This is a genomic window from Corynebacterium sp. H113 (genome assembly GCF_037572315.1).
Classification (GTDB): domain Bacteria; phylum Actinomycetota; class Actinomycetes; order Mycobacteriales; family Mycobacteriaceae; genus Corynebacterium.
Map to the genome: position 1 here is coordinate 1 of NZ_JBBHKZ010000001.1, position 230,686 is coordinate 230,686.

The window sequence follows — 230,686 nt, forward strand, 5'->3', positions numbered from 1 at the left end:
GACCCAGGTACCCACCAACGCAATCCATGCGCATCACAAAATAAAGTACATCGGCACACTATCGAGTTCTCAAACAACACCACCACCAACAACCACACACCAACCGTGCGCGCCCCCTGGCAGCGAACGTTAACCTTACGCCACCCAGCCCGAAAAACAAAATCGAACCAAACAACCAGTTAACAAACACCAACAACAACCCCAACCACCAAGTGCTACACACCCCGCGGCCACAGCGTCGCTGACTCGGACTACAGTACACACCCCCACACAACAACACAAAACACCACGTCACGGGGCATAAAGGCTCGAAATCTAGCGCCCCGGGAGTCACCCACAAAGAGTTTTCTCTAGATTTCGCCTCCTATTAACCTCAATTTGAGTATGGGCCGAGTCAGTTTCGCCCCTTCATCCCCAGTTCTCGAACCGTCCCTACCGCCGAGGCCGCTGAAAGCAACCCAGATACGAGGAACACCGAACCAACTCCCGTGGAGGTGGCGATGATTCCCGCTACTGGTGGCACTAACACTTGTGCCAAGCGATTGCCCATCAACCGGACAGACAGCGCGAGTGCTCGATCACGGTCGTCGACAAGCTGTGAAACCCAGGTCATGGTCATGGGCATGACAAATCCCCAAGCAAGGCCGCACACACCAGACAAAAGGGTGAGCTGAATAGAAGTGGTGGCGAACGGCATCGCTAACAGAGGTACTGCACCGACCGAGGTCGTCACGATCAGTACAAGGTTGCGATCGGTATGCCGAAGCACCAGTGGCATAAGAGCCCGCGAAACAACCGCCATCGCCGATCGCGCCGCCAGAATGATGGTGACCTCCGCGACCGAGATCCCCAGTTCATGTCCCAGCACCGGCATATACGCGGTAAGTAGATCGATAGCGACGATCACAGCGATGGACGCAGTCAATGCACTTGGCATGCCGGGCAAGCGGAGCATTCCGAAAGTGCCGGTGCTTCTCGACGTTTCCGTGCCGGTCTTGTGCGACGAAGTGGTGAGGTCGAATCGTCGGAAAGCAGATGCGTTAAACCAACCAGCAGCAAGAGCTATCGCGGCGAGCCCGGTGAGCCACCATAATGCCGGGGTCGTGTTGACGCTCGTTGTGGTGGCGGGATCGGTGGCGCCAGTGATGTCAGATTCAGCGGCCATGGATGCAATGGCTCCGGCGAAGGAAATGCCAATGAGCTGGCCGACAGAAATGCCGAGGGTCAGATAGGCAAACAGAGAATCAAGACCTGAGCTTGAGCCCCGCAATTTGGAGGCCATTCCCTGACCAGCGATGAGAGTTGTCATGTGGGCAAAGCCAAGCGCTACATAAGAAAGGAAAAGAAGCGCAAAGTGTGACGACAGCGCCATGCCCGCCGGGGCAAACACGGTCACGATCAGCCCGGCGCGCATGATCGCTGGAGCTCGACCTGCGTCAACGAAACGGCCCGCCGGCACTGCAATAAGTAAAGGAACCAACGAGAAAGCTGCGGTGAACCAACCGATGAGAGCCGCATCGCCACCCATTGCCAGCACACGCCAACTCAATAAGACACGACCACCGTTGAAAACAGCTTGACTCAGAAGCGTCACCGCCACCAACATGGCGAACCAACGCTTCATGAATGTCCCCTTCCAGTGCTAAACCGAGTTGTGCCTGCCCCGTAAGGTTGAAGGTCATCGAAAAGACCAACCAGGTACGCGTCGTCACATCCCGGTTTAGCACTGGTGTAGCACTGATTTCATCTCGACTTTCAACGAAATCCGGCGAAACCAGCAAACCAAGAGATGTAATCTCGTGCATCCTGGAGGGTAGAACAAATTTAGATTAGCTAGAAATGAACGGATTGAAGGAGACCATGCTTGAACGCACACTTGTCTTTGTTGACACCTCTTATTTACTCGCGAGCTTCTATAACTCGTGGGAGACCGGAGCCCGCGGCCAATTAGAAATCGACCTTCGAGACGTAGTTTCAGTTTTAGACAGAATGATTAGCCAGCAGCTGGACCAGCCAGTTCAGCGTCAACTCTGGTACGACGGAATCCCCGAATCAGGCCCACACCGATATCAACGATCGCTCCGCACCATCGACGGCGTCCAGCTTCGCGCCGGTCAGCTCATCGAATGGGGTGATCGTCGCACGCAAAAGGCAGTCGATACCCGTTTGGTCGCTGACATGGTTATCGCCGCGATCCGTGGTCAAGCCTCTGACATCGTGCTGGTCTCCGGTGACGCCGACATGCTTCCTGGCGTCAACGAAGCATCAAACGCTGGTGTCCGCGTGCACTTGTACGGCTTCGGTTGGGATTCCATGTCATCCGCACTCCGCCATGCCTGCGATTCCACCACGATCCTTGATCCACGCGAAGACTTCGCAGACTCCATGCAGATCAACGTTCTCGAAGGTCCGATCCCGCCGGTCATCCGCGACAAGCCACTCGGCGACATCGAGCCGGAGGAAGAAGCCGGACCTACCGTCGTTCCAGATACTCGCATCCCGGAACCATCCGCCGTGGAGAAATCCTCCGAAACTACGCCTGACGACGATTGCTGCCCGGGCGCCACTCCCTACGCCAAGGCAGAAGTGCCGAAGGTACGGGAAGTGGAAGCGGCAGCAAAAGTGGGTGCTCGCGAAATCCCAGTTCAGGCTGAACATACGGCAGCAGAGTCAGCCAAGGTGGTCGAAGAGCAGGCACCACAGTCTGACGTGACTACTCCAACCGCTGAGGTGGCGAAGGAGGAGGTTGTTGCTGAGGGTGAGTCCGTCGCAAAGCCTGAACCGACCCCAAGTCCAGCGAAGCCAGGTCCACGTCCGAACCCATCGATGATGGCGCCGCGCCGAAAGCTGCGTTCCCGATACGTTCCGTTGCCGAATGAAGTGTGGGCATCAGCGGGATTTCAAACACCATTCGATGTGGGACAGCAGTACGCGAACTGGTGGTATGAGAATGTGGCATCTGAACAGGCTCGTGACGAAGCGCACCTGTTGTCAGGTGGCGGTCTACCTCCAGAAATTGACCGCCCACTGTTGCAGTTCGCGTGCGAAACGTTGCACGAATACACGCTGACGGAAAACCAGCGCGTGAATCTGCGCGATGGTTTCCATGCTGGAATCCGAGGCGTGCTGCTTAGTCGCAAGCAACAGGCTGAAAAGGAAGGTCGCAGAGAGTCCTAACTCCAGTCTGACAAGAATGACCGTAGCTGCAGCTGTTTGCTGTAGCTACGGTCATTGCATGTGAGAGGCGTCTCGGAAAAGACACCGAAGACGTCATTGTTACGAACTTGACGGGCTACTTGTCCTCGTCGGCGGTACCTGCAGCGCCGGCCTGATCCTGGTCAGCGTATTCTGCGTCGACCTCTTCGTACTGCTCGTCGACGGCAGTCTCCGTGGCATTAGAAGTCTGAGGGGCGCCGACAGCGTCCGCGTCATCCACGTTCTCTGCATCATTGGTGGCATCTGCAGCGCCTGCGTAGTCCGCGACGGCAGCATCCGCCTCTGGAGCTGCATTGAGTTCACCCGCTGGCTTGTCGGACGAAGAACCAGACTCGAGCGCATTGTTTTCATTGGCCATCTGCGCGCGGATCTCTGCAAGACGAGCATCCGCCTTCATGTCCACGCCACTAGCCTCGATCTCAGCCATGCGACCTGCATGGCTGTCTGCTGCCAATTCCTGAGCACCGAGAGCATTCGCATAGCGCGACTCAATCTTCTCTCGGACGGAATCAAGCGTGGGAGTATTCGGATCGTTGGAGACGCCCTTCATTCGAGACAAAGTCTCCGACGCAGTCTCCTGCATCTTTGCCTGATCCGCCTGAGCCTCCAGCTCGCGAATCTGACCCTTCATTTGCTCGTACTGCATCTGGGACTGCTTAGCCTGCTTCTGCGCTTCATCAGCAGCACGAACTGCCTGCTCATGCATCTGAGTTGTCTGCTCGAGCTCAGTTTCCACACTCACCAACTGTGAAGCGAAAACCTCTGCGGTCTGCTCGAAGTTGACTGCCTTCGCTTCATCACCAGCCGAGCGGGCAGCATCTGCCTGCTGCAACGCGGCACGAGTATTCGTGGTCAGCTTCTCGCGTTCCTTTGTCAGCCGGCCAAGCTGCATTTCCAGCTGATTACGATTACCAATAACCGCCGCAGCTTGACGCTGAATTTCCTGATGCTGCTTGCGCGCAGCTTCGGCAGCCTGGTGAATCTGGACCTTCGGATCTGCATTGTCATCGATCGACTTATCGAACGATGCCATCATGTACTTCCAGCCCTTGCTGAATGGATTGGCCATGGGAGTTGTGTCCTTCCGAAGAGTGCAGTTGCCACCTAATCTAATGACATCTCTCTAGAGATTCTACGCAACGAATACGCTCCCGGCGTTAATGCCATTCACCGCTGTTTCGCGACATGACCGCCGTTAACACACCTCCCAAGCAGAAGTCCTAGTTATCTCGTTGTAATGTTTCAATCTATGTTCGCTTCTCGACGATCGGCTGTTAAGGCCTCTGCCACCGCTGTGGCGGCCGCTTGCCTCCTTGCTTCTGGCCCCGTTGTCCTTGCAGACGATGCAATGGCTCAGGACAAGACATCTACATCCTCAAAGCCTGGGCCAGAGAAGGCTTCGAGCTCGAAGGTTTCCGAACCATCGAAGGAAAAGGCGACGTCGAAGACCACTACGAAGAGCGCCGAAAAGTCTTCCAAAAAGAAGACCGCCGAGAAGCAGGCCACCTATTCCGAGACCCCGGACGATGAAGTCGAGCGCTACTCGGACGGCCCAACTACCAACCGGGGTAAGGGCATCCAGGAGCGCATGGACAAGGTCACCACCGCAATCGAGAAGGACGGTGGCGAGTTCGGTATCGGCTTCCTCGACCGCAAGACCGGCGAGTTCATTTGTAACTCTGCCTGCGATGAGTCCTTTGAACTAGCGAGTTTGTCGAAGGTCTTTATTGCCGAAACCGTGGGTTTCACTAATTACAACCAGCCCACCGGCAAGATCGAAGGTGGCGAAGGCGAAGCTCCAGTTGATGGCAATCAGGATGCCATGCTCCGTGATGACATGATCCGCTACTCCGATAATGAAGCTACAAATCAATTGTGGGCCACGTACGGCGGTACCGACATTATCGCCAGTGCGAAGGAGCGCTACCAGCTTTCGTCCTCAACGCAACCCAATCCAGACTGGGGCGCCACGGCCAGCTCCCCTGCCGACATGGTTCGCTTCTTTGACGGCGTCCTGTCGTCGGAAGGCGGAATGAGTGAAGCTGAAACTGACTACTTCATTCGCATGATGTACTCCGTGCCACGCTTTTCTTATGGCAGTGCCGACCAGAATATCGGTCTTCGCGCTGCGCTTCCCGACGAGCGAATCGCCGTCAAGGGTGGCTGGTACGACCCACAAATCCGCGCGGTTGGCGGGTTCATGGGCGAAGACAATCGATACATTGTGGTCGCGCTTGCGAGTTACGTTTCTCCGGAAGACTTCACCCAAGCTATTGCCGACGTCTTCCCTGACGGACACATTCCAGACGAAACAAACGATGACTCCAAGGACATTGCGGCCATGGAACCGCTCGAAGAAGGCGCAGAAACCGATGGTGGTCTCCTGAAGGTCGTCGGAGGAATGGCCCTACTGGCTGTAGGTGTCGCAATTGGTTGGTTCTTGCCTCGTCGCAAGAAGGCATAAGCCCAGTAGAAACACGAAAGTGGCTAGCCGCCCTTGACTTGGAAGGGACGGCTAGCCACTTTTTCTTGTACAGCAGCTCCTCTACCAATCCAGCGGAAGCTGCTATCAACCCTCGGTTGCCTTCGGGCTGTTGAGACAGATTTAGGCTTCTGGAGCCTTGCCCTGCTCGTCTGCGATCTGCTTACGGACATCGTCCATGTCGAGCTCAGCAGCCTGCTTCAAAACATCGTCGATAGCCTGTGGAGGCAACACACCCGAGTGCTGGAACAGCAGGACACCCTCGCGGAACAGGAAGATGGATGGAATTGCCTGGATGCCCAGCGCTGCAGAGACTTCCTGGTTTGCGTCAGTATCGAGCTTTGCGAACACAACATCCTTGTGATCTTCCGAAGCCTTCTCGAAGATCGGTGCGAACTGACGGCAAGGACCACACCACGACGCCCAAGCGTCGACAATAACTGTGTCGTTGTCCTTAATAGTCGACTCAAAGGTCTCGTTGGTGACATCAACGGTAGCCATAAAATACTCCTAGAGGTATCCGTATAGGTGGTTGCTCCCTGCAACGCTACTTCATGTCAGTTAATTCCCGATACCCCTAAAGATCCCGAAAATTGCCTATATCCCGCTTTAGCGAATACGAATAGTGTTCTGCTGTTCACCCAGACCATCGATGGCCACGCGCACTACCTGGCCGTCCTGGAGGTACACAGGTGGCTTCATGCCATGCCCCACACCGGCTGGCGTACCCGTCGAAATAACATCGCCAGGGTTCAGCTGAACGAATTGCGACACATAGGACACCAACATGGCTGGCGGGAACACGAGATCGGCAATTGGGGCATCCTGACGAAGTTCACCGTCGACCCATGTCCGCACCCGCGCCGCCTCCGCGTCGAATTCATCCGCCGTCAATAACCAGGGACCGAAACCTGATGCCCTCTGTAAAGTTTTTCCCTGTAACCACTGCTGCGTCGCATACTGCTTATCGCGCTGCGTGAAATCATCCATGATCGCGTACCCGGCAATCGCCTTCTCGGCTGCTGCCTCGTCCACACCGAACACGGTCTCGCCGAGTACTACCGCCAACTCACCCTCGTAATCCAACGCTTTCACGCCAGCCGACTCTGGCACAATCACGTCGTCACGAGCACCCGCAACCGCATCCGCGAACTTCGCAAACAAAGTCGGCACCTCGGGACGCTCATGCCCCATCTCTTCGATGTGCGCCGCATAGTTCAGCCCCACGCACACGATCTTGCCCGGGCGAGGAATCAATGGGGCAAACGCCCATTCTGACTCCGGCAACACTTCCCCTGGTTGTGGATCCACAATCTCAGCTTTACGACGAACCTTATCTGCCCACTCTTCCTGTGCGAGCAATGAGCCCACACACGACTCGTCGAAAAGCAGAGCCGAAGTGGAGCGAAGAAGAGCGGCATGCGTCGAACCGTTGTGACGCAGAGTAGCTAAACGCATGTGGAGGACTTTCGTTGTGATGAGCAGGGACAGTGAATGACCACGATCACTATCGCACTACCGAGCTTAGACGGACTTCGGAGTGGTCATTCGCACAAACCAGGCCGGACGTTTAAACAACCAGCCGGCGCCAATGGAAATGAGAATCTTCTGCGCACCCAAGCACATGAGTGCAGCGAGGACGGTGGTCAGCGGAATCATGATGTACATGCCAGGATCCGCCGGCAGAATATTGTCACAGGTGAGAGCGACAACTTTGAGCATTGGAATGTGCATCAAGAAGATGGGCAGCGTTCGTTTACCCAACGCCTCGAATGGTCGAGCAAACGAATAATTCTGCACAATTGCCATGATGTTGACCGCTGCCAAGACACCCGTGATGCTCAGGAACAACCGCGTGTACCCCACGTTGCCAGCGTTGAAGGACGGATACGTCATCAAAATGTACGTCGCAACAGCCAGATACAGACCCAGGGCCACTGCCAAGAATGCTCCCTTGCGACGGTGCACCATTCGGAACAGCCACGGTGCACCATAAATGCCAAGCAAGTAGAACACGTACATCTTGGAAACAAAGTCCCACGACCAGCTGGTGCCAGCAAATGGCTCGTACACGTTGATCAACGCGGCAATGATGATCTGAACTACGGGATGAATATGCCGGGTGGCTTTCGTCAAAATGGCGAATAATGCAAGCGCCCACAAGAACCACAAGTACGACGTTGGTTCTACGGCTGCGTGCAAGGTGTTGTACGCAGCGCTAGGCCAGGTCTGCGGATCCCACAACGTTGGTCGCCGAGTGATGCCAAGGACTCCGACCCGACTGCCCGGTAGCAGGCCCAACGCAATCTCTCGCGCTGGCACCCAAATGACATACAGCCACACCATCACCCAAATACGACGGTTTGCCAGCTTCTCCCAGGATTCGGCCAACGCCTTTCCAGCGAAGAGACCCGACAGCAAGAAAAACAACGGCATACGGATGGGGCCGAGGAAGAAGTTAAACTCGGTCCAGAACTTGGTGTCATAGCCATGACCACCCATTTCTGTCACTGAGTGACCCAACACGACCAACAGGATACAAAGACCCTTTGCCGCATCGACCCACAGCACACGAGGTTTATCGGACTTCTTTGACTTCGCCTTAGCCTGTGGCGCAGTTGTTTCGGGTTGTGCAGCAGAAGTCGTTGCCACTGTTGATTCTTCCGACAACTGACTCTGCCCTTTCCCACATTCCCACGGTACGCATCCAGCATTGCTGATTCGTCTAGTACTGGTTTGCCTAGTACTAGTTAGTTTGCGCATTATCTTCGATGGCATATCGATAGATACGCACACAAAACAGTAATCTTACCTGCGAAAAACGCTAGTTACGAAACTTCACCTGCATTAGTGTTCCGGGGCAAGGTCCACGAAACGCGAGTAATGCAGCTGGTGAGCAACGGCAATGGTGCCGATCGGGCCACCACGGTGCTTTGCCAAAATGATGTCTGCTTCGCCCGCGCGCTCGCTGCTTTCGTCCTGCGAATCTGGGCGATACAACAGCATAACCATATCGGCATCCTGCTCTAGCGAACCAGATTCACGCAGATCGGATACCTGTGGTTTCTTATCTGTACGAGACTCTGGGCCACGGTTCAGCTGAGAAATGGCGATCAACGGAACATCGACTTCCTTCGCCAACAGCTTCAATTGACGAGAGAACTCCGAAACTTCTTGCTGACGGGATTCAACCTTCTTGCCCGAGCTCATCAGCTGCAAGTAGTCGACCACGATCAAACCGAGATCATGCTTTTGCTTTAGCTGACGTGCCTTTGCACGAATCTCCATCATGGTCATGTTTGGCGAGTCATCAATGAACAGCGGAACATCCGCAATCTGCTCTGTCCGTTCAACAAGCTTTGCCCAGTCCTTCTCTTCCATGCGACCCGAACGCAGCTTTGCCAAATTGATCTTGGTCTCCGCCGACAGCATGCGCATCATAATCTCGATCTTCGACATTTCCAACGAGAAAATGACACTGGCCTTGCCATGCGTAATAGACGCCGAACGCATGAAGTCCAGCGCCAACGTTGACTTACCAACACCCGGACGCGCCGCGATGATCACCATCTGACCGCCGTGGAGACCGTTCGTCAGTTCGTCGAGACGAGAGAAGCCCGTAGGAATACCCTGCGCAAGACCACCCTCCTCACTGATCTTCTCCAACTCCGCCAGAGTCGGATCAAGCAATTCGGACAGCGACGAGTAGTCCGTCTTCTCGTTGTCTCGACCAACACCGAAAATCAGCTGCTGCGCCTGATCGACCAACACCTCAGGTTCAGCGTCCTCAGCACCCGCGTAGGCAATCTGCGTGATCTGCGTGCCCGCCTCCACCAAGCGACGAACCAGCGCCTTCTCCGCGACAATCTTCGCGTAGTAATGAGCATTCGCTGCAGTGGGCACCATCGACATCAATGTGTGCAAATACGGTGCGCCACCGACCCGCTCGAGTTCGCCCAACCGGTCCAACCGACCCGCCACCAGGATTGGGTCCACCTCGGAGGACTCGCCATACAAATGCAGAATTGCCTGATAGACCAGCTGATGCGCTGGACGGTAGAAATCCTCTGGCCGCAAAATTTCGTACACATCCGCGACCGCCTGCGGATTCAGCAGCATGCCTCCCAGCACACCCTGCTCCGCTTCAATGCTGTGAGGCAGTTCGCGACCATAATCAGTGCCACGCGAGGCAACCTCGCCACGCCGGCGATCGTCATCGAAACGATTGCTTCGCGACGACCCGCCGGTAGCTCCACCACCACTAAAGGCTGGTTCCGGCGGCAACGGAACATCGTCGATGCTTGCATCAAACGCAGCGCTGTCATCTGCTTCGAACGCCTGGCTCATGGTTCCTCGGTACTCGTTTCTGTATATCTGGGCTTAGTCTTCATTGTGCAGAAAACCCTGGATCACTGTGGATAACTGACGTTCGAAAATGCAACCTTCAAGGTCAACTTTAGAGGGTTATCCACAGGCTTTGTGGATAACCATGGGGATAAATTGTGAACGCCTGATGAATTCCCATGACAAAGTGTGGATAGATCTCGAGAAAATTGTGAGTAGTACGAGTTCTGCGGTAATAACTCGTTAAAGCGCCTATTTATGCAGGTCACAGCCTTTTTAGGAAGAATCCCCGTTTCAGGGGTACCCGTTAGGCCGCCATCCTCGCAACTATCTCGCAACTATTGCTTTACTTTCTATGCAGCACACCGGCTCGTCGTAACGCAAAAGCCCAGGTAATTGTCAACAGTTTCTCCACAGGCCATGTCCAACTAGTCACAACTATCCACACTGACACCACGACACAAACACTGAAGGCCCTGCGAACCCACAACGTGGGAACCAGGACCTTCAGTGCGCTGTTGTCATTGGGCTGGTGTGAGCCAGCCGCCGTCGTTAAAAGTTTTGCTCCGGATTAACCGGCGACGACCTGTACGGAGACGTGCGCGACAACCTGTGGGTGCAGCGCAATGTCAACGGTGTGCTTACCAAGAGACTTGATCTGGCTTGGAGCGAGCTCTACCGCACGCTTGTCCACTGCCTGACCAGAAGCCTTACGAACTGCATCGGCGATATCGCCCTTAGTCACGGAGCCGAAGAGCTTGCCGGACTCGGATGCCTTAACAGTTACAGTCACGTTCTCAAGAGCATCGAGAGATGCCTTGACCTCGCGTGCGTGATCCAGGTCGCGAATTTCGCGAGCCTCGGTTGCACGGCGGATGCCTTCAATCTGCTTCTCTGCGCCACGGGTAGCTACAATTGCCAGTCCGCGGGGAAGCAGGTAATTACGTCCATAGCCGGCCTTGACCTCAACGATGTCGCCTGCGACACCGAGGTTATCAACGGCGGCGGTGAGGATCAGCTTCATGATCCCTGCCTTTCGCTGGAAATGTCTAGTGAATTAAATGCTTGTTTGATCTACTGATCTATGCGAAAACGCGCTTAGAAAGGTGGCTCTGAGTCGCCACCAGCGAAACCGCCACCGGACATTGGTGCAGAGTTCCACGGATCTTCAGTTGGCGCTCCGCCACCGAAGCCCTGGTTACCACTCTGGCCACCGCCCTGATTAAAACCACCCTGATTGCCGCCGCCGAAGCCACGACCTCCCTGGTTGGCACCACCCTGACGGGCACCGCCACCAAAACCACCCTGACCCTGGCCACCGCCAGAGTTACGAGGATTGCGATTGACCTGAGCCGAAGCGAAGCGCAACGAAGGTCCAACCTCGTCTACTTCAACCTCGTACACGGTACGACGCTCGCCCTCGCGAGTTTCGTAATTACGCTGGCGCAGACGGCCATACACGATAACGCGCATGCCCTTACTGAGAGTCTCGACTACATTTTCAGCTGCGTCACGCCAGACGTTGCAGGTGAGGAACAAGCCATCACCATCGGTCCACTGATTGGTGTCCCTGTTGTAGAACCGTGGCGTCGAAGCGATACGGAAATTAGCAACAGCAGCACCAGACTGCGTGTACTTCAGCTCTGGTTCAGCAACAACGTTGCCTACCAGCGTAATCGGAGTCTCTCCCTGTGCCATGTCTTACTCCTAGGTTGTATTGGGGCTTACTCGGTTTTCTATCAACGCGAGGAATCCAGCGACATATGGCCAGCTACTGCTGACACTAGACATCGCTCGCCATCCTACGTTGAGCGTTTTCATCTCGTCAGTTGTTTAACAACCAACGAGAAAGACGCATGATTAGCGATCGCCCCGCAGCACCTTGGTGCGCAGGATGGAGTCGTTCAGGTTCAGACGACGGTCGAGCTCGAGTACCGTTGCGGACTCGCACTTGAGGTTAAGGACAGCGTAAATGCCCTCTTCCTTCTTCTCGATTGGGTAAGCAAGGTGGCGCTTGCCCCAGATGTCTACCTTCTCTACCTGACCGTTTTCCTTACGGACGACGTCCAAGTACTTCTCCAGCGACGGGCCTACGGTGCGTTCATCCAGCGATGGATCGAGGATGATCATTACTTCGTATTGACGCACGGACCTCATCACCTCCTATGGTCTAGTTTCGAATATTTCGGCCACGAATAGCTCTTCGTGGCAGGAGGGTCGTTGCGTCAGGCAACCCTGCAAGGGTAGCCCATGACACGCGTTTTACCTAATCACAGGAAGCAAAAAGAACCCCACCCTGTGTTACGGGTGAGGTTCTTTACGACGAGCTCGTCGTCACGCAAGAACTGTGTCAGACAACAACATGGGAGTTATGGAGTTGTCGTGGCTGCGTGCGAAACGGCGATGATGACTGGGATAACAGTCACGAGGACGAATGCTCCGATACATAAGCCCCAGATAATGCTTTTGTTCCACTTGGACATGTAGCCAAAGAACGCTGCGCCGAAGAAGAGGAATCCCACGCCGACGCAGGCCATGGTCAGGATCAACCAGGTATCCACTACGCACCGCCGCCGAAGAGATCTTCAAGTGCGGGTGGAATAGGAGGTGCTCCGCCACCGCCACCGTCAGCCGGTGGAGCTGGCGGCTCTGGGATCTCGATTGGTGGAATCTCAGGTACTACTGGCTCCACAGGGGCTTCCTCGATGACCGTCGTCTCTTCGGTAGTCGCTTCCGGCGTGTACTGCTGGGTGTACTGCTGAGTAGTCTGTGCTCCTCCGCCACCACTGCTGCCGCTACCGGACCAGCCCGGCGCGCCCGCGACACCACCGATTGCCTCTGGATCAGAGAATGGAATCCAGTCCTCATTCGCCAGCGAGTCGTCCATGACCGACTTCCACAAGTCGGACGGCGTGTGCGAACCGAACATGTTGCCGCCCCAACGGTTGTACAACGCGGAACCATCAACGTTGCCAACCCATACAGCGGTCGACAGCTGAGGAGTTGCGCCGATCATCCAGGCATCCTTGTTCTGGCCAGTATCACCAAGCTGAGCAGTACCCGTCTTTGCTGCCGACATGCGACCGCCAGCCAGCGCGTGACTGTTGCGCGATGCAATTGGCTTCATAGCATCAATGACATTCGTCGCTACGGCCTTGGACACACGTCGGTCTCCCTTTTCATCCTTGCGTTCAAGCAGGACATCACCGTCGACCGTTTCGACCTTCTTGACGAAGTGGGTCTTGTGGTAGACGCCATCATTAGCCAACGTTGCCAGGCCTACCGCCATATCCAGCGGACGGGTTAGATACTGGCCAAGCGTAATGCCGTCTTGGGAGTGGCCATTGTCTTCCATCAGGGTCTTTTCGATACCCGGAATGGACTTGGCAACACCCAGCTTGTGAGCCATTGCTGCGGTGTCATCAGGGCCATTCTTCAGATCGCGCTGGAGGCGAATGAACGGCGTGTTCAGCGACTGACGCAGTGCTTCCGAAATTGGGCACGAGCCACAGGACATACCGCTTGAGTTTTCAATCGTCGCCGCACCTGACTGCACTGGTGCAGACGAGTAGTACTTCGACAGTGGGATGCCTTGGTCAAGAGCAGCGGCCAAGGCGAAGATCTTGAAAGTCGAACCAGTCTGCAGGCCAGAATTTGCGTAGTCCCAACCATTTGGATCGTCGCCACCGTAGTAGCCAAGGACCGCGCCGTCGCGTGGGTCAACAGAAACAATGGCGGTACGCAGGCCGGTGGATTGATCGACCCACGACTCCACTGCATCCAGCGTTGCTTCCTGAACTGTCGGGTCGATGGTGGTGGTGATACGCAAACCACGAGTGTTGACGTCTTGTTCGCTAATGCCCTCGGCTTCCAGCTCCGCCAGAACCTGATTCTTGATCATGGCTTCTGGGCCCGGCTCTGGAGCAACCTCGGACACCTTGGCAGGGTCAAGCGTGTCAGGATATGTCAGCTGTGCGCGCTCTGCCTGTGGCAGGACGTTCATCTGCACCATGCCGTCAAGGACGTAATTCCAGCGCTGCTCAGCCTCTGGACGGTTCGTCCATGGATCCAACGCGGATGGGCGCTGAATGGTTGCCGCCAAAACTGCAGCCTCGCCTGCGGTCAGCTCATTCACTGGCTTGCCGAAGTACGCATCCGAGGCAGCTGCAATGCCATATGCATTACGACCGAAGTAGATGGTGTTCAGGTAAGCCTCGAGGATTTCATCCTTCGACCATTCCCGAGCCATCTTCGCGGACATGACGAATTCCTTCGCCTTACGCGTGATGGTGCGTTCGTTACCAACGACCGCATTCTTCACATACTGCTGTGTAATGGTCGAGCCGCCACCTGCAGATGCATTACCTGTAATGACGCCCCACGCCGCACGGCCGTAGCCACTGAGAGAGAAGCCAGGGTTCGTGTAGAACTCACGGTCCTCGGCAGCAAGCACTGCGTTACGGACCTCATCGGGTACGTCTTCAATCTGGACGTTACGACGGTTGCCTGCCTCAGGCACAATACGAGTGATTTCCTTTTCACCCGTGTTGTCGAAGACAAACGAAATCTGGTCATTAACCAGCTCATCTGGCTCCGGCACATCCGTCGACACGTAGGCTACGCCGAAAACAACCACCGGGAACAACACGACAAGTACAGCCGCGAGACCGATCCATGCCCAGATGTTGCCGGGTCCCTTCGACTTGCTGTCTTCCTTTTCGGAGTCGTCAGCCAATTCTTCTTCCTCGCGTGGTTCGGCTGCATCCGCAGCGTCGTCGGCACCATTCGTACCTTCGTTGACAGGTTCAGTTTCCACTGCGCTAAACGCTGCGGTGCTATCTGAATCCGTGGTGCTATCCGAGGTCGACGAATCGGGATCGGGCTGATCCCACCATTCGGAGGCCTCATTATGTGCGCCATTCGCGCCAGTGCCTGTATCCCCTGGCCCGTTGACGCCACTGTGTGGATCTTTGCTCACAGGCGTACTCCCTAAAAATTTTTGTCATATGACAGCGGTGGCAGTTCGTACTATGAAATTCCACCTACAGTCTGGGCACACCTCAACTTGTTTGACAGTGCAGTCCCCATATTGCGCAACAAGCGCTTCGAGTTCTGACTGACTACAAGCAGTTCCGGAACGGCGACCCAGATTCTGTCCGAATACCCAGGATACGAGTCTCAAGTCTCTCTTGCGACACACCGGGCACACGTGTGTTGCCTTTTGCCCGTGAAAACGAGCAGCAGCGACAAGACGCGAATCGGCATCACATAGAGAGCGAGTGGCTATTTCGCCAGCTCGCCACTGCGCTAGCGCGTTATTCCGCACCAGCGTGTGATCGACTTCGTCCTGCCACTTAAGCACCCGAACAGACTAGCAGGTACAGCCCCCACTACCCCTTCTTTATCGGTTCATCTTCTCCCCCGCGCGGTTTCAGCAACAGGTTGCTTCGCAAATAGGTATAGCGTCGGCGGAGTTGGCTCAAGTTATTAAGGAGACTGCAAGTCTATGAGTTCCGTACGCGTAGCAATTGTCGGTGTCGGCAACTGTGCATCCTCACTCGTCCAAGGCGTCGAGTTTTACCGCAATGCCAAGGCTGACGAGACCGTCCCTGGCTTGATGCATGTCCAGTTCGGCGAGTACCACGTTTCCGACGTTGAGTTCGTTGCTGCATTTGATGTCGACGACAAGAAGGTCGGCAAGGATCTTTCTGAAGCAATCAACGCTTCCGAGAACTGCACCATCCAGATCGCTGAAGTCCCTACCCTGGGCATCGAAGTTCAGCGTGGCCCAACCCTCGATGGCGTTGGCAAGTACTACGCCGAGACCATCGATGAGTCGGCTGCTGAACCCGTCGATGTTGTCCAGGCTCTGAAGGATGCCAAGGTCGATGTCATGGTTTCTTACCTGCCAGTTGGTTCTGAGCAGGCAGATAAGTTCTACGCACAGTGTGCAATCGATGCCAATGTTGCATTCGTGAACGCACTGCCAGTCTTCATCGCTTCTGACCCAGAGTGGGCAAAGAAGTTCGAGGACGCCGGCGTCCCAATCGTTGGCGACGATATTAAGTCTCAGGTTGGCGCAACCATCACCCACCGCGTCATGGCAAAGCTCTTCGAAGACCGTGGCGTCCGTTTGGAGCGCACCTTGCAGCTGAACGTCGGCGGCAACATGGACTTCAAGAACATGCTGGAGCGCGAGCGTCTCGAGTCAAAGAAGATCTCCAAGACTCAGGCTGTGACGTCGAACCTGACTGGCCCACTGGCTGGCAAGATCGACGATCGCAATGTTCACATCGGCCCATCGGACTGGATCGATTGGTTGGATGACCGCAAGTGGGCGTACGTCCGCTTGGAGGGTAAGGCATTCGGCGAGGTTCCACTAAACCTTGAGTACAAGCTGGAAGTTTGGGACTCCCCTAACTCCGCTGGCATCATCATCGATGCTCTGCGTGCTGCAAAGATCGCTAAGGACCGTGGCATCGGTGGCCCAGTTTACGCTGCTTCGTCTTACCTGATGAAGTCGCCTCCTCGTCAGCTTCCTGATGACCAGGCTCGCGCAGACCTCGAGAAGTTCATCGCTGGCGAGTAGCCGCTCAGTCCCCACCCGGGGTTGATGCCTTTATTAATAAGGCATCGTTGCTTGATAGAAAACGTCGCTAAGCAGCTTTTGCTTAGCGACGTTTTTGCTTGGGCGTACCACCACTAAAACGGGGAATCCGGTCATAGCTGGGCATATCCAATCAGTATCAATCAATTTTTTCCGAAGTATGACTGAATCAAATTGTAGCCTCATCAGCAGTTTTGTGAGGAAAATAAGGGCGCCGTTAGTTTATGCTCATTAACCTCTAATTAGATACATAGGCAAAGAGACTATTTTGTATTGGTAACTTGTACAAATCCCAGTTAGCATAAAGGCATGACTGAGAACACCTCCGCGAGCACCTCCGCACCTGAGAACACCGAGATTGATGCTCTTTCTTTGGCCAAGAGGTTGCGACCACTGCTGACGCGTGCGGAGCTACTGTATAGCCGTCGCTCAACCGAGTCTCAACTGAGCCGTGCTCAGCTCTCCATCATGATGACATTGAATTCGCTCGGCGCATGCCGCATCAATCAGATCGCGCAGGCAGAAGCAATTCGAATGCCTACCGCATCGAACGCTATCCATCACCTCGAAGATGCCGGCATGGTCGAGCGCATCCGTGACAGCCACGACCGCCGAGGCGTACGCGTCGAGCTGACAGAAAAGGGTCGTGCAGAGCTAAAGCGCGTATCCGACGAACGCGATGAGCAGATGGCCCAGATGTTCTCTACCCTCAACAAGGAAGAGCTGCAGGTTGGTCTAGCGCTCGAGCCTGTTTTGAAGCGCGTCCTGGAAACCTACTCTGACAAGCACAACCCGGCTCAGTAATCTCCGGCAGGTATACGGCAAACACACAATGCGTGGTCAGCCGATCACTTTCGTTAAGTGTTTTTGATTTCACGAATTCTCCTGGAAAAGTAGGCTGGTAAGTAAGCCTTCTACCCAACAAGGTGCCCCAAGGAGAATTCGTCATGCCCTCAAGCCCGCTCCGTATCCTGGTTGCGTGGCGCCCGGGTAAAACCGGCATGGAAGCCATGTCGTACGCTGCCTGGCTTTCGCGAACATGCAAAGTCCAGATTCGCGTCGTCACTGTACTGTCGCGCGGGTGGCCACTGACCTCGCTCGCCCGCCTCAGTGATAACGACTCATGGATCAGCAACGAAACCCAATCGGAGGCTAAGGCAGCTCGCGCCGCATTCAAGGCGGCGGGGATTCGCAAGGGCATGCTCGATGAAGATCCAATTCACACCATCGAGTCCTCCTCCGAAGCTGACTCCATTATTCGTGCTGCTCGAGACTTCAAAGCGGATATCATTCTGCTGGGAGCACAGATCCACGCGCCGGCTGGCCGATTCCACATCGGCTCCACGTCAGACGCCTTGCTGCACTGCTCTCCTTTCCCACTGGGGTTGGCACCACGGGCACCCAAGCTGTCGAAGAATGGCGTCACCCGAGTCAATGTGGCCTACATCGACACTGCTCAGTCCCACAATGCGCTGACCAAGGCTGGAGAGCTCGCCCACCGCTGGGATGTTCCACTACGACTGGTCGCGTTCACTCCCCGTGGCGCAACGATGTATCCCACTGAGCATGGTTTCGGCACTTCCGAAGATTTGATGGTCGAATGGCGTGAACAAGCGATGGCTCTGCTTGACCGTGGCCTGGACCGTGCGCAGACTCGCTTCCCAGACCTACCTGTCGACACGGCCATCGGCTCGGGCCATGGTTGGGATGAAGCACTGTCTAGCATCAAGTGGAAAAAGGGCGACCTCTTGGTTCTAGGATCCTCGACCTTGGCGTCATTCGGTCGGGTGTTCATCGGCTCCTCGACAAATCAGATTGTCCGCCACTGCCCTGTCCCGACAGTAATTACGCCAGCGTAGGCTATGAGGCATGACTGGTACTGGTAAAGACTCTGGCGAGAATCCGGATCATTTCATTGATCCTCACGACGATCCTCTAGTTCGACTGGAGAAGGAGGAATACTCCTTCAAGCCAGCCATCAAGTTCACCCTTTCAGTCATCGCGGCGACGCTTGTGACGGCACTCGTCATTGGCATCGCCGGTGCGATCTCTGGTGGCCCCGCTTGCGATGCTGGCAAGACCACGTTCTTATGCTCCCGCACGTGGGAGCTTGCCTTCCCTCTCATTCCGGGCCTCGTAGCTCTTATCGGCTGCATCTGGGGTTTCTGGATCACCTACATCCAGTGGAAGAGTTTCAAGAACTGGCGTGCGTGGCTGGCTATGTGCTGGGTACTGATGCCATTCACTTTGCTCTGGATGGTCTCCACCTTCGGAATTGCCATTCTTGGTATCGATTAGCACAGGCAGTGGCACCTCAATTATCGGTGCAGACCAACCAATTGATAGCGCATAAGAAGCTCGGAACCACACCTGTTCCGAGCTTTTCGCTTTACGACGGTCGTTACTTCACAACAACGTTTACCATCTTGCCGGGCACGACAATGACCTTCACGACATTACCGCTACCGACAGCGGCGATCGACGCCTGGACCTTTTCGTCGGCAAGTGCGAGCGACTCGATCTCTTCGCGGGATGCGTCGACGGCAACATCAACACGAGCGCGAACCTTACCGTTGATCTGGACTGGCATCTCGACGGTGTCGTCAACAAGCCACTTCTCATCAACCATCGGCCACGGGCCGTGGGCGAGTGGCTCGGTGTGACCTAGACGCGCCCACAGTTCCTCCGCAATATGCGGCGCCACTGGGCCGAGCATCAACACGAGTGGTTCCACGGCGGAACGCGGTGCGCCCGTCTTGCCGTAGTTCTTGGTCAGGTAGTTGACATACTCGATCAGCTTTGCGACGGCGGTGTTGTCACGCAACTCTGCATAATCCAGGGTCACACCGTCAATCGTGCGGTTGATGGCCTTGAGGTCATCGTCGGAAAGCGGAGCATCCGTGACAGAGAGTTCGCCGGAGTTCTCATCCACAACTAAACGCCATGCGCGCTGCAGGAAGCGCTGGGAACCAACCAAGTCCTTGGTTGCCCATGGGCGAGAGGTGTCCAGAGGACCCATTGCCATTTCGTATACGCGGAGGGTGTCGGCACCGTAGTTGTCACAGACTTCGTCAGGGGAGACGGAATTCTTCAGCGACTTGCCCATCTTGCCGTATTCCTGGAATACCTCCAGGTCAGAGCCATCTGCACCAGCACCTGGGATGAGGAACTTGCCGTCACGTTCGACGACATCAGCAGCCGGCTGGTACACGCCACGGGAATCCGTGTATGCGTACGCCTGGATGTAGCCCTGGTTGAATAGGCGTCGGTATGGCTCGACGGACGTCACGTGACCTAAGTCGAACAGCACCTTGTGCCAGAAACGGGAGTAGAGCAGGTGCAGCACTGCGTGCTCGACACCACCGACGTACAAGTCCACACCGCCTGGGTCGCCAGCGCCGTGGATTTCTGGGCGTGGACCAGTCCAGTAGCGCTCGTTTTCGACATCGCACATTGCATCAGCATTGTTCGGATCAATGTAGCGGAGCTGGTACCACGACGAACCTGCCCAGTTAGGCATGACGTTGGTATCGCGGCGGTACATCTTCGGGCCGTCGCCAAGATCCAGCTCAACGTTGACCCACTCGGTGGCCTTGTTCAGTGGCGCTTGTGGCTCGGAATCTGGGGTGTCTGGGTCGAAGGTGACTGGCTTGTAGTCTTCTACTTCTGGCAGTTCGACCGGCAGCATCGATTCTGGAAGTGCATGCGCGACATCATTTTCGTCGTAGACGATAGGGAAGGGTTCGCCCCAGTAGCGCTGGCGAGCGAACAGCCAGTCACGCAACTTGTACTGAGTCTGGCCGTAGCCAATGCCCTTTTCCTCAAGCCATGTGATGGTCGCAGCCTTCGCCTGCTCAAGGCCCATGCCGTTGATATCGAGGCCATCGTCGTTTGCCGAATTGACGGCAGTACCAGCGTCCGTAAACGCTTCCTTTGCGACGTCGCCACCCGCAACAACCTCCACAATTGGCAAGTTGAATTCAGTGGCAAACTCATAGTCACGGGTGTCGTGTGCAGGCACAGCCATGATCGCGCCAGTGCCGTAACCAGCAAGAACGTAGTCAGCGATGAACACTGGCACCTTAGCGCCCGACACTGGGTTCGTAGCGTAGCAACCAGTGAAAACGCCAGTCTTTTCCTTGTTTTCCTGTCGTTCCAAATCCGACTTCGAAGCGATCTGGCGACGGTAATCAGCCACAGCCTCAACAGGTGTTGAGGATCCGCCTGTCCACTTCTCATCGGTACCTTCAGGCCAGGTTGCCGCGACGAGTTCGTCGACAAGCGGGATCTCGGGAGCGAGCACCATGTACGTCGCACCAAAAAGCGTATCTGGGCGGGTGGTGAAAACCTCGATGGTGCGCTCAGTGCCATCGTTGGCTGGGGCAGTGAAGCCGACCTGAGCACCGCGGGAACGACCGATCCAGTTGTGCTGCATGGCCTTGACCTTCTCCGGCCAATCCAGCAGATCAAGGTCAGCGTCGAGACGATCAGCGTAAGCGGTAATACGCATCATCCACTGGCTCAGACGCTTACGGAAAACAGGGAAGTTGCCACGCTCGGAACGGCCTTCAGCAGTTACTTCCTCATTGGACAACACCGTGCCAAGACCTGGGCACCAATTGACCATCGACTTCGAGCGGTACACGAGACGTCGCGCATCGAGAGCCTCATCACGCTCCTTCTCGCTCAATTCAGCCCACGTGCGACCTTCGAACCCTTCGGGAAGCTCCACCTCGCCGGCCTCGTAGGCCTGAATCAAGGTGTCAATAGGACGAGCCTTCTGCTCGCGCTCATCGAACCACGAATTGAAGATCTGCAAGAAAATCCACTGCGTCCACTTGTAGTAGTCCGTGTCAGTGGTGGCGAACGAACGGCGCTTGTCATGACCCAGCCCCAGGCGACCGAGCTGACGCTCCATGTTCTGGATATTTGCCTCGGTAGTCACGCGTGGGTGCGTACCGGTCTGAACGGCGAACTGCTCGGCGGGAAGACCGAAAGCGTCGTAGCCCAAGGTGTGCAAGACGTTCGCGCCCTGCATGCGGTGGAAACGGGCGAACACATCGGTGGCGATGTAGCCCAGCGGGTGGCCAACATGCAGACCAACACCAGATGGGTACGGGAACATGTCCTGCACGAACAGCTTGTTGTCGGATGGGGTAGTGCCTGATGGATCTGCCAGGTCACCGACAGGATTAGGCGCGTGGAACGTGCCTTGCTCAGACCAGAAAGACTGCCATTTCTGCTCGATCTCAGCTGCCACGGCCGGGGTGTAACGGTAGTCGGCACCCGCGTCTGGCTGCTTCTCGGACTGCATCTCAGAGTTCCCGCTGTTCGTCATGGTCACTCAGTCTAATAGGAGTGCATACAGACAGTGCAGTCGGCCGGTTATGTCGCAGGGGTATTCAGTCCTACTATTGAGGACATGATCGCAATCCCAGTCCTTCTCCTGGTTATCGCACTTACCGTTGCTGTTGTTGCAGGCTTGGCATGGACTGCCCATTTACCTGGTAACAACGTTGTGGGCATTCGTGCTCCGGAGGCTCGTAAGTCGCAAGAGAATTGGGATATCACCCACCGCGTGGCCGGCCCTTCGTGGGCCGTATCCGCTATCGCGTTCCTCGGCGCAGCTGCGTTGTCCTACCTTGCCATTCAGCCATCCGCTACGAGTTGGATGTGGCTCTGGGTAGCCGTCGCTGTGCTTGCTGGCCTCGCGATGGTCGGTGTCGGTGCCGCCATGGGTGCGCACACCATTGCTTTGTACGACGCTAAGAAAGTTGCTGCAGAAGAAGCCGAGTCTGGCTGCTGTGGTGGTACGTCCTCCGCCGATTCCTGCGGCACCGACTCTTGCGGTACTGAGGCCGCCGACTCTGCAGCAGATGCCGGCTGCTCCGGTTCATGCTCTTCCTGCACCAGTGGTGGCCTCTGCGGTACGCCTCCGCAGGTCGATCACAATGCTTTGCGACGAGCCGCCGAGAAGTCGGATACCGCAAACTAGTAACGCAGATCGCGGAGAAACTAAACTTCCCGAGACCATGTAGCCACTACGCTGAGTGGCTATGTGGTCTCGTTTGCGTTCATGGCGTCCCGATCCTCTTATCGTGCTCATTGTGATTGCCGTCATCTTGGCAATCATCATTCCCGCGCGTGGAGCCTTCGCGGATGGCTTCTCACTTGCTACCAAAATTGCTATCGGTTTCTTGTTCTTCTTGTATGGCGCTCGATTGAGCCCTCAGGAAGCGCTCGCTGGTTTGAAACACTGGCGGTTGCACCTGACAATTCTGGCATTCACGTTTGTGGCTTTCCCGCTCATCGGTCTAGCTATGAAGCCATTGGATTTCGTACTCGCGCCAGGTTTATACCTCGGCATTTTGTACATGACGCTGGTGCCATCAACGGTTCAGTCGAGTGTGAACTTCACATCCATTGCGCACGGCAATATCGCGGGGTCAATTGTGAGTGCCTCGGCGTCGAACCTGCTGGGCATCGTCGTAACGCCTGTCCTCGTGATGCTGTTGATGACTCAAGGCGGGGGAGTCACCGTCGACGGCTCAGTGTTCCTCGATATTTCCCTGCAGCTGCTGTTGCCGTTCGCAATTGGTCAGTTGTTGAGGGGCTGGGTGTTCAAGTTCGCTGCCGCTAAAACGACCAAGAATGTTGACCGTGTTTCCATCGCAATGGTTGTGTATTCAGCGTTTTCGCAGGGTGTTGTGGATGGCATTTGGTCGAAGGTTCCGGTGCTGGACATCGTCGCGTTGTGCGTCATGTCTGTGCTTCTCGTCGAAGCGATGCTGCGTGTGTCGGGCCTGGTGGCGAAGAAATTGGGCTTTAATCGTGGCGATCGAATTGCCATTCAGTTCTGTGGTTCAAAGAAGTCCCTCGCCACTGGTTTGCCGATGGCAGCAGTCATTTTCGGTGGTCAGGCAGGTTTGATTATTCTGCCGTTGATGATTTTCCACCAGATTCAGCTCATGATGTGCGCTGCCTACGCCGCAAAATGGGGCAAAGAATACGAGCGTGAGCAACAGTCCGTAACTGCCGGTAGCTAGTAGATTGAACGGTAACCCCTCGTCGAGCAACAGCGATCTGTAGGAAGCTCGACACCACGAGAACGAGAGAAGCCAGTGACGACTGACACCACCCAGCCAGGCAACAACGTCCCGCCGAACCCCAACGCGCCGCTGTTCCGCGAAGCACAGCAGGAGGCTATCGAAGCGTTCTGGGACTGGTGGCAGGAGACTGGCGCCGACGTGCTCGACGGCATGTTCTCGGCAATGGTCAACACCAATGACATGGCTGGCAGCGACACCCCTGGCTCGACCGCTGCTTCCGCCGCACCTGTCGAGACCATCGATATTCAGGACGAAGTTGGTGGCCGTCTCGCGGCTATCCACCCACGACTGATTTGGGGATTCGAACCCGGCGCACCGCTGTCGAAGCACCTCATGACTGTCACCGCCGCCGGCGATCCCGAGCTTCGACCAATCGCTCGTCGCTGGCTCAATTCAGCACCTGACGACGACGCCACCTGGGCCTTCACCGACCTTCGCCAAGCAGATCCAGCCATGCCTATCGACTGGGACATGGGTCCGGTCGTTGATGCGGAAGGGCGGCTCGTCGAAAAGCACGATGGTTCGGCGAACATGCAGACCATCGATCCAGCCGATGCACGCGTCCAGTGCACGCCGGGGAACGGCTTCGTCGATGTGCGTTTGTACCATCCGGCGTTCGAGGAGTTGGCTCGCAAGGGTGAGTCAGGGCAGCGGTCGGTGATTCAGCTTGGTTTCACCATGATGCAACTTGCTCTCGGTGAGGAAGATTTTGGGCTGTGGCTGCGCAATTTCGCGTTCTCTGAGGTGGATCCGCCGAATAGTGTGGCGCTCCCGGACTTGCATCAGGAGATCGCGAAGGTTGCCGAGGATTGCCCAGGTTGGCTCACAATTGATGCGGAAGCAAACGGTGAACCGGTTCGCGTAACGACGAGCGCGCCACTGGTGCAGCTGGTCAATCCATTGTTCACGGAGCATGTGGTTATCCAGTTGCTGTACACCGGTTTGGATGAGAAAAAGCTACCGGACGAGCAGTCGCATAAGGCGATTACGGAGATGAACGCCAAGCTGATCGATGCGCTCGGGGAAGACGGCGTGGTCGTTGCCACCGAGACTTCAGATGGCGTGTACTTGCTGCATGCGTATGTCGATTCGGTAAGCTCGGCTGGCTCTGAGGCCGGTCTCGTTGATGTCGAAACTGAGACTCCTGCGCAGCGTTTGGAGCGCATCGCACGAGGGTGGAGTGAAGGCCAGGTCGATGTTGAAGCGACGTATGACCCAGCGTGGGAGCGTGTAGGACACTTGCGGGTGTAGGGGGAGTGGGGGTGACCGTCGTCGAATCGGAGAAGGTGAGCTGGACTTACTGCGGACAATTTAGCTACATGACTCAGAAGCCTATGCCTGGTCACGGCTTTATCGACGAAGCCGAAGCCCGGCGACGATATCGTGACCCAAGTGCATTATTGACGATCCTGCCACCCGTTGATGCCTCCACCGGAATCGTGCCCTATTACGTCGTGGTGACCACCGGACCGCGGCCCGCTTTCACCGTATTCGAGCAGATTGAACCCGGCGTTGTGGAGGCAGAGGTATGGTTCTCGCCGACCGCGGGGGACCGACTGTTTGCAACCCGAGCCATGGTTCGACAATTCCCGCCAAAGGAAGAGTTGCTGGTGCGCAACAACTCTTTGGCAATCAAGACTATGACCGTAGAGAACAGGGAAGACGGCACCGGCACGATCCAGATCAGGCAACGAGACAGTTCAATCGTCGAAGTAGCTGATCGTCGGGGCATGCCGGTAGCTTCGCTCTATCGAGATCTTCCAGAGTTCGGACAGTGGCAGACTCTGCGTGTGCTGTGACATGCGCAGACATCTGAGCTTGTGGTTAGAAAGCAGAGCTGACGGTAAGAAGGCGGTGCTTGTTCCCCCAGCCTCATACCACTACATTCACCAGCACCATATACACACCAGTACCAGCGAAAACAGCGAGCACCGCGCTTCGTCGCCACAGGTGCAGGACGAAAGTAGCCAGCAGCGCTAGAGGTGCCGCCCACATTCCCCCAGGGTCGCCAACATTTTGCGCACCGATGCCCATACGTGCGAACACCGTGTATACAACGAGAGCGACCATCACGCCGACAGGCATAGTGACACCCAAGAACTGGAATAGGGAAGAGCCCTTCAGCGCCCTCACAAATGCGAAAGGCAGCCAGCGAAGAAGCACCGTCACGGCACCCATCACCAACAGTGATGCCAGTACAAAACCACTGCTAGGCACGCTTCTCACCGCCCGTCCCCGCGACATCCTCAACATGCGTTGAGCGCCACGTCAGTGCCTCGTCCACTCGAGGATTGAAGCTTCGAAGCAGCAGCAACAAGAAGTACAGAACCAGTCCCAGGACCAGCATCTGGGATGGCCAAATCGCACCTCCGATGAGCGTGCACACTACCGCAAAAAAGGGCAGTGACCAGTCCTTATTCACCTCGAAAGCATCAAGTGCCAGCACAGCGAATAGCGCTACGAGCGCGAACTCTGCACCCTTGATTCCTTCGGGCAGGGCAGCGCCTGCCAGCGCACCGATTGTCGCTGGCAACACCCACATAGACTGGCAAAACACCTGGATGGCTAACAGCCTCGGCCCGGTCAACTTAGGAGCGCTCGGACGCCTGGAGGAGATGATGGCATACGTCTCGTCGATAAGTGCGTACGTCGAATACGCCCGACCGAGGCGAGACGTGATCACATCACGGGGAAATGTCAGCCCATAGAAGATGTGGCGGAAATTCACCATGAAAGCGGTAACCGCCGAACCGATGAGACCCGTATGGGCCATGATTAGCCCCACTGCGAGATACTCCATCGAACCGGCGAAGATAATCACGGAAAACAGCGGTGCCCACCACCAAGACAAGCCCGCCTGCACCACGACCAGGCCAAACGCCAGCCCCAAGGGGATCAAACCCGCCGCAACAGGCAACGCCTCTTTCACGCCGCCAGCGACTTCAGTTCCGATTGAGGGAGCACTTTCCAAGGATGTCGGTGCCTCCGCCGGTACCTCTGCCGGAGTCCCATCGTTCGACATAATCTGACCTCCCACCCTCATCGCACACGTTTCACGTGAAACTGACTCTGCGAGCAGCCAAATTACCTGGAACTACCAGTCAGCCTCAACTAGCGGTAGTGGCAGCGGGCAATGCGCCCAGTTATCAATCCGCCTAGTTATCCCGGACATCCATCGGGAAAGTTGCATACATCGGAAGTGGCCATGACTGACGACGCATCACATCACCCCAAACATCCGCACCCGCTGGAGCGAGTACATCCGACGGCAATGCTGGCGCGACGAACCAGTCGCCTCGCTGGATTTCGTCGTGAAGCTGACCAGGCTCCCAGCCCGCGTAGCCCACAAAAATACGAGCAGACTCAATGTAGTCGCTGAATCCATTCGGGTCAGCACCCAAGTTGAGTAGGGCAAAGCGGTGGGCGAGCTTCTCCATCATTGGCAGTCCATTGTCAGGGGCAACTGTTTCCGGCACATCCTTGACACCGTTCTTCAGCACGCCAATGCACAGAGGCTGCGTTTGATTCACTGGACCACCAATGTAGACCACCGGTGGCTTATGCATCAGCGGGGCCCAGGATTCCATGACGTTATGCACCGGGGTCTCCGAACGAGCAGTCAAATCCACGCCCAACGTGCCATTCGCATCGTGCTCGATGATGAAAATGACTGATCGCGCGAACTCTGGTGCCATCATGCCCGGCGCGGCCACCAGCAGCGTTCCTGCTGCCGGGTCGTTACGCTCGAGAGCATTAAACAGTCGGTCGCCGAACAAATCGGAAGATTCCATGTCGCTCATTATCTTGCGTTCCTCACCCTCAATGTCACCCTTGAAACTCTTCCCACCAGTGCTTTAGCTCCAGGATCGCATCTTCGCGTTCCAGTGGCCCCTTGTCTAGTCGCACTTCTTTCATGTGCTTCCAGGCTGCTCCGACTTCCGGCCCTGGCTTTAGGTCCAGGATTTCCATGATGTCGTTGCCGTCCAAGTCCGGGCGCACTTTTGCTAAATCTTCGGCTGCAGCGAGCTCGTCGATCCGTACTTCTAAATCATCGCAGGCTCGCGCCAATCGTGCTGCTTTGCGACGATTCCTCGTCGTACAGTCCGCCCGCACAATCTTGTTCAACCGTGGCAACAGGTCTCCGGCATCGGTGACGTAGCGTCGCACCGCTGAGTCTGTCCACTTTGCATCGCCGTAACCATGGAAGCGCATGTGCAGGAATACCAACTGCGCGATGTCCTCCGTCGTTTTCTTGGCGTACTTGAGTTTGCGGAAGCGACGTCGAACAAGCTTTGCGCCGACAACTTCGTGGTGGTGGAAAGTCACCGCGCCTGATTCCGAGTACGCCCGGGTGTTTGGTTTTCCGCAGTCGTGGAGGAGGGCTGCCCAACGAAGCACCAAGTCTGGTTCGCCGGGTTCTTCCTGCTCCATTGCCTGACGCATGACTTGCAGGGAGTGCTGATACACGTCTTTGTGTTGGCGGTGTTCGTCCTGCGTCATTTTCATCGCTGGAATCTCGGGAATGATAAACTCCGCGAGTCCCGATTCCACCATCAGGTCGATGCCTAACGACGGATCAGCGCCACAAATCAACTTGTCCAGTTCAGCGCCGATTCGCTCGACGGTAATGCGAGTGATCTGGCCACTCATGTCCGACAGGGCTTCCAGCACCCGCGGTGCGACGGTGAAGCCCAGTTGCGAGGCAAAGCGGCAAGCGCGCAACATGCGCAGTGGGTCGTCGCCGAAACTGACTTCCGGTTCACCTGGCGTGTCCAAGACACCTGCGACGACGTCATCGAAGCCACCAAGTGGATCGATGAATTCACGGGAGTCGTCGCCCCTCACTGCTACGGCGATAGCGTTGCATCGGAAGTCACGTCGGATGAGATCGCCCTCAAGGGTGTCGCCGAAAGTGACCTCGGGGTTGCGACTGACTTGATCGTACGTATCCGCACGAAATGTCGTGATCTCGATCTGGCGACCACGCTTCTCCGCAGATAGCGTGCCAAACTCAATGCCGGTGTCCCAGACCACCTCGGCCCAGCTATCCAGAATCTCGCGGGTGGTGTCTGGGCGAGCGTCCGTCGTGAAGTCAAGGTCATTGCCAAGACGGCCCAACAACGCATCGCGGACGGAACCGCCCACCAGATATAAGGAATGCCCACGCTTGTTGAATTCCGCAGCCAGCGGAGTCAAGATCGCCGATTCCTTTTCAATAGCTTGATCTGCCACCGCCAACATTCCCATGCGCTTAGCTGTCGCATCAGGAGTAGGCCCAGTTGGAGATGAAGTATTGAACGAAGAAGTCACGTCCGACACAATACCCGCTCGATACCCGCTCCATTTGCGCCGACCGGTAACGTATGAGGAATGAACAATGCCGATCGCACGGAGTCATCGGCGACGTCGCAGCAACAGCCACGTCGCCGACGTCCGCGACGGCGCAGTAGGAGCAACCAGCACAGCACGAAGCATGCTGGTGGTCAGCAGTCCGGACACCAGCAGGCGAGCAGCCAGCAGGGTGGCGGTCAGCAGGGTGGCAACCAGCAGAAGGACAGGCCGACGAATGCGAATCGCAATCGTCGCCGTCGCAGCGGAGCCACAGCTAAGGGCCAGAAGTCGAAGCAGACTGGCACGGCCAAGACTGGCACCACTAAGTCCAATACCAGCAAGTCCGGCACCTCCCAAGCACGCAACCAGCGTCGCCGGGGAAGTGCTGCTCGCAGGCCGAGTCGTCGTCCAGCACCAGCACGGAATGCGAATGCGAACCGTGGTGGGATGAAGACGTCGATCGAGACGTCGGCAGGCGGTCTTGTGGTGTCGGGTCTCGCGGAGGCGGTCCAGCCGGATGGAAGTGTCGATCTATCACGCATTTATGTGGCGCTGATCGGTCGGCTTGACCGTCGCGGTCGTTTGCTGTGGTCGATGCCGAAGGGGCACGTCGAGGCCGGGGAAGCCCATGACAGTACCGCTGAGCGGGAAGTCTGGGAAGAAACCGGAATCCATGGCAAGGTGCTGACTGAGCTGGGTGTCATCGACTATTGGTTCGTGTCGGATGGCACACGGATTCATAAGACGGTGCACCATTACTTACTGCGCTTTGTGGACGGAGATCTTAACGACGAAGACCCAGAAGTCACCGAAGTATCATGGGTGCCAGCCTCGACATTGGTTGAGAACCTGGCGTATGCGGATGAGCGCAAACTCGCCCGCCGCGCCCATGATCTTTTGCCAGAGCTAGCCAAGGCGGAGAAGCACGCCGGACGGGCCACACCACGCTCATGAGTGTTTATCGCGGACGCAGGGCGACAGCTGCATCGGTCAGCTGCGCGCTTTTAGCGGTCGTGATGCCGGTTGTGGCTACTGCTCAGCCTGCGGTTCCGACTGCACCTGACGACGACTCGATTGCCGAGCAATGGGGAAGTGCCTCCGCTCGCGGTTCTGAGTCGTATCAGGTTGTCGGCGAATCGATGGGGCCGTTGGCTTTGTCAATTGATAGCGTCAGCCCGCAGGTTGCAGCGCCCGAAAATTACGTGAGTGTGCAGGTCACAGTGCGTAATACGTCAGAGCAAAAGGTCTCGGATATTGCGTTGCGGCTGCAACGCGGTGAACGCCTCAATGGTGTTGAGGATGCTCGGACATCTCTTGCCAATGCCGAAAACGCATTTGGTTACGTGACCAATTTCGGCGATTCGTTCTCGTTGAAGCCGAAAGAGAGGAAGACAGTAACTGTCACCGCGCCAGTAGATGCGAATGCTCCAGAGGGTCTGAGTATCAACGAAGCTGGCGTGTATCCGCTGTTAATTAATGCCAATGGTGCGCCTGGCAATGACATCGTTCAGTTTCTTGCCGAAACACGCACGTTGCTGCCCGTGAACACACCACCTGACCCGGAAAACGAAGCTCCCGATGTCCCGCTGTCGCTGGTGTGGCCGTTGGCAGAAACCGTTCCTGTGGTTCCAGGTGAAACGGGCGACGCACCCGAGGCTGCCGAGCTGATCATGTCAGATGAGTCCTTGGCGCGGTCATTGGAGCCAGGTGGTCGTCTCGATACCCTGCTGGCTACGTTGGAATCCGGCATGTCTGGACCGAATGGAGCCCAGCTGAAGAAGGCAACTTGCGTTGCCATCGATCCGGAGACTCTTGATGCGGTCGTTCGTATGAGCGACGGCTATCTGGTCGGCGCGTCTCGGCCAAGCCCCGTGAAGAAGTCGCAACGCTTGCGCGACTCGTGGGGCAACAATGACAACGAGGGTCTCACGGAGGGCACTGGCGCTGAGGCTGCGGCCGACTGGCTCGCCCGGTTCCGTTCTATTGCATCCGACACGTGTGTCTTCTCGCTGCCGTGGGCCTCTGCTGAGGTAAATGCCATCGCAAAGACAAATGACGTGGAACTTGTGTCAGAGGGTTTGTTTGCGGGGACGGAAGTCGTCGCAACGCAAGCAGAGACAACTCCCCTGAACAATGTCATTGCACCGCCGGAGGGCTATCTCACCCCGGAAAGTGTGCGGTGGCTGAGCCCACGCAATAACGCGCTGCGAGCGTCGTCGGAACTAACTCCGTATCCTTCGGCAGAAACGACGGCGTCGCCGGAGCAGCCGAACGCCGAGGCCCAGGATCCTGCCACACCCCCCGAATCGGCTCCCTCGGATTCGGGCGTGACGACGGCACTCGTGGCAGGCAATTCCCTCACTCGCGATGATGGAAACATTGCGCTGAGTGGTGAGACAGGAGTTCTCGCCGAAAATGTCCATGCGTTCGCTGTGCCCGGCGCGCTGACAGCAGCGTTGGCGGCAACGGGGTCGAAGCCGGAGCAGGCGGGTTTTTCGGCTCTAGAGGGTCGGTACGACTTGGCGCTCGATTCCTCGCAAGCACGCATGCAGACGGCGGTGGGAACTCTGCATCAAGAGATTGCCGATTCAGCCGCGGCTGCTCAGGTAATGGCGGAGCAGGCTGAAACTGAGGAAGCCACCCCGGGCGAGGAGACTGAAGCCGAGCGCCCTACGCCTGAGCCCGAGCAGACAGCGCGCAGTGTGGTTGCGGTGCCGCCGACGAGTTGGTCCGTATCCAAGGATGACGTAACGGCATGGCTGACCGCCGTCTCTGGCACGTTCGACGCTGGCACTACCACTCCGGTGCCTCTGTATGAGGTCATCAATGAGTCCGCAACGAAACACAACATCGGCTCCGTCAAGGCAGCGGCGCCGAACCCTGACCCGGGCGCGACGCCAGATTCGGAAGTTCTGCACGTCCAGCAGTTGTCGCGCGAACTCACATCGTTGGCTCAATTTATGGCCGACGATCCGAACGTGACTCTGACTCGCTACGGTTTCACACTTCCGTTACGACGAGATCTCCTCCGGTCATTCAGCAGTGAATGGCGACGCAACCGTGCAGAGCACGTCGCCATGGACACCCGAGCCCGCTCAATTCGCAATGGCGCGGGTTCCATGGTCGATCAGCTTCGAAACTCTGTTTCGTTGGTGACTCCCGGTGGCTTGTTCACTCGCGCGACCGGTATGTCCCCGATTGTGGTGCTTGGTCGGAACGGTCTTCCTTTGCCGGTGCCGGTCGTCGTCAGGGTGAAGGGCGATGGTGGTGACGAGGCATCGAAGCACTCAGCCGTGCTGCCAGCGAAGGGCTCTGTCACTGTGCAGTTGGATCCGCAGACACATGGGCAGACATCACATAAAAGCCTCGAGATGTGGTTGGAAACGCCCGCGGGAACTCAGATTTCGACTCCAACGGATGTGGCTATTCGATCGGGTGTCAGTACGACCGCCATCATTATCTTCACGGCTTTGCTCGCTATCGGAGCTTTAATCTTCGGTGCCACTAGGTCGCGTCGATTCCGAAAGTAGGCGTCAAATCAGCCACAATGGGGGAGTGACTGATCCCGATGCTCAACAATTTGGACAGCGAAGCCGAATACGAAAACCCGCTCCGCCGGCACCCGTTCCGGTTCGGCGGGCCCCTCGGCCCTCGCCAAGCTCCGAGCTCGCGCCAAACCTGACGCAGCATCCAAAGAATCAACCTGCCGTGCCAGCTACCACTTCGACGGTGGCAACGGCTAGCGACGAATCGTCGCAAAGCGATTCCGATGTTGTACGTTCGACGGGTTCGATGGCAATTGCGACGCTGATCTCGCGCATTACCGGGTTCCTCCGTAATGCGCTGATTGGTATCACGCTCGGACCGGCGGTGGCGTCTGCGTTTAATACGGCCAATACGCTGCCGAATCTTATTACCGAGATCGTGCTCGGCGCCGTACTGACCTCGCTAGTCGTGCCAGTATTGGTTCGTGCAGAGAAGGAAGACCCCGACCGGGGTGCGGCCTTCATCAGACGACTGCTCACTGTGTCGCTGTCGCTGCTGGCGTTCATCACTGTGGTGACAGTGATTGGAGCACCGATTCTGACGCGAGTAACACTGGACGCTGACGGTAAGGTCAACGTCCCGCTGTCTACAGCATTCGCCTTCTTACTGTTACCGCAGATCATTTTCTATGGTGTGTTCTCGCTGCTCATGGCAGTGTTGAACACGAAGGGTGTGTTCAAACCCGGGGCCTGGGCGCCAGTTGCGAACAACATTATTGCCATCGCAACGCTGGCCGTTTATTGGCTTATTCCTGGCAGTATTTCGGAAACCAGCGAGGGTTCGCTGAGCGATCCGCACATTCTGCTACTTGGCATCGGCACCACGTTAGGTGTTGTTGTGCAGGCCCTCATCATGATTCCGCCTCTACGACGGGCGGGTATCGATTTGCGCCCGCTGTGGGGAATTGATGACCGCATCAAGCAGTTCGGCTCGATGGGTATCGCCATTGTCGCGTACGTGGCGGTGTCGCAGTTGGGCTATGTCATTACGACGCGCATCGCCTCCATGGCAGATGCTGCCGCCCCGACGGTGTACCAACAGCATTGGCTGCTGTTGCAGGTGCCGTACGGCATCATCGGCGTGACGTTGTTGACCGCGATCATGCCTCGGCTGTCTCGCAATGCTGCGGACGGCAACGACCGCGCTGTCGTCCGAGATTTGTCAGTCGGTACTCGCCTGACCATGCTCGCGCTGATTCCTATCGTGGTGTTCTTCACCATATTCGGTCAGCCCATCGCTATTGCCTTGTTCGCATACGGCAACTTCGATGTGGAGACAGCCAAGATCCTCGGCTGGACGCTGTCGTTCTCCGCATTCTCGCTGCTGCCGTATGCGGTAGTACTTTTGCACCTTCGTGTCTTCTATGCACGCGAAGAAGCGTGGACTCCGACGTTCATCATTCTCGGTATTACCTTCGTCAAGATCGTGCTGTCGATGGCTGCTCCACTCGTCGCTTCCTCCGGCAAGGTCGTAGTGGTTTTGCTCGGTGCCGCGAACGGCTTTGGTTTCGCTGCCGGTGCTGTCATTGGCTACCTACTTTTGCGACGAACACTCGGTAACCTTCAGCTGCGCTCCGTCGTGAAGACAACTTCTTGGGCGCTGATCGCCTCAATCATCGGCGGTGGCGTTGCATGGGTGCTGGGGCGCTTCACCATGAAGCTCAGTGAAATGGGCGAGCCGGGCACCGTGACAAGCGGTGTGGGCATGATCGTCAGTGTGGCAATCTGTGGCGTTGTTTTCCTCATTGTCACGGGTATCGTGCTGTCACGTTCGAACCTTGACGAGGTTCGCACTGTCGGTGGGATGCTCGGCCGTATTCCAGGTTTGCGCCGGTTCGCGCCGTCACCAAGCAAGGAGAAGAGCGACGAGCAGTTCAGCTCCGACTCCTTCGCTGCGGACGGCTTCACGGCTGCACCAATGGCACTCGTTGGCGAGTCTGCGGGTCTGGCTGGCGAGGGCTTCACGGCATCGCCACTCATGCCTCCAATGCCTACCGATGCCTCCCGACCAACCCGCTTCGTGCCTGGCGAGATTGTGATGGGCGGTCGCTTCCGCCTGCGTTCCGAACAGGGCACGCGTCCGGGTATCCGATACTGGCGCGCAACGGATCAGATGAGCCCGAATCGCGATGAAGTCGCGCTCGTGTTCATCGATACCTTGGCGCTGCCATACACGGGCCTCATGCCAATGGAAGCTGCGCGCGATATTGCTTCGCGTGCGCAGAGGTTGATGGAGATTGAGGCTCCGGGCATTGCATCGATTCGTAGTGCCGCCGCATCCCGTACCGATGTCTTGATTTCCGCCGACTGGGTTCCAGGTATTGCTTTCGATGCTCTGGCTCAGACGCCTAACCCAGATGCTGCTGCCATCGCCGTGGCTACCCTCTCGGAAGCTGCCGGCGCGGCTCACGAGAAGGACGCATCGCTTGGTCTGAAGCACACCGACGCACTCCGCATTTCGACGGCCGGCGATGTCGTTCTGGCATTCCCAACACCATTGCCGGGATCCACGCCTCAGTCCGACATGCACTGCATTGGAGATTCACTCCAGGCGCTGACAAATAAGTGTCAGCACGTACCGTCTGACATTCGCCAACTCCTTGACTCAACACGTCAGCCAGTCGAGCAGGGTGCTGCTGCGAAGCTCGCTCACGATCTTCGTAAGGTCGCCTTTGGCCCGGATTCCGAAGAGTTCCAAGTGATTTCCTCGGACACGGATGCTCCATCTGATCCCGCGATGAAGTCCGTGGCGCAGCCACTCCAGCATGAGCGCGCACCGAAGAAGCTATTGCTCAGCACCAGCGCCATCGTAATTGCGTCGGTGATCGTTATTGCCCTGCTGGCCACTGCCGCATTCGCGTGGCTGAACCGTTCCGACGATGCCCCTCTGACGCCAGACTCCGTGAAGCGCGGTCCACAGGTGGCAGAAGAGAAGATTGGGGAGCGCGTCGTCAAGCCTGCGTCCGTCGCGGAATGGCAGGCGCAGAATCCGAATCCACAAGCGGGTCCAGATAATCCGCAGAGTGCCGCGAACGCGACCGATGAGGACCCTGCAACTGCCTGGGAATCGAGCCAGTACTTCGAGCAATTCGGGCCAACGGCATTCAAGCCGGGCATTGGTGTGCTCTTAGAATTCGACGAGGACATCTCACCGGAGTCAGTCGAAATTCTTGGCTCTCCAGACGCGGAGCTCGAGATCCGCACGCTCACCGATGGCACAAACACGGATCTGACGACGACTGCCGTCATCGGCAAAACCACCCTGACCGACAAGGTCGCTACGGTTTCGCTTAACGACGCACCTGCTAGTCGCTATCTCCTCATTTGGGTGACGAAGTTGCCTGAAAGCAGCCCGCAGGTCTTTGCGCCGGTGTCGATTGCGGAGGTCGTCGTCAAGCAGTAGTTCAGTGGTTCGTGCTTGGCACGAGGATTAGTCCACAGTTAGGGAAGTATCCACAAGTGGTATTTTTCTTCCAGAAATAAAGTCGCGCCCCGTCTCACCGTGTGTTGAGATGGGGCTGTGAACTTCGGGGGGAGGGTCACGGCGCTGTCGGCGCGCGTAGACCATAAGCAAAGTAAGTCAGTTCGGGTTCGGCCAGCAGCGGGGGCTGCGGGAGACACCGAGTTATTGGATGCTCATGTCGCGGGGGACATGCGGGCGTTTGGCAGATTGATGCACAAGTATCAACGCCAGCTGCAATGGCTCGCCCGGAACTACAGTTACGGGGACGCAGACGCGTCAGATGCCTTGCAGGATGCATGGTTCAAGGCCATGACGAAGGCGCATTCCTATCGGGGTGATGCCGAAGTGTCAACGTGGCTAAATCGCATTGTGGTGAATACCTGTCGTGATCGGCTGCGGCGTCGCTGCGAGCACACGCATGGCGGCGTCGATGACATCGCCGCCATGGCCGATGCCGAACAGTTTCGGCAAGGCACATCGGATCCGACGTTGTTGCTCACCATGCACTCTGCATTGCGTCGACTGTCAGCAGATCAACGAATCGTGGTGCAGGCAGTCGATGTCATGGGGTTTTCGGTAGCTGAGGCTGCGCAGGTTTTCGGGGTCGCGGAGGGGACTATCAAGTCACGCCGCGCACGGGCGCGGGTACACATGCGGGAATACCTGAGCGGGTAATCATGTTGTGTGGTTCAGACACCTAGGATTTGCTCGCACCCTAATACTGTGGGTGGCAGAGTGATCTACACATGATTATTGGAGGCACAACCATGAGCGAGACCATTCACGATGTCATCATCGTCGGATCGGGCCCTGCTGGATACACCGCAGCAATTTATGCTGCACGCGCAGAAATGAAGCCGGTCGTTTTCGAGGGCATTGAGTTTGGTGGTTCGCTGATGACCACTACTGAGGTCGAAAACTTCCCAGGTTTCGCTCAGGGTATCCAGGGCCCAGAACTGATGGATCAGATGCGTGCACAGGCCGAGCGTTTCGGTGCGGATCTGCGGATGGAGATTGTGGACCGCATGGATCTCACCGGTGATATCAAGAAGGTCTGGGTGGGCGAGGAAGAGCATCAGGCTCGCGCTGTCATTCTGGCTATGGGTGCAGCACCTCGCTACATCGGTGCTGAGGGCGAGAACGAGTTGCTGGGCCACGGTGTCAGCTCGTGTGCTACTTGCGATGGCTTCTTCTTCCGCGACCACGACATTGCAGTAGTTGGTGGCGGTGACTCCGCGATGGAGGAAGCAACGTTCTTGACCAAGTTCGCTAAGTCGGTCACGATTGTTCATCGTCGGGACGAGTTCCGCGCTTCCGCTATTATGGTTGAGCGCGCTAAGGCAAACGAGAAAATCCGCTTTGCTACCAACAAGGTTGTGTCCAAGGTTTTGGGTGACGGCAATGTCACTGGGCTGGAGCTGACCGATACCGTCACCGGTGAAAAGTCTGAACTACCAGTTACCGCTATGTTTGTAGCTATTGGCCATGACCCACGTTCTACGATGGTCAAGGATCAGGTCGAGTTGGACGAGGACGGCTACGTCAAGGTCGATTCCCCTTCGACGAAAACGTCTCTACCTGGTGTGTTTGCAGCAGGAGACTTGGTTGACTCCCACTATCAGCAGGCCATTACGGCCGCAGGTACTGGCTGCACGGCTGCTCTTGATGTTGAACACTACATCGCATCGCTGGAGCAGTAGTCACCACTTGCGTGGCGCGATGTCCCACTGTGCACCACCATTGACCCTTTAATCTTCTATCCGTCGGAGGTACTCCCATGTCCGTTATCAATGTAAAGACCGATTCCTTCAAGTCCACTGTCATCGACTCTGACAAGCCAGTTCTCGTTGACTTCTGGGCAGAGTGGTGTGGACCTTGCCGCAAGCTCGGTCCAGTGATTGATCAGTTGTCTGAAGAAATGGCTGACCAGGCTGTTTTCGCCAAGGTGAACGTCGATGAGGAGCGCACGCTCGCTGGCATGTTCCAGATCATGTCGATTCCTACTGTCCTGATCTTTAAGGATGGCCAGAAGGTCGAGGAACTTGTCGGTGTTCGTCCAAAGTCCGATATCCGCGCGAAGCTCGAAGCTCACGCCTAATTGCCGCGCCCTGTGCGATGTGTGGCGCTGAACAGGGGTACTCCGTTGGATTCCCGGCGTTAGTCGGATCACATTATGGCGTGCCCCTAGTTTCGGTGGCACGTTAAGTGTGTTTTGGATGTAAACTTCTGTGGTTCTGGTGGGTTCGCTAGTTATCCATAGCTGAACACCGTGAACTATTAACGATCTCGATAGTCATTAACTATTGGATCGTTATTAAACACCAGGTCTAACCCGTATTTTGTTCCAAGCTTTTTTTGCTCTAGCTGGTAGTCTATTCACACGTTAGGCGCATGAAAGCTGCCTTTCACTGTCGTGAATTCGAAGGGAGTCGACGTGCCAGAGTTTCTCCAGGTTGGGGACCGTTCACCTCGCGTAGCTGAGGTTCGTTCCACTCTGGCTCGCCTTGGACTGCTCCCCAATTGGGGTGGCGATGTCTCTGGTGGCAATTCTCCACAATGGTCTGGAGATGACGACGTTTTTGACGAAGAGCTGTGCGAAGCTCTTCTGGCCTTTCAGCAGTCTCGTGGCATTCTCGCTGACGGCATTATCCGTGATCAGACTTTGAACCTTCTCCGCGAAGCGTCGTACAAACTGGGCGCACGTGTACTCAGCTTTGATCCGATGACTCCAATGACCGGCGAGGATGTCGCCCAGTTGCAGTCCACTCTGCAGGAGCTTGGGTTCCACGACGCACGGGTCGATGGTCATTTTGGTCCACGAACCGATGCCGCTGTCCGCGAATACCAGATGAACTACGGCCTTGAATCTGACGGTATTTGTGGTCCTAAGACTCTTCGCGCCCTCAGCTACCTCGGTCGCCGGGTGACCGGCGGATCTCATGTTCGGTTTCACGAGCGGGAGGCAGTTCGCGCAGCTGGCCCAAAGCTCGGTGGCAAGCGCATTGTAATCGATCCTGGCCTTGGCTCTGGAAATCCGGGTCAGGTAGTTCAGGGACCATTCGGGCGGATTACTGAAGAGGAGATCCTATGGGATCTTGCTTCACGCATCGAAGGACGTCTTGTGGCCACCGGTGCCGAAACAATTCTGTCCCGACCACGTACCGATAACCCTTCAGTGGAGGACCGTGCGGAACTTGCCAACGCATTCGGCGCGGACGTAGTGATCTCTCTGCAGGCCGATGGATACTGCAACGAGCGCGCCTCTGGTGTTTCTACCTTTTACTTCGGCTCTGAAGCAGGAAATAGCTCCATTCTGGGCGAGCAGTTGTCTGGACTGATCCAGCGTGAAATTGTTGCTCGGACGTCCCTCGCGGATTGCCGCACTCATGCTCGTACGTGGGACGTACTGCGTCTCACACGCATGCCGACGGTTGAGGTGTGCGTTGGCTACCTGACCAATCCTGATGACGTCGCTGTATTGACTTCACCGCAGGATCGCGATGCTATTGCCGAATCCATTGTGGTGGCAGTAAAGCGCTTGTACCTTGCCGACGAAGACGAGCAGCCGTTGACCGGAACCTACAGTTTCGTTCAACTTCTGGAAGCCGAGAAGAACTCGTAGTTCTTCTTCCCCATGGCCGACTGCAAGGCAACCTGACGGTCCAACGCACTACCCATCGCCTCACTCCAATCCAGATTGGGAGTGAGGTTTTTTCGTAGGCGTGGGTGCGTTGGATGGGGCCTTACGACGGTAAAGCCCGCCTCAATCAACACCTTCGTGCTAATTAGATCTCCCGGCCCATGCGCCACATCGGACATCTTGTCTGCAGTGCAAGCATGGGCAACATTCTTGAGATCCAGAGAATCGATGACCTGCTCGGTCAGCGTGAGATTCTCTGGAAGCGTTCCTTCCTCCATTTGGTCGATGTTGCCTGAGCAACCGAATGCCTCGACAGCCTTAATGCCTCGGTTTGTGAGGTGGCTGAGGGCGACGTCGATAAGCGCTCGTTGATTCGACTCTGTGACCTCAAAGGGTGCGTAGTGGAGGCTCGCAAGGAGGATTGCGTCGGACGATACTGGCGCGGTGGGGAGGCAACGAGCACGCGGCGTGAAGCCCGGCGGGGCGAAGAGGAGGGTGGCGATTGGTGTGTGCTGGTTTGTGCGTCTCAAAGAGAAGCCGCAGAGGCCCCAGGTGAGCGTTACGGCATTGAGCCAAGACTCTTTCTCGAAGCGCGTATCTGAAGGCGTCTGAGAGCCTTCTGACGCCCGTTCTGCACCGTTTCTAGCCGAAATCAGCCCGCTACTCAACTCTGTGGACCCAGAATCGACCCCAGGTTCGTCGCACGTCTGCCAAAACGTGCTGTTGAGGGCTTCGGAGTAGATCCCATCAAGGTCAGTGAGCTCGATGGGTTGTATGTAGACGGGACTCATGGACTTGGATTCTTAACTGTCGTTGTTCTCGATCATTGACATAATGCGGTCGAAGTCGTCAAGATCGCCGAACTCGATGACGATCTTGCCCTTGCGCTTACCCATGGTTGCGGTCACCTTGGTGTCGAAGGTGTCCGCCAGACGGCTAGCCCAGGTGTTCAAACGTTCTGGTTGTTCAATGGTGTTGCGTGCACGACGTGGCTCCGGCTGCTGTCCACGGTTGAGGAGAGTGACAGCTTCTTCAGTGGCACGCACCGACATACCCTCGGCCACGATGCGATTGGCAAGTGCCTCTTGATCATCTCGACCCGTCCGAACTCCCAGTAGTGCTCGGGCATGACCTGCCGACAGAACACCGGCCGCGACACGACGCTGCACTGGGACCGGCAACTGAAGCAGACGAATCATGTTGGTGATCATTGGTCGCGAACGCCCGATCTTATCCGCAAGTTGTTGTTGCGTGACATCGAACTCTTCGAGGAGCTGTTGGTAGGCTGCAGCCTCTTCGAGAGGATTCAGTTGGACGCGGTGGATATTCTCCAGCAAGGCATCGCGAAGCATGTCGGTGTCCGACGTCTCGCGAACAATCGCGGGGATAGTCTCCTGCTCCGCCCGCTGGCTTGCTCGCCAACGGCGCTCACCCATAATGATTTCAAACTCGGGCTGTACCGCGTCAGTATTGCGCTCCCGCGCTTGCTCCAGTGCCGTAGCACGGTCCTTGTCCTGGAGCGCGCGGACAACGATCGGCTGCATGAGTCCGAACTCGCGAATGGAGTGGGCGAGTTCGTTCAGCGGTTCTTCGTCGAAGACTTCACGGGGCTGCCGTGGATTCGGAGCAATCAGCTCTAGCGGAATTTCACGGTAGGTGGCACCAATTTCGGATGGGGCTTCAGTGGCCCCGCCCTGAGTTGTTGCGCGTCGACTGTCGCCCGGCATTGTTTCACGTGAAACATCTCCACGTCCAGAACCATTTTCGTCACCGTGACGTAATGCACCCTCACCCAGGTGCCCGCCAGAAAGACCGGAATTTCGCGCCTTTCCACCTAAAAGTGGGTTCTCACGATTCGCAGTACCGCTGGGCTTACCGTTGCCGCTGCCGTTTCCAAAAATGATGTCGGCAGCAGAATCACCCACACCCACATGCGGATCCGGGGTAGTAGGGATCAGCGCAGCGAGTCCACGACCGAGACCACCACGTCGTGGCTCGTTCTTCTCATTAGACATTGTCAGCTAATCCCTTCTAGTTGTCACCTGACGACGACTCGTCGTCACGCTTTTTCTCCGGAGAAACACCAATTGCCCCGGAAGTATCAGACGGAGTGTAGTCACCGCGCTTGGCCAATTCCTTAGCTGCATCCAAGTAAGCGAGTGCTCCGCGAGAGCCTGGATCGTATGCGATGACAGACTTGCCGTAGCCAGGAGCCTCGGAGACCTTAACCGAACGCGGAATGATATTGCGCAGAACTGCGTCACCAAAGTAGTTCCGCACCTCGTTGGCAACGTCCTCAGAAAGACGCGTCCTACTGTCGTGCATCGTGAGCAACACGGCACTGATGTGGAGGCGCTTGTTCAAATGCTGACGGATCATCTCAACGTTATTGAGAAGCTGGGTCACGCCCTCCAGAGCATAGAACTCGCACTGGATCGGAATAATGACTTCCTCGGCCGCCGTCATTGAGTTAAGAGTCAGCAACCCCAATGATGGGGGACAGTCAATGATCAAATAGTCAAAGTCATTGTCGATCAGGAAATCATCCGAGATTGCCTGGCGGAGACGCCGTTCGCGATTGAGGAGATTAACCAATTCTATCTCCGAACCAGCAAGATCCAGAGTCGCAGGTATCACCCACAGATTTTCAGACTCGGGGGACTGGCGCATGACATCCTCTGGTGACATTTCACCAAGAAGAATCTCGTACGTAGATGGAGTACCACTGCGATGCTCCACGCTGAGCGCCGTCGAAGCGTTGCCCTGCGGATCATTGTCGACCACTAGAACCTTCAGGCCATGCCGCGCAAGCGCCGAGGCGATGTTCACCGTCGAGGTGGTTTTGCCAACACCGCCCTTCTGGTTAGCGATGGTGATCCGTCGCGGATACTTGGGCTTAGGTAGTGAAAGACGATTAGGACCCTTTACCTTAGCCGCGCGTCGAGCAGCGGCTGCAATCGGAGTATCTTCCCAAGTCTCTCGACCCATTACATGTCCCCTTTGTAGTCAGATATCGGCACAGTAGTTGGCCTTTTCACATACTTGGTGGTGACTAAAGCTGCCGAAAGGGAGAACGTCACTGTGCGACGATCATGACCTCTTCCGAGCAGCTGTAGGCTTACCACCTTACTTCTTCTCGATACGAACGACATAGGTTGGGGTAGCCAAGTACTCGCTACCGACTTCAATCACCTCTGCGTTCATACCCTTCGCCTTCTTAATATCCCGCGCATCGCGTTCAATCTCCTCAGCTGCCGTCGATCCCTTCAGCGCGATCATATGACCGCCAGTCCTCACAAGAGGCAGCGACCACTTCGCAAGTTTGCCCAGGGGAGCTACCGCACGAGACGTTGCAACATCCACTGCACCAATCTGCTTGACGACGGCCTTCTCCTCAGCGCGGCCCCGCACGACGGTAACGTTTTCGAGTGCTAGGTCAGCAACCACTTCATCGAGAAAGGTAGTTCGTCGAAGGAGGGGCTCAAGCAATGTGATCGTGAGGTCAGGCCGAGCGAGAGCTAGTGGGATGCCCGGCAACCCAGCGCCCGAACCGATGTCAACGACTGACTTATCTTCCTCGATCGCATCGCCCACTGCAGCGCAATTCAGGATGTGACGTTCCCACAAGCGTGGCACCTCTCGTGGGCCGATCAAACCTCGCACGGTGGCTTCAGCGCTCAGCCAACCCCAATATTCACGGGCCTTGTCTGCGTTCTCGCCGAACACACGCTCAATTTCGGTTGTTGGTTCAGCGGTGATTTCTTCCGCTTCTCGCGGAGCTGCAATGTCGTCAGACATCAATGTTGACCTCTATCTGTAGCCGGCTAGCTATGGGGCAGTGGCACGCTATGCTCACTGGACGATAAGCGAAAAAGGATTCCCTCGCCGATGCTCTACGCAATGTGGCTCTCTAAAGAATGAAACTCTCTTGGTTTCACGTGAAACATTGAGAATGAAACCCTGGCAGTCACATTGGCAAAACCCACGACGAGAACGAATCCGAACCGCTATCCATCTGAGTTAAACGATACCGGCTTGAACTGAGAACTCGCTAAACGGGGAACTCCGCGACAGCCAAATGGAGAGGTTTCACGTGAAACCATCGATGTTCCACGTGAAACCAAGGCGACAGCGCAAACGGGCCCCTTAATTACATCAATGACATTCCACCCGGAAGACGACTCTTTCCGTCGCGGAGCGACGAACGATGATCGTCGCCTTCCGCAGACCGCCCGATCAAAGCGGGGCGCAAGGCCCTCCTCGGTAACCCAAACGAACACGGAAATCCCGCACGGCCAAAACTGCACTCTCGCTTCCTGGCGAACTCAACACATAAAGACCCTACACATAAAGAAAGCCCCCACCGAATGGTGGGGGTTTCAATTCTTCATAGACGCCAACTTCGCTACAACTGTGAGCGCTTAACGCTTACGCTTTTTCTTCTTCCTTTGCTGCGGGCGTTGACCCGGCGCAGGCTTAGCTCCAGGAGTTCCCGTCACTGAGTCCTTCACTGGGCCCTGCTGGCCCTTAGAAGAGTCACCAGATGGCAGGTGGCTCGACTTCACAGCGTTTCCAGGCTTCTCGACGGAGCCGTCGTTACGCGAGCCCGCAGACTGAGGCTTGCCGCCCTTCTTAGGGTTGACAGGCTTGGCGCCTGGCTTAGGGGCGAGGTTCTCCTGAACGCGACGCTTCTCCTCGGCCTTAGTAGCGAGCTCCTCAGCCTCTTCCTTATCCAGCTTCGAGAAGATGTACTTCTGCTGGAAGAAGGTCCAAATGTTGTTTGTGAGCATGTACACCAGAAGGCCGATGTGCCACATAAAGCCAGTGCCCAGAATCATCAGAGGGATGAACCAGAGCATCATCTTGTTCATCATGTCCATCTGCTGGCCCATTGGGCCTTCCTGGCGCTGCTGGAGGCCTGCCGCCTGACGAGCCTGCGTACGGTTCACCGACATGCGAGCGTTGAAGTGGGTAGCCAGTGCGGAGATGATCATCAGCGGGATAGCGACGATCATGATGTCCGTGCGTGTGAAGTCTGGTGCAGTACCAGGCGCGGTAAAGGCTGCGTACTGATCCTGGCCCATTGCTACGGAACCAGACAGTGGAGCATTCAGAACTCGTGCCAGCAAGAAAGAGCGAACTTCCTCAACACCGAACAAGTAATTCGCTGTGTTCCAATTCTGCTCGACACTCAGGCCGGCCTGTCCCGCGCCGGTGCCGGTGCGGTTGAACGAACGGAGTACGTGGAACAAACCAATGAAGACCGGCATCTGCACGAGCATTGGCAGACAGCCAGCAAGTGGGTTGACACCCATATCCTTCTGCAGCTTGCGCATCTCGAGTGCTTGCTGCTGCTGATCGTTCTTGTACTTCTCACGAATGGCAGCCATTGCTGGCTGCATCTGCTGCATCTTGATAGCAGACCGCTGCTGCTTCAACATCGGGCGGAAGAGAAGAACGCGGATCGTCATCACCAGGAGGACGATTGCGAGCACCCACGAGATTCCCGACTGTGGATCGAGAATAAATCCTGTGGCCTGGTGCCAGAACCACAAGATGGCCGAAATCGGCCAATAGACAAAATTGAGCACGGTGTAGGACTCACTCCTTACGGTTTTTCGAGTCGTGCGTTGTATAGCGGTCGCGTCTACGACAGCATTGTTACGACAGTCTTCCTAGAGGTTACCTGTGCATTCGCCTCCACCACGGCGCCAGGCCGGGATACGAGCGGGGGACTGGGTCCCAACCACCCGGGTGCCACGGCGCACACCGCATAATGCGAAGAAACGTCAACCACGTTCCACGAATCGCACCGAAGCGACGGACCGCAGTCAGACCGTAAGCGGAGCACGTCGGTTCAAACCGACAAGTGCCGCCACCTTTTAACGGCGAAATCCGCCGGCGGTAGAAAAGGAAGATACTTTCCACGGCTCGAGCACCAATAGATAGGCGGTTAGTGGGTTCGGAATGCTTTATGACGTCGTCGTCATGCGTGATTCCGTGTTTCCGTGTGGATTCATCGTCGCGGTGCGATTTTGAGGGCTGACCGCACATCTTTCTCCAACTCCTCGCTAGTGGCATCTGCACTTCGTGGTAGAGCTCGAATGACGATATCGAGATCAGCTGATATCTCTGGGGCTACCGCTGCAGCGATATGTCGGAGTTTTCGGGCAATTGCATGCCTCACCACCGAGTTGCCAACAGCTTTAGACACAATAAGGCCGACGTGCGGTCCGCCATGTCTGACGAACGGCACATCGGCCTTCGCTCCCTGATAAGCAGAGCGGTCAAGAATATGCAGGACTACAGTCCTGCGTCCGACTCGGCGTCCTTTACGCACCACAAACGAGAAGTCTGCGGAACTTTGCAGCTTGAACTGCTGAGGGAGCACCTTGAATCGGTGTCTCTCTTAAGCAGAAAGACGTGCGCGGCCCTTGTTGCGGCGAGCTGCCACAACGGCACGGCCAGAACGGGTACGCATACGGGTACGGAAGCCGTGCACGCGTGCACGACGACGGTTATTCGGCTGGAACGTCCGCTTCGACACGGTTGACACTCCTAGGGTCTCTGAAACATTTTCTCTGGTCGTGATTGCAAGCGAACCCATCGGAATGAATTCAAGCTGACGCAATCAGGTCCGCGGGTTGTGCACAGTGAATAGCTAACCAAGTACTCGTTAACCACGTTCTGCACTATCGCGGGGTCATACTGTGTTCGCTCGACACCGTAACAACGAAGCGTGAACTTCACGGCTACAAGACATCAAACGTCAGAATATGACAGACCAGAACAGACTACGTTGTTTGGAGCCTGGAATACAAATCAACGCCCCGTCAAGTTACGAGGTCAATGAACCAATACACGCGATGTGAGCTGTGAGAACTCCACCAATTCCACAACTTTCCACAGTCACCCATTTTCATACAACTGTGGATAACTTGAAACACACGAGTCACAGTCGAGCTGGGACTTTAGAGTAAACGCCCAGGTCAACTCGACGCCATTTCAGCGTTAACCCCGTTTCACACGGTCCTGTGAGTTGTGGATAGACTGTGGATTAGTTTGATTCGATCGTTCTCCACAGCTGTGTATAACTTTGTGGAAGGCCAGGCCAGACGGCGTGGCTCAATGTGGACAAGAATCCCACACCCGATCGTTTCGTGGAATTTCATATTTTTGCAGTTTTCTACCTACGGTTGTCATACAACGACGAACAGCGCACCGTATCGGGGGACTGTTTTTCATGGTGTCTGTAACTCTCAAAAGGAATGTGCAATTTGTCTGAAGAATCGATGGAACTCGAACAGCTGTGGAAGAGCGTTCTTGATGTCCTGCTGTCAGACGAGGGCGCACCAGATCTTGGAATTGAACCTCTAGCAGCTCGCCACAAAGTACTTTTGAGGTCTGTGTCAGCAGGGGGACTTTTCCCAGGCTTCATCTTGCTTGTGGCACAGAACGAAATCACGCAGACGCTGGCAAAACTCGAGCTCAAGGACGAGATCGAGAAGGTTCTGACTTCTATTACTGGCGAGCCATTTAGCGCGACGATCACCATTGCAGAACCCGAACAATCGGCTCAGCAATTCCCAACGCAACACAACGTCCCTCAACAAATGCCATCACAAGCGCCGCAGGGACAGGATTATCAGGAACCGCAGCATTTCGGTGATCACACACCTCCAGTTCCGATGCCTCCGCAGCCCTCATCGGCTCACCCTGGTCAGTCGCAGCAGCTACCTCATCAGCAGACACCACAGCAGGTTCAGGTCCCACAACAGTCAGCTGAATTTCAAGAACCGTATCACGACTGGCGAAGCGTGAATCTGACGCATGGGGGAGATTCTCCACAAGCACCGCAGACTAAGAAGCCTTTTCAGCGCTATGGCCGAACAGCTGAGACCCCTTTCGAAATGATGACTCCGGATCGCGAACCATCGTTGAATCCGAAATACACCTTCGAGACGTTCGTTATCGGGCCACAAAATCAGTTCGCACACGCATCAGCGATCGCAGTCGCTGAACAGCCAGCACGTGCCTACAATCCGCTGTTCATTTCTGGTGGTTCTGGCCTAGGTAAGACACATTTGTTGCACGCTATTGGTCACTACGCTCGCAATCTGGATTCAAAATTGCGAGTTCGATACGTGTCTAGTGAAGAGTTCACCAACGACTTCATTAATTCGGTCCGTGACGACGCCCAGGAATCATTCAAGCGTCGATACCGCGAACTCGACATGTTGATGATCGACGACATCCAGTTCCTCGAAGGCAAGGAGGGTACTCAGGATGAGTTCTTCCACACTTTCAACGCGTTGCACCAGGCCAACCGCCAAATTGTATTGACGTCCGACCGCCCGCCTCGCGAGCTAAAGACACTGGAAGAGCGCCTGCGCACCCGTTTCGAGTGGGGGCTGATGACTGACCTGCAGTTCCCGGATCTGGAAACTCGCATTGCAATTTTGTCCAAGAAAGCTCGCATTGACGATCTGCAGGTACCTCACGAAGTACTGCAGTACATTGCGGAAAATGCTTCATCGTCGATCCGCGAGCTCGAGGGAAGTCTGATTCAGGTCACGGCGAATGCGTCGATGCGCAAGATTCCTGTGACTCTGGAGTTGGCGGAAGAGATCATTGGCACAAATGCCGCAGAGATCGAGTTGACCCCGGACATCATCATTTCCGCTACGGCTGAGTACTACGACCTCAAGGTGTCTGATCTGCTGGGAAGCAGCAAAACTCGTCCGGTAGCGCATGCTCGCCAAATCGCGATGTACCTGACGCGATCTCTCATCGACCTTTCCTTGCCTGCAATTGGCAAGGAGTTTGGCAACCGCGACCATTCGACTGTTTTGTACGCATATCGCAAGATCAGCAAGGAGATCGCGGAAAAGAAGCCAACGAAGGACCAGGTCAACGATTTGACCACCCGCGTCCGGGACAAGGCTCGCGGCCACTAGCTTCTCCGTACGCTCACATTGCGCACACCTTTCAGGTCTGTGCTTTACGACGACCGCCCCTGTGGATCATTTCGATGTTCCATGGGGGTGTTCGTCGTTAAGTGGGGTGAGCGAGTGGGGGATCGCGCGGAACGTGGGCACCCGTTTTTGCATGTCACGTATGTAATTACACAAATGTAATTTATGGCATCAGCTTGTTGGCAACCACCGGATTTACAGTGGAGCAAGCTGTGGATGAATAGGAGGATCTGTGGATAACGCGGTATGCATCAAATCTATCCACAGAGGAAGTAGGTTATCCACAAACTCTGCACTGAAGTGTAAACAGCAATAAAACGGCGTCGACCAGCGCAGTTCGGCTCATTCCACAGAGTGCACAGGACCTACAACTACTACTCACTATCTAAATCTCAGAAACGTGAAAAGAAAAGGGAGCTCAACTTTTCTGTGAATGACAAAATTTCAAAGAGGAACGCCGGACACCCAACCGTCAAGGATTAGAATTTGTAACTTGCCTGGAGTTCGCTGGCTTACGACTCTGGGATAAGGTTGTAGTTCAAAGAACGTGAATGAAGCACAAGATTTTGTCGGAGGATCGAGACCACGATGAGTTACGAGAACGTACGTTTCCGCGCTGCAAAGCATGATCTCGCGGAAGCAGTGGGATGGGTTGCTCGTAATTTGCCAGCTCGACCTACACAGCCGATTCTTCGTGCCATGGTTTTCGAAGCCACGTTTGAGGGACTGGAAATCGTTGGATACGACTACGAAGTTTCCACACAGATTCGAATCTCCGCTGAGGTTGAACAGCCAGGTCGATTCGCGGTGAATGGCAAACTTGTTGCAGATATCGTGTCGAAGCTACCGAATATGCCAATCGAGATGAACTTCGATGGCACCAAGGTTTTTGTCACTTGTGGCCAGTCCAACTTCGAACTGCCAAGCATGACTCTCGAGGATTACCCAGCTTTACCAGAGATTCCTGCGGCAACAGGCACCATTGACCAGAAGCTATTTTCTGATGCCATTCATCAGGTTGTGGTGGCAGCAGGCAGGGATGAAACACTGCCGATGCTTACTGGTGTGCGGATGGAAACTGAGGGCAACCATGTCACGATGGCCGCGACCGACCGCTTCCGCCTTGCAGTTCGTACTTTTGAGTGGAACCAGATTCCCGAGGGCAACGCAGCTCTGATCATTCCTGCAAAGACTTTGACCGAAGCCGCGCGTTCGTTGGAAACTTCCAGCAGCGAGCCTGTGACCTTGGCATTTGGCGACGGATCCGATGGTAAGGCTATTGGTGAAGGTGGCATGCTGGGCATTTTGGGCGAGGAACGTCGCACGACGACTCGTCTGCTCGATACTGACTTCCCAAAGTTCGGTCCACTATTGCCAACGCACCATTCGTCGCTGGCTGCAATCCAGATCGAGCCACTGCGGGAAGCTATTCGCCGTGTGTCGCTCGTTACGGATCGAAATGCTCGTATTCAGATGAGCTTCTCCGAGGGGTCGTTGGTGCTGTCTGCACACGGTGATGAAGCTGGTCGTGCTGAAGAAACCATTCCTTGCGATTTCTACGGCGAACCTTTGACTGTTGCTTTCAACCCGGCGTACTTGTCTGATGGCCTGACGGCTGTCGATAGCGATCGCGTGGTCATGGGCTTCACTCAGCCATCGCGACCTGCAATTATGATTCCGGAACCAGAGGAACTGCCAACCCCTGATGAATCCGGTATGTACCCAACTCCTGAGACGTACTACACGTACCTTCTCATGCCACTTCGCTTGTCCAACTAGTGCGCTAGCGCGCCGCTGGTCAGGCCGCAAAGGCTTCCATGTACCTCCGTTATTTGTCTCTTCGTGATTTTCGGTCGTGGCCCGAGTTCGAGCTCGAGCTGACGCCCGGAATCACGGTATTCACCGGCAAAAATGGCTATGGAAAGACCAACATTGTGGAGGCCGTGGGCTACTTGTCCACGCTGTCGTCACATCGAGTGTCGCAGGACGCGCCTCTCATTCGTTCTGGAGCGGAGACGGCCCGTATTTCTGCCACGGCTGTGAACGATGGTCGAGAACTCACTGCTCATCTGCTCATCAATCCGCACCGTGCCAACCAAGCTCAGCTGAATCGCACGCGATTGCGCAGCGCACGCGAACTTTTGGGCACAGTGCGTTCAGTGTTCTTTGCCCCCGAGGATTTGGAGTTGGTGAAGGGCGATCCTGGTGGTCGACGTCGCTATCTCGACGATCTTCTCGCTTTACGACGACCGCGACTAGCCGGTATCCGCATCGAATATGACAGAATCCTCCGCCAGCGAAACGCCCTGCTGAAAACTGCTGGTGCATCGTTGCGTCGGGGCTATTCTTCGGCGGAAGGTGAAGCCGCGCTGGCCACCTTGGATACGTGGGATGCACAGATCGCCCAGGTAGGAGCTGTATTAACTTCGGCTCGCGCCGAGCTTGTCCGGGAACTTGGCCCATTGGTGGAGGATGCGTATAAGACGTTGGCGCCGTCGTCACGTTTGGCGAAAATCTCTTACGTGTCGAAGCTGACGGAAGACCTGGGTGGCGAGGACATCCCGGTGGATGTCGAGATGGTCGAGGCTTTGCTGCTTGCTCGGCTGGGTCGAATGCGCCAGCGCGAAATCGAGCGTGGTGTGTCACTAGTGGGGCCGCATCGCGATGACCTGGGACTTATTCTGGGCCAGGATCCGGCAAAGGGGTTCGCCAGTCACGGTGAGACATGGTCTTTTGCACTATCACTGCGACTTGCGTCGTACTTCCTGTTGAAGGAGGACGGACCAGACCCGATTCTAGTGCTCGATGATGTGTTCGCGGAGCTTGATCGACAGCGTCGTGAAGCATTGATCGATATTGCGGTGCACGCTGAACAGGTGTTGATTACCTCAGCGGTGGGCGAGGAATTGCCGAAAGCGCTGTTTGCAGTGGCAAAGGACAATAATGTGCAGGTCAGCACCTACTCTGTGACGGTAAAGGACACCCACGAGGATCGCGTGTCCGTGTTGGCGGGGGCTGACAGTGACTGACGATACGACAGCTAAGGCAAGCGGCAAGGATGCAGCAACCGAGTCAGCGAGCCACGATCTGGTGGCGCAGACCTTTGCGAAGATGCGTTCGCAGGCGGAAAGTGCTGGTTACAAGCCGCCCTCACTGCAAAGGTCGCCGCGAAAGAATTCGGGGTGGAGTTTGGAGGCAGCGTCGACACGGCCGAACACGCTTGGCGAGAGTGATGTTGCTGAGGATGGCAAACCTGTGGTCAGGGACATTGCAGGAACGCGTGTTCCAGATCAATTTCTGTACTCGCCGGGTATCAAAATCTGGCGGAAGAAGGATCGATCGCCGGTCAGCATTGGTTCGGTGTTGGCGAAGCAATCAACAGAGCGTGGTTGGCATCGCAATATTGCACATGGCGTGATTATGACGAAGTGGCCAGAGATTGTGGGCAGTGTTGTCGCAGAGCACACGGAAGTGCGTGAGTTCAAGGATTCAACGGTGATCGTGCAGTGCTCCTCGAGTGCGTGGGCGACACAACTGAGATTAGCGCAGGCCACAGTGCTCAAAAACATTGCAGAGGCCGTTGGGGATGGCATCGTTGACGAGCTAAAGATATACGGTCCACAGGCGCCTAGCTGGCGAAAGGGTCGGTTTCACGTCAAAGGTCGCGGTCCGCGCGACACGTATGGCTGATCCCGGAAGACATAAAATCGCAACGATATTCTCTGAATTAATCCCACAACACGGACGATTGAATCGCCTCAACGGCGATTTAAGCCGGTTGTGTTGGCGGTCAAGTGGGGGACTACAGGGTATGATGGTCTAAGGTTATTATTTTGGCTCAGGACGCGAACTTTCAGTGCACTCCCGAGTTTTATTGTTGAACATAGAAGGAGACCTGCTCCACGTGACTGCTAGCGAGAAGCAATATGATGCGTCATCGATCACCATTCTCGAGGGGTTAGAGGCCGTCCGTAAGCGACCGGGCATGTACATCGGTTCTACCGGTGAACGCGGTCTGCATCACCTGGTGTGGGAAGTAGTCGACAACTCAGTCGATGAAGCGATGGCGGGCTACGCTACCAACGTTGAAGTCACCTTGTTGGAAGACGGTGGCGTTGAAGTTATTGACGATGGTCGTGGCATTCCAGTTGAGATGCACCCATCCGGCGCACCGACTGTGCAGGTAGTTATGACGCAGCTGCACGCTGGCGGCAAGTTCGACTCTGATTCTTATGCAGTCTCGGGCGGTTTGCATGGTGTGGGTATCTCCGTTGTCAACGCACTTTCAACGCGCGTTGAGGCACATATTACTCGCGATGGCTACCAGTGGATTCAGAAGTTCAACAATGCTCAACCAGAAGCATTGGTCCAGGGTAAGAAAGCTCGTGGTTCCGGAACGGTCATTCGGTTCTGGCCAGATCCAGAAATTTTTGAAACCACTGATTTCAACTTCGATACCATCGCTCGACGCCTCCGGGAGATGGCCTTCCTGAACAAGGGGCTGACCATCACGCTCGTCGATAAGCGAGTGTCGGAAGAGGAGATCGAGAAGGAAGAGCTCGCTGAACAGGCTGAGCTTGAGTCCGCAGCAATCGCAAAGGATGCGACTGAGGCGGAATCCGAGAAGGAAGAGAAGGAAACCAAGAAGCGCGAGAAGCGCAAGGTTTACCACTACCCGAACGGTTTGATCGACTACGTCGATGCGCTGAATAAGTCGAAGACGATTATTCACCCGACCATCGTGAGCTTCGATGCTGCAGCAGAAGAGCACGAAGTAGAAATTGCCATGCAGTGGAACTCCGGCTACTCGGAGTCCGTGCATACCTTCGCGAACACCATTAATACGGTCGAAGGCGGTACGCACGAAGAGGGCTTCCGTTCTGCGTTGACGTCGTTGATGAACCGCTATGCCCGCGAGCACAAGCTGCTGAAGGAAAAGGAAAGCAACCTCACTGGTGAGGATTGTCGCGAAGGTCTCGCAGCTGTTATTTCCGTCCGCGTTGCAGATCCGCAGTTCGAGGGTCAGACGAAGACGAAGCTGGGCAACACCGAGATTCGTTCGTACGTGCAGCGCATGACCAACGAGCACATCGGTCACTGGCTCGAGGCAAACCCAGCCGAAGCGAAGACGATCATTAATAAGGCTATTTCGTCGGCGCATGCTCGACAGGCGGCGCGAAAGGCCCGCGACCTGGTTCGTCGTAAGTCTGCAACGGACTTGGGTGGATTGCCGGGTAAGTTGGCGGACTGCCGCTCGAAAGATCCTTCGCAGTCCGAGCTCTTCATTGTGGAGGGCGACTCCGCAGGTGGTTCCGCAAAGTCGGGCCGTAACTCGATGTTCCAGGCAATTCTTCCTCTGCGAGGCAAGATTCTGAATGTTGAAAAGGCCCGTCTGGATAAGACCCTGAAGAACGCCGAGGTCCAGGCGATCATCACCGCGCTGGGTACCGGCATTCACGATGAGTTCGATATTTCGAAGCTGCGGTATCACAAGATTGTGCTGATGGCAGATGCTGACGTCGACGGCCAGCACATTGCGACGCTGCTGCTCACCCTGCTATTCCGATTGATGCGTCCGCTCATTGAAGAAGGTCACGTCTACTTGGCGCAGCCACCTCTCTACAAGTTGAAGTGGGGTAAGGGCGAGCCTGGTTATGCGTACTCGGATGCCGAGCGCGATGAGCAGCTCGAAATCGGATTGAAGGCAAATCGCAAGATTAACCAGGACGATGGTATTCAGCGTTACAAGGGTCTCGGTGAAATGAACGCCGCCGAGCTGTGGGAAACCACGATGGATCCAACAAACCGAGTGCTTCGCCAGGTTTCTTTGGAAGATGCCCAGCGTGCGGATGAACTGTTCACCATCCTCATGGGTGACGATGTCGCTTCACGACGGTCGTTTATTACCCGCAACGCCAAGGACGTTCGATTCTTGGATGTCTAGTGTGAACTAGGCCTTAGAGCAAGTAGCACCTTTGAGCAGCAACGCCACTGTGGGCGTTGCTGCTTTTTGTTTCTATTTTTTCTATGTTCGGGACCGTTGAAACGCTGCGGTTTGGCCAGAATACGAGACCTGCGATTTCCAATCGGTTCGGTAGCTCCACTGCAGCCCATGAGAAAAACATGCGTCCTGGGCTTTTGCGAAAAAGGATCGGGCTGCATAGGAGCTACCGAGCCGATTGAATGTGTTAGATACTCGCTCATTCGAACTTCGATAAGACCAGTTCAACATGCATTGATTATTGGTAAAACCCAATCATAGGCACAAATGAAAAATCAGCCAAGCCCCACTATAGGACTGGCTGATCATTTACTCTTCCAGCAATACTCGTGCAATATTCGTATGCACTTTGGCAATTGCCACCATGTATCGTCGCCGACGGCCTCAATAACCACCGAACACAACATAGTCACACCGAAGACAACATTACTCTCTTGTGGCCAATGTGAAAAGACGGGTTCCGCTACCCACGGCTGACCCAGCCAAGTTGTCAAATGTCTCATTTCTACAACAAAACCGTTATTCTATCCGCTATGACTCGACCAGATAGCGAATCTCGGCGCCCGGGCATGATGTTTAACGGTGAGCCTGCGGAGAAGCCATACATCGTCCGTCAGCAGCTCGCTGATGGTTCGGTTACTCCTATGGCGCTGCGGTGGCCGGAGGGACAGCCTCGCGGGATCGTCGTTATCTGGCCTGGTTTCGGCATGGGTTCTCGCTACTACCGTCCAATGGCAAAGGAGCTCCAAGAACGAGGTTTCTCTGTCCTGGTGTCTGAGTTGCGTGGTCAGGGAAGTCAGACGGCGATCGCTTCTCGACGAAGCAATTGGGGCTACCACGACCTTGCTAGCATCGACTACGTTGCTGCAGTTCGAGTGGCTCGTCGTGAATTCGAGACGGACGGCAAGAAATTGCCACTCTATTTCATGTGCCATTCCATGGGTGGCCAGATTGCATCGCTCTATGTGTCCAGGCCAGAAGCTGATGTGGACGGAGTTATGACCATTGGATCGGGCACCCCGCATTACATTCGCTTCTCTGGTCGAGAGAAGAAGCGTTTGATTTGGGGCGCTCCAGTGATGCAGTACGTGTCGTTCATTTTCGGCTATTGGCCTGCTGGGCGGCTTGATCTAGCACGATATGGCCGTCAGGCTGCCAATCATGTTCGTGAATGGGCAGGTTTTGCGCGAACCGGTCGAATTCGTCCGTACCGAGCTGACCAAAACTACGAGCGCGAGATGCTGAAGGTCAGAACCCCCATGCTCATGGTGACTTGCGGTGGCGACCGCGACTGCCCACCAGATTCAGCAATGGACTTGGCATCACGTCTGCCAAAGGCCGCCGCATTTGAGTTCATCGAACGCCGACTAGGTCATAACCGCTGGGCGCGAGAGCCAGAAACCGTTGCCGATCGTTTCGAGCAGTTCATCGACGATATCGCCCAGGGAAAGCACAACCCTAGCGTTCCAACGCCGAAACGACACGACTAAGTACCGCAGCGAACTCGTCATTCGAGCTGGTCAACGGCTCCAAACGCGTGATCGTATCGACAATGGCACGATTACGCTGCCCCCGCGACCTATACAGTTCAACCCCGCCAATTTGCGCCGAGGTGACAGCCGCCACGGCCACCAATGCGGGCATTGATCTGATGGTCGCCCCAAACTCATCACAGATGACATCTGCGATGACAAGTACGTCATCAGCGTTCATGGATGCCTCCTACTGACCACGGCGAACACGGGCGCTCAACGCTCGAAACTCGGCAACTTCAGCTCGCGCCAGCTCTTGCAGTTCAGCAGTGCGCACTGTTCGTGCTGCCTTCTCGACGATCGCCCGCGCAGCAGCTTCCTGTTTTGACACGCCTTGCGCTTGAGCAAGGAGAGTCAGTGCGGTGTCTTGTTCTTGGGTTAGTCGCAACGTCATGGCCATAGCGCCGAGAATACGCCAGAAACATACGCTGTTGGTATCACCTTGGTATCAGATTTGAGGCGTGCTCGTCGTAAAGCGGGCATCAGGAGCACGTAGAATGAAAAGGTCTGATCCCTAATAAAGGAATATGAGTGAGCGACAACAATAACGACGGCACTCTTGGTGGCGGTGGGCATCACGGAGAAATCCGGCCAATCGACATCAATGAGGAGATGCAGTCCAGCTATATCGATTACGCCATGAGTGTGATCGTGGGTCGTGCGCTACCAGAAGTGCGCGACGGCCTGAAGCCGGTGCATCGCCGCATTCTGTATGCAATGTTCGACAATGGTTACCGGCCAGAACGCGGATACGTAAAGTCCGCGAAGCCGGTTTCGGACACCATGGGTAACTACCACCCACATGGTGACGCCGCCATTTACGACACCATGGTTCGCATGGCTCAGCCATGGTCCATGCGCTACCCGCTGGTAGATGGCCAGGGTAACTTCGGTTCGCGTGGCGACGACGGCCCTGCAGCAATGCGATACACCGAGGCCCGTCTGACACCGTTGGCAATGGAGATGGTTCGCGATATTCGCGAGAATACCGTCGACTTCCAGCCAAACTACGACGGTCGTACGACCGAGCCTGTGGTGATGCCATCGCGCATTCCACAGCTGCTCATGAATGGTTCCGGCGGTATTGCCGTCGGTATGGCAACCAACATTCCTCCGCACAACCTGAATGAGGTTGCCGCGGCTATTAACTGGTGCCTGGATAACCCAGAGGCAGATGACAAGACGGCTTTGGAAGCTGTCATGGAACGCATCAAGGGACCTGACTTCCCAACGGCGGCACTGATCGTTGGCGACAAGGGCATCAAGGAGGCGTACACCACGGGTCGCGGTTCGATCCGCATGCGTGGTGTCACCGAGATTGAGCAGGAAGGCAATCGCCAGTCGATTGTCATCACTGAGCTGCCATACCAGGTCAACCCAGACCGCATGATCGCAAATATTGCGGATCAGGTTCGCGACGGTCGTCTCGCAGGCATTGCGTCGATTGAAGACGAAACTGACTTGAAGTGGGGCATGCGCATTGTCGTTAAGCTCAAGCGCGATGCAGTGCCACGCGTGGTACTGAACAATCTGTACAAGCACTCGCAGCTGCAGACCAGCTTCGGTGCGAACATGCTCTCCATCGTCGATGGCGTGCCACGCACGCTACGTATCGACCAGATGGTGCGCCTGTACGTCGATCATCAGATCGAAGTCATCATTCGACGTACTCAGTTCCGTCTCGATGAGAAGGAAAAGCGCGCTCACATTCTCCGCGGCCTGGTTAAGGCCCTGGACATGTTGGACGAGGTCATTGCCCTGATTCGCCGCTCGGCGACGGTCGACACTGCGCGCACCGGATTGATGGATCTCCTGGATATCGACGAGATTCAGGCAGACGCCATCTTGGCTATGCAGCTGCGTCGTCTCGCAGCTCTGGAACGCCAGAAGATCGTCGACGAACTCGCCGAGATCGAAGAAATCATCGCAGACCTGAAAGACATTCTGGCAAGCCCAGAGCGTCAGCGTCAGATCGTCAAGGATGAACTGGCGGAGGTCGTCGGAAAGTTCGGTGACGAACGCCGAACCCAGATCATCGCCGCAGATGGTGACGTGACGGAAGAGGACCTGATCGCGCGTGAGAACGTAGTTGTCACGATTACGTCGACCGGTTACGCCAAGCGCACCAAGGTTGATGCGTACAAGGCTCAGCGACGTGGCGGGAAGGGCGTTCGTGGTGCGGATCTGAAGCAGGATGACATCATCCGTCACTTCTTCGTCTGCTCGACGCACGACTGGATTCTGTTCTTCACCAACCTTGGTCGCGTTTACCGTCTCAAGGCATACGAATTGCCAGAGGCAACGCGTGCGGCACGTGGTCAGCACGTTGCTAACCTTCTGGAGTTCCAGCCAGGCGAGCGTATCGCCGAGGTCCTGCAGATTCAGACCTACCAGGACAGCCCATACCTCGTCTTGGCAACGCAGTCCGGCAAGGTGAAGAAGTCTCGCTTGGAGGACTACGAATCTGCACGCTCTGCCGGCCTTATTGCTATCAACCTGAAGGATGGAGACCGTCTCATCGGTGCCCGCCTGTGTGATGCGGACAATGACCTACTGCTCGTCTCCGAGCGCGGTCAGGCGATCCGCTTCAGCGCTGACGATGACGCACTGCGCCCAATGGGCCGCGCCACCGCTGGTGTCCAGGGCATGCGCTTCAAGGGTGACGACAAGCTGCTGTCCATGGTTGTCGTTGAAGAGGATCACAACTTGCTCGTTGTCACCACAGGTGGCTTCGGTAAGAAGACCAAGCTCAGCGAATACACGCCACAGAAGCGTGGCGGCATGGGCGTACTCACCCTGAAGTACGACCCGAAGCGAGGTCCGCTGATGGGCGCACTGGTTGTAGACAACGACGCGGAAGTCTTCGCTGTCACCACCGCAGGCGACATCATCCGCACCCGAGTCAACGAGATCCGCGCTACTTCGCGTGCAACGAAGGGCGTGGCACTGGTCAAGCTTGCACCAGGTAACGAAGTCCTCGCTATCGACCGCAACGTTGAAGAGGAAGGCGAAGAAACCGCATCTAAGGTTTCTGAAGCTGGCACTCTGGACGTGGTAGCTGCACGCGCTGGCGGAGTCTCCGCGGATACCAACGTGGATTCCCCGGCCGTGAACCCAAGCGACGATGCAGATGATGCTGACAACGCTGACAACGAAGGCAAGGAGTAATCCACATGTCTGATGCGACTGACACGCACCTGACGATTCGCCAAATCAGCCCCTGGGCCGTCATGCGAATCTCGGCAGCGGTCGGTGTCGTAGGTTTCCTGGCGTGGATGATTGCCGTAGGCCTCATTTACGTCGTCCTCGAAGGCATGGGCTTCTGGAACCGCTTCGCCGAGCTTGTCGGTGGCGACGGCGGCGTCTCAGCTGGTCTGGTCTTCGGCCTCGGCGCAGCAATCGGTGCTCTCTGGATGGTTTTGGTTACGGCCCTGGCTACCCTCGGCGCGATTGTCTACAACGCATGTTCCGATTTCGTCGGCGGCATCAAGATTGCCGTCCGCGATACGGACTAGTTGGTACTGAGCTTCGTACCCAGCTTCACGACGGCACCCTCCTCAGCACTTCCTCCATCAATGAGGGAGGAGTTGGGGAGGGTTTTCGCTGTGTTTACGAACTATTTAGAGGAATTCTTTGTCCGTAGGCGGGGATGAGTGGAAAAGAGCGTCGTAAAGCGTGCTTCAATGATGCAGTAAATATGGTCTTTGACCTGGCGATTTGTGTTAAGCAAGCCGTTCGGGTTAAGTTATATCCCGGTTCAGGGCCTATAGCTCAGGCGGTTAGAGCACTTCGCTGATAACGAAGGGGTCGGAGGTTCAAGTCCTCCTAGGCCCACCCCGAACTGATTTTGTTCAGACAGAACAGTCTGATACAATCTTCTTGTTCGGTAAGGGGCTTTAGCTCAATTGGTAGAGCACCACCTTTGCAAGGTGGGGGTCAGGGGTTCGATTCCCCTAAGCTCCACAACTTCCCCAGGGATTCGCGAAAGCGGGTTCCTGGGGTTTTTGTTTTGCGTGAGTCGGTGGCGGAGGCGGTTAGGGGCCGATGCCTTGAGATTTCATCCTCTGGCCACTTATGACCGCGTGGACAACATTTCACGCTTTTTTCGGCGGATATTGTTGCTGGCACGGTCAACGGTCATAGGTGGCCGGTAGTGAAGTGTTTGGGCGGTAGATCGCGCTTGAGGGCTATGAAACAATGAAAAAGCGCCAGGCTCTGATCCTCGGATACCAATCGGAATCCGAACGATCAGAACACTGGCGCAGAGTAACGCTTCGTAGCTAACTCAACCGGCTAGCTAGTTTGCCCTACTTGTTGGAGCCTGGCTTTGGCTTCTTGACCTGAACTGGCTTTGGAGCCTTTGGCTTCTTTGCAGCTGCCGCAGAACCTGGCTTTGGCGGCTGCACGACTGAGGGCGAAACCTCAGCCTGGCTGGACACCTCGTTAACTACAGCGTCGTCAGCCTTATCGTTCAGAACCTTGTCGCCGGCATCGGTGCCTGGAGCGTCCGTTTCTGGGGTCTCTGGTGCGACTGGAGCGTCCGCATCAGCGATAACGGTTGGCTCTGCAGCCTCAGCAGCCTCGGACTCGGAAACGTTGACGTCCTCGTCAGTTACCTGCGCCTCAGCGGCCTTGTCTGCGTCAGCGACCTTGTCAGCATTCGCAGCCTTCTTCTCGGCGCGAGCAGCCTTCGCGTCAGCTGCCTTGGCAGCAGCGGTTTCCTTAACGTCAGCTGCCTTCTTCGAGACTGCGGACTTCACCTCAGTTGCCTTCTGCTTCACTGGGGTTGGATCCACTGGGAGCTTCTCATCCTTGCGGAGCTTCCATACCAGCGCTGCAATCAGGGCAGAGACGAATACGAAAACCAGGGTAGCGGTAGCGAGCCGGCCAGACTTCTCACGCTCTGCTTCCTTGCCGGAAACGCGATCCACAGCCTTCTGTGCCTTCGCCTCCAAGTCCTTGCGGGTCTTAGCGGCATCCTTGCGCAGCTGCTTCGCATCCTTGCGAGCCTGCTTCTTCGCCTTGCACGACTGCTTCGAAGCCTTCTTCTTGGCTTCCTTGCTCTTCTTCAGGCCGTCGTCAAGTAGAGCCTGGCGCTTCTGTGCAACAGCATCGCGCTTTTCGGCAGCTACCTCACGAGCATCCTCCGCGAACGCAGTTGCCCGCTTCTTAGCTTCGGCATTGCGCTCGGCGGCAAGCTTCTTGGCTTCCTGAATGGTGTCGTACAACTCGACCTGCTTCTTTGCGCGGTACTCGTCGTACATCGAGTAAGCCTGCTTCGCCCCTGCAAGAGCGAGAGACAGCGTCTTGGTGTTCATTAAACTCTCCTGACGTGTTTCGCTTTCTGTCGCAGTAAACGACAGACAGTTACCTACAACAATATGCGGTTTCCGGGAACAATGTTCGTCTAAGTGAGGCATTCGCAGCACTCTTGACACACTTGTAATGCACAGTTCACCCAACCACGACTTAGATCCATGACTGTGAACGCCCTTTTCGGCGAGCTTTACGACGCAAAATCCCGAGGAAGTACTCACAGTCGAAAGTAAAGGTAGGTATCGTTGGCGACGTGACTATTAAGACTGCAACCGCAACCATGCACACCAACCACGGCGACATTGTCATCGAGCTGTTTGGCAACCATGCGCCAAACACCGTGGACAACTTCGTTGGCCTCGCTGAGGGAACCAAGGAGTACTCCAGCCAGAACGCTGCAGGTAATGACTCCGGCCCGTTCTACGATGAGGCGATCTTCCACCGCATCATCGCTGGCTTCATGATCCAGGGTGGCGACCCATTGGGCACCGGCACCGGCGGACCTGGCTACATGTTCGACGACGAGATTCACCCTGAACTGCAGTTCGACCGCCCATACTTGCTTGCTATGGCTAATGCAGGCAAGCGCGGTGGCCGTGGCACCAACGGCTCGCAGTTCTTCATCACCGTCGTTCCAACCCCACACCTGAACGGCAACCACACCATTTTCGGTGAGGTCACCGACGAGGCATCCAAGAAGGTTGTCGACGAAATCGCTCGCGTCGCTACCGACCACTGGGATCGCCCACTGGAGCCAGTTGTGATTACCTCGATCGATATCGAGAAGTAAATACCTGGTAGTTCGTGAAGTGGCGCTGCTAGATCATCTCTGGCGCTCAACTTTTTGACCGCATGCACCTTCGGGTGTGTGCGGTTTTTTCGTACCTGGGTACGGGGTCGTACGTGGACAGGGGACTGCGGTCAGGGCTTGAACCCTCATTCGAGTCTCAATGTGTACTTTAGGGGCAAACGGGGGGATCCAGTAATTCCACATATACACAACCCTGTGGATAACTTCCTCCACTATTGCGCATGATTCGACGGCGAGATTCGAGCTGGCAGAGTCAAAACTATCCACAGATTGCCTTATCCACAGTTGTCCACAGTAGAGTCCACAGATGTGGATAATCTCAAAGTTGTAATTTACGAAAATCTGTGCGAATGCGTGACAAATCGCGTGTATACACAGTGTTATCCACCATTGTGAGTAAATTCTCAATTTTGTGCACAGAGTTATCCACAGGCTGTTAATAGTGTGGAGCGCGCTCCCAGTGGCTCAAATCCCACAATTCCACAACTTGCGGCCTCAATTCTTGCAATTCACTAGCAGTGAGTTATCCCCAGTTATCCACAAATTACAAGCTTGTTATCCAGCATTTTGTGGATAACCAACAGATACTGTTAATGCTTCTTTGGTCGGAAATCTACGCGCTAAATGTGAGATTCAGGGGGTGCATAGGGGGCATCCGTTTTTGTGCCGTAAACCGCGCTACATCCGCTAAACCAAGGAATTCGCCGTATCGGAACTACAATTTCGCGCTCCGCCAGCTGTGAAACTACCCGGATATACAAAAATCCCCAGGAAGAACAGATTGCTCCGTTCTAACCCTGGGGAAGGGGGCGTTACGCCGTGAAGATCTACTTCCAACCCATCGTCATCAACAATCCGATGATGAACAAACCGAAGCCAATCAAGTAATTCCATACATTTAGCTCAATCATGAATGGAATCTGCGGGCCAGCGATGTAGTACACAACCAACCACAGTAGACCTGCAAGAATGCAGGTAAACATCAAGATCTTGTACCAGAGTGGAGTCTGGGTGCTGTTGATCTTGACAGGCGTGCGGCTGACACCGGTTGAACTTGCCTGTGAGTCACCCGAGTGGTTTACCTTTGCCTTTGGCATTGCGCCTCTTCCGTCTTTCGTCAGTAAATGTAGAGCAGCACCCGTATCTAGCCATCCAATCAGATGTCCATTACCTGCTACCCAGTCACGTATCAGGAACCAATCTAGCAGTATGATTCTGTCTCATGCGCATCCTCGTAGTCGATAATTACGACAGCTTCGTCTTCAACCTGGTTCAATACATCGGTCAGCTAGGGGAGACTGTGACTGTGTGGCGTAATGATGATGAGTCGCTACAGAATCCTGGCGACGTCGTCAAGCAATTCGATGCAGTATTGCTGTCGCCGGGTCCGGGTGCACCTGCGAACGCGGGGCAGACGCCGGCTATGGTGAGGGCGTGCACGGATGCGGGTATCCCGACGTTGGGTGTGTGCCTTGGGCATCAGGCTATCGGTGAGGTTTTTGGTGCTGATGTTGTGCGTGCCGACGAACTCCTTCATGGTAAAACGTCGCAGGTCACACACGATGGCACGGGTGTGTTGCGTGCGGTGCCGAGCCCGTTTGTGGCGACTCGATACCACTCGTTGATGGTGGATCCAGCCACGCTTCCCGACGAGCTCATCCCAACGGCATGGACTGCGTCGGGAATGCTCATGGCCATGCGCCATCGCGATGTGCCAATTCACGGCGTGCAATATCACCCAGAGTCAGTATTGACGCAGTTTGGTCACCGCATGCTGGCGAACTGGCTGACAGAAGCCGGGGGAGAGTACTCCGAGGAATTGCTGCAGGAGCTAGAAAAGCAGCAAGCCGGATACCAGCGAGCTTTCGACGACGTTGTCGCGCAAGCGTAGCTAGCAACCGGCTGCAGCGGGGAGAGCGGAGAAATTATCTCTGCTGTGTTTCCCTCATTTAGTTTCCTCCGCCCAGGAGGTCATCAATGATGTTTCCGCCAGGCGGTGGCACTGGGTTCGGTAGTGGTGGCAGTGGGATGTCTGGTTGGTCCGGCGACGGCGATGGTGAAGGGCTTGGCGTCGGAGTTGGCGCCTGCTTGTAAATCACCAGCGTGACTTCACCGTCCTTCGTCAGAGCACCATTGGCTGATGGGCTCGACGACTGAACCTTGCCGACCTGGCCAGAATCCTGGGTGTCAGTTTCCTGTTCGTTAATGTTTCCCGTGAAACCAGCCGCGCGGAGAATCGACTCAGCTTCGGAGCGGGTCTTGCCATTGACATCAGGCATCTTGATTTGGTTGCCCTTCGACACCTGCAATTCAACCGTCGTGCCAACGGTTAATTCCTGACCGGCCTGTGGAACAGCAAGCACACGACCTTCCGGCTCCGTGGAATCAACCTCGGTGACCTGGACGACGAACTTCATCGACTCCAAGGTCGCGCGCGCAGAATCAAGCTTCTGACCCGCGAGATTAGGCACCTTGTGCATCTCGATGCCCGACGACACAGTCAACGTCACACGAGTGCCCTTGGATACCTGCGAACCAGCAGCAGGGGACTGCTCGATCACGTGACCACGTGGGATTTCCTCGTGAGGCTGCTCCCGCAGTACCGGATCAACTTTCAATCCGGCTTCTTCCAACAGTTTGCGAGCTTCCTCAGCCTTCTTGTCACGCACATCTGGCACATCGGTGATCTCCGGTCCCGATGACACATGCAACGTCACCGACGAACCCTTCTGCACATTCGAACCAAACGCTGGATCAGTACCGATCACGAAGTTACGCGGAATTTCAGGATCTGGAGTGTCTTCTCGGTCAACAACAAAACCTGCATCTTCCAGTACCTTTGTTGCTTCTGCTGCCGACATTCCCTTCACTTGCGGGATTGCCAGCGACTGGCTTTGCGACGAATCCGTGAACATGCGATACGACACATATCCCACCGTGCCGACAAGCAACAGTGCAACAGCCGACCATGCCGCAAGAGCGCCAGCGGTGGCCTTCTTCTTGGTGCTTGGCGACGAATCGTCGACAGGTGCAATGTCGCCACCAGCATCGTCGCCAGCATTATCGCCGCTGTCGTAGCCGTTGTAGTCAGCTGGTGCGACGGCGGTGAGGTCGTCACCGTTGCTACCGTTGCCATTCCCACTGCCACCGGCAAAATCGGCATCAGCAGCTGGGTTTGAGCTGGCGCCTGCCATGCCTGCACCTGCTGCAAGACCTGCTGCGCCAGCACCGAGAGCACCAGCGCGACCAGCATTGCCATGCTGAGGTTCGAAAGTCGTGGTTGGAGAGTTGCTGCCCGCAAAACCATCCAAGTGCGGACGAGCTGCCAACGGAACCTCGCCGTTTGCTACCCGACGGAGATCGTCGGCAAGATCGCCGGCGGTGTCGTACCGCTCGTCTGGATCCTTCGCCATAGCCGTGAGAAGAACGGCATCGATGGCGGTGGCATCGCGATCGGAAAGGCCTTGGATGAAGTCCGACGGTAGCGGAGGTTCATCCTGAACATGCTGGTAAGCGACCGAAAGTGGAGTTTCACCAGTAAACGGAGGCTCGCCAGTGATGGCTTCGAAAAGTACGCAACCCACGGAGTAAATGTCAGAACGAGCATCGGCTGGTTTGCCGCGTGCCTGCTCTGGCGACAGGTACTGAGCGGTACCGATGACTGCAGCCGTTTGCGTCATGGTGGTCGAATCACCGAGCGCGCGGGCGATGCCGAAATCCATCACTTTCACGACACCAGTGTTCGTAATCATGATGTTCGCCGGCTTCACATCGCGGTGAATAATGCCAGTCTGATGCGAGAAATTCAGGGCATCGCACACATCCGCCATGACTGCAGCGGCGCGCTTCGTGTCCATTGGACCTTCACGACGAACGATGTCGCGAAGCGTCTCACCCTGCACGAGCTCCATCACGATAAAGGGAACCGTGCCCAGCGGACCGTCGGTCTCGCCGGTGTCGTAAATGGCAACGATGGCCGAGTGGTTGAGCCGAGCCGCGTTCTTTGCCTCGCGACGAAAGCGTTCGAGGAAGTTTTCATCCCTCGCCAAGTCGGCGCGCATCTTCTTAACTGCGACCCTGCGTCCGAGAAGAACGTCGTCGGCGGTATACACATCGGACATGCCACCGACGCCGATAAGCTCGCCGAGCCGGTAGCGGCCGGAGAGTAGTTCGTCATCGCGAGACATGAGCCATTTCCCTTTCGATCCTAATAACGTGTGATTCGTCAATTATTGCTGGTCGATAGCGCATTTCTAAAATGCACCGCCGATCGTGGAGACCCCATTGCCCAAGGCTGCGGGGTCTGGAACTGCGTTCGGCAGTAAATCGTCGAGGGACGGGAGATCATTTCCACTATTCCCATTGCCACTGTCGCTATTGCCGCTGTTCCCAGTGGAGTCCGTTCCGTCACCAGTGGAATTATCGGGTGCAGGCACTTCAGTCTCAGTGTTGCCGGAGTCGGTGCCCGAATCCTGATTGCCACCCCAGCCCGTATCACCAGAGCCGGTGTCGGTGTCAGTGCCAGCTCCCGTGTCGCCGCCGGTTCCCCAGCCACCATCAGTGCCTGAGTTGTCATTCCACGAGTAACCAGGATTCTGATCTTCCGTGGTTTGTTCCGTCGAGGACGTGGAATTGTCCAGGCCTGGAATTTCGTTGCCTTGCAACATCGAAATGACAATCGCGACCGCAGCGGCCAATAGTGCTAACAGGATGAATAGGACTGCACAGCCCAGACCATTTTTCTTTTTGTGTACAGGTCGAGGCGTTGGTCGAGCTGATGGCCGGGGAGCCGGACGCTGTGCAGATCGGGTCGCTGGGCGTGGCGCCATCGGACGAGCGGCAGTGTGTGCCACGCGCGTGTTCGTCGTTGGGCCGATGCCTGGAGCCCGAGTTTGCATGCCCGGACGCGTCATTGCACCGAGCTCACTCGTCGCAGGATTTGCCGCGTTCGACTGTTTGTAGACAGTCGGTTGCACACCCTTTGGCTGTGGTGGACGCGAACCATTGCGTACCGCTCGAACAGCACGAGCTAATTCGCGACCATCTGCGTACCGGCGCTGCGGATCCTTCCGCAACATGATTCCTACGAGCTCGCGAATGTGCGGATGCACCGTTGGAGGAAGCGGCTGAGGCGGTTCGTTAATATGCGCCACTGCGACTGCCACGGTGGAGTCACCTTGGAACGGTCGTCGTCCAGCGAGCATTTCGTAGGCAACACAACCGAGCGAATAAATATCCGTTGACGGCTGTACCTGCTTACCCTGCGCCTGCTCCGGCGACACATACTGGGCGGTGCCGACGACCATTCCCGTGCGAGTCAACGGCACAGCTTCGGCTGCCTTCGCGATGCCGAAGTCGGTGATCTTCACCGTGCCTTCTGGGGTGACCAAAAGGTTGCCCGGCTTGATGTCACGGTGAATCAGATTGGCGGCATGAATCGCGGACAGACCATGGGCGGTCTGTTCCACAACGTCAAGCGCTAGGTGCTCGGGGAGGGTCGTGCGGCGACGCAAAACCTCGGAGAGAGACTCGCCACGAATGAACTCCATGACGATGTAACACGCGCCATGACCTTCAGCGGCGCCCTCTTGGTAAGTGTCGATACTGACCACATTTGGGCTATCGACGCTGCGCGCCGCCGACGCTTCATTTCGGAAACGCTGGCGGAACTCTGGGTTGTCGCCGAGCTCTTGATTAAGAAGCTTGATTGCTACCTGGCGGCCGGCAGCCAAGTCCGTTGCCAGCCAGACGGTGGACATGCCACCGCGGCCAAGGAGCTTCTCGATGCGATACCTATCGGTGCCAACGATGTGTTGTAGCTGCGCGATATCCATGATTATCGACCCGCGCCTTCAACGGCCGCGATAAGCTCGCGACCGACGGGACCTGCAACAGACGAACCGGTTGCACTCTGGCCCTGTCCGCCACCGCTCTCGACGACAACTGCAACAGCAACGTCGGAGTCAGGTGCAAACGCGATGTACCAGACGTGCGGTGCGTACTCGCCACGAACTTCGCCATGTTCAGCAGTACCGGTCTTGGATGCGATGTGTCCGCCATTGCCACCGGAGTAGCTTTCCGACGCACGCATCAACTCAGTCAGCATTCCCGCCGTATCAGGATGGATAGCTTCGTTGACTTCCTTTGGCTTGGTTGCCGACAGCTCCGACATGTCGCGACCCTGCACGGACTTCACCAAGTGAGGTTCCATGCGCTTGCCACCATTGGCAATCGTCGCAGCAATCACCGCATTATCCAGGGGCGTGAACTGAACGTCACGCTGACCAATTGCCGTCATACCTAGGGCAGCATCATCTGGAATTTCACCGAGTACAGACGCATCCTGGTTGATACCGAGGTTCTTGTACGTCTCGCCGATACCAAATCGCTCTGCGACGTCACGCAACGAATCAGCACCATTATCGATGGCAAGTTGCACGAAAGATGTATTGCATGACTTGGCGAAAGCGTCGCGAAGTGTGGTGGTGCCACCACAAGAAGAGCCACCGTAGTTCTCCAACGTGGTTGCGGTTCCAGGCAGAGTAATCGACGCAGCACCGGTGACTGAGGTGTTCAAGTTAGCGCCGTTTTCGATGGCGGCGATACTGGTGAGCACCTTGAAGGTTGATCCCGGTGGGAGTGGTCGCTGTGTTGCATGGTTCAGCAGGGGAGCATCCTCGTTAGCGTTCAAGGAGCTCCACGCGTCGGCGTCGTTTGCTGCGATGTCATTTGGGTTGAACGATGGCGTGGATGCCATAGCGAGGATCTCGCCAGTCGACGGGCGAATAGCAACTGCCGAACCAACGTAACCACGACTCGACAGCGAATCATAAGCGGTGCGCTGAGCCTCTGGGATCAGAGTTAGATCGATGTTTGCGCCCACGTTTTCTTTGCCGGTCACCGCATCCCAGGCGCGGGTGGCAAACAGGGAAGCGTCGGTACCGTTGAGGATGTCGTTTTGCGACTGCTCCAAACCCGACGAACCATACGTGTCTGACAGGTAGCCAACGACTGGGCCGTAGGTTTCCGGACTGGAATCGTAAAAGCGGTTGTAGTACTTGTCTTCGTCCCGCTCAGAGCGTGCGATGACTTCGCCACCTGCAGTGATCTGACCGCGCGGACGCTGCTTGTCTTCCAGGAACTGGCGGCTATTCAGCGGATTATGCGCGTACTTGTCCTGCTGGAATCCCTGCAGCCACGTGAGGTTTGCAAAGAGGAGGAACAACAGTACGAAGGTGAAGATCAGAACTTGTCGGATGGACTTGTTCACTATCGATTCACCTCCGGGTTCTGGTGCATGTGTGGCTGGTTTTGCTGTGGCTGCTGGATGGCGTTTCCTGCTGGGTTAGTCATCGGATGCGCAGGGGACGCAATCGCTGCCGGAGCTGCCGTTCCGGTCGTTGCACCCCACGGGCGCCGTGCCGAATCAGAAATTCGAAGCAAGATGGCGATCAGGATGTAGTTCGCCAGCAAGGATGAACCACCGGCGGACATGAATGGAGTTGTCAGACCGGTCAGTGGCATCAGCTTCGAGATACCCGCTGCAACAACGAAAACCTGAATGGCAATGGTCAATGCGAGGCCGGAAGCGAGGAGCTTGCCGAAAGAATCGCGCACCTGCATTGCGCTGTTCATGCCGCGAGCAACGATGACCGCGAACAACAAAATGATGGCGACAAGACCCGCGAAACCAAGCTCTTCACCGAACGATGCGAGGATGAAGTCAGCGTGCGCGACTGGCACATTCTGCGGGTAGCCCTGACCCAAACCAGTGCCAGTAACACCGCCCCAGCTCATGCCGAACAGGGCCTGCGACAGCTGGTAACCATTGCCGTCGAAGCTTGCGAGCGGGTCCACAAAGTGCGCGACGCGGTCCTGAATCTTGGCAGACACCTGGTACACACCAACGCCACCGACAGCGACCAGCACCAGACCGATGAGCAACCATGAACCACGAGCCGTCGCAATGTAGAGCATGCCCAGTACGGTGCCGAACAGCAGCAGTGCCGGGCCGAAGTCGTTCTGCAGCGCCATGATGACAAGCGCGATTCCCCAGACGACGAGGATCGGGCCGAGGTCACGAATGCGCGGGAAATCGATGCCGAGGAAGCGCTTTCCAGCGACGTTAAATAGCGAGCGCTTATTCACCAACAGCTGCGCGAAGAAGATGAGCAGCAAGACCTTGGCGAACTCGCCAGGCTGAACCGAGAACGGTCCGATAGAGATCCAAATTCGCGCGTCCGCGTTAATTGGCGATGGCCACACGAGTGGCAACGCCAACAGGAACAAGCCCAACAAGCCCAGGAGATAGGAGTATCTGGATAAGGAGCGGTGATCACGCAACATGATCATGACACCGGTAAACATGGCGACACCCAATACCGTCCACATGATCTGGTTACGAACCAGACCCGTGTCGTTGGCAATGTCGAGGCGATAGATCATGACCAAGCCCAAGCCGTTCAGCGCAGCCGAAACGGGCAAGAGCACTTGGTCAGACCACGGCGCGAAAATGCGCAACACCACATGGGCGACACCGAAGATAAGGATGAAACCACCGAGGATGTACAGCATCTCGATGGTCACTGTGTTCTCCTGAGCGAGCTCGAGAGAAACGAGAGACAGCAGAGTCAGACCGCCAGCGAGCATCAGCAGCCAGAACTCCCGGGCACGCCCCGGACGCTTGACATCAGTGTTGTCCTTACTCACTTGTCAGTCACCTCCCGACAGTTCTCGCCTGGAACCGAGCCAGTGGCAAGGTTCCCTTCGGCCGCATCCTGCTGTGCTTCCTTTTCGGTAGAAGCCTCTGTGGTACCGTCCTTCTCGGCATTCGCTGGGTCATCGACACCTGCAGCCGTCTTCGGCTTCACTTGAAGACAGATAGGCAACGCCTGCTCGGCTAGCCGACCAATTTGATTGCGCACGCCGTCGTAAGAATCGGCTGGCAACCCCTCGATCTGCGAGCGAGCTGCAGGGGAGAGGTCGTCGGCACGCATGAGATGGCAGTTCGTCTTCTCCCGAGGAGTGTTCGGGTCCGGCAACTTGATCTCGTTCGTATCTGACAGGCAGATGTATTGATGGTGACTGTTGAGCGAAATGCCCAACAAAGAACCAGGAACGCCGTGCATGACCTGAACCGTGCCATCGGCAACCGCCAAGTGATACATCGACTCTTTCTTTTGCCAGCCCCACGCGCCGAGACCGGCGATACCAGCAAGCAGAAGCAACACAACTGCGGCGACAAGCCAACGGCCGCGTGACTTGCCGGGGTTCTTCACCGGCTCAGCGGTGACTGCAATGGACTGTGAAGCGCGGGGGCGGAAGGCCGCGGCACGACCAGCGGCCGTGTTCGGGCGAGGAAGTTCCTCTTCCAAACTGGTGAGAGCTCCGGCGAGCGAAGGCTCGGTCGAGGTCTGCTCGGAGCTATCTACGACATCAGCGATGACGATGGTCACGTTATCCGGGCCACCAGAACGCAACGCCAAGTCGACGAGACGTGCTGCAGCCTCGGCTGGGGTGCCCTCTGCGAGGGCTTCGGCGATTGTTTCATGTGAAACGGGATCCGACAGGCCATCAGAGCACAGAAGATAGCGATCGCCCTTACGGACTTCGCGATACTGCAACGACGGTTCTACCGGGCGGCCAGTCAAGGCCTTCAAGATGAGCGACCGCTGCGGATGCATCGATGCTTCCTCAGCGGTGATCTGACCTTCATCCACCAACGACTGCACATACGTGTCGTCGCGAGTGATGCGAATCAGCTCGCCATCCCGCAGCAAGTAACCACGTGAGTCGCCGACGTGGCAGAGACCTAGGCGATTGCCGTCGAAAAGCAGAGCAGTAAGTGTTGTCCCCATGCCCTGCGTCACCGGGTTGGCTTCGATCTCCTCGGCAATAGAAGCATTGCCCTCGGCACAGGCGAGTGCGAGGGCATCGAGGAGATCCGCGCCGGGCTCATCGGCATCGAGCTTGGATACCGCCGCGATCATGAGCTGGGAAGCAATTTCGCCAGCAGCATGGCCGCCCATGCCGTCCGCAAGAGCGAGCAGACGTGGGCCAGCGTACGCAGAATCTTCGTTATTCTGTCGGACCAAACCGCGGTCGGACAGAGTGGTGTAATTCAGTGCAAAACTCACGGCTGCAACCTCAACGTTGTTCGACCGATACGGATTTCCATGCCTGGTTGTAGCTTCTCCGGCTGCTCGACGCGCTGGCCATTCAAGAACGTGCCATTGCGGGAGTCCAGGTCTTCGAGGTACCACTCGTTATCTCGGTGAAGGAGACGAGCGTGGTGGGACGACGCGTAGTCGTCATTAAGAACGAACGCAGAGTCATCGGCACGGCCGATGGTGATGTCCCGCTGATTGTCCAAATTCATACGCGAACCAGCAAGTGGGCCAGCAGTTACCAACAGCTGGCGAGGCACTTGTGGCCGGTGGAACGGATTTCCCCGCGTTTGATTTGGCAGGGCAGCACGAACTGGCCGCAGACCTGACGCGGCGTTTGCGTCAGCGCGAAGTGCCCGCATGGTCATCCAAATGAAAAACCACAGAACGACCAGCACGCCAATGCGTGACAGCAGGAAGACGATCGCCTCCACGTTGTGAACCTCCTTATTGTGGCACCATCCGTGGTGCGATTATTCCAGCACTAACGGATTCGGACCTCCATGACAGAGTGACCCATAGAGACTATGTCGCCATCTGCCAAGAGCCAGTTATCAATTGGCCCATCATTAACAATCGTGCCATTAGTTGAATGAAGGTCAACCAGAATGGCGTCGCGTCCGTCCCACGTAATCTCTGCGTGCTGACGCGAAACACCCGTATCCGGCAACCTGAAATCCGACGCGGTGCCACGGCCAATGATGTTTGAACCAGGTCGAACCTCAAACTTTCGGTTGGATCCGTCCTGCAAGTACAACGTGACAGTTGGGGTGTTCTGTTCCGGCTCCTGGGGTCCTGGGGGAACTTGCACCGGGCGCGAAGCGGTAGAAAACGTCTCGACGTGCGCATTCTCATTCTGCTGCGCGAAATCAGCGTCGGCGACATTATCGTCAGCGCTAACCCCGGATGCTGCTGGTGCAGCGGGTGCAGCGGGTGCGCCGGTCGTTGGCTTTGCGACGGAGTCCTGCCCAGGCGACGTACCCCAACCCTGGCTTTGCGCGGCCGGGTTATTGGACTTGTAGTTCGCTGGGTTGTTGTAGTCGCCAGCGTCGACATTATTAGCTTCGTCGTGTGGGCGGAATGCCGATGAGGTTGGTGCGCTCGCGGCGGCACCTGCGACTCCGGCAGCCGCGCCCGCACCAGCGGCTCCGGCAGCGACGTCGGCTCCAGCCACGCCAGCTCCGGAGTCTGCGGACTCCGAGGTGTTATTAGCATCAGGGGACCGGTTGGCTTGCGAGGATTCGTCGGGAAGATCAGTGAGAACCTGCCCATCCTCGCCGAGGTATGCGGACTGCGTGCCGGACTCTTCGAGGAATTGGCTGGCTGTCTTGAGCTGGCCGGTGTGCAAAGAATCGAGCTTTTGCAACACCACGGCAACTGGACCTGCAAGAACCCAGCCGTTGTTGCGACAGTAACGGGACATGCGGTTGGCAAGGTGCTCTGGCAGTTGTGGCTCGGTTGCGGTGAGGTTAGCGAAGTCCTTGGGGCTGATGCCGATGCGGAATTCGTTGGGTGCGAGGAAACGACCCTGGGCATCTTGCATCAGGAAGTCTTCGATTTCCTGCTTCAAGCACTCTTCGAGCTCATTCGGGACGACCTTGCCGCCAAAAACACGCGCAAAGCTATTGTCCAGACCACGCTGGAGCGAGCTGTCAAGCTTGCGGATGCGTCCAAGAAAATCCATCGAATGAATTATCGCCTTCTCCCGCTAAACTACGGCGGGTTATGAGAGCCACTGTGACTCAGGTCGTAACGTTACAAAAGTATCGAGTTGTAAAGATATGTCGAGAGCGTCAGGGTGCCAAGAGTTTTGTAAAGGTTAAGGCATGTGCGACACAACGTAAGAATGCTAATCGCTACGAATGACACTGTAAATAGACATCTATGTATCAGCCATTCGAGCGGTTGTAGAGCACCCTGCACGCGCTGATCTAACTACGCTTACCTATCTATATGCATCCCTCAAGCTCTTGTTATGCGTTTTCAGTATAGAGGCGACGCAGTCCATTCCCAGCTTTCTATGACGCTTTCCTGCTACTTTTCCCACGTCGGGTCAGCCGTTGGGGTTGGGTTGCTGGCTTTGCGACGGCGTCGTAAAGCTCCCTGAAAGTGCCTGTGAACTGCGCGTTTGGTGTTGGATACGCGCGCGGTGATATAGTTCTTTCGTTGCCACGGGCGAGTGGCGGAATGGCAGACGCGCTGGCTTCAGGTGCCAGTGTCCTTCGGGACGTGGGGGTTCAAGTCCCCCTTCGCCCACAAAGAGCGGTTCTCGAACTGCAATGGCCGGAGGTCACAAACTCGAAAGGGTATGTGACCTCCGGTTTTTTCGTGTCCGGGCACGAGTGTAGTCAAGTTTTGTGAATGCGGGAGTGTCTCGCGTAAGTCCCGGGGCTGGATGTGATCGGGCGAATGTTAGACTTGTCGCATGTTAATCATGGGTACCGGGTCGCTGCGTTTGCGCGACAACTGCTAACGCGGTTGCTTCCTGACTAATTGAGGGAACTTAACCGCCCCAGGCCATAGAGCCGGGCGGACGATTTGTTGTGCCCGGCTCCAAGAGAATCTATTTCTTTGGGGTACCCATGTCTGCATATTCATCTGGCCGACACGAATTGAGCCAGAATTTCCTCACCAACCAGAAAGCCATTCGACAGGTCATTTCACTTGTTGATGCCACCGACGGGGCGATACTTGAAATTGGCCCCGGTAACGGAGCACTAACACATCCGATGGCTCGTTCCGGTCGATCTATAACTGCCGTTGAAATTGATGGCCGATTAGTCGACACGTTGCGACGTGATGTGTCGAACGAGAATGTACGTATTGCGCATTCAGATTTCTTGCACTATCGGGTGCCAAAATCCATCGACGTGATCGTCGGGAATATTCCCTTTCACATCACGACCGCCATTTTGCGCAAGTTGTTTCGGGTTCCGGGCTGGACCGATGCTGTCTTGTTGATGCAATGGGACGTTGCCCGCCGTCGAGCTGGCATTGGAGCGTCGACATTGATGACCGCGCAGTGGCTGCCGTGGTTTGAGTTTTCATTGGAGGGGCGAGTTCCCGCCAGTGCGTTTACACCTCGGCCGAGTGTGGATGGAGGCATACTGTGTGTTCATCGACGCTCGAAGCCACTGTTGAGTTGGAATGACCGTGTGCCGTTTCAGTCAATGGTTCATGCGGTCTATTCAGGACGAGGTAGGGGCATCGTTGAGATCCTTGTCAAGCAAGGATTGTTTTCCACTCGTGAAGGTGCCCGTCGGTGGGCATCGGATCGTGGGATCAGCTCAAAAGCGCTGCCGACCTCACTCCATGTTGGCGATTGGGTTGATTTGTTTCGCACCACTGGTGTCTCACCACCGGTGAAGCGAAATCGGAAGAGTAAGCGAAACAAACATTACTAGGAGCTTCGGTTGTATAGCGTGGGTCGTGGCGAAGAATCTCGCGATGATCGAATTCCTGTCGAAGGCTGCGGGCGCGTCTGCGCAGCTCTTTGCAAAGCGCTTGTCTTGAGGCATCTGACTAAGCGCTCCCAATACACAGGTGTTCAGTTTGGGGGCTAAGCAGATTCTCGACTTCCAGTGTGATTCCAGCGAGTCAACCATCTCTCCACTGGTTGTCCTTGAGGTTGATGATCTGGATACCGCCCGGGGCAGGACCGAGTCGGCAGGAGGGACGATTACTGTCGAGTCCTTCGAATGCCCTGGTGGTCGGCATATGCATTTTCTGGTGCTCGGCGACAATGAGCTGGCTGTATGGGGGCGTGCCTGCCCATCGATTTTAGTACCGACGCTGTTTACGTTCGGACGCAACAGATCCAATCTGGTAGGGGAGCAGTGGATCTGTGCAGTGCTGATGTCAATGGGTGTGTAGGCTCAGCGTATGTTGACTGTGGCGCGGGCGGTTCATCCTGGACTTCGCAGATGCCTTGCTGCGCCGATGGTGGCATACGATCTGCTGTTGCCTGCAGATGTGGCGCACGTCGGTTTACCGAGTACTGCAGCGACGGTTGTCATAGCGGTTGACGAGGCGATGGATGTTGGGTGGTTCCATGAGCCGGAAACTTCCACGCGGCTGTGGTGTTCGATTTCGGGATTGCATCTTGGACCAGCGCTTATCCGCACGCATGGACTTCAGCGGGGTATCCACCTGTCTGTCACACCATTCGGGTGCCGAGCACTTTTCGGGGTCCCAATTAGTGCGGTTGCGGGTTGCATAGTGAACATGGCAGAGCTCCCTGGAGGTATCAGTGCTGTCGAGCACGAAGCGATCGTTGCCAAATCTACTTGGGATGCTCGATTGGTCGCAGTGGAAGAGTTGTTGCTTTCGAAGTTGCAGACAGTGCGAATCGCACCCGACATGAACCAGGCGTGGGCTTTGTTGACAAATGGTGCGCGGGTATCGCAGGTGGCAGGCGACGTTGGCTGGTCTCGCCGTCACTTGGTGAATCGGGTACGTGCAGAGTTTGGTGTAAGCCCCAAGCAAATCAGTCGATTGGCTCGTTTTGAACGGGCGCATCGATTGGTGACTACTGGCATGCAGTTGGCTGAAACTGCGCATGAGGTTGGGTACGCGGATCAGGCTCACCTGTCTCGGGAGTGGAGAGTTTTCGCAGGACGCAGTCCCAAAGCTTCATCCGAAGAGTTCCCAAAACTTCAAGACCTATTGCAATCAGGCTCTTAGATTGAGCGTATGACAACGAATAGATCGCAAGTCTTCCATTGTGTTAAGTACGCCGATGCTGACCGAGGATTGGTCTTCTTGACACAGATTGGATTCACTGAAGTGCTCGTCGTACGAAATGAGAATGACCTAAGTGTTATCGAGCATGCTGAGTTGTGTTGGCGCGACAACGGCGGGATCATGATGGGCTCCCTACGCGATGACAACACCAACGGCGCTAACGAAGTTGCTGGGCATAGTGTGTGCTATCTGGTCGTGTCAACTGATGTCGAAGTTGATCAAGTATTTGCGCAGGCAATGTCGGCAGGGGCCGAGTCGATAGAATCGCCTGCTGACCGATCTTTCGGGGGTCGTATGGCGACAGTCGCTGACCCTGAAGGCAATCTTTGGTCATTCGGTTCCTATGCGGGGAAATAGCTCTCGTCAATGTCGTTCTCATCGGTGCTCAATCGTGCGTAGACAAGTGCGTCAGTCCATACGTCTTTGCTGAACCAGTCTTGAAGGTGGTGTGCTTCGAGGCGCATTCCTACGCGATTTGCCAGTGCTGCCGATGCATTGTTTCGAGCATCCATTTGTGCAGTGATGCGGTGTGAACGATAGTGCCGGAACCCGAGCGTTAGAAGCGCCCGCACAGCCTCGCTGGCGAAGCCCTGCCCGTCAAGCACCTAACCGATCTTGGCTTGGCCATGTGCATGGTCGGTGAGCCTTAGTGCTACATCTCCGATCGGGGTGCCCGCGTACTCGATCACTAGCGCGAGTGCACCCTCGGTGGAATCGAGCCTGGCTGGATCGGAAAACAGTTGGAGCTCGCGCTTGCCGTCGGATGCTCATGAGCCCGCTGAAGGGGGAACACGAATCTCGCTGCCCCGTCACCGTGCGACCTCTAACCGTGGCGAGTAGTTCGAAGTCCCGGTACGGTGGACTCATCCGCAGGGGTGTGCGTTCTATCTGCCGACGAGGGTACGTGATCGGTCCCTGCTGTTGAAAGTTCCGTTGCAATGTGGCACCTAGCGGGCAGAGCGAAATAGGACAAATGTGCGGCATGAGTGTGCAAATGGTCATGGTTCCCCCGGAGGGTGCCGTTGAGGAGCTCATGGTGGACCGTCGCACAGGCCACTCTTGGACGGTCAATGTCGAGCCGTTCGAACTAGCGGCCACCGTGGTGACAAACGAGTTGTGGAACGAAGTGCATGGTGTCACTGGCGACCCAACCCGTACCCACTTTCCCAAGACCGAAGTGAGTTGGCGGGAAGCGATCCTGTTCTGCAACGCGCTCTCTACCAAAGAAGGGCTGGCGCCCGTCTATGAGGTGTTAGAGCGTGTAATCACCGCGCCTACACAGTGGCGTCCGCACAGTGAACCGGAGGCGGATGACTGGCTGGTGACTTGGGACCAGGACGCCGATGGTTACCGATTGCCGACAGATGCCGAGTGGCAGGTTGCCTGCAGGGCAGGCACTACTGGTGCGCGGTACGGGCGACTGGATGACATTGCCTGGTACGAGGGCAATTCCGAAGGCCACATTCATCCGGTGCAGACGAAGTCTGCGAACTCCTGGGGTCTGTTCGACCTGCTCGGAGATGTTTGGGAGTGGTGTTGGGACCTTTACGATCCAGAAGTCTATGGGGCGTACCGCATTATCCGCGGCGGCGGATGGAGCGATCCGGAATGGAGTTGTCGAGCAGGCGTGCGACGCAAGACCAGCCCGCTTGCGTCCTTCGATGATCTCGGTTTCCGCGTTGCTCGAGGCGCTACCCGATTCCCCACCTCTGCGCTGCCTGAATCGCGACCCTTTGGCTGATCGGATACATGTCTTAAGGGGGTGCTGTTGCAAAGTTGGGCGGAGAGCAGCGAAGACTCAGTTTCTCATTCCCTGATGGCCGCTGCGTGTGGGCGTTCTCAGACCGTCTCGAACACCCGGCTGACGATCACCGCGTCCGGGTTCGGTTGCCCGTAGGCAAACATCGCGCCCTGCCCTTTCCGCAATGAGTGCATCGCCTCCATCCCTTTCAACGTCCGATATGCAGATGTCCGGTTCTTAAACGCGCCTTTCGGCCCCAGGATTCGTTTCAGCCGGCCATGGTCGCCTTCCAGAACGTTGTTCAGGTATTTCACCTGACGGTGCTCCACTGTCGGTGGACAGATGCCTTCTTCCTTGAGCTCGGAGATCGCCTTGGCCAGGGAGGGTGCCTTATCTGTATTAATCACCCGCGGGGACCCGGCCGACGCGTTTGACCTCAGGGTCTTAGCCAGGAAACGCTTCGCTGCCGCTACGTTGCGCTTCGGGGAGAGGTAAAAGTCCAGGGTATGCCCACCGGCGGTGATCGCCCGATAGAGGTAGCACCACCTGCCGCCGACCCGGATATAGGTCTCATCCACCCGCCAGGACCGGGCCTGCCAGTCAGGTACCTGCCGGTACCACCGAGTTTGCTTGTCCAGCTCAGGGGCGTATTTCTGGACCCAGCGGTAGATCGTGGTGTGATCGACCGGCACGCCCCGCTCGGTCATCATTTCCCCCAGATCGCGGTAGCTCACCCCGTAGCGGCAGTACCACCGCACTGCCCACAGAATGATGTCACGGGGGAAATGACGACCGGAGAAGATACCCATGGCTGTGATTATTTCACGTCGATCTTCCTACTGCCCCAACTTTGCAACAGCACCAGATGAGGCCGGTGCATTACCTTTTCGAGCGCTTCGGACGAGGCGCGAAGGCAATGTGCGCGACAGGCTTGTCGGGCGTCACGTCTTTTACCCCTTCGGGTAGTGGATCAACTTGCGGGTTGAGTGGTGGGAAGAAGCGTTTTGCATAGTTGTTTGCCGAGACGATCGCCGCAATGCCTTCTCCTTGAGAGCACGAGTCCAACAGTTTTTCGGCGTAGTCGTACTCGTTGCGCTTCACTAAGTGGAACAGTGCTTCTCCACGCTCGATCATGTTGAGTGCCAAGAACTCTTCGGTGGAAATGAACGGGTCTTCTGGGGCGATGTAGGTTTCGTACTCGTGTCGCGTGCCCATGATGATTCTCCTTGCCTGGGGCGATTAACTGTGGTCTGAAGCCACTTCCGCAGGCGGAGGTTTTGACCTGGCCGAAACCGTAATTGGCGCAGTGAATTCGAGCCGGTGACAATGTCGCTGCCTATGTTGTTGGTGATGCGACGGTCAACATCGCTGGCGTTCTCGACAGTCTGTCCGAAAAGGTGCCGTCTGGAAGAAGTAGGTTCCGGAAACTCTCTTGAATGGCCGAATGGCTGTTCGGCCATTCAGCATCAACTAGTGCACGCCCTAAATGTGAGGCATGAAGCCATCGATCGCGAAACCTAGTAATCGAGCACCGCTACGCACGGCATCCAGACCGTGGATTCGAGTGTGTGTGAGCTGGGTGAAGGAATCAAGGGTCATGCGGGGCTCACTCAATGATGTGCTTGAGATAAGAGTGTGCGACGGCTCGAGCACTCTGGCTGGTGTGTTGACCCAGCGTGATAGCTATGGGTAGGTCCTCAAGCAAGGCCCACAGTATTTCGGAGGCAATTTCAGGGGTAAGCCCGTCACGCAAAGTGAGGTCGTGAAACAGTCCCGTGAACAGTTGCACCACCTCCGCGCGCCCACGGCCGAGGCGTGTGGCGGTATCGGGGTCTCGATGTGCCCGGTTGATGAACATCATATTGACCTGCTCAAACATCAGGTTGGTCTCGTCCACGGTAAGGATCTCGTCGACCACGGCACCGAGGATCGATGTCGGCGTAGGCGTTGCCAGCGCCACAACTGCCCGTTCGATGCGCTCGGTGCGCTGTTGCTGGGTGTACTCGAGGACGAAGTCCAACATTGCCTTGCGATCCTCGAAGTAGTGCTGCACCGTTCCCATTGACATGCCAGCTTGCTGAGCAACGGCGCGCAGGCTGGCATGGTCGAGGCTGCGTTTCGATGCAACCTCCACGACCGCCTGGGCGAGCTCACGGCGGCGTACCTGGTGATCCACGATTTTCGGCATCGGTCTTCCTTTTGCTGGGTGGTGTGGGATATTATCATGCACATGACTGATAAAGGCAACTGGTCTCCGACGCTTATTGGATCACTCAAGGGGCGTAGAGCGGTGATCACGGGTGCCGATCACGGCCTGGGTCGCGAGATCGCAATGCAATTGGCCGTCCACGGCTGTGCGATTACCATGCTCGGTAATGAGACGGAGAGAGCGGGAGCCGTCCGAGCAGAATTGTCTGCCCAACAGCCGGACGTTTCGGTTGATGTTGCTTTCGTCGATCTGGCGGATCTGGACTCCGTGGCAGAGTGTGCAGCGACAATGATCGACACCGGCCGACCGATTGACTTATTGGTGAACAATGCTGGTGTCATGATGCTGCCCTATGGAACTACGTCCCAGGGTTTCGAACGTCACTTCGGAATCAACCACCTGGGTCATTTCGCCCTCACTGGACAATTGCTGCCACTGCTGACATCGACTCCGGGCAGTCGGGTCGTCACCATGGCAAGCAATGGTCACAAAATGCCCGGTTTGAACTTCAACGATGTCTGTTCTGGCGAGGACTATAACGCCATGCGTGCTTATGGGCGAAGCAAGCTAGCCAACCTCCTCTTCAGTCAGGAGCTCGCTCGACGACTGGCAGCGAGTGGGTACTCCACGCTGTCAGTCGCAGCCCATCCGGGGCAGAGCTCCACCAATCCCGGAAACCGGAAGGGTTTGCGAGCTTTCATTGACAGCATTGTTGGGCAGAGCCCGGCTCGTGGAGCTAACCCAGCTTTGCGGGCTGCTACCGATCCAGCTGCAGTCTCGGGCGACTATTACGGCCCCGGGGGCTTCGGTGAGCTGCGGGGACCCGCCGTGCGTGTCAAGCCGTCCCCGGCTGCGCTCGACGGGGATTTGGCTAACGAACTCTGGAAACGCAGTGAGGATTGGACTGGTGTGAACTACTAATCCCGAGTCATAAGTCTCGTCGCAGCACTCCAAAGCTACGAATCAAACAGCCTGACTGCTCGATACAGGGGTGCTCTCGAACTTCCTGACCGCGTTGCCACCGAACTCTTGACGACGGAACGCGACACAAATGTGGCGGGAGTTCTGAAGTGGAAGATCGAGGGGTCGGATGTGGCCGTTGAGGGGGTCGTCGAAAAGCTATTCAGCATCCGAAACCGCCACTAGTTACACCAGTTTCTTCACCAATGCCTTCGCGAGCTTTTCGGATGACTGCGGGTTCTGCCCGGTAAACAGGTTGTCATCTTGAACAATATGAGGTCGGAAAGGGAAGCTCATCGAGTAGTCCAGCCCGGCTTCCTCGAGCTTGTCCTGGAGCAGCCATTTCGCCTTCCACGAAAACGGATTGATGCGCTCCTCCACATTGGACAGCGCAGTCACTCGTCGTCCAGCAAAGGGCGAGCGCTCGGAGTCTGTGCTCGTCGCAAGCAAAGCAGCTGGTGCATGGCACAACAGTGCAAGGAGCTTCCCTGATGCTAAACGCTTGTTGAGCATCGTGCCGACGGTCGCATCATCAGACAAATCCTCCATGGGACCGTGACCGCCAGGGAAGAAAATCAGATCGTAATCGTCGGCAGAAACCTGATGCAGATCTTTCGGGTTCGCAAGGACGATGTCCAGCTCGCGAAGTCGCTCCTCCAACTTCTTTGCCGCATCGGGGAAGACTCCGCCTTTCATGCTCAAGCTGAGCCTGTCGACAACCGGCCGCTTGCCCCCAGGCGTTGCAACCTCGACGTCGAATCCGGCATCAACGAAAGTGTCGTACGGTACGACGAACTCTTCTGCCCAAAATCCAGTTGGGTGCTTGCTTCCATCTTTCAAGGTCCAGGAGTCGGCTGCGCTGAGCGCCATCAGAATGGTTGTCATAACCGCGAAGCTTAAAAGCCAGCTCGGTCATATTTCAATAGATAAGCGGTTGCAATTCTGTAAACGGCAATTCCGTAAACGTCAACTGCGACTCGCCATAGCGCTACCGAGATTCCCCGACGGTATCGCCACCGAACTCTTGACGACAGTAACCGATGCCAATGTGGTGGGAGTCCTGAGTTGAAAAATAGACGGGGCGAATATAGCTGTGGAGGGAGTCATCGAAACGCCACTTCAGATTGATCTGAAAATGCGCAAGCGCGCGGCCGAGCGACTACGGTTCTGTGTAAACGTCGGCATCGTTTTCAGGCGCGTGGGGTTTTCCGTAGCCACAAGCGCGGTAGCGGTATTCAGGGCGCGGAGACCTTGAATGTTGTATTGGGGCAGATGGGGTTAGCTAAATTTATGTCGGACAAATATAGCGGGCTTAAATAACTAGACAATCGAAGTGCTTGGTAGGAAAGGTATCCCATGAAAAGGCCACTACTTTGGGCATCGGTTGTCTTCGTTTCTCTCGTATTAGGCGGAGTTTCAGTTCTTGTCTTGATTCTCGCCCGCTACTGATAGCCAGCGTTGCCATAGGCACTGTAGTTTCGCTACTTGCATTGTTAGAAGGCCTGCTACATAAGCCACGATTCATGCCTTCCAATTCATATTCGGTCCGTGCCTTACTATCTGCCTATGGCTTTTCATCATGGTTCTTCCTTGAGCTCGGGGACATCAACTTGCCCGGTTTCATTGCCATGGTCTTAGGGACAGTAGGGATTATGATATCTGGTTCCTGGTGGTCAATAGTGGAAGAAACATAAGTCGCATCATTATCAATCTTCTTCCGCAAGCCACCGGCATAATGCCGTTGTAGCAGCTTCTATTCCTCCTGGATAGGAGCTTTCGACATAGGGGCTTACGCTTTCGAAGATGCTCCTGGCGAGTGCTTCTCTATCGCTTTCAGGAACGATGTGTCGCGCTTCGTCAAGAGGAACTTTCAACTCGACAGTGGGGCTGCATTGCATCGAGTAGGAGCGTAGATCTTCGGAATAAATACGGATGGAACATCCGGTGAGATGCGATTCCAGGACTACGTTGCCAAAGATCAGGGTGGTGAAAGTCTTTTCAATCATGTTGCGAGATTAACTACGAAACCACCTCGTTGTGTAGCTTTTGGCTTCTTGCTCTCGCTAGTCGACGGTCCCCGCATACCATCCAACTGGCACTGGCCGAGTGCGTACTGGGATGACTGAACCCGGATTGCTCCGTTGATAGTCGGCATGGGAAACGTGTGTCGCAGGAAAGCGAGGAGAATGAGAGTCTGAGCCCGGTCTAGCGTGTTCGACGAGTCAGAATTAGTCGTTAAGCTGTTAACGAAATTAAGTTAACTCGTCTGCCAATGTGTACGCCGAACCGGAGAAGCGCATGACTACAGCAAAGCAATCACTCATCATGGCCGGTATCGGAGTGCTCGGCGTCGTGGCCGGGTTTGCGTGGCTCCCCGGCTTCTTCGGGCAACTGGCCTTCATTGGTGGCCTCGGATTCGTCTTCGCAGCGATGATCCTGCCACTCATGAAGATAATCCCGCGTAAAACCCTTAGTTGGGTTGCCCTGTTGTCAGCTGTATTTGTGGCGTTCTGTTATTACAGGTTGCGACAAGAGGCTAATCTTTCAGTGATTTTTTCTCCGTGGCTACTGGGATATCCGGCAGTCGGGGTGGTCATCAATGTAGCAATCCTGAAGTTCGCCAGCAATGAACCTGGCCACTAAGAACGGTCTGCATTCCCAGCCTCCCGTGCACTCACTCGTTTCGCCATTGTTCGTCCCATTGCCCGCAGTGTCAGCAAAAACGGCAGTCGTGCATAACGCTTCGAATACCATGCGAACAGGGCAAATGCGTCCGGTGTAACCACCGTTCGACGCGCCTCGATACCCTTCAACGCTCGTTGAGCAATGACTTCAGACGTCAACCACGTCCCATTGAGAAGCTTACGAGCCGTCGCATCCATCGCATCGTCGTCGCCAACCAGCGAATCCGCAAGCCCCGACTTAAAGAACTGCGGGCACACCACGGTCGTACTGATCCCACGGTGCCGCAGCTCCGCGTCCAACGTTTCACCCAACGCAACCATCGCGGCCTTCGTAGTGTTGTACGTTGCCATCCCCGGCGCATGAACAAGACCCGCCAGAGATGCGGTCAGCACAATTTGTCCACCGTCATTGAGCTTTGCGACGAACGCTCGAGCACCTCGCACCGAACCCAGAACATTGATGTCCAGTGCTCGCTGCCATGTCTCAATCGTGGTCTTGGTGATGCGCCCACCAATGGCGATACCCGCGTTACTGACAAGAATGTCCAGCTCATCGACGGCATCCGCGGCAGCCCGCCAATCATCATCACTGGTTACATCTAGTTTTCGGTAGACCCAATCACCGTCTAGAGCCGCGACGTTGCGTGGGGCTTCAGCGTGCACATCAGTAACGATCACGTGGTCGCCTTTAGCGAGAAAAAGCTTGGCCAGCTCCAGTCCGAGTCCTGATGTCGCGCCGGTGATTAGTACTGTGCGTGGTGCGCTGTCTTTGTGTCGCATGGTTAGTGTGCTGGTTCCTTCTCATCAGTTGCGGTGTGCTGAGCGGCGGGGTCGTCGTGACGCAGAAAGCCCAGGAGGGAGTCCGCGAATTCTTGAGGAAACTCGAGCTGCGGCATATGGCCACAACCATCGAACACGACGGCATGATCAACATCGATCTGCTCTAAACAGGCGCGGAAATCCCGGTAGGGCAGGATGGCATCTTTGTTTCCCCAGGTCAGCATGACGGGGATCTGAGGTCGGCGCGCCTCGACATCCGTCTCTTGGCCCGAATCTCGACCGGCGACTTCATTGAAACGAGCCACCAGATCCTCGCGCCATTCAGGCCTGATTCCCTTCAGTCCGCCAAGCACCCGGACAAAGGAATAGAACGTGCGAGAACGATGTGAATGGCGGGCGATGGCACCTTGAACAGCGACTCGTCGTGAAGTAGCTGATCCTGGGCGACGCAGAATCACGTGCTCAATCGGTGCGTACATGAGCTTCAATTTGGTGGCCGCGGCACTAAGCTGACCAACCCGCGGAGCGGCGACGAGTCGAAGCAACGGAGTGGTCGAATCACCGAAACCGGCGGGGTCAATCAACGCGACGCTCGCCACGTTATCGGGGCGCTGTGCGGTCATCTCCATGGACAGGGCACCACCTAGCGAATTGCCAACGAGATGGATGCGCTTCTCGCCGAGTTCATCAAGCGTCGCCCACAGCAGCTCAGCTGTACCGGCCAGGGTGATCTCCGCCGCCGGGTCGCTGAATCCGAAACCCGGAATGTCAATGGCAATGAAACGCTTGTGCTTGCCGACGAGTACTGCCTGGTCATCCCAGTCTTCCAGTGAGCGACCAATGCCGTGAATCATGATGATGGGGATGTCGTCTACGTGGTTTCCGGCTGTATTGTCGGCATCTGTGTGACCAACGTCGCTTGGCCTGCCACTCGGTCTGCCACTTGGCCCACCGCGACGCACGCGAACTGTGCGCCCGTTGACCGTGATGTTCTCGGTTTCCGGGAGATCGGTCAGGTCGGTTTCGGTAAATGGCTCGTCGGAGGTAATGGTTGTGACCGCTGGCCCCAGGCGCCGTGGCCCCGGCGTTGATGAACTGGCCATGTCGAGGCAGTCTTGGCCGAAGAGCATCTCACGACGCTGGTCACCATAGGTAATCTCCGGAACCTCGGAAATATAGTTCTGTGTGTACTGCCATGGGGAGCTATCACCCTGAGTAGGGAACCGCCGAATGCCACGATGAATGTAACCGGCATCGAGTTCCATCATCGGAATATCAGTACGCCCAGTTGGCAGCGCCGGGCAGTAGTATTGCTCGCCGGTTTTCCAGAGCTTGATCATGTATCGCGCGACCATGTCCGACCGCAGTGTCCACGACGCATTGACGTAACCAATGGTGAAACTGAAGTTCGGCAGTCCAGCCAGCATGATGCCACGGTAAAACACCTGTTCCTCGAGCTTTAGCTCATTGCCATCGATACTCAACGTGCCGCCACCGAATGCCTCGAGCTCTAAGCCAGTCGCAGAAACGATAATGTCGGCTTTAAGTTCTTGGCCCGACATCAACAAGATTCCATCCGGGGTGAAGCGATCAATGGTATCCGTGACGACGCTCGCATTACGCTTCAGTGCAGTGAAAATGTCACCATTGGGAGCCTTGCATACGCGCTGGTCCCACGGGTTATACGTCGGGGTGAAATGCTTGTCGATTTCACGAGCAGGCAGGAATGGCCGCTGCATCATGCGAATGCCAAACTTGAGCAGCTTTGGCGTGCGCTTGGCCATTTCCCATTGCGCCATGTCTCGCGCGATGTGATTGGCGCGGGCGACACGGGAGCCGAGGTCGTCGGGAAGCACGGTTTTCCAGAATCCACTGATGAGATCGACAGCGGGCAGGGGAGCGACATAGCTCGGGCTGCGTTGCAGCATGGTGGCGTGCGCACCCCCGTCGTCAAGCGCAGGAATCAGAGTTACCGCCGTCGCGCCGGAACCAATGACGACGATCTTCTTTCCAGCAACATCGAGATCTTCTGGCCACTGCTGTGGGTGAATGATCTCGCCAGTGAAGTCCTCCTCGCCTGGAAAAGTCGGCCGGTAGCCACGGTCGTGGGCGTAGTACCCGGAACCATAGTGGACGCGCCGGGCGTAGATTGTGCGCTCGCCATCGCTGGTCACAGCAGTAATTGCGTAGAGATTCTTGTCGGTTTGCCAGTCTGCATTCTTGATCCAGGAGCCCGTGTGCAGGCGATCGAGCGCACCACAATCGCGGGCGACGTCGCGAAGATACTCTTTGATCTCGGGACCACCACCGAGCGTGCCCTTGTGCGGCCACGGGCGGAACGGAAATGCAAAGGTGGCCATGTCCGAGTCGGAACGGATGCCGGGGTAACGGAATGTGTGCCAGGTGCCACCGATGTCATCGTGGACATCGTGCATTTCCCATGACCAGCTGGGGAAATTCTCCGCCACATGATGAGCCATATTGATGCCCGAAAGACCTGCGCCCACGATGAGCAGGTCAAGTGGGTTGTCGACGGTGCCGGCAGTGTTGGCAGGGTCGGTGGTGCTCTCAGTGCCATGCTGTGTAGTCATGGGCACAGAATAATTAAGTTAATGAAACAAAATGCCAGAATGCTGGAATCGCTTCTTTAAGTTCAGCTTACCCTCGATGCACATCACGTGACCAAAAGCAAGTACTGCCCTAAAGTGAGGGTGGGCAAGGAAAGGGGCTTGCCCATGACAGTTGGTTGATCACTTCTACTGAGGAGATGAATCATGGCTGATATTTCCCGTTGGGATCCTTTTGCTGAACTGAACGCGCTCCAAAAGGCCTTCTTTGGAGACAACCCGAGCACTCCGGCACGTGCCGTGAACATTCCGACAACAGATGTTTACACACGTGATGGTGCTATCGTCGTCGAGGCGCATCTTCCAAGCTTCAAGAAGGAAGATATCGACTTGGATGTTGATGGTCGTACGCTAACTATTAGCGCCAGCCGTCATGAAGTCACGAAAGACACAGACAAGAAGTACGTCATTCGAGAGTCTGCGTCTAACTTCCAGCGGCGCGTAACGCTTCCAGAGGGCACAGACACTGAGAAGATTGAAGCGAACCTCACCGACGGCGTGTTGGTGATTACCATCCCTACGCCAGAAGCGAAGAGCTCGAAGAAGAAGATTGCGATCACCTCGAATGCTCAGCCAGAGGCTATTGAGGCTGCCGAGGGTGAAGGCGAAAACAAGGAGTCAGAGGTAGTGGACTCCTAAAAGAGTCAAGGAAAGGGCTACAAAGAATCATTATGTAGCCCTTTCTTTGTGTCTGAAACCAAATACCCAGCATCTTCTCGTGCCATCATGTGAGTGCGACACCAAACCAGCGTCTCTGTGACCTTACCGAGCCAGCCGTCACGTACTCACTGGTCAATGGGATCGAGAGTGAAGCCGAGCTCGTCGGCACCGTTCGTCGTGAGGTTCACCGCCAACGGAATCTGATGCGAAGCACTTTCCAGAATGTGCATGAAGTAGCCACCTGTGTTGGGCAGCGCGACGATGTCGCCGACAGCGATGCCTTCCGGAAAGACGATGCGTCGGCGAACGATCACTTCATCCTCAATGCAGTAGGCGCCGACGAGGAATCCACTGTAGACAGAGCTGGCACCGCGATCGGATCCACGACCAGAACCACCATTCGACGCACACGGCACCAGGATCGGATCAACAAGAATGTCGTCAGTCGTCGTTCGGCACTGAGTGCGGTTCATTTCGAGGCCGATCAGCGGAACCCCGTCGCTACGTTCTTTCAAGAAAGCGACGCGAGCTAGCGTCATGCCGGCACCATCCAAGACAGAGCGCCCTGGCTCCAAATGAAGTCGCAGTCCACGTGACGCCAACGCGTCAGCAGCGCTGCGCCGAGTTCCTCCATCTGTCAGCATTCCGCCAAGAAGCTGCCGGAGCCAGTCACCACGAGTTGGTTCCTGATGGAACGGGTAAATCGACTGGAGTGGGTCGTTCTTCCAGGTAAACTGCTCAGCATGCATCGAATCGAGGTTGGCGCGTTGCTCTAGGAACGCATCCCATTGATGACGGTCGTCGAGATAGCTCATCGGCACACCGCCACCAAGATCGACGAACTCTACTGCGTGGCCACATTCGCGAGCCTGATCCACAATCTGCAGAGCCTGCTCCAGGGCAATGCACCGGTCCGATGCGGAATACCCATGCAAATGAACGTGCACGCCGACGACGTCGATAGGACCAGCACCGTCTTCCGCGTGAGCGCTCGTACCTAGTGTGCGCAGCCAGGAATTCCATGTCTCCACAGACGCACCGAAGCGAGTGGCCGGAAGAGTTGCTGGGTCGGGTGCCAATCGGGGAGCAACCTGAACGCGAGTGCCACGCTCTGCGGCGATAGCCATCGCGCGGTTGGCCTCCGCTGGCGCATCAACGGAAATCACGGCACCGGCATCAATCGCACGAGTCAGAAACACGTCGGGCTTGATCGCTGAGCTCACGATAATCCTGCCGCCAGGCACCCCGCGCTGCAGGACCTGTTCCAGTTCGCGCTGACTTGCGACATCAACACCATGGCCGGCATCTCTCATGGCATCGACAATGCTCAGAGTCTTGTTCGCCTTCCGAGCCATGAACACCCGCACCTCGACACCGAAGTCCTGACCAGCTGCCGTCAACTCGTTGATATTGCGCAGCACCGGCGCAGGGTGATGAACATTAATCGGCGATTGATGCTGCTCAACCAGCGATTCGCACACCTGTGGCTGTTCGAGCAGCTCAATCATCCAGGGTTCGAGTCGTCCCGTTAGTGGCACCGTCGCGTGCGCACGCGGATTGCCGATCGCCGTGACCCGATGCTGCGTAACCACCCTTCGCGCCCACCTCGGCACAACATTGTGCAGCTCACGCGATAGCGTGTCGGACCCCGGAAGCCTGATCTCAGCCGCGCGTCCAATCACCGACAGACCTGCGAAGCCCTCGACACCGCCAGCACCATCAACCCGCAGCTCCTGGCCACCCAGCACCTGAGCCACCAGCATCTCTGGCAGCATCCCTTGCGGTGCCAGCACCGCATCAATCACGAAGTCCGCTTCATCCAAGAAGCGTGACGACGTCAACCGCCCACAATCCACACACCCCGACTTAATGAGAGCCAGCAATTTAGAAGCATTCTCCGAGGTTGGACCAAAAGCGACCCGCTCCAAAATACGAGCCAATCGGTAGAACTCCTCGTGTAGAGGTTCCCGATTCTGGTTGGCCACCCGGCTCACAATCGTCGGATACATCTGCCGGAAAGCCTGTCCCACCGCCCAGCGCGCGCCGGGCGACGTTGCACCCACAGCAATATCCCGAGAACAACGGAAAGCCTCGATTGCCGATTCGTCGTCACGGAAATCCGCGCCGGCGATGACTGCAGGAATATTCGCCACCTCGTCGCGGACACGGGGGTTTGCCGCGCCAGCGACCGACAGCAATGTCGCTGCATAGTCCGCGAGAGCAGCTGTCAGCTCGTCGATATTCGAGCAGGTACGCACAGCAATGCACGCAGCCTCCAGCGCGGCGTCGTCGCGATAGTTGGCCAGCGGAGTATCAGGATCCGGCTTGACCTCCATGAACCGACCGCCGCGCCCGACCGGAAAGACTGTGCCCGGCTCACGGCCACTGCGCTGATACTCCAACTCTCCGGCAGCGCCACGAGCGAAAACGCCGCCGCGACCTTCCGTGAGTTCCAGCGCAGCATCAATGAATGTCAGCGCAGTTCCGCGACTTGCGACGACCGCACCCTCCGTGATGCCCCGCAATTGCTCTGGCGGATACGCGCCAACAGTTCGACTATCCCGAGGCAGCGCACCGGACCAATTCTGTTCGTGCCCCGTCACCAGGAGCACTTCTTGGTACTCACGTTGGTATTCCTGCGTCGGAGCATCATCGCTGCTCAGAACCCACGAGCTATCGTCGTTGTCGCTTCTTTGAACAGAGGTGACTCGGCTTTTGACATGACGAACAGTGCAGAACGGCGCTGCCTGCTCACCAATGTGCTGCCATGACTCGGCAAGAAACTGACCGACCAAAGCACGAGGAGGGAAGTGGCTCAGCGGTTCGGATTCTCCCCGGGCACGGCGCCAGTCGTCGAAAAGCCCAAGCGAAGAATTGATGATCCGCGAAGACACATTCAACGTCCAATAATCCGGCTGCTCCGGACTATAAGCAGAACCGGCGCCTGGCGGAGCTGGATCCCACACGTCCACGGCAATCGGAACGCGATGCGCGCGGGCATGTGCAGCCAACTCTTCGACAGCCCACAAACCGCGCGGACCAGCACCAACGATGCCAATGTGCAAGGAAGCTGGGGTGCTAGTGGACTGTGGCATTATGCGGATTCCTCGTCGTTGGTGGTGTGGTCTGGATTCAGTTGGGTGAGCAGATTCGGCAAGCTTTCGGGTTCGCAAACGTTACGACGAACCCAGTCATCGTCGTACACCGTATCCAGGTAGGCATTGCCGTGATCATGGAAAATCAGGACGGCATCGTCGTTGTCGCCGAACTCATTGATCATCGACAGGAACGCCGCAGCCACCGCGCCACCTGATGCACCGGGTAGGAAGCCTTCGCGCTGGGCTACAAGGCGGGCACCCGCAATTGCGTGGGGAGAATCGATGCGGATGACGTCGTCAGGTGTGAACTGACGGGAAAGCTCCGGGACGACACCAGCGCCGAACCCCGGCAGAACCCGATCTGCGCGGGTGCCGTCATAGAGAACCGATCCCATTGCATCAACTGCGATGACCTTGGTGTTCGCATCGATCTCGCGCAGGTAGCGGAGGCAACCACCGATGGTTCCTGTAGTGCTAACGGCCACGAAGAGGTGCGACGGCGCATGTCCCAGCTGTGTGACGATCTCGCGCATCGTGCCCTGAGAATGGGCCTCAAACACTGCTTGATTGGAGTACTGGTCCAGATTTATGGAGTTTGGAAACTCCTGAAGCAGCTCCGCCACCTTAGTTTGCCGAGCTGCCAACCAGTCGCCAGTTTCCGGATCTGGCTGCGTCACATGATGAACAGTCGCGCCCAGCGCTGCCATCGTCGCAACGGTCTGACTGTTCGCGCGGGGGTCAACCACACAGTGAAAGTGCAGGGAACGCAGGGCACATTCTCGGGCGAGCGCAACGCCGAGATTGCCCGAACTCGACTCAATGACAGTTCCACCGGGGCTTACCTGTCCGCGCATGAGTGCATCTTCGAGCAGAGCTGCGGCAGAGCGATCTTTAGCACTGCCTCCGGGATTGAAACTCTCTAGCTTTCCCCATATGGAGATTGCGGAATCGGAGCTCATCCGACTGAGCCGCACCAGTGGCGTATTGCCCTTGGTTTCATTAATGCTGTCTACGGGGGCTTGTGTCGGCGTGTTCATTGCCGACAAATTTACACCGTTAACTCTCTGCCTCGTAGGGAAAAAACGGTAACAATTGAGGAAAGTATCTAGCCCTCGAACAACGATGGCAATTAAAAATTTGCCATGCTTGACCTGTGCTAACAGTGAATTGAAGGCCCGCCACAATGAACGACACTAGTACCGACTCACCTATCCACCCCGTCATTATTATCGGTGCCGGCCAGGCTGGTCTCGCCACCGCCTATTACCTCCAGCGCGCTGGGATCCGTCCCTTGCTTTTCGACGACCAGCCCTCCCCAGGAGGCGCCTGGCTCCACGTGTGGCCATCCATGACGTTGTTCTCGACTTCTGACTTTTCCAATTTGCCAGGCAAACCCATGCCGAAGTTCGAGGGATTTCCGCCTGCCGAGCACGTCGTGAAGTATCTGGCCGACTATGAAAAGCGCTACGACTTTGATGTGCGCCGGCCAGTAAAGGTCACGAGTGTGGAGGCAATCGAGACTGATGAGACGGACTCCGGCATTGTCTTTACAGTCCATGCTGAGTCGAGCGAGGGGGCCGGCGAAACTTATCGCGCGCGACACATCGTGGCAGCGACAGGGACGTGGTCGTCGCCATTCGTGCCAGCGGTGCCAGGGAGGTTCACTGGCAGACAATGGCACTCGGCGAATTACCCGGGATCAGAAGCATTCCGCGGAAGTTCAGTGGCTGTAGTTGGTGCCGCGAATTCGGCAGCGCAGCTCGCCGCAGAATTGGCGCTGGACCCGGAGGTAGGCGAGGTCACGTGGTACACGCGTCACGAACCACGCTGGATGCCCGATGATGTCGATGGACGCGTCCTATTCCAGCGCAATTCTCAGCGTGCGCTCGCTGTACTGCGCGGTGAACCCGATCCGGGAGCGGATTCTGCGCTCGGTGACATTGTCATGTTGCCTGCGGTCAAACAGGCGCGGGATCAGGGCTTGCTTACAGCTACGCCGATGTTTCACACGCTTGACGACGTCCACTCAGACCACATCATCTGGTGCACAGGTTTCCGGCCAGCATTGGGGCCAGTGCGAGGGCTGCTTACCGGACGAAAGCCGAAGTACCCAGGAGTTCACCTGGTTGGCTACGGCGACTGGGTAGGTCCTGGATCGGCAACAATTACGGGCGTGGGCCCATCAGCGAAAGCTGCAGCGTTAGCCGTCATCGAAGCCGAGGGACGTGAATCGGCGACGATGGCAGACTAGCGACAAATTCGCAGCAGACTAGCCGTTCACTCCCTGAGCATCTTCCACGTCAGCTAGCTTGCGCTCCCTTGGGAATGGATTCTTCAAGTACTCCTTGAGCAGCTCAAAACCATCCTTACCCAGCACATATGGAGCCTCGGCGTGGCCGGTGGTCTCGGGGTCGTCGATAGGAATAGCCGAACCGTGCGACAGCACGTGCTCGCCTGGGGTCAACTGACGAATACCAATACCAGCGATCCGATCAGGGTGTTCGGCGGCAATATTTCCGTAGATGAGCGGGTCGTGCTGGCCGTCATCGCCAACGAGAATCCACTTGATCTCGGGGAAGTCGATAATCAAATTTCGCAGCTGCACCTTCTTGTGTTCCTGTCCGGAACGGAACAAGCCAGTAGGCGTTGGACCCCAGTCGGTCAACAGCATCGGCCCCTTCGGCAGCAAGTGCTTGCCAATAAAATCGACCAGGCTGTCGTAGGTGTTCCACGCGCCCGTCGACAAGTAAAAGACAGGTGCGTTCGGATGGCGCTTCAACAGCTCAGCGTAAAAGCTCGACATTCCTGGAACCGGCTTGCGGGCATTCGTGCGCAGCACCCACGAGTTGTACGCGGCAAGCAGTGCACGTGGCAGCCAGGTGACCATGATGGTGTCATCAATATCGGAGACCAGGCCAATCTTCGTGCCAGGTTCGATGATGAACACCTCCGCCTCGACGGGTTCGGCATCCTGCGCCTCGATGGTCACCTTCTGCCAGCCCGGTTCGAGACCGTGGTCCTTCACCTGGACTTCGACATAACCATTCTCGTTGGAATGAGCCTCAACTACTGCATTACCAGCGCGGACTGTGACTGGGTGGCCACCAACTTGGATGGTAAAGAACTGGCGAAAACCGCGCTGCGCCTTCGTAGAAAGAGAAGAATTGGCAGTCGCCTCGTTGTCCATGCGCTCTTCATCTGGATCACGCATGAGCACTCGAGCGAGCACACGGATCATCCCCTCATCACCGTAACCGTAGTAACCGGTGATGGAGGGTTTCCAACCTGCTTCGGCTGACCGTTTGGTGCCAACCTTGTTCATAAGTTGTTCGGACTTGCGGACAATGTCTGCGATTCCCATGCCTCCCAGAATACGGACTCGGGGGCTTCAGGTTAGCGTTTTGTCAATTCGTAACTGGCATGTAATAAATCGAGCGCGTCGTCTGTATTGGCGCTGCCGTCGAGAAGCACAGTCACCCAGTGCTCCTTATTCATGTGATACCCGCGCGCAAATCCAGGCTGTTCCACGAGAGCATCAATCAGCGGTGGCTCGGACTTTACGACGACGATGTCGATCACCTCATCCGAATCGTGGCCAGCGCTGTCAGCACTCAACGCGGAGCGACGAACCTTGGCGAGAACGGCAAACCACTTGCCCTGGTGCGGATGGCGTAACACCGACCACGTCGGATGCGCGGTGAAAATGTACTTGGGCTTCGCACCCAGGAACTCGTCCGCGTACATGACGATGTCATCGACAGTTGCGTTCATGGCGAACTACATCCCCTGCTTGACGGCCTCCGCGATCGGTGTTGAACCGTCGTGGAAGTTGAGAGTTTTCTTGATCGACGCAGGCTCATCGACCACTGCTGCAACAACGGCGGCGACATTAGCGCGCGATGTTGCTGGGACAGACAGATCGCTGACGTTGTCCAGATCTGCATCATCGGAGACAACTGTGATCTGATCGGTTGGGGCATCGAGAGTCAACACCGAAGGGCCAAGAACGGTCCAATCCAAGTCGGTTTCCTTGCGGAGATACTCGTCCGCCTGGGACTTCGCGTTGTAATAGGCGTACATGCCGTCGGACTTCGCCACACCTGGGACTTCACCATCGACGAGGTGAGAATTGAAGTACGACACCATGACGAAACGTTGCACATCAGCACGTTCGGCTGCCTGCATGACGCGGATTGCAGTATCGCGATCGAAGCGCCAGGTGCGGTCGGGGTCGCCACCGCCGACACCCGCTGACCATACGACGGCTGTGCTACCTGCGATTTGTTGGGCAATGGAGTCGACGTCGAGAAGCTCAACGTTGGCTACCACCGCGTTGGCGCCGGTCGCTTCAACTGCCTCAACTTGCTCCTGCTTGCGAATGATTGACCGCACAGTGTGCCCAGCGTTAGTGAGTAGTGGTGCTGCAAGTAGAGCGACTTTTCCGTGGCCACCGATAATCGTGATAGTGGACATAATGTTCCTCCTTCACCGTGAACGGTTGGTGGTGCCACGATACAGATTTTTGGCTCAGGCTTCGGGAAATTCCTTTAGTCGCAGGAGGCTTCTTCAGCTACATGAGGCTACTTTGCGCCGTAGATGGGGAGGAGGGTGTCGTCGACGATAGCGTCGATGGTTTCGTCTGAGCATGAGCCCTGGGCGATGAATTCACCGACGAACACCTGGATTGCCATTCGATGCAAGCGGAATAACTCAACTGGTTCGGGGATTTCCCCTTGCTCATGTGCGAGTTCCAAACTCGATCTGATGTGACACAGCGCAGGTGACAGCTCGTAGCTGGTGAACTTCGCGCGAAGCTCAGGAGTGGCCTCAGCCATGAGCCCGAGAGTGGTTTCGACCCTGTATTCATCGAAACCCGCGCGCAGGATCTTCCCAATGGTGCGAAGGTTCTCCCGAAGAGTCGGCTGAAGCGGTTGACTCAATTGAGGTTGTGCCATCCGGGTGATTGCGAAGAAGACCATCTCAGGGCGGGCGGCCCAGCGTCGATAAAGAACGGGCTTGCTGGTTTCTGCTCTCCGAGCTACTCCTTCGAAAGTCACCCCGTGATAGCCCTCATCCTGGAGTTCTTTGAGCACAGCTGTAGCAATGGCATCGAGTAGTTCATCACCGGTGCGTCGAGTTTCGGGCTTCATTCCTCACAGTTTAGATGTTTTGTGTAAGCCATTAACTTAATTGCGTTAACTTCGTGTCGGATTCGACTTTTCGTAGGGGGTATTGACCATGACGCGACGTGATGGATCAAGCTAGAACCATGAGAATTTCGGAGGTTGCCAGTGCTGCTGGTTGTTCGGTGCGGGCGGTGCGTCACTACCACGAAGCAGGCGCGCTGCCGGAACCCAAGCGGGACTCTAATGGGTACCGAAACTACTCACTCTCTGATTTGGCTGGGTTGCTTCGTGTTCGAACGTGCGTGGAAGCAGGAATTCCCCTGTCAACGATCCACGAGCCAGACGCGATGAACAGGGCGTTGACTCTCATTGACGATCGCATCGCTGAACTGGAAGTGCAGCGCGATCGCCTATATGCCCTTATGCGCGATGAACAGAATGTTCCAAGCGATATCGTCGAGACAATCGGGATGCTGATCGACGATCCTGCTCTGCGTAAGCAAGAACTGGACGCCTTGTCATTAATGGCACTCACCGGGGTCGCGACTGCCGCAACCTGGTCGACTCTGCGGTACAACCTTGGCAATCAGGAGTGCCTAGATACCTCGCGCAGACTTACTCGACTCTGGCGTGAGCTCGGGATGATATCTGCGAAGGATCTAGGCGTTCAACAAATGTTGACTGAGTTCGTTGAGTTGTTTCCGCAAGGTTGGATGAAGGGGGTCGTTGAAACGCTCGTTCCTGGGGATTTGCCGTTGACCACTAGTGACGTCAACTTCGTTGGTGCGCAGGCATTGATTCCAGAAGCGTTGGCGGCGGTGCTAGAAAGTGGCAATACCGGTGTATGTCCAGAGTAAGAAGCTGCGTCACGCCCTTGAGCTTGTATGGAACCATCATCCAGGGTTTCGAATACTCCGGTGGGAGATGAAGAACTGGGCAGATTTGGTTCGGCTCATCCGAAGGCAGGAGTTGGTTCCGGCAGATGCGACACCACTGCGTGGATCAGCGGACATCTGGCATCTTCCGTTAGCGATGACCATCGCGTCAGTAATCGAAATCGTCGCTATTGAATTGCTGGTCAATGCGCTATGGTTGCGACTCCTGCTGCTAATCATGTCCATCTACGGGGTCTTGATGATGTGGGGGATCATCGGTGGTCAACTCACTCGTCCGCACTATGCGACACCGACGAACATCGTCCTGCGGCACGGGCGGGAAGTCCTGGCCGTAATACCTCGGACCACAATCACGAGGATCCGGCACGCTCGTGGATACTGCGATGAACGCCGAGTCTGTGACGGCAATCATCTCGTGTTGGGAGGGCCGAACGGGACTAATGTGCTCATTGAGCTGAGTCATCCGGTCAAGGTCGCCCACGACACGTGGCCGTGGCAGAAGAAGCGGGTTTCCGAAGTCAACGCCATCGAATTGTGGCTAGAAAAGCCAGCTGATCTGTCCGCCTAGACTCCATCCGAGAACTGCTGAATCAAGAGCTATCCGCGACCAAATGTAGAGCTGAATCTCTCTCGATACTCTGATGGCGTTATGTGAAGTCTCCGATCGAAGGCGCGGCGGAGATTTTCGTCAGTTCTAAAGCCTGAATGTCGAGCAGCGGCCGTAATTGTATGGCCTTCGAGTATGAGGCGCTGTGCCGTTGCCAGCCTGAATCCTTCAATCCAGCGTATGGGTGTCGTCCCCAGTTCGGCCTGAAACAGGCGACTGAGATGTCGTGGGCTAACAGCTACGTCGTTAGCGAGTTCAGCAACAGTAAACGTGCCGGTGGGATTTGCGAAAATACGGTCTAGAACTGATTTCAGGATAGGACTGTCAACCGCTGGAGAGTTCGGCGAGCCAGCAAACTGTGTTTGACCTCCTGGTCGGTGCATGAAGACAACCATCTCCTGTGCGATCGCGCGACTGATCTCGGCACCGAAATCCTCCTCGACAAGTGATAGCGCCAAGTCGATTCCAGCGGTTATTCCAGCAGAAGACAAGAACCCGCCATCGTGCACATGCAGCATATCCGGCTCAACTCTTACTTTCGGGAATCGTTGCGCCAGATCTCGGGCATTGCGCCAATGAGTTGTGGTTCTGCGACCGTCAAGAAGTCCTAGTTCTGCGAGAAGGAACGCGCCAGTACAAACGCTGGCAACACGACGCACGCCTTTCGTGATTTGCAGCGTTGCCTTGAGAAGATCTTCATCAAGTTCCTCGTCGGGCAATGTGTCGGAACCGGTAATGACGACTGTGTCGAGTGCCGTAGCGCCCGCAGCTGAAGCTGCTTCTGTATCTGCAATTGGCAGTCCGTTAGCAGCGAAAACAGTTCCGCCATGTGGGGAAAATACCCTCATTTCGTATCCACGGGCACGGCCGAAAACTTCGGCAGGACCATGCAAGTCGAGCATGGTCACGCCGTCGAATACCAAGAACCCGATGCGCTTCATGTCAGCAAGTGTTGCTTTCGTGGCCGAAATTGCATGGTGCGAGTCTAACCCCTACCGAACAATGAAATGCACAGATGAGCCGAATCATTCGCGGCTGTCAACAAGTTCACGTACGTACCTGAGGTACATCCAAGAGCAAAGGAGTCTTCCAATGGCTGGCACAAATGAACGAATCGCAAATGCAACCTTGCGTTCAAAGATCATGCTTGCAGATGAGGCAGCACAATTTATCAATCACGGCGACACAGTTGGGATGTCTGGATTCACTGGGGCGGCATATCCGAAAGAAATGCCAACCGCTATAGCAAACAAGGCAAAGGAAATTCACGCCAAGGGCGATGAGTTCACGATCGACCTATTGACTGGAGCCTCTACAGCTCCTGATTGCGATGGCGTCCTCGCGGAAGCGAAGGCTCTAAACTACCGAATGCCGTATCAGTCTGATCCGGACATGAGAAAGAGCATCAATGCAGGTGAGATGCGCTATCAAGATATTCACCTGTCACATTCCGCTTTGCAGGTAGAGCAGGGATTCTTTGGCAACGTTGATGTCGCTATCGTCGAAGCCACTCGAATCACCGATGAAGGACATATCGTCCCATCGTCAGGTGTCGGCAATAATGTTGAGTACCTGGATGCTGCAGATCGCATCATTATTGAGGTGAATTCGTGGCAGTCGCTTGATCTCGAGGGGATGGCAGACATCTATCGCACGCCTCGACTACCGAATCGCACGCCGATTCCGATCAATAACGTCGGTGATCGTATTGGAACGTCGTACATTCCAATTGATATTGACAAAGTCGTTGCTGTTGTGGAAACGGACGCACCCGACCGAAATTCCCCGTTTAAGCCATTTGACGAGATTTCCAGCCAGATTGCTGGAAATTTTCTGGACTTCCTCGAAGGTGAAGTAAGCGCTGGGCGACTTACCTACGACGGCTACATCATGCAATCTGGTGTCGGAAACGTTCCGAATGCAGTGATGGCTGGTTTGTTGGATTCCAAGTTCGAAAACATTCAGGCATACACCGAGGTCGTGCAGGATGGCATGATCGACCTTATTGATGCTGAGAAGATGACTGTCGCGTCCGCAACGTCATTTGCCTTGTCGCCGGAGTACGCAGAACGGATGAATCGGGAAGCTGCCCACTATCGCAAGTTTCTGGTTACGCGGCCACTGCAGATTTCCAATCACCCAGAAGTGATTCGTCGAATGGGACTCATTGCAAGTAACGGCATGATTGAGGCGGATATTTACGGCAATGTGAACTCAACTCATGTTGCAGGTTCGAGAATCATGAACGGCATCGGTGGATCGGGTGACTTCACCCGTAATGCTTTTGCCTCGACGTTCATTTCGCCTTCGTCGGCGAAGGGAGGTGCCATCTCGGCGATCGTACCGTTTGCTTCTCATATCGATCACACGGAACACGATGCAATGGTCATCATTACGGAACACGGCTACGCAGACCTGCGTGGATTAGCTCCCCGCGATCGTGTGGCAAAGATGATTAGTATTGCGTCCCCGGATTATCGTCCGCTCCTTGAGGAATACTACGAGCGGGCGCTCAAGGCCACACCGTTTATGCAAACGCCGCACGACCTGCGCACAGCTTTCGACTTGCATGTCAACTTCAATGAGAAGGGATCAATGAAGTAATCGACGGCGGTTTGGCTGAATCTCTGTTCACGTCCATCGCTCAGGATGGTTGCAGACCGTTAATTACGTTTAGAATGGGTGCTGCGTGGCGACGAATCCGTCGTAAAGCTGTCTTCCACACAACCGCACATCAGCGATTGGAGCACCCATGTCCGAGAACCCAGATTTGCGAGTAGGTGACCCAGAGCGGTCACAGGCATTGGACGTGTTGGGGGAGCACTTCGCGAATGGCTATCTGGACCTGGCTGAGTTCGAAGAACGGACGGAGGAGGCGGCGCAGGCAAAGATGCGTTCCGAGTTGGATGCGCTGTTTGCCGATTTGCCGGGTGGCATTGAGGCGAACGCCCGCGCTGACGTAGCCCGTACTGACCTGGCGCGACGAGGTACAGGTGGCGTGAGTGGTGCCAGTGGTGTGGGGGCCGTCGGTGCTGGAGCGAACTCGCTGCCATCCCGAGCAAGTGCGCTGGATACCGAGTACGAACTGGATCGCATTATCGAGCGCGGCAAGAAAGTAGAGCGCGCTGACTGGCTGATCGGGTCGGTGACGATGATCGTGTTCTTCTTGGGGCTGTTCGTCTTCGAGTGGAGCTACTTCTGGTTGGCATTCCTCGTCGGTGGTGCGGCGGCGGTGGGCGTCCGAGCTTTCTACGGTCTCGATGACGAAGATGAAGACATCTACGACGAACTCAGCGAGGCTGAGAAGAAGGAACGAAAGGAACGCCTGAAGTTGGCCGTGGAACGTCGCCGCGAGTTGGGGAAGTAGCTCAATAAATCAGTCTCGTTGGTGTTGTAGTGGAATTGTTTTTCGCAGATCTCAATATCGGTGGCGTCCCCATCGATGCACTCGGACTTGTTCTGCTGCTTCTCGCTGGCATTGGTGCAGGAATTGCCGACGCAACCACTGGTGGCGGTGGTGTCGTTCAAATTCCTATCCTGTTCTCAGTAGCTTCTGGAGCGCCCGTTGCTCCGACAATGGCCCTCAACAAAGCATCTGCCGCTGCAGGAAATCTTGTTTCTTACCTGCGGTTTCGTCGCGCGCCGGGCGTTGCCCATCTTGATACGCGCGCCGCTGCGGTCGCCTGTGCAGTGGGTATTCCTCTTGCCTCGGCGGGTGTGCTGTTAGCGTCCCGCTTATCGACGGCCGTCTTTACGCCACTCATCGCAATCACAATGGTTGCGGTCTTGTTTTATATCGTGGCTGTTCAACCACGGTTGGTACGAAAGCAGCAGGCAACGATTGAAGCGGGCGAAGCTCCTTCGCCGAACCTGATCGTATTCGCATTGATTGTGAGCGCAGTTGCCTTCTATGACGGGTTTCTGGGCCCTGCGACTGGCAGCTTTCTCATACTGATCATCCAGTATGTCTTGTCGGTGAGTTTGGGTCGAGCGTTAGCGACGGCTAAGTTCATTCAGCTGATTCTGAACACCACTGGTGCAGTCGCCTATTGGCTAATCAGTCCTCCTTCTCTGGCGCTGGTCCTACTTCTCGCGCTCGGCAATGCCGTTGGTGGCTGGTTCGGTTCCAAGTGGGTAGTGAGGTTCTCCGATTCGACGATTCGAGCCTGTCTTGTCGTAGGTGTCATTGCATCGCTTGTGTTGATGCTTGGACGAGCACTAATCAACTGACGAACATGGTGCTTGGCATGGCAGTTTGACCACAACAGTTAGCACCTGCAGCGGTGGCAGCACGCCAATCTGGGGGAGTCGGCCTGAGAAAAATAACAGAATAAAAAAATTCACGGAATAACGCTAAAAACAGCGCAATTTTGACCGGCGATAAAACACAGTTGCGCTGGCCTGATGAGGTGCATGCCGTTCAGTCGGGGTGGTCGTCGTGACGTTATCGAACTGAAATAAGCCTCTGCGAGTCCCCTTGACAGACCGGGGAGGAGGTCGGCTACGTTGGGCGCCCATGGGTGGTCAAAGAGAATCTTTGGCTCGACCTACGCTTCGTGGCACGGCTGCGCTGCGGTCACCTGGGGTCTCAACGAAGAATGAGGCGCAGGAGTCCGCTTTAGGCGAAAAGTACCAGGTAGGAGAAAACACCTTTATGCGTTCTTCCATCAAGAAGACTGTTACCGGCACCGCAATGGCACTCGGCATCGCAGCAGCTCCACTGCTGGTTGCTCCAGCTGCACAGGCAGCAACCGTTGAGCAGTGGGACCAGGTCGCACAGTGCGAGTCCGGTGGCGACTGGCACATCAACACCGGCAACGGCTACTACGGTGGCCTGCAGTTCAGCCCAACCACCTGGACCGGTTTCGGTGGCGACCAGTACGCACCAACCGCTGACCAGGCAACCAAGGAACAGCAGATCGAAATCGCTGAGCGCGTCCTCGAGGGCCAGGGCCCAGGCGCATGGCCAAACTGTGGTGGCCCACTGTACTAAACAACAAACCTCTGCGGACGGTCGTCGTAACGCGTTAGCCTGACACCCATGTCAGAACTCTTCGCGCTATCAGACGTACCGCACTGGGAGCTACCAGGTTTTCGCCGAACGTATGCACCTGGTTCGCTCACCATTGGTTTGTCACTTCCTATTGAGGAAGATTCTGAAGAGTCGCCCGACGACCACCTGGACAACCAGGTTCGCCTTGTAAAGAAGGCCGAGTCGGGCGGCTTTTCGGCTGTCTGGGTGCGGGACATTCCACTGCGCGTCGAAACCTTCGGTGACGTTGGGCAAGTCTATGACCCATGGATGTACCTGAGTTACCTGGCAGCTCATACGAAGTCAATTGCGCTGGGCACAGGCGCGATCGTGGTGCCGTTCCAGCACCCGTTAGTGATGGCGAAGCGCGCAGCCACCATCGATCGACTCAGCGGCGGTCGATTCCTGTTCGGTGTTGCTACCGGAGACCGTCCCGAAGAATTCCCGGCTTTCGGCCAGGACAAGGGCAAGCGTGACGACGTCTTCCGCGAACACATCGCCGTCTACCGCAAGGCAATGACCACGAGTTACCGCCCTATTAAATGGAGCGGCGGAAAAATGGGTGGTTCCGATGTCGTGCCTAAACCGATCGCGCGCGAGGTACCACTGATTGCGACGGGGTCTTGCCAGCAATCTATGGAATGGAAAGCCGAGCATATGCACGGCTGGTTTACCTATCACCGCAGTTTGCCGGAGCAGAAGGTCAATATTGCGCGGTGGCGGGAAGCAACTGCTGACTATGAGGACTTCAAGCCGTTTAGTGAATCCTTGTGGTTGGACCTTGTCGAAGATCCAGACGCACCTGCTGCAGGTGCCGACTTCGGATACCGGCTAGGCAGGAATGCGTTGCTGGAGTTGTTGGATTCGCAACGGGCGCTGGGCATCAATCACGTGTCGGTGAATTTCCGGCGGAGTCGTCGTCCAGCGGAGGACCAGATGGATGAGTTCATCGAATATGTAATGCCGGAAATAGGATGCGCAATTAGCGAGTGATTCGGTAGCGTGCGGGTATGAGTGAAACCATCTCGACCTCTGACCGGAGTGCGAACCAGAATTCCCAGCTTTTCGAACCGCTGACCGCGGGCGAACTGACGCTGAACAACCGTCTGACTATGGCTGCGCTGACCAGGCAACGCGCAGGCGAGGACGGCACGCCGACGGACCTGCATCGTGACTACTACTCGCAACGCGCAAGCGCCGGCATGGTGGTTACCGAAGGCGTGTTTCCGGCGTACAGCTGCCGCGCTTTCCCTGGTCAGGCCGGAATCGCGAATGATGAGCATGCTGCGGCATGGGAGCCCGTCGTAAAGAAGGTGCATGAAGCGGGTGGCACTTTCGTTATGCAGATCATGCACGGTGGGCGCACGTCGCACCCGGATTTGCTGCGCGGGGCCGAGCCGGAAGCGCCCAGTGCGTTGGCGACGGGCTGGCCGGCGCGAGGTTTTGGCGGAAAGATTGAGGCGCCGGTGCCTCGAGAAATGACGCTTGACGACGTCGCCCGCGTGAAGCGCGAGTTTCTGGATGCGGCGCGCCGGGCCATGGCTGCCGGTTTTGATGGTGTCGAGCTCCATGGGGCGAATGGGTACTTGCTGCACCAATTCTTGAGCCCGGTGTCGAATGTGCGAACTGACGAGTACGGCGGATCGCCGGATGGGCGGGCGCGGATTGTCGTGGAGTTGCTGCGTGAGTTGGCCGAAGAAATTGGGGCCGGGCGCGTGGGCTTGCGGATTTCGCCACAGCACAACATCCAAGGTGCGCTGGAAGAAGACGATGCCGATGTGCTGGCGACGTACGGGGCTGTGATGGATGCAGCTCGGGAGTTGGGCATCGCGTATGTGTCGATGTTGTACGCGGATGTTGCTGGTGCTGGTGCTGGCGATGCGGGTGCTGGTGCTGAGCGTGGCCGTGGCCTGGTTGCCCAGTTGCGTGAGCGTTTTGGGGGCGTGTTTATCCTGAACAGTGGTTTTGCTGAGGTCACGCAGCTAGATGACGCCCTTCACATCGTTGAGGACGATCTCGCGGATGCTGTTGCTGTGGGGCGAATGTTTATCGCTAACCCGGATTTGGTGCGTCGCTGGCGTAATGGCCTTGAACTCAATGAACCTGATAAGTCCACGTTCTATGTTGGAGGCGCGCACGGGTACACGGATTATCCGTTTGTGGACTAGGTAGTGCGTTGCGGGGTGAGTGGCTGCGGCAGCGTTGCTGTCTCGGGTGAGTGGCTGTGGCGCGTGGACCGCGCAAGAACGGCGCCGATTCAATGCCGTGTAATCGTTCTGCGCTGCGGGCTCCGTCGTAAAGCGGAGGTAGTGATAGGTAAACCCTCCGTCGAGCCATGATTAATAGAAATATGTGTTTGGTCACGTTCTATTGAAAGTATTATTCAATACCTCTAGGCTGGAGTTATCCCCCGAGGGGTATAGGGGAATGGTTTTACCAGCACGTTCATCTATTTGGTTCGTCTATAGGAGGCACCATGTCTACCGAAAACACCGCTGCTAACAACGCCGCCACGCAGAACACCGCTACCGAGAACGCTCCAATCGTTCACTCGATGCCACGCATCGGCGACCAGGCACCAAGCTTCACCGCCGAGTCCACGCAGGGCACCGTCAATTACCCTGAGGATTACGCAGGCAAGTGGTCCATTCTCTTCTCCCACCCAGCTGACTTCACCCCGGTGTGCACCTCTGAGTTCATGACCTTCGCTGTCATGGCCGACGAGTTCCGCAAGTACAACACCGAACTGGTTGGTGTCTCCGTCGACGGCCTGCACAGCCACATTGCTTGGCTGCGCACCATCGAGGAGAAGATGGAGTTCCGTGGCTGGAAGAACGTCCAGGTCAAGTTCCCATTGATCGATGACGTTTCCATGAACGTCTCCCGCAAGTACGGCATGATCATGCCGGGCGAGGGCGAGACTTCCGGCGTTCGCGCTGTCTTTATCGTGGATCCAACGGGCAAGGTTCGTACGATTCTGTACTACCCGCAGTCGACTGGCCGCAACTTTGACGAGATTCTGCGCGTCGTCAAGGCTCTGCAGACCGCGGACAACTTTGGCGTCGCAACGCCTGCTGACTGGCGTCCAGGCGAGCGCGTCATCGTTCCACCAGCTGGTTCGTGTGGTGTCGCGAAGGATCGCATGGCCGGCGAGGAAGAGGGCGTCGAGTGCGTGGACTGGTTCTTCTGCACCAAGGCCATCGATGAGGAGACCATCGAGAACACTATTCAGGGCAAGAAGTAGGGCCTGAATTAGGGCTTCAACCTGGGAGCTGCTTTGCGACGATCACGTCGTGAAGCAGCTCTTTTGTTTGGCGGGGTGTTAGCATGGGCCGCACGAATGTTCGGTTGAGTTCGGTTAGTGCAGAGTTCAGTTAGCGGGGAGTCGAGTTGAAGAAGCGAATTAACGTCACGGGCGCCGTGCTTGTTCGAGATGACAAGGTGTTGGCTGCAAAGCGTGGCGCTGGTAAATCGCTTGCTGGCTACTGGGAATTCCCCGGCGGCAAGATTGAGGAGGGAGAAACCCCGGAACAGTCGCTCGCTCGTGAACTCCGCGAAGAACTGATGTGTGATGCCAAGGTGGGGGAGCACGTCACCACGACGGAGCATGAATATGACTTCGGCATTGTCATTTTGTCGACGTATTACTGCACTCTTGAAAGTGGCGAACCCCAGCTCACCGAGCATGAGGAGATCCGTTGGGTCAACGGCTCTGAAATGACCGAATTGATGTGGGCTCCTGCAGATATTCCGGCAGTTGAGATTATCTCCAAAGAGCTCTAAACACCATGGCCAGCGGACCATTAGCCAGCGGGGCCACTGACAGGGACGTAGTCAGTCTCAGACATGACCTGAACTTCGGCTTTGTCGATCATGCGGTTGAGTCGCCACGCATCTACGAACCGCAATTGATTGCGAATACACCAGATGTGTCGATGCTGGGCGCTCTGCACGAAGAGCTGAAACGCTCCGACAGTTTTAAGTTCTCGATCGCTTTTGTGTCCGCGACTGGGTTGGCACTGCTGAAACAGGCGCTGCTTGATTTCAAAGGTCGAGGCACGATTGTCACGTCGCGCTATCTCGATTTCAATCACCCTGATGTGTTCCGGGAGCTGTTGCTTCTCGACAACGTCGATGTCTATATCTATGACAACCCGCGTGCTGGTTTCCACGCTAAGGGCTACGTCTTCGAGCAAACGCCTTTGTTGACGGCGATAATTGGTAGCTCCAATCTGACGGATTCTGCGCTGGTGTCTAACCAGGAGTGGAATTTCCGTTTCTCGGCGAGCACCGACGGCGATATTGCGTACCAGCTGTCCGCGGCCATTGATCGTCAGTTGGCAGATTCCTTTCCGCTCACTGCCGAATGGATCTTGGAGTACGAGCGGGTACGGAAGCCTCGGGTCACGGTTCAAACCGTCTCCGACGAAGGCTTTGATCTCGACGCAGATGCCCGCATTGAGCCGAATGCGATGCAGGCAGACGCTTTAGAAAAGATTGATGAGCTGCGTCTAGCGGGCGAACGACGAGCCGTCGTCGTCTCTGCAACTGGCACAGGAAAGACAATTCTCGCGGCTCTTGCTGTGCGAAACGCCAACCCAGCCCGGATGCTCTTCATCGTTCACCGCGAACAAATTCTGGACAAGGCAATCGAGGAGTTCCGGCGAGTACTCGAACGGCCACGTTCAGACTTCGGCAAGTTCGTTGGGGCATCGCGTGAACTGAACACGCCTTTTGTATTCGCCTCTATCCAGTCGTTGTCGCGCGCGGAAACGCTTAGCCAGATTCCTTCCGATGCCTTCGGCTACATAATCGTCGACGAAGTGCATCGGTCCGGTGCCACTTCTTATCGACGAGTGATTGACCACTTCAGCCCCGAGTTCCTATTGGGTCTGACAGCTACACCGGAGCGTACTGACGGCTTTAACGTATATGAGCTGTTCGACTACAACGTTCCGTATGAGATTCGTTTGCATGCAGCTTTAGAAGAAGAAATGCTGGTGCCGTTTCACTACTACGGCGTGACGGACTTTGTGAATGAGAACAACGAGACAGTTACTGACACGTCAGAACTGGCATACCTCGTTAATGAAGAACGCGTGAAGCACATCGTGGAGAAGCTTCGACAGTATGGGCATCCACGTGGGGCACGAGGGTTGATCTTCTGCAGCCGAAAGACTGAAGCCCGAGAGCTTTCGGTACTTCTCAACAGGGAAAAGCTGAATGGATTGCGACTTCGAACCGCGGAGCTGACTGGTGAGTCTGACATTCGTGAGCGCAATGCGACCGTCGCAAAGCTAGAGGCCGGCGAACTTGATTACATCGTCACGGTTGACTTGTTCAATGAAGGCATTGATATTCCAACGATCAACCAAATTGTGATGCTGCGTGGCACGCAGTCGAGCATTATTTTCACGCAACAATTGGGCCGAGGTTTGCGTAAAGCACCTGGTAAAGACCATCTGCGGGTTATTGATTTCATTGGTAATTATGCCAATAACTATCTAATTCCGATTGCACTTTTTGGCGATAACTCACGCGATAAGGACCGAATTCGAAAAAGCATTATCGAGTCCAGCCACCGCGCACTGTCGGGTGTCTCTAGTGTCAACTTTGACGAGATATCGCAGGCGAAGATTCTGCAGTCGCTAGCCGTGGCACGGATCTCCGGCAAGCAAGAGTTCAAGAAGGACATCCTCAACCTGCAGGAACGCTTGAATGCGATCCCACGGCTGATGGACTTCGCCCGTTTCCAGACAGTCGATCCCGTAGTGCTGTCGACGAAGTATGAAAACTACTGGTCGTTGTTGCATTCATTGAAGTTTGTTGAATCAGCGCCGGGTGCCGTCGAGAAGCCCATCCTTGATTTCATGTCGAAAGAGCTGCTGAATGGCAAGCGACCTCATGAGCTTCTCGTGTTGAGAGAGCTCCTGAAGAAGGGGAAGCTCTCCCGCGAAGATGTTAGGGAGCTGTTCATCACGCAGCGCACCCGGGCGGACGCCAGCATCGTGGAGTCAGTAGTGCGGGTGCTGCATTTTGATTTCCATACTGGCGCACAGGTGGCGAAATACGGCGGGATTCCATTGATCGAAGTCGACGGTGATTCCATTGTGCTCGCACAGGAGCTGGCTGAGGCGTATGGAGTTGGTGCTGGGGTTGCGGGCGCTAGTGTCGACGGCGATGGTTTCCCTGACACTTTCCGTTCGCATGTCGACGACCTCATCGAATGCGGACTTTTCCAGTCCAAGCACGTCACCTCGTGGGAGGGCGAGCTGGTGGTGGGTAATCGATACTCGCGTCGGGATGTGTGTAGATTGCTGGGCTGGGAAAACAACAACGAAAGTACCGTGTACGGGTACAAGGTTGAGCGTAAGACGAAGAGCTGCCCGATTTTCGTGACGTATCACAAGTCCCGTGACGTTGAAGCGAGCGTTGCGTATCAGGATCGTTTCCTTAGCCCGCAAGTAATGCAGTGGTTCACGAGGAGCCGTCGCACCTTGAAGAGTCAGGAGGTCCGCGACATAGTAGAGAACGCGATTGACCTGCACCTTTTCGTCAAGAAGGACGATGCGGAGGGCACTGACTTTTTCTACATGGGCAAAGCGCGCTCGTCGGACGCCGTACAAGAGAAGATGCCAGGCGACGACGGCAAGCAACTGGATGTTGTGCGCATGCACCTGAACCTCGATGCGCCAGTACCGAGCAGTCTGTTCGAGTATCTGGAGTCGAAGCTCGAGGTGTAGTTGCGTTAGTTGCTCTTAAGGGACCGAGCACGGGCACGCAGCTGCTCCGAGTACTTGTACAGATCCTCAAGATTCTCTATGTCGTAACCGTGCTGTTTACGAGTTTCATCGAAGATAACGACTCGTGGAACCTGGCGATCAAAATAAAGTCGCGCGATTGGTTTCCGGTTGTTGTCTTGGAATAGAATCGCGCAATAGCTCTTGGCGTCCCGCATGTGGATATCTGCTGCAGGAATTTCACTGCAGCAAATCGCACGGATAATGCTGAAAGCGGCAATCTCTTCCTCAGTTGTCACAATATCTGAACTGCCGATTTCAAGCTCTTCAACTGTGTCTTCTTTCGGTGACACGGAAGACGTTACTGCCGTCTGGGCAGTGTCTTCCAAGTCTTGTGCAGACTTAAGCCTTCGATTCGCTTCGTCTTTCAAGAACTGTGAGGATGCAGTTGCGACCAAGCGAGTGAACATCTCCAAATTCTGAGTAGTCATCCTTCGCGTGGTGACGCGGGCGGCTAATAGCCGAACCCAATCAGAATCCGGCTCACGGAACTGTGTGGCTAGAACTTTCTTGATTTCGGCGACGTACTTCATTTCCTCAGCGCTAGCAGCGATTGTCTCTGAGTCAAACTTAGATTTCGAGCACATTTCCAAGTGTGGGAATATTCGTGCATCAATATTTGCCAAGTCAATAGTCATGAAGGGGCGCTCATCCATGCGATTAGCCGCGTCCAATTGGGCGTAGAATTCGTAAACTTCACCATTGGTAAGGATCGCAAATTCAGTGTCAGTTACATTGAAGTACCGGACTAGCTGATTGGCATGATCAAGGCTGAGTGGCTCACCAATCTTCTTGCATTCGATCAGGAATCTGAAGTCGTCGCCAGACTTGATTGCAAAGTCAACCTTCTCGCCCTTCTTTACTCCGATATCTGCTGTGTATTCAGGGATTACCTCCCTCGGATCCGTAACATCGTAGCCGAGCACAGAGCTTATAAAAGGGATAATAAACGCTGTTTTAGTTGCTTCCTCAGTTTCGATAATTGGCTTGAGTTCCCGCACTTTGCTCGCGAGTGTGTAAATTGCTTGGTCAATGCTCACTATGAGCCACCTTTCATGGAAGTGCCAACGCAACATCTGTCAAGGAAAGGGGAAACTGAGTTAGTCACCAATTGGTGTCATCTTTCCCTGCATGCCTTGTAAAACAGAAGCTTATACCTTTTAGCTATTCTTCAGCTGCCTGTTTTGGCATACGAGTATTACGACTGCCTAGCTTGTTCGATTTCATTCCGATATCTGCCCGCAAGAAGCTCTATCAAGAGGTGTCGCTTTAGAAGGGCATGAAGGATATTAAAGATTATCCCCACCAGCGCAAACCCATCCCGCGTGCCACACTGGTTTCATGGCACAAACTGATCGCAATGCCTCCGCCACGAGTGGCTCAGTCGTGGGTGGCTCTGCTGGAAGCTCCACACCCACCGGCACCGCCTCGACAACACGCGCGACACAACTCTCACCCCAAACCGACAAACGCACCGTCTTCGCGTGGGGCCTCTGGGACTGGGGCTCCGCAGCCTTCAATGCGGTGCTGGTCACGTTCATTTTCTCGGTGTACCTCACAGACTCCGTCGGCAAGAACATCGACTCAGCCATCCTGCCGTCGAGTTGGTACGGCTACGCAATGGGTGCCGCCGGCATCGGCATCGCGCTGATCGCACCTGTCGTCGGCCAACGCACGGATGCACGTGGCACGCGCAAACGCAGCGTCATTATGTGGACGTTGATCACTGTTGCGCTGATGGTGTCGCTGTTTGGGATACGTAACGACGGCGCCATCTACTTCTGGGTCGGCATCACCATCATGGCCGTGGCGAGCCTGACGTTTGAGTTCGCGGAGGTCAGTTATTTCGCGATGCTCCGCCAAGTCTCCTCGCCTGACAATGTCGGTCGCGTGTCCGGTTTTGGCTGGTCAATGGGCTATTTCGGTGGCATTATCCTGCTGCTGCTGTGCTACTTCGGTTTCGTCGCTGGCGACGGTGGCCTGCTCAACCTCAACACCGACGGTGGTTTTAACCTGCGACTCGTCGCGGTATTCGCGGCCGTGTGGTTCATTGTCTCGTCGATTCCGTTGTTCTTCCGTATCCGCGAGATCGAAGCGAATCCAGCGCTGCAGTCGAGTGGCATCGTCGATTCGTATAGGCAGCTCTTCGGCTCCATTGCGGAGTTGTGGCGCACCGACCGAAGCGCAGTGTTCTTCCTCATCGCGTCAGCGATCTTCCGCGACGGTCTCGCCGGCGTGTTCACATTCGGCGCGTTGCTCGCAGTGATGGATTACGGAATCTCAGCGTCGGATGTCATTCTGTTCGGCGTTGCTGCGAATGTAGTCAGCGCTCTCGGTGCGCTTGGCAGCGGCTTCCTTGACGACGCCTTCGGCCCGAAACCAGTCATCCTCGGCTCACTCATCCTGATGATTCTCGACGCTGCGATTCTGTACTTCGTAGACGGACCAACGAATTTCTGGATCTTCGGCCTGATCCTGTGCCTGTTTGTTGGGCCAGCTCAGTCGGCATCGCGAACGTTCCTCACTCGCATTTCTCCGGAGGGTCGCGAAGGCCAAATGTTTGGCCTGTACGCGACGACCGGCAGGGCAGTGAGCTGGATGGCGCCGATTGCGTTTAGTACGTTCGTTGCCATTATCGGGACGAATCGAGCGGGCATCTGGGGCATCATATTGGTGTTGGCTGTGGGCGCAGCAGTGTTGCTGTTTGTCCGCTCGCCGGAACTGGCGAAGAAGCCAACCGCCCGCTAGTTACACCGAATCAGTAGCCTTCTGCCACTGGTTGATGCCCTTATCTACCGCCCACTTATCAATCTCAGCGAGCTCGTCATCGTCGAATTCGAGATTCGACAGCGCACCTAGATTGTCGTCCAACTGCGCCACCGAGCTTGCGCCGATCAGGGCAGATGTCACTTCCGGACGACGCAGCACCCAGGCAATCGCCATTTGTGCCAGCGATTGACCTCGATACGCAGCAATTCGGTTGAGTGCGCGAATTGCTTGGAGGGTGTCGTCGTTAAGGAAATTCGCGCGCATCTTGTGCGTGCCCAGGCGGGAATCGGCAGGAATGCCGTCCAGGTAGCGGTTGGTGAGCAAGCCCTGCGCCAGCGCGGAGAACGCGATGACGCCGAGGCCGTTATCGTGGCAGGTCTCCAGAAGGGAGTCCTCAACCCAGCGGTTGAACATGGAATAGCTTGGCTGATGAATTGCCAGCGGCGTACCCAGCTCCCGCGCAATGTCTTGCGCCTGGGCGGTCAGCGCAGGCGAGTACGAGCTGATGCCAACGTACAGGGCGCGACCGGAGCGGACGATGTGGTCGAGGGCGGTGATGGTCTCCTCGATAGGCGTTTCAGGGTCTGGTCGGTGGTGGTAGAAGATGTCCACGTAGTCCAGTCCCATCCTCTTCAGCGACGCATCGCAGCTGGCCACCAGGTATTTCCGCGAACCGCCGAAACCGTACGGGCCGTCCTGCATGTTCCAGCCGGCCTTTGTGCTGATGATCATCTCGTCACGGTACGCACGGAAATCCTTCTCCATGACGCGGCCAAAGTTCTCTTCAGCAAAACCTGGGGGAGGGCCGTAGTTGTTGGCCAAGTCAAAGTGCGTGATGCCACGGTCGAAAGCCGCGCGCAGAATCTCGCGTTGCGTGCCAAAGGCCCGGTCATCGCCGAAGTTGTGCCACAGCCCGAGCGTGATAGCTGGGAGCTTCAGTCCCGTATGGCCGGATCGGTTGTATGGCATAGCCGGGGAGAACACTTTGCCATCGGTGCTGTCCGCGTAGCGAGAGTCGCTGGCTTGGTAAACATCTGGAAAGCGTGCCGAAGTACTCATGTTTCCGACTGTAACCCTGCTTGGGCGTGTGCGAAAGGGGCACTTTTCGACGACCGCCTAACAGGCAATACCCATTGCCGGTGGAGTCGACCGGTGAAGCGGGAGGTCACGCTGCAGGCGCTAAAAACTAAGCAAAAAATTACAATTACGTAGGAACTGTAAACGAGCTTCAGCCGACTACTATTCCATGACATCAATCACTTCTGAACCGGGTGGTCCAGGGTCACATACTGACTCTGCTCAGCCTTCGCAGCGAGCCTCTGACTCAGACGCTCAGTTGGGAACGCAGACCACAACCGGCGCACGACAGGGTGGCCCACGCGCTTTCTTGCACAGGCTCCACGTCGTAGCAGGAATCTTCATTGCTCCATTTCTCATCGTCGCGGCAATCACTGGCCTTGCATACGCTGTCGCACCTACCTTGGAAAAGGTGGTCTATCACGACGAACTCACGGCGACATCGCATGCGCCTGTGCAGTCCGTCGAAAAGCAGATCGAAGCAGCTCAAGCCGTACATCCAGATCTGAGCGTGCTGCAGGTACAACTATCGGAGGACCCAGAGCGGACGACGCGAGTGGCATTTGCGGATGACACGTTGAAGTCGGAGAGTTACCGCCATGCGGTGTTTGTGGATCCCGGTGATCTGAGCATCAAGGGCGACCTGGTCGAATACGGTTCGTCGGGTGCGCTGCCGCTGCGGTCCTGGTTGTCGGAGGGGCATCGCCGCTTGTGGATGGGCGATCCTGGCCGCATCTACTCAGAACTGGCTGCATCGTGGATGGGCGCGTTGGCGCTCGGCGGGCTGTGGCTATGGTGGGATCGCAGTCGCCGCCGCAAACAGCGAGAATCGGCGAAGCCGGCTTCGCCTCGTATGAAGCAGATGGCCAAGCATGCGACGCTCGGTACGTGGTTGACCGTTGGCCTCCTATTCCTGACGGCGACCGGTCTGACCTGGTCGATGGTTGCGGGCGAGAACATCTCAACATTGCGAGAGCAGATGAGCTGGACCGCTCCGAAAGCAAACACTGAGCTTGCCGACGCCACCACCAGCGCAGCACCGCTCAGTCAAGCGGATTTGGTCGCAGAGGTAGCACGCGCCCAGGGTCTTGACGGCCCAATGAACGTGTATCTCCCCGAGGAGCCGGGTGCTGCGTGGCTGGTGAAGGAAGCTCGCACTGAATGGCGCACGGACATGAATGCGGTAACTGTCGATGGTGCCACCGGCAGAGTCGTTGATTACGTGCCGTTTTCCGATTGGTCTCTTCCTGCGAAGCTTGCCGAATGGGGCATCAACGCTCATATGGGCATTCTCTTCGGCATCGTGAATCAGTTGGTGCTGGTTGTGCTGGCAGTCGGCATCATTCTCATTGCAATCCGCGGCTATGTCATGTGGTTTCTGCGTGGCAAGCGAGATCCGCTCAAGCCAGGTCGCCTACCTGGGCCTACGCGCTGGCGCGATGTGAAGCCAACCGTGCTGATTGTCCTGTTCGTCGCGATTGCTGCGTATGCCGTTGTTGCACCACTGTTTGGCATTTCGCTTGTTGTCTTTGTCGTGGTGGATCTACTCATTCGAGCAGTGAAATCGCGTCAGGCCACGTCGCAGCAGGCCACTAGCTAAGCCCCTCCTGTCCATCTTCCACCTTGCGCTCAACGTCTGTTGAGCGCATACTTGTATCATGACCCCTTCAACAAGTGTTGAACCGCTTCACGACGGCATCGTCGCCACAGGTCTGACTGTGGCGAGGGGGAGTCGTCGGAAAGCGAAGGAAGTCCTCCACCAACTAGATTTCACTATCGCGCCGGGCAAGATCACGGGTCTCATCGGCCCATCCGGTTGCGGCAAGACCACGTTGATGCGCACGATCGTCGGCGTTCAGGAGTTTGCGGGCGAGCTAACCGTCCTTGGCGAAACTGCGGGGAGCGCGAATCTTCGCGGACGAATCGGATACGTAACGCAGGCGCCCGCGGTGTACACGGATCTGACTGTGCGCCAGAATCTGGAGTACTTTTCGGCGCTGATGGGTGCTGACCGTAAGGGCGCCGATCGCACAGGCGCCACGCGCAGTGCCACAACGACTCACGCTGAACTGCTCGACAAAGCCGGATTGGCTGACCTTGCGGATCGTCGCATCGATGACCTCTCCGGCGGTCAGAAGGGCAGGGCCTCCCTGGTGTGCGCTCTCGTCGGCGACCCCGAACTGCTTGTCCTGGATGAACCAACGGTCGGCCTCGACCCAGTTACGCGCCTCGACCTTTGGGACTACTTCCGCGAACTCGCCGCGGAGGGACGCACTCTGGTGGTGTCCAGCCACGTGATGGATGAAGCTGCCCGTTGCGATGAAGTCCTCCTCATGCGCCGTGGCAACCTGCTGGCGCAGACCACTCCGCAGTCACTGTTAGAGCACGCGGGCACCGACTCTCTCGATGATGCTTTCCTTACGCTTATCCGTCGTCAAGAACAGCAGGAGCAGCACGAACGCTACGTTCAGCAGGAGCAACGATGAACCTGTCGCTTTCCCTCCACACCGCGAAGCGCGTATTTCTGCAGTTGCGCTCGGATCGTCGCACGATGGCGCTGATCCTTGGCGTGCCGACAATGCTCCTTGTCCTTCTCTATTTCGTCTATGACAACAATCCGCAGCTATTCAATCGCGTCGCCGTGATGATGCTGGGGGTGCTGCCATTAATGCTGATGTTCATCATCACGTCAGTGACCATGCAGCGCGAACGCGCCGGCGGCACACTGGAACGACTGTGGACTACCCGACTACACCGAGCGGACCTGCTCACTGGCTACGCCATCGCTTTCGGGTTCATGGCCGTGCTGCAGTCGGTGGTGCTAGTGCTCGTCATGGATCTATTCCTCGGCGTCGAGACCGCCTCCACGTCGTGGATCTTTCTGCTCCTGGCGGCCGTGACTGGCGTGACCGGTGTGGCGCTCGGGCTGCTCGGCTCGGCCTTCGCCCGCACCGAATTTCAAGCAGTCCAGCTCATGCCGGTGGTGATCGGCCCACAAATCTTCCTGTGCGGACTGCTCGCCCCACGCGAACAATTGCCAGATGTACTGCGGTGGTTCTCGAATGTTCTACCGTTGTCATATGCCGTTGATGCTGCCAATGGCTTTTCATTGGAGGGAATCACGTCGAGTTCGCTTGGCGACGTCGCGATCGTCGCCATCTTCGCCCTAGCGTTCCTCGCCGTTGCTTCCGCTACTATGCCCAGGACAACTCGATGACTACTTCACCCGAATCTCTGCCAGGCAAGGACTCCCTGCCAGGTCGTGAGCGCATTCTTGACGCTGCGCGAAAGCTCTTCGCCGAGCGTGGCTTCGACAAGACGACGATGCGAGCAATCGCCGAAGCCGCCAACGTGGATGTTGCGTTGATTCCTCATCACTTCGGCAATAAGCGTGGCATCTATATGGTCGCAACGCGCATGCCAATCAACCCGGCTGTGGTTGCGCACGAGGTCAATCAGGTGCCACTCGACCAGTTGGGTACAGCAATTGTGGGACGTCTCGTGGAGCTGTGGCGAACGCCGGCGGGCATGAGCACGCTGGCAAGCTTCCGCTCGATGTTCGATGAAGGCCCGAATGACTTCTTTAAGGTCATCGACGCGGTGGTCTGGAAGCCGGTACGTACAAGGCTTCGCGACGCCGGATACGACGATGCCGACGAACGCGTGGATCTTGCAATTTCTGCGATCGTCGGCTTGGCGCTTGGCCGTGAAATTCTGAAGTTCCCGACGTTGTCGACGATGGCTGCGGACGACGTCGTAAAGCGCGTTGGGCCGGTTGTGCAGGGGTATCTGACTGCCTAGTGCACGCCTAATGCACTGCCTTTGCTGCGGCGCGGGCAACTGGAACCATAGAGACAACACAGACGACGGCACCGAACAGCAGACAGGTAATCATGCCCACGATTGGTGCCACCAGTGACAGCACGAACGGCACGAAGAAGCCGATGTAGGTCAGGGCGTAGAACACGCCAATGAGCGCCCCGAGGTCGTCCTTGCCCGCGAGAATTTCGACTTCGCTGAGGCCGGCGACCATCATGACACCGTACGACGCACCCAGTAGCATCGCTGTGACAAACGCGAGCGGAATCCACTGCAGATAGACGGTGGCGGCACCGCTCAACATGCCAAGGCACGCAGCACTAAGTCCCAATACCGACAGCGGCATCCACTGTGGTGTGGTGCGTTCCAGGAACTTCGCTGCGGCTGGTTGAATTGCCACGCCCGTGCCAAGTGCAACAACCGCGATGGCACCGATGAAAACGATGGGTCGGGACACCTCGACCTGCGTCGGCATGGTGGCAAACGCTACCGACACGGTGCCGAATACCCATGGCGCCCATGCTGCAACGGCCCACAGGAACCTTGAGGTAAACGCCACGCGAGGGACGAGACGGCGCTTCACGACGGCTCCGTCGTCACGCACCACTTCACGAGGTTGCGTTTCCGGAGTCCGCCACATCCATGGCAGAACTAAAGCGACGAGGGTGAGGTGAACGACGTAGGGCAGGACGTGCTCCCACGGGAGGAATTCGGCTACGAGGCCTGCGATGAATGGGCCACCACCGAAGCCGGCGGATACGGAGATGGTGGCGCGTCGAGGTCCCGCGACAGGGCGATGAACGGACAGCTGTTTGATCCACGCCGCACCGGACGCCATGGCCATGCCAACGGCGAAGCCAGCGACGAAGCGGCCGAAGAAGAGAATCATCTCAGATCCGGTGACGCCCATCATGAGGATGAGCGACCCGAGCGCCGACATGAGAATCGCTGGTCGCAGAATCGCGCGACGCCCATAGCGATCCGACAGCGGACCGCACACTAAAAGAGCTGGTACAAGGCCTGCAGCGTACACGCCGTACATGAGAGTGACCGAGGAGTTACTCATGTTGTCGTACTGGCGATAGACCTGGAGCATAGGAGCGAAGAGGTTGGCACCGAACCCGATCACGAACATCGTGAACCCGACGCGGAGCCAGGTGTGGGGGCCGATGTGCCCGGCGCGCTCGTCAATTTCTGTGTTAGCCGTCACAAAAGGCGAGTCTAGCTAGTTACTTGCCATTAATTAACGGTTTTAGTGGAAAGGCTTCCACCGTTAATTCGCACCTTCGCTGCGCAGATAGGTAATGACTGCTGCTACACGACGATCCGTGTGCGGGTCCAACGGCAATTTAGAGAAGATGCCGCCAACATGCTTCCGAACTGTCGCTTCAGAGACGAACAGCTTTTCCGCGATCGCGCCGTTGGTCAGTCCTTCAGCCATAAGTGCGAGGACTTCCTTTTCGCGTTCGGTGAGTTCGGCCAGCGGACCATGCGACGCTCCGAGCAGTGCGCGCACGACTTCCGGGTCAATGACCGTCTGGCCACTGGCGACTTGCGCCACCGCATCCAGGAAGTGCTGCACGTGCGCGACGCGATCTTTCAGCAAGTAGCCCAAGTGAGTGCCGTCGTGAGCCACAAGGTCATCCAGGTACGCCACGGATACGTATTGGCTGAGGACGATGATCGGCAGACCTGGGTGCGACTTGCGAATCGTCGCAGCCGCGCGCAGCCCTTCGTCGGTGTTCGTCGGCGGCATGCGCACGTCGGTGATGACCAGGTCTGGGTTGGTGGCTTTCACTGCGTCGACAAGCGCGACCCCATCGGCGACTGCTGCCACAACGTCGTGGCCGCCATGAGTCAGCACAGCTTCGACTCCGGCACGCAGCAGCGGCGAATCCTCCGCTAGTACGATGCGTAGACCGTTACCAGAGTGGGGATTCGCCGCTGGGGTTGTCATTGTTCAGTTCCTTCTACTGCACGAGCGGGCATACCAGCGTCAGAGTCGTTGGTCCGCCTGCTGGTGACGTCACCTCCACTGTGCCATCGATAGCTGCTGCGCGCTGCTTCAATCCTTCGATTCCGTGGCCGGTCAACTCGGTTGCGCCGCCGTTGCCGTTATCGGTGATCGTGAGGGTGAAGATGCCGTTGTTCAGCTCGCCGGTTACTTCAGCCTGCGTGGCACCGGAATGCTTGACGACGTTCGACAGAGCCTCACTCGTCACAAAGAACGCGGTCTCTTCGACGTGCTTGCCAAGCCGAGTGGCGGGGATATTGACCTTCACTGGGATGGGTGAGTTCGCGGTGATGTCGGCGACCGCTGCAGCGAGGCCACGCTCCGATAGCGCCTGGGGCTGAATATTGCGGATCACATTGCGCAGGTTGACCAGAATCTCGTCGATTTCCTTTTGCGTCGTGTTCGCTAATTCCGTCGTTTCATCGTTCTCGGCGGTCGCTTCTGCCAGGCCCAGCTGCATGGAGAGGGCGACGAGGCGGTGCTGGGTGCCGTCGTGAAGTGCGCGTTCGATGCGGGTGCGTTCGGCGGTGGCGGCGTCGAGAAGCCCCGAGCGAGTGTGCGCGAGACGTTGCACCTCGGTCGTGAGCTGAGCTTCGGTGGGCTGGAGGAGGGTATCTGCTAGTTCACCGAGTGCGTATGCCCACAGACCTGCGATATACAGGCCAATTGGGATGGACACTGCGAATAGTATCCAACTGAGCGGTGCATCCATCTGCCACAGGATGGTGCCATCTTCGTTGGGAATGCCAGCTGTGAAGAGCAGCTGCAGTGCCGGAATGCCGAACACAAAGACTGGCGATAGTGGACCGAGGATGAACAACACCAATGCGATGTGCAGGTATTGGCGTAGCGACGGCGGTGTGCCCGTATCGATCATCTTCTGCAGATGCACATCGAGGCGGTCAGCAGCTGGAGGGTTGATGAGGCGTAATCGGCGAATGTCCCAACGCAGCACCATTGGCCACAGCTCCTGACGAATGGTCTTGGAGATGCTGAGCAGCAACAACACGATGATCACCGTGCTGTTGATGACCATGGACACCAAGGTGCCGATCAGGGTGTAGAAAATGCCGACCCATGGCCACTTCGAGAACAGATACGTCGGGGAGGCAAGTGCTTCGCCGATGTTCGCGGGCTTGTTGTGGTTGCGGGTTGGGCTGGCTGGGGTGGTTGGGTTGGGTGCGGTTGCGGCTGGGCTGGTTGGCGTGGTCATGTCTGACACCACTTTCAAGGACGGAATGCCGGTGGGTTTCGTTTGCGAGGGAGGCTGCTGGTTTTGCCGGTTGCCGGCTGCCTATCTCTCACTAACTTCATTCCACCTTGTGCCACCTGCGAATACAGTGGCTGTTAAGACCGATTCTAGGTAGCGTGCGCGCTACCGTGGTGGTGGTTGTGAAGGTGTGGGTGCGCAGGAGTGGGGAGTCATCGTTGTTACGGGAAGCAAGGTCTCGACTTTTGGATGGCCTCATCATCTTCATGGTCGGCGTTTTCTGTTGGGTTGTCATTGGTCAGTTCGTTGGTCAGTACGAGTTGAACCAGGGGGATCGCGTTTACGTCGGCTTGGGCACGAAGGAGGGTGATTGCGTGGTGGGCTACGTCGATAAGCAGAAGCAACGAGCGTACACTGCGAAGCACTGTGGAAAAGACGGCGAATGGGTGTATTTGCCGAGGTCATTGAAGTATGTGGGGAAGCTTCGGCACGCGGGCGCGCCGGGCCAAGACCTTGCGTATATCGATTTGTTCGTGAAGCCGGGGGAGAATTCCATTGTTGGTGGAGCTCCGATTCCACTTCACGACGTCGCGATCGGCGATGAAATGTGCCTGTATCGCGAGAGCGCCGGGTCGGCTGCGTGTGGAAGTGTCGAGGCTTTCGTGAATGCGCGACCGGTGGTTCGGGGCATAGACGTGGCACCGACTGATGATGGTGGGCCGATGTGGATCACTGGCAAGGGATTCTTAGGAGTGCTGTCGAAGTGCTATCGGCTCGTCGATGATGTGGCCCCGGGCGCGGAGGCTGGATCCTATTTGGGCGTCGAGCCGTTGGATTCGGCAGTGGCGCAGAAATGGCTGGACAACTCAGTGAATGGGGCAGTCGAGGTGCAGGGGTCTAATCCGAGTAGGTGGTAGGTGGGTGAGCGTAGGGTTTGAGGCGGTTAGTGAGGTGATTCGAGATCAGTTCTCATTTCCCCTGATAGGCTTCCACCGGCTGCATATCCGCAGGAACCGCGGCTGGGGATCAGTTCTCATTTCCCCTGATAGGCTTCCGGTACGTCCGCAAGTCGGAGAGTGTCAGCTGGGGATCAGTTCTCATTTCCCCTGATAGGCTTCTGGTAGGAATTTGCCAGGCACTTCCAGCGCTGGGGATCAGTTCTCATTTCCCCTGATAGGCTTCGCAAAACCACCCTCAACAGGATCACCAAGCTGGGGATCAGTTCTCATTTCCCCTGATAGGCTTCGAACAGCTTGGACTAATTTACCCTCATGGCTGGGGATCAGTTCTCATTTCCCCTGATAGGCTTCCCGACCACTGCGAGTCGTCCAGCAGCAGGCTGGGGATCAGTTCTCATTTCCCCTGATAGGCTTCCAAGCGTCGATATGGCGATTGAAACGCAGCTGGGGATCAGTTCTCATTTCCCCTGATAGGCTTCATGAACGCCTGGAGGAATGGCACGAGGCGCTGGGGATCAGTTCTCATTTCCCCTGATAGGCTTCGCCTCCACGCGGTCGGCAAGTTCGAGCAGCTGGGGATCAGTTCTCATTTCCCCTGATAGGCTTCGGCTCCGAAACACCCGCAATGACGTCACGCTGGGGATCAGTTCTCATTTCCCCTGATAGGCTTCGATGGCCATGCGCAGGTTCCGTCGTCGTGCTGGGGATCAGTTCTCATTTCCCCTGATAGGCTTCAGGGAGTCAATCGGGACATACTCATACAGCTGGGGATCAGTTCTCATTTCCCCTGATAGGCTTCGCCCTGGTACAGCGCCGACCAGGTACGCGCTGGGGATCAGTTCTCATTTCCCCTGATAGGCTTCTTTGTGAAGTTGACCAAGGCCGCTCCGGGCTGGGGATCAGTTCTCATTTCCCCTGATAGGCTTCTAAGACCGTATCCAAGCTGACTACCTACGCTGGGGATCAGTTCTCATTTCCCCTGATAGGCTTCCTATGAATGAGCGGTGGGATGTGTCGATGCTGGGGATCAGTTCTCATTTCCCCTGATAGGCTTCGCGCCGACACCAGCACCTCACCCGGTTCGCTGGGGATCAGTTCTCATTTCCCCTGATAGGCTTCTTCGCCAGCTCCAAGTTCTTCTCTGCCCGCTGGGGATCAGTTCTCATTTCCCCTGATAGGCTTCAATGTAGATGGTTGCCTCGGTGTTGTCGGCTGGGGATCAGTTCTCATTTCCCCTGATAGGCTTCAACCCACGTGCCACCGAACACCAGATCAGCTGGGGATCAGTTCTCATTTCCCCTGATAGGCTTCCAGTCAACAACGACCGGCGCTTCTCCAAGCTGGGGATCAGTTCTCATTTCCCCTGATAGGCTTCTGGTCACCAACCACACCACACGGAACACGCTGGGGATCAGTTCTCATTTCCCCTGATAGGCTTCGCAGGCACCAAGCTGTACCCGTGGGTGTGCTGGGGATCAGTTCTCATTTCCCCTGATAGGCTTCGTGTTCGACATCATCGTGAACACGGTCAGCTGGGGATCAGTTCTCATTTCCCCTGATAGGCTTCACCGGACGCGCCGATAATGGACAGAAGAGCTGGGGATCAGTTCTCATTTCCCCTGATAGGCTTCGATAACGTAACCGTAGGCACGGATGGAAGCTGGGGATCAGTTCTCATTTCCCCTGATAGGCTTCTTTCACGCTCGCACCGCACGAGCCACCAGCTGGGGATCAGTTCTCATTTCCCCTGATAGGCTTCATACTGACGGACACGACATCGCCAGGCAGCTGGGGATCAGTTCTCATTTCCCCTGATAGGCTTCCCTCTTTAGTGCGGGTGCTGATTAGACCGCTGGGGATCAGTTCTCATTTCCCCTGATAGGCTTCGTTTTACGAGGTACGCCATCATGAGTTTGCTGGGGATCAGTTCTCATTTCCCCTGATAGGCTTCCGCCACCGCACAGAAGGCGTACCAAGAAGCTGGGGATCAGTTCTCATTTCCCCTGATAGGCTTCTTGTCATCGTTTCCGGTGACTGCTGACGGCTGGGGATCAGTTCTCATTTCCCCTGATAGGCTTCCGATGCGTTCTTGACGGTAATCTCGTCGGCTGGGGATCAGTTCTCATTTCCCCTGATAGGCTTCTGATGTGTTGTGTGGTGTGCATGGTGTGGCTGGGGATCAGTTCTCATTTCCCCTGATAGGCTTCCGCTTGATTCACTCACGTTGGAAGATGAGCTGGGGATCAGTTCTCATTTCCCCTGATAGGCTTCTGGATAACTGCAACGATGAGTTGACAACGCTGGGGATCAGTTCTCATTTCCCCTGATAGGCTTCAAAGAACCCCACGCCGTGCCTCCAACATGCTGGGGATCAGTTCTCATTTCCCCTGATAGGCTTCCCGTAGGAGGATGCCCGGCTCCCACACCGCTGGGGATCAGTTCTCATTTCCCCTGATAGGCTTCTGTGCGCTAATGCCGAATGGATTGCCGGGCTGGGGATCAGTTCTCATTTCCCCTGATAGGCTTCTGATACGCCGAGAAATCGGCGTTGACGAGGCCTTTTCCCTTTTTCTTGATTAGAAAATTTCGAGTTGCTCCGGCGGTTCTTCCTCCAATTGTGGTGTGCCGTTCGCAAATCGAAAGGCGCTAGACCACTGTTTATCCGTGACCGGAATGATTCGAACTTCGCCGCCTCGAGGAAGTTTAGCTTTGATGTCGCGAGCCGTTTTCGCGAGGTTTACCCCCAAAGGTAGGTATTCAACGTAAACACTGTATTGAACGCGACTGAACCCTGCATCTAACAAGTAGTGACGAAAACGGGTTGCCTCGCGACGTTCCGAAGCCGTCTTGACGGGTAGATCGAACATGACTACACACCACATTGCGTCTTCAGCTTTCATCGGTGTTCAACCTTGGCCCGGACCACGCGGGAACTATAAGGCGTGATGTCTCGCCCTCAACGTAAATTCCGTAAGCCTTGGACAGCTCTGAAAGCACTGTGGATGTTGAATAGCCGTCGTTTGTGTACTGCAGTTTTAGACATTCGACGAGAGCCTTGCGAATTTTCGGGTCACGCATGTCTGCGTCTACTGAAAACTGCGTCACAACCCAGTCGACAACTGGCCGGAATGGTTCGATGAGATCATCCACTAAGTTGAAAGCGTTACTTCGTGAACGATGGAATACGCCAATAGCAGGCCATAGCCCAGCTTCAGCAACTGCCCGTATTCCGTGTCCTCTCAGGATCGTATAGCCGTAATTCAGAGCTGAGTTTAGAAAGTCGTCGGAGTCTTGGTTGCGTTGGAATTCCAGTGTCCCAAACAGTTTGGACCAGTAGTATCTCGCTGCCTGGGCCTCCATGTTTGTGGGGTCACCTGAGCGAACCTCGCGACTCATTGCTTTGAGGTCTTCTGCTGCTGAATTGAGGCTCAAGGAGTTTAGCGTCTGCGCTTGTCCGAGAATCTTCGCTCGAATCAGAGCCTGCCATGCGCTCTTCCGCCTGGGTAGAGAACAGCTCGCTTGAGACATTTGGCGAGCACCGACACGAGTATGTGCTGACCAACTGTGCAAGCTGGAAACTGGCACATATTTCCAGTCTGTGATCATCAATGGGATACCAAGCTCACCGAGTTTGAGCAATAGCCCACTGCTAATTGACACGTGAGTGGCAGCAATGACGAGTGCGATCTCACGAAGGTTTACTTCTTTTGTCTTGCCACTCGGGTACTCAGCGTGAACGTGGCCTCGGACGTACCGGAGTTTTCCTTCGAACTCCGTGAAATCAAGCACTCGCCAACTCATAGTTAGACCTTGACTGAGGTAGGCAGGCCTTCTGCCGAAGCAAGACGAGCACGACCATGCGCATCTCTTCTGACAATGGTGACGGTGCCAAGTGAAAAGACCCTATTGACAGTAGGACGCCAACCTGGAGCATCAATGATTTTCCTACAATCCGGATTGGAATCATCCATAAGTCCTTCAGCAGAAAACTGGTTTGGCTTTAGACGCAACCTACTGTCAGTGTAAAATCCACGAACCCTCCACGACCTAACATCGCCAAACTCACTCAAGAAAGTACTGGCTTGACCTGTGGCCACCTTTCTTGCATCGAAATGAAGCTCGTCGCCGACCACAAACCAGGTGATGTACTCCGCACTCCCGTCTCTGAATGCGGTTCGAAGCTTCTTCTCGCATTGGCGCACGCTTATCGATTGAGGAGGCAACTCTACATCAAATAGGTCCTCGTTACGGAACTTAGCTAGGTCAGCGGTGTAAACACGCATCATTGCATAGGAAATCTTCTTGCCATTAGTGATGCGGTACAACCGCGCGTGATGGAATGCTCCGCCGAGTTCACAATAGCCTCCACGAACCGAAATTGCTCCCGCCTTGCAGCCGAACACCTGAATAGAATCCTCGCTATTCAATCGGCGACCATTGACTTTGATAGACCGATTCGGATTCTCGGGAAGTCCTTCTTTCCAATCGAAATCAGGCTCTCGTGTGAGTGCGCACCACAACGCTGGTGTGGCGGCGCGGTCTACGATCTCTACAGGGATTGCATCGCCGAGACGTAGATTTGTCAGCGGATGAACCGTTTCTTCATGAACCAAACTGTTTCCAAGGCGCAAACGCAGATTCTCTGTCACAGGGATTCGGTCCTCGTCAAGAGCCTCTTGAAGAAGAGGAACTAGAGCTGACATCTTCTTTATCCATGTGTTGAAAACTGCCTTTACTTCGACAGACCTTCCTGCGTATTCCTTCCACGGTCCATAGAGAGGGTCAGGACGACCAACCATGTGTTCTTGACTGCGGAGACTGTCTCTTTCAGCGAGTGCTTGAGCGACATAGTCTTGCATCAGGGCGACGACTGAAGCGTCAATCGCATGATGTCGCCTGTCTAACCGGTTCTTGCCAGCACGACCACCATGCATTCTGAGTGAGTTCTCGATGCCTGAAGCCTTGCGTGCGGCCGCAGTGATGGAGCCTCTGAAAACTCGGATCTTTGGTGTAGCCGGATTGTCGGTGTCGGAGTTAGCCACAGTTGAGAAATAGCCAGTGATCCGATGACGTAGCTCGTTGGCCATCCAAGCGACTGATTCTTTGCTGCGAGCGTCGATTTCTTCATCCTCGGAAATTCGCTTCAGGCGTAAAATCACTTGGTCTTGGAAATTCTTCATATCTCGAGCGGACAATCCTGGGTCGGTCGGCCATTGGCGAACACGCTCGACCGCCTTTTCCAAGCTCACTCCAGAACGATTGGTACGAGATGCCCAAACCGCAAACGGAGTCTTTCCCTTCTCCAAATTGCACGAGTGGCAAGTGGCCAGCAGATTAACTCGCGCATTAGTAGCACCGACTCCAGCACGAGGGACGATATGGTCCAGTTCAGCAGACTTGAAGTCAATCGTTGTTCCGCAATAAGCGCACTGGCCATTCTGCCGTTGGATTGCTTGGAATCGAAGTACTTCACTACGACGTGGACGTCCGCCGATCCCTAGTTTGGTCGACATCTCTTGGATGTTGTCCCGGTTTCGCTTAAATCGGCGTGCTTGATCTCGCTCTATTTGGCGAGCCAGGTATTCACTCTTGAAGCCATCACGCATGTGTTCGATGTTGATTGACTCAGGTGTGCCCCAACGACTCTCAGCGAGTAGCAGCCAGCGGTTAACGGCCTTGAGCACCCTATCTACGGCAGGGTTTCCAGTCGGTTCTGCAATCGGAGGAGCAGCAGGTTTCCAATTATCATCGATGTCGAAAATTGCTTTTCGCGCGGAGTGTAAATCCGCTTCGTTATTCAGTATGTGGTCACGGAGTTTGGACAGCGTCCGTTCTGAATAGGCGGATCGGCCATCTGGCAGTCGAATGCCTTCAATCTTCTCTAAATCTTCAGCGCTGAGATTTCGGATCAGCGTAGAAGCTGCGATGGTTTCAGGTGCATCGTCATCAGGAATATCGACGTTGGAGAATTGACGAATCAAGGCTATCCGCAGGCCCGCACTCGAGTTCTTCCAGAATTCGCGGATCGGCTTGATACTGCAGTGGCGGAATGCGCGATCCGTTTCGTTAATAGGAGGCGTAGAGGTGACACGCTCTCCATCGTCGTTGGTGGAGGCAGTACCTCGAAGTGCGCCTCGATCCATTCCGAGCGCCTGTGCGACATCTTCCCACGTTGGTGGAGTTTTCTCGTACCACGTAGAAAGGAATTTGAAGGCCTTCTGTCGCTCTTCGACAGTCATTGGACGCTGCGCCCCGTGTGATCCCGGAGAAGTATCTTTAATGCGAATATTCGCTAGCAAACTAATGATGCGATATTCCTGGAATGGAATTGTGGCACGCCAGGCACGGTACTGAGTAGGATCCAGTTCGTCATGTCCTACGAATTCCTTTGCTGAGCCCTTCGGACTTTTAGCCGCAAACACAGCAGAGATCAGTTCATTGACAAATGTGGTGTCAAGCTGCTGCACACTTGCGATTCGTAGAATCTCATTCGCGAAATCCTGCTGATGCATTCGCTCTGACAACAAGCCATCCTCGCCACGAAGCTTCAATGCTTGATCGGGGAGCTCAACGACAAGCTGTGCAAGAGTTGAATCAGCACTAATCGGTTGTCCAGTGAGCTCTCGAGCTCTCTCCTGAATTGCGACGAAGCCAGAAGATGGCTCTCGGAGTACCCGTAGCTTTTCTGCCGGGACGTAAGGGTTCCTCCAACCTCGATGCCTTGCAATGTGCCGGACCGCGATAGAAAGCTGCTTTTTGGCTTCGTTGCCGTCTTCGATCTTTGCCGTGGCTAGTTGAGCACGAGCATGCCAACCAGCCCTGTCTGGTTCTTTCTCAAGATCGACTATTGGGTAGCCATGGTCAATCAAAAAGGAATCGAGTGCTTCCAAGCGCTTCTTGCGGGCCTTGTACATTCGCCGTGTACGGCGTGCTACACCGGCTACAAGCTTTCGTGTCTTCGCTTCCTTCTGGCTGTGCGGATCCAAGCCTGCATCGTGAATTAGCGACATGCAGTTGAGGAGCTGTTTTGGAAAGCCACTGTCATCCAGTTCGATCGCAGAGAATCCGACCGAATGCAAACCGACATCAATGCCAACGCAGTAGCGCATTGCTAGACCACCTTCTAAGGAGGGCAAAAAAATTAGGACCCCGCAGGGTCCTAAAGAGCAATCACTACCGCTAACAAGGCGGAAGCTTACTGAGGATCAGTTCTCAGTACTTGATGCTAGTACAGAACCCTAGTGAGTTCAACTTCTTGCATGAACAAAAGTTTCCCTCGATTGTAAACAGATTTGCGGACTAATGAGTTTCGCATAAGAAAGCACGTTCGATTAAGTGGAGGGAGCCCAATGCTTGCGAGTTTGTGAAACTCCTTTTGCGGATGAAATGTAGCTGCTACATTTCTAACTAGAAGTAATGATCTGAACGAGGCCAGGGCCACCTAAGGGAGCTATCGCATGCAGTTCATCCTCACCGTTTTCGGTCGACGCGACATCAACCCCTACGACACTGACGAAGACATGCATGCCGCGTTTGCGCGGGTCGGTCAGTTCAACCAGATGTTGCAGGATGAAGGCCACTGGGTTGTTGCTGGCGGAATGGCATCACCGGACGATGCGAAGACTATCGGCCCAGATGGCTGGATTGTCGACGGACCGTACCTCAACGCCGATACCTTCCCAAGCGGGTTTTGGATCATCGAAGCTAAAGATGAAGATGAAGCCATCGATCTCACCCGCCAAGCTGCTGCAGCCTGCGCCAACCATGTCGAACTCCGTGCTGTAGCAGGCTAGTTACTCACACGCGACACCGTCGCCGTCATTATCAAGAGCCGGGTGATATCCCGGCTCTCCCTCTGTCAGCGGAGCCTTTCCCGCCTCGCGCACCTCATCGCAGTTGGCATACATTTCTCCGTCAGGCGTGATCCGCCCAGCCGCGACGTCGGCAGGTGCAGGAACCAACGCAACCCCAGCAGCAGCCAAAGCGATGCACACGGGTGCAACAACCACCCAGCGACGATTAACTGGCTCGACCTCAGTGTCGTGATCCAGCCCCTCTAGAATCAGCCGATCCTGCACTGGATCGAGCAACTGGCGATACGCAGCCTGATCCTCGCGCATCTTCGCCATCATCTTCTGGTTGTACGCATCCTTCTTCTCGCAATGCCGCCACCACAGCGCTGGTGCTGCGCATGCGACCGCCACCAGCAAGTACGCCAGAAATACCTGCCACGTGCCAATGTTGAACACCGCGGTAAACAAGCACAACGACGCGAAGACAATGCCAGCCCAGTACAAGAATTTCTTCATAGCCCTAACGCTAGACGACGACGCGGATTAGGCACCAAGCAAAATCTCAGAAAACTCAACTACGTTGGAGGAATCAACTCTGGGAACACCACTCTCAGACAAGCGCCAGGCCCTCACGTTCAACACCGCCAACCACCAGGAGCAGCACTATATGCAGCAGATCGTCGACTGGATTGTGTCTCTCATGGAGACGCTGGGGCCTCCCGGCGTTGGCATTGCCATTCTCGTAGAGACCATCTTCCCGCCGATCCCCAGCGAAGCAGTCCTCCCGATGGCCGGTTTCACTGCGTCACTTGGCGAGTTCAGTGCACTCTCCGCCCTGATTTGGGCAACCTCCGCGTCACTTCTTGGCGCACTATTGCTGTACTACCTGGGCCACAAAGTGGGCTTCCATCGCCTCCGTGCATTCGGCGAGAAGATTCCGCTCGTCCGAGGCACCGACGTGGACAAAGCGATGCACTTCTTCGACAAGTACGGCGAAGCCTCCATCTTCATCGGCCGCGTTATCCCCGGCATCCGTAGCCTCATCTCCATTCCAGCGGGAATTCAAGGCATGGGTCTGCTGCGCTTTTCCTTCTATACGACGCTCGGCAGCGCAATCTGGAACGCCGTCCTGATCTACCTCGGCGTGTATCTGGGTTCGCAATGGCACAAGGTCACTGAAGTCATCGACGAATACTCGACCTGGGCATACGTAGCTCTGGCTCTTTTTGTCGTGGTACTCATCGGATTGGGGATTTACCGCAACGTACGGGAACGTCGTCAAGCAGACAGCTCAAACAGCGAGCAATCCGACACCACTACAACCCATGAACCTTCCGCATAAGCGCAAGAGTTGCCTGCGTCGGTAGCAGTCGCGTCAGTGGGACGACGACCTGCGCCTTCGAGCCACGCGCCACCAATGGGACGGGGCGGTTGCTGAGGATTTCGGCGAGCACAGTCTCCGCAATATCGGAAGCGGGGATGCCCGTGGCTTCGTTGCCATCGAGATTCTTCAGCATTGTCTGCACGTCTGCGGTGTATGGCGAATCGGCAGCTCCACCGTACTTCGTGCGTCGCTGGGACAAGCCCGTATTGATACTGCCCGGCTCCATCACGGTGACGCCGATGCCGAACTTCGCGACCTCGCCACGTAACGCCAATGCGAAACCACGGATCGCCGCCTTCGATGCGACATACGACGACCGATGGGGCAGCGGCAACCCACCCAACATCGAACCAATGACAACAATGCGCCCGCGCCCGGCCTCGCGCATCGACGGCAATGCCCGTTGCAGCAGCTCAACCTGACCGAGCACATTAACCTGGAACAGACGTTCTAGAGCATCACGAGGCAACTCCTCGAAAGGCCCCGACTGACTTTCGCCGGCATTAGCGACGATGACGTCGAGGGGGCCGTCGTGAAGAAGCTCCTCCATGACGGTGGCAATGCCGTGAGGGCCATCCGATGTGCCCATGTCGAGCGCCACCATGTCAATACCTTCAGGATGAGGCGCAGCCGAACCTCTGCGGGAGGTACCGATGACGTGGAAACCGGCATCGCGAAGAGCCTCCGCGCAGGCCCAGCCAATTCCGCTAGACGCGCCGGTCACCAGCGCGCGCCCGCGAGGAACCGCAGGAAGTGCCGGGCCGTGAGTGAAACGACTGCGCAATGTGGCCCCCTTACCGCATCTTCTTCGCCGAGAACTTCATTCCGCCAGCTTGCAGACGCTCCAAGTACGGTTCGCCAAGTCCCGTAGCCGGAGTAAGAACACCGGTGCGCTCCGGCAAACGATCCCTGTCGCAGACCAACGCGAGCGCAGCATTGGAAATCATCATTGCAGTGCCATCATAACCGGGATCCTGCTCCAGCTCGACCTCGCACTTCCACGTTTCTTGGGTGTCGCCGTCGAGGCGTACGTTCGAGTACAACTCGTAGGTGAAACGGCCCTTGGCGCGCTGCTCGGCGGAAGGACCTTCGCCAGGCTTCGGCAGCTTCGCGTCAACGAACTTCGCCAACTGAGGTGTAGCCATCGCGAACTTCATCGCCGACATTCCGTACTTCAAGCGCTGGGCTTTCAACCACGACTTCGGGCCGTCGCCAACACTCATGACCTCACGGTAGCGGAAGCCCGAACCGTATTCATGGGCTGCTGACGAGGTGGTTTCGTCGGCAAGCAGGGAAGCAGTACGACGCACGATGCGGGTGTTGTGCGGACCCATGAAGAACGGGCCGAGCCAACCATGAATGGACGGATGCACATCCTTGCCCCGAACCACTGCATTATCCGGCTGATTCGAACCGCCTGGACCCGAACCGAAAGAACTGAGCGCATCCGGGTTCGCCGCGATCTTCGCCAATTCAGGATCGGCCTTGGTCTGCGCGACCTGCGTACGGAAAGAATCAATCGTGCCACCCGACATACCGCCGCGAAGATGCTTCACGATGAGCGTCGTATCCCACAACTCCACCTTTTCATGCCCCTGGCGGACCAGCTCCGTGAACAGGAAATTTACCGCAAAGTCCGAAGGAACGGAGTCGAATCCGCAGGAGTGAATGATCCGCGCGCCACTCTGCTTTGCGACGTCGTGGTACTTCTCCACAGACTCATAGGCAAAGAGAACTTCACCCGTGAGATCGACATAGTCAGTACCTGCTTCAGCACATGCCTTCACCAGCTCGCGACCGTACTGCGCGTAAGGGCCAACGAGCGTGAGGACAACATTCGTGGACTCCGCAAGCGCCTTCATTTCGGTTGGGCTTGCGGCGTCGGCGACGACGAGTGGCCAGTCCTTAACTCGCGGATGGCGAGAGGAGATATCGTCACGCAGAGACCGCAGCTTCTCCTGACGACGTCCCGCAAGCGCAACCCGCACATCAGCTGGAGCGTGCTCCGCGAGGTACTCAGTGATGAGAGTTCCGACGAAGCCCGTTGCACCAAAAACAACGATGTCGTGGGAGCGTCCGTGATTTCGAGTGCTGCTGCTGGATTGAGATGTCATGCATACAAAACTAGTGAATGTGTTGCACTGGTGCGTCGCTTTGTCCAAAGAGCAAGGTGGAGCTGCCGTTTGGGTTTCGCAGGAGGCCTAAGGTGGTAAGCAATACGTCGTTGTGGAGATAAGGAGGCGCGCTGGCCGGTGGCATCGTCGCAAAGTGAAGGCCTGGTTCCAGGTCAACAGGGGTTCAAACAGGCGCTCATCGCCGTGTTGCTGGCGGGTCTCGCGTCCTTTCAGGCTCTGTATGCAACCCAGGCGCTGCTGCCAGTTTTCACCATTGACCTGCAAATTGACCCTGCGACTGCCGCGCTGACGGTTTCTGCGACGACGGGTGGTCTGGCGTGTGCGATTATCCCGCTGTCGGTTTTGTCGGAGAAGTTCGGGCGACGGAATGTGCTCCGCATCAGCGCGCTAGTGGCGACAATTCTGGGTCTGGCGGTGTCGTTCGCACCGGGCATCGGGGCGTTGATTGCGATTCGCCTGCTGCAGGGCATTGCGCTGGCCGGGGTGCCAGCGGTGGCCATGGCCTATCTTTCTGAAGAGATTCACCCCGACTACGTGCCTCGATTCATGGGGCTCTACATTTCAGGCAACACCATCGGTGGCCTGATGGGCCGTATTATCCCGTCGGCCATTCTCGAGTTTGCTGATTGGCGAGTGGCATCGCTAGTTTCTGCGAGCGTTGCTTTCGTGTTTGCCGTCGCCACGTGGTTCTTGCTGCCAAAGCAGCGTCGCTTTGTGCCGAAGTCACTGTCGTTAGGTGGCGAGGCAGCTGCCATCGGGCACCACCTTCGTGATCCCCGAATCCTCTCCCTCTGCGTCCTATCGTTCCTGTTCATGGGCTCGTTTGTGTCGCTCTACAATTATCTGGGCTTCCGACTGGGCGATCGCTTTGGCCTGTCGCCGGCGCTCGCGGGCTTCGTTTTCGTTCTGTACCTCTCAGGCACGTGGAGTTCGGCTCGCGCAGGTGTCTGGGTGAAGACGTACAGTCGTCGCAAGCTCATTTCTATCGCCACGGTCACCGCCTGCATTGGACTTAGCTTGACGACGACCCCCTGGCTCCCCATCGTCATCGCAGGTGCCTTGATGTTTACGGCGTCATTCTTTGTGGCGCATTCGCTGGCATCGTCTGCGGTGGGGTTGGTGGCGAGACGAGATCGCGCCGAAGCCTCATCGCTGTATTTGGCTAGCTACTATGTGGGATCATCGCTGGTCGGCTGGGTGTCGGGCCATATTTTTGGCGCGTGGGGCTGGGGTGCCTTGATTCCGTGGCTCGCGGCGCTGTCATTTATGGCAGGCGCGACTGCCGTGGTGGGGCTGGGGGTTGGCCGTGGTGGGGCGAGTTCGCGTGGCGCGTGATCGCCTGCGTCCTGCCTGCACTTTCGCCCCACCAGTACCTAAGCCTCGCCGACCAGCAGATCCTGACCCTCGTTGCCCAGCTTCGCAGCACCAGCAGGGTGGCGCGATGGGCCAGAAACAACAGCACCCGACTCGATGTCGAACTTTGAGTTGTGTTCAGGGCAGATCATGACCCCGTCGACCACCTTGTCGATCTTTCCGCCCTGGTGAGGGCAGTAATTCGACCATGCCTTAAACACGCCTTCCTTAGGCTGAGTCACCACATAGTCGCCCACGACGACTCCGCCACCAACCGGAATATCGGCCGCTGCGACTCGCTGCTGCTCCGTCTTCGATGCACATGCCGCGAGCAACGCGCCCGCTGCCGTCGCTGCTGTGCCCAGCAGGAATCGACGGCGGCTGCATGCGCCGAGCTTGGACGCTGCATTCTCTGCCGCAGCATTCTCTGGTGACAATCCACACGTTTCAGGAGTGTTCATACCCGCAGTATTCATACCCTCTAGGGTAGTCCGTTCGGCGAGCGAAAGTCGCGCCCCTACGCCCTGCCCCTGGGCCACGCCCTACACAGCCGGAGGTCGCGCCCCGAAAATCGCCTGCCCCACCCGCACGGTCGTCGCGCCTTCCGCAATCGCGAGTTCATAGTCACCAGACATTCCCATCGACAGCTCATCCAATGTGACATCGTCTGGACACTTTGCGACGAGGTCGTCGCGAAGCACCCGCACCTTTTCAAAGCACCGGCGCACGGACGCTTCGCCGGCCGGGGTGCCGTCGGATTTCATGGCCATGGTCATGAAGCCACGGAGGCGCAGGTTGGGGTAGTCGCCGGCAGGGCCAAACTGTTCGACGAATCCCTCCACAGCATCAAGTGCCACGCCTGCCTTTTGCGGTTCCTCGGACGAGTTCACCTGAATCAACACGTCGAGGCTGCGTTCCGCTGCCGCCAACCGTCGCTGCAACGCAGCCGCGACCTTTGGCCGGTCGAGTGCTTGAAACTCGCTGGCGAACTCCACAAGTTGGCCGGCCTTGTTGGTCTGCAACGGGCCGATCACCACCCACTGGGGTTGGTGCCCGGTGGCAGCCGTCGCAAAGTGCTCGGCAAAGTGCGCGGCCTTCGCCGCTGCCTCCTGGACTCGGTTCTCCGCGAGCCACAGGCACTCGTCCCGACCCGCCGACTCAGAGCGAGCCTGCAACGCCTCCCAATCCGCGACCAATGCCTCAGCGGGGACGGTCTTGCTGACTGGCAGAAGACGCACCTCCTCGGGCGAGCGTCCTGCAGCGCGCGCGGCATCGTCGATGTGGGAACGGACTACCTCGTATCGGTCGACCACGTCATGAGCAGCAAGTGAAGCAGGCATATCGGTCATGTCTTAAAGGTTAGCGTGCCGGTAATTGCGGTAAGTTCAGGTCTATGCTGATGGATCGTCTGAACTCACTGTCGGAATCCCAGCGTCGCGGAATAACGGTGTTCTTCTCCATTGTTTCGGCGGCGGTCGTGGTCATTTTGATGGTGCGTGCCGCAACCTACTACATGATGGACGTCGAAGTCTTCCAGGATGCTGGCTGGGCTTTACGACGTGGCCAGGACCTGTACTCTGAACACTTCCCAACGCGGTCGGGTTATCGCTTTATCTACCCACCGTTTGCTGCGTTGCTGTTTTATCCGTTGACATGGGCCGGGCCGACCACACTGCAAATCATCTGGACAGGTGCGACTATCGCCGCCGTGTGGGCGATGCTGTGGATGGTAGCAACACGGCTGAAGTTGGCGAAACCAACCATCGTGGCAACGGCGCTGCTGGGTCTGGCAATGCTGACCAACCCGCTGTGGGCCAACGTCAATTTCGGTCAGATCAATGTGTTCTTGGCGTTGCTTATCGTGTCGGACGTGCTGGGCTTCTTGCCGAAGCAGCTCCGTGGCCTGGGTATTGGTATCGCAGCCGGTATCAAGATCACTCCGGCAGCGTATGCACTGATCTTCCTGGTTCGAAAGGACTACCGCGCAGTGTTGCTGAGCGCAATGTGGTTCTTTGTCACCGCGATTATTGGCTTCCTCCTGCGCTTCGACGAATCCATCTACTACTGGACCGACGAGTTCTTCTCCGGCGACCGGGGCGGTGCCCCAACGTATGAAGCCAACCAGGCAATGTCGGGACTGCTTGCCCGTGCGGGCATTACAGATCCAACGCTCAATATGCTGACGATGGGTTTCTTCCTTCTTGGCGCCATTGCTGCTGCCTACTGCGCGTGGGTGCTGGAACGCCGTGGCCAGTCGGTCGCAGCCCTCGCCATGGTTGCCTTGGCGGCAAGCTTCGCCGGCCCATACGCAGTGAGCCACCACTGGTCCATCACCATCGTGTTCCTGCCGATGCTTCTCGTGCTGCGTAAGCCATGGCAGCTCATTATCGGCGTGCTGTTCTTCATTGCGCAGTGGTGGGCACCGTACAACGTATTCGTCGGCAACCCAGACGGCCTCGCTACCAACCCATTCGAATGGGCGTATGGCGGTATGCAGGGAATCATGGGATTCGTGGTCATGGTGGCGTTTGTGTACTACGCGATGACTCGTCGTAAAGCACAGGCAGTGACCACGAAGGACACCGTTACATTCGACGCTTAGTGTGCCGTGTGGCTTGGGAAGTCCACGGATCTTCAGGCCACGGATGCTTCGGATAGCGGCCACGCATTTCGGAACGAACGTGAGCGTAAGCGCCGTTCCAGAAGCTCGCGAGATCCTGCGTCACAGCCAGCGGACGACCCGCAGGCGACAACAAATGCATAAGAACCGGAACGCGCCCACCAGCAATGGTGGGCGTTTCGCTTAGGCCGAAACACTCTTGAAGTTTGACCGCAAGGATGGGTGGTGCAGACTCATCGCCGGCGAGAACTCCGCTGTAATCCACCTTGATTCGCGAGCCGGAGGGGACGTCGAGGCGTTCGGGGGCGAGCTCATCGAGGTGGGATGCTTCCGGCCAGGGGAGTATGCCTTGCAGCGAGGTCACCGTGATCGCGCCGGGCGTGGGGGAATCGAGATCGCTGCCAAGTACAGTGGCTGCAGTTTCTGGGGTGGCAAGTCCTGCATCGGTCACATCGGGCCACGGATCGCCAATTTCACGATGCAGCAGTGCAAGGCGAGCACGCAATGCCGTGGCTTCGGCGGACCAGCTCAGGGCATTGATATGTGACGAATCGCTCGCTAACCAGGCGAGAAGCGCCGAGCGACATTGTTCGGGCGTCGGCCGAGCTGGGTGCGCAGCGAGTTCAATCGCGCCAAGACGTTCACGGGTGCGAGCCGTGACTTTGACTCCGCGCGATCCTGACGAAGCAGATACGGAAACTTCAGTGTCCTTCGTCGCCATCGACTGTGCTGCGAAGTGGGCAATATCAGCGCTAATGGGCGCAGCTGAGCGAATGACTGCGCCTGCCCGGCCTGCGGCATTGCCACCAGCACGTGACACGTCGGCAACAGCAAGCCACTCGTGGGACTGCAGGCCAGCCGATTGCGGTGGCACGGTCGCAGCAGTCCCTTTCGTGAACAGGTACTCGGTGCCATGTGCACCTCGTCTGCGGGCAATGCGATCCGGCCATGCCAACGCCGTCACCATGCCAAGAATGTCAGTAAAGCCCGTTAGTGTCGGCGCATTGGGATCTGGCTGGGCTGGCACGTCCTTGATTAGGCGCAGCAACCGGTCAGCGTGTGCGCGGTCGGCTCCACTACTGCCACCGCGACCACCGCGACCGCCCGCACGAGTCAGGTCGCCGCGTGGGGGATCGTCGACAAGTGCAACGGCTTCTGCAACTTGGCTGCGCTGCGATGGCTCCACTAGCGACGCGGTCAGCAGCAACGCGCGCCCGAGCCGAGGATCGAGCGGAAGCGTCGACAACTGTCGGCCGAACTCGGTGATCTGCCCGCTGGCTCCTGTCTCACCGGCCTCCACCGCACCAAGCGCCACCAGTGTCTGATTCGCAGCGTCCGCATGATGCACAGGCGGCGCATCTACCAGCCGTAATCCCGCACCGCCGGGCGTTCCCCACGCTGCCAAATCCAGCATGGCCGACGTTAAATCCGAGACCTCAATCTCCGGCGCTGGCCACTCCGGCGCAGCTTGCCACTGCGACTCCGATACACACCGCACCGCAATGCCCGGCCCAAGTCGCGCCGCTCGACCTGCCCTTTGCTCGCCCGAAGATTTCGCACTTGACGACGTCACCAGCCCCGACATGCCCCTCGCCAGATCCAGGCGTGGTCCTCTGGACAAGCAGGCGTCCACAACGGCGCGAACTCCAGGGACGGTGAGCGACGACTCGGCAATGGCCGTCGAGATGATAATCCGCTGAGTGCGTTGTTGATGGCTACGATGCTGAACCCGATCCGCGTCCTGGTCCGCAGAGCCACGAATGACACGATCCTGTTCCCGAGCTCCCAATTGTCCGTGGAGAGTGAAGACCTCTAATGGAACGTCGTCAAGCCCCGCCCGCACCGCAGCTGCAACGTGCTCGACCTCGCGGACACCGGGGACGAAGACGAGCACGTCACCCTGGTTCGGCGCATCATGTGCAGTGTCGATCGCGACGCGCGCCACGTGATCGAGGAAGTCGCGGGTCACCCCACGAGCATCCAAGCGTGGCGACGGCGCCGGACGATAACGAATATCGAGCTCATGCAGCACCGCGCCCGCCGCCACGATGGGAGCGGGACGGTGAGTGCCAGTGGAGTCATCGCCCAGCAAGTCCGCAAACCGGGGCGCATCGACTGTCGCCGACATTGCCAGCAAGTGCAGGTCGGGACGAAGCTCCCGTAAATCACGCGCCATTGCCAGCAACAGATCCGAATCGAGGTTACGTTCATGCACCTCATCGAGCACCAAAGCAGCCGTATTCTCCAGATCGCCGTCGCGAAGCAAGCGCCGAATCACCACGCCCGGCGTCGCGAATTCCACCCGCGTACGCCGCCCCACCCGCCGATCGCCGCGCACCGTGTAACCCACCAGATCGCCCAGCTGCGTGCCACTCAACTCCGCTAGCCGACGCGCCGCCGCACGCACCGCCACCCTTCGCGGAGCCGTGACGACGACTCGACCTGCCTCAGCACCGCCATCGGACGCAGCAACGACATTCGCCACGATCGGCGGAACAAGTGTCGTCTTACCCGTGCCCGGAGGTGCCTGGATGACCGCAAGGCCGCCGTCGGCGACGGCAGCGGTGACTTCGTCGGCAACTGTCAGGAAAGGAAGGGACGAACCGATGGTGGGGACGTCGAAAAGCATGAGTTCAGTGTGCCAGGTGCTCGCCGGGCGCTTGTGAATGTGCAGCGTATATTCACAGGTATGCAGGATTTGTCTCGGTATGGATGGCTCTCGGTAATTGCTGCAGTAGCGACCATCGCACTGAAAGTCGGCGGTTGGTTTGTCACCGGTTCTGTCGGTTTGTTGTCGGATGCAGCGGAATCGCTAGTCAATCTTGTGGCGGCAATTGTCGCGGTGATTGTTTTGAAGGTCATCGCTCAACCTGCCGACAAGGACCATGAGTTCGGGCATTCGAAGGCGGAGTATTTCTCAGCTGGCATTGAAGGCGCGATGATTTTCGTCGCAGCCGTATTCATTATCTATTCCTCGGTGGATCGACTTTTGCACCCCCAGCCCATCGAACAGATCGGGCTTGGTTTGGCACTGACTGTGTTGGCATCGGCAATTAACGGTGCGGTGGCGTTGGTCTTGCTTCGCGCAGGTAAGCAGCACGGTTCGTTGACGTTGACTGCCGACGGCAAGCATTTGATGACGGACGTGTGGACCTCGGTTGGCGTGCTCGTTGGCGTGGCGTTGGTATTCCTGACCAAGTGGTGGTGGCTTGACCCGGTGATCGCCCTCGTGGTCGCCGTGAACATCTTGTGGACCGGCCGTGAGCTGATGCTCGAAGCCGGTGGTGGATTGATGGATAAGGCGATGACTGGCGAGGACCGGGACGACGTGGACCGGATCTTGCAATCACACTGCGATCCCGTCAAGCGCATTGATGTGCACGAAATTCGCACCCGAGTTTCTGGCCGTCAGCACTTTATTGAGTTCCATGTGTTGGTGCCGGGCAAATGGTCGGTGGAACACGGCCACGACATCCTGACGGCGATGGAAGACGACTTGAAAGATCGCTTTCCGGGCGTTCACATTGCCTCTCACTTGGAACCGATCGAAGATGAGCGGGCATATAACGATGTAAAGCTGTAGGTAGCAATTCCTGCAATTCCAAGAAACTGTGTCTGGGGTCACATAAGTTATAGGTGTAGCAGTGAAACGTCACCTTGAAGGAAACCGTCATGATTTCCAAGAACAACACCAGGTTCTCAGCCAATAGCCCGCAGTTGCCAGAGCCACGCGAGCGCCAAGATGTCATCATTCCCGCGAAGGATGGCCTCCTTCTTCGTGGCACGATGTTTCGACCACAGACCAATCCGGCCGATGTCCGGGGTGTGGTTACGGTTCATGGTGGCACCGGCGTCCCCGAAGGTTTTTACCACCGCTTTGCGCAGGCCATGGCAGAAAAGCGCTTTGCTGTCGTGTGCTACGACTACCGCGGTTGTGGCCGTTCGGGCATGAAGATGGACGAACGCAGCGACTTCTACCGCATGTCGGACTGGATTACTCGGGATGTACCAGGTGTTATCGAATGGGCGCGAGATGCATTCGAGGGTTTGCCGCACCTAGCTGTTGGCCATGCTGTGGGTGGCCACGGCATTCTCTATGCCGGCGGCGAAGGCACGTACGATGCAACCGCACTGATCAACTGCCGTGGCATGCGGATGAAGAAGGTGCCATCACTAGCAGGCAAGATTCGCGCATTCACGCTGTTTAACATCGTGGGGCCCATCTCCGCGAAGTTGACCGGACACATCCCGGCATCGGCGTGGAAGCTGACCCAGGAACCACCAATTGGTGTGATGCGTCAGTGGGCAAAGTGGGCTCGCCACAATGACTACTTCTTTGGCGATGACGAGTTCGACTTCGAAACCCGCTTCTCCAAGGTCTCGCAGCCAGTGCTGTCGATCCGCGTTCCAGACGACTACTGGACCGAAGAATCATCCGCCGATTTGATCACGGATCGCCTTACCGCGGCGACCGTCGAAAAGCGTCAAGCCCGACCAGCTCGCGGTGAAGGCGTGGGGTACGGAGGCTACTTCCGCAAGGGCCACGACAAGGAGTGGGCTGAGCTTGTGGAATGGTTCGACCAGAAGATTGGCGCCCGAGTCGTGGGACAGGCTGAAGTCGAGCCACCGCGCTAATCCCACAGCCCCGAACACCCGCGTCGCCATTCGCCCACGAGATGGATATCGACCATCCCGACTGCCGACATCAGCGCGTAGCACGTAGTTGGGCCCACGAATGAGAACCCGTGGCGCTTCAGCTCCTTCGCCATTGCCACCGATTCCGGTGACGTCGTCGGCAGTTCTGCCAACGTGCGCGGCGCAGGTGTCTCATCTGGTTTAAACGACCACAACAGGTTCGACAGTCCCGGACCTTCTTCACGGAGTCGCAGAACCGCACGGGCGTTTCGAATTGTCGCCTCGATCTTTCGTCGATTCCGCACAATATCCGCGTTATCCAGTAGCTTTACGACGTCCCCCTCATCCATCTCCGCCACCACATCCGGATCGAAATCGTGAAAAGCAGCGCGAAATGCCGGACGCTTCTGCAGAATCGTTGCCCATGACAAACCGGACTGAAAGGCTTCCAAGCTAAGTCGCTCGAACAGACCCTTCTCGGTGTAGATGGGCATGCCCCATTCGTTGTCGTAGTAATCGCGAAGAAGTTGGTTTGCGGCAGCCCAGGGTGGTCGGGCGCGCCCATCGTCCCCAATGACCAAGTCCGCTACTAGGTCCCGCGAATCTGCTGCGTTCATAGGTGCGAGCCTAGTCGCGTGGGTACTCTCGGAACATGGCAACAATTGCGATGGATTCACCGTTTGGCACCCTCGGGATCGCGGCATCGAGCCGTGGGGTGGTGGAAGTTGATTTGGGGGGAGTCGTCGCAAAGCATGGGCCTGAGGAGGACCCGGCGGCGCGCGAGATCCTCGATCAGGCCGTACAGCAATTCTCGGAGTATTTCGCGGGCGAGCGCAAGGAAATCGAGGTACCTATCGACCCCGATGTCGAGGAGATGTTGGCCGGTGACTCATTCCGGGCGCGGGCGCTGACTGCGCTTCGACAGATTCCGTATGGTGAGGTCGTGTCATATGGCGAGCTTGCTGAGCGCGCCGGTTCACCACGAGCGGCGCGAGCTGCTGGGACGGCGTGTGCGACGAATCCGCTGGCCATCATTGTCCCATGCCACAGGGTTGTCCCTGCTAGTGGTGGCATTGGTAGCTATGGCGGTGGCGAGGACATGAAGCGTGAATTGTTGGCCCTGGAGGGTTCGCTCGCGGAGCTGTGGCGACCGCAGGGGCAGCCAGAAACCAGTTAGGGTTAGATCCATGACTGATTCTGCTTTGAACACTCCGCTTTACGACGACGACTTCCGCCAAGCATTTTCTTCAATGGTGCGCTCGCGACGCGCGACTCGTGCTTACCAGGAAGGGCCGCTGCCTGAGGAAGACGTCAAGGAGTTTCTGGAGTTGGTCCTGGAAGCGCCAAGCGCGTTCAACCTGCAGGATCGATCCATTGTGGTGATTCAGGATGAGGCCGTACGTGCCGAAGTTCTTGCAGCTGCCAATAACCAGAAGCAGGTCGCTACGGCACCACTGTTGCTCGCATTTATCGCAGAGCCTTCCGGCTGGAAGAAGACGTTGCCACAGCTCGCCGAGCAGAATGTTACGTCCGGATACTGGACTGCCGATGTCGCGGAAAGCCGCAGCACCACTATTTCTGGTTTCCAGTCGGCGCGTGAAGAAGCCGGTCTGGCACGTGAGTTCGCAATCCGCAATGCAATGATCGCTGCCTCGTTTGCCATGCTTACCGCTCCTGCATTCGGCTGGTCCTCGTCGCCTATGACCGGCTTCAATGAGGCAGCACTGAAGAAGGCTATCGGTGCCGAGAACACCGATACCGTTGTCGCATTGCTGCTGGCAGTAGGTGTGCCAGCCGAGGAGCCACGCCACCCAGGTCGTTTCCCAGCTGACGGGCGCGTGTACCTCGACCGCTACGAAGGTTAAAAGCGCTGCACCGCGGGACATCGCGCTAGCTTAAACCACCAGCGCGACCTCGACTGCCTGGCGAATTGCTCGCTTTGCATCGAGTTCCGCTGCCACATCAGCACCACCGATGACAGAGACGCGCTGGTCGCCCGCATAGTTGCCGAGTGCGTCTAGGTTCGATTCCTGGCCTGTACAGACGATTATGTTGTCCACGGCAATCGTGACGTCCTGTCGTCCCCCGTCTTCACCCGCGATGGTGATGTGCAGGCCGTCGTCGTCGATACACTCGTAGGTGACACCGGTGTACTGCTTGACACCTGCCTTCTTGAGCTCGGCACGGTGTACCCAACCAGTCGTCTTGCCCAACCCCTTGCCGATTCGCGACTGCTTGCGCTGCAAAAGATGTACTTCGCGTAGCGGTGGTTCATCGACTGGCTCCGTGATGCCACCACGTTGCTTGGCAGGATCGGCTACGCCCCACGACTCCTTCCACTTGTCGACGCTCTGATTCGGTTCCCTTGTCAAGAACTCGGATACATCCACGCCAATGCCGCCGGCACCAATGACCGCAACCTTTGCTCCAGCGGTTCGGCGGCCGGAAAGGAGCTCGTCGTAAGGAATAACCGACGTATGATCAATGCCCGCAATATCTGGGATACGAGGTGTGACACCAGTCGCGAGAATGACATGATCGAATCCCTCGCTCAACAGCTGTTCAACACTAATGTGCTGGCCACAGTGGACGGGCACGCCGAGCACCTCTAAGCGACGCTCGAAATAGGTCAATGTGTTCGCGTATTCTTCCTTGCCTGGAATCTTCGCCGCAAGCAGAAATTGGCCACCAATCTGATCAGCAGCTTCGAAGACCTGTACTGCGTGACCGCGTTCGGCTGCAGCTTCGGCAGCAGCAAGTCCCGCAACACCGGCACCCACGACGGCGATGCGCTTGGCCTCGTCGGGAGAAACCGGAGTCGACACCAGTTCCGTTTCATGAGCAGCAAATGGGTTGACCAGGCACGTCGAGGTCTTATTCGCGAACGTGTGGTCCAAGCAGGCTTGGTTGCAGGCGATACAGGTGTTGATCTCGTCAGCGCGACCAGACGCTGCTTTCGCAACGAAATCCGGATCGGCGAGGAAAGGACGTGCCATCGAAATCAGATCTGCATTACCCTCTGCGAGGATCTGCTCAGCAGTATGCGGGTTGTTAATGCGGTTTGATGCGGTGACTGGAACGTCGACACGCTCTTTCAAACGACCAGTCAGATCCGCGAACGCAGCCCGTGGCACCGATGTCACGATCGTTGGAATCCGTGCCTCATGCCATCCAATTCCGGTGTTGAAAACGTCGACACCAGCGTCGACAAGGCGCTGCGCCAGCTCCACTGTTTCGTCCCACGTCTGACTCTTGTCGACGAGGTCAAGCAAGGAAATTCGATACTGGAGGAGGAAATCGTCGCCGACTTCCTCGCGGATCTGGCGGACGACTTCAAGGGGGAGTCGCATCCGAGCCTCGGCACTGCCACCCCAATGGTCGTTGCGGTGATTAGTGCGCTCAGCGAGGAACTGATTGAGCAGGTAACCCTCCGAGCCCATGATCTCGATGCCGTCGTAGCCTGCGTGCTTGGCCAGCTTAGCTGCGCGAACATACGCCTTGATAGTGCGCTTCACATCGAAGCCGGACATGCGACGTGCCTTGAAGGGGCTAATCGGGGACTGGCTTGTATCCGCCGAACGGGCAAGCGGGCTGTAGCTATACCGGCCAGCGTGAAGAACTTGAAGCAGGATATGGCTGCCGTGGGAATGCACCGTGTCGGTGACTTGCTTGTGGCGGTCGGCAACACGCTTGGATGCCATCATGGAACCGTTCGGCGTGAGCCACCCTTCGATATTGGGAGCGTAGCCACCAGTGACAATCATGCTGACATCGCCTTCGGCGCGACGGCCAAGGTAGGTGGCCAACTTTGGGATGTCGCTCAACCGGTCTTCAAGACCCGAATGCATTGAACCCATGATGACGCGATTCTTCAGCGTCAGATGACCTACCGCCAGGGGCGAGAGCAGGTGAGGAAACTCAGTCGTTGCTGACATAGTCATAAGTATTGCGCTTAGGAAAGCACCTGTCTGCTGAATGAGCGTACTGCCCCGAAAAAGTGTGATGCTGGCTACTGTAGAGGCTAGAAGCAGGCCAAAAACCGACACAGAATCTGCCAAGGAGTTTGACCATGACGGAATCATCCACAACCTCTGCAAATGCCAGCGCCCCGGTTGCCGTCGTTACCGGTGCCTCGTCTGGCATTGGTGCCGCCACCGCGATTGCGCTTGCAAAGGAAGGCTTCGAGGTTGTGCTGGGAGCGCGTCGTGAAGACAAGCTCAATGAAATTGCCGGGCAGATCCGGGCTAACGGTGGGGTAGCGACCGTCGTCAAGCTGGATGTGACTGAACAGGAAGATGTCAATCGCCTGGCAGACGCGGTCGAGCGCGCGGATGTGCTCGTGAACAACGCCGGTGGTGCGTGGGGTATGGAGAGCGTCGAGGGTGCCATCGAAGAGAAGTGGCGCTGGATGTACGAGGTCAACGTGTTGGGTACCCTCCGCGTGACGCAGGCGATGCTGCCGGCGCTGAAGGCAGCGAAGGGGCTGATTGTCACGATCGGTTCGATTGCGGCGCGTCAGGTATACACCGGCGGTGCTGGCTACAATGCGGCGAAGCATGGCGAACGCGCACTCGTTGAAGTGCTGCGCCAGGAGATCGCGCACGACGATGTTCGTGTCACCGAGATCGATCCAGGTCGCGTGCACACCGATTTCTCGCTCGTGCGTTTCGACGGCGACGCCACCAAGGCAGAGGCTGTCTATGACGGGGTGAAGTCGCTGACTGCCGACGACATCGCGGACATCATCGTTTTCGCGGCAACCCGCCCGCCACACGTGAACATTGACTTCCTGCAGGTCACGCCGATTGACCAGGTGGGTGCGAAGCCGAAGTCGAAGTAGAGTTTGGCTAGACGAAGAACGAAAGGGCGAGGAAGACCAGGCTAGGTGCTCTGGTTTCCCCGCCCTTTTGCAGCGGACTCGAAACTAGTAATGCGTTACAAGGTGGCCTTCCAGCTTGCCTTGTCGGAAGAGAAGGAAAGAGTTGGCTCGTAATTGAGACGGTATTCACCTGGTTCTGCGCCCTCGAAGCAGACATTGCCCGAGACCATTCCGCCAGGAGCGAGTTCACCTGATTCCAAAGTATGCATGTTCGACAGGAACTCGGGATCAGTGATTACCCCTGCAGGGTTTTGTGCTTTCCAGTCCCAATAACCAGCGAAATCTGTGACTTCAGTACCGTTATTGGTGTAAGTCACTTCCGCGCAGCTGACTGGATCACCGAAGTAGCTGGTTGCCGAATCGAAAGAACTAACCTTGATATCAAGGCTCTTCTTCGTGGTAAAACTCTCTCCAACTTCCAGTGGCTCGTTGGGATCCCTGGGTTCGCCATCCTTGCCTTGCGAATTTGCGGCAGGAACAGCGCCGTCGCTTGCGCTGTCGCCATCACTCAGGATTGCAATGAGGACAAAGAGGAAGAGTAGAAAGCCAACAATAAGTGCGCCTGCCTTAAGACATCCGCCCTTCTTCTTGCGTTCTACATAAACAACCTGAGGTGCCTGCTGTGCATGTGGCATCTGCTGCGGGTGCGGCATTTGCCAGCCATTCGCTTGGTTATGGTTTTGTGGTGGGGTTGGTGATGACAAAGTGGGCTCCCAAATTTTCCAGCTCGCCATGGTGAATAGATGCAGGTATCAAGAGATCGCGTCAATCGTGGCCATTGTTCGGCGAGGTTTTGGAAAGTAATTTACCAAGGAAACCTTTGGCTCAACAAATAATTCCCTTTTGTGGCATTGCACTTAATTATGAAAGTAGTTTACTGTGATGGTGATCCTTCCTCGCCCGTGTGTCGCTTCGAAATGGTTTGCCGAAGCCAATGTTTGCGGTAACTGAATTTCGTGTTGATTAGGGACATATCTTTGTTGGATCAACAGCTTCAGTTCATGAACAGGTACAAAGTGGGTATGGCCCTAAACAATCCTGAAAACCGTCCTATCGCCCTCGTGAGTGGTGGAAGTCGCGGCATCGGCCGGGCTATCGCTGAAGACCTCGGTCGTGACCATCACGTTCTTGTGGGGGCTACGACATACGACGGGGCGCACGCAGTAGCGTCGCTGCTGCCGTCGGCAGGTGAGTTTGTTGTAGATCTGACTGATGTCGAGGCTGTTTCCGCGGAACTGAAGCGTGCGCTTGGTGACGCTCCACTTGATGTCATCGTGCATTCCGCTGGCGTTTTCGTCGGTGGGGATGTTGAAGACATTGCCTATGCGGATTGGGTACGAATCCTCGACGTGAACGTGGCTGCAGTGGCTGAACTAACCCGGCAAACGCTGCCAGCACTGCGGGCTGCGAACGGCATAGTTGTCACGATCAACTCGGGCTCTGGCTTCCGCGCTAGCCCTGGATCGGCGGCGTACGCGGCCTCGAAGTTTGCGCTCCGAGCTTTCACTGATGCTCTCCGTGAAGAGGAGCGCGGCATTGTTCGCGTGACTTCAGTCCATCCTGGTCGCGTGGACACGGATATGCAGGTCGCGATTCAAGGTGAAGAAGGCTATGACGGATCGAAGTATGTCACGCCATCCTCGATCGCTAAGGCAGTTCGCTTGGCCGTAGATGCCGGCATGGACTGTAGCGTCGACGAAGTTCAGGTGCGACCACGGAAGTAGCAGACCAGACCTTAACCCAGTAGGAAGAATCAGCAAGAATGCAAAAAGCACCTGGGAAATCCCAGGTGCATTCTCGACGTGATAACTAGACCGTGATTAGTGATCGCCCATCATGGCATCGACCATGCGTGGCACGACCTTGCCGACTGCATTGCGTGGCAACTCATCCACGAAGAAGACCTTGTCAGGAACGCAGTGCGTTGCAAGATTCTCGCGTACGTATTCCTGAAGCATCTCCTCGGACAGATCCTCGCCCTGCTTGTTGTTCTCGCGAACAACGTAGAGGTATAGGTCAGCGATGATCTCGTCGTTGTGGACACCACGACAGTAGACATCTGCGATGCCTGGCACTGGCCCAAGAATCTCTTCGATCTCGCGTGGGAAGATATTCTCGCCACCCTTGATGACCATGTCGTCGGAACGACCACAGATGTACAGGTAGCCGTCCTCATCCATGCGTGCGAGGTCGCCGATCTGGAACAGTCCGTCAACAGTGACGTACTTGTCCTTCTCGTTCAGGTAGCCGATGAACGACAGCTCCTGGACAGTGTGGAGCAGGCCAACCTCGCCACGAGGAACTTCCTTGCCCTCTTCGTCAAGAATCTTGACTCGTGCGCCAAGCGCAGGGCGGCCAGCAGAGTCTGGGCGCTGCGCCAGATCTGGACCCGAAGCGATCGAACAGACGCCAGCCTCAGTAGAACCGTAGAAGTTACACACAACTGGACCGAAGCGGTGGGTCAGAGCTGATACCAGCCACGCTGGGATTGCGTTACCAGAAGAAACAATGAACTTGAATGGGCCGATCTTACGGGATGGATCGTTGTCCAGTTCATCCTTCAGGGAGCGCAGGAAGAATGCTGCGGAAATGATGCCGTTAACGCCGTACTTCTCGCAGTCAGCGATAACCTTCTTGGCATCGTAGTGGCGCATGGTTACAAGGGTTGCACCCGTTGCCATAGCGATAATGACGTTCGCCCAACCCCACGCGTGGAACATGGAAGCAGCCTGGTGGATGACCATATTGCGTTCCCAAGGAATACGGTCGGCGACGCCACCAACAGTCATAGGAGTCTTTGGCTCGTTACGGAGCACGCCCTTAGGAATACCCGTGGTGCCGGACGACATGATGATGATGCGTCCCTGCTCTGGCTTGAACTCGAGTTCGGCGGTGGAGTTCATGCCCTCAGCGATGAGGTCTTCCATGAAGAGGTAGCCCTCTGGCGCCTTCGCACGAGTTTCTGGATCGCTCACAGTGGTGATAACAACCTGCAGATCAGGACGGTTCTCAGGAACTCGGTCCATGAATTCGTCATCGATGAAGAGGTACTCGACGTCGTTCTGCTCGATAATGCCGTCGACCTGCTGTGCGGACGAACCAATGTTCATCAGCATGATTTCTGCGCCGAGGAAGCCCTTAACCGCCATTGGCATGATGATGCCGCGACCATTACGCGCGATGACACCAAACTTAGACTTGCTGCTCAGGCCACGAGCCATGAGTGCCTTTGACAGTGCGACAGTCTGGTTGTGGAGTTCGGTGTAGGTAAGCTCGCCGAAGTCGTCGACAAGCGCGAGGCGATTAGGGTAACGCTCAGCGCCCGATGCAATGAGGCCGGACACTGCAAAGCCCCAGCGACGCAGGTTCTTCAGGAACACTGGTGCCTGCTTTGGGGTCATAGACAGGACACCCGAACGAAGCAGAGGAGGCAATGACTGGGCAAAGCCCTTCAATAGGGTCGCGACAGGTACCTGTGGTGGCTTCATTTCAGCGGTCATGTGTGGGATCCTCCAAGTGCGGACAGCAGGGTAAAGCGTTAATCACTCTAAGTAACAGTAGTCACTGTAACAAACAATATGCTCAGAAAATCAAATTGTTTTGGTTGCCTAATTTGCCTGAGCGTTGTGGTTACTCTAGGGAAGAGTGTTCGTAAAGTCGAATAGCAATGTTACGCCAATGTTACAAAATGGATACAATTGGCCTCCATGTGGGCATGTCTGGCGACCGCAAAGCGTGAGTGAACTCTCGCATTTTCCCTGCGTGTTCCGAGTCGCAGCAAAGGGGGTCACCGCCCACAGGGTGAACGCTATGCACAAAAGCGTCCGAAAAATTGGGGCGGTTCCGTGTCACCCGATTAGTGAAAGCTCACGAAAGTTACATCAATGTGTTTCTAGCGCTGGGTAACACCTGCATCGTTTAACATGGGTACCCCCAAAATTGTGTCCGGAACCGCAAACGCGTCGACAAGTGCATCAGACCATGGCCCCATCGAGTCCACGAGGTCGTTAATCGACGCACGCACAGCCTTCGTCCGGGTACCCGACAAAATATTCTGCTCCTGGTACCAACCGCTGTGCGTATTGATGGTCGTCAACGCAAACAGGTCCCTCAGGTGCACAAAGAGGTTCTTGGCCGGTGAATCGTCGTCAAGCTTTTGTTCGGCTTCTACGAGCGCTTCCAGCAAGAGCGAATCGACGCGAGCCCAAGCGCAGGCAATCAAGTGATCCTGCGCGGCATCGACGGCAGCCACCGCATCCTCAGGCTTCATCTTGCGTGCAGGGCGGAGCCGACGGCCGAGTGATTTGAGCAGGTTGGATTCGCGCTCTTCGAAGAGCTTGACCTGGTAGCCGGCATTAAAGAGGTCAATGACCTCCCGATCGCTGACTCGATCCATGATCGACTGCACCGACGTTGCGACGGGAGTCCTGCGGCGGAAAATGTCGGTGACGTTTTCCACGCCGTACTTCAACATGCCCATGGGGTCGAGTTCAGAAAGGCCACGCGCGTATGCGGTGATCAATTCCTTGCCGACCATCTGAATGAGAACCGTATTGTCACCTTCGAAAGTAGTGAAGACGTCGGAATCGTCTTTAAAGATGGTGAGCAGGTTCTCGGCCATGTAGCCCGCGCCACCGCAGGCCTCACGAGCTTCCTGAATTGCCGCCGTCGCGTGTTCCGTCGCAGCTACCTTCACTGCTGCGGCTTGGGATTCTAATTCGCGTTGCTTCCATTGTTGTTCTGGATCTGGATTCGCAATGTCCCACGTTCCGGCAGCAACGGCTGCTTCCTGGGCGTCGATACGCTCGACGATCTCGTTCTGCAGCAGCTGGAGCGCATATGAGCGGGCAACGAGCGGAAGGAGACGAAGGCGATGGGCGCGATGCTCCATCAGGTGCTTTTCCTGCCCGGGTAGCCCTTCGAACTGACGACGACGCGTCGCATAGCGCGTAGCGATTGCCAACGACGAGCGCGTTGCAGCACCGGCAGCTGCGCCCACAGAAATACGGCCACGGATCAACGTGCTGAGCATGGTAAAGAAGCGCCGATTGAGGGAGTCAATAGAAGAGGAATACTCACCATTCTCATCGACATCGCCGAAGCGGTTCAGAAGAGACTCGCGTGGGACGCGGACATTGTCGAATAGGAGAGTGCCGTTGTCGACACCTGTCAGACCTCCCTTGTATCCGTGATCCCCAATGGTGACACCGGGCGCTGGGGTGCCGTCGTCGTTGCGAATTGGCACCAACAAACAATGCACGCCGTGGGATTCGGATACCGTGCCGTCCGCATCGGTGGTGTGCAGCTGCGCAAAAACGGCAGCCATATGTCCGTGTCGTGCAGCGTTGCCGATGTAGCACTTCTGCGCAGATGGGGTAGGGGAGTTGACGACGAACTCGCCTGTCTCTCGATCGTAGGTGGCAGTGGTTTCGATATTCATGACATCGGAACCGTGACCGCGCTCGGTCATTGCGAAGCAGCCGAGCAATTCGAGGTTGATGATCTTCGGTATCAGTTCTGCGTGGCGCTCAGTGCCGAGGTTGTCGACAGCGCCACCAAACAGACCCCACTGCACGCCGGCCTTCACCATGACGGATAAGTCGGTGTGGCCGATGCATTCCATTGAGGTCAGGGCCTTGCCGGTTTCACCAGTGCCACCCTTAGCTACGGAAAATGCACCTTGGGGAACCCCTGTGTCGCGTAGAACTTCGAGGCGTTCGATGAGTGCGTCACGGGCTTCATCGAGAGGTAGTCCCACCTGAGGTAAAAACAGTTCACTGGAGAGCTTCTCGCGGACGGCATCGCGGTCGGATGCCCACTTCCCGTCAATGGCTGCGCGCAAGGCTGCGGCTGCCGTGGCGATATCTTCACTGGAAGGTTCGTGGGGAAGGGTTTTCGGGCCAATGCCGGCAGGGTGGGAATCGTGTTCGTGGGGTGCGGACAAGGGATCCTCCTCGGTCGTGTTATCCGCATCGTACAGCGACGTAGGTCACAAAAATCCTCTATGTATATAAAAGTTATAAAAATGTTGCGCGAGTTACTGTGGCGTCGCACCCACCTCGCCTGCTGTACCCGCTAGCCCGGCCAATACTGCCTCATCCTCTGCGGTGCACGTATCGAGCCAGCGGCCTAAAGCCTCATGCTCCGCAGGTGTCGCCCACAAGCCGTAACGGTGCTTGACCGCAATCTGGCGCGCTACATACTGGCACCTGAAACCGCTATTCGACGGCACCCACGTCGCAGCATCGCCGTCGCCCTTTTGCATATTCGCGGGTCCATCGGAAGCTAACAGATTCAACGGATCGTTGGCGAAATTCTGTCGAGTGGCAGGATCCCAGTCCTGGGCACCCTTCTGCCAGGCATCGCTCATTGCGACGACATGATCAATCTGCACCGCCTGTGAAGATTCCTGTCCTCGCTGAAACTCGATGATTGCGCCGGTGTACGGATCATGTAGAGAACCGCTCAATACGACACAGTCAAAGGTATTCGGCTTCAAAACCACATTGGCAAGATCGCGTCGCAGAATGTCATTGCGGGTATCGCAGCCGTTATGCCCAAATTCGACCGTCACGTCGTCCGACCAGCGTTGCCCGAATGCATCACGAGAATAGCCAGTTTTCGGAGCGCGACCTTTCTGCTCGATCGTCGCGAGCTGTCCGCGCAGCACATCGACACTGCTGGCCTGAGCTGGCGAACCTTCTGGCTCCGCAGGAGGGAGTACCTCCGGTATCTGTGCACTTTCAGTCGCGGACCGGAGAGCTTCCTTCAACGACTCAATCTCGGCCTGGGCACTCGAAGCGGCATCCTTTGCGGACTCCAACGCTTCATTGACCTGCTTCTGTGACTCGGCCAAATCCGTGCTGGCCTGGTCAACATCAACACCACATGCGCTGAGACCACAAGCAAGCGCCACCACGGCAACAATCCCTGCTGTTCGCGCCATGCCTCGGCACTGCCGTTGTCTCCTGCCAGTCATGCCTTGCACCATAGAACACTTACCGGATTGCTCCGTTCACATGTTCGATACGCGCGTCACGACGACCTCGTCGTAAAGCTTCTACCACCAATAATGCGGATAGTGCAGCTTCCGAACACGGTTTGCGACCAGCGCTAGCACGACAACTAGAACAGACGCGACGAAAACGACGCCAATGAAGTGAAGGTCGTTGTCAGGTGGGGATAGGACGGCAACGATTGCGGTCGCGACAGCGGGGGAATGTGCGCTGCGAAGAGAGAGCATCAGCCCGAAAGTCACGCCTGACGCAACTGCAGCGGACAATGCGTTTGAGCCGAGGGTGTGCATCGCGAGAACGCCGACTGTCGCACCAACGAGATGTCCGATAATGACATTTCGGGGCTGTGCCAACGGCAAGCTCGGCGCACCCACGATCAGGGCAGCGGCAGCGCCAATCGATGGAATGAATAGCAATTCGGTGGTCTGTGTTGCCAGAAGAGCAATGAACAACAGAGGCAAAGTTAGCGCTAAGGACGCGGTAATGATGTGGAGGACTGGTGGCCGTGGTGGTGCGTTTGATTTCAAGGTGGCTCTCCCTCCTAAGGTTCGATCCGTAGTACCCGTTCGCCGGCATCTAGTCACAACAATTAATTGATTTAACTAAATAAATTTCTAAGCAGTGATGTATGAGTGTAGCCATTCCCCTCGAGTCGTGCGGTACTAAAGCGAAGGGGATCCGCGAACTGTGACAAACTGACAGGCATGGAACCTTCGAATGTTGCAATCCGCGACGAGTTCATCCGGCTAGGGCAATTTCTGAAGCTCGCCAATCTTATTGACACTGGTGGGCTGGCTAAAGAGGTCATCGCAGACGGGCAGGTGACGGTTAATGGCGAGGTCGATACGCGACGTGGCCGCCGGCTGTATCCGGGCGATGTTGTAGAACTTGGTGGAATGTCGGCGCGTGTGGCAACAAGCGAAGAAGTTGTTGATGACGACGACTTCTTTGACGAAGCAACCGCGGACGACGATTTTGATCCTGAAAAGTGGAGGAACCTCTAAATGCCAGCTTTTGCCGCCGAATTCGGTATGCCAGTGCGAGTGGACCTGGTGTCGTCCGCTCCTCGCAAGACAGAGAAGTTCTACCGTGAGCTCCTGAACTGGAATTACACGAATGCTGATCCTGCCTACGGCACGCAAGCAGCTGCGGATATGCAGGGTCGTCGCGTCGCAACGCTGCAGGGGATGCCGGTGTCGGTGCTGCTCGACGCAAATTCTGCAGATTCCACTGATTTCGTGGACAACCAGTGGCGCGTGAACTTCCACGTCGACAACGTCGCGGCTGTCTGCGAAAAGGCAGCTTCGCTGGGCGCAGAGGTGCTACAGGAACCGATCGAACTTATCGACGGCTCGTTGATGGCCGTTATCGCCGACCCAGCCGGTGCCCTCGTTGGCTTGCTGCAGCAGCCGGGTGAGCAAACGTTCTTCGCTGCTGGCGAGCCAGGTGCCCCAGTGTGGTTCGAGCTGATCACCGCAAATCACGATGACTTCCAGAAGGCCATGGATTTCTACCATGAGTTGTTTGGTTGGGGCATGACTGTGCACACGGCATCGGAGGAAGGTTCGTACGCTGTCGCTACCGAGGGCGGTGCGCCATTTGCAGGCATTGTTGGCGGCCGTGGCACCGGAACGACAGTCGTTGAAGGCGACGCGTCGTTCGTTGGTTGGCTGGCCTACCTCGGTGTCGAGAACATTGACACCGCCGTCAACAACGCTGAACAGTACGGTGGAAAGGTGCTGGTGCCAGCACAAATGACCGAGTTCGGTCCGCTGGCGACAATTCAGGATCCATGTGGCGCGACCACAATCCTGTGCGAGGTCCCATTGCCTCCAGAAGAGGATCAGGGCGAAGTCGACATTTTCGACAATCTGGATATCAGTCAGTTCCAGTAATTCAGCTCGTTAATTCAGCACGTACCGTGGCCACGAATTCTGCTGTGGTCGCGGTCCCACCTTGGTCCGGGGTGGGATGCGTGGCGAGGGCTCGTCGTAACGCAGAACGCAGCGACTGAGCAGCCATAACGTGCGTGCCCAGATGCTCCGCGCACATCGCCGCAGACAGCAGGAACGCAGAAGGATTCGCAATTCCCTGCCCAGCGATATCTGGGGCTGAACCGTGGATGGGCTCGAACATGGCAAAATTCTCGCCGATGTTCGCCGATGCTGGCAGGCCGAGCCCACCCATGAGACCTGCACCGAGATCACTCAGCACATCGCCGATGAGATTCTCGGCGGCAATGACATCGAAACGCTCGGGCTGCAAAACCATGTACATGGCGACGGCATCGGCATTCTCCATTTCGAACGTGACCTGCGGAAACTCGGCAGCAACCGTGTCCATCGCCGCTTGCACAATCGCACCGGATTCACGCAACACATTCGGCTTCTCCGCTATAGTCACGGTCAATGTCGCGCCGGGTGCACCCTGGTCGTGACGCTGCACGGCAGTCTCCGCGGCCCGCCGCAGTAACCGTTCCCATCCGAACTTTGTGGTCACGCGCAGAGCGACTGCAGTTTCCGCAGGTGTCGATTCCCGCACGGTCACGTCGTCCGAAATCAGTTTGTGCAGTTCAGGATGCTCATCAAGGCACATATCGTGCGAATACAACCCCTCCGTATTTTCTCGCATGACGACGAACTCCCATGACTCATCAGCCTCAGCCGGCGCGGAGATGGGACGAACATTGGCAAAAAGATCGAGGCGTTGACGCAGCTGGAGCACCGGAGATCGGTAGACAAATCCCTGGTCGCGTAGCTCAGGTGCAAGTTCTGCTTGCGCTGCAGCAGCTGGCTTTGACGTGATTGCTGCCATCAGCGCGGCATCTGCAGAGTCGAGAATGTCCCACGTGGCTTTGGGAATCGGGTCGCCTTCAGCACACCAGCAGTCCCAGCCGATGTCCGCGTGAGTAAACGACCATGAGGGAAAGAGCTCGCGCAAAAGTGGCAGGGTAGCGGTGACGATTTCAGGACCGATGCCGTCGCCGGGCAAAAGCGCAATGGACGCAGTCTGCGGGGACTGTGAGGACTGAGGGGAAACCATGCTGCCTATTGTGGCGGAGCAACGTGCATGGCGGGGTCGGTTTCGGCTGCATCGGGCTGCATTGCCTCGAACTCAGCGGTATCGATATCTTCATGCTTCATGCGGATCTCGGTGGCTTTGTTGATGAGATTCTGGTGAATCTTCTGTTCCGCAATTGCTGCCCCGACAGCTTTCGGACGAAGTTGGATATGCCGTTCCGCAGGGATCCCCGCACGCAACTGGCGGACTCGTTCGATCTCAGCATCAAGTTTGAAACCGAACAGCAGCATGGCATTGATGACCCACAGTGCAACCATCATCGCGATGACAGCACCCATCGCACCATACGGATTGAAGCTGGCAAAGCGTGCCAAATACACGGTCAGCAACCATCCGGTGATGGCCACACCGACGATGGCAACTGCAGAACCCGTACTTAACCAGCGGAAACGACATTGCCTCACGTTGGGTGTTGCGTAGTAGAGGGCGTCGATAAGTACCATCAGCACGAGCACGATGATTGGCCAGCGAATCCAATCCCATACTGGAAAAAAGCCATTCAGCAAGAACGTGATCGTGTCTCGAATGTTGAGTGTGTCTGATAGCGGTTCGAGCAACCCCGTCACCAAACTGCGGTTGATTGCCACTGACAGAATCAGGCCGAAGGAGCCAACCAACATCACCAACGTCGTGGCCAGCATGATTGCGTGATATTCAATCAGCGAGCGGCCTTCACTCACGCGATACACAGCGTTGGCGGAGCGTGAAAACGCGCGGACGTACGCGGACGACGAGATCAGCGACATCAAAATGCCGATCGTCAACGCAACGAGGCCACTCTTCGCAGAACCAATGATGATGTTCACAATCCGAGTCACATATTTGCCGTATTGATCGGGGATATACGTGGCGACGAAGTCGTCGGTAAGCGCAACGATTGAAGCGGAGTAGTCCGCCAAGACCAGCGTTGCAATGGAATAGACCGCGAGCAGCGCTGGCGAGGCCGTGAGCACGGTGAAAAATGTGAGTGTCGCCGCGCGGTCTAGGCCATGTTCAAACCAGAACTCGACGAGTGACCGCTTCAGCGCGTACCGCATACCCGCGAAACCGGGGAAGGGCAGCTTCTTCATACCGCGAGCATTCACGGTGTCTTCGGACTCCGCCGCATTCAGCGTCTCCGGAATGTGGACCGACGGAGCCACAAAAATCCCTCCGAGCAGGTTTACGATAGATCGACCACCGTCATCGTAAAACGCTCAGAGGGTCTGGCCGGTTAGGCGCGAGCTATGCGCGTGCGTACTGACCAAATTCGTAGGTCATGATGCCGCCAGCAAGGTTCGAAGGCTGGAAGCCATATGGGCGGAACGCGGTTGCAGCGACGTGGCTACGGACCCCCGACCAACAAATGAGCAACAGGTTCTTGCCCTTCAGTGGTTCCAGGTTGCCAGCGGCGATCCACTCGCGCAGCTCATCGACTGGAGCGAGGATGGTGCCGTCAATGCCGTGCTCTGCGTACTCTTCCGCGGTCGAGACATCGATGACGACGTTGTTCTCGTCAGCCATGAAATCTTCGAGCTCGTGCCACTGCACCAAGTTCTCGCCGTTGACAGCGTTGTCGTTGACGAAGCCCAGGAAGTTGATTGGGTCCTTCGCCGAGCCGAACTGTGGCGCGTACGCGAGTTCCAGGTTCTGCAGGTCAGAAGCCTTCAACCCTGCGCGCATGGCGGTAGCGATGACGTCGATACGCTTGTCGACGCCTTCTCCACCAACACCCTGGGCACCCAAGATGGCATCGGTGTCGGCATCGACAACGAGCTTCAGGTGCACGGTCTCGGAACCTGGGTAGTAACCCGCGTGGTTACCTGGGTGGATGTGGACGCAACGAACGTTCTTGCCAGCCTGGCGAGCACGGCGTTCATTCCAACCAACGGAACCGGCAGCCATGCCCAGAACACCAACGATTGCGGTGCCGAGGGTCAGCTGAGCTTCCTCGTCACGACCGGTGATGATGTCCGCAACCATGCGACCGTGGCGGTTCGCGGTCTGCGCCAACGGAACCATCGTATCTTCGCCGGAAATGGCATCAACCTTTTCTGCAGCGTCGCCGAGCGCGAAGACGGCTGGGTCGGAGGTGCGCTGCTGGCGATCAACCTTGATGCCACCGCGCTCGCCGACTGCCAGACCTGCGTCCTTGGCCAGGGAGGATTCTGGGCGGACACCGATTGCAGCGACGAGCAATTCGGCATCGACGGTTGCGTCGCCGACTTTATTGTTGTCGCGGTCGAGCAACTCGACCTCCATGACAGAGTCGGTGATGTTCTTGGTGTCAGCATTGAGGATGACCTCGATACCAGCGTCACGCAGGTGCTTCATGACGATGCCCGCCATCTCCTCGTCCAAAGGCGCAAGGATCTGAGGTGCACGTTCCACAATGGTGGTCTTAATACCGCGGTGGTGCAGGTTCTCTGCGAGCTCGAGTCCAATGAAGCCACCACCGATGATCGCAGCAGACTGTGGCGACTGCTTTGCGACGGCCTCCGCAATGCGGTCCACATCCTCAACAGTGCGCAAGGTCAGTGCGCGGTCGATGCCTGGGATTGGTGGCATGAATGGGGTTGCACCAGGGGAGAGGACCAGGAAGTCGTAGCCCTGGGTCTTCTCTTCGCCAGTGGTCAGGTTCTTGACGGTCACGGTTTTTGCATCGCGATCAATGCTGGTCACGCGGTGCGATACGAAGACATCCAGGTTGAGCCGTGCCTTCAGTGCAGCTGGGGTCTGCAGCAACAGGGAGTCACGCTCTGGGATAATGCCGCCGACATAATAAGGAAGACCGCAGTTAGCGAACGATACGTTTTCGCTAGCTTCATAGACGATAATGTCCATGTTTTCGTCACGACGACGGAGACGTGCAGCAGTAGACATGCCGCCGGCAACGCCGCCGACGATAACAGTGGTGGTCATAAGAAGAGTGTCCTCCTGTGGACTTGGTGCACTTCGGATTTTCCTCCCACAACTTTATACCCCTGACGGTATATTCCGTAGGGGGGTAAATGTGGGGGAATCCGTTACCAAATATGAACGCGTTCCGACGGCTCCCGCCACATGCCATCACCTGGTTGGGTTCCGAAGGCCTCGTGGAACTCGTCGATATCGGTGGCGATGACATTGCAACGGAATTCTGCAGGTGAATGGGGGTCGATGGCCAAGTACTGGCGACTGAGCTCTGGGCGAATAGCAGTGCGCCACACCAGAGCCCAGGACAGGAACATGCCTCGGTACGACTCTGGTGTGTCTTCGATTCCGGCTTCGGCACCGTGGTCGGCGATCCAACGCCGGTAAGCAACAACTGCGATGCCGAGTCCACCGAGGTCGCCGATGTTCTCGCCCAGGGTGAACTTGCCGTTGACCCCAGCGTCCTCTTCGCCGAGCTTCTTCAAGCCGGTTGGCACGAGGCCATCGAACTGGTGAACAAGCTGTGCGGTGAGTTTCTCGAAAGCCTTTCGGTCTTCGTCAGTCCACCACTGGTTGAGGTTGCCGTGGCCGTCGTACTGCGAACCTTGGTCGTCGAAGCCGTGGCCAATCTCGTGGCCGATCACCGCGCCAATGGCACCAAAGTTGGTGGCCATATCCGCTTCTGGGTCGAAGAATGGAGGCTTCAGGATTGCGGCTGGGAACGTGATGTCATTGACCACCGGGTTGTAGAAGGCATTCACCGTTTGTGGAGTCGCAAACCATTCGTCGCGATCAGCCGGCTTACCCAACTTGGCAAGCTCGTACTCATGGCTAAACCTGCTAGTCGCACGCACATTGCCCATGAGGTCAGTTGCTTGCAGATCGCGGCCGACCTGCAGCGCGGAGTAATCGCGCCACGAATTTGGGTAGCCAATTTTCGCCTTGAAGAGGCTCAGCTTTTCCAGTGCACGCTCACGGGTCGCTGGGGTCATCCACGGCAGATTGGTGATGCGTTCCCGGTATGCCTGCAGCAGATAATCCACGAGCTCCAGCATTTGTGCCTTGTATTCAGGCGGGAAGTGTTGAGCAACATATTCCTTACCAACTTCGAAACCAACGGCACCCTCAACGAAGCCCACGCCACGCTTCCATCGGTCGCGTTGCTCCTCCGCGCCGGACAGAGAGCGCCCATAAAAATCGAAGTTTTCCTTCGAAAACACCTCGGGCAAATATGGTGCCCGGCCATGCAGAATGCGCCACAGTGCCCATAGCTGCAGGTCCGAAAGGTCAGCTTCTGTCCATACCGTGCCGAAGTCCTCGAAGTAACTTGGCATCATTACGACACACTTCTCTACCTCCACGCCCGTGGCTCGCAGCCATTGCGCCCACGGGAACGTCGTTGGCAAATCTGCCGTCGCCGTCAAGTTGTACGTCTTCAGCGCATCGCGTTTCGCCACGACATCCCAATGTCCAGCTGCAATCTTCTTCTCCAACTCGATAATGCGTGCCGCTGCATCCTCGGCGTTGGCATTGGTAGCTGTGAGTAACTGCTTTACGACGTCGTCGACATGTTCGTTTTCTGCAGCCGTAACCAGGAGAGTCAGCATGCGTCCGACATGCTCCTGGTATTTCTGCAGAGTTTCGGCGTGGCTGGGCTCGCGGTAATAGGCCTCGTCCGGCAGTCCCAGCCCAGATTGCAGCAGGTACAACATAGATTCGTTGGACTTGGAGTCCTTCTCGATCCAATAGCCAGCTGCGGCGAGAATGCCGACGCGATCCAGGCGGGCTAAAGCAAGAGCGAGATCCTCCTTGGTGTCAACCGCGATCTCGGCGAAATCGGTGCTCAGGGCAGAAACTCCGGCCTTCTCGATCGCCTCCGTATTCATAAACGAGCTGTACAGCGTGCCAATTCGTGAATCCTCCGGCGCACTTTCGATGATGGTGCGGACATCCTTCTCGGAGTCATCCCGGAGGCTGTGGAAAGCGCCGTCAATTGCACGGTCTGCAGGAATCGTGTGCGAGTCGATCCATTCGCCATTGACATGCAGGTACAGATCGTCCGTGGGAGTTGGGTAGGTACGAGCGTCGTTAGTCATGGTTCCAGTGTAGGGATAGGTGCGGATTGATCGGGCGACACCAAAAAGGCTGAAGCTGATGTGGCTGATGTTAAAGATGTGACGAATGTGGCGATGTTGTGTAAAGTTCGAAACCATGAAGTTCCGACAGAGCCGACGCACCGCGGGCACCATCGCAGCCCTCGCAGCAGCCCTTCCTCTTACCTTCACCACTCTCACCGTTGTTCCGGCATACGCGCTGGACTCTTCGGCACCAACTGGTGTGGACGTATCGAAGTGGCAGCGTCCCGGCGGAGCATCCATCGATTGGAAGCGCGTCGCAGCTAGTGGCGAGAAGTTCGCTTTCATCAAGGCAACTGACGGTGTCGAAGGTGAAAGCCCATACTTCCGCGCAGATACCGAAGCGGCAGCGAAGGCTGGTTTGATCATCGGTAGCTACCACAAGGCGCACCCGAATTTGCCAGCAGAAATGCAGGCAGATGCCTACGCTCGCGCTCTGGCAGCGCAGCCTGACGACGCAAGGAAGCTCCCACCAGTCCTCGACATCGAACTGGACAACGGACTCACCCCGAACCAGCTGGTGACGTGGACCAAGACGTTCCTGAACCGCGTTGAAGAAAAGACCGGGCAGCAGCCAATGGTCTACACCTACCGTTGGTTCTGGCAGAACAAGATGGCGAACTCCTCGGACTTCACCAACTACCCACTGTGGCTTGCTGCATACCAGGACACTCCGCCAACGGACATTCCAGGTGGTTGGTCTGACCTGACTTTCTGGCAGTACTCCGAGACTGGTCGCGTACCAGGCATTGGTGTAGTCGTGGACCGTAACCGCTTCAACGGATCAGCCTCTGACCTCGAAGCATTCGCTACCACTGGTGGCGTCACCGAAGGTGAGTCTGTACCGGCACCAGTGATTCCAGAAATCCCTGCACTTCCTGAGATCCCTAACGTCACCGTTCCAGATAGCTCGCTTGAAGAGCCAAATGAGCAGGCATCATCTGAGCTTATCGACGTCATCCTCGACCAGCTTTCCGGCGACGTTAATGCAGGCGAATTCATGAAGGTCGCCGACAGCATCGGCATGAACGCCAATGATGCTGGCGTGCTGCTGACCTACATTCAGCGCGCAAATTCTGATAGTGCCCACGTTCCAACGGAGTTGTTGGAAGAGATGGCTGACGACGCAGCCCTCGCTGACGTTCTCGCACTGCTTGCCGGCGCAACTCGTTAATTACGAGCCGTCGTAAAGCGAGCAGTGTGGGAGCCAGAGGGGAAGCTGGCTCCCACAAATGTCTGATTAACTGTGGTTAGGTCCACTTTGTGCCCGGACTTGTCCATGCGGACAGCGCGGGCAGGAGCTCGTCGACGGATTCGACAACGATGAGCGCGTCCACGAGATCCCTGCGGATGAAACCGTGGTTACTGACGTTGCGCAGCAGATCGACCAATGGTTGCCAAAAACCATTTGGCCCGAGCAATGCAACTGGTTTCGCATGCATGCCGATATGCTGCTGCGTCCACACTTCAAAGAATTCCTCTAGCGTTCCCGCGCCACCCGGCAGGGTAATAAACGCTTGCCCCAGTTCGTACATGCGATGCTTACGTTCTGCCATCGTCTCTACTTCTTCGAGGCGCGTCAGTCCGTGGTGAGTCCGCTCGCGATTTCCGAGCACCCGAGGCATAACCCCAACAACTTCTCCACCCGCGTTCATCGCGGCGGCTGCGACCGTACCCATCAAACCGCACGACGCGCCACCGTACACCAACTCAATGCGCTCTCGTCCCAAAACATGACCCAGCTCAGCGGCTGTCTCTTGCCATAGCGGACTGTCGCCACAGCTGGAACCACAAAAGACCGTGACTGATTCGATAATCCGAGGTCCGCGATCCTTTTCGCCACTCAATTTCGGCAACGTGTACGACACCAGCATCGGTGCCAACCGGCCAGTCGGGTGGTGAGGATCAACCCACCGCACTTCCGCAATCTCGGCGCGGGGAGCGACCTCGGGGGTCGGGCCGTCGTAACGCACATGGAAGCCAACGACTTCCTCGCCTGGTTCGTTCGCTGCGGAATCCCTCGCGATGCCCCACGGCCTGACGAGAGTGGGGGAGAGGGCAACGCCGAGCTCTTCCTCGAACTCGCGGAGGGCAGTGACCTCCGGGTGATCCGTTGATTCGCCGGGTTCGAACTTGCCGCCCGGCAACATGAATCGATCGGTGCCACGCTTGCGGACAGTCAGAACATGCCCATCGTCATTGGTCACGACAATGGCGGCGACGGTAATCATCGATGCACTCCTTCGCGGATGAGGCAGGGCAAACAAAAAATCCGGGGTGCCACATGTTTCCATGTAACACCCCGGACGGGACTCTGGCGACTTATTCAGACTTCACAATCATGTGTCCCGGCTTCCACAAGCCCGAACGTGTGACTTCTTCGTACTGAATCTTTGCGACATCTGGAGTCTTTCCATCATCGTTCTTACGCTGGGAACGCTTTTCGACGGAACCCCAGTCAAGCGCCCAGTTGTCCTTGAGGTAGGTAGGGACAGTGATGGACTCGTTCATAGCGTCAGACCAACCAAGCGGGCCACCACCAGCAATCGACTGCCAAGTGTCAGATCCGGACACCTTGAGTGGACGGTCCGGCATGATGCGGTAGTCCGGAAGTTCAGCCACACCAGCGTAGTGGTCAAACGGACGCTGGCAAGGGAACTGGAACGATACTGGCCAGTCAATGATTGATGGATTGTTTTCCGTAATGACTTCGGTCATCGGCTGCAGTTTTGCTGCGCGAGGTGGAGTCACGCTGAGCCATGCGCCTTCAGCCAAGTCGGTGTCTTCAGCTACCAGGCGAACTGCGTTGGCGCCCTCTGGGATGTCCTTCGTTGGGAAACGCAGGTTACGCCAAACTGGGTTCGGGCCAATGTCAGTAGGCTCTGCCTCTGCCATGACCTCGAACTTGTCGCCACTGCCACGACCGTACTGAGCGACGAGCTTCTGACCCTGCTGCTCAACACCGTTGATGTCGTGGTGGTAGATACGACCGGCTGCGGTGACGACGAGGATAGGGGTGTCTTCCGTCAACTCTGGAAGTTCGTACCACGAGGTTTCCATCTTCGATGGCACCTGAATTTCCGACGAGTAGGAGCCGAGGACTGGCACCTTTTCTGGATCCAGACCGAATGGCAGGGCTAGTTTCGACTTGTTGACACCCGTGTTCTTGGTCGTACCACCATCAGTGTCTTCGCCGGTGCCGCCGCCGATGATGTTTGGATTCGCGTCGTCTGCTCCACCTTCGCTTTCGTCCTTGGCGGTATTGGACTGGCCATCATCGACCCAAATTGCGTCTGCGACCATGTCGTCTGGAACACCATTTGGAGTGAATCCCTTGGCCTGCTTCTTTGGATCCAGGGACTCGCCTAGTGACTTGCCGTCTGCAGGCTTCAAGAAGCCAGCGTTGGTATCAGTTTCCATAAGCACGTCGGAGGCAAGGTTGCAGGTATTGCCCGTCAGGGTGCGGACGTTACCCAAACCAATGCTGTACGCAGGATACTGAGAAACGAAAGCCTTGCCGAGGCTCAGCAGCATGAATAGAACCATCGCGAACGATACTGCTGCGATTGGCGATGCTGCGATTGTGCCGAGTCGCATGCGTGCTGCCAAACTCGATGGCTTCTGTGGTCGGCCCTTTACATCCTCAATGAAAGCGAAAACTGCGCCTGCGAAGAGTGTCAACAGTGCCAAAGCAAGAACGAAAGTACTTGCTTGGTAACCACGGTACTGAATGGTTTTGTCGAACCATGGCACACCGTAGGAACCGACGTACCACCAACCGTTGATGCCGGTCAGCGCGTATGCCATGAGGAACAGGGTCAAACCAGCAAACAACACCTGGTTGCGCCGAGAGCCCACTGCCCAGTGGCTAATGGCCATCGCTGCCAGAGCAGCCAGCACAGCGGCGATGCCTGCGTACACACCGAAGTGGTGAGTCCACTTGGTAGGCGTGAAGGTCAGGAAGAACATCGTGCCAGCGAACACAAACACGAGACGAGTTGCCGGTCCAGCCAACGCACCAGGCACGGTGCGGTGACGCAGCAGGGCTGCGATTGTGATGACCAATGCGAGGAGAGCCACCAGCATTGCGAAACGACGTGTCAACGAGCCGTCCACCGACTGCAGCAGCAGCCAGTAGTAGCGAACAGGCTCTTCGTACCACTTCATCGAAGGGCCGATGGCGCCACGCACACGAATGGACTCCAACACCGACGCCAGTGTCTGATCACCGAAAACGCCCACCAAAATTGCGGTGCCTGCAGACATGAATGGGACCAACTGCATCAGTGGTGCGCGCCAGCCACCACCGAGAGCTTGGTGACGCTCCACAATAATGCGGGCGATCATTGGCAGACCAGCAATCAGAGCTGCGACTGCCATCAGGCCAGTTGGGCCGGAACCCAGTGCCAAGGTCGCCACAATGACACCAATAGCGGCTGGGGTCAGGCGACGGGTGAGAATAGCTCGCTCGATGAATACCCAAGTAAGCAGTGCCATCAGTGCGATAACTGGCTCAGGGCGCAGACCATTGTTGTATGGCAACCAGAACGCGAGCAGCACACCAGCTGCGGACCAGTAGGCCACGCGACGCTGGCTAATTGCCTTGCCCAAGCGAGGCAAAATCAGTCGGGAAATAACAAACCAGGTAGCCAAACCAGCGACCAGTGCAGGCAGACGCATCCATACGGAGGCAGTCGATACCTTGACCATCAACGCCAGGAGGTCGTAGTACGGGCTGCCGAATGGAGATTCCGGTGCGCCATACCAACGGTAGTAGTTCGCCATGTATCCGGAATGCTCGGAAACGCGAGCCATCGTAAAGATATAGCCGTCGTCAGATGTGTTTGCACCAATGAAGTGCCACAACACCAGCACTCCGGTGACCAACCAATCCAGCGGACGTGGACGCAGGCCGCCCTTGCGGAACCAAGGGGTGCGCTTCGCACCATCGATCTGATCGATCTTCCACAAGGTCCACAACGATGCGAGCGTCAGCAGCAGGCCAAGCCACATGACGATGTACTTCACGATCGTCGGCTTCGACGTATAACGGCTGTCGATCTCCATAGAGACGTTCAGTCCGTCGCCAATAGCTTCGCGCGCCGTGGCATCGTCCTTCAGTGAGGTGTAGATACCAGTGACTTGAGGACGCAGGTCTTCCTGGGAAATACCCTCCAGAGGGTTCCCATCCTTGCCCTTTGCACCCTCGACCTTTGCGACGGTCTGAGTTTCGTCAGAAGTCACCGTCAGCATTTTGTCGCGGTTGGCGCTTACTTCGTCGTCGGTAAGCGAGAGCACAACTTTGTTGCGGAAGATGACATCGACGCTATCGTCGGTCTTACGCACCTGCATGCCCTGTTCAGTTGGGCTCTTCGCAGTAGGGGGCAGAGTGCCGAGAAGTACAGCGCGCTTCTCTGGAAGCTCATCGACGACGCTGAGTGGCAAAGACGCCGACAAGGAGATCGGCGCTTGCGCGACAAGGGGAGCATCGACGGAGTTCACAGAGCCGTTTTGAGGCCAACTCAACGTTGACTGCGTTTGAGTGACTGGCAAGAACGGCAGCGAGACGAAGCAGAGGAAACCAATCAATCCTGCCAGGATCGCTGACAATTGAATGCCTTTGGATGGCATAGGGCCATCCATCGGAGGTCGCTCTACTCGGTCGACGGTCACTACCTGATCGTCAGGATCAGGGCGACGTTTGATTTCGGTAGTTTCGGCACACACATTTACCGATACTACGATACAGGTGCGGGTAATCTAATACTGAAATGTAACAATTGTTGAAAATCGTAACAAGGGTCACATCAGTAACAGCTTGATGTGGTCACCCAACGGACGCAGTACGAACCAAAACAATGAATGGTCCGACCTGGGTAGCATCCCAGTGCTCGTCGAAAAGCTTTGGTGAAAACGCGATGCCGCGGAACAACACGTTCGGATTGTTCGGATAAATATCGTCGGCAATATCGATCGTGTACGGGCTGTCCTTGTCTTCTAGGTCGCCTCGCACGATAACGGCATCTGGCCCACGCCACGGATCGGCATCCATCGCTGCGACCAGTTCGTCCGCGTTCTTCAGCTTTGACCAATCCTCGATGGCGACATTTCGCTTGTCAAACTCACCCAGCGGGTTTGCATAGTGGCTCGTCAACGCCTGGAACGAATACCACGGGAAGAATGCTTGGAAGTTGCGTTCGTCGGAAAGTACCACGCTTTGCGACGGCTCCAGCCCAGCATCACGCAAAGTCTGATCAACCTCGCCGTACCAGCGGCCAGCGTTGGGCGCGAACTTGTCAGCGCGCTCGCCAAAGCCATCAGTATCGGTATGGGCGAGATCGATGGGGCCATGCAGACGCTGCGGAATCGACTGCGCGTAATTGATACCCACGAGCACGACGACGACAGCCAACACAGCGCTGACTTTTCGTGCGACCTCAGGGGGTGCTGCTTGTGGCCAGAAACGCTCGACGCCATTCAACTTTGCATCGGCGATTGCGAACACGCCGGCGGCCGCAAGCAACATCGTGATAGGCGCGCTGAGGCGGAAGCCGAGCAGAGTCTGGCCGCCGAGCGTGGCGATCATTGATGCAACAACCCAGCCATACATAACGAGGAGAGCGACACCGAGCGCCCGAGTGTCAGGTTCCAGCGCGCGGCCAATGAGCCACATCACGCCCAGCAAACACAGCAGGCCAATGGCACTGGCCGCGAACATCGGGAGCGGAATCTGGGAACCAGACTCAGGCAAATAATGCGTTGCCGTCGCGCCAGATCGTGGGTGGCCGGTGAGAACTGCGAGGACGTACGGTGCCCACACGGTGGCAGCTATCAACAGGGATCCAACACCCATGATTGCCAAGCGCAGCAACGGCACCCATGATCGCTGCGTAGCGGTTACTGCCACTGCCATCGCCATGACAATGCACGCACCAATGGCGGTGAACAACGTGTAAAAGGTCGCAGAAACACCAAGGAAAACAATGACTCCGGCCATTGCCGACCAGGCGCCCGCCAGGCCACGACTAGCCAGGACAGCTAGCGCTGGCAGCCCCATTGCGATGACCGCCGCATACGGTTCGTCAGCCGTGATACTCAGCGTGACCGCGGTGGTGACCAGCGCGATTGCAGCCGCAACCGGCAGGGAACCGCTGAGCCGCTGCCAGACTGGAACGAGCAGAGAACCTGCTGTCGCGAGTGTGATCAATGCCCATGGCTGGAACACTTCCCAGCCAGAAATACCCAACAGGTTGGCGAAACGGCCACCCAAGAAGAACCAGCCCGCAGGGTAGAAGTTCGCGACATCAATGTACGACATGTCGTTGAGCCCGAACTCTGCCGTCATCCGGGTCAAGTATTCGGTGCGAAACTCCTGGTCAACGCTAATTCCGTCCAAGTACAGGCGTGTGGAGCCCAGCGGAATTGCGAGCGCAGTCACCACCAGTGCAGCAGGCGCAAGATACGAGACCACATACGTGACTAATTCAAGCCAACGAGGCCGGTTGCCCTTACCGCGCGTCGCAAAGAAGTACAGCAAGACGGTGGTAGCAACAAGAACCACCACTGAACCTGCCGACGACACCGCCCGAGTCAACAACGACCCACCGAACGCAGGCAATGACAGACGATGCAGTACAAACCACGCCACGAAAGCGAGGACAGCGCCACCGATTGCGGCCGCGACCATGCCAATGGCAGTGTGCTTCAGAGAAAGCTGGTCGTCGGCGAAAATCTCGTCGGTGAAGAACTCTGGAACGCTGGGATCTTTTACGGTGGGATCCTTTACGGCGTGATCTTTCACAGCGCGGGCAGTGACAGGTTCGGTCATACCCTAAGTGTTTCATAAGAGCCGAATTCAGACGCAGCGGGTGAACACACATGAAAAAGCCCCAGCGGTGTGGCTGGGGCTTTTGTTCATTGGATTGCTACTTAGATTGGCAGCTTCTTGAAGATTGGGCGAGGAATGTGCGTCAGCACCATCATCACAGCCTGGAATGCAGGCGGAGCCCATACGAGAGTCTTGCCAGCTTCGACCGACTTCACAGCAAGCTTCGCGACATCTTCCTTATTAACAGTCAGAGGCGCTTCATCAACATCAGCGGACATGCGGGTACGGACCTGACCTGGTCGGATCACCAGAGTCTTGACACCGTACTCTTCCAGAGCCTCGCCGAGGTTCAAGTAGAAGCCGTCGAGACCAGCCTTGGTGGAGCCATAGACGAAGTTCGAACGGCGAACACGCTCGCCAGCAACGGACGACATGGCAATGAACTGGCCATGGCCCTGCGCCTTGAACTTCTGGCCAACCAAAACGCCCATGGACACTGCACCGGTGTAATTGATGTTGCAGGCAAGAACGGCCTTGCGCTGGTCCTGCCACAATTCCTCAGCATCGCCGAGCATGCCGAATGCCACGATGCAGATGTCGACATCGCCCTCCGAGAATGCCTCTTCGACGACAGCCTCGTGAGTATCGAACTTGGTTGCATCAAAGTCGATGAACTTCACTGCGGACGCGCCAGCAGCCTTCATCTTCTCTTCAGCTTCCTCGCGCATTGGGTCGTTTGGAAGTGCTGCCAGGATGACCTTGGCTGGGCCCTTCTTCAGAAATTCAGCGGTGATTGCCAGTCCGATTTCGCTGGTGCCACCCAGCACCAGGATCGACTGTGGAACACCTACGGCGTTGATCATAAAAAGTTCCTTACTGTCTTTGCGACGGTGTTCTAAAGGTCTAGCGCAGTTCCAGGCGACGACCCATGTCGGACTGGAAAACGCCGGTTGGGTCGATTGCGTTGCGCGTGGCCAGCCAGCCTTCCATGCCTGGGTACATCTGGTGGAAGTTCTCTGCCGACGTGCGCGACTCCTTGGCCAGGTACAAGCGGCCACCGAATTCCATGACGCGCTTATCCAGCTCGTCGAGGAACTGGCCCAGGCCTGGCTTGATTGGGAAGTCAACACAGACGTTCCAACCAGGCATTGGGTAGGACAGTGGCGCGCGGTTGCCTTCGCCGAACAGCTTAAACACGTTCAGTGCCGAGTAGTGGCCGGAGCTCTGGATATCGCGGATGATCTGCTTGAATGGCTCGATGGCGTCGGTAGGTACGACGAACTGGTACTGCAGGAAGCCCTTCTTGCCGTAGCCGCGGTTCCACTCACCGATCAGATCGAGTGGCTGGTAGAACTGCGTCAAGTTCTGCACCTGGTTCTTGTACGTACCGGACTTCAGCCACCACAGCTCACCAATAGCGATCATGGACAGCTTGTTCATGGTGAACGATGGGAAGATATCTGGCACCGTCATCAACTGGGGAGCGTTGAACTTCAACGGATCCTTTGCCAGCTTCGGGTTGAGCTCTTCCAACTGCGCCAAGGTAGCCAGGGAACCACGTGAAATAGCTGCACGACCGAGCTTTGGCTCTGGCGAAATGGCATCGAACCATGCCGACGAGTACGTGTAGTTGACCTCGGAACCATCGGAGTGGAACTCGATGGTCTCGTCGAGGTTCTGCGTGAGGTCGCCGTCCGCAATGAAGTAAGCGGTTTCCGTCTTGGTCATGCGGATCTTCGCACGGACGATAATTCCGGTCAGACCCATACCACCGACAGTTGCCCAGAACAGCGATCCGTCTGGGTCGTCGGCAGAGCCCTCTGGTTCGAGGTGCAGAATACGGCCGTCGGCAACCAGCAGTTCCATGGAAACAACGTGATCGCCGAAGGAACCAGCGGAGTGGTGGTTCTTGCCGTGAATGTCTGGGCCAATAGCGCCACCGATAGTGACCTGACGGGTACCAGGCAAAACAGGAACCCACAGGCCGTAAGGCAGAGCTGCCTTCATCAACTGGTCGAGGGTGACACCACCATCAACGTCAACGATCGCGGATTCCGGGTCGATGGAGTGGATGTGGTTGAGCGCCTGCATATCGACGACCAAACCACCGGAGTTTTGAGCAGGGTCACCGTAGGAACGGCCCATGCCACGGGCGATGACACCACGGCGCAGGTGAGCTGGCTTGCTGTCGTTCTGTTCAGCAACAGCGCGAACTGCGGCAGCGATTTCTTCCAAGTTAGGGGTCGACAGCACTTCAGCGGTAGTTGGCGCGGTGCGGCCCCAGCCGGTCAGGGTCCTAGCTTCTGTGTTGATGGCTCCGAATGCACCGGTCGAAGCGTCGGTGCCGGACGTGCCGTTATTGTTCGTGGACATTGCTTCCGAGGCTACTCCCGCAACGCCGACCCGGCAGGTTGCCTCGCCCACTGACTACCCACGGCTAGTCAATACCAAGCATGACCTTGATCTCTGCAGGCAAATCTTCCTGACGCGTAATTTCCGGACCATCGTATTCCCGCAGAATCTCATGGACACGGATACGGCTTGCGCTGTCGAGAATTGGTAACTCTTGAGCCATCAGGATCGTCATCTCATTCGACAGAGGCGTATCCGTATGCGCTGCTGCCTCATGGAACGTGGAATGAGACTTCTTACTCTTCTTGAAAAGGCCGAACATGTCCATGACGTTACCCAATCCGCGCTGCCAGCTATTGTTTTCAGCATGAGTGAAACGGCTACTGCAACACCATCAACGGCCCCGTCAACGGCCCCGTCAACGGCACCGTCCATTTTGGCTGTGGTCTCTGGCACGAATCCGGTGGCTATTTGGCATGTGGTTTTGGTCGCTGACTTCGGTAGCGATCGGTTGTCTGGTGCGTGGTTGGTGGATCCCGAAGCTGACGTTGCCGCCGATACTCTTCGCGCAATCCTCACGGGTACGGCGGTGCTGCCGATATCGGTGGATCTGCTTGCCGACGGCGTCGTGAAGCAAGCCCTAACTCAACACGGTGTGCCGGTTGTGGATGCGGAAGCGACTGTTGCGGGAATTCGCAGCCACATCGCTGAGTTGAAGCAGCAGGTGAAAGACGAGAAAGCGAAGCCGGGGCGCGAGAAGTTGACCGATCCGCGGTTTCCGAAGGTGTCGGACATCGAACCAATCCCGTTCGAACATGTGGGGGAGCCAGTCGCGGGAGAAGCGTTGGCGTGGGCGCGTGGAGTGGAAAAGCTCGTGGCCGAGTGGGCTGAGGTGGAATCACAGCGTAAGCGCCGTAAATTCCTGATCGAGCCGTGGGGTAAGGACGCTCGGAATGTACCGCTGGTGTACCGGGAGCAGCCTCGAACATAGGGGGAGGTTTGGCGCTGTATTTGTCATAAAAGCGGTGGTAGGGGGTTCGAGTCGACGACGCTAGTGAACTGAGGTCAGTACCCTGGAAGTATGTCGCTGGATACCGACAATGTCATCGCCTTTCCAGGCGTGCGCGTGGCCACCGAACCTGCCACGCTTATTGTCGGTGCCACTTTGACGGAAGAGCCGGTGAGCGTACAGCGCCAGTTTGGTGTGAATGATCAACTGACGTTGGCAGAGTTCGGCCGGGACCTCCGTATTCTATTCGGCTGGCGGGGCGAAGATGCCCCGACGAAGTTCACAATTGCCGACGATGTCGTGTTGCCGATGAGCGCACTGGTCGGCGATATTTTGCAAGACCCGGGCGACCGCGTGACGTGGTATTGGGGACTGTGGCCACATGTGCTGGAAGTTCGGGAAGCATTCGCTCGCGACGAGGCAACACCAGATGCCCTGTGCATCGGTGGTTCTGGCAACGTCACTGCATTGTTCCAGGCAGGCGCTGACCCGACAGTTGACATCGCGGCAATCAATGAAGAGCTCACGGGCGAAGAGTCCATCCAAAAGACTTTGGCATCCGCACGCAGAGAGGTTGTCGATCTCATTGAACGTTCGGGTGTCTTCGAATTCGTTCCTCTGCTGCAAGCATTAGATCTGCGTCGCGAGTGTTCACTCGAAGACCCGGAATTGCTGGATGCCGCAGCTCATATGTCAGCGCTCCCAGCAGAATCGCCTGACGACGACCCGGCGGGCTTCGACGCGGCTCTCACCACATTGCTGTGCTTGTCCGCCCTGACCACGGAGGATGTTCGTCATGATGTGTCCGCACACGTCATGGATGCCATCGGTTGGGTGAGGGACGACGGGAAGCCACTCACGGGCGAAGATGTCGATGAGCTGTGCCCTGACACGTTGGCCGTATTAGAGGAGTACGGGCTATGTGGTGAGGAATCATTGGGTCCAGTCGCGAAACTCGATCTGCTGCGCGAAGCGCTTCGTGCTCGCGAGGGCATGTAAACTCCCATTTCGTGCAGGAACCAACGACACCTTCTCATCATTCCCAGGACTCACAGGCAGACGGCTTCTTTGTTGAAGAGTCTGCGAGTGCTCCATTGGCGACGAAGCCAAGGGACGAGCACAGCGCGATTGTGCAGATGGTTCGATTCCTCATCTCCGGCGTGATTGCCGCTGTCGTTGACTTTGGCTTGACGCTGATTCTGAACTATGGGCTTGGGTTGGATAGGAACACCGTCGCAAAGCCGTTGGGTTGGGTGTTCGGAACGATTACTGCCTACATGATCAACCGCAGGTGGACGTTCAAATCGGAACCATCGACGAAGCGGGCGTTGGCGGTGGCAGTGCTGTATATCCTGACGTTCATTATTCAGACGCAGTTGTACAAGTACAGCCCACTTGTATTCGAAGACATGTGGGGTTGGCCGCGATTCTGGGTTGATACTGCATCATTCGTGGTCGCCCAGGGTGTGGCAACGGTGATCAACTTTATTGTTCAGCGAACAGTTATTTTCAGAGTTAAGTAGCCGAAACTATCTGGCTCGCGGGGTTGCCTTTACTGAAAAGACCCCGGTTACCGGATAACCTGGGGCCGTGAATACAGCTGCAACGAGTACCGACGAACTGACCATCCAACGTGTTTTGTTTGCCCCTCCTGCAGAGTGGGTTAATCCTGAGCTTTACTTCAACGCCAAGGGCGCCGGCTCTGACAACGGTTCGTTGAAGTCTTCTCGTTCGAGCCTCACGATGGGTCCTCATACCGTCGTTACCACCGACACGTATTTCGGTCGTTTCCGCGCGTCGCACTGGCAGCGCTGGACCACGGTGGACGAGGTCATCATTCGTGCGCGCGTTGTGGGCGCAGCTCGTGTGCTCGCATTGACGGAAGACATCGGCGGTCACATCCGTATGGAGGACTCGTGGGCTGCTGGTGGCAGCGATGTGGACGGCAACCGAACTGCTGACGAGGACCGCTTGGTCAACGTCAACGAAGATGTCGAATTGCGGGTGCCACTGGACCGATTCGCAGACGGTGGTGCGATCTTCCTGCAGTTTGATACGCAGGAAGAAGGCGCCCGCATTAGCGATGTCCGCTTCACAGTACCGACCTCGGCGATTCGCAACGACGTTCCTACCGACCTGGTCATTTGCACCTACAACCGTCCGGTTGACTGCGCGCGAACCGTCGCAACGCTGGCGGAGGATCTGCCTGCACTGGAGCGCGTGCGCACTATTCGAGTCGTTGACCAGGGCGACAAGCACCCAGCCGATGAAGCAGATTTCGCCGCGGCGCAGGAGAAGCTCGGTGATCGACTCAATGTTGTAGCCCAGCCGAATCTCGGTGGTGCGGGTGGCTTCTCGCGCGGTATGCGAGATGCGGTTGCTGCTGGTGATTGCATGGTTCTGCTTACCGACGACGACATTCGTCCAGAACCGGAAACCACCTTGCGACTGTCGGCGCTGGCGTGCTGCGCAGAAAAGCCAATGTTGCTTGGCGCGCAGATGCTGTTCCTGTACAACCCAACGAACTTGTTCCGTACGGGTGAAACCTACAACTGGGCGAACCTCACGGTGTGCGAGAACGACCCTGTGTATGGACTGGCAGATAAGGATGTTCGTGAACATCATCAGCTGCGCCGTCTCGGAGTCGAGTACAACGCGTGGTGGACGTGTCTGATTCCGTCGCAGGTCATTAAGGAAATCGGCCTCGCGCTGCCATTGTTCTTCCAGTACGACGACATTGATTTTGGCTTCCGTGCAGCTAAGGCGGGCTACACAACGGACACCATTCCAGGTGCTGCTGTGTGGCATGCGGACTTCTATTGGAAGGACATCGAGAACCCAGCGCAGTACTTTGGCCTGCGTAATGGCCTGATCGCTGCGGCCATGCATGGAGATGTCTCAGCGAAGGACATGGCAAATGTTGTGTCGCGTCGTATTCTGACCAACCTGGTATCCATGCGCTACGGCTTGGCATGGACGCAGCTGGAAGCGGTCCGCGATATGCTGACCGGCCCATCAGTACTGGATGCTGCGTCGCAGGGCGATTTCGCAAGGATTAGCAAGGGGCGAGGTGACTTCGCAGAGACGAAGCTGCTGCCACTCGCACACATGCCAGGTGGTTTGACCCCAGTACGCCCACCGACGCGGGAAATCGCCAGCGAGAATAAGGTACTGGCCAAGCGTGTGGCCTACACCCAGATGGACAAGAAGCGTCCAGGTCCAGTGGCAATTGCGTACGAAGATGCGTTTTGGTGGCATATCTCGCAGTTCGACGAAGTGTGGGTGACCGATGCTTCCCAATCAGGCGTACATCATTTGGTGCGTGACACCGAGAAGGAAAAGCAGCTGCGCAACGAGATGATTCGCGTGACGCGCCGTCTGACCAACGAGTGGGAGACCATTCGTGAGCAGTGGCGTTCCGCTGCCGACAAGCTGGTGTCGGAGGAAAACTGGGAGCCGTTCTTCAACGCTTAAAGGGGTGCCCGTCGTAGTGGCACGTCACTAGTACGTGCCCTAGACTCGTCCGGGTGCTTTATAGAAGAATCGCGTCGCTCAGTGCCCGATGGAAATATCCGTTGTGGATTCTCGCTGCACTCATTTCCATCGGAATGATCGGCTATCGGCTGCACGAAGCCTATTCTGGGTTCAATCTTGACCTGCATGTTTTCCGCGATGCAGGAATAGCGTTTAAGAACAACGCCCCGCTGTATGGTCCAGAATTCCGGACCTTTACGTCGTTCCCGTTTATCTACCCGCCGTTTGCGGCCTTACTGTTTTACCCGTTGGCATTCACGTCGGGACCACCGATGCAGCTGATGTGGGCCGGAGCAACGCTACTATCCATCTTCCTCATCTTGGTGATGGTCGCGAAGCGATTGCAGATGACCCGACCATGGTTGGTCGCATTCCTGCTGATGGGCGTAGCAATGGCCATTGACCCGCTGCGACGCGACTTCATCTACGGACAGATCGATGTATTTCTCGCGCTTTTCGTGGTCGCTGACGTGCTCGGCTTCCTCCCCAAGAAGCTGCGTGGCCTGGGCATTGGCATTGCCGCAGGTATCAAGATCACCCCAGCAGCATTTGCGCTGTTGTTCCTGGTGCGTGGGCAGTGGGGCAACGTCGTAAAGTCCGCTGCTTGGTTCTTTGTGACGGCCCTCCTCGGCCACTTACTCCGCCCGAAGGATTCGGTGTATTTCTGGACTAAGCAAGTTCTCGATGAGGATCGCGCCGGACGGCCAACGTTCGAATCGAATCAGGCGATGTCCGGCGTTCTCAGTCGCTTCGGTCTATCCGGCGAACCGTTGGAACTGACCATCAAGGTGCTGTTTGTATTCGGCGTGATCACCGCCATTTACCTAGCGTGGAAGTTCACCCGCGACGGCAATCATGTGACTGCTCTGTTCATGGTGGGCATGGCAGCTATGATTTTTGGCCCGTATTCGGTGGGCAACCACTGGGCAATTATCACTGCTGGTGTGCCACTGCTACTGGTCGCTGAGCTCCGACCATTCCTTGCCGGTCTGGCGGTGTGGCTTGCTCACGCGATCGCGCCATACCGAATTTTCCCAGCCGACGGCTACCAAGACGTGCCCATCCACATTGCTGCGTGGGGCAGCCTCCAGGGCGAAGTGTCATTCCTGTTCTACATGCTGGTGCTATTCACCGCACTGAACGACAAATTGCCGTCCGAGTCGACGCTCCGCCCGCTGGAAGCTCCCGCAGATTCCACCTCGGTGGAACCGCTTAGGCCTGCTCCAGACGCTTCTTCTCAGCCTCAACATCAAACGTTGCCTCAGGCCACGAGAGGTTGAGGCTACGCAGAGCGTCGAGAAGCAGATGCTTGACGACGAGTCGTGCATACGGCTTGTTGTCGCTAGGAATGCAGTACCACGGTGCATCTTCGGTCGAGGTGCGCTGCATAGCAATCTCGTAGGCCTCCTGGTACTCATCCCAGTGGCCACGTTCGTCGATATCACCCGGGTTGTACTTCCAGTGCTTCTCCGGGTTTTCTAGTCTCTCGGTGAGGTTTTCCTTCTGGAACTCCTTGGAAATGTGCAGCATCACCTTGATGACCTTCACATTCCGATCAGTAAGTTCCTTCTCGAAGTCGACGATTGCACCGTAGCGACGTTCAATTTCGTCGGCAGGCGCCATGTCGTGGACACGCTGCACGAGGACGTCCTCGTAGTGTGAGCGGTCAAACACCTGGATGTATCCCGGCTCTGGAACATGGGGGCGGATACGCCACAGAAAGTCATGCTTGCGCTCTTCTTCCGTTGGCTTGCCGAAGCCGACAGAGTCAATGCCCTGCGGATCGAAGACCTCGAAGACTTTGCGGATCACTCCGCCCTTGCCGGAGGTGTCCATGCCCTGCAGTACCAGGAGGACGGCGCCGGTATTAGCCACGTCTGCGCGACCGTTGGCGAAGAGCTTTTCTTGGAGTGCGGCGAGTTCGTTGTCGTAGTCGTCGAAAAGCTTGTCGATGACCTTGTCTACATCCTTCTTCTTACTGCTGGCTTCGATGCCAGGAGTGGATGCGGGGTCGATGTCGGCCAACGAGAAACCGTCGGTGACGCGGAGCCGGTCGGTGATGTCCTCAAATGTGAACTGTGCCATAGACCAAGTTTACTGGTTTGGCTGGAACCTCTCGAAGTTTTCGTTACGACCGCGACGATGCAGCGACAGCCAGTTGGTGAAACCCTTCACGTCGCGCTTCTGCACGAGGAAGAACCACGCGAAGCGTGCGTACTCCTGTGGAAGTAGCTTGCGCATGCCCGGCTGGCTCATGAGGTAGCCACGGTTGCGGTACGTGAAATACCGCTTGAAATCGTCGCTCGGGTACTGCGTGTGCATCTTGCCACCCAGGATTGGCTTGAACTCCTCGGAGCCGGATGGGTGGAGGTAGGCCGTCGTCAAGCAGGTGCCAAACGGCAACCCGGAACGGACTAGGCGACGGTGGAACTCGACTTCGTCGCCTCGGATGAACAGGCGGTAGTCAGGAACGCCGAGGCGCTCCAGAGCCTTCGCCGCAAACAGCGCGCCGTTAAAGAGGGAAGCGATGCCCGGGAGAATCTCGTTGCTGGCATCGACGGAATCGACACCGTCTGCCAGCAATTCGCTGCGGTTGCGACGCCAGGTCACACCACGGCGCAGCGGGAATGCCAGGCGATCTGGGTTTGCGATGTCACACACAACCGGCGACACCTCCGCCAGCTGGTGGCGGTACGCCGCATCAAGCAGGGTTTCCAGAACCTCAGGACCTTCTGGGCGACCGTCGTCATCCGCACACCAAATCCAGTCCGCACCAAGCGTCAGCGCCGTCAACATGCCCAGTGCAAAACCACCGGCACCGCCCAGGTTCGTCTTGGACCCGATGTAATGAATCTCCGGAGCATTCGGGCCTGCCAGCCCCTCCACATGCGCGCGCACGGCCGGATCGTCGCCATTGTCGACCACAATCAACCATGACGGCAAGTGAGTCTGCCGGTTCACGATGTCCAGCGACCCTTTCAGCTCCTCCGGACGGTTATGCGTGACGACGACCGCCGCCGTTTTCCGACTATCCGCGAAAGGGTGAGAATTCTGTCCTGACATGTGAGTTATCTTTCCACAGCTCAGCTGTTTTCAGCGCGACGACGCTTCTCGAGAGCACGGCGAACATGATCCGCCGCTTCCTTACCTTCGTATGCTTCGACGATCTCTTCAACCGTGCCTGCCTGACGAATCTGGCCGTGGTCCACCCACAGCGCGGTGTCACACAGCTGCGCCAAAAAATCATTCGAGTGGGACGCGAACACGAGCAAACCAGCGCGTTCCACCAAGCTGACGAGCTTCTCCCGGGCCTTTGCCATAAATGCTGCGTCTACTGCGCCGATGCCTTCGTCGAGAAGCAAAATCTCCGGTTCGATGGATGTGACCACGCCGAGAGCCAAACGCACGCGCATACCGGTGGAGTAGGTGCGCAGTGGCATGTGGAGGTAGTCGCCGAGCTCCGTGAAATCGGCGATCTCATCGAGCTTGTCTTTCATTTGCTTGCGCGACTGACCGAGGAACAACCCACGAATGATGATGTTCTCCATGCCCGAAATCTCCGGGTCCATGCCGACGCCCAGATCGAACACAGGCGCCACGCGACCAACGACTTGCGACGATCCGCGCGTCGGCTCATAAATGCCCGACAGCAGGCGCAACAGGGTGGACTTACCCGCGCCATTGTGGCCGACGAGGCCGACGCGGTCGCCCTCGCGGAGATGGAGGTTGATGTCTTTCAGCGCCTCGACGACAACAACATTGGAGTCGTTGCGACCAATAGCGCCACCGGCAGCCCCCAGAAACGCCTTCTTCATAGAGCGTGACTTCGCATCAAAAATAGGGAAGTCAACGCATGCGTTGTAGGTATCAATGCTGACCATGAAAATTCCTTTGCGGTAAAGCTTCGGCTAGACCCAAGCAGTTCGGCTAGACCCAGTAGCTGACGCGCGAACGCCACTGACGCATCGCGAGCAGAGCGAGGGCCAACCCGGCGACAGTGCATGCCAACACAATCCACCAGTGGTAGGCAGCGAGTGGTTCGCCGGTCAGGGGAGCGCGGACGATTTCGAGGTAGTGGTACAGCGGATTGAGCTCCGCGATCCGAGCGCGCTCTGCGACAGCGCCACCTTGTTCCGTGAGCGTCTTGGTCGTCCAGACGATAGGCGTCATATAAAACACCAGCTGAATCAACGAGTCGAGCAGTGGCGCGACATCGCGATATCGGGTGGCAATGATGCCGAAGAACATGGTGACCCACACGCCGTTGAGCACGATGAGCATCAGCGCTGGAATGGCCAAAAGGAACTGCCATCCCAGGTTTGGCCGGAAAATCACCACCAGAATGGCCCAAATCACCATGTTGTGGGCGAAGAACAACAGTTGACGCCACACCAGGCGATAGACATGCACACTGAGGGCCGACGGCAACTGCTTGATGAGGCCTTCGTTCTCAATGAACACCATCGAGCCATCTTTAATGCAGCCCGAGATGAAGCCCCACACGATCAAGCCCACCGTCAAGTGGGGCAAGAAATATGACAGTTCCTGCTGGAACAGCAGTGAATACAGCAAACCCAAGGCCAGTGCCATCGCGCCCGTCGCAATGGTGATCCACAATGGGCCAAGAGTCGAGCGTCGGTAGCGTTGTTTGATGTCCTGCCAACCGAGCTGCAACCACAACTCGCGCTGGCCGAAACCAACGACGAGATCCTTCCAGGCGGCACCGAAGGTACGCGACTTCGAAGGAGGTGCGCTCTGCGCTGGCATGGGGTCAATCATGCGGCCAACCGCGGCCCGTATATCTTCCACCGGGTGACCTGTATGTTCTGGTGTAGTCACGCTCCTAACCTACCCGCCTGGGTGGCTAAGTCCCTACCCGCAGGTGTCCGTGGAGTGTCGAACGGGGCATACTATCCAGTACTGGCATCATTGCCTGCTGGCCCAGTTGGGGTAGCAGATTCGATGCTCTAAGTGATGACAGAAAGGGTGGTCATGGCATTTGATGTGCCCACAACGCGAGGATTCTATTCCTCGTTGTCCGACGGCTGGACGTACCTCAACGGAGGTGAACGTGCTCAGGTTCCAGAGCGCGTCCTGTCGGCAATGACCACCTCTTTCCGTGCCGCTCCCAAGTCGCTTCCCGGTGAAGCAGCATCGGGTTCTCACTCCCGGTCCTTGGAGGCCGGATCCACCGCGGCAGGCCAGTTTGAAGCGATGGCGCGCCGGGCGTTCGCAGATGTTGCGGGCGCTCCATTTAATTGTGTGGTGCTCGGTTCATCGCGCGAGATGTTGGTGCACACTTTCGTGCATTCTTTCGGTCGCCGTATGTCCATTGGTAGAAACATTGTGGTGACGCGCACGGGCGATGTCACCATGCAGTTGCCATTCCGTCGCGGTGCCGACATGTTTGGGGCCGAGCTGCGCATTGCCGAAGCGGATTTGGCTACCGGTGCTGTCCCAGAGTGGCAGTACGGAGATTTGGTCGACGAGCACACGAGCCTCGTAGTTGTGCCCGCTGCGGATCCTTTTGTGGGCACCGTTGCACCGGTCGCTGAGATCTGCCAGCAGGTTCACGAATCCAGCGATGCCTGGGTTCTTGTCGACGCTTCCGCTTACGCAGCTTCCCGCATCATTGATATGGATAAGCTCGGCGCTGACATTGTGCTTCTCGACGCCGCCGCGTGGGGTGGACCCGACGTTTCTGCCCTTGTATTCCGCGATCCCTCGATGTTCGAGCGGATGACACCGATGTGGGCGTCGCAAAGTGTGCAGGGGCCACAACGCCTGGAAATTGCGCGGGTATCGCCATCGCTGCTGGGTGGTGTGTCGGAATCGGTGCGACACCTGGCGGACCTGGATCGGTTGGCGAGAGGTACCCGTAGGCATCGGATTGTGCAGTCGATGCCGCAGGTTGAGCGCTATTTGTCGCAGCTGACGGACCGTCTCATTGATTCGCTCGAGCTGCTGCCACGTGTCCACATTATTGGTGTGAACGACAATACCGATGATGATGACCTCGACTACACCGAAGTGCAGCGCATCCCGCGTCTGAGCTTCATTGTTTACGGGGTGCCGGCGAAAACTGTCGTTCGTCGTCTAATGGACAACGGCTTGGTCACTAGCGTCGTGAACTCTGTCGATTCGCCACTGATGGCAGCGATGGGACTCGACGAGTCCGACGGTGCGGTAGCTGTGGGATTACAGCCGTTCAACACGCCTCACGACGTCGACCAGTTGGTCCGCGCCGTCGCTTCGCTGGGCTAAGACCTGCCTGGTTAGACAGGTACTGTCAGCACGATTTTTCCGGAGACCGCTCCGGAGTCCAGGAGCTCATGGGCCTTGGCTACGTCACGGATATCCATCGTGGTGTGGATGAAATCCTTAATGGAGCCGTCGGCAAGCAATGGCCACACCGTGTCTTCGGTATTGGCGACGATGTGCGCCTTGTCGTCCGCATCGCGGTAGCGGAGGCCAGTCGCGGTGATAGAGCCACGCTTGGAGAGCAGGCGACCAATGTTCAGCTCGCCCTTGACACCACCCTGCATGCCAATGATGATGAGGTGCCCATCCTGAGCCAGCGCCTTGACGTTTCGGTCGAGGTACTTGGCGCCCATGATGTCGAGGATGACGTTCGCGCCACCTTCTGCAGCGATGATCTCTTCGAAGGTGTCTTCCTTGTAGTTGATCAGGATGTCTGCGCCCAGCTCCTTGCAAGTCTCCAGCTTTTCAGCGGAACCCGCAGTAACGGCGACGCGGGCGCCGAGAGCCTTTGCCATCTGAATGGCAAACGTGCCAATGCCACCGGCACCACCATGGACGAGGAAGAGGTCACCTTCCTTGAGGCCGGCGATCATCACAACATTTGAGAACACGGTGCATGCGACTTCTGGCATCGCAGCTGCACGCTCGAAGTCGTAGCCTTCGGGCAGTGGCAGCAGCTGACCGGCTGGGACGGCAGCGTACTCGGCGAAACCGCCGCCGGAGAGCAGGCAGCACACTTCGTCGCCGACCTGCCAACCACGAACATTGCCCTTGACTTCTTCAATGACGCCAGAGCACTCCAGCCCCAAAATATCGGTGGTGCCCTTTGGGGGTGGGTAGTAGCCACGTGCCTGCAGAATGTCGGCGCGGTTCACGGCCGCCGCACGCACCTTGACGAGGACTTCACCATCCGCCAGTTCAGGGGTTGGCGCGTCGGACCATTCGAGAGAACGAGGGTCTTCCAGATCTTTTTGGATGATAGCCTTCATGCTTCCCTAGCTTAACGACGATTGGTGTCGTGTATCGCCGTTGTGCCAGTTTTTCTTAAACCCCGTTTGCTGGTTATGATGTGCAAGTCGCCTTTAGCGATGAGGAAGTGTGGCAGAGCGGCCGAATGCACTCGCCTTGAAAGCGAGCGTCCCGTGAAACGGACCGGGGGTTCAAATCCCTCCACTTCCGCAATTTATGCAGGAACGCAGCACCGATTCCTGTGTGCCCACATGAGGAAGCTGACCAGAGTGTTGGGTCTTGCCGCTAGAAGCGGGTAATGCATCATGAGGGTGCGGCTTTCGTTGGCTGCCTTGGCGATGGTACGTCCTCGTCTGGATCCGTTGTGTTGGACTGCTAGTGGGGCAGTCGCTTCGTCGACAAGCACTAGCTTCGCGCGATACTCGGGAAAGAGGCGCGGGTACTTGATGTGCTCTCGTTGCACGTCAGTAACGTACTCCCATGCGACGTAGATGCCTCCTACTGTGATGCCCTGTCGCGTGACAATCAAGCGATTCATGCGGATATTGCGGGGCAATAGCGTCAGCCACGGTGTGACAAGGCAAACGATTCCACAGGGCAAAATGAATAAGAAAGTCCGCAAAAGTGCAGCCTTTTCGGGGCCCGTGAACCCGTTAATCGGATATTCAGTGAATGCCTCGTACACCTTGTACAAAAGGACTACTCCGAGAAGTAATATCACTGCCACCGCTATAAACCATGAGAGGCCGTAGCCGATCTGCACCTCACCACTGTGCAGAAAGCGACGCTGAAGCTTCTTTAACGAATACACGCGACTTTTCCCCTTTCCTCAGTAATCAGATGCGGGGACGATGGGAAAAGTTCCTTTTTATTCGCACTTTTTATTTGCACTCTAGTTGGGGAAGTAGGTATCGTCCGCGCTCATGGAAAACGCGATTAACGAGAGTCACGTAGGCTTCTGGGCTACTGGCGAGTGGCAGCTTGAGGAGCCTCGCCCACTCGTGCGTGGCATTATCGCGCGCATCGAAAGTGACGCATCGGTCGCATTGTTCTGCCCGGTGGACGGGGTAATCAACGTGTTTTCGCAGGATGAAGTGACACTTATCGACGGCCTCCCCCGTGTATGGGATAACTCGGGAGCGCCAGCCTTTCGAAAGTAAGTTCCCACCTAAAGAAGTTCCCCTCCAGATAGTAATCCGGCTTTGGCATTATCCTGGAGTTGCGCTTGAATGGAGCGTAAGTGCTGGTTGCAAAGGGGAGTTGTCGCTATGTCGGGTAATGAGCAAAACAATGGTTTTGGCGGATATGGCAGTTATGGCGGTGGCTCGAATCCGGAGGAGACTTCTGTAGATAACAACCAGGCATGGTCCAGTGATTCTCGGTGGAATCAGGAACCGCAGAATCCTTTTCGACAGTCGCCACCCCAGCCTCAGCCAATGCCGGCTATGTCACCCATGCAACCAGAGCCACAAAAGCAGAAGCGGGATAACACGAGTCTGCTCATCGTCATCGCTGCAATTTTGGGCGTGATCGTCCTCGCGCTGGGTGGCTACCTGGGATACACAATGATGTCCGATTCCGGTTCGAACGATTCCGGGCAGTTCGCCGAAGGCGCAAACAATGCCAATAAGGGTGCGAACAGCGATAACAACGACGGCGCTGCCGAAGAGACCACCGAAGAAGCCCCAGCACGCGCCCAAAACTGGACACAGCCTGCAGGCTGGACAAAGTGTGGTGGCAGTGGCGACCCTGGAGATCTCAACCTCTACTTCGCTGGAACCAGCACCACAACCTGTGGTTTTGTGTCGAATGTGCGCGACGCGGTCGTCGACAAGTACCTCGACTCAGGTGAGCTGGAAGGCACCGTCAATGCCTACAGTCCAACAACCGGCCTGAATTACACCATGACCTGCACTGATGACGGCGATGTTGTGACGTGCACCGGCGGTCGAAACGCTGTCGTGCACATCGTTTAAACGCCCAACGCAGCCAGCAGCTGGTCAGATTCCTCGGCGGTCGTCACCGTGATGCGCACGCCTTCGCCCGCGAAGCAGCGAACCAGTACCTTCTTGTCTGCCAATGCAGCAGCGAGGTCGACGCTGGTCTGAAGGCGATCGTCGCCAAGCGCAGCGCCCAGGGAAGCCACACGCTCCTCTGGGATCCATACGAAGTTCGCCTGCGAATCCGGCACCACAATTTCTGCACCGGCAGCGACGTTAATCGCAGTGGTGACCCGCACTCGCTGCTCCTGCACGCTCGCGATACGCTCGCGCAACTCGTCGCCCGCGCGCAGCGATTCCGTCGCCGCGACCTGCGCCAACGTGTTCACCGAAAACGGAATACACACCTTATTCAGCGCCTCGATCACCCGCGTATCGCCAAACGCGTACCCCACGCGGAGCCCAGCGAGCCCGTACACCTTCGAAAACGTCCGCAGGCCAACCAGATTCGGATACTTTGCGACGATCTCCTCCGAATGCAGCATCGTGCCTCGGGTGGTGTCGTCGGCAAGCTCGATGTAAGCCTCGTCGAGTGCGACCACGATGTGTGCGGGCACCCTCGCCATGAAGGACTCGAACTCTTCGCGCGTCACCGTGGTGCCGGTCGGGTTGTTCGGGTTGCAGACGAAAATCAGGCGAGTGTGTTCGGTGATCGCATCGACCATCGCGTCGAGATCATTGCGGAACTCGCTGTTCAGCGGGATAGCAACCGGGGTGGCGCCAGTGATGCGCGTGAGGATCGGGTACGCCTCGAAACTGCGCCATGGGAAAATCACTTCATCGCCAGGGCCAGCAGTTATCTGCACAAGCTGGAGACACAGCGCTGAGGAACCACAGCCGATGGTGATGTTGTCGGCGGGGAGACCGAGATGGGAAGCAAGCTCATTGCGCAGCGCAACAGTGCCCATGTCTGGGTAGCGATTGATGCTTGTCTCCGGGGTGCTAATGGTCTGCGCGATGGCATCAGTGACCTGGGGAAGCGGCGCGTGGGCCATTTCGTTCGATGCAAGCTTGAGTGCACCAGGAACTGTCTTGCCCGGGACATAGGCCGCGATAGCGTCGAGGTCCGGGCGAATATGCGGTGCAGTGTTCTGGGCATCTGGCGAAGTCATGGAGATAACTTTAGCGCTTGCCTGTTGACCGCGATAGCAGTGGTAGCAGCTGTTTTGCCCTTTCGTCGATTGGTTATGTAAACTTCCGGGAGATGAATTGGTCTTTGTGGACTGGTTCTCGCGGAGGCGTGCCAGAGTGGCCGAATGGGGCTCCCTGCTAAGGAGTTGCTCGCGTTAGCGGGCCGGAGGTTCGAATCCTCTCGCCTCCGCCACGCGCCCGTAGCTCAACGGATAGAGCATCTGACTACGGATCAGAAGGTTAGGGGTTCGAATCCCTTCGGGCGCACCAAATAGGAAAGACCCGCACTTCGGTGCGGGTCTTTTTTGCTGGTCGGTTGATCTGGGGCGACAGTTTCGTGCACAAGCGCTGACTTGCCAGCTCTGACCTGCCTATATGCGTACATTCGCAGAAGCTAACACTGTTGGGGCTACCCCATTAAAGTGATAACTTTGAGGGGTATTTGGTGTTCGCAATAAGGTCGTCACAGGTCCTGGGAAGCAGGGTATTTTCAATGAATCGGCTGTCGGCTCGGCATCTGGCTATGGCAGGGACAGCGATCCTTGCCGGCGTGGCCTTGGCAGCTTGTGGAACAGGAAACGCTACATCCGCGCACAATGGTGGCGACTACCCAACCCGGCTCACTCTGTCGGGTGGCTATTCAGACGAGAATTACCACCCAGCTTTCGGTCACAGTGAATCCGGGGTCAGCATGGTCTATGACGGGCTGCTCCGTCCGGAACCGACCAACGGTCCAGGTAGCATCCCCAATCTGGTACCAGCACTCGCTGACACAGCGCCGAAACCCAGCGAGAATGGCAAGACGTGGACCGTCACCCTTCGCGACAATGTGACCTTTTCTGATGGCTCCGAATTCGATGCCGCCGACGTAAAAACCACCTACGATGTCGCCCGGGACGCTTCCACTGGCTCGGCAATTTCCCACCTGTATTCGGTGATTGAAGATGTCGAGGTCGTCGATAAGCAAACTGTGGCGTTCCATCTGAACCTCCCGTATGGCAATTTTCCGGCGCGACTAACACTCGGAATTGCACCATCCGAGCTGGTCGGGGAGGGGACGGTCGATAGTGGGCCGCTTGCTCAGCGCCCGGTGGGAACGGGACCGTATGTGTTGAAGGAGCACACGGGGAACGAGGCTCGGTTTACGGCCCGCGAGGATTACTGGGCCGGCACTCCCGCTATCAAGGACGTGGTTGTTGCCGTGATCGCGGATGATGCGGCGCGTGCGCAGCGTGTTGCTACCGGCGAGCTCAGTGGCGCGATCGTCGCTCCGTCGATGGCGAAGAATTACGAGAATAAGCCGGGGTTGCGGGTGGTCTCAACGCCGTCGGCTGATTGGCGCTCCATTTCGCTGCCGGACACGCCATTTTTGCGAGCTCCGGAGGTGCGTCGTGCGCTGAATCTTGCGGTGGATCGTGACGCAATGGTCGCAGGCCCGATGGCTGGGCACGGCACACCGATTGGGCAGCCCATCTCGGAGTTCTATGGCGACGCGCACAATCCGGACGCAGTGTTTGCGCACGATGTTGCTCAGGCTGAAAAGCTTCTCGACGACGCCGGCTGGCACAAAGGCCCCGATGGGGTCCGTGCGAAGGACGGGGTAAAGGCCGAGATTCCACTGCTGTATGTGGGGGATGACACGATGCGTCGCGATATGGCCGTGGAATTCGCAGCTCAAATGGAGAAAACCGGTGTGAAGTTCACACCTCAGGCATCCAATTGGGATGAGATCACGCCACAGATGGACAAGGTCGCGGTCGTGTTAGCGGGCGGTACGTCTCCGTACGATGTGGATTTGTTGGTCTACGACTTGTTGCATTCTCGTCAGAAAGACACGTCAGAGTACGACAACCCTGGCGATCACGGTTCACCGGAACTAGATGCAGCGTTGGACAAGGCTCGTGCTGCACAAGATCCGCAAGAGCGTGCGCAGGCCTACCGAGACGTTCAAGAGCTGTACCTGGACAACCCATCGTCGGTGTTCCTTGCCTACGCTGATCATGTGTATCTCGAACAGGAAAACACGTGGGACCAAGGCTCAGCGGTGCTGGAGCCTCATCTGCATAGCGCCACCTGGGGCCCGTGGTGGAACCTTGGGCAGTGGAAGCAGTAGCGCGTGAAAGCGGCCCTTCGCGATCGCGATAACCTGCGCGGCCTCGCGCCCATGATCGCGTGGCGACTCGTCGCCATTGCCCTCATCAGCATCGTGGTGTCATTTGTCATCTTTGCACTGGCAGCATTGTCGCCGTTTAACCCGTTACAGAGTTACGCAGGTGCACACACGACTGCCATGTCTACTGCCGAGCGTGACAGCCTAGAAGCTGCTCTTGGACTCGATAAGGCGTGGTATCAGCACTGGTGGGACTGGTGCGCAGGTGTGTTGACTGGCGACCTCGGCTACTCCCGTTCCTATACCCGTCCGGTTGCGCAGGTACTAGCCGAGCGTTTGCCGTGGACCCTGCTGCTGTCTGCCACCGGCATTGCAATCACTGTTGTTCTAGCGATCGCCCTTGGTGTGTTTGCGGGACGACGACCGGGCGGGGTCGTCGATAAGTTGTGCATCGGGCTGTCGGTATTCCTAAGTGCGACTCCATCGTTTGTGTATTCACTCGCCGTGCTCATGGTTTTTGCAGTGATTATGCAGGTCATTCCTGCGGGTGGTGCTGCGCCGATTGGATATGACCCAACGATGTCTACGATCGGGCCGTACCTGATAGGGCCTGCAGTTGTGTTGGCGCTTACCCAATTGCCGTGGCCGTTGTTGGCGGTTCGTCAAGCGACGGCGGAGGCGACGCAGTCGCCGGCAGTGGAAGCGGCCTATGCGCGTGGCTTGTCGTCTCGCCGGGTATTGGCTTTGCACATTATGCCGAGGTCCCTGATGCCGTTAGTGACTCTTATTGGTGGCCGGCTGTCGGAGCTTGTCGTCGGCACGGTGATTGTAGAAGCTGTTTTCGCCTGGCCCGGTATCGCCGAAGCGACCATCGAAGCTGCGCGTACCGTTGACTTTCCATTACTTGCCGTCACCACGGTGCTGACAACTGTACTGGTCATGGTCGGTTCACTCCTCGCCGATGTCGCGTATAAGTTCGTGGATCCGAGGGTGACCGATGTCTGATTCCACCCGAGCCCCGTCCTCCCGCCAAGAACTGCGTTGGTGGCGGTTTGTCCCGTTGCTTGCCGTGGTCACATTTGCACTGTTGGTGCCCCTGGTGTGGCCAGCTCCGACGGCAGACTTCTCGCGCGCCCTACACGCTCCGAGCAGGGAATTCATCGCTGGAACCGACCACTACGGCTTCGATTTGTGGACTCGCACGGCCCTCGGCCTGCGTGTTTCCCTTCTCATTGGAGTGGTATCAGCGCTGGCTGCAACAGCAATCGGGCTCCTTGTCGGACTTCTCGCCGCGACATTTGGCGGCACAGTCGATCGCACTTTGATGCGTCTCACCGATGCCGTCAATTCCATCCCGCACCTCATTCTCTCCGTCGTCATCGTCGCGCTTTTTCGTGGCTCGATCACCGCGCTAATCATCTCTATCGCCATCACGCACTGGACTCAGGTTGCCCGCGTCATCCGTTCGACAGTACTGACTGCACGCGAGTCTGAATACGTCGCTGCATCGTATGGTGCGGGTGCTTCACGACGATGGGTCCTAACCAATCACCTCCTCCCATCCGCGATGGGACAGGCGGTTATTGCCGTTCTTATGCTGGTACCTCATGCGGTGTGGCATGAGTCAGCACTGTCTTTCCTGGGTTTGGGTCTGCAACCGGTTTTCCCTTCGTTGGGCACGTTGCTGGATCAGGCTCGCGCGGACATCATGCTCGGTGCTTGGTGGGTGCTGGTCGTGCCGGGAATCGCACTTCTAGCTGCGTCGTTGTCTTTGGTGGCGGTAGTGCCGAAGGAGGTACTACTAGGTAGTTCGCGCCCCGACATGCCGGCACCGAGAGCCAGCGCCGACCTTCCCACAGTCTCATTTACTGACCGCGATTCTGGCGTCACTAATCTGTCGATCACCATTACGTCCGACAAGCACCGCACCATTCCTGCCGTCGTCAATGCGACACTCAACATCACTCCCGGCACTGTCCACGGTCTCATCGGTGGCTCCGGCTCCGGTAAGTCCACACTGGGTCGGGCGTTGTGTGGTCTGGTACCACCGCAGGCCAAGGTCAGTGGCGACATTATCGTCGCAGGCCAGCGAAACCCCGCTGCACGATCTGCCGCTCTCATCCCCCAGGCTCCGGCGTTGTCCTTCACTCCGGTACGTCGCCTAGGTCCGCAGCTTGCCGAGATTCTCCGAGCTGCAGGGCGGAGCGCGACGGACGGGGACGTCGTAAAGCTATTGGAACAGGTGCGCCTGGAGCCAAGTGCGGCGACGATGTTCCCGCACCAGCTTTCCGGCGGGATGGCGCAGCGAGCGGCGATTGCTGCGGCACTGGCAACTGGGCGCACGACGCTAGTTGCGGACGAGCCGACATCTGCGCTGGATCCGCAGCTCACCAGGGAAATCCTGGGTCTGCTCCGCGAGCTAGCCGACGACGGATACGCCGTGCTTCTCATCACTCATGATGTCGAAGATGTGCGAGAGGCAGGTGTGTGCGATGAGCTGAGCGTCATGAGGCAGGGGCACATCCTGGAACATGGTCCCGCTGGGGATGTACTGCATCACCCTCAGGCGCCATACACACAGGCGTTGCTGGCTGCGCTGCCGAGCGGTGGCATGCGCATCACAGATGGATTCGAGAGGGGATAAACATGGGACTGCGTGCTCGCAATATTGCCCACTCGTTTGCTGGTCGAGAGGTGCTCCGCGACATCATGCTGCGCGTCGCGCCGGGCGAAATCGTCGGTCTCGTAGGCCCGTCGGGTTCGGGCAAGACCACTCTTGGGCGCATTCTCACTGGTCGAATCACGCCTCGCGCCGGTGCGGTGACGGTGGACGGTGTGGCTTTGGGGGAGGCTCGTCGTGATGTAGCTTTTATCGGCCAATCGCCCCGCGAAGCGTGCAATCCGCGCTGGACTTTGCGACGAATCATCGCCGAGCCGGCGCTCATCGCATCGGATCAAGGGCGAGTGCAGTCGGAAGCACAGTCGGCAGCGGAATCAGTCCTGTTGACGGAAGATCTGCTCGATCGGGTGCCGAGTGACGTCTCAGACGGTCAATTGCAGCGGGCCGTGATCGCGAGAGCGTTAGTGCAGAAGCCGAAGTACCTTGTGTGCGACGAGCCAACGTCGATGTTGGATCCCATCACGACAGCGGCAGTCATCAGAGCATTGCGCACCGAGGCGGGGGTTCTTTTCATTTCGCATGACCGGCGATTGCTGGCAGCCGTAGCGGACCGGGTGTTCGAGTTGCGGGATGGCGAGTTGCTTTTAGGTAACTGACCAGGGGATTTGTTGGTTCTAGCAGGTTGAGTGTAGAGTTCTATTTCGTTGCAAGGGCGAGAGCCCAGTACAACATGCGCCCGTAGCTCAACGGATAGAGCATCTGACTACGGATCAGAAGGTTAGGGGTTCGAATCCCTTCGGGCGCACCACATGAAAAAGACCCGCACTTCGGTGCGGGTCTTTTTGTATTGGTTGGCTGGGCTGTCTGCGCGCAGTGCGCGCTCAGCCGACGGACAATTACAGCTTGCCCGCGATTAAGTCGTCGAGAGGCTCAGCGGACAGCAGGTAAGGGGCGACCTCGAAGACGGTGCGTGCACCAACTTCGCCAGCTTCCTTCATGCGGTATGCAGCACGACCATATGCGACCTGCACAGCAGCAGTGAAGTCCGGGTTGCGCTCCAGGGTCAGGCCGAATTCGATGACGTGGCCGGAGGTACCAGCATTGCCACGAGTGATGACCTGGCCGCCGTGTGGCATGCCCTGGTGGTCACGGTCGAACTCCTCTTCCGAGATGAAGTCGACGACCGTTTCGTAAGGTGCGAAGTAGTCAGGCATGTTCACGATGGTTTCGCGGATGGAGTCTTCCATCGCTGGATCCTCGGCAACCACGTAGCAGTGACGCAGGTGGCACTCGTTGCCCTTTAGATCTGCGCCCTCGCCTCGCTTGACGGCTTCCATTGCCTCCGGGTTTGGCTTCGTGTACTGAACGCCCTTCTTGACTCCCGGCACGCGACGTACCGCATCCGAGTGGCCCTGCGACAAACCTGGTCCCCAGAAGGTCATCTGATCTGCACCTGGCAGCACAGCGGTGCCAAGTACACGGTTGAGGGAGAAGAATCCTGGATCCCAACCGGTCGAGATCATGGCCAGGTTGCCACCCTCGCGCGCTGCAGCGTCCATTGCTGCGCGATGGGCTGGGATTTCGTGGTGATTATCGTAGGTATCAACTGTGGTGTAGTGCTTCGCCAGTTCCGGCGCCTGCTCTGGCACGTCAGTTGCGGAGCCCAGGCATACAAAGAGAATGTCTACTTCTTCCTTGTACTTCTCGACGTCCGCGGCTGACAATACACGCGCATCGGTATCGAGTGAGTCGCGGCGGGAAAAGATGCCTACGAGCTCCATGTCCGGCTGGTCTGCGATGACCTTCTCGACGCTCTTGCCGAGGTTGCCGTATCCGATAATTGCGGAACGAATCATAAAGAAGAGTCCTTTCTCTCGGTTCTTTTTCTACTGCCTAGAACCGTTGAATATCAATAGTGCAGCACCAAATAGGTCGGTTTAGCGCTATGTATTTTCAAACACATCAATGCGCCCGCCGATGCTCTCTGCGTGACGGAGCTGGTCAAGCCAGTTGTCGTCGTTAAGCGAAACTCTAATGACTGGGCGCATTCCGGAGCGTGCTTCGAAGCGAGTGCGGGCATCAAAGCCGGCCTGCGACAGTCGCGTGGCAGTGCCGTCTGTGGTGAGTTCAGTTCGAGCATCGGTCAGCAGCTCGATGACTTCGTCGAGTGCGCCGAGTACCGGCTCGACATTGTTGTCACACCACGACAGCACCATGTCAGGCTCAGCCGCCGCTACCCGCGTGCCGTCGCGGAATGATCCCGCGGCCAGCGACATCGGCAGTTGACCTCCCGCATCTCCAGTCACCGCTACTGCGTATGCCACGAGGTGTGGCATGTGTGAGATCTTTGCGACGGCCCGATCATGCGCAAGCGACCGCGCAGGCACAATTTCGCTGCCGAGCCGAGTGCCGAGGGACACCACGTCGCGGAACGTCTGCAGCCATGACTCGGGAAGCTCAGCGTCGATGTCATCTTCTGCCATTTCTTCGGCGAGATCGTAGGTGATAACCCAGGGGGCGCCGTAGAAAAGACCAGTCACAGTCGCATCCCAGCCGGACTTCGCGCTGCCAGCCATGGGATGAGCGCCGACATAGCGGTATTGCATGTTGTGTTCGCGGACGGCATCGAGGACCGCAGTCTTGACGCTGACCACATCAGTAATGCCACAATCCGGCGCGTGCTCCGCGATAGCGTCGAGCATTCGACCGACGACGGTCATCGGCGTACCAATGACGATCAGCGCCTTTTCGTCCTGGGCGCGCTGCAATGTGGCATCCAAATCAGCGGAAGCATCGTAGCCTTCGGACACTGCGGCATCGACAGTTTCCGACGAGCGATTCCAGCCGAATGCCGGGTGACCCGCGTCTTTAAGATCGCGCAGCATCGACCCACCAATGAGCCCGAGACCTAAGATGCAAATAGGGGTGGAGGTAAGTTGCGTAGTCACAGTGACAAGTGTGTCACATGCCGACTACCGTTGGGGGCTATGAGCACCAGCTATTCCGGGTCGAATGACCCCAACGATGATCGTTCTTTTGCCGTCGCGCTCATCCTCGGCGATGACGGTTGGGCGGTCCGCGACTTGGGCGACGATGCCCTGGATTCTCTGGCGGATGCTGTTTCTGCTTTGCGACGACTCCGCAGCGAGCATGCTTCCTTCGGCATGTTGAATATCGACGATGACTACTTCATTCTTGTTCGTCCCGTCCCCGGAGCATCGCGTGTGTTGCTGTCGGACGCGACGGCGGCGGTGACTGATGACATTGCTGCAGATGTTTTCGATGAGTTGGACGAGGACATTCCAGACATTGATGAAGATGATCTGGACGATGTGGACTCGTGGGCCGAAGGTGACTTGGAAATCCTCGCTGACTTGGGAGTTCCCGAGGACGTGCTGTCAGTTATCTGTGACGATCAGTCTCTGTGGGCCTCCGAGCAGCTGTACTCGATCGCTGAGGAACTTGGCTGCGCGGACCAGTTGGCCGAGGTGACAGGTATGGATGACTACTGATCCGACGGCAGAGACAGTCCTGCCACGGCCACTCGCCGATATCCGCGATGAAGAGTGGATGCGCCTCGCCATCGACGTAGCTAACCGCACGCCAGCTGGTGATGTTCCGGTCGGAGCAATCGTTGTTGGTCCTGATGGGGAGATTATTGCTGAGGCAACGAATCGTCGTGAAGCAGATGCCGACCCGATGGCGCACGCAGAAGTTCTCGCGTTGCAGAGGGCGGCGAAAGTACTCGGCGACGGGTGGCGACTCGAAGACTGCACGTTAGTGGTGACGCTTGAACCGTGCGTGATGTGCGCTGGCGCAGCCGTGATGTCGCGGGTCGGGCGAGTGGTGTTTGGCGCATGGTCGGCGAAGACGGGCGCGTGTGGGTCGCTCGTGGATGTGATTCGCGAACCAGCGCATGTATTTGCTCCGCAAGTGCGCGGGGGAGTGCTTGCCGATGAATGTGCCGGATTGCTTCCCGCCTTCTTCCGAGGCAAACGGTAGGTATTAGCAGTCACCGCTTGGTTACGGTCTGATGAAAGTCGTTTAACAACTCGTGCTTTTTGTGGATTGTGTGGGGTCGATGCGTTTACCGTGGATAGCACCACTACGAAAGCCATGGAAGGTGATCGACAATGAGTAATTTCGGTAATAAGGCAGAAGAGTTCGCTGGTAAGGCGAAGGAACAGACTGGCGCAGCTACTGGCAACAAGAACCTCGAGAACGAGGGCAAGGGCGACCAGGCCAAGGCTGATATGAAGCAGGGTGTCGAAGACGCAAAGGACAAGGCAACCGAGACCCTGGGCAAGTTCAGCGACAAGTAGTTCCTGACCTGCTGATTTGTTAGTTAGTACATAGCTTCGGTAACGTTTCTCGGCGGTGGCGTGTCCGAGCGGCCGAAGGTGAAGCACTCGAAATGCTTTGTGCGGTAACCCCGTACCGAGGGTTCAAATCCCTCCGCCACCGCCATTAACCTCTCATTCGCATTCGTGCGGGTGGGAGGTTTTTTGTATGCGTAGACTAATCACACTAGTCACAATATTCACATTGGGTAGCCCGTGTTACTGTTGGAATGTTTAGTATGCGAAAAATCGCGGGATTGTAATCGCTTGAAGGGAATTCCAGAAGATGGCTAAGGCCCTGTTCAACCTTGGCAGGTGGTCCTACCTGCATAAATGGACGGTGATCGTAGCGTGGGTTCTTATTGTTGCTGGCATTGGTGGCTCGGCCGCCACGCTGCAAAAGGGCTTCATGGATCAGTTCTCCATTCCTGGCATGCCGTCAGCGATTGCGTCGAAAATGATCGAGAAGAAGTTCCCCGACGAGCCAAACCCCATTCGTCAGCAAATGGTTTATGTGGTGTTCGAGGCTCCGGAGGGGCAGAAGCTTGAAGAGCCACAGAATATGGAGGCGATGGATGCCGTCGTCTCCTCCATTAAAGAGGACGTCGGCCAGAAAGATGATGTTCTCCAGCTCGTGAATCCGGTGACCCTCAACAAGGGTCTCCAGGAGAAAGTCATTGAAGCAGGTACGAGTTCCGGCTTGCCAGAGGACGTCGCAAAGCAAGACGCTTACGCTCTGAGAACGCTTTCCGACGACGGTCGCTACGGCATCTCAACGTTTACTTTCGATGTGTTGGTGCCGGCAGATATTGAGCCGGAAAATCATGCTGCCCTCGAAGCAGCGATGCAAAAGGGCCGCGATGCCGGTCTGAAGGTCGAAGCGATGGGTCCGGGCATGCAGGCTCCGGTGGCGGTGCAGGCGACGTCTGAGGTTATCGGCCTGTCGGTGGCGTTTATTGTTCTGATTATTACATTCGGTTCGATCGCTGCCGCTGGTTTGCCGTTGTTGACGGCTGTAGTGGGCATCATCATTGGTTCGCTCGCAGTGGTCTTGTCGACGCGGTTCACCGATGTCAACTCCATTACTCCGGTGCTTGCCGTCATGATTGGCCTGGCCGTGGGCATCGACTACGCGCTATTTATTCTGTCGCGCTATAGAGCCGAACGAGCGCGAGGTATGACCAGGGCTGATGCCGTGGGCATGGCGACGGGCACGGCTGGTTCGTCAGTTGTGTTCGCTGGTCTGACGGTAATTGTGGCGCTGGCGGCGCTGGTTATTGCGAAAATTCCATTCCTGTCGTTGATGGGTATTTCTGCGGCGTTCACTGTGTTCGTGGCAGTGCTGGTGTCGCTGACGCTGCTGCCTGCATTGATGGCGTTGTTTGGCGACAAGATTTTCGCTCTCAAAGTGCCTGGCATCGCGGGTAATCCATTCAAGGGTGGTCGTCGTCCGCTGTTTGCTGGCAAGACGATGGGGCGTCGTTGGGTTGAGCTGATTCACAAGGTTCCTGGACTGTTCTTGGTCGGGTCGGTTGGCTTGTTGTTGGCTTTGGCTGTGCCCGCAATGAATCTGTCATTGGCGTTGCCATCGGACTCGACGGCTGAGTTTGATTCGACGAACCGCAAGGCCATCACTATGGCCGAGGAGGGCTTCGGGCCTGGTCGAAATTCGCAGCTGATTATTGTCGCAGATGCCGACAACGTGAATCCGGAAGCCCCGGCTCTTCAGCCACTGATCGACACGATCATGGCGGCGGATCCGCAGATGCCGAAGGAAGATGCTGCACGGAAGGCGTCGTATAGCTACGCGTTGGATCAGCTGAAGGCAAATGTCGGTGTGGAGCATGTGCAGCTCGTCGGCATGAATAAGGACGGCACGGGGGTGAAGATGGTGATGACACCATCGTCCGGCCCCCTCGATCCCGCGACGAAGCAGCTGATGAACGCCGTGCGTGCGCAGCAGAATCAGCTGAAGTCGAGCACCGGTCTGGAGACGGGCGTGACCGGTCTGGTGCCGATTGAAATCGACATTACGGACCGCCTCGGTCAGGCCATGCCGATCTATTTGTCGGTAGTGGTTGGTCTGGCGATCGTACTGTTGCTGCTCGTTTTCCGATCCTTCATGGTGCCGTTGACTGCTGGACTGGGCTTCTTGCTGTCGGTGGCTGCGGCGTTCGGCGTGACGGTGCTGGTGTTCCAGGAAGGCCTGTGGGGAATGGTGGCGACTCCGGGTCCACTGGTGTCGTTCATCCCAATCTTCATGATTGGCGTGACGTTCGGCCTCGCCATGGACTACCAGGTATTCCTCGTGTCGCGTATGCGCGAGCACTTTACGCACAACAAGGGCAAGCCAACTCCGGGTTCGCGCTACACCGCGGTCGAAGAGTCGGTTGTCGAGGGATTCTCACTGGGCGCGCGCGTGGTGACGGCCGCCGCGATCATCATGATCTCCGTCTTCATTGCGTTCATCGGTCAGCCCTTGGCGTTCGTGAAGGTCTTCGGTTTTGCACTGGGTGCGGCTGTGCTTTTCGACGCTTTCGTCGTCCGCATGACCCTCATCCCTGCGTCGATGTTCTTGCTTGGCCGTTCCGTCTGGTGGTTGCCAAAGTGGTTTGACCGCATCTTGCCGACGGTCGATGTCGAAGGTGCTGCCCTCGAGGGGCGTATCGACGAACTCGTTAAGGCTGGGCGCGCCGAACAGGAACGCGAGGCTGCGGGTGCTGGTGCCGGCGGTGCGGCGATTGGTACTGCTCGGAAGATGAAGAAGCCGAAGAAGCAAAAGCTGTCGAAGCGGGAGAAGAAGGCTCAGGAGCAGATTGGCGTCGATGAGCTGATTGCTTCGAAGACCGGCGCTCCGCTTCCAGAACCTGAAGTAAACGCGACTGGTGTCGCGGGTGCTGGCGGCATTGCCGCGTTGCTGGCGAAGAAGAAGGCTGACGCGGAAAAGGCTGTCGAGCCAGAAGAGCCAGAGGCAGAAGAGCCGGTGAAGCTTGATGCTGCGGCATATGCATCCGGCAAACTGCCTAAGGGCATGAAGAAGCGTTCTTCGCTGGTGTCCGGTGTAGCCGGTGCGTCGGGAACGATTTCGAAGCCACAAGATCCACCACGCAAGCGAATTTCCGTTGCTGAGCTGGCTCGTCGTGAAGGCACTGAGTTGAAGGGTCCGCGACGTCGTCGGGCCGTGTGGGATCCAAGCGACGACGCGGAATAAGCTTCACTGAGTTTTACCAACTATCGAAGGGACGAGATGTCTGCAGGGTTTGACGTCGTAAAGCAGATCGAGGGTGCGCGAGGGCGTGCGGGTGTTATCACGACTCCGCATGGTGAGGTGCAGACCCCGGCGTTCATTCCTGTGGGTACGAAGGCGACGGTAAAGACGCTGACGCCGGAGCAGATTCGTGGCACGCGCGCGCAGGCGATTCTGTCGAATGCGTATCACTTGTATTTGCAGCCCGGCGATGAAATTGTCGACGCCGCCGGTGGTCTGACCGCATTCTCGAATTGGCGCGGGCCGACGTATACCGATTCGGGTGGCTTCCAGGTCATGAGCTTGGGAGCTGGTTTCAAGAAGACCCTCGCCATGGACGTGACCGGCCTGCAGAACGATGACGTTGTCGCGCCGGGCAAGGAGCGCAATGCGTTCGTTGATGAAGATGGCGTGAATTTTCGTTCTTTCATTGATGGCTCGATGCACCGGTTCACTCCCGAAGTGTCGATGCGCATTCAGCACAATCTGGGCGCCGACATCATGTTCGCGTTCGATGAGCTCACCACTCTGATGAACACTCGTTCCTACCAGGAGTCGTCGGTCGAGCGTACGCATCGTTGGGCTCGTCGCTGCTTGGAGGCTCATAATGCGCTGACCGAGGAGCGCAACCAGGTTCCCGGTTTTGTTCCGAATGCTTCCATGTGGGTGTCGCGGGAGCGTTACGACGACTTCGTCGCCAAGGCCTCCTACTTGGGCGCGGGGGAGAAGCCGCTGCAGCAGCTGTTCGGTGTGGTGCAGGGCGCTCAGTATGAGGATTTGCGTAGGCAGGCGGCGCGCGGTTTGGTGTCGCTGTCTGAGGAGTTCGAGACTGAGGGCAAGCTTGGTTTTCATGGTTATGGCATTGGTGGTGCCATTGAGAAGCAGCGCTTGGGTGAGATTTGTGGTTGGGTGACGGACGAGTTGCCGGAGGATCGCCCTCGCCACATGCTGGGCATTTCCGAGCCTGACGATATTTTCGCTGCCGTGGAAAATGGTGCGGACACGTTTGACTGTGTGGCGCCGACCCGTCTTGCTCGCCGTGGTGGCGTGTACACGCTTGATGGGCGTATGACTTTGACGAATGCTCGTTTCAAGACGGATTTCCGCCCGATCGACGCTGAGGTCGCGTCGTACACAACGCTGAATTTCTCGCGTGCGTATTTGCACCATTTGCTGAAGGCGAAGGAGTACCTGGCGGGCACGTTGTGCACGATTCACAACGTGTACTTCATGGTGTCGCTGGTGGACAACATTCGTCAGTCGATTATGGAAGACCGCTTCCACGAGTACCGAGATGAATTCCTCGGTCGCTATTACGCCAATGGTGGGCGAGCTACGGCGGAGAAGTAGCTGGTTGGGGCGCTGCGTCGGAGAACTCGGAGATTATCCATTCGACGAATCTTCGGCGGATTGTCGCGGTCTTTCTAGTGGCTCGCTGGTCGAAGGTTTGCCTCCCGATGCCCGCGAGCGGACCTGATGGGATGCTTCGGGCGGTGATTCCGTCATGTGATGCCCACGTTTCTGTGTGATCCGCGTGGCTGGTGACATCCCATAACTTGTGGGTCTTCAGATTGTGGTGCTTTCTGCAGAGGCAGTGCAGATTGCCTGTGTCAGTCGGGCCACCTTTGGCAGGATCGTCGTGGTTGTATGGCGCGATATGGTCTATGTCGCACTGTTGAGCAGGTACGTCGCATCCTGGAAACCTGCAGGTGCCATCACGGCCACGCACCCGTGCTAGCTGCGCGGCTGTTGGGCTGTATGACTGTGCACAACTGTCTCCGGACAGTCGGATATGAGTTGCGCGGTCAATCCATTCCTGCGTCGCGACATCGTTGAGCCAACCAGCGCCATCTAGGTAAGCAGGCCCACCGTTTTCGTGTCGGTACACGTTGATAACGACTTGAGCATCGACATTTCCGCGAACGATATGCATTAACGCGTCTGGGATCGTGCATTCACGGCCTTGGGCAATCTCCTGAGCTTTTACGACTTTGATTGCGGCGAAAAGCTCTGTCGCGCGGTCGCGTTCTAGGAGACCGCTAAGGAAACAATGCTGGCCATCTCCAGCATCTTCGCATGTCAGTGCCTCGGACGAAGGCGGCGGAACGGTGGTGCCATCGTTGCGTGCGCGATTGTCGTACTCAACGACGATGTCTCCGACTTTTCGAGCGAGAGTGCGAGGACCGATGAAACCTTGTTGATGACGACGAGGCTTGAGTAGATCGAGAATATGGCGTTCGATTCCAGGCATTTGGCCGTCCTCGATAGCGGCTGTGCCATTCGCAATAATGGACAAATAGCGCAGCGGAACGGCCTCAGAAGATTCCGCAAAGGCGGCCAGCTTTGGCATGCGGTTGAGCATCAACCCGACGTCGCAAAGCATGAGGCACTGACCGCGACTTAGACCCAGTCGAACCGAAAGCCGCGCTGCGTGATTCTCGACATCCGCGTGCAGCGCAGGTGTGCATGCGAGTGCAAGCTTGAAATCAGCGATGTTGGCAGCACGCGAAAGTGCAGATAGTGGATCGTCCGGGCGTTGATGTGACCAAGACGGTGAATCGTCGTAGCCGGTTGAGTTGAGCGGTGACATGGTTACTTCCCCCTAGAAACCAATGCATCCTTACACGTTTTATCGTACATGCTTTCGATAAGGTATGCAAATGTTTGTTCGAAACAGATGTGTCCACAGCCTTATGCGTCTGCACCCAGTGAACCGCAAACCCCCGCCCGCGATACCCAAAAGGTAGCCCCGGCGCTACTGTCACATCGCGAGCGCTGCTTTAACGTTGGATACATGATCACAGTTGACCGGCTGACGAAGAAGTACGGCGCCAAAACTGCCGTCGAGGACCTGAGTTTCACCGTTCCCGATGGCCTGGTGACCGGCTTCCTCGGGCCCAACGGTTCCGGCAAATCCACGACGATGCGCTGCATGCTGGGGTTGGACGCTCCGACCTCGGGGCAGGTGCTCTTTTCTGGAAGCTTTACGACGGGCACCTACGCCAAGCAGCCGTTTGCTGCGCTGCCTCACAAGATGAACGTCGCCGGGGCGATTTTGGATGCAAGCTGGTTTGCGCCGTCGAGAAGCGGTCGTAACCATCTGCGCGCGATCGCCCGGGGTGCCGGGATTTCCGACGCGCGAGTGGAGGAATGCCTGGATCTGGTCGGCATGACAGATGCCGGGAAGTACAAGGTCGGCGGGTATTCGTTGGGGATGAAGCAACGTCTGGGCGTTGCGACGGCACTGCTCGGGCGTCCTCAGCACCTCATTTTCGACGAACCCATTAACGGTCTTGATCCCGAGGGGGTGACGTGGATGCGTGACACGATTCGTCGGCAAGCTGCGGAGGGGCGCAGCGTGCTGGTGTCGTCACATCTGCTGTCGGAGATGCAGCTGACAGCGGACCGGGTCGTGGTGATTGGTCGCGGAAAATTGATCGGCGAGTACAGCATGGATGAGTTCCTAGCTGGGGGAATGGCCGTGGAGGTCGAAACTCCTCAGGTAGAAGAGTTTGCAGAGCTGGTTCGAGCGCTCGGCATGGGTATCCAAGAAGCAGCCACGCAGCCCACAAATGACTCGGCAAATACCTTCAGAGTTCCGGTGCCAACCGATGTCAATGAGGCTGAAATCCGTCGTCGTATCGCAGAAACCGCGATGGAACGAGGAATTGTGCTCACGCGGCTGACCACGAAGCGCGACAACTTAGAGCAGCGATTCCTCGCTGCAACGGCGGAGGCGCAGGAGTACTCGACAACAGCGATCGATACCACCATCGACACGGCAATCACCAAGGAGAACGGAAAGTACCATGCCTAGTCTTGTCAATGCGTTGAAGGCGGAGTCGACGAAGATGGTGAGCCTGCGTAGCACGTGGGTGTGGATGATCTTGCTGACCGGTTCTCTGTACGGTCCGCTGATTCTCGTTGGCCTGCTGGGCAAGAGTGGCACCCAAGTGGATTGGGAAATGCTTCTCGTCGGAGCGATGATTTTCTCGCTGATGGCGGTATCGTATGCGGGCTCGTCGATCGCCGCCGAATATTCGGAGAAGATGTACGCGCACGCCTTTCTTAGCCAAGACCGCAGGTCGTACTGGCTGATCGCACGCAGTTTATTGATTATTGTGTTCATCGCAATCAATGCGATCGTCGGTGGCTTTTTGGCCTGGGTAGTGGTCGCGGTGCTGCCGAAGCCGGAGTTCGTTGGTGGCGATATCACCCAAGTGTGGGCGCTGTCGATGATGACCTTGATGTTCTCCATCATTGCCATGTGGTGCGCGGTGTTGACGCGTAGTCGCGTTGTTGCAGTCGCGGTGCCATTGGTCTGGATGATTGTGGTGGAACAACTACTGTCCGCTGCAGCCGGGTCCGATATCGGACGCATGTTTTGGCTGGTGGGGCCAGGCACCCGCACTACTCAGATTGCTGGTGTGCTGGGTGGCCATGGCAACGACATGGAAGTTGGTTGGCACGCCATGCAGATCCAACCATTGTGGTTCAACGTGGCCGTAGTGCTGGCCTGGATTGGTGTCGCAATCGCGACGAGTTTCTTGGTGAATGCTCGCCGCGACGTGCGCTAACGACGTGCGCTAGTTCTATGCGTAATATCCTTCGCGACGCTTAACCCAGCCAATAACCTGGTACGTCACGGGCATCATCAATACCTCGACCGCTGTCTTCCAGAGGAAACCAACGATCACGTAGTTCACGAACGTGCCCCACGAGTCGATGCCAATCGCCGTCGCAGCGATGGAGCAGAAGATTACGGTATCTACAAGTTCACCAACGATTGTCGAGCCAAGCAGTCGAGCCCATAGCGCGCGCTCACCAGTCTTGCGTTTGATGGCCGTCAGCGACCAGGCATTCAACAGCTGGCCCACCACATAACCGGCCAGACCAGCCAAAACTAGCTGTGGCACCGTACCCAGTACGGCCTCAAATGCGGCCTGATTCTCGTAGAATTCTGCAGCCGGCAGCTTAATGGCGATGAAGAAGCACAGCATCGCAAACGCGAGCACCGCGAAACCGGTCCATACAGCGCGTTGCGTTGCTTTGTATCCGTAGCATTCGGACAGTACGTCACCGATGACGTAGCTCAGCGGAAAGAGGAAAAATGCACCGTCTGTAACCAGGCTGCCAATCTCGACGCCCTTGGTCGCGGTGATATTCGAAACAATCAATACGCCGATGAAGATTGCAATGAATGTTGGGTACATCGTGCGTTGCACGTGAATGTGGCGCACGCTTGACGACGTCGCTGCATTATCACTGTTGTGTGCGGGCGCGTGCGAAGCTGTTGCAGCATCAGCTCCGGCGACACCCGGCCCAGACTTGGGCAAGTTTTCGTTAGTCACGGCTGGGAATGTTACCTGCCAATCTGCTAGTTGCTAATTCCGCGGATAGCCTGGAACTACGTGCACCAAGGAGCAGCAATGAAGATATATAGACGCATCGTCGTAACGTTGTTTTCTGCGATCTTCATACTTGGTGGAATCGCGCATTTCGTTCTCGGTCGGACAAACCCGGAGGGGTACTCGGTGTTTGCGGACACCGCGTTGATCCCGGCGCTTGCGGACTTGTGGCGCAACTTCGCGATGCCCAACATCAGCTGGCTCACCATCGTCCTCGGTTGCTACGAACTCGCTGCCGGCGTTGGCCTTATTCTCCCGCGCACGCGACGCTTCGCGGCCATCGCCATGCTTCTGTTTCTCGTGTTCATCACCGTTGTTGGCTATGGCTTTCCGACGACGACCATCCTCGACGACATCCTCAAGAACCGATTGTTCACTACCGTGATGGCAGTTCTGATCCTTCCGTTGCTTTACGGTAAGAAGCATGACCGCACGAGGCACGTCTGATCTACCAACCGGCCGTTACGCACCATCGCCGACGGGGCGGCTCCACCTCGGCAATCTGCGCACGGCGGTCATTGCGTGGGCGCATGCCCGCGCACACGGAGGGAAGTTTCTCATTCGGATTGAGGACATCGACAGGCAGCGCTCAAAGCCCGAGCATGAGGCGCAGCAGCTCAAAGACCTAGAAGCAATAGGCATCGATTGGGATGGCACGCCGGTACGCCAGTCAGAGAGGACGGAGCTGTATGAGGAGGCCGTCGCAAAGCTCAGCGCACAGGGGCTGACGTACCCGTGTTACTGCACGCGGCGGGAGATCCTGGCGGCGTCGTCTGCTCCGCATGGGGCGCCGGGGGCGTATCCGGGCACGTGTCGGAATCGGGCGGAGGCGGTGCCGGGACGGGAGCCGTCGACGCGGTTGAAGTCGCAGGTCGAGGCCTGGGAGGCGGTCGACGAGCTGCACGGGCGCATCACCGGCACGGTCGATGACTTTATCTTGCGACGCTCCGACCACATGTGGGCCTACAATCTGGCGGTTGTCGTCGATGATGCAGACCAAGGCGTGACGGAAGTCGTACGTGGGGATGACTTATTGGCATCGGCTGCTCGGCAGGCGTACCTTGCGCACCTACTTGGGGAGTCAGCGCCAATGTTCGTACACGTACCGCTGGTGCTGAACAGCGAAGGGCGACGATTGTCGAAGCGAGACGGGGACGTGACACTCGGCGAACTGTCCGTGGAACAGGCACAGCGGTGGATCGTGGGGTCGCTGGGCGCGCCGGGCAGTACTGTGCCGGACTCAATCGCCGACCTGCCCGAAGCATTCCGCAAGGGCCTCGCTATTCCGCGAGAACCAGTTATTTTCTAAGTCCAAGCGCTAGCCTCGACCACATGGCTACTCTCCTCATCGTTCATCATTCGCCGACCCCGTTGACCAGCGAAATTCTCGACGAGGTCCTGCAGGGCGCACGCGACCCCGAACTCGCAGCCGTCGATGTCCGCGTTGTTGAGGCCCTCGACGCGACCAGCGACGATATCCTCGCGGCCGATGCTGTCCTGCTTGGCACGACCGCCAACTTTGGCTATATCTCCGGTGCGCTCAAGCATTTCTTCGACACTACATTTATGGACTGTGCCGACCGCACCCATGGCCTGCCGTTTTCATACTGGATTCGCGGCGGTAAAGACACGACTGGCGCTGAAAAAGCCATGCAATCCATCACCACTGGATACTCGTGGGAGTTGGCGGCGGAGCCTGTGGTTTTTGTTGGAGAACTTGACGACGACCGTCGCCAGCAACTCACCAATCTTGGTGGGACGTTGGCAGCTCAATTGCTTTAGTCTGGCAGCATGAGCGACGCACGCACGACACATACTGACCTGTTCGAGCTGGCACCGTTTCAGCCGACCGAAGGTGAGGGGCATTTCTTCTCGGATCCCGCTGCTGCGGTAGCGCGGTTGCAGGAAATCCATAAGGCGAACATGGCGTTTTTGGTGCGCCAGTACGAAAGTGCATGTCAGGCAAAGGCTCGGAATGAGAGCATTCCTTCCTCGATTCGCGCGTGCTACCCCGAGCTGCGATTCACCGTCGACGAAGTCGGTGAAGTAGATGCGTCGTTGTCGCATGGTTTCGTCGATAGGCCGGGCATTTATGCGGCGACCATTACGCGGCCAAAAATGTACGAACGCTACCTGATGGAGCAGATCGAGAGTCTGCTGGTCAATCATGGTGGCGAGGTTGAGGTGCGGGTGTCGGAGCAGCCGATTCCGTTGCGGATGTGTCGTGGCTTCAACGAGGCGGCCGAGCGTGCGACTGAGTTGATTGGCGAGTCTTTCACTGCAGCAGATATTTCTGCAGTCGAGCGTTGTTTTACGCCTATTGACTCCGCATTTATCGACGACACCGTCGCCGATGGTGAGGCAGACTTCTTGAACCTGCCCATCAAGCCACTCAGCCTCTTTAGTGCCCCGCGCGTGGATCTAGCGCTGCAGCGTCTTGAGCATTATGCAGGGTCGAATGCGAGCCACATCCAGCGGTTCATTCTCTTCACCAACTACCAACTGCACACCGACGTCTTTCTGACGTACGCTGCCGAGCTCGCCCCGGACAATAAGCACGGGTACACGGAACTCGTATGCCCTGGTGACATGCGTTTCCCAATTGGGGAAGTGCCGAGTGCGGAGGTGTGTCGTCGTCACGCGCATGCGTCGCAAATGCCTGCGTACCACTTGGTTCGTGAAGATGATTGCGGTGTCAGCATCATCGATATTGGCGTCGGTCCAAGTAATGCGAAGACCATTACGGACTGCCTCGCTGTGCTGCGTCCGCACTGTTGGATGATGGTTGGCCACTGCGCCGGCCTCGATGGCCGCATGCGCATTGGTGACATGATTCTCGCGAATGGCTATGACCGCGCCGACGGCATTCTCGATGAGATTGTGCCGTTGGAGAAGCCAATTCCGCCGATCGCAGAGGTGCAGATGGCGGTGACGGATGCTTTGCGACGAGTGTCGGGTCTCGACCGCGATTCCCTCAAGAAACGACTTCGGACAGGCACTGTGCTGTCTACGTCGGACCGGAACTGGGAATGGCGGGCGCAGTCGGATATTTATCGTGACTTGCAGAAGTCCACGGCGATTGGCGTAGAGATGGAGTCAGCAACCATCGCTGCGAATGGCTACCGATTCCGGGTGCCATATGGCGCGTTGCTGAGCGTCTCTGACATGCCACTGCATGACCAGCCGAAACTGCCACGTTCGGCACGCCGGTTCTACCAGGCGTCGAAGATGGAGCACCTGATGTCGGCGGTGCAGGCCTGCGAGCTGATGGCCGAGAACCCAGATCAGTTGCATTCACGTAAGTTGCGCAGGCCGGTTGGGGAAGTGGCGTTTCGCTAGTTCAGCTGCCCGGTCAGCTTCTGTAGGCGAGCCAGGCTCGGCCCGTCAAGGCCGATGATCTCGACGCTCGTGCCACGTTCTTCGAACTTTCGGGTCACGGAGTCGAGCGTCGCAACGGTCGAGGCGTCCCAAATCTCAGCGCCGGTGAGGTCGATGACCACATGCTTTGCAGCATGTGCGTAGTCGAAGCTGTACACCAGGTCGTTGCTGGATGCGAAGAACAGCTGGCCCTTGATCGAATAGGTATCTACGCCGTCAGCTTCATGCTTTTCGACGTCCGCCAAGTGCGCAACCCGTCGCGCAAACATCACCATGGCCGTGATGACACCCAGGATGACACCCACCGCGAGGTTAGTGAACAAGGTCGCAATCACCGTGGTCAGCATGACAGCGGTTTCGCTCCACGGCATCAGTCGAAGCGTGCGTGGGTGAATCGAATGCCAGTCCATGGTGCCGACGGACACCATGATCATGATTGCGACCAGTGCTGCCATCGGGATGAGTCCGACGATGTCGCCCAATGACACAGAGAGCAACAGGATAAAGATGCCTGCGAGCAGCGTCGACAAGCGAGTGCGCGCTCCGGATTCGCGGACGTTGATCATCGTTTGGCCGATCATCGCGCAGCCACCCATACCTCCGAAGAGGCTGGTCACGATGTTTGCGACACCCTGACCCCAGCCTTCGCGGGTTTTGTCGGAGTGGACGTCAGTGATGTCGTCGACGAGCTTCGCGGTCAGCAGCGATTCGAGCAAACCCACTAGCGCCATTGCCAGTGCGTACGGGAAGATAATGCGCAGTGTGTCCACATTGAGTGGAACGTTCGGCAGCAGGAGCTCGGGGAAGCTCTGTGGCAATTCACCCTGATCTGCGACGTTTGGCACTGACCAACCGGTCACTAGCACCACGGCGCTGATGGCAAGAATGGTGACAAGCGGTGCGGGGATGACCGTCGTGAAGCGCGGGAAGAACACCATGATCGCAATTCCGGCCGCGACCAGCGGATACACGAGCCACGGCACGCCAATGAGGTGCGGCAGCTGCGCCATGAAAACGATGATGGATAGTGCGTTGACGAAGCCGATCATGACGGAGCGTGGGATGAATCGCATCAGCTTTGCGACGCCGAACACCGCCATGATGATCTGCAGAACTCCGGCAAGCAGAACTGTCGCGAGGAAATAGTCGATGCCGTATTCACGGGCAACGGGTGCAATGACGACGGCGACTGCGCCAGTGGCAGCCGAGATCATGGCTGGGCGGCCACCGGTGAACGCGATGGTAACGGCCATCGTGCAGGACGCGAAAAGGCCGAGGCGCGGGTCGACACCGGCGAGGATAGAAAATGAAATTGCCTCGGGGACGAGTGCGAGTGCCACGACAAGTCCTGCGAGAACTTCCGTGCGGAGCCGCTTTGGCGATGAGAAAGCGAACTTAAAAGACTCGATGATGCTAGTACTCACGCAGTCTCCTGTCTTGGGTCGTAAATGGACAAAGATAAAGATTGAAAACTATACCCAGTGGGGGTATGAATGGGAACTATGAAGACTCAAGAATTTACCGTTCCCGGAATGACCTGTGGCCACTGCGAAGCATCGGTGCGCGAGGAAGTCAGCGAGATCGCTGGCGTTACCGGCGTTGAGGCGGATCGCACGCGTGATTATGTTGCAGTGACCTCGGACGAAGGAATCGACGAAGCTGCCATTATTGCAGCAATCGATGAAGCCGGATACTCAGCGACCCCAGTGAAGTAGGACCGGATCCATGAGTGCACCGAATATTCTGTCCATCGATATACCCGTGGGTGGTATGACGTGTGCGTCATGTGCGAACCGCGTGGAGCGGAAGCTCAACAAACTCGACGGCGTGACGGCAGTCGTTAATTACGCGACCGAAGCCGCCCACGTCGAAGCCCCTGAGGGGTATGACCCAGAGAAGTTCATCGAGGTCATCGAAGCTGCCGGGTATACCGCTGAGCTGCCGGGGCCGGAGCCTGAATCAGAGCCTGAGTCGGACGCCGAACCAGACGCAGCTGACCCTGAGCTCACCTCTCTCCGGCAACGCGTCATCGGAGCTGCGTGGCTGGCCATCCCGGTAATCATCATTTCGATGATTCCCGCTCTTCAGTTCACCAACTGGCAGTGGTTGTGCTTGGTACTCACCGCGCCTGTGTACGTGTGGGCGGGCTGGCCATTCCATCGTGCGACGTGGAATAACTTGCGTCATGGCGAGACCACGATGGACACTCTCATCACCTTGGGTACCTCCGCTGCGTTCTTCTGGAGTGTTTGGGCCCTCTTCTTCGGCACCGCCGGTACCCCAGGGCTCAAGCATGAGTTCGCGTTGACGGTGTCACACGGACACGATGCCAGCGCAAACATTTACCTCGAAGCTGCCGCTGGCATCATCCTGTTCGTTCTCGCCGGTCGCTACTACGAAAAGCGGGCGAAGCGTCGCGCCGGGCAGGCCTTGCGTGCCATGCTCGATCTTGGTGCCAAGGACGTCTCTATACTTCGCGACGGTCGCGAACACCGCATCCCCGTTTCCCAATTGGAAGTGGGCCAAGAATTTGTAGTTCGCCCTGGTGAGAAGATCGCGACCGACGGTGTCGTGGTGTCCGGTGCCTCCGCTGTTGACGAGTCGATGCTGACCGGCGAATCCGTACCTGTCGAAGTTGCTCCTGGAGATTCCGTCACGGGTGCGACGGTGAACATGTCGGGTCAGATCGTCGTTAAGGCGCAGCGTGTAGGGGCGGAGACTCAGCTCGCGCAGATGGCGAAGATGGTGGAGGACGCGCAGTCGGGCAAGGCTCCTGTGCAGCGTCTCGCGGATCGCATTTCGGGCGTGTTTGTGCCGGTTGTGCTGGTCATTACAGTGCTGACGCTGGTGGGCTGGATAGTTGTGAGCGGCGACGTGTCCATGGCCGTCACCGCCGCTGTCGCAGTGCTCATCGTTGCGTGCCCGTGTGCATTGGGCTTGGCGACGCCGACCGCGTTGCTGGTTGGCACCGGTCGGGGCGCGCAAATGGGCGTGCTGTTGAAGGGGCCGGAAGTGCTGGAGCAGACACGGCGGATCGACACGATTGTGCTGGATAAGACAGGCACGGTTACCACCGGCGAAATGCAAGTCACTGGCGTGTACCCCGTGGAGGGAACAGAATCCGATCTGCTCGCTCTTGCTGGTGCAGTGGAGTCGGCATCGCAGCATCCAATCGCGCAAGCGATTGCCAAGGCAGCGGGCGATGTTTCCCCAGTCACGGACTTCACCGATCTGCCCGGTCGTGGTGTTCGTGGAACAGTACAAGGCCAGGCTGTTGAAGTATTGCGGGGTGGTGCTGAGGTGGCGGAGTTCGTCGTTAAGCACAGCCTTGACAGTGCACAGACCTGGGCAACTGTGACTGCGGACGGGCGCGTGGTTGGGCACATTGCTGTGGCGGATGCGGTGAAGGAGTCGTCGGCGCGGGCGATTGCACAGCTCAAGGAGCTGGGACTGCGACCTGTGCTGCTGACTGGCGACAATGAGCAGGTTGCACAGCGCGTGGCTGAAGCTGTTGGGATTGGTGCTGGTACGCGCGACGTGATTGCGGGCGTGCTGCCGGAGGAGAAGGTTGCGGAGATTGAACGTCTGCAAGCAGAGGGGCGCGTCGTGGCGATGGTTGGCGACGGTGTCAATGATGCGGCGGCGTTGGCGCAAGCGGACCTCGGCATGGCGATGGGCACTGGCACCGACGTGGCAATGCAGGCTGCCGATGTGACTCTCGTGCGTGGCGACCTGATGGCAGCGGTTGATGCCGTGCGTCTGTCGCGAAAGACCTTGTCGACGATTCGCGGCAACCTGTTCTGGGCGTTTGCGTACAACGTAGCGGCTATTCCGGTGGCAGCACTCGGATTATTGAATCCGATGCTTGCGGGTGCGGCCATGGCGTTCTCGTCGGTATTCGTCGTGGGCAATAGCCTGCGGTTGGGCCGGTTCCGTAGCGTGCATGGTGACGTCGGGTGAATCTGGAGACATTGAGAAATAGCGAGCGGATTGAGGGATAGAGAAGTGGCAAGCGAAGAAATGAACAAGAAGCACAACGACGTCGCCCATGAGAAAGGCGGGTGTTGTGGTGGCAGCTCAGGTGGGGGGATTCAGAAGTTGGACCTCGTAGCGCCGAAGCCATCGGACATGATCGGAGCTGATGCGGCGCGCAGTTGTTGTCACTCTGACGTTGACGAGCACCCGGATCATGGGTATCTCAGCCAGAAGAAGCGCTATTTGGCAAGGTTGCGGCGCATTGAAGGCCAGGTTCGTGGCATTCATCGCATGGTTGACGAAGAGCAGTACTGTATCGATGTGTTGACACAGATCTCGGCGGCCAACTCGGCATTGAAGGCGCTTGCGTTGGCTCTTCTCGATGATCACCTGCACCACTGCGTCCTTAACGCAGGCAAGGAAGGCGAAGAACAGCTCGACGAAAAGTTGGCTGAAGCATTCCGCGCTATTTCTCGATTGGCTAAATAGCGACGTCGAGGAGCGCTCCTTTCCCCTTTTTACCTGCTGTTTTGGGTTTCTCCGCCGCTTTAGGTACTCTTTTCTTCGTTGGAGGATTCGACTAGCGGCCTATGTCACACGCCTGGAACGCGTGCGGGAGTCACATCCCTCGTGGGTTCAAATCCCACATCCTCCGCAAATTGTAAAAGCCCAGGTGAGCGATCACCTGGGCTTTTTCGTGTTCTACCCCCAAAGTTGCAGGTCACGCAGGGAAAACTAGGCTACAGATTAGTGACATATGCGGACAACTTTTAACACTCGTAAGCGACAGGTAAGCGACAGAAAACGGTCTATCGCTTACGGGTAGTTGAAAAAGGGGAGAAACGATGGCAGCAGAACGCAGCTCGTGGGGCAAGATTGAAAAGAGAATGTCTACCGCCAAGGCCAATGCGGCGACAGGCAAGAAGGTAGCCCGGTTTGTAGCCTCCTATGTGTGGCCTCCAGCAAAGCGCGGCGAAAAGTCTCAGCGCCACACGCCTGGCCACTCATTCCCTACACGGTCGGATGCTCAAGGCTGGCTCAACGATGAGCGAAAACTCATCGACTCTGGAGAGTGGACACCTCCAGCAGAGCGCAACAAGTTAAAGAAAGAACAGCTCGTGACAGTGTCGAGCTACTTTGAGACCTGGCTCGAGGCCGAAACGACCCGCCGAGAGACCACCAAAAACACCTACCGTTCACTAGCTAAGACGAGAATTACGCCATACATCGGTAGCGAGGCCATCGGATCGATCACCGAGACAGACATCAATAAATGGTGGACGCTCATTGGCAGAGAGCACGCAGACACCAAGCGGCGGAACTCCCAGGCGTACTCGTGCCTGTCCACGATGTTTAAGTTTGCCGTCTCTCAAGGTCTCATCGATGCAAACCCGTGCCAGATCCCCAAGGCCGGTAAGTCGCCTAAGCCCAAGACCAAGCAGCTACTCACAGATGAGGAAGTACAAAAGATCGTAGACAGCATGGATGAGCGATACAGGATGGCGCTCATCATCGCCGATCACTGCTCAATGCGGCTGGGAGAGTGGACAGAGCTACGGCGAAGAGACCTCGAGATCTCCGAGGCAGGCGTGAGGATCCACGTACAGCGCGGCGTGTCCTTTATCGGGGGTGAGGCGATTATCGGTGATCCCAAGACGGAGGCCGGTAATAGGTGGATCACGGTACATCCTGACTTGGTTAAGCCTCTGCTCGAGCACATCGACGCTTACGCTCAAGACGGCGACGATGGCCTCATTTTCACCAACAAACTAGGCGGCCAGATTAAACACAGCGGCTTTAGGGAGATGTTGGCTCAGCATTCATTAGCTGAGATTGGCCGCCGCGTAAGCCCTCACGATTTTAGGCACCACGGCGCTACCAATTTCCTCCGATACGGCGCGACAGTTAGGGATGTGATGGCTCGAGTTGGACACACTACAGCCACTATGGCCATGCATTACCAGCACGCGACACAACAGAGAGATGCAGAGCTGGCCGCTCGTATGCCGGTGTTCTCGACCAAGAAAGCCGAGGAAGAATGAGCCTTAGCGATGCACCGATTTACTACGATCTAGGTCTATTCCTAGCCATAAATGAGGCCGAGAGAAAGCGGCTAACGCTCGCCGAGTACCGTTGTGCCGCTCGTGGTTGCTACCTGGCATCGCTAATCAAGTTCCGAGGCGGCACAGCCCTACTAGGCCGCCTGCAACTCAAAGGTGTGGCTGGCCTCTACGATGATGCCACGACGTTCGCGCCGGGTCTTGACAGCCGCCTAGCCTCTATGTCAGTCGATGAGTTCATACTCGAGCACGAACGCCTGGACAGAGGCGAACTAGCGGCAGTCTACCTAGCCCAAGGAGGAAGTAATCGCAGCGTGTATAAGGTTTTCACGCCTGAGGAATTACGCACCGGCGACGCTCTCGTTAAGTGTGGTCACCTTGGCGGCAGCCTCAACGAGATGCACCTTAGCCCGGCGCGATCTGTGGTGAGATTGTCAGCATCTGACATCTCTTGACAGAGCTTCATTTTTCGCTCTAAGGTTTTTCTCACATTCAATTTCGACCCGCCGAACGTTTGGCGAACTATGGGATCCATTGGTGAGGATCTAAGGCCTTAGGAGGGCCTACTCACCATGCCTACATTCGATCCCCATAACCAAGAAAAACTGGTTTCTCTGCAATATGCTGCAGAGCACTTTGGTGTATCTGAGCGGACACTTCGGCGCTGGATTTCGTGCCGCCGAGTCGGTGCCTACAAGATGGGTTCTACGATTCGTTGCCGAATCTCCGAAATGGAGCGAGCACTCGAACCAATCGGCAAAGGAGCTTAGCGATTCCGATGCCTATGTCTCAAATGAAGATTAAGACTCCATCGCCGAGTAGCAGCATCGAGGACTCGACCGTTCAGAATTCAAGTCGAGAGACTTCTCAGGAGTATTACAAAGCGGGATGGCAATTGACTATTCCGTTGCCATACGGACACAAATCTCCACCACCTCGTGGCATAACGGGCCGAGGTATTTCGGTTGAGACTCGTATGTCGAATGCCGCTGAGGCTTGGAACAATTCGACTGTGGACGCCAATCTTGCAATTCTCATGCTTACGCCAGATAGTGTCGAGTACTCCGTCCTCGGCTTAGATGTTGACCATTATGGCGATAAGCATGGTGGCGAGGATTTGGCCGCTCTCGAGACAGAGCTCGGTTCCCTCAACCTGGCTACAGTGCCGAGGTCGACTCGCCGGGGTTTGGACTCCAAGTCGGCGACCTACTTTTTCAAGGTACCCACGGGTCTCGAGTGGAGGTGGCCAAGCGGAAGCTCCCCGGACATCGACATCATTCAATCTGGCCATAGGTATTCTGTGGTATGGCCAAGCGTTGTCGACGGTATGGAGTACCGCTGGTACCTGGGAGTAAATGAGATCGAGATACCACACCAAGATACCCTCCCAGAGCTCCCCACAACGTGGGTTAGCTACCTGAGCACCGAGGAACGAGACCGCGCCCCCAAAGCAGAGATCCAAGGCTATGAGGCGGCGATCGACTGGCTGGCTGAGCGTGTCCTACCCGGCGCTCCGGTTACATTGGAGATCGATTGGGGAGGTTGCCGTCATGACATTATGACTGCGAAAGTCTTGAGTCTCGTTAACGAAGCTGTGAGCCTTGGTCGCCCAGGTCTTATCGGCTCTTTGGCCGAGGTTCAATCGCAGTTTGTGGCAGAACTCTCGGCGACAAACGACCAGAACCGAGCTTACGAGTTTGAGGCCGCAGTGGTATCCGCTGTGTCTAGGGTGAAGGGCGAGATCGACAGCGGGGATCGCCCTCACGTCAATTGGTTGGCTCTCGAGCGTCGACTGGGGCTAGCGAGCCGTCCTGAAGCGTTAGCGTTTCCGACTGAAATCCACCTCCCAGTAACTCAGAACGCACCCGTCGTACCAGGGAAGTTGAGTTTCGTTAGAGGCTCGAAGATCAAGACTAAGATCCCAGAGTTCGCGTGGGAAATCGAGGGCAACGGCGTGGTGCCCTTAGGAGGAATGACGCTTATAACCGGCAAAGGTGGCGACGGAAAGTCGACGCTCTGCCGTTGGTTGGGTGCTCAGATAACACGTGGCTCTCTCCCCGGTTGCTGGCAGGGCACCCCTCACAACGTCCTGTACATCGCCGCTGAGGAAGCTGCAGAGTACGCAGTTAACCCGTCGTTCCGTGTGAACGGTGCGGATATGGATCGCGTTCTTTATGTTCGCAAAGGCTCAGAGCTTAACCATTTTTCCCCGTCGCAAGATATGGCTGATCTCATCGAGCTTTGTCTTTCTAACGACGTGAAAGCTGTGTTTGTCGATCCGGTGACCAATTTTCTTGAGGGCAAAGACGGTAACAATGGAACTGCAGTGAGAGAAGCATTGCGACCGTGGACACGACTTGCTGAAGAGATCGACGGCGCAGTTATTGCTATCGCTCACCAGAAGAAGTCGGCAGGCGGCGATATCGTCTCTGGAGTCTCTGGTTCAGGTGAGTTCGGCAATGTGATCCGCTCGTTGCTTGGCACAGCAACAGACCACGAGACCGGCCAGCGTGTGCTCTCTCACGGCAAGAGCAACCTTGGCAAGCGAGCGCCGTCGTACTCTTACGATCTCACAGAGCAGCGGATCTCAGCTGACGATGGTAAGGAAGGAACTGTGATGAAGTTCACCCTTGGCGAGCAATCAGATACTGGTGCCGATGAGATCCAGATTAGGAACACTCAGCACGCCACAGGCGAGCGGCAGACTGCCAAGTCATGGCTGAGGGAACTCCTGACGAGAGAGAAGGCTCTACTTAAATCTGACATCGTGAGCCGCGCCGCTGGCAAGTTCTCCGAGAGCTCTCTCGAGAAGGCCAAGCGGGATCTGAGAGTAAAGAAGGTCACGACAAACGGCCAAGCGGTGTGGACGTTGCCGAACACCTAAAATTATTTCCAGTTCCGTAACTCTGGGAGAGTGTTTGAAAGTTACGGAACTGGGGGTAAATACATAGTTCTACCTGCACTTATACTAGTTCAGTAATATTACGGAATTGCGGAACATAAGGGCTGAAGTTACGGACCTGAGTTCAGTAATATTACGGAACTAGGATTTACCCCATCTGAACTGCGGGAACAGCCTTATTTTCAGCTCAGTTCCGTAATTCCGTAACTCCTTCAAGAGGTACGGAACTTGAGCCCCCAGCTCTCACAGACCTCCAGGGGGGACACCCCGCCTCTATCAGACTAGCGGCCCTCCGGTGCTCTAAATTTTAGCCTGCGACACTTTGAGAAATCTGGCTCAACCTGGGTAGATCATGCTCCTCAGTGACTTCAGCTCCAATTGCCATCATCAATTACCCAATCACCTTTGAAATAGAATCAGAGGGGTGGTTAATTCTAGTTCTCGATCCAGCCTCGTCCCTCCCTCCGTATACCTTTCGGTACTTGACCTCTTTTCCTACGACACCGATCCTGACCGCATTCAATTGGCATGGGAAAAGCAGGGATTTCAATTGACGAACGACATCGGCATGTGGACAACTTTGGACGACAAAGCCAAAAAGCTCTACGTTGCCTTTTGTAATTCAGTTGATTGGAACGACCGTGAGCATGCTCAATCAGCACTGCACGCAATTAACTACATCGTTGCAATGCATATGGATGGAAATTTCATTCCGCCGGGCCTAGAAATCCCCATGGCCGAATTGACCGAGTCAATTCGACGTGCAGGCCTCCGTATCGAAGGAAATTCAATTCAACTTCCACCGGCCCTATCTCCAAATCAGCTCGATCTTTCTGACTTCTCCACAATCTCCGGAGCTTTGTATCAAATTGAGCGCCTAAACAAGTCAATGAACGATGAGGCGTACCCTTCGGAAATGGTATCTCGGGCCAAAAATCTGATCGAAGCTGTTGCCGAGGTAATTCTCGTGGACGCCGGATACACAGAGGAAGAAATCGCAGAAAAGATAGGAGACCGAGTAAACCAGGTCCACTCACATCTTCGTTTGAAAGACCCTGACAACCAATCCTCGCGAATGAATACCATTAGTGCGGCTATTCTTCGAAGCCTGAACACCATCGTTGCTGAAATCGCCAAAACGAGAAATCTCGGACCCGAAGGTCACGGAAAATCGTTCGTGATCCACCATGAGCCCGAACACGGATGGCTAGCTGTAGATTCTGCAATCGCTTGGTGCAGGTTTGTTCTGACGCTTGCGAAAAAGAAGAAAGATGAATGCCCATTTTAGAATTCACTATTGCGCTCTAACCCCGAAATGGACGCAGCCAACCCAAAAAATCGAAATTGAGTAGGAGTCACTAAGACTAGGAGTCCTGAGGCATCATCGCTCAATTCAGTTGGAACTCAACCCGTGGAGAATGTGGAATTGCGAGCCGACGTTCCGGGATTGATGGTGTTCAGATTTTCTTTCAGTTATCTGTAGTCCATGCCCACCCCCTCAATGCTGTAAAGGCCCAATGCATTGTTAGCGTCAGCTACTGCCTCACGAACAGATTGATCAGTCAAGTCAATCACTTTGAAAACGCTATCCGTTTCAATGACCGACTCCACGCGCCAAAACTCACCCGGATATGCTTCCACAAACCTCGCCAAACCCTTTAGTTTCGGAAGAGCATCTCCAAGATGCGCACTATGCGGATCAACGATCGACGCCTTCACATGACCATCGACCTCGTGGAAGAATATGAAGTCCGGACGAAGACGCCCCCAGCCGCCATCAGCTGTCGGATAAGCGATATTAAGTGAATTAGTGGCAGCCCCTGCATTTCTGAACCATCCAAGGAATCCTGCGCGGGACCTTTCAACCTGAACGACCTTAGACTCCCAGCTATTAAGATCAGCAGGGAATTTCTCATCTTCTCGGGAGATCAATAGGTGCTGTGCCCAGCGTGGGATCGGTTCCTTCGAAATGACGTTTCCTGCGCCATCCAGCTGGGCTACATGCGTTGAAACATTTAGGTTTGCAGGCGGCACCAAAGAAAGCCGTTGCGGAGACTCCGCCTGAGCAAAGATCTCTTTGTAGACGCTTGCCTTAGACTCAGGCAGGGCCCTGATTTGCACTCGATGCTGCGCCGTAAGGTCATTGGACAGCTTCGTGGCAAAGGAAAATACCTGATCAACAACATCTGGTATCCGTGCCAATGCAGCCGTTCTGACCTCACTCGAACGAATCAGCTCCATCAACTCAGGTTCCGAAATGTTCGGTGACATTGATCTGCCGATCAACCACTTGGAATAGCCCATAGCAAGGTTCTTTCCGAATACCCGTTCCGCATTTCGCATGGCCACCCTGATAGCGTGAGCATCAGCTCTGAGCGTTATCGGTGTATCAGAACCTTCCTCCGCCTTGGACTCACCATATTTGGTGGAGAATTCCACTACCTGAATGTTTTCAATGTCCTCGATTTGAACTTCAACCTGATCCGCAAACGTCTCCCCAGCTCCGTGCAGAGCTTGGAACATTTTGTTATCCGTCTCGCTAACGATTTTCGGTTTGATCCCGTCAATGCTCAATGCCGCGGCAAGCCTTTCCAATTGAACAATTGGATTAGAAGATCCCGTAGGAATCGTTTCCGTAGGCAGCGTCTGAAAGATCTCCCACATACGAACCGCAGCGTCATCTTCCGCAGGGTAAACAGTCTCTGGATCAATAAGAACTCTTCGGAGGGCCTCACCGTTACCAGATTGACCTGACCAGTCCGTGCCACCCTGCGCCACGGTCGTAGCAACTCGCTCAGCAACAGAGCGGTTGAACTTCGGCAATATACAGGTCACTGAAGACAACAAATCGTTGCCCTCCACTCGACGGGCGAGCGGGGTACGGACCATACGTCCAATCAACTGCGTGATGTGGGTTTCGTCTTTAGCAGGACGGAAGGACACCATCACTTCAGCACGTGGACAATCCCAGCCCGTAGAAATAGCTTCCTTCGCGAAAAGCACTCGAATATGGTCATCTTCCTGCACACGCTCTGCAGGAACACGATTGATCAAAGTGCCACCCGCTTTAATGGCTTTATCTTCACCGAAGACATGTGCAAATGCTCGTATTCCGAGCTCCGGATAGGCATTGTGGATTGTCTCAACATAGGAGTCAATGAGCTTGTCACTGGCTTTATCCGGCACTTGCACAACCATCAACGGCTGAACGGACGGCGTATCTCGGTCTTGTGCAGTGTAGGACGACCAGGCCTGAGTCATCTCAATCAAACGACGAGTACCTTGAGTGAGCAACGCATGATCATAGTCACCCGGCTCATCCGGAATCGACAGAATAATTGTGTCTTTCAGCAAGCCCGAATCCTGCACCATCGATGCGTCAATACGAACTTCCTCGACAGAGAAGTTTGAGTTACCACCCATGAAATTCAAGAAATGACCTGGTGTAGCCGAAATCCCCAAAACCACAGGAACAGGTGGAATCGAATCAGAGCCGTTGATGACTCGCTGGATAATGGTCCCTCTATCCTTCGTAGTCTGTGTCTTTCCTGACTTCATTCCCCTGTGTGCTTCGTCAACAATCAAATACAACGTCGTATCCGGATCATTAATTGTCGTGTCCAAGGTGCGCCAAAAATCGTAATCACCAGCATCAGGAACTGGCATCAAAACCGCCTGATCATTGATCTCACGGTAATGACGCCGCGCAATTGTCGATGTCTTCGACAACTTCTGAATGTTCAAGAAATATAGCGTTCCAGGTTGAAGCTTCTCCTCACGGAAATCCATGCCAACCTCGCGAGTCTTGATGGTTCGAGAGGGACCGAGGGCTGCCTCAATACGGAAGCGCGATTGCGTGTTCAGGTCAGGAGAATCTGAAATCCACAAAAACGTAGCAGTAGGATCAGCAGGAACGTTAGGTGTACCTTCAAAGATCTGCTCCACTACGGCTGCGGCCATCACGGTCTTTCCAGCACCAGTCACTGCAGCAAGCGACACAGCGGTCCGCTTTGCATGCGGTAAGTGTTTGGTAGCTCGAAACGCTGCGACACCAGTAGAAATTCGGGAAACCACATTGCTGACTGCGATGTCCTGATAACTCTTCAGCGTGTATTTCATCGTATTTAATTCTTCCGTCCTGAGTTGATTTGGAAGTTCGTGAGATAGCTTTCGTACAACTGAACTGACTCGATGTCATCCCCGAGAGCTTGAGCGATTCTTTGATAGATAGTTTTGTTGTCAGTCACAATGAATGCATGAGAAATCGAGCCTCGTTGGTTCACTGCCTCAACGAATTGACCCGCACTGTCACTTTCACATAGCACTGCATAGTGATCAGTTAGCTCAAAACCGCGTTCGCCAATCTCATAGATCACCTCTCCTACTTGTCCAGCACGTAGCCAAAGCATCGGTGCGACCCGTTCGAAAGCATGACCATAAGAGACACCGACCGGATTTTCGTAGGTGAGAGTGAAATACCGTGCGTTTGCCTCGAATCCATCCGCTTTCGGGAATTCGTCTAAAAATTGATATTTTCCCTGAATCGGTTTGCCACTTGGGGTTTTCCCAGTAATCGCCGCTTGTATTCGAGGCTTGGTGACATTGTCGCAGATTCCCATCTTTTCCCATTCAGAATCACCTGGCCGAAATCCTCTTTTTCGAAGAATGTCCTGCTCGGATGCACTGACTTCGTTGTTTGTAATAGACAAGGACCGCCTGCTCCCCTTGTCTAGTTTGTTCAACCGCAAAACTGCATGGGCCGTAGTACCAGAACCCGCAAAGAAATCAACTACTAATGCCTGAGGTTTGTTCTTCAAGAAGAATCGAAGAATATCCTCAACTGCATACAATGATTTGGGGTAGTTGAAGACCGTAGATCCAAGACAGTCTTTCACCATCTCCGTGCCGTAACGCTGTGCATCATGGCTCTTAAAATGCCATTGTGTCGTAGGCATTTTGTCTTTGCCTTTCGGATAATGCGCAATTACGCTTCCATCAGGCTTCACCCCAGTTTGAATTGCTTTACCGATTTTCAGATCTTCAACAATGCCTCCTGTCAAATATGAGATCACATATTTCTGAGGTTCATTAGGCTTCTTTTGACCTGCGCGAAGGTGTCCATCCTTCAAGCGCTGTATGGCTACGTCTGGTGTTATTCCCCAGTTCATTTCAGTACCATCAGGTCGAATAGGGAAAACTGCGACGCATCCTTCCCTCTGCGGAGCATCTTCTATCGGGGTAATTTCTGAAATCGGTTCCCCAATTTCAGAAATCATGCCCGTCTGCTCATTCACATAAATTGGATAAAACTGGTTAGGCCCGCAGGCCCCTTTCCCTTTGCGACCACGTGCGCCCGCCAAACTCGATCGACGAAGTGTATCCCATACGACTGGGACGTTTTCGACTTCTCGTTCCATGGGAAGTAATTTTGATTCACCGAACTGCAGAACGAAAATGTATTCGTCAGTTCGGGAGAAATCGGCTACTCGACCTGCGCCTGCAGGGTTGATCAGACTGCTAATCATCTGTTGACGCGCAGTCGGAAACGTTTGCTCCAGCAAAAGGCCAAGTCGCAAGTATTCTTTTTCATCAATCGTCACAATTAGGACTGAGTCATTTGGATTTAGGAGTTCCTTCGCAACAAGAAGTCTTCTTTCCATAAACGCCAGCCATTTCGAATGACGATAATCATCGTCCACTTGAACGTAGTCGTTGTTGTACTTCCAGTCCTTGGCACCAGTATTGTAGGGAGGATCGATGTAAATGCAGTCGACAGACTCACTGTGTGTATAAGTCAAAGCCTCCAAAGCGTGATAGTTTTCTGCGTTAATTACAACATGTGCTGGCGAATCAACTGCCCCATGGTCGACGCGCCCAGTTTCAATCAATCCAGGGTAGATCGTGTCAGAATGCTCTGCGACAACAACTAAATTGTCTAGCTTCGCTTTGATTGTGGCTGGCTCACGGCCAATTGCAACTTGGTCCCATGAAGCCCCGCCAGGCAGCGTCTCTATCAGCTTCGCTTCCGTCCCCTCGATAGAAACGATCGACCAAAGCCTAGAATCCTGTTTTGCAATCACTCCACGAGGAGGCACCAGGTTCACCTTGTCCCCACGCTGAGGAATCCTCCCGTAGAGATGTGTCGCTTCGGGAGCATGACGTTCAAAGACAAGGCCAAAAGTTCTTTCTGCCCCTATCCGTTCAATTTCTACGGCAAGCTCCTGTCCGAGCAGAGGACTTGAAAGTTTGACTTGTTCCACAAGGTCTTTAAGGCGAGACACCAATTCTCCCAAAATCGCAGGTAAATTCATCGAAGGTATAGATAAAGAGTGTAGACAACACAAGACACCCGAGGCTCTATTGGATGATCAACCTAGGCAAGAGTTTTGATTTTGAGTCTCGATCCAAACACACATGTTGTGTCCTATGGAGATGACAGTGGTGCATGGACGGTTCCATGTTTGGTGGCCTCCATGAATTCGATTGGAATGCGCGCTCGATCAATGAGCCGACGCCGCATTGCCCTACTAGGCTGATAAATGATCACGAATGAAAGGCCAGGAAAATGTCAGATTATGAACGCGCGCGATATGTAGGTTCAGCAAGTGAACTCTTTGACGATACTCGACCTTCTGCAATAGATGTCCTTATTCAACGGTTGAAGAAGAAGGAATCTGCCGCAGAAGAAGCACAACGTAGGTTGAATGGTGAAGAGGGATCCTGGCGCTTCAGTTTGCCCGCATTTGCGTCAGTTTTGAAAGAGGCGGATTTGGGAAACGTCTTCACGCTGCTTGAGTTTAATCCTCCACAGTACGGAAATAAGCGCGCAGACATTGTCCTTGCTGGATATAAAGACGGAATGCCGTCTGTAGTAAGCATCGAGCTCAAACAGTGGCACCAGGCTACTTGGAATGCTGAGGACGAAAAAGTCGAGAATATTGGGGCTCGCTACAGCTATGTTGAGCATCCTGTATCTCAGGCTCGTGGCTACGCCTTGATGATCAACCACTATCTCGAAGGCTTCCATCCTGAAGACGGAGCCCATATCGATTTCCTTGCATTCCTTCACAACGCGGATCGCATGAACATTCAAAGTCTATTCGAGGTTTCTGCAGAAGCTTCCGAACGATTGTTTGGCGGAAGCGACTCCGAGCGTAAGCGACTCATCAGTTTCCTCAAAGAGCGATTCGACAACGTGAGTGGTCGGCAGGTAGCCGAAGGTCTTCGGTCGGCAAAGATCAAGCAATCATCCAATATTCTTGAGTCCGCTGGAACGATGTTCCAAGATCCCGATGCCTTTCCGCTGAGCGAAGAACAGCGTGGGCTGGTTGCACAGATCCAAAACCTGATCAAAAAAGTCACTGGACCATACGCTGATCGAGACCGGGCAATCATCACGGTTAAGGGCCAGCCAGGTTCTGGTAAGACCTGGATTGCAATTAACCTGTTAGGGCGACTGGCTCAAGCTGGGCTACAGGTGAACTTTTCTACGAACTCCACTTCTTTGCGAGAATCTCTGAAGAAGCAAGCAAAAGCCGACAAAGAAACAAAGCATGTAGCAGAAATAATTACCTCATCCCGCACTTATTGGAACAAAGACAATTGGGGTGGGCTTGATGTCCTTATTGTCGACGAATCCCAGCGGCTAAATCAATGGACTATTCGAAACGGAAATGCAAATCGAAAAGATATCCAACAAGAACTGGAAAAGTATGACATCACCCAGTTGTATGAACTTGCAAAGAGCACAAAAGTTCTGATCTTGATGATCGACGAAAACCAGCAAACTACCGCAAACGACTTTGTCACTTCCACAGAGATTAAAGCTGTAGCTGAACGGTTGGGAGCTTCCGTTCATGATTCTTTTGAGCTCACTGAACAGCACCGAACTGGCGGCTCCAAAGAGTACGAAAATTGGGTCAATAAGCTTGTCGATGAGGACCCTATCGTTTGGCAGGACGAGCCGAACTTTACAGTGCAAGTAGCGGATTCCCCAGAGCAATTAGAAGGCATGGTCCGTGAGCTCAACAGTACTTTGCCATTGGATCTTCAAGAGAAATTTGGTACAGCCCCTCGAATTCTTGCCGGATTCTGCTGGTCATGGTCCACAAAAACAGCGGACGGAAGTACATTCAAATCAATTGAAGATGTTCCCTGTGATGTACAAATCGGGGATTGGGAACGGCGATGGAACCTCCGTAGCGCAATTGGTCACTACCCCAAGGCTGATCTTTGGGCTTTCAACAAGAACGGTGCTGAGCAAATCGGATCTATCTTTACAGGGCAAGGTTTCGAATTTCCGTATTGCGGCATCATCATTGGCGACGACCTAGTTGTTACGGAAGACAATTCTCGCTTACGCGTAAATATTGATGGTTCCAAGTACACAGCACTCAAGACTCTCGCGAGAAGAGAAGTCGCTGCTGCTATTTGCTCCGCACTCAAAGGACTAGCAGATAGAGACCTCACCGAAACTGAAATCAAGCAGCTCGAGAAACTATCCGGACGAGACCTAACTGAGGCAGAATTCAGCACCCTCAAAAGACTTATAGGGAAAGAGCTGACTGAGGCCGAATTCGCCGACCTCAGGAACGATGCCGTCGCAAAGTCAGAAATGTCAAAACGATTCCGGAATGGGTACCGCGTCCTGCTCACGCGTGGCATGCAAGGAGTGGTCATTTACTCCACCGATGAGAAGACCCAAAAGAAACTGAAGGAGATTGTGAATCCTCAATTCCGATCATGCAACGACCACTAGCCTACCCACCAAGGATTCGAGCTCACATCTGTCGGACTCGCCCAATATTGGCCACAAAGGACTTATATCCGACGAACGGCTCGAAAATGCCCCAGTAGCCCGGCGTGATAGCTCAAACGCTTACAGGGGACGCTTTTCAAAAAAGTTAACCTGTTGTTAACTTTTGATGCCCCCGAGATGAGCAACTAGAATGGTCTGTAAGCGGGCGGCACGGGGGTAGTTTTCGCCAAGTAAGCGACAGGTAAGCGATAATTTTTCGACAATCTCAAAAAGTGGCCATCTACCAGGGCAAATAGGCCACATGTTGCAATCCCGTATCCTCCGCCACATAAGCAAAACCCCCGCCAAGGCGGGGGTTTTGTTATTTTTCAGAAAGGCCGTCAGCTGTCGATTCGTATGGCTGTCCGCATCGTTTCGTTAGGTGGCGTGCTGAATGCGCCTGGAACGTCGCTAAGCGCAATCGGCTCGCCGATAACTTCGTCCCAGGGAATCGAGCTCGAAGCGAGAAAATCGACTGCTTGTTGAAGATGACGGGGCTCGTAGTTGTGGACGCCCGTAACTGTGCGCCAGCCACGCACAAGCCACTCCGGGTTGATCTGTGTATTCGGCGAGTCCGCAACGCTTCCCGCCAATACGGCGGTTCCTCCGATATCCAGTGGAGCGAGACACGCTTTCACACCAGCCGGCGTCCCCGAAAATTCTAGTGAGATATCGACCGATTCCGGTAGAGCAGTGGTGGCATACTCGTCCGGAGGCAGCGTTTCAGTAGCACCAACGTCGCGTGCCCAGCGAAGTCGCTCTTCGCTGAGATCGACGGCGATCACTGATGCTGCGCCATCTCGAACAGCGGCCTCAACTGCAATGAGCCCAAGCATGCCAACACCCATGACGACAACACGCTTGTTCTCGAACGTCTGCGCGGAAGTACACGCTGCTTCGCGCACAGCCATGACCGTTGCTCCGGCACAAGCAGAAACGGAAGCAGGAGCGTCAGCTAAGGCATCGGGCACGTCCACAACGAGTTGGTTTTTACGCAGCAGAATGTGGGTGGAATAGGTTCCCGAAAGTGGCCATTTACCGTGAATCGGTTCATGTCCCGTTTTGAGAACCTCCCTGCATTTTGCAGTGCGTCCAGACATGCAGCGATCGCACTGTAAGCACGGTGCGATCACCGAGAATGTCACACGCTGACCTACCACTAGATCGGGATTGCGAGTATCTTGTACGATTCCCACCCCCTCATGCCCCAAGATGCTCGGGCATGGTTGTGAACGGCGACCTGACACCGTGTGGCGGTCTGAACCGCACAGCGTCGACGTCGTTAAGCGAACAAGTGACTCGCCTTCGCCGAGAAGAGGCAAGGGAAGCGCGACAAATTCAAAATTCGACCCGCCAGCCCAGACTAGGGCGTTGACGGGCTCTGCAGGGAGGGTCATCTCTTAATCCAGGAGGGTGGTGATTTCGGCGGCAGAGGACAGGACATGATCTGCCCCGTATTCCGCGAACTGCTCTGAAGTAAGGTGCCCAGTTAGGACACCGACGCTGGTAACACCGGCACGCTGCGCAGAGAGGACATCTGCCTGGGTGTCACCGGAGCTAATGACCTCGGAAGTGTCAGTGATGTCGAGTTCATTCATCACTCGCTGAATCAACAGGGGCTCTGGGCGACCGGCAGAGACCTCGTCACCAGCTGCGGAGGCATCGATCATGCCCTTGTCCCAGCCCATGGCAGAGAGAATGAGGTCGGTGATCTCGCGGGAGAAGCCGGTGGTCAACGCGACCTTAACCCCACGGCTGCGGAGCTGTTTGAATATCTCCTCAATGCCTGGAATCGGCTCTGGTGGCTGCTCAGTGTACGTACGGGCGAGTTCTTCCCGGAACCACTGCCACGCACGTTCGTGAATCTCGTCTGTGACATCGATGCCACCAACCGAAAGCAGACGACCGATAGCCCAGTGCTTTTCGGTGCCCATGTATTCCTGGAAAGTCTCATCGGAAAAAGCTGCGCCTTCGCGTTCGACCGATGCGCGGAGGACTCGATAGACCTCATCGCGATCGTTCACAGTTGTTCCGGCCATGTCGAAAATGGCGAGTTTGTACATTGAGTTTCCTTCTTTAGAGGTTGGGGATGGCTATCGGACAGCTTTGCGAAGCCACATAGAAAGCGCTTCGACCAGCAGAACCACGATGACCATCAAGATGAGGATGTACGTGACTACATCAAACTGGTTGACACGAGAGGCGTTGAGCAGCTGGAAGCCGATGCCACCGGCTCCGACAACACCCAGCAAGGTGGCAGAGCGAATATTGGTGTCCAACAGGTACAGGGTGTGCGCGACGAACGCGGGCGCCGCCTGGCGGATAGTTGAAGCAAAGAAGATCTGAACTTCGCTGGCACCTGTAGTTCGTACTGCTTCCTGCACATCAACGTTGGTTTCTTCAAGCGAATCTGCAACGAGCTTCGACAACAGGCCGACTGCGCCGAGTGCAAGTGCAAGCGTTCCCGCTACCGCACCCAGACCGGAGATGACAACGAAGATGATCGCCAGAATCAGCTCAGGAATGCCTCGAATCACCACGATCAAGACGCGGAAAAAATTGTGTACCCACTTATTGGCCACAACATTCCGAGCAGCAAGAATGCCGATTGGTAGGGCAAGAATGGCACCGAGGAATGTCGCAGCGAAAGCAATCTGCAGGGTATCGAGCAGTAGCATGAAGATGTCCTCAGCGATACCGCCTGACGACGGTGGCAAGAACAGCCCCAACGTCGAGGGAAGTTCAGCTAGTCCCGTGAAGAATTGAGAAGCCGAAAGGTTTGTTTTCCCGAGGGCCGCGATAGTCAGGACGACGACTACCACGATGGTGAACAAGCGCTGGATACGCGCGAGGTTCCAGGGCGGATTCACAGAGGTAGTGGACGGGGCTGCGTTGTTGAAGAGCTTGTCTGCCCACGAGGATGTCTTTGACGTGGCACCTGACTTGCGCATGATGGCTGCTCGCAGCGCACCTGAGAGAAGCTCAACAGCAATACACAACACCAGCACGACAAATGCGAGCGCCATGCCTTGTCGGTAGTTCATCACTCGCAGGCTGTCCGCGATGGCCATACCAATGCCACCAACACCTACATAACCAAGCAGAACTGAGGTGCGAAGGTTGATGTCAAAGCGGTGCAGAGCAGTTGCGATGAGCTGCGGCAACAGAGCTTGCGGAATCGCTGACCAAATCTGCTGGCCACGGGTGCCACCGATTGACTCAATTGATTCACGCGGGCCGTCGTCAAGCTCTTCGATTGCATCGGAGTAGAGCTTCGCGACCATGCCAACAGAGTGAATACCCATTGCCAAGATGCCGCCGAGTGCCCCGAGACCAAACATGCGCATAAAGATGATTGCGAGTACGAGGTCGGGAATTGCTCGGGCCAGCACGATGACAGCGCGCGATGTCCATTGCACGCCACGACCAGTAGTTGTTGGCCGGGCAGCCCAGAGCGCTACGGGGATGGAAAGGATTACGGACAGGAGCGTCGCCAAGAAGACGATTGCAAGAGTCTCGAAAATCATGCTTGCGAGTTCCGCCGCTGGCGGAAACTCGAGAGGGAACATTCGCGCTACGAAATTGGACGCATTGTCAGCGGATTCGGCCAGCGTGGCGATGTTGATGCCAATTGACTGAACCGACCAGGCACCAACCACCACAAGAAGCAGCAGCACAAGCGAAGCTGCAATGCCGTTGACATTCTTTTTTGGCTTTGGTGGTGCCTGAACAGGAACCCGAGTCAGAGTGCTCATTTATGCCTCCGCAGTAATTGATTCAGCGGGGACAACTGCAACGGACTCATAGATCTCCGTTGCGGTTTCGGCAGACATTCCTTCGGTCGAGCGATCAAAACCAACGCGACCGGACTGGAGTCCGACGATACGGTCAGCGAAATCGATGGCCAACTGAACCTGGTGGAGCGACGCAATGACCGTCAGATTATCTTCGCGACAGATTTGCTCGAGAAGCGTAATGACAGAGTTGGATGACACCGGGTCGAGTGCGGCGACGGGTTCGTCGGCAAGCAGGATCTTTGGATGCTGCATCAAAGCGCGAGCAATGGCAGCACGCTGCTGCTGACCGCCAGACAAAGTATCTGCACGTTGATGAGCGCGATCTGCAAGTCCCACGCGATCGAGGACTTCGAGTGCCTCCTGCTTGATTGCCTTTGGGTACATCATCAAAGACAGACGAGGGCCCTTGAGCGAGCCAAGTGCGCCGGTGCAGACGTTTTCCAGCACAGACATAGGTCCAACGAGGTTGAAAGACTGGAAGATGACTCCGATATCTTTACGGAGGTCACGGAGTTCACGCTTGTTGAGCGTGTCAACGTCCTGACCCAGGACTCGGATCGTGCCCTGTGACGGGGTGTGCAAGCCATTGATGTGGCGCAAAAGGGTGGACTTGCCGGAACCGGACAAACCGAGAAGAACAGTGATTTCTCCAGTGCGGAAACCCAGCTTCACGTTGTCGAGGCCGAGAACACCGCC

198 protein-coding genes, 9 tRNA genes and 1 CRISPR repeat array (1 of these 208 cut by a window edge) are annotated in these 230,686 nt (G+C 56.5%); of the genes, 107 read left to right on the forward strand and 100 right to left on the reverse strand.

The window, feature by feature from the left end:
• Positions 1 to 394 precede the first annotated feature (394 nt).
• On the reverse strand, positions 395 to 1,624 hold the full coding sequence (locus WG938_RS00005) for an MFS transporter (protein ID WP_339976298.1): 1,230 nt from the start codon (positions 1,622 to 1,624) through the stop codon (positions 395 to 397).
• 236 nt (positions 1,625 to 1,860) lie between these two features.
• Between WG938_RS00005 and WG938_RS00010 the strand changes: the two genes are divergently transcribed.
• A complete protein-coding gene (locus WG938_RS00010) occupies positions 1,861 to 3,177 on the forward strand; it encodes an NYN domain-containing protein (RefSeq protein WP_339976300.1) in 1,317 nt (438 codons plus the stop codon).
• A gap of 115 nt (positions 3,178 to 3,292) precedes the next feature.
• On the opposite strand, the gene WG938_RS00015 is transcribed toward WG938_RS00010, so the two are convergent.
• On the reverse strand, positions 3,293 to 4,285 hold the full coding sequence (locus WG938_RS00015; RefSeq protein ID WP_339976302.1) for a PspA/IM30 family protein: 993 nt from the start codon (positions 4,283 to 4,285) through the stop codon (positions 3,293 to 3,295).
• 180 nt (positions 4,286 to 4,465) lie between these two features.
• On the opposite strand from WG938_RS00015, the gene WG938_RS00020 reads away from it, so the two are divergent.
• Complete coding sequence (locus tag WG938_RS00020; protein WP_339976304.1) at positions 4,466 to 5,680, forward strand: serine hydrolase; 1,215 nt, start codon at positions 4,466 to 4,468, stop codon at positions 5,678 to 5,680.
• A 141-nt stretch (positions 5,681 to 5,821) separates the two neighbouring features.
• Here the strand turns inward: WG938_RS00020 and trxA (WG938_RS00025) are convergent, their stop codons facing one another.
• From trxA (WG938_RS00025) to WG938_RS00070, 10 genes are all read right to left on the reverse strand, one after another.
• A complete protein-coding gene (gene trxA, locus WG938_RS00025; protein WP_339976306.1) occupies positions 5,822 to 6,199 on the reverse strand; it encodes a thioredoxin in 378 nt (125 codons plus the stop codon).
• A gap of 108 nt (positions 6,200 to 6,307) precedes the next feature.
• On the reverse strand, positions 6,308 to 7,156 hold the full coding sequence (locus tag WG938_RS00030; RefSeq protein ID WP_339976308.1) for a fumarylacetoacetate hydrolase family protein: 849 nt from the start codon (positions 7,154 to 7,156) through the stop codon (positions 6,308 to 6,310).
• Between the two features lie 66 nt (positions 7,157 to 7,222).
• Positions 7,223 to 8,350, reverse strand: a complete 1,128-nt coding sequence (locus WG938_RS00035; protein ID WP_339976310.1) for an acyltransferase family protein — start codon at positions 8,348 to 8,350, stop codon at positions 7,223 to 7,225.
• Between the two features lie 195 nt (positions 8,351 to 8,545).
• Complete coding sequence (gene dnaB, locus WG938_RS00040; protein ID WP_339976312.1) at positions 8,546 to 10,045, reverse strand: replicative DNA helicase; 1,500 nt, start codon at positions 10,043 to 10,045, stop codon at positions 8,546 to 8,548.
• A 568-nt stretch (positions 10,046 to 10,613) separates the two neighbouring features.
• A complete protein-coding gene (rplI, locus tag WG938_RS00045; RefSeq protein ID WP_339976314.1) occupies positions 10,614 to 11,066 on the reverse strand; it encodes a 50S ribosomal protein L9 in 453 nt (150 codons plus the stop codon).
• A 74-nt stretch (positions 11,067 to 11,140) separates the two neighbouring features.
• On the reverse strand, positions 11,141 to 11,740 hold the full coding sequence (locus WG938_RS00050; RefSeq protein WP_339976316.1) for a single-stranded DNA-binding protein: 600 nt from the start codon (positions 11,738 to 11,740) through the stop codon (positions 11,141 to 11,143).
• A gap of 162 nt (positions 11,741 to 11,902) precedes the next feature.
• Positions 11,903 to 12,190 carry a 30S ribosomal protein S6 gene (rpsF, locus tag WG938_RS00055; protein ID WP_339976318.1) on the reverse strand — a complete coding sequence of 96 codons (288 nt, stop codon included), beginning with the start codon at positions 12,188 to 12,190 and terminating at the stop codon, positions 11,903 to 11,905.
• Positions 12,191 to 12,411: 221 nt separating this feature from the next.
• Positions 12,412 to 12,603: a hypothetical protein gene (locus WG938_RS00060; RefSeq protein WP_339976320.1), complete on the reverse strand. Its 192-nt coding sequence runs from the start codon at positions 12,601 to 12,603 to the stop codon at positions 12,412 to 12,414.
• On the reverse strand, positions 12,603 to 14,777 hold the full coding sequence (locus WG938_RS00065) for a transglycosylase domain-containing protein (protein ID WP_445292868.1): 2,175 nt from the start codon (positions 14,775 to 14,777) through the stop codon (positions 12,603 to 12,605). The genes WG938_RS00060 and WG938_RS00065 overlap by 1 nt, the downstream gene beginning before the upstream one ends.
• A gap of 267 nt (positions 14,778 to 15,044) precedes the next feature.
• A complete protein-coding gene (locus WG938_RS00070) occupies positions 15,045 to 15,404 on the reverse strand; it encodes a DUF5318 family protein (protein WP_339976322.1) in 360 nt (119 codons plus the stop codon).
• Between the two features lie 144 nt (positions 15,405 to 15,548).
• Here WG938_RS00070 and WG938_RS00075 point away from each other — a divergent pair, with 144 nt between their 5' ends.
• The 4 genes from WG938_RS00075 (at position 15,549) to WG938_RS00090 (ending at position 18,947) form a co-directional block, all read left to right on the forward strand.
• Positions 15,549 to 16,631, forward strand: a complete 1,083-nt coding sequence (locus WG938_RS00075) for an inositol-3-phosphate synthase (protein WP_339976324.1) — start codon at positions 15,549 to 15,551, stop codon at positions 16,629 to 16,631.
• Positions 16,632 to 16,958: 327 nt separating this feature from the next.
• A complete protein-coding gene (locus tag WG938_RS00080) occupies positions 16,959 to 17,453 on the forward strand; it encodes a MarR family winged helix-turn-helix transcriptional regulator (RefSeq protein WP_339976326.1) in 495 nt (164 codons plus the stop codon).
• 143 nt (positions 17,454 to 17,596) lie between these two features.
• Complete coding sequence (locus WG938_RS00085; RefSeq protein ID WP_339976328.1) at positions 17,597 to 18,508, forward strand: universal stress protein; 912 nt, start codon at positions 17,597 to 17,599, stop codon at positions 18,506 to 18,508.
• Between the two features lie 10 nt (positions 18,509 to 18,518).
• A complete protein-coding gene (locus WG938_RS00090) occupies positions 18,519 to 18,947 on the forward strand; it encodes a hypothetical protein (protein WP_339976330.1) in 429 nt (142 codons plus the stop codon).
• 103 nt (positions 18,948 to 19,050) lie between these two features.
• On the opposite strand, the gene leuS is transcribed toward WG938_RS00090, so the two are convergent.
• Complete coding sequence (leuS, locus tag WG938_RS00095; RefSeq protein ID WP_339976332.1) at positions 19,051 to 21,987, reverse strand: leucine--tRNA ligase; 2,937 nt, start codon at positions 21,985 to 21,987, stop codon at positions 19,051 to 19,053.
• Between the two features lie 84 nt (positions 21,988 to 22,071).
• Between leuS and WG938_RS00100 the strand changes: the two genes are divergently transcribed.
• The 4 genes from WG938_RS00100 (at position 22,072) to WG938_RS00115 (ending at position 25,557) form a co-directional block, all read left to right on the forward strand.
• Positions 22,072 to 22,644 carry an SdpI family protein gene (locus tag WG938_RS00100; protein WP_339976334.1) on the forward strand — a complete coding sequence of 191 codons (573 nt, stop codon included), beginning with the start codon at positions 22,072 to 22,074 and terminating at the stop codon, positions 22,642 to 22,644.
• Positions 22,645 to 22,705: 61 nt separating this feature from the next.
• Positions 22,706 to 23,695: a bile acid:sodium symporter family protein gene (locus WG938_RS00105; protein ID WP_339976336.1), complete on the forward strand. Its 990-nt coding sequence runs from the start codon at positions 22,706 to 22,708 to the stop codon at positions 23,693 to 23,695.
• Positions 23,696 to 23,770: 75 nt separating this feature from the next.
• Positions 23,771 to 25,009, forward strand: a complete 1,239-nt coding sequence (locus WG938_RS00110) for a DUF695 domain-containing protein (protein ID WP_339976338.1) — start codon at positions 23,771 to 23,773, stop codon at positions 25,007 to 25,009.
• Between the two features lie 68 nt (positions 25,010 to 25,077).
• Complete coding sequence (locus WG938_RS00115) at positions 25,078 to 25,557, forward strand: hypothetical protein (protein ID WP_339976340.1); 480 nt, start codon at positions 25,078 to 25,080, stop codon at positions 25,555 to 25,557.
• Between the two features lie 73 nt (positions 25,558 to 25,630).
• On the opposite strand, the gene WG938_RS00120 is transcribed toward WG938_RS00115, so the two are convergent.
• The 4 genes from WG938_RS00120 to WG938_RS00135 all read right to left on the reverse strand — a co-directional run bounded on the left by WG938_RS00120 (position 25,631) and on the right by WG938_RS00135 (position 28,999).
• Complete coding sequence (locus tag WG938_RS00120) at positions 25,631 to 25,975, reverse strand: branched-chain amino acid transporter permease (protein WP_445292865.1); 345 nt, start codon at positions 25,973 to 25,975, stop codon at positions 25,631 to 25,633.
• The gene (locus tag WG938_RS00125) at positions 25,968 to 26,780 is read right to left on the reverse strand and encodes an AzlC family ABC transporter permease (protein ID WP_339976342.1); all 813 of its coding nucleotides are present in this window, start codon (positions 26,778 to 26,780) and stop codon (positions 25,968 to 25,970) included. Before WG938_RS00125 ends, WG938_RS00120 begins: the two co-directional genes overlap by 8 nt.
• 133 nt (positions 26,781 to 26,913) lie before the next feature.
• Positions 26,914 to 27,549 carry a YqgE/AlgH family protein gene (locus tag WG938_RS00130; RefSeq protein ID WP_339976344.1) on the reverse strand — a complete coding sequence of 212 codons (636 nt, stop codon included), beginning with the start codon at positions 27,547 to 27,549 and terminating at the stop codon, positions 26,914 to 26,916.
• 34 nt (positions 27,550 to 27,583) lie between these two features.
• Positions 27,584 to 28,999 carry a CCA tRNA nucleotidyltransferase gene (locus WG938_RS00135; RefSeq protein WP_445292869.1) on the reverse strand — a complete coding sequence of 472 codons (1,416 nt, stop codon included), beginning with the start codon at positions 28,997 to 28,999 and terminating at the stop codon, positions 27,584 to 27,586.
• 129 nt (positions 29,000 to 29,128) lie between these two features.
• Here WG938_RS00135 and WG938_RS00140 point away from each other — a divergent pair, with 129 nt between their 5' ends.
• From WG938_RS00140 to WG938_RS00170, 7 genes are all read left to right on the forward strand, one after another.
• Positions 29,129 to 30,043: an NUDIX hydrolase gene (locus WG938_RS00140; RefSeq protein ID WP_339976346.1), complete on the forward strand. Its 915-nt coding sequence runs from the start codon at positions 29,129 to 29,131 to the stop codon at positions 30,041 to 30,043.
• Positions 30,040 to 32,619, forward strand: coding sequence for a hypothetical protein (locus tag WG938_RS00145; protein ID WP_339976348.1), 2,580 nt, complete (start codon positions 30,040 to 30,042; stop codon positions 32,617 to 32,619). Before WG938_RS00140 ends, WG938_RS00145 begins: the two co-directional genes overlap by 4 nt.
• 178 nt (positions 32,620 to 32,797) lie before the next feature.
• Positions 32,798 to 36,037 (forward strand): murein biosynthesis integral membrane protein MurJ, encoded by a 3,240-nt coding sequence (gene murJ / locus WG938_RS00150; RefSeq protein WP_339976349.1) that lies wholly within the window; start codon positions 32,798 to 32,800, stop codon positions 36,035 to 36,037.
• A gap of 117 nt (positions 36,038 to 36,154) precedes the next feature.
• A complete protein-coding gene (locus tag WG938_RS00155) occupies positions 36,155 to 36,772 on the forward strand; it encodes a sigma-70 family RNA polymerase sigma factor (RefSeq protein WP_339976351.1) in 618 nt (205 codons plus the stop codon).
• Positions 36,773 to 36,864: 92 nt separating this feature from the next.
• A complete protein-coding gene (trxB, locus tag WG938_RS00160) occupies positions 36,865 to 37,797 on the forward strand; it encodes a thioredoxin-disulfide reductase (protein ID WP_339976353.1) in 933 nt (310 codons plus the stop codon).
• Positions 37,798 to 37,874: 77 nt separating this feature from the next.
• Complete coding sequence (trxA, locus tag WG938_RS00165; protein WP_339976355.1) at positions 37,875 to 38,195, forward strand: thioredoxin; 321 nt, start codon at positions 37,875 to 37,877, stop codon at positions 38,193 to 38,195.
• Between the two features lie 336 nt (positions 38,196 to 38,531).
• A complete protein-coding gene (locus tag WG938_RS00170; RefSeq protein WP_339976357.1) occupies positions 38,532 to 39,719 on the forward strand; it encodes an N-acetylmuramoyl-L-alanine amidase in 1,188 nt (395 codons plus the stop codon).
• On the opposite strand, the gene WG938_RS00175 is transcribed toward WG938_RS00170, so the two are convergent.
• From WG938_RS00175 to rpmH, 8 genes are all read right to left on the reverse strand, one after another.
• Positions 39,689 to 40,528 carry a hypothetical protein gene (locus WG938_RS00175; RefSeq protein WP_339976359.1) on the reverse strand — a complete coding sequence of 280 codons (840 nt, stop codon included), beginning with the start codon at positions 40,526 to 40,528 and terminating at the stop codon, positions 39,689 to 39,691. The two genes, WG938_RS00170 and WG938_RS00175, sit on opposite strands and share 31 nt — an antisense overlap.
• Before the next feature lie 12 nt (positions 40,529 to 40,540).
• A complete protein-coding gene (locus WG938_RS00180; RefSeq protein ID WP_339976361.1) occupies positions 40,541 to 41,752 on the reverse strand; it encodes a ParB/RepB/Spo0J family partition protein in 1,212 nt (403 codons plus the stop codon).
• Positions 41,753 to 41,768: 16 nt separating this feature from the next.
• Positions 41,769 to 42,725 (reverse strand): ParA family protein, encoded by a 957-nt coding sequence (locus WG938_RS00185; protein WP_339976363.1) that lies wholly within the window; start codon positions 42,723 to 42,725, stop codon positions 41,769 to 41,771.
• 138 nt (positions 42,726 to 42,863) lie between these two features.
• Entirely contained in the window at positions 42,864 to 43,538 is a 675-nt protein-coding gene (gene rsmG, locus WG938_RS00190) for a 16S rRNA (guanine(527)-N(7))-methyltransferase RsmG (protein ID WP_445292866.1), read from the reverse strand.
• Between the two features lie 620 nt (positions 43,539 to 44,158).
• Positions 44,159 to 45,328, reverse strand: coding sequence for a membrane protein insertase YidC (gene yidC / locus WG938_RS00195; protein ID WP_339976367.1), 1,170 nt, complete (start codon positions 45,326 to 45,328; stop codon positions 44,159 to 44,161).
• A gap of 91 nt (positions 45,329 to 45,419) precedes the next feature.
• Positions 45,420 to 45,818: a membrane protein insertion efficiency factor YidD gene (gene yidD, locus WG938_RS00200; protein WP_445228157.1), complete on the reverse strand. Its 399-nt coding sequence runs from the start codon at positions 45,816 to 45,818 to the stop codon at positions 45,420 to 45,422.
• Entirely contained in the window at positions 45,754 to 46,128 is a 375-nt protein-coding gene (rnpA, locus tag WG938_RS00205) for a ribonuclease P protein component (RefSeq protein WP_339976369.1), read from the reverse strand. Before rnpA ends, yidD begins: the two co-directional genes overlap by 65 nt.
• An 18-nt stretch (positions 46,129 to 46,146) precedes the next feature.
• The gene (gene rpmH, locus WG938_RS00210) at positions 46,147 to 46,284 is read right to left on the reverse strand and encodes a 50S ribosomal protein L34 (protein WP_035121629.1); all 138 of its coding nucleotides are present in this window, start codon (positions 46,282 to 46,284) and stop codon (positions 46,147 to 46,149) included.
• A gap of 721 nt (positions 46,285 to 47,005) precedes the next feature.
• On the opposite strand from rpmH, the gene dnaA reads away from it, so the two are divergent.
• The 6 genes from dnaA (at position 47,006) to WG938_RS00240 (ending at position 56,203) form a co-directional block, all read left to right on the forward strand.
• A complete protein-coding gene (gene dnaA / locus WG938_RS00215) occupies positions 47,006 to 48,694 on the forward strand; it encodes a chromosomal replication initiator protein DnaA (RefSeq protein WP_339976376.1) in 1,689 nt (562 codons plus the stop codon).
• Positions 48,695 to 49,300: 606 nt separating this feature from the next.
• On the forward strand, positions 49,301 to 50,491 hold the full coding sequence (dnaN, locus tag WG938_RS00220; protein ID WP_339976378.1) for a DNA polymerase III subunit beta: 1,191 nt from the start codon (positions 49,301 to 49,303) through the stop codon (positions 50,489 to 50,491).
• A gap of 38 nt (positions 50,492 to 50,529) precedes the next feature.
• Positions 50,530 to 51,741, forward strand: coding sequence for a DNA replication/repair protein RecF (recF, locus tag WG938_RS00225; protein WP_339976380.1), 1,212 nt, complete (start codon positions 50,530 to 50,532; stop codon positions 51,739 to 51,741).
• Positions 51,734 to 52,402 carry a DUF721 domain-containing protein gene (locus tag WG938_RS00230; protein ID WP_339976381.1) on the forward strand — a complete coding sequence of 223 codons (669 nt, stop codon included), beginning with the start codon at positions 51,734 to 51,736 and terminating at the stop codon, positions 52,400 to 52,402. The genes recF and WG938_RS00230 overlap by 8 nt, the downstream gene beginning before the upstream one ends.
• Positions 52,403 to 52,616: 214 nt before the next feature.
• Positions 52,617 to 54,656, forward strand: coding sequence for a DNA topoisomerase (ATP-hydrolyzing) subunit B (gyrB, locus tag WG938_RS00235; RefSeq protein ID WP_339976383.1), 2,040 nt, complete (start codon positions 52,617 to 52,619; stop codon positions 54,654 to 54,656).
• 590 nt (positions 54,657 to 55,246) lie between these two features.
• Positions 55,247 to 56,203 (forward strand): alpha/beta fold hydrolase, encoded by a 957-nt coding sequence (locus WG938_RS00240; RefSeq protein WP_339976385.1) that lies wholly within the window; start codon positions 55,247 to 55,249, stop codon positions 56,201 to 56,203.
• Here the strand turns inward: WG938_RS00240 and WG938_RS00245 are convergent.
• Positions 56,172 to 56,426, reverse strand: a complete 255-nt coding sequence (locus tag WG938_RS00245; RefSeq protein ID WP_339976387.1) for a hypothetical protein — start codon at positions 56,424 to 56,426, stop codon at positions 56,172 to 56,174. The genes WG938_RS00240 and WG938_RS00245 overlap by 32 nt on opposite strands.
• Before the next feature lie 9 nt (positions 56,427 to 56,435).
• Positions 56,436 to 56,645: a CopG family transcriptional regulator gene (locus tag WG938_RS00250; protein ID WP_339976389.1), complete on the reverse strand. Its 210-nt coding sequence runs from the start codon at positions 56,643 to 56,645 to the stop codon at positions 56,436 to 56,438.
• 212 nt (positions 56,646 to 56,857) lie between these two features.
• Between WG938_RS00250 and gyrA the strand changes: the two genes are divergently transcribed.
• The 4 genes from gyrA to WG938_RS00270 all read left to right on the forward strand — a co-directional run bounded on the left by gyrA (position 56,858) and on the right by WG938_RS00270 (position 60,208).
• Positions 56,858 to 59,413 (forward strand): DNA gyrase subunit A, encoded by a 2,556-nt coding sequence (gene gyrA / locus WG938_RS00255; protein WP_445228161.1) that lies wholly within the window; start codon positions 56,858 to 56,860, stop codon positions 59,411 to 59,413.
• A 5-nt stretch (positions 59,414 to 59,418) separates the two neighbouring features.
• Complete coding sequence (locus tag WG938_RS00260) at positions 59,419 to 59,760, forward strand: DUF3566 domain-containing protein (RefSeq protein WP_339976393.1); 342 nt, start codon at positions 59,419 to 59,421, stop codon at positions 59,758 to 59,760.
• 245 nt (positions 59,761 to 60,005) lie between these two features.
• Positions 60,006 to 60,079, forward strand: a tRNA-Ile gene (locus WG938_RS00265).
• A 56-nt stretch (positions 60,080 to 60,135) separates the two neighbouring features.
• A tRNA-Ala gene (locus WG938_RS00270) sits at positions 60,136 to 60,208 on the forward strand.
• A 344-nt stretch (positions 60,209 to 60,552) separates the two neighbouring features.
• Here WG938_RS00270 and WG938_RS00275 read toward each other — a convergent pair.
• A complete protein-coding gene (locus WG938_RS00275) occupies positions 60,553 to 61,563 on the reverse strand; it encodes a hypothetical protein (RefSeq protein WP_339976395.1) in 1,011 nt (336 codons plus the stop codon).
• Positions 61,564 to 61,841: 278 nt separating this feature from the next.
• Here WG938_RS00275 and WG938_RS00280 point away from each other — a divergent pair, with 278 nt between their 5' ends.
• Complete coding sequence (locus WG938_RS00280; protein ID WP_445228162.1) at positions 61,842 to 62,351, forward strand: peptidylprolyl isomerase; 510 nt, start codon at positions 61,842 to 61,844, stop codon at positions 62,349 to 62,351.
• 848 nt (positions 62,352 to 63,199) lie between these two features.
• Here WG938_RS00280 and crgA read toward each other — a convergent pair.
• Positions 63,200 to 63,469, reverse strand: a complete 270-nt coding sequence (gene crgA, locus WG938_RS00285; RefSeq protein WP_339976397.1) for a cell division protein CrgA — start codon at positions 63,467 to 63,469, stop codon at positions 63,200 to 63,202.
• A 125-nt stretch (positions 63,470 to 63,594) separates the two neighbouring features.
• Here crgA and WG938_RS00290 point away from each other — a divergent pair, with 125 nt between their 5' ends.
• Positions 63,595 to 64,263, forward strand: coding sequence for an aminodeoxychorismate/anthranilate synthase component II (locus WG938_RS00290; RefSeq protein WP_339976399.1), 669 nt, complete (start codon positions 63,595 to 63,597; stop codon positions 64,261 to 64,263).
• Between the two features lie 58 nt (positions 64,264 to 64,321).
• Here the strand turns inward: WG938_RS00290 and pknB are convergent, their stop codons facing one another.
• The 7 genes from pknB to WG938_RS00325 all read right to left on the reverse strand — a co-directional run bounded on the left by pknB (position 64,322) and on the right by WG938_RS00325 (position 74,222).
• Entirely contained in the window at positions 64,322 to 66,559 is a 2,238-nt protein-coding gene (pknB, locus tag WG938_RS00295) for a Stk1 family PASTA domain-containing Ser/Thr kinase (RefSeq protein WP_339976401.1), read from the reverse strand.
• A gap of 66 nt (positions 66,560 to 66,625) precedes the next feature.
• Positions 66,626 to 68,206 carry a serine/threonine-protein kinase gene (locus WG938_RS00300; protein ID WP_339976402.1) on the reverse strand — a complete coding sequence of 527 codons (1,581 nt, stop codon included), beginning with the start codon at positions 68,204 to 68,206 and terminating at the stop codon, positions 66,626 to 66,628.
• Positions 68,207 to 68,208: 2 nt separating this feature from the next.
• Positions 68,209 to 69,642, reverse strand: a complete 1,434-nt coding sequence (locus WG938_RS00305) for a penicillin-binding transpeptidase domain-containing protein (RefSeq protein ID WP_339976404.1) — start codon at positions 69,640 to 69,642, stop codon at positions 68,209 to 68,211.
• A complete protein-coding gene (locus WG938_RS00310; protein WP_339976741.1) occupies positions 69,642 to 71,021 on the reverse strand; it encodes an FtsW/RodA/SpoVE family cell cycle protein in 1,380 nt (459 codons plus the stop codon). Before WG938_RS00310 ends, WG938_RS00305 begins: the two co-directional genes overlap by 1 nt.
• Positions 71,022 to 71,077: 56 nt before the next feature.
• Positions 71,078 to 72,508 carry a PP2C family protein-serine/threonine phosphatase gene (locus tag WG938_RS00315; RefSeq protein WP_339976406.1) on the reverse strand — a complete coding sequence of 477 codons (1,431 nt, stop codon included), beginning with the start codon at positions 72,506 to 72,508 and terminating at the stop codon, positions 71,078 to 71,080.
• Positions 72,505 to 72,972: an FHA domain-containing protein FhaB/FipA gene (locus tag WG938_RS00320; RefSeq protein ID WP_339976408.1), complete on the reverse strand. Its 468-nt coding sequence runs from the start codon at positions 72,970 to 72,972 to the stop codon at positions 72,505 to 72,507. The genes WG938_RS00315 and WG938_RS00320 overlap by 4 nt, the downstream gene beginning before the upstream one ends.
• A 50-nt stretch (positions 72,973 to 73,022) precedes the next feature.
• A complete protein-coding gene (locus WG938_RS00325; RefSeq protein ID WP_339976410.1) occupies positions 73,023 to 74,222 on the reverse strand; it encodes a DUF3662 and FHA domain-containing protein in 1,200 nt (399 codons plus the stop codon).
• 489 nt (positions 74,223 to 74,711) lie between these two features.
• Here WG938_RS00325 and WG938_RS00330 point away from each other — a divergent pair.
• From WG938_RS00330 to WG938_RS00350, 5 genes are all read left to right on the forward strand, one after another.
• A tRNA-Leu gene (locus WG938_RS00330) sits at positions 74,712 to 74,794 on the forward strand.
• 326 nt (positions 74,795 to 75,120) lie between these two features.
• Positions 75,121 to 75,942: a 23S ribosomal RNA methyltransferase Erm gene (gene erm, locus WG938_RS00335; RefSeq protein WP_339976412.1), complete on the forward strand. Its 822-nt coding sequence runs from the start codon at positions 75,121 to 75,123 to the stop codon at positions 75,940 to 75,942.
• Positions 75,943 to 76,090: 148 nt separating this feature from the next.
• Positions 76,091 to 76,411, forward strand: a complete 321-nt coding sequence (locus WG938_RS00340) for a VOC family protein (RefSeq protein ID WP_339976414.1) — start codon at positions 76,091 to 76,093, stop codon at positions 76,409 to 76,411.
• Positions 76,412 to 76,420: 9 nt separating this feature from the next.
• Positions 76,421 to 77,221 carry a helix-turn-helix domain-containing protein gene (locus WG938_RS00345; protein WP_339976416.1) on the forward strand — a complete coding sequence of 267 codons (801 nt, stop codon included), beginning with the start codon at positions 76,421 to 76,423 and terminating at the stop codon, positions 77,219 to 77,221.
• Positions 77,222 to 77,230: 9 nt separating this feature from the next.
• Positions 77,231 to 77,638 (forward strand): VOC family protein, encoded by a 408-nt coding sequence (locus WG938_RS00350; RefSeq protein ID WP_339976418.1) that lies wholly within the window; start codon positions 77,231 to 77,233, stop codon positions 77,636 to 77,638.
• Here the strand turns inward: WG938_RS00350 and WG938_RS00355 are convergent.
• Positions 77,623 to 77,886 (reverse strand): GNAT family N-acetyltransferase, encoded by a 264-nt coding sequence (locus WG938_RS00355; RefSeq protein ID WP_339976420.1) that lies wholly within the window; start codon positions 77,884 to 77,886, stop codon positions 77,623 to 77,625. The genes WG938_RS00350 and WG938_RS00355 overlap by 16 nt on opposite strands.
• Before the next feature lie 377 nt (positions 77,887 to 78,263).
• Here WG938_RS00355 and WG938_RS00360 point away from each other — a divergent pair, with 377 nt between their 5' ends.
• Positions 78,264 to 79,022: a formylglycine-generating enzyme family protein gene (locus tag WG938_RS00360; protein WP_339976422.1), complete on the forward strand. Its 759-nt coding sequence runs from the start codon at positions 78,264 to 78,266 to the stop codon at positions 79,020 to 79,022.
• A 98-nt stretch (positions 79,023 to 79,120) separates the two neighbouring features.
• Here WG938_RS00360 and WG938_RS00365 read toward each other — a convergent pair whose 3' ends face one another.
• The 3 genes from WG938_RS00365 to WG938_RS00375 form a co-directional block, all read right to left on the reverse strand.
• Complete coding sequence (locus WG938_RS00365; protein ID WP_339976424.1) at positions 79,121 to 79,831, reverse strand: IS6 family transposase; 711 nt, start codon at positions 79,829 to 79,831, stop codon at positions 79,121 to 79,123.
• A gap of 70 nt (positions 79,832 to 79,901) precedes the next feature.
• Positions 79,902 to 80,237, reverse strand: a complete 336-nt coding sequence (locus WG938_RS00370) for a hypothetical protein (protein WP_339976426.1) — start codon at positions 80,235 to 80,237, stop codon at positions 79,902 to 79,904.
• A gap of 391 nt (positions 80,238 to 80,628) precedes the next feature.
• Positions 80,629 to 81,210: a TetR/AcrR family transcriptional regulator gene (locus WG938_RS00375; protein ID WP_339976428.1), complete on the reverse strand. Its 582-nt coding sequence runs from the start codon at positions 81,208 to 81,210 to the stop codon at positions 80,629 to 80,631.
• Positions 81,211 to 81,252: 42 nt separating this feature from the next.
• Here WG938_RS00375 and WG938_RS00380 point away from each other — a divergent pair, with 42 nt between their 5' ends.
• Complete coding sequence (locus WG938_RS00380) at positions 81,253 to 82,152, forward strand: oxidoreductase (protein ID WP_339976430.1); 900 nt, start codon at positions 81,253 to 81,255, stop codon at positions 82,150 to 82,152.
• A 225-nt stretch (positions 82,153 to 82,377) separates the two neighbouring features.
• Here WG938_RS00380 and WG938_RS00385 read toward each other — a convergent pair whose 3' ends face one another.
• Together WG938_RS00385 and WG938_RS00390 are read right to left on the reverse strand one after the other, a co-directional pair.
• Positions 82,378 to 83,076, reverse strand: coding sequence for a type 1 glutamine amidotransferase domain-containing protein (locus WG938_RS00385; RefSeq protein WP_339976432.1), 699 nt, complete (start codon positions 83,074 to 83,076; stop codon positions 82,378 to 82,380).
• Positions 83,077 to 83,897: 821 nt separating this feature from the next.
• Positions 83,898 to 84,197 carry a hypothetical protein gene (locus tag WG938_RS00390; RefSeq protein WP_339976434.1) on the reverse strand — a complete coding sequence of 100 codons (300 nt, stop codon included), beginning with the start codon at positions 84,195 to 84,197 and terminating at the stop codon, positions 83,898 to 83,900.
• Between the two features lie 292 nt (positions 84,198 to 84,489).
• Here WG938_RS00390 and WG938_RS00395 point away from each other — a divergent pair, with 292 nt between their 5' ends.
• Positions 84,490 to 84,834, forward strand: a complete 345-nt coding sequence (locus tag WG938_RS00395; protein ID WP_339976436.1) for a hypothetical protein — start codon at positions 84,490 to 84,492, stop codon at positions 84,832 to 84,834.
• On the opposite strand, the gene WG938_RS00400 is transcribed toward WG938_RS00395, so the two are convergent.
• Both WG938_RS00400 and WG938_RS00405 read right to left on the reverse strand, forming a co-directional pair.
• Positions 84,831 to 85,655: an SDR family NAD(P)-dependent oxidoreductase gene (locus WG938_RS00400; protein ID WP_339976438.1), complete on the reverse strand. Its 825-nt coding sequence runs from the start codon at positions 85,653 to 85,655 to the stop codon at positions 84,831 to 84,833. The genes WG938_RS00395 and WG938_RS00400 overlap by 4 nt on opposite strands.
• A gap of 2 nt (positions 85,656 to 85,657) precedes the next feature.
• Positions 85,658 to 88,246, reverse strand: a complete 2,589-nt coding sequence (locus WG938_RS00405; protein WP_339976440.1) for an alpha/beta fold hydrolase — start codon at positions 88,244 to 88,246, stop codon at positions 85,658 to 85,660.
• A gap of 183 nt (positions 88,247 to 88,429) precedes the next feature.
• On the opposite strand from WG938_RS00405, the gene WG938_RS00410 reads away from it, so the two are divergent.
• Positions 88,430 to 88,921, forward strand: coding sequence for an Hsp20/alpha crystallin family protein (locus WG938_RS00410; RefSeq protein WP_339976441.1), 492 nt, complete (start codon positions 88,430 to 88,432; stop codon positions 88,919 to 88,921).
• Positions 88,922 to 89,067: 146 nt separating this feature from the next.
• Here WG938_RS00410 and WG938_RS00415 read toward each other — a convergent pair whose 3' ends face one another.
• The gene (locus tag WG938_RS00415) at positions 89,068 to 92,037 is read right to left on the reverse strand and encodes an FAD/NAD(P)-binding protein (RefSeq protein WP_339976443.1); all 2,970 of its coding nucleotides are present in this window, start codon (positions 92,035 to 92,037) and stop codon (positions 89,068 to 89,070) included.
• Positions 92,037 to 93,077 carry a pyridoxal-phosphate dependent enzyme gene (locus WG938_RS00420; RefSeq protein WP_339976445.1) on the reverse strand — a complete coding sequence of 347 codons (1,041 nt, stop codon included), beginning with the start codon at positions 93,075 to 93,077 and terminating at the stop codon, positions 92,037 to 92,039. The genes WG938_RS00415 and WG938_RS00420 overlap by 1 nt, the downstream gene beginning before the upstream one ends.
• A 146-nt stretch (positions 93,078 to 93,223) precedes the next feature.
• Here WG938_RS00420 and WG938_RS00425 point away from each other — a divergent pair, with 146 nt between their 5' ends.
• Positions 93,224 to 94,291 carry an FAD-dependent oxidoreductase gene (locus tag WG938_RS00425; protein WP_339976446.1) on the forward strand — a complete coding sequence of 356 codons (1,068 nt, stop codon included), beginning with the start codon at positions 93,224 to 93,226 and terminating at the stop codon, positions 94,289 to 94,291.
• Positions 94,292 to 94,309: 18 nt separating this feature from the next.
• On the opposite strand, the gene WG938_RS00430 is transcribed toward WG938_RS00425, so the two are convergent.
• From WG938_RS00430 to WG938_RS00445, 4 genes are all read right to left on the reverse strand, one after another.
• Complete coding sequence (locus WG938_RS00430; protein WP_339976448.1) at positions 94,310 to 95,401, reverse strand: App1 family protein; 1,092 nt, start codon at positions 95,399 to 95,401, stop codon at positions 94,310 to 94,312.
• A gap of 32 nt (positions 95,402 to 95,433) precedes the next feature.
• Positions 95,434 to 95,811, reverse strand: a complete 378-nt coding sequence (locus WG938_RS00435) for an MmcQ/YjbR family DNA-binding protein (RefSeq protein WP_339976450.1) — start codon at positions 95,809 to 95,811, stop codon at positions 95,434 to 95,436.
• 6 nt (positions 95,812 to 95,817) lie between these two features.
• Positions 95,818 to 96,513 carry an NAD(P)-binding oxidoreductase gene (locus tag WG938_RS00440; RefSeq protein WP_339976452.1) on the reverse strand — a complete coding sequence of 232 codons (696 nt, stop codon included), beginning with the start codon at positions 96,511 to 96,513 and terminating at the stop codon, positions 95,818 to 95,820.
• Between the two features lie 107 nt (positions 96,514 to 96,620).
• Complete coding sequence (locus tag WG938_RS00445; protein WP_339976454.1) at positions 96,621 to 97,190, reverse strand: TetR/AcrR family transcriptional regulator; 570 nt, start codon at positions 97,188 to 97,190, stop codon at positions 96,621 to 96,623.
• 119 nt (positions 97,191 to 97,309) lie between these two features.
• Between WG938_RS00445 and WG938_RS00450 the strand changes: the two genes are divergently transcribed.
• Entirely contained in the window at positions 97,310 to 98,023 is a 714-nt protein-coding gene (locus WG938_RS00450) for a MerR family transcriptional regulator (protein ID WP_339976456.1), read from the forward strand.
• 67 nt (positions 98,024 to 98,090) lie between these two features.
• The gene (locus tag WG938_RS00455; RefSeq protein WP_339976458.1) at positions 98,091 to 98,630 is read left to right on the forward strand and encodes a hypothetical protein; all 540 of its coding nucleotides are present in this window, start codon (positions 98,091 to 98,093) and stop codon (positions 98,628 to 98,630) included.
• Between the two features lie 29 nt (positions 98,631 to 98,659).
• Here WG938_RS00455 and WG938_RS00460 read toward each other — a convergent pair whose 3' ends face one another.
• Entirely contained in the window at positions 98,660 to 99,610 is a 951-nt protein-coding gene (locus WG938_RS00460; protein ID WP_339976460.1) for a GlxA family transcriptional regulator, read from the reverse strand.
• Positions 99,611 to 99,761: 151 nt separating this feature from the next.
• Between WG938_RS00460 and WG938_RS00465 the strand changes: the two genes are divergently transcribed.
• The 9 genes from WG938_RS00465 to WG938_RS00505 all read left to right on the forward strand — a co-directional run bounded on the left by WG938_RS00465 (position 99,762) and on the right by WG938_RS00505 (position 110,444).
• Positions 99,762 to 101,273, forward strand: a complete 1,512-nt coding sequence (locus tag WG938_RS00465; RefSeq protein WP_339976462.1) for an acetyl-CoA hydrolase/transferase family protein — start codon at positions 99,762 to 99,764, stop codon at positions 101,271 to 101,273.
• Between the two features lie 148 nt (positions 101,274 to 101,421).
• Positions 101,422 to 102,036 carry a DUF1707 SHOCT-like domain-containing protein gene (locus WG938_RS00470; RefSeq protein WP_339976464.1) on the forward strand — a complete coding sequence of 205 codons (615 nt, stop codon included), beginning with the start codon at positions 101,422 to 101,424 and terminating at the stop codon, positions 102,034 to 102,036.
• A gap of 29 nt (positions 102,037 to 102,065) precedes the next feature.
• Entirely contained in the window at positions 102,066 to 102,899 is an 834-nt protein-coding gene (locus tag WG938_RS00475) for a sulfite exporter TauE/SafE family protein (RefSeq protein WP_339976466.1), read from the forward strand.
• A 424-nt stretch (positions 102,900 to 103,323) separates the two neighbouring features.
• A complete protein-coding gene (locus WG938_RS00480) occupies positions 103,324 to 103,662 on the forward strand; it encodes a transglycosylase family protein (RefSeq protein WP_339976743.1) in 339 nt (112 codons plus the stop codon).
• Positions 103,663 to 103,710: 48 nt separating this feature from the next.
• Positions 103,711 to 104,694, forward strand: coding sequence for an LLM class oxidoreductase (locus WG938_RS00485; protein WP_339976468.1), 984 nt, complete (start codon positions 103,711 to 103,713; stop codon positions 104,692 to 104,694).
• 17 nt (positions 104,695 to 104,711) lie between these two features.
• Positions 104,712 to 105,869: an alkene reductase gene (locus WG938_RS00490; protein WP_339976470.1), complete on the forward strand. Its 1,158-nt coding sequence runs from the start codon at positions 104,712 to 104,714 to the stop codon at positions 105,867 to 105,869.
• A gap of 386 nt (positions 105,870 to 106,255) precedes the next feature.
• The gene (locus WG938_RS00495) at positions 106,256 to 106,945 is read left to right on the forward strand and encodes a peroxiredoxin (RefSeq protein WP_339976744.1); all 690 of its coding nucleotides are present in this window, start codon (positions 106,256 to 106,258) and stop codon (positions 106,943 to 106,945) included.
• 146 nt (positions 106,946 to 107,091) lie between these two features.
• On the forward strand, positions 107,092 to 107,484 hold the full coding sequence (locus tag WG938_RS00500; protein ID WP_339976472.1) for a (deoxy)nucleoside triphosphate pyrophosphohydrolase: 393 nt from the start codon (positions 107,092 to 107,094) through the stop codon (positions 107,482 to 107,484).
• Between the two features lie 5 nt (positions 107,485 to 107,489).
• A complete protein-coding gene (locus tag WG938_RS00505; protein ID WP_339976474.1) occupies positions 107,490 to 110,444 on the forward strand; it encodes a DEAD/DEAH box helicase in 2,955 nt (984 codons plus the stop codon).
• A gap of 5 nt (positions 110,445 to 110,449) precedes the next feature.
• Here WG938_RS00505 and WG938_RS00510 read toward each other — a convergent pair whose 3' ends face one another.
• Positions 110,450 to 111,541, reverse strand: a complete 1,092-nt coding sequence (locus WG938_RS00510) for a type I restriction enzyme HsdR N-terminal domain-containing protein (protein WP_339976476.1) — start codon at positions 111,539 to 111,541, stop codon at positions 110,450 to 110,452.
• Positions 111,542 to 111,842: 301 nt separating this feature from the next.
• Between WG938_RS00510 and WG938_RS00515 the strand changes: the two genes are divergently transcribed.
• Positions 111,843 to 113,249: an MFS transporter gene (locus WG938_RS00515; protein WP_339976478.1), complete on the forward strand. Its 1,407-nt coding sequence runs from the start codon at positions 111,843 to 111,845 to the stop codon at positions 113,247 to 113,249.
• Here WG938_RS00515 and mgrA read toward each other — a convergent pair whose 3' ends face one another.
• Positions 113,250 to 114,329 carry an L-glyceraldehyde 3-phosphate reductase gene (gene mgrA, locus WG938_RS00520; protein WP_339976480.1) on the reverse strand — a complete coding sequence of 360 codons (1,080 nt, stop codon included), beginning with the start codon at positions 114,327 to 114,329 and terminating at the stop codon, positions 113,250 to 113,252.
• A gap of 187 nt (positions 114,330 to 114,516) precedes the next feature.
• On the opposite strand from mgrA, the gene WG938_RS00525 reads away from it, so the two are divergent.
• From WG938_RS00525 to WG938_RS00540, 4 genes are read left to right on the forward strand one after another with little or no spacing between them, the layout of a single operon-like run.
• Positions 114,517 to 115,947: a PepSY-associated TM helix domain-containing protein gene (locus WG938_RS00525; RefSeq protein WP_339976482.1), complete on the forward strand. Its 1,431-nt coding sequence runs from the start codon at positions 114,517 to 114,519 to the stop codon at positions 115,945 to 115,947.
• Between the two features lie 58 nt (positions 115,948 to 116,005).
• Complete coding sequence (locus tag WG938_RS00530; RefSeq protein WP_339976484.1) at positions 116,006 to 116,833, forward strand: ABC transporter ATP-binding protein; 828 nt, start codon at positions 116,006 to 116,008, stop codon at positions 116,831 to 116,833.
• Positions 116,830 to 117,564 (forward strand): ABC transporter permease, encoded by a 735-nt coding sequence (locus WG938_RS00535; RefSeq protein WP_339976486.1) that lies wholly within the window; start codon positions 116,830 to 116,832, stop codon positions 117,562 to 117,564. Before WG938_RS00530 ends, WG938_RS00535 begins: the two co-directional genes overlap by 4 nt.
• Entirely contained in the window at positions 117,561 to 118,148 is a 588-nt protein-coding gene (locus tag WG938_RS00540) for a TetR/AcrR family transcriptional regulator (protein ID WP_339976488.1), read from the forward strand. Before WG938_RS00535 ends, WG938_RS00540 begins: the two co-directional genes overlap by 4 nt.
• Before the next feature lie 7 nt (positions 118,149 to 118,155).
• Here the strand turns inward: WG938_RS00540 and WG938_RS00545 are convergent, their stop codons facing one another.
• From WG938_RS00545 to WG938_RS00555, 3 genes are all read right to left on the reverse strand, one after another.
• On the reverse strand, positions 118,156 to 119,376 hold the full coding sequence (locus WG938_RS00545) for an MFS transporter (RefSeq protein WP_339976490.1): 1,221 nt from the start codon (positions 119,374 to 119,376) through the stop codon (positions 118,156 to 118,158).
• A gap of 63 nt (positions 119,377 to 119,439) precedes the next feature.
• Positions 119,440 to 120,123 carry a response regulator transcription factor gene (locus WG938_RS00550; RefSeq protein ID WP_339976492.1) on the reverse strand — a complete coding sequence of 228 codons (684 nt, stop codon included), beginning with the start codon at positions 120,121 to 120,123 and terminating at the stop codon, positions 119,440 to 119,442.
• A gap of 13 nt (positions 120,124 to 120,136) precedes the next feature.
• Complete coding sequence (locus WG938_RS00555) at positions 120,137 to 121,393, reverse strand: sensor histidine kinase (protein ID WP_339976494.1); 1,257 nt, start codon at positions 121,391 to 121,393, stop codon at positions 120,137 to 120,139.
• 155 nt (positions 121,394 to 121,548) lie between these two features.
• Between WG938_RS00555 and WG938_RS00560 the strand changes: the two genes are divergently transcribed.
• A complete protein-coding gene (locus WG938_RS00560; RefSeq protein ID WP_339976496.1) occupies positions 121,549 to 122,307 on the forward strand; it encodes a hypothetical protein in 759 nt (252 codons plus the stop codon).
• Positions 122,308 to 122,344: 37 nt separating this feature from the next.
• Positions 122,345 to 124,876: direct repeats of the CRISPR family, unit length 36 nt; unit sequence GCTGGGGATCAGTTCTCATTTCCCCTGATAGGCTTC.
• A 49-nt stretch (positions 124,877 to 124,925) separates the two neighbouring features.
• Here WG938_RS00560 and cas2 read toward each other — a convergent pair.
• Genes cas2 through cas9 form a run of 3 tightly spaced genes read right to left on the reverse strand, consistent with a single transcriptional unit; the run spans position 124,926 to position 129,458 of the window.
• Positions 124,926 to 125,249: a CRISPR-associated endonuclease Cas2 gene (gene cas2 / locus WG938_RS00565; protein ID WP_339976498.1), complete on the reverse strand. Its 324-nt coding sequence runs from the start codon at positions 125,247 to 125,249 to the stop codon at positions 124,926 to 124,928.
• The gene (cas1, locus tag WG938_RS00570) at positions 125,239 to 126,150 is read right to left on the reverse strand and encodes a type II CRISPR-associated endonuclease Cas1 (RefSeq protein ID WP_339976500.1); all 912 of its coding nucleotides are present in this window, start codon (positions 126,148 to 126,150) and stop codon (positions 125,239 to 125,241) included. Before cas1 ends, cas2 begins: the two co-directional genes overlap by 11 nt.
• Before the next feature lie 2 nt (positions 126,151 to 126,152).
• The gene (gene cas9, locus WG938_RS00575) at positions 126,153 to 129,458 is read right to left on the reverse strand and encodes a type II CRISPR RNA-guided endonuclease Cas9 (RefSeq protein ID WP_339976502.1); all 3,306 of its coding nucleotides are present in this window, start codon (positions 129,456 to 129,458) and stop codon (positions 126,153 to 126,155) included.
• A gap of 348 nt (positions 129,459 to 129,806) precedes the next feature.
• Between cas9 and WG938_RS00580 the strand changes: the two genes are divergently transcribed.
• Entirely contained in the window at positions 129,807 to 130,142 is a 336-nt protein-coding gene (locus WG938_RS00580) for a YciI family protein (protein WP_339976504.1), read from the forward strand.
• Here the strand turns inward: WG938_RS00580 and WG938_RS00585 are convergent, their stop codons facing one another.
• Complete coding sequence (locus tag WG938_RS00585) at positions 130,143 to 130,658, reverse strand: excalibur calcium-binding domain-containing protein (RefSeq protein ID WP_339976506.1); 516 nt, start codon at positions 130,656 to 130,658, stop codon at positions 130,143 to 130,145.
• Between the two features lie 151 nt (positions 130,659 to 130,809).
• On the opposite strand from WG938_RS00585, the gene WG938_RS00590 reads away from it, so the two are divergent.
• Positions 130,810 to 131,484: a DedA family protein gene (locus WG938_RS00590; protein ID WP_339976508.1), complete on the forward strand. Its 675-nt coding sequence runs from the start codon at positions 130,810 to 130,812 to the stop codon at positions 131,482 to 131,484.
• Here the strand turns inward: WG938_RS00590 and WG938_RS00595 are convergent.
• Both WG938_RS00595 and WG938_RS00600 read right to left on the reverse strand, forming a co-directional pair.
• Positions 131,459 to 132,310 carry an SDR family NAD(P)-dependent oxidoreductase gene (locus WG938_RS00595; RefSeq protein ID WP_339976510.1) on the reverse strand — a complete coding sequence of 284 codons (852 nt, stop codon included), beginning with the start codon at positions 132,308 to 132,310 and terminating at the stop codon, positions 131,459 to 131,461. The genes WG938_RS00590 and WG938_RS00595 overlap by 26 nt on opposite strands.
• 10 nt (positions 132,311 to 132,320) lie before the next feature.
• On the reverse strand, positions 132,321 to 133,640 hold the full coding sequence (locus WG938_RS00600) for a saccharopine dehydrogenase family protein (RefSeq protein ID WP_339976512.1): 1,320 nt from the start codon (positions 133,638 to 133,640) through the stop codon (positions 132,321 to 132,323).
• 138 nt (positions 133,641 to 133,778) lie between these two features.
• Here WG938_RS00600 and WG938_RS00605 point away from each other — a divergent pair, with 138 nt between their 5' ends.
• A complete protein-coding gene (locus tag WG938_RS00605) occupies positions 133,779 to 134,996 on the forward strand; it encodes an MFS transporter (protein WP_339976514.1) in 1,218 nt (405 codons plus the stop codon).
• Between the two features lie 38 nt (positions 134,997 to 135,034).
• On the opposite strand, the gene WG938_RS00610 is transcribed toward WG938_RS00605, so the two are convergent.
• Both WG938_RS00610 and WG938_RS00615 read right to left on the reverse strand, forming a co-directional pair.
• On the reverse strand, positions 135,035 to 135,490 hold the full coding sequence (locus WG938_RS00610; RefSeq protein ID WP_339976516.1) for a Rieske (2Fe-2S) protein: 456 nt from the start codon (positions 135,488 to 135,490) through the stop codon (positions 135,035 to 135,037).
• Between the two features lie 66 nt (positions 135,491 to 135,556).
• Positions 135,557 to 136,363 carry a YggS family pyridoxal phosphate-dependent enzyme gene (locus WG938_RS00615; protein WP_339976518.1) on the reverse strand — a complete coding sequence of 269 codons (807 nt, stop codon included), beginning with the start codon at positions 136,361 to 136,363 and terminating at the stop codon, positions 135,557 to 135,559.
• A gap of 44 nt (positions 136,364 to 136,407) precedes the next feature.
• Here WG938_RS00615 and WG938_RS00620 point away from each other — a divergent pair, with 44 nt between their 5' ends.
• Positions 136,408 to 137,616: a glycosyltransferase family 87 protein gene (locus WG938_RS00620; protein ID WP_339976520.1), complete on the forward strand. Its 1,209-nt coding sequence runs from the start codon at positions 136,408 to 136,410 to the stop codon at positions 137,614 to 137,616.
• Here the strand turns inward: WG938_RS00620 and hrpB are convergent.
• Entirely contained in the window at positions 137,600 to 140,263 is a 2,664-nt protein-coding gene (gene hrpB / locus WG938_RS00625) for an ATP-dependent helicase HrpB (RefSeq protein ID WP_339976522.1), read from the reverse strand. The two genes, WG938_RS00620 and hrpB, sit on opposite strands and share 17 nt — an antisense overlap.
• Positions 140,264 to 140,323: 60 nt before the next feature.
• On the opposite strand from hrpB, the gene WG938_RS00630 reads away from it, so the two are divergent.
• Positions 140,324 to 141,217: a cation diffusion facilitator family transporter gene (locus tag WG938_RS00630; RefSeq protein WP_339976524.1), complete on the forward strand. Its 894-nt coding sequence runs from the start codon at positions 140,324 to 140,326 to the stop codon at positions 141,215 to 141,217.
• An 89-nt stretch (positions 141,218 to 141,306) separates the two neighbouring features.
• On the forward strand, positions 141,307 to 142,269 hold the full coding sequence (locus tag WG938_RS00635; protein WP_339976526.1) for an alpha/beta hydrolase family protein: 963 nt from the start codon (positions 141,307 to 141,309) through the stop codon (positions 142,267 to 142,269).
• Here the strand turns inward: WG938_RS00635 and WG938_RS00640 are convergent.
• Positions 142,266 to 142,886: a DNA-3-methyladenine glycosylase I gene (locus WG938_RS00640; RefSeq protein WP_339976528.1), complete on the reverse strand. Its 621-nt coding sequence runs from the start codon at positions 142,884 to 142,886 to the stop codon at positions 142,266 to 142,268. The two genes, WG938_RS00635 and WG938_RS00640, sit on opposite strands and share 4 nt — an antisense overlap.
• Positions 142,887 to 142,921: 35 nt before the next feature.
• On the opposite strand from WG938_RS00640, the gene WG938_RS00645 reads away from it, so the two are divergent.
• Entirely contained in the window at positions 142,922 to 143,446 is a 525-nt protein-coding gene (locus WG938_RS00645) for a methylated-DNA--[protein]-cysteine S-methyltransferase (RefSeq protein WP_339976530.1), read from the forward strand.
• A 10-nt stretch (positions 143,447 to 143,456) separates the two neighbouring features.
• Positions 143,457 to 144,134 (forward strand): nitroreductase family protein, encoded by a 678-nt coding sequence (locus tag WG938_RS00650; RefSeq protein WP_339976532.1) that lies wholly within the window; start codon positions 143,457 to 143,459, stop codon positions 144,132 to 144,134.
• Positions 144,135 to 144,164: 30 nt separating this feature from the next.
• Here WG938_RS00650 and WG938_RS00655 read toward each other — a convergent pair whose 3' ends face one another.
• Entirely contained in the window at positions 144,165 to 146,204 is a 2,040-nt protein-coding gene (locus WG938_RS00655; RefSeq protein WP_339976534.1) for an oxidoreductase, read from the reverse strand.
• Between the two features lie 134 nt (positions 146,205 to 146,338).
• Between WG938_RS00655 and WG938_RS00660 the strand changes: the two genes are divergently transcribed.
• Complete coding sequence (locus WG938_RS00660; protein ID WP_339976536.1) at positions 146,339 to 147,109, forward strand: SDR family oxidoreductase; 771 nt, start codon at positions 146,339 to 146,341, stop codon at positions 147,107 to 147,109.
• 95 nt (positions 147,110 to 147,204) lie between these two features.
• Here WG938_RS00660 and WG938_RS00665 read toward each other — a convergent pair whose 3' ends face one another.
• A complete protein-coding gene (locus WG938_RS00665; protein WP_339976538.1) occupies positions 147,205 to 147,801 on the reverse strand; it encodes a DUF4352 domain-containing protein in 597 nt (198 codons plus the stop codon).
• Positions 147,802 to 148,170: 369 nt separating this feature from the next.
• Here WG938_RS00665 and WG938_RS00670 point away from each other — a divergent pair, with 369 nt between their 5' ends.
• Positions 148,171 to 148,872 (forward strand): SDR family oxidoreductase, encoded by a 702-nt coding sequence (locus WG938_RS00670; RefSeq protein WP_339976540.1) that lies wholly within the window; start codon positions 148,171 to 148,173, stop codon positions 148,870 to 148,872.
• A 96-nt stretch (positions 148,873 to 148,968) separates the two neighbouring features.
• Here WG938_RS00670 and WG938_RS00675 read toward each other — a convergent pair whose 3' ends face one another.
• The 4 genes from WG938_RS00675 to WG938_RS00690 all read right to left on the reverse strand — a co-directional run bounded on the left by WG938_RS00675 (position 148,969) and on the right by WG938_RS00690 (position 154,691).
• Entirely contained in the window at positions 148,969 to 150,648 is a 1,680-nt protein-coding gene (locus WG938_RS00675) for an AMP-binding protein (RefSeq protein WP_339976542.1), read from the reverse strand.
• A gap of 392 nt (positions 150,649 to 151,040) precedes the next feature.
• Complete coding sequence (locus tag WG938_RS00680; protein ID WP_339976544.1) at positions 151,041 to 153,092, reverse strand: acyl-CoA dehydrogenase family protein; 2,052 nt, start codon at positions 153,090 to 153,092, stop codon at positions 151,041 to 151,043.
• Between the two features lie 93 nt (positions 153,093 to 153,185).
• Positions 153,186 to 154,127, reverse strand: a complete 942-nt coding sequence (locus tag WG938_RS00685; RefSeq protein ID WP_339976546.1) for an HNH endonuclease family protein — start codon at positions 154,125 to 154,127, stop codon at positions 153,186 to 153,188.
• A gap of 81 nt (positions 154,128 to 154,208) precedes the next feature.
• A complete protein-coding gene (locus WG938_RS00690) occupies positions 154,209 to 154,691 on the reverse strand; it encodes an HPP family protein (RefSeq protein ID WP_339976548.1) in 483 nt (160 codons plus the stop codon).
• 177 nt (positions 154,692 to 154,868) lie between these two features.
• Here WG938_RS00690 and WG938_RS00695 point away from each other — a divergent pair, with 177 nt between their 5' ends.
• Both WG938_RS00695 and WG938_RS00700 read left to right on the forward strand, forming a co-directional pair.
• Positions 154,869 to 155,168, forward strand: coding sequence for an RNA-binding S4 domain-containing protein (locus WG938_RS00695; protein WP_339976550.1), 300 nt, complete (start codon positions 154,869 to 154,871; stop codon positions 155,166 to 155,168).
• Positions 155,169 to 156,059: a VOC family protein gene (locus WG938_RS00700; protein ID WP_339976552.1), complete on the forward strand. Its 891-nt coding sequence runs from the start codon at positions 155,169 to 155,171 to the stop codon at positions 156,057 to 156,059.
• Between the two features lies 1 nt (position 156,060).
• On the opposite strand, the gene WG938_RS00705 is transcribed toward WG938_RS00700, so the two are convergent.
• From WG938_RS00705 to WG938_RS00720, 4 genes are all read right to left on the reverse strand, one after another.
• Positions 156,061 to 157,206: an isocitrate/isopropylmalate family dehydrogenase gene (locus WG938_RS00705; protein ID WP_339976554.1), complete on the reverse strand. Its 1,146-nt coding sequence runs from the start codon at positions 157,204 to 157,206 to the stop codon at positions 156,061 to 156,063.
• Positions 157,207 to 157,211: 5 nt separating this feature from the next.
• On the reverse strand, positions 157,212 to 158,387 hold the full coding sequence (locus WG938_RS00710) for a YihY/virulence factor BrkB family protein (protein WP_339976556.1): 1,176 nt from the start codon (positions 158,385 to 158,387) through the stop codon (positions 157,212 to 157,214).
• 82 nt (positions 158,388 to 158,469) lie between these two features.
• Positions 158,470 to 160,146, reverse strand: coding sequence for an FAD-dependent oxidoreductase (locus tag WG938_RS00715; protein WP_339976558.1), 1,677 nt, complete (start codon positions 160,144 to 160,146; stop codon positions 158,470 to 158,472).
• A 104-nt stretch (positions 160,147 to 160,250) separates the two neighbouring features.
• Positions 160,251 to 162,233, reverse strand: a complete 1,983-nt coding sequence (locus WG938_RS00720; RefSeq protein WP_339976560.1) for a M13 family metallopeptidase — start codon at positions 162,231 to 162,233, stop codon at positions 160,251 to 160,253.
• A 115-nt stretch (positions 162,234 to 162,348) separates the two neighbouring features.
• Between WG938_RS00720 and WG938_RS00725 the strand changes: the two genes are divergently transcribed.
• Complete coding sequence (locus tag WG938_RS00725; RefSeq protein WP_339976562.1) at positions 162,349 to 163,446, forward strand: glycoside hydrolase family 25 protein; 1,098 nt, start codon at positions 162,349 to 162,351, stop codon at positions 163,444 to 163,446.
• Between the two features lie 76 nt (positions 163,447 to 163,522).
• Here the strand turns inward: WG938_RS00725 and WG938_RS00730 are convergent, their stop codons facing one another.
• The 6 genes from WG938_RS00730 to WG938_RS00755 all read right to left on the reverse strand — a co-directional run bounded on the left by WG938_RS00730 (position 163,523) and on the right by WG938_RS00755 (position 172,774).
• Positions 163,523 to 164,503, reverse strand: coding sequence for a TIGR00730 family Rossman fold protein (locus WG938_RS00730; protein WP_339976564.1), 981 nt, complete (start codon positions 164,501 to 164,503; stop codon positions 163,523 to 163,525).
• Positions 164,504 to 164,594: 91 nt separating this feature from the next.
• The gene (locus WG938_RS00735; protein ID WP_339976566.1) at positions 164,595 to 167,999 is read right to left on the reverse strand and encodes an arabinosyltransferase domain-containing protein; all 3,405 of its coding nucleotides are present in this window, start codon (positions 167,997 to 167,999) and stop codon (positions 164,595 to 164,597) included.
• Between the two features lie 100 nt (positions 168,000 to 168,099).
• Positions 168,100 to 170,100 carry a galactan 5-O-arabinofuranosyltransferase gene (locus WG938_RS00740; RefSeq protein WP_339976568.1) on the reverse strand — a complete coding sequence of 667 codons (2,001 nt, stop codon included), beginning with the start codon at positions 170,098 to 170,100 and terminating at the stop codon, positions 168,100 to 168,102.
• 101 nt (positions 170,101 to 170,201) lie between these two features.
• Positions 170,202 to 170,963, reverse strand: coding sequence for a decaprenylphospho-beta-D-erythro-pentofuranosid-2-ulose 2-reductase (locus tag WG938_RS00745; RefSeq protein ID WP_339976570.1), 762 nt, complete (start codon positions 170,961 to 170,963; stop codon positions 170,202 to 170,204).
• A 40-nt stretch (positions 170,964 to 171,003) separates the two neighbouring features.
• Positions 171,004 to 172,473, reverse strand: a complete 1,470-nt coding sequence (locus WG938_RS00750) for an FAD-binding oxidoreductase (protein WP_339976572.1) — start codon at positions 172,471 to 172,473, stop codon at positions 171,004 to 171,006.
• A gap of 64 nt (positions 172,474 to 172,537) precedes the next feature.
• Positions 172,538 to 172,774: a hypothetical protein gene (locus tag WG938_RS00755; RefSeq protein ID WP_339976574.1), complete on the reverse strand. Its 237-nt coding sequence runs from the start codon at positions 172,772 to 172,774 to the stop codon at positions 172,538 to 172,540.
• Between the two features lie 45 nt (positions 172,775 to 172,819).
• On the opposite strand from WG938_RS00755, the gene WG938_RS00760 reads away from it, so the two are divergent.
• The 5 genes from WG938_RS00760 (at position 172,820) to WG938_RS00780 (ending at position 178,275) form a co-directional block, all read left to right on the forward strand.
• Positions 172,820 to 173,443, forward strand: coding sequence for a hypothetical protein (locus WG938_RS00760; RefSeq protein WP_339976576.1), 624 nt, complete (start codon positions 172,820 to 172,822; stop codon positions 173,441 to 173,443).
• A 90-nt stretch (positions 173,444 to 173,533) separates the two neighbouring features.
• Positions 173,534 to 174,460: a hypothetical protein gene (locus WG938_RS00765; protein ID WP_339976578.1), complete on the forward strand. Its 927-nt coding sequence runs from the start codon at positions 173,534 to 173,536 to the stop codon at positions 174,458 to 174,460.
• Between the two features lie 11 nt (positions 174,461 to 174,471).
• The gene (locus WG938_RS00770; protein WP_339976580.1) at positions 174,472 to 174,984 is read left to right on the forward strand and encodes a GtrA family protein; all 513 of its coding nucleotides are present in this window, start codon (positions 174,472 to 174,474) and stop codon (positions 174,982 to 174,984) included.
• A gap of 67 nt (positions 174,985 to 175,051) precedes the next feature.
• The gene (locus WG938_RS00775; protein WP_339976582.1) at positions 175,052 to 176,935 is read left to right on the forward strand and encodes a glycosyltransferase; all 1,884 of its coding nucleotides are present in this window, start codon (positions 175,052 to 175,054) and stop codon (positions 176,933 to 176,935) included.
• Positions 176,936 to 176,988: 53 nt separating this feature from the next.
• Positions 176,989 to 178,275, forward strand: a complete 1,287-nt coding sequence (locus WG938_RS00780) for a glycosyltransferase 87 family protein (protein WP_339976584.1) — start codon at positions 176,989 to 176,991, stop codon at positions 178,273 to 178,275.
• On the opposite strand, the gene WG938_RS00785 is transcribed toward WG938_RS00780, so the two are convergent.
• From WG938_RS00785 to wzm, 4 genes are read right to left on the reverse strand one after another with little or no spacing between them, the layout of a single operon-like run.
• A complete protein-coding gene (locus WG938_RS00785) occupies positions 178,208 to 179,080 on the reverse strand; it encodes a PPK2 family polyphosphate kinase (RefSeq protein ID WP_339976586.1) in 873 nt (290 codons plus the stop codon). The genes WG938_RS00780 and WG938_RS00785 overlap by 68 nt on opposite strands.
• 9 nt (positions 179,081 to 179,089) lie before the next feature.
• Entirely contained in the window at positions 179,090 to 180,058 is a 969-nt protein-coding gene (glfT1, locus tag WG938_RS00790) for a galactofuranosyltransferase GlfT1 (protein ID WP_339976588.1), read from the reverse strand.
• Between the two features lie 20 nt (positions 180,059 to 180,078).
• Positions 180,079 to 180,876, reverse strand: a complete 798-nt coding sequence (gene wzt / locus WG938_RS00795; RefSeq protein ID WP_339976590.1) for a galactan export ABC transporter ATP-binding subunit Wzt/RfbE — start codon at positions 180,874 to 180,876, stop codon at positions 180,079 to 180,081.
• 46 nt (positions 180,877 to 180,922) lie between these two features.
• Positions 180,923 to 181,774 carry a galactan export ABC transporter permease subunit Wzm/RfbD gene (wzm, locus tag WG938_RS00800; protein ID WP_339976746.1) on the reverse strand — a complete coding sequence of 284 codons (852 nt, stop codon included), beginning with the start codon at positions 181,772 to 181,774 and terminating at the stop codon, positions 180,923 to 180,925.
• 195 nt (positions 181,775 to 181,969) lie between these two features.
• Here wzm and WG938_RS00805 point away from each other — a divergent pair, with 195 nt between their 5' ends.
• Positions 181,970 to 183,259, forward strand: a complete 1,290-nt coding sequence (locus WG938_RS00805) for an aminotransferase class V-fold PLP-dependent enzyme (protein WP_339976592.1) — start codon at positions 181,970 to 181,972, stop codon at positions 183,257 to 183,259.
• Positions 183,260 to 183,270: 11 nt separating this feature from the next.
• On the opposite strand, the gene WG938_RS00810 is transcribed toward WG938_RS00805, so the two are convergent.
• On the reverse strand, positions 183,271 to 184,245 hold the full coding sequence (locus WG938_RS00810) for an NAD(P)H-quinone oxidoreductase (protein ID WP_339976594.1): 975 nt from the start codon (positions 184,243 to 184,245) through the stop codon (positions 183,271 to 183,273).
• Positions 184,246 to 184,348: 103 nt separating this feature from the next.
• On the opposite strand from WG938_RS00810, the gene WG938_RS00815 reads away from it, so the two are divergent.
• Positions 184,349 to 184,435: transfer RNA gene (locus WG938_RS00815), tRNA-Ser, on the forward strand.
• 4 nt (positions 184,436 to 184,439) lie between these two features.
• On the opposite strand, the gene WG938_RS00820 is transcribed toward WG938_RS00815, so the two are convergent.
• Complete coding sequence (locus WG938_RS00820) at positions 184,440 to 184,763, reverse strand: hypothetical protein (RefSeq protein ID WP_339976596.1); 324 nt, start codon at positions 184,761 to 184,763, stop codon at positions 184,440 to 184,442.
• Between the two features lie 385 nt (positions 184,764 to 185,148).
• Between WG938_RS00820 and WG938_RS00825 the strand changes: the two genes are divergently transcribed.
• Complete coding sequence (locus tag WG938_RS00825) at positions 185,149 to 185,385, forward strand: hypothetical protein (protein WP_339976598.1); 237 nt, start codon at positions 185,149 to 185,151, stop codon at positions 185,383 to 185,385.
• Positions 185,386 to 185,493: 108 nt separating this feature from the next.
• Entirely contained in the window at positions 185,494 to 186,201 is a 708-nt protein-coding gene (locus WG938_RS00830) for a hypothetical protein (protein WP_339976600.1), read from the forward strand.
• On the opposite strand, the gene hisC is transcribed toward WG938_RS00830, so the two are convergent.
• On the reverse strand, positions 186,198 to 187,337 hold the full coding sequence (gene hisC, locus WG938_RS00835; protein ID WP_339976602.1) for a histidinol-phosphate transaminase: 1,140 nt from the start codon (positions 187,335 to 187,337) through the stop codon (positions 186,198 to 186,200). The two genes, WG938_RS00830 and hisC, sit on opposite strands and share 4 nt — an antisense overlap.
• Positions 187,338 to 187,459: 122 nt before the next feature.
• On the opposite strand from hisC, the gene WG938_RS00840 reads away from it, so the two are divergent.
• The 7 genes from WG938_RS00840 (at position 187,460) to WG938_RS00870 (ending at position 192,894) form a co-directional block, all read left to right on the forward strand.
• Positions 187,460 to 187,549 (forward strand) — tRNA-Ser (locus tag WG938_RS00840).
• A gap of 1 nt (position 187,550) precedes the next feature.
• Positions 187,551 to 187,626 (forward strand) — tRNA-Arg (locus WG938_RS00845).
• Positions 187,627 to 187,849: 223 nt separating this feature from the next.
• On the forward strand, positions 187,850 to 189,469 hold the full coding sequence (locus WG938_RS00850) for an ABC transporter substrate-binding protein (RefSeq protein ID WP_339976604.1): 1,620 nt from the start codon (positions 187,850 to 187,852) through the stop codon (positions 189,467 to 189,469).
• Positions 189,470 to 189,520: 51 nt separating this feature from the next.
• Positions 189,521 to 190,471, forward strand: coding sequence for an ABC transporter permease (locus WG938_RS00855; protein WP_339976748.1), 951 nt, complete (start codon positions 189,521 to 189,523; stop codon positions 190,469 to 190,471).
• On the forward strand, positions 190,464 to 192,110 hold the full coding sequence (locus tag WG938_RS00860; protein WP_339976606.1) for an ABC transporter permease subunit: 1,647 nt from the start codon (positions 190,464 to 190,466) through the stop codon (positions 192,108 to 192,110). Before WG938_RS00855 ends, WG938_RS00860 begins: the two co-directional genes overlap by 8 nt.
• A gap of 2 nt (positions 192,111 to 192,112) precedes the next feature.
• Positions 192,113 to 192,742, forward strand: coding sequence for an ABC transporter ATP-binding protein (locus WG938_RS00865; protein WP_339976608.1), 630 nt, complete (start codon positions 192,113 to 192,115; stop codon positions 192,740 to 192,742).
• A gap of 76 nt (positions 192,743 to 192,818) precedes the next feature.
• A tRNA-Arg gene (locus WG938_RS00870) sits at positions 192,819 to 192,894 on the forward strand.
• An 88-nt stretch (positions 192,895 to 192,982) separates the two neighbouring features.
• On the opposite strand, the gene WG938_RS00875 is transcribed toward WG938_RS00870, so the two are convergent.
• Entirely contained in the window at positions 192,983 to 193,942 is a 960-nt protein-coding gene (locus WG938_RS00875; protein ID WP_339976610.1) for a diaminopimelate dehydrogenase, read from the reverse strand.
• A gap of 87 nt (positions 193,943 to 194,029) precedes the next feature.
• Positions 194,030 to 195,034, reverse strand: a complete 1,005-nt coding sequence (locus WG938_RS00880; RefSeq protein WP_339976612.1) for a prephenate dehydrogenase — start codon at positions 195,032 to 195,034, stop codon at positions 194,030 to 194,032.
• Between the two features lie 39 nt (positions 195,035 to 195,073).
• On the opposite strand from WG938_RS00880, the gene WG938_RS00885 reads away from it, so the two are divergent.
• The 6 genes from WG938_RS00885 to WG938_RS00910 all read left to right on the forward strand — a co-directional run bounded on the left by WG938_RS00885 (position 195,074) and on the right by WG938_RS00910 (position 201,023).
• Positions 195,074 to 195,598 carry a tRNA adenosine deaminase-associated protein gene (locus WG938_RS00885; RefSeq protein WP_339976614.1) on the forward strand — a complete coding sequence of 175 codons (525 nt, stop codon included), beginning with the start codon at positions 195,074 to 195,076 and terminating at the stop codon, positions 195,596 to 195,598.
• Complete coding sequence (tadA, locus tag WG938_RS00890) at positions 195,588 to 196,088, forward strand: tRNA adenosine(34) deaminase TadA (RefSeq protein WP_339976616.1); 501 nt, start codon at positions 195,588 to 195,590, stop codon at positions 196,086 to 196,088. The genes WG938_RS00885 and tadA overlap by 11 nt, the downstream gene beginning before the upstream one ends.
• Positions 196,089 to 196,219: 131 nt before the next feature.
• Entirely contained in the window at positions 196,220 to 196,408 is a 189-nt protein-coding gene (locus WG938_RS00895; RefSeq protein ID WP_339976618.1) for a CsbD family protein, read from the forward strand.
• A gap of 54 nt (positions 196,409 to 196,462) precedes the next feature.
• A tRNA-Ser gene (locus tag WG938_RS00900) sits at positions 196,463 to 196,553 on the forward strand.
• A gap of 159 nt (positions 196,554 to 196,712) precedes the next feature.
• Positions 196,713 to 199,637, forward strand: a complete 2,925-nt coding sequence (locus tag WG938_RS00905) for an MMPL family transporter (RefSeq protein WP_339976620.1) — start codon at positions 196,713 to 196,715, stop codon at positions 199,635 to 199,637.
• A gap of 36 nt (positions 199,638 to 199,673) precedes the next feature.
• Complete coding sequence (locus WG938_RS00910; RefSeq protein WP_339976622.1) at positions 199,674 to 201,023, forward strand: tRNA guanosine(34) transglycosylase Tgt; 1,350 nt, start codon at positions 199,674 to 199,676, stop codon at positions 201,021 to 201,023.
• Here WG938_RS00910 and WG938_RS00915 read toward each other — a convergent pair.
• A complete protein-coding gene (locus WG938_RS00915; protein WP_339976624.1) occupies positions 201,007 to 202,263 on the reverse strand; it encodes an HNH endonuclease signature motif containing protein in 1,257 nt (418 codons plus the stop codon). The genes WG938_RS00910 and WG938_RS00915 overlap by 17 nt on opposite strands.
• A 204-nt stretch (positions 202,264 to 202,467) precedes the next feature.
• Here WG938_RS00915 and WG938_RS00920 point away from each other — a divergent pair, with 204 nt between their 5' ends.
• Both WG938_RS00920 and WG938_RS00925 read left to right on the forward strand, forming a co-directional pair.
• Positions 202,468 to 203,490: an ABC transporter ATP-binding protein gene (locus tag WG938_RS00920; RefSeq protein WP_339976626.1), complete on the forward strand. Its 1,023-nt coding sequence runs from the start codon at positions 202,468 to 202,470 to the stop codon at positions 203,488 to 203,490.
• Complete coding sequence (locus WG938_RS00925) at positions 203,483 to 204,250, forward strand: ABC transporter permease (RefSeq protein ID WP_339976628.1); 768 nt, start codon at positions 203,483 to 203,485, stop codon at positions 204,248 to 204,250. The genes WG938_RS00920 and WG938_RS00925 overlap by 8 nt, the downstream gene beginning before the upstream one ends.
• A 15-nt stretch (positions 204,251 to 204,265) precedes the next feature.
• Here WG938_RS00925 and WG938_RS00930 read toward each other — a convergent pair whose 3' ends face one another.
• Entirely contained in the window at positions 204,266 to 205,024 is a 759-nt protein-coding gene (locus tag WG938_RS00930; RefSeq protein ID WP_445228159.1) for a queuosine precursor transporter, read from the reverse strand.
• 78 nt (positions 205,025 to 205,102) lie between these two features.
• Here WG938_RS00930 and WG938_RS00935 point away from each other — a divergent pair, with 78 nt between their 5' ends.
• The 4 genes from WG938_RS00935 to WG938_RS00950 are packed head-to-tail and all read left to right on the forward strand — an operon-like array spanning position 205,103 to position 208,420.
• Positions 205,103 to 205,528, forward strand: a complete 426-nt coding sequence (locus WG938_RS00935; protein WP_339976629.1) for a hypothetical protein — start codon at positions 205,103 to 205,105, stop codon at positions 205,526 to 205,528.
• On the forward strand, positions 205,506 to 206,390 hold the full coding sequence (gene gluQRS, locus WG938_RS00940; RefSeq protein WP_339976631.1) for a tRNA glutamyl-Q(34) synthetase GluQRS: 885 nt from the start codon (positions 205,506 to 205,508) through the stop codon (positions 206,388 to 206,390). Before WG938_RS00935 ends, gluQRS begins: the two co-directional genes overlap by 23 nt.
• Positions 206,391 to 206,413: 23 nt before the next feature.
• On the forward strand, positions 206,414 to 206,863 hold the full coding sequence (locus WG938_RS00945) for a flavodoxin family protein (RefSeq protein WP_339976633.1): 450 nt from the start codon (positions 206,414 to 206,416) through the stop codon (positions 206,861 to 206,863).
• Between the two features lie 9 nt (positions 206,864 to 206,872).
• The gene (locus WG938_RS00950; RefSeq protein ID WP_339976635.1) at positions 206,873 to 208,420 is read left to right on the forward strand and encodes an AMP nucleosidase; all 1,548 of its coding nucleotides are present in this window, start codon (positions 206,873 to 206,875) and stop codon (positions 208,418 to 208,420) included.
• Here the strand turns inward: WG938_RS00950 and WG938_RS00955 are convergent.
• Positions 208,417 to 209,883, reverse strand: coding sequence for a SulP family inorganic anion transporter (locus WG938_RS00955; protein ID WP_339976637.1), 1,467 nt, complete (start codon positions 209,881 to 209,883; stop codon positions 208,417 to 208,419). The genes WG938_RS00950 and WG938_RS00955 overlap by 4 nt on opposite strands.
• A gap of 78 nt (positions 209,884 to 209,961) precedes the next feature.
• Here WG938_RS00955 and WG938_RS00960 point away from each other — a divergent pair, with 78 nt between their 5' ends.
• From WG938_RS00960 to WG938_RS00995, 9 genes are all read left to right on the forward strand, one after another.
• Positions 209,962 to 210,174, forward strand: coding sequence for a heavy-metal-associated domain-containing protein (locus tag WG938_RS00960; protein WP_339976639.1), 213 nt, complete (start codon positions 209,962 to 209,964; stop codon positions 210,172 to 210,174).
• Between the two features lie 10 nt (positions 210,175 to 210,184).
• Positions 210,185 to 212,419, forward strand: coding sequence for a heavy metal translocating P-type ATPase (locus tag WG938_RS00965; protein ID WP_339976641.1), 2,235 nt, complete (start codon positions 210,185 to 210,187; stop codon positions 212,417 to 212,419).
• A 168-nt stretch (positions 212,420 to 212,587) separates the two neighbouring features.
• Positions 212,588 to 212,923 (forward strand): metal-sensitive transcriptional regulator, encoded by a 336-nt coding sequence (locus tag WG938_RS00970; protein WP_339976752.1) that lies wholly within the window; start codon positions 212,588 to 212,590, stop codon positions 212,921 to 212,923.
• An 80-nt stretch (positions 212,924 to 213,003) separates the two neighbouring features.
• Positions 213,004 to 213,089: transfer RNA gene (locus tag WG938_RS00975), tRNA-Ser, on the forward strand.
• Positions 213,090 to 213,279: 190 nt separating this feature from the next.
• Positions 213,280 to 214,476 (forward strand): tyrosine-type recombinase/integrase, encoded by a 1,197-nt coding sequence (locus WG938_RS00980; protein WP_339976643.1) that lies wholly within the window; start codon positions 213,280 to 213,282, stop codon positions 214,474 to 214,476.
• Positions 214,473 to 214,949 carry a hypothetical protein gene (locus WG938_RS00985; protein WP_339976645.1) on the forward strand — a complete coding sequence of 159 codons (477 nt, stop codon included), beginning with the start codon at positions 214,473 to 214,475 and terminating at the stop codon, positions 214,947 to 214,949. The genes WG938_RS00980 and WG938_RS00985 overlap by 4 nt, the downstream gene beginning before the upstream one ends.
• Positions 214,950 to 215,066: 117 nt before the next feature.
• Entirely contained in the window at positions 215,067 to 215,264 is a 198-nt protein-coding gene (locus WG938_RS10765) for a helix-turn-helix domain-containing protein (RefSeq protein WP_445292867.1), read from the forward strand.
• Between the two features lie 8 nt (positions 215,265 to 215,272).
• Entirely contained in the window at positions 215,273 to 217,378 is a 2,106-nt protein-coding gene (locus WG938_RS00990; RefSeq protein ID WP_339976646.1) for an AAA family ATPase, read from the forward strand.
• Positions 217,379 to 217,820: 442 nt separating this feature from the next.
• Positions 217,821 to 218,684, forward strand: coding sequence for an abortive infection family protein (locus tag WG938_RS00995; RefSeq protein WP_339976648.1), 864 nt, complete (start codon positions 217,821 to 217,823; stop codon positions 218,682 to 218,684).
• A gap of 185 nt (positions 218,685 to 218,869) precedes the next feature.
• Here the strand turns inward: WG938_RS00995 and WG938_RS01000 are convergent, their stop codons facing one another.
• Positions 218,870 to 221,515 carry a DEAD/DEAH box helicase gene (locus WG938_RS01000; protein ID WP_339976650.1) on the reverse strand — a complete coding sequence of 882 codons (2,646 nt, stop codon included), beginning with the start codon at positions 221,513 to 221,515 and terminating at the stop codon, positions 218,870 to 218,872.
• A 5-nt stretch (positions 221,516 to 221,520) separates the two neighbouring features.
• Positions 221,521 to 223,707 (reverse strand): site-specific DNA-methyltransferase, encoded by a 2,187-nt coding sequence (locus WG938_RS01005; RefSeq protein ID WP_339976651.1) that lies wholly within the window; start codon positions 223,705 to 223,707, stop codon positions 221,521 to 221,523.
• A gap of 254 nt (positions 223,708 to 223,961) precedes the next feature.
• Here WG938_RS01005 and WG938_RS01010 point away from each other — a divergent pair, with 254 nt between their 5' ends.
• Complete coding sequence (locus tag WG938_RS01010; protein ID WP_339976653.1) at positions 223,962 to 226,154, forward strand: DNA/RNA helicase domain-containing protein; 2,193 nt, start codon at positions 223,962 to 223,964, stop codon at positions 226,152 to 226,154.
• A 380-nt stretch (positions 226,155 to 226,534) separates the two neighbouring features.
• On the opposite strand, the gene WG938_RS01015 is transcribed toward WG938_RS01010, so the two are convergent.
• The 4 genes in view from WG938_RS01015 to phnC are tightly spaced (at most 30 nt apart) and all read right to left on the reverse strand, a layout consistent with a single transcriptional unit that may run on beyond the window.
• Positions 226,535 to 227,590: a zinc-binding dehydrogenase gene (locus WG938_RS01015; protein ID WP_339976655.1), complete on the reverse strand. Its 1,056-nt coding sequence runs from the start codon at positions 227,588 to 227,590 to the stop codon at positions 226,535 to 226,537.
• Positions 227,591 to 227,593: 3 nt separating this feature from the next.
• Positions 227,594 to 228,256 (reverse strand): HAD hydrolase-like protein, encoded by a 663-nt coding sequence (locus WG938_RS01020; protein ID WP_339976657.1) that lies wholly within the window; start codon positions 228,254 to 228,256, stop codon positions 227,594 to 227,596.
• A gap of 30 nt (positions 228,257 to 228,286) precedes the next feature.
• Complete coding sequence (phnE, locus tag WG938_RS01025; protein WP_339976659.1) at positions 228,287 to 229,948, reverse strand: phosphonate ABC transporter, permease protein PhnE; 1,662 nt, start codon at positions 229,946 to 229,948, stop codon at positions 228,287 to 228,289.
• Positions 229,949 to 230,686, reverse strand: the 3' portion of a protein-coding gene (phnC, locus tag WG938_RS01030) for a phosphonate ABC transporter ATP-binding protein (protein WP_339976661.1). Its footprint extends 78 nt past the window's final position; 738 of the gene's 816 nt are visible here — the last part of the coding sequence; the start codon falls outside the window, past its right edge; it ends in the stop codon at positions 229,949 to 229,951.

Coding starts and splice junctions, on each gene's coding strand:
- WG938_RS00985 (WP_339976645.1), top strand. CDS start 214,473: ATGAGCCTTAGCGATGCACCGATTTACTACGATCTAGGTCTATTCCTA.
- rplI (WP_339976314.1), bottom strand. CDS start 11,066: ATGAAGCTGATCCTCACCGCCGCCGTTGATAACCTCGGTGTCGCAGGC.
- WG938_RS00460 (WP_339976460.1), bottom strand. CDS start 99,610: ATGAAGCGCATCGGGTTCTTGGTATTCGACGGCGTGACCATGCTCGAC.
- WG938_RS00135 (WP_445292869.1), bottom strand. CDS start 28,999: ATGTTGGCGGTGGCAGATCAAGCTATTGAAAAGGAATCGGCGATCTTG.
- WG938_RS00585 (WP_339976506.1), bottom strand. CDS start 130,658: ATGAAGAAATTCTTGTACTGGGCTGGCATTGTCTTCGCGTCGTTGTGC.
- WG938_RS00180 (WP_339976361.1), bottom strand. CDS start 41,752: ATGTCTAATGAGAAGAACGAGCCACGACGTGGTGGTCTCGGTCGTGGA.
- erm (WP_339976412.1), top strand. CDS start 75,121: ATGTCTGCATATTCATCTGGCCGACACGAATTGAGCCAGAATTTCCTC.
- WG938_RS00130 (WP_339976344.1), bottom strand. CDS start 27,549: ATGGAATCTTCCGATTTGTTCGGCGACCGACTGTTTAATGCTCTCGAG.
- WG938_RS00785 (WP_339976586.1), bottom strand. CDS start 179,080: ATGGCACAGTTCACATTTGAGGACATCACCGACCGGCTCCGCGTCACC.
- WG938_RS00400 (WP_339976438.1), bottom strand. CDS start 85,655: ATGCGACACAAAGACAGCGCACCACGCACAGTACTAATCACCGGCGCG.
- trxA (WP_339976355.1), top strand. CDS start 37,875: ATGTCCGTTATCAATGTAAAGACCGATTCCTTCAAGTCCACTGTCATC.
- WG938_RS00075 (WP_339976324.1), top strand. CDS start 15,549: ATGAGTTCCGTACGCGTAGCAATTGTCGGTGTCGGCAACTGTGCATCC.
- cas9 (WP_339976502.1), bottom strand. CDS start 129,458: ATGCGCTACTGCGTTGGCATTGATGTCGGTTTGCATTCGGTCGGATTC.
- WG938_RS00525 (WP_339976482.1), top strand. CDS start 114,517: ATGACATCAATCACTTCTGAACCGGGTGGTCCAGGGTCACATACTGAC.
- WG938_RS00175 (WP_339976359.1), bottom strand. CDS start 40,528: ATGAGTCCCGTCTACATACAACCCATCGAGCTCACTGACCTTGATGGG.
- WG938_RS00310 (WP_339976741.1), bottom strand. CDS start 71,021: ATGCTCGCTGGCGGTCTGACTCTGCTGTCTCTCGTTTCTCTCGAGCTC.
- dnaB (WP_339976312.1), bottom strand. CDS start 10,045: ATGAGCCAGGCGTTCGAAGCAGATGACAGCGCTGCGTTTGATGCAAGC.
- leuS (WP_339976332.1), bottom strand. CDS start 21,987: ATGACGAACAGCGGGAACTCTGAGATGCAGTCCGAGAAGCAGCCAGAC.
- WG938_RS00515 (WP_339976478.1), top strand. CDS start 111,843: ATGGCACAAACTGATCGCAATGCCTCCGCCACGAGTGGCTCAGTCGTG.
- WG938_RS00485 (WP_339976468.1), top strand. CDS start 103,711: ATGTCAGAACTCTTCGCGCTATCAGACGTACCGCACTGGGAGCTACCA.
- WG938_RS00670 (WP_339976540.1), top strand. CDS start 148,171: ATGGCCCTAAACAATCCTGAAAACCGTCCTATCGCCCTCGTGAGTGGT.
- WG938_RS00050 (WP_339976316.1), bottom strand. CDS start 11,740: ATGGCACAGGGAGAGACTCCGATTACGCTGGTAGGCAACGTTGTTGCT.
- WG938_RS00635 (WP_339976526.1), top strand. CDS start 141,307: ATGATTTCCAAGAACAACACCAGGTTCTCAGCCAATAGCCCGCAGTTG.
- WG938_RS00375 (WP_339976428.1), bottom strand. CDS start 81,210: ATGCCGAAAATCGTGGATCACCAGGTACGCCGCCGTGAGCTCGCCCAG.
- WG938_RS00610 (WP_339976516.1), bottom strand. CDS start 135,490: ATGAATACTGCGGGTATGAACACTCCTGAAACGTGTGGATTGTCACCA.
- WG938_RS01000 (WP_339976650.1), bottom strand. CDS start 221,515: ATGAAATACACGCTGAAGAGTTATCAGGACATCGCAGTCAGCAATGTG.
- WG938_RS00505 (WP_339976474.1), top strand. CDS start 107,490: ATGGCCAGCGGACCATTAGCCAGCGGGGCCACTGACAGGGACGTAGTC.
- hisC (WP_339976602.1), bottom strand. CDS start 187,337: ATGACTTCGCCAGATGCCCAGAACACTGCACCGCATATTCGCCCGGAC.
- WG938_RS00850 (WP_339976604.1), top strand. CDS start 187,850: ATGAATCGGCTGTCGGCTCGGCATCTGGCTATGGCAGGGACAGCGATC.
- WG938_RS00450 (WP_339976456.1), top strand. CDS start 97,310: ATGAGAATTTCGGAGGTTGCCAGTGCTGCTGGTTGTTCGGTGCGGGCG.
- pknB (WP_339976401.1), bottom strand. CDS start 66,559: ATGTCTCGCGATGACGAACTACTCTCCGGCCGCTACCGGCTCGGCGAG.
- WG938_RS00730 (WP_339976564.1), bottom strand. CDS start 164,503: ATGATTACCGTCGCCGCCATTGTCGTGACCAATGACGATGGGCATGTT.
- phnE (WP_339976659.1), bottom strand. CDS start 229,948: ATGAGCACTCTGACTCGGGTTCCTGTTCAGGCACCACCAAAGCCAAAA.
- crgA (WP_339976397.1), bottom strand. CDS start 63,469: ATGCCAAAGGCAAAGGTAAACCACTCGGGTGACTCACAGGCAAGTTCA.
- WG938_RS00275 (WP_339976395.1), bottom strand. CDS start 61,563: ATGAACACCAAGACGCTGTCTCTCGCTCTTGCAGGGGCGAAGCAGGCT.
- WG938_RS00105 (WP_339976336.1), top strand. CDS start 22,706: ATGTGGTCTCGTTTGCGTTCATGGCGTCCCGATCCTCTTATCGTGCTC.
- WG938_RS10765 (WP_445292867.1), top strand. CDS start 215,067: ATGCCTACATTCGATCCCCATAACCAAGAAAAACTGGTTTCTCTGCAA.
- WG938_RS00395 (WP_339976436.1), top strand. CDS start 84,490: ATGACTACAGCAAAGCAATCACTCATCATGGCCGGTATCGGAGTGCTC.
- WG938_RS00810 (WP_339976594.1), bottom strand. CDS start 184,245: ATGAAGGCTATCATCCAAAAAGATCTGGAAGACCCTCGTTCTCTCGAA.
- WG938_RS00860 (WP_339976606.1), top strand. CDS start 190,464: ATGTCTGATTCCACCCGAGCCCCGTCCTCCCGCCAAGAACTGCGTTGG.
- WG938_RS00495 (WP_339976744.1), top strand. CDS start 106,256: ATGCCACGCATCGGCGACCAGGCACCAAGCTTCACCGCCGAGTCCACG.
- WG938_RS00440 (WP_339976452.1), bottom strand. CDS start 96,513: ATGTCCACTATCACGATTATCGGTGGCCACGGAAAAGTCGCTCTACTT.
- WG938_RS00410 (WP_339976441.1), top strand. CDS start 88,430: ATGGCTGATATTTCCCGTTGGGATCCTTTTGCTGAACTGAACGCGCTC.
- hrpB (WP_339976522.1), bottom strand. CDS start 140,263: ATGCTTTTCGACGTCCCCACCATCGGTTCGTCCCTTCCTTTCCTGACA.
- WG938_RS00675 (WP_339976542.1), bottom strand. CDS start 150,648: ATGACCGCTGAAATGAAGCCACCACAGGTACCTGTCGCGACCCTATTG.
- WG938_RS00015 (WP_339976302.1), bottom strand. CDS start 4,285: ATGGCCAATCCATTCAGCAAGGGCTGGAAGTACATGATGGCATCGTTC.
- WG938_RS00935 (WP_339976629.1), top strand. CDS start 205,103: ATGAAGATATATAGACGCATCGTCGTAACGTTGTTTTCTGCGATCTTC.
- WG938_RS00630 (WP_339976524.1), top strand. CDS start 140,324: ATGCAGGATTTGTCTCGGTATGGATGGCTCTCGGTAATTGCTGCAGTA.
- WG938_RS00385 (WP_339976432.1), bottom strand. CDS start 83,076: ATGACAACCATTCTGATGGCGCTCAGCGCAGCCGACTCCTGGACCTTG.
- WG938_RS00425 (WP_339976446.1), top strand. CDS start 93,224: ATGAACGACACTAGTACCGACTCACCTATCCACCCCGTCATTATTATC.
- WG938_RS01005 (WP_339976651.1), bottom strand. CDS start 223,707: ATGAATTTACCTGCGATTTTGGGAGAATTGGTGTCTCGCCTTAAAGAC.
- WG938_RS00010 (WP_339976300.1), top strand. CDS start 1,861: ATGCTTGAACGCACACTTGTCTTTGTTGACACCTCTTATTTACTCGCG.
- WG938_RS00990 (WP_339976646.1), top strand. CDS start 215,273: ATGCCTATGTCTCAAATGAAGATTAAGACTCCATCGCCGAGTAGCAGC.
- WG938_RS00345 (WP_339976416.1), top strand. CDS start 76,421: ATGTTGACTGTGGCGCGGGCGGTTCATCCTGGACTTCGCAGATGCCTT.
- gluQRS (WP_339976631.1), top strand. CDS start 205,506: ATGACCGCACGAGGCACGTCTGATCTACCAACCGGCCGTTACGCACCA.
- WG938_RS00540 (WP_339976488.1), top strand. CDS start 117,561: ATGACTACTTCACCCGAATCTCTGCCAGGCAAGGACTCCCTGCCAGGT.
- WG938_RS00905 (WP_339976620.1), top strand. CDS start 196,713: ATGGCTAAGGCCCTGTTCAACCTTGGCAGGTGGTCCTACCTGCATAAA.
- yidD (WP_445228157.1), bottom strand. CDS start 45,818: ATGCCACTAGCGAGGAGTTGGAGAAAGATGTGCGGTCAGCCCTCAAAA.
- WG938_RS00280 (WP_445228162.1), top strand. CDS start 61,842: ATGCACACCAACCACGGCGACATTGTCATCGAGCTGTTTGGCAACCAT.
- WG938_RS00580 (WP_339976504.1), top strand. CDS start 129,807: ATGCAGTTCATCCTCACCGTTTTCGGTCGACGCGACATCAACCCCTAC.
- WG938_RS00645 (WP_339976530.1), top strand. CDS start 142,922: ATGGCAACAATTGCGATGGATTCACCGTTTGGCACCCTCGGGATCGCG.
- WG938_RS00910 (WP_339976622.1), top strand. CDS start 199,674: ATGTCTGCAGGGTTTGACGTCGTAAAGCAGATCGAGGGTGCGCGAGGG.
- WG938_RS00620 (WP_339976520.1), top strand. CDS start 136,408: ATGCTGATGGATCGTCTGAACTCACTGTCGGAATCCCAGCGTCGCGGA.
- WG938_RS00825 (WP_339976598.1), top strand. CDS start 185,149: ATGGAAAACGCGATTAACGAGAGTCACGTAGGCTTCTGGGCTACTGGC.
- WG938_RS00980 (WP_339976643.1), top strand. CDS start 213,280: ATGGCAGCAGAACGCAGCTCGTGGGGCAAGATTGAAAAGAGAATGTCT.
- WG938_RS00700 (WP_339976552.1), top strand. CDS start 155,169: ATGCCAGCTTTTGCCGCCGAATTCGGTATGCCAGTGCGAGTGGACCTG.
- WG938_RS00745 (WP_339976570.1), bottom strand. CDS start 170,963: ATGATCAACGCCGTAGGTGTTCCACAGTCGATCCTGGTGCTGGGTGGC.
- WG938_RS00685 (WP_339976546.1), bottom strand. CDS start 154,127: ATGACTGGCAGGAGACAACGGCAGTGCCGAGGCATGGCGCGAACAGCA.
- WG938_RS00250 (WP_339976389.1), bottom strand. CDS start 56,645: ATGGCCATGACGTTGCGACTAACCCAAGAACAAGACACCGCACTGACT.
- WG938_RS00085 (WP_339976328.1), top strand. CDS start 17,597: ATGCCCTCAAGCCCGCTCCGTATCCTGGTTGCGTGGCGCCCGGGTAAA.
- WG938_RS00750 (WP_339976572.1), bottom strand. CDS start 172,473: ATGTCCACGAACAATAACGGCACGTCCGGCACCGACGCTTCGACCGGT.
- WG938_RS01010 (WP_339976653.1), top strand. CDS start 223,962: ATGTCAGATTATGAACGCGCGCGATATGTAGGTTCAGCAAGTGAACTC.
- WG938_RS00455 (WP_339976458.1), top strand. CDS start 98,091: ATGAAGAACTGGGCAGATTTGGTTCGGCTCATCCGAAGGCAGGAGTTG.
- WG938_RS00965 (WP_339976641.1), top strand. CDS start 210,185: ATGAGTGCACCGAATATTCTGTCCATCGATATACCCGTGGGTGGTATG.
- WG938_RS00945 (WP_339976633.1), top strand. CDS start 206,414: ATGGCTACTCTCCTCATCGTTCATCATTCGCCGACCCCGTTGACCAGC.
- WG938_RS00615 (WP_339976518.1), bottom strand. CDS start 136,363: ATGACCGATATGCCTGCTTCACTTGCTGCTCATGACGTGGTCGACCGA.
- WG938_RS00080 (WP_339976326.1), top strand. CDS start 16,959: ATGACTGAGAACACCTCCGCGAGCACCTCCGCACCTGAGAACACCGAG.
- WG938_RS00600 (WP_339976512.1), bottom strand. CDS start 133,640: ATGACATCTCAATCCAGCAGCAGCACTCGAAATCACGGACGCTCCCAC.
- WG938_RS01020 (WP_339976657.1), bottom strand. CDS start 228,256: ATGTACAAACTCGCCATTTTCGACATGGCCGGAACAACTGTGAACGAT.
- WG938_RS00380 (WP_339976430.1), top strand. CDS start 81,253: ATGACTGATAAAGGCAACTGGTCTCCGACGCTTATTGGATCACTCAAG.
- WG938_RS00445 (WP_339976454.1), bottom strand. CDS start 97,190: ATGAAGCCCGAAACTCGACGCACCGGTGATGAACTACTCGATGCCATT.
- mgrA (WP_339976480.1), bottom strand. CDS start 114,329: ATGAGTACTTCGGCACGCTTTCCAGATGTTTACCAAGCCAGCGACTCT.
- WG938_RS00650 (WP_339976532.1), top strand. CDS start 143,457: ATGACTGATTCTGCTTTGAACACTCCGCTTTACGACGACGACTTCCGC.
- gyrA (WP_445228161.1), top strand. CDS start 56,858: ATGCAGTCCAGCTATATCGATTACGCCATGAGTGTGATCGTGGGTCGT.
- WG938_RS00970 (WP_339976752.1), top strand. CDS start 212,588: ATGATCGGAGCTGATGCGGCGCGCAGTTGTTGTCACTCTGACGTTGAC.
- WG938_RS00695 (WP_339976550.1), top strand. CDS start 154,869: ATGGAACCTTCGAATGTTGCAATCCGCGACGAGTTCATCCGGCTAGGG.
- WG938_RS00090 (WP_339976330.1), top strand. CDS start 18,519: ATGACTGGTACTGGTAAAGACTCTGGCGAGAATCCGGATCATTTCATT.
- WG938_RS00480 (WP_339976743.1), top strand. CDS start 103,324: ATGCGTTCTTCCATCAAGAAGACTGTTACCGGCACCGCAATGGCACTC.
- WG938_RS00260 (WP_339976393.1), top strand. CDS start 59,419: ATGTCTGATGCGACTGACACGCACCTGACGATTCGCCAAATCAGCCCC.
- WG938_RS00720 (WP_339976560.1), bottom strand. CDS start 162,233: ATGACTAACGACGCTCGTACCTACCCAACTCCCACGGACGATCTGTAC.
- wzm (WP_339976746.1), bottom strand. CDS start 181,774: ATGATTGACCCCATGCCAGCGCAGAGCGCACCTCCTTCGAAGTCGCGT.
- tadA (WP_339976616.1), top strand. CDS start 195,588: ATGACTACTGATCCGACGGCAGAGACAGTCCTGCCACGGCCACTCGCC.
- WG938_RS00535 (WP_339976486.1), top strand. CDS start 116,830: ATGAACCTGTCGCTTTCCCTCCACACCGCGAAGCGCGTATTTCTGCAG.
- WG938_RS00470 (WP_339976464.1), top strand. CDS start 101,422: ATGTCCGAGAACCCAGATTTGCGAGTAGGTGACCCAGAGCGGTCACAG.
- dnaA (WP_339976376.1), top strand. CDS start 47,006: ATGTGCAATTTGTCTGAAGAATCGATGGAACTCGAACAGCTGTGGAAG.
- dnaN (WP_339976378.1), top strand. CDS start 49,301: ATGAGTTACGAGAACGTACGTTTCCGCGCTGCAAAGCATGATCTCGCG.
- WG938_RS00430 (WP_339976448.1), bottom strand. CDS start 95,401: ATGGGAATCGCAGACATTGTCCGCAAGTCCGAACAACTTATGAACAAG.
- recF (WP_339976380.1), top strand. CDS start 50,530: ATGTACCTCCGTTATTTGTCTCTTCGTGATTTTCGGTCGTGGCCCGAG.
- glfT1 (WP_339976588.1), bottom strand. CDS start 180,058: ATGTCAGGACAGAATTCTCACCCTTTCGCGGATAGTCGGAAAACGGCG.
- WG938_RS00140 (WP_339976346.1), top strand. CDS start 29,129: ATGAACAATGCCGATCGCACGGAGTCATCGGCGACGTCGCAGCAACAG.
- WG938_RS00325 (WP_339976410.1), bottom strand. CDS start 74,222: ATGGATTTTCTTGGACGCATCCGCAAGCTTGACAGCTCGCTCCAGCGT.
- WG938_RS00590 (WP_339976508.1), top strand. CDS start 130,810: ATGCAGCAGATCGTCGACTGGATTGTGTCTCTCATGGAGACGCTGGGG.
- WG938_RS00915 (WP_339976624.1), bottom strand. CDS start 202,263: ATGTCACCGCTCAACTCAACCGGCTACGACGATTCACCGTCTTGGTCA.
- WG938_RS00920 (WP_339976626.1), top strand. CDS start 202,468: ATGATCACAGTTGACCGGCTGACGAAGAAGTACGGCGCCAAAACTGCC.
- WG938_RS00435 (WP_339976450.1), bottom strand. CDS start 95,811: ATGAACGCAACTGTCGATGACATCGTCATGTACGCGGACGAGTTCCTG.
- WG938_RS00820 (WP_339976596.1), bottom strand. CDS start 184,763: ATGAATCGCTTGATTGTCACGCGACAGGGCATCACAGTAGGAGGCATC.
- WG938_RS00655 (WP_339976534.1), bottom strand. CDS start 146,204: ATGTCAGCAACGACTGAGTTTCCTCACCTGCTCTCGCCCCTGGCGGTA.
- WG938_RS00125 (WP_339976342.1), bottom strand. CDS start 26,780: ATGTCGAACGATGGGACTCCGGCAGAGGTACCGGCGGAGGCACCGACA.
- trxA (WP_339976306.1), bottom strand. CDS start 6,199: ATGGCTACCGTTGATGTCACCAACGAGACCTTTGAGTCGACTATTAAG.
- WG938_RS00760 (WP_339976576.1), top strand. CDS start 172,820: ATGAGTGAAACGGCTACTGCAACACCATCAACGGCCCCGTCAACGGCC.
- WG938_RS00020 (WP_339976304.1), top strand. CDS start 4,466: ATGTTCGCTTCTCGACGATCGGCTGTTAAGGCCTCTGCCACCGCTGTG.
- WG938_RS00100 (WP_339976334.1), top strand. CDS start 22,072: ATGATCGCAATCCCAGTCCTTCTCCTGGTTATCGCACTTACCGTTGCT.
- WG938_RS00925 (WP_339976628.1), top strand. CDS start 203,483: ATGCCTAGTCTTGTCAATGCGTTGAAGGCGGAGTCGACGAAGATGGTG.
- WG938_RS00740 (WP_339976568.1), bottom strand. CDS start 170,100: ATGACCGAACCTGTCACTGCCCGCGCTGTGAAAGATCACGCCGTAAAG.
- WG938_RS00855 (WP_339976748.1), top strand. CDS start 189,521: ATGATCGCGTGGCGACTCGTCGCCATTGCCCTCATCAGCATCGTGGTG.
- WG938_RS00660 (WP_339976536.1), top strand. CDS start 146,339: ATGACGGAATCATCCACAACCTCTGCAAATGCCAGCGCCCCGGTTGCC.
- WG938_RS00490 (WP_339976470.1), top strand. CDS start 104,712: ATGAGTGAAACCATCTCGACCTCTGACCGGAGTGCGAACCAGAATTCC.
- WG938_RS00415 (WP_339976443.1), bottom strand. CDS start 92,037: ATGCCACAGTCCACTAGCACCCCAGCTTCCTTGCACATTGGCATCGTT.
- WG938_RS00240 (WP_339976385.1), top strand. CDS start 55,247: ATGACTCGACCAGATAGCGAATCTCGGCGCCCGGGCATGATGTTTAAC.
- WG938_RS00550 (WP_339976492.1), bottom strand. CDS start 120,123: ATGACAACCCCAGCGGCGAATCCCCACTCTGGTAACGGTCTACGCATC.
- WG938_RS00555 (WP_339976494.1), bottom strand. CDS start 121,393: ATGACCACGCCAACCAGCCCAGCCGCAACCGCACCCAACCCAACCACC.
- trxB (WP_339976353.1), top strand. CDS start 36,865: ATGAGCGAGACCATTCACGATGTCATCATCGTCGGATCGGGCCCTGCT.
- WG938_RS00365 (WP_339976424.1), bottom strand. CDS start 79,831: ATGGGTATCTTCTCCGGTCGTCATTTCCCCCGTGACATCATTCTGTGG.
- WG938_RS00350 (WP_339976418.1), top strand. CDS start 77,231: ATGACAACGAATAGATCGCAAGTCTTCCATTGTGTTAAGTACGCCGAT.
- WG938_RS00420 (WP_339976445.1), bottom strand. CDS start 93,077: ATGAACACGCCGACACAAGCCCCCGTAGACAGCATTAATGAAACCAAG.
- cas2 (WP_339976498.1), bottom strand. CDS start 125,249: ATGAAAGCTGAAGACGCAATGTGGTGTGTAGTCATGTTCGATCTACCC.
- WG938_RS00030 (WP_339976308.1), bottom strand. CDS start 7,156: ATGCGTTTAGCTACTCTGCGTCACAACGGTTCGACGCATGCCGCTCTT.
- WG938_RS00360 (WP_339976422.1), top strand. CDS start 78,264: ATGAGTGTGCAAATGGTCATGGTTCCCCCGGAGGGTGCCGTTGAGGAG.
- WG938_RS00755 (WP_339976574.1), bottom strand. CDS start 172,774: ATGTTCGGCCTTTTCAAGAAGAGTAAGAAGTCTCATTCCACGTTCCAT.
- WG938_RS00725 (WP_339976562.1), top strand. CDS start 162,349: ATGAAGTTCCGACAGAGCCGACGCACCGCGGGCACCATCGCAGCCCTC.
- WG938_RS00960 (WP_339976639.1), top strand. CDS start 209,962: ATGAAGACTCAAGAATTTACCGTTCCCGGAATGACCTGTGGCCACTGC.
- WG938_RS00665 (WP_339976538.1), bottom strand. CDS start 147,801: ATGCCGCACCCGCAGCAGATGCCACATGCACAGCAGGCACCTCAGGTT.
- WG938_RS00895 (WP_339976618.1), top strand. CDS start 196,220: ATGAGTAATTTCGGTAATAAGGCAGAAGAGTTCGCTGGTAAGGCGAAG.
- WG938_RS00390 (WP_339976434.1), bottom strand. CDS start 84,197: ATGATTGAAAAGACTTTCACCACCCTGATCTTTGGCAACGTAGTCCTG.
- WG938_RS00715 (WP_339976558.1), bottom strand. CDS start 160,146: ATGACCACCACTGTTATCGTCGGCGGCGTTGCCGGCGGCATGTCTACT.
- WG938_RS00185 (WP_339976363.1), bottom strand. CDS start 42,725: ATGGGTCGAGAGACTTGGGAAGATACTCCGATTGCAGCCGCTGCTCGA.
- WG938_RS00370 (WP_339976426.1), bottom strand. CDS start 80,237: ATGGGCACGCGACACGAGTACGAAACCTACATCGCCCCAGAAGACCCG.
- WG938_RS00530 (WP_339976484.1), top strand. CDS start 116,006: ATGACCCCTTCAACAAGTGTTGAACCGCTTCACGACGGCATCGTCGCC.
- WG938_RS00950 (WP_339976635.1), top strand. CDS start 206,873: ATGAGCGACGCACGCACGACACATACTGACCTGTTCGAGCTGGCACCG.
- WG938_RS00290 (WP_339976399.1), top strand. CDS start 63,595: ATGCGCATCCTCGTAGTCGATAATTACGACAGCTTCGTCTTCAACCTG.
- WG938_RS00865 (WP_339976608.1), top strand. CDS start 192,113: ATGGGACTGCGTGCTCGCAATATTGCCCACTCGTTTGCTGGTCGAGAG.
- WG938_RS00640 (WP_339976528.1), bottom strand. CDS start 142,886: ATGAACGCAGCAGATTCGCGGGACCTAGTAGCGGACTTGGTCATTGGG.
- WG938_RS00300 (WP_339976402.1), bottom strand. CDS start 68,206: ATGGATATCGCGCAGCTACAACACATCGTTGGCACCGATAGGTATCGC.
- wzt (WP_339976590.1), bottom strand. CDS start 180,876: ATGGTCAGCATTGATACCTACAACGCATGCGTTGACTTCCCTATTTTT.
- WG938_RS00245 (WP_339976387.1), bottom strand. CDS start 56,426: ATGAACGCTGATGACGTACTTGTCATCGCAGATGTCATCTGTGATGAG.
- WG938_RS00875 (WP_339976610.1), bottom strand. CDS start 193,942: ATGATTCGTTCCGCAATTATCGGATACGGCAACCTCGGCAAGAGCGTC.
- WG938_RS00830 (WP_339976600.1), top strand. CDS start 185,494: ATGTCGGGTAATGAGCAAAACAATGGTTTTGGCGGATATGGCAGTTAT.
- cas1 (WP_339976500.1), bottom strand. CDS start 126,150: ATGAGTTGGCGAGTGCTTGATTTCACGGAGTTCGAAGGAAAACTCCGG.
- WG938_RS00765 (WP_339976578.1), top strand. CDS start 173,534: ATGTCGCTGGATACCGACAATGTCATCGCCTTTCCAGGCGTGCGCGTG.
- WG938_RS00705 (WP_339976554.1), bottom strand. CDS start 157,206: ATGGTTTCCCCTCAGTCCTCACAGTCCCCGCAGACTGCGTCCATTGCG.
- WG938_RS00005 (WP_339976298.1), bottom strand. CDS start 1,624: ATGAAGCGTTGGTTCGCCATGTTGGTGGCGGTGACGCTTCTGAGTCAA.
- WG938_RS00805 (WP_339976592.1), top strand. CDS start 181,970: ATGACAGAAAGGGTGGTCATGGCATTTGATGTGCCCACAACGCGAGGA.
- WG938_RS01015 (WP_339976655.1), bottom strand. CDS start 227,590: ATGACCCTCCCTGCAGAGCCCGTCAACGCCCTAGTCTGGGCTGGCGGG.
- WG938_RS00465 (WP_339976462.1), top strand. CDS start 99,762: ATGGCTGGCACAAATGAACGAATCGCAAATGCAACCTTGCGTTCAAAG.
- WG938_RS00145 (WP_339976348.1), top strand. CDS start 30,040: ATGAGTGTTTATCGCGGACGCAGGGCGACAGCTGCATCGGTCAGCTGC.
- WG938_RS00405 (WP_339976440.1), bottom strand. CDS start 88,246: ATGACTACACAGCATGGCACTGAGAGCACCACCGACCCTGCCAACACT.
- WG938_RS00885 (WP_339976614.1), top strand. CDS start 195,074: ATGAGCACCAGCTATTCCGGGTCGAATGACCCCAACGATGATCGTTCT.
- WG938_RS00115 (WP_339976340.1), top strand. CDS start 25,078: ATGACTCAGAAGCCTATGCCTGGTCACGGCTTTATCGACGAAGCCGAA.